Raw genomic sequence first — 224,793 nt, forward strand, 5'->3', positions numbered from 1 at the left:
AGAAAAAAAAAAAAAGGAAGAAGGGAGGGGGGAAAAAAGAAAGACGCGTCTTCCCCCCCCCCCCCCCCCCCCCCCCCCCGCCGCCATGTCCGGCCCCGGGCCCGTGCCGCGCCACGAAGCCCGTCCGGCACCCCCGGCCGTCCGCCAGGCCGCTCAGCCCCCGCCCCGGCCCCGCCGGACCGGCCCGAGGACCAGGCGTACGGGCGGGTTCTGGACCCCGGCCCCGTCGCGGGCTCCCCGCCGGGGCCGACGGGCGGCACGTTCGGCGGAGTGGAGGCCGGCTGGGCCCCTGGGCGGGTGCCCGGGAGCGGGGTGGGCGGACCGGACGTGGAGCCGGACGCCGGGGTCGGCGCTGGTCGGCCCGGCTGTGGCTCCCCGGTCCCGGCCAGCCGAGACCGCGGGCCCGCCCGGCCCTGATGTGGCCCCGGGCCACCTGGCCCGCGGCCTCCCCGGGTCCGGGACCGGGTGGGGTCGCCCCTGGCCGCTGGGGCCCCGGGCTCCGCCCACCCGGGCCAGGCCGACGGCCGGGGGCGCACCGGACGGGGCGGGCCCCTGCCGGCCCCCCGGGGTGGTCAGGCCGAAGGGGTCAGGGTGGGGAGGGCCGGGCCCAGGTCGATGGCGGCGCAGCGCCAGCGGGTGTCGGCGCCGAGTTCGAGGCGGAACGCCAGGGCGCTGAGCCGGTCGCCGGAGGCGATCCGGGCGAACGCCTCGATCACCCCGTGCCGCGGCCGGTACTCCCCGCAGCGCTGTACGTAGGGGGCCGTCGCGCGGGTGTCCGCGGGGCGCAGCGGGGCCCGCGGGGCCAGCTCGACCAGCAGGTCGTAGGCGGCCGGGAGGGTGTGTCCCAGGAGGGTGTGGACGGGGCGCCGGCCGCTGAGGGTCAGCAGCAGCTGATTGGCGAACCAGTAGCGCGGCAGCCGTTCCCGCTCCCGGCGCTGTGCGGCGACGGCCGCGGTGCGGGACACCGGCGCCGTGGTGCGGGGGCGGCGGGTGTCCCGCCGCCCCGGCGGCCCGCTGCGCCCCGCCCCGCCGCCACCCCGCCGCCGTACGCTCTCCTCGCTGACTCCGGTCTCGCGCATCTGCCTCACCGCCGCCGTGCCGGGCCCGGTTGATACCGGGCAGTAGCTTCATCGTCGGGAGTCTTCTACCGACGCGTTTCCCCGCTCCGCAACGCGGTGCCCGGGCTTCCGCCGGGCCCCGGTGAATCACCTATCCGGGCGACGCCCCGCCCCGCACCGCGCGCTCCGCGGGCCCTCGGCGCCGCTCCCGTCCGGCCCGGACCCCCTGCCGCTACCCCCGAAGGGGGACGTCCGGGGCCCGGGCCCGCGGCCCCCTGTCCCGGAGGGGACTACGTATGCTGGCTGTGCCCGAACGGTCACTCATGAAAGCGGCTGCCATGCGCGTCTACGTCCCCCTGACCCTCTCCGGTCTCGCCGAGGCGTACAAGGCGGGCGAGCTGGGGCCGGGGCCGGTCACCGCCTATGCCGTCACGCCCGCCCTGCGCGAGTGGTACGTCTCCGACGACATCGAGGAGCTGGAGTACGCCGCCCTCAGCCGCGCCGCTCAGGCGTCGTTGCGCGCGCTCGCCGTCGACCGGCAGGTGCCCCGGCGGCGGGTCGTGGTGGCCGTGGACGTGCCCGACGGGCAGGCCGTCGCGGATCCGGACCGCGGGCTCGACCAGTCCTCGCTGGGCGAGGTGCGGCTCGCCGCCGCCGTACCGCTGTCCAAGGTCGCCGCGGTGCACATGGACGCCGATGACGCCCGCGCGGACGTCACCGCCGCCGCCGAGGCCCTCGGCGCCGCGGACCTCGGTGACGACGACGCCCAGTTCACCGTGGACGGGGCGGAGGACCACGAGCTGCTCTGGTACGCCCGGCAGGAAATCCCGCATCTCATCGGCTGACCCCGCCGGGTACGGTCGTGGGATGGGGAAGACGCACGTGACCCACATCGTGTGGGACTGGAACGGCACGCTGTTCCACGACATCGAGGCCGTGATCCTGGCGACGAACGCCTCGTTCCAGGAGGTCGGCCTGGAGCCGATCACCCTTGAGCGCTACCGCGACCTCTACTGCGTGCCCGTTCCCCGTTTCTACGAGCGACTGATGGGACGCCTGCCCACCGACGAGGAGTGGGAGGTCATGGACGAGGCGTTCCACCGGCACTACGGGGTGTTCGCGGAGACCGCGGGGCTCGCGCTCGGTGCCCGGGAGCTGCTCTCCGAATGGCAGGAGGCCGGTCTCACCCAGTCCCTGTGCTCCCTGGCGCCACATGACCACCTGATGCCCCTGGTGCGCACCCATGGCATCGAGCGTCACTTCGTCCGGGTCGACGGCCGTCTCGGGCAGAGCAACACCGGCAAGGCCGAGCAGATGGTGCGCCACCTCGCGGCGCTCCAGGGAGTGCCCCCGCAGCGCGTCGTGGTGATCGGGGACGCCCTGGACGACGCCCTGGCGGCCCGGCACGCGGGCGCTCGCGCGGTGCTCTACACCGGGGGCTCCCACAGCCGGACGAGCCTCCAGACGGCCGGGGTGCCGGTCGTGGACACGCTCGCCGAGGCCGTCCGGGAGGCCGAGCGCCTCGCCGACGAGTGATCAGCCGCGCGCGATCAAGCCGCGCGTGATCAGTCGCGCATCACCACCCGTGAGTCACCACCCGTGAGTCACCAGCCGGGAGTCACCAGCCCTGAGTCACCAGCCGTGTGCGGTCGTCCGCGCCTGACCAGCGGCCTGGGCGCGCCGACCGGCCGCAGGGGGCGCCCCGGGCACCGTGAGCGCCGGAGCGCGCCCCACAGAGCCCACAGACGGCCCTCCTGCCCCGCGCGCCCCCTCTGCCTCAGTGCGCCGTCAGCGCGCCCCCGGCGTGCCCCGGCACACCCCGGCTCCTCAGATGGCCGGTGACTTCGCCCGCAGCACCGACAGGAACTCCCGCATCCACGCCGGGTGGTCCGGCCAGGCCCGCGAGGAGACCAGCGTGCCGTCCACCACGACCTCCGTGTCCTGGAACTCCGCCCCCGCGGCCTGGATGTCCAGCTCCAGCGCCGGATACGCGGTGACCCGGCGTCCGCTGAGGCCGCCGACGGCCGCCGTCAGCAGCGGACCGTGGCAGATCTGGGCCACCGGCTTGTCCGCGTCGAAGAACGCCTTGCAGATCTTGCGCAGCTCGGCGTCGTTGCGCAGGTACTCCGGGGCCCGGCCGCCCGGGATCACCAGACCGAGGTAGTCACCCGCGTCAACCTCGGCGAAGGACAGATCGGCCGGAAGGCTGTAACCCGGCTTCTCGGTGTAGGTGTCGAAACCCTCCTCGAAGTCATGGACCACGAAGCGCAGCGTCTTGCGCGCGGGGGCGGCGATATGGACCTCGTACCCCTCCTCGCGCAGCCGCTGGTACGGATAGAGCACCTCCAGCGACTCGGCCGCGTCACCGGTCACCAGCAGGATCTTCGCGGCCATGCCGCCCACCTCCACGTTTGCAGGCATATCTCCGTGCACGTCACGGTGCCCGGGCGGGCCCCCTTTGCCAAGTGGGCACGCCAGGGGTCCGTGCGCCCCCTGCGTCGCTGTCCAATCCGTCAAACTTCCGGGGCCGGTTTTGTACACGAACGGCTCATGACGAGCCCCTGGGGAGGAGCGATAGCCTTACTGCGTGATCAGCGCGATAGTCCGCGAGGGCAATGGAGCCCTCGCCCCGAGCCCGGGGCGCCACCGGGTGTCGGCCGACGCTGACCCGTGCCGCGTGGGGTCTTGGTCACTTACGGCCGAGTACGCCCCGGGCATTCCGCGATCCGGCATACCGTCGTCTGAGACCGGATTCACCGCGTCGCGGCGTCACGCCACCGCCATCGATGTCACGCAAAGGCGCGCGACAGGAGCCAGAGGACATGCAGACCAAGCTGGACGAAGCCAAGGCCGAGCTGCTCACACGGGCCGCCCGGGTAGCTGAGAACAGCCCTGCCGGGGGGAAGACTCCGGTTCAGGGCCCGGGCCCGGAGATCCTGAGCGAATACCTCCAGCACTATTACCTGCACACGCCCCCCGAGGACCTCGCAGACCGGGACCCGGTCGACGTCTTCGGCGCGGCGCTCTCCCACTACCGGCTGGCGGAGTCGCGGCCGCAGGGTACGGCGAACGTCCGGGTGCACACCCCGACCGTCGAGGAGCACGGCTGGACGTGCAGCCACTCCGTCGTCGAGGTGGTCACCGACGACATGCCGTTCCTGGTCGACTCGGTCACCAACGAGCTCACCCGGCAGGGGCGCGGCATCCACGTCGTGATCCACCCGCAGGTGATCGTGCGCCGTGACATCACCGGCAAGCTGATCGAGCTGCTGGAGGTCTCCTTCGACCGCAAGCCCGGACGGGAGCTGCCGCACGACGCGGTGGTGGAGTCCTGGATCCACGTCGAGATCGACCGGGAGACCGACCGCGGCGATCTGAAGCAGATCACCTCCGATCTGCTGCGCGTCCTGTCCGACGTCCGCGAGGCGGTCGAGGACTGGGAGAAGATGCGCGAGTCCGCGCTCCGGCTCGCCGAGGGGCTCCCGGCGGAGCCCAAGGCCGACGAGGTCCGTGAACAGGAGATCGAGGAGGCCCGTGAGCTGCTGCGCTGGCTCGCTGACGACCACTTCACCTTCATCGGCTACCGCGAGTACGAGCTGACGCAGGCGCCCGCCGAGAGCGGTGGCGAGGAGGATGTGCTGAGCGCGGTGCCCGGCACCGGTCTCGGCATCCTGCGCTCCGACCCCACCCACAAGGACGGCGGCGACAGCGCCCACGCCGGGCCCGCCCCGGTCTCCCCGTCGTTCAACCGGCTGCCCGCCGACGCCCGGGCCAAGGCCCGTGAGCACAAGCTGCTGGTGCTGACCAAGGCCAACAGCCGCGCCACCGTGCACCGCCCGTCCTACCTGGACTACATCGGCGTGAAGAAGTTCGACGCCGCGGGCAATGTGATCGGCGAGCGCCGCTTCCTGGGCCTGTTCTCGTCCGCCGCGTACACCGAGTCGGTGCGCCGGGTCCCGGTGATCCGCCGCAAGGTCGACGAGGTGCTGGCGGGCGCGGGCTTCGCGCCCAACAGCCATGACGGCCGGGACCTGCTCCAGATCCTGGAGACCTACCCGCGCGACGAGCTGTTCCAGACCCCGGTCGATCAGCTCCGCTCCATCGTGACCAGCGTGCTCTACCTCCAGGAGCGCCGCCGGCTGCGGCTGTTCCTGCGCCAGGACGAGTACGGGCGCTACTACTCCGCGCTGGTCTACCTGCCGCGTGATCGTTTCACCACCGATGTCCGGCTGCGGCTGACCGACATCCTGCTGGAGGAGCTGACCGGCCGTCCGCCGGTCGACTTCACCGCGCTGCACACCGAATCGGTGCTCTCCCGGCTGCACTTCGTGGTCCGGGTGCAGCCCGGCAGCGAGCTGCCCAATCTCACCGACGCCGATGTGGAGCGGATCGAGAACCGGCTGATCGAGGCCGCCCGGTCCTGGGCCGACGGCTTCTCCGAGGCCCTGGTCTCCGAGGTCGGCGAGGAGCGCGCGGCCGAGCTGCTCCGCCGCTACCAGCACGCCTTCCCCGAGGGCTACAAGGCCGACCACTCCCCGCGCGGTGCGGTGGCCGACCTCCAGCACCTGGAGCGGCTGACCGCCGAGGGCAGTGCGCAGGACTTCGCGCTCAGCCTGTACGAGCCGGTGGGCGCCGCCCACGCCGAGCGCCGCTTCAAGATCTACAGCACCGGCGGCCAGGTCTCGCTGTCCGCGGTGCTGCCGGTGCTCAACACCCTCGGCGTCGAGGTGGTCGACGAGCGTCCGTACGAGCTGCGCTGCGCGGACAGGACCACCGCCTGGATCTACGACTTCGGGCTGCGCCTGCCCCAGCTGCGGGACAACGGCGATCTGGCCGACGACGCCCGTGAGCGCTTCCAGAACGCATTCGCCGCGGTGTGGACCGGCCAGGCCGAGAGCGACGACTTCAACCAGCTGGTGCTGGGCGCCGGTCTGGACTGGCGGCAGGCGATGGTGCTGCGCGCGTACGCCAAGTACCTGCGGCAGGCCGGATCCACCTTCAGCCAGTCGTACATGGAGGACACCCTCCGCAACAACGTCCACACCACCCGGCTGCTGGTGTCGCTGTTCGAGGCGCGGATGTCGCCCGAGCGGCAGCGGGCCGGGACCGAGCTGACCGACGCCCTGCTGGAGGAGCTGGACGCGGCGCTGGACCAGGTGGCCTCGCTCGACGAGGACCGCATCCTGCGCTCGTTCCTCACCCTCATCAAGGCCACTCTGCGCACCAACCACTTCCAGAAGAACGGACAGGGCAAGCCGCACGACTACCTGTCCATCAAGCTGGACCCGCAGGCGGTGCCGGATCTGCCCGCGCCGCGCCCGGCGTACGAGATCTGGGTCTACTCCCCGCGGGTGGAGGGTGTGCACCTGCGCTTCGGCAAGGTCGCCCGTGGTGGTCTGCGCTGGTCCGACCGGCGTGAGGACTTCCGCACCGAGATCCTGGGCCTGGTCAAGGCGCAGATGGTGAAGAACACGGTCATCGTGCCGGTGGGCGCCAAGGGCGGCTTCGTCGGCAAGCGGCTGCCGGACCCCTCGGTGGACCGGGACGCCTGGCTGGCCGAGGGCATCGAGTGCTACAAGACCTTCATCTCCGGTCTGCTGGACATCACCGACAACCTGGTCGCCGGTGAGGTCGAGCCCCCGAAGGACGTCGTCCGCCACGACGGGGAGGACACCTACCTGGTCGTCGCCGCCGACAAGGGCACCGCGACCTTCTCCGACATCGCCAACGAGGTGGCCCAGGCGTACGGCTTCTGGCTGGGTGACGCCTTCGCCTCCGGCGGTTCGGCCGGTTACGACCACAAGGGCATGGGCATCACCGCCCGCGGTGCCTGGGAGTCGGTCAAGCGCCACTTCCGGGAGCTGGGCCACGACACCCAGACCGAGGACTTCACGGTCGTCGGCGTCGGTGACATGTCCGGTGACGTGTTCGGCAACGGCATGCTGCTCAGCGAGCACATCCGGCTGATCGCCGCCTTCGACCACCGGCACATCTTCCTGGACCCGTCCCCGGACGCGGCCGCCTCCTACGCCGAGCGCCGCCGGCTGTTCGAGCTGTCGCGCTCCTCCTGGGAGGACTACGACGCCGAGCTGCTCTCCGCGGGCGGCGGGATCCACCCGCGGTCGGCGAAGGCCATCCCGATCACCCCGCAGGTGCGGGCCGCGCTGGGCATCGAGACACGGGTCGCCAAGATGACCCCGGCCGATCTGATGAAGGCCATCCTCAAGGCCCCGGTCGACCTGCTGTGGAACGGCGGTATCGGCACCTACGTCAAGGCGTCCACCGAGAGCAACGCCGAGGTGGGCGACAAGGGCAATGACGCGATCCGGGTGGACGGCCAGGACCTGCGGGTCAAGGTCGTCGGCGAGGGCGGCAACCTGGGCCTGACCCAGCTGGGCCGGATCGAGTTCGCCTCCAACGGCGGCAAGATCAACACCGACGCCATCGACAACAGCGCCGGTGTGGACACCTCCGACCACGAGGTGAACATCAAGATCCTGCTCAACGCCCTGGTCACCGAGGGCGATCTGACGGTCAAGCAGCGCAACAAGATCCTCGCCGAGATGACCGACGAGGTCGGCGCGCTGGTGCTGCGCAACAACTATGCGCAGAACGTGGCCCTGGCCAACTCGGTCGCCCAGGCCCCCAGCCTGCTCCACGCCCACCAGCGGCTGATGCGCCGGCTGACCCGCGAGGGCCGTCTGGACCGGGGGCTGGAGTTCCTGCCCACCGACCGCCAGATCCGTGAGCGGCTGTCCGCCGGACGCGGGATGACCCAGCCCGAACTGGCCGTCCTGCTGGCCTACATCAAGATCACGGTGGCCGAGGAGCTGATCGCCACCGGGCTCCCGGACGACCCGTACCTCCAGCGGCTGCTGCACGCCTACTTCCCGCAGGCGCTGCGGCGGCAGTTCCCCGAGCACATCGACGGCCATGCGCTGCGCCGGGAGATCATCACCACGGTGCTGGTCAATGACACGGTCAACACCGCCGGTTCCACCTTCCTGCACCGGATGCGGGAGGAGACCGGGGCCTCCACCGAAGAGGTGGTGCGCGCCCAGACCGCGGCCCGCGCCATCTTCGAACTCGGGGAGATCTGGGACGAGGTCGAGTCGCTGGACACGGTGGTCGCCGCCGATATCCAGACCCAGATGCGGCTGCACTCGCGGCGGCTGGTCGAGCGCGGCACCCGCTGGCTGCTCAACAACCGTCCGCAGCCGCTGGAGCTGGCCGAGACCATCGAGTTCTTCGCCGACCGGGTGGCCGAGGTCCGGGCTCAGCTGCCCAAGCTGCTGCGCGGCGCGGACATCGAGTGGCACCAGCGGATCCTGGACGAGCTGACCGCCGCCGGGGTCCCGGAGGACCTGGCCACCCGGGTGGCCGGATTCTCCTCCGCGTTCCCGACGCTGGACATCGTGGCCATCGCGGACCGCACCGGCAAGGAGCCGCTGGCGGTCGCCGAGGTCTACTACGACCTGGCCGACCGGCTGCGGATCAGCCAGCTGATGGACCGGATCATCGAACTGCCGCGCGCGGACCGGTGGCAGTCCATGGCCCGGGTCTCCATCCGTGAGGACCTGTACGCGGCCCAGGCCGCCCTGACCTCCGACGTTCTGTCGGTGGGCAACGGCGGCTCAACGCCCGAGCAGCGGTTCAAGGCGTGGGAGCAGAAGAACGCGGCGATCCTCCAGCGGGCGCGCACCACCCTCGATGAGATCCAGTCCTCGGAGACCTTCGACCTGGCCAATCTCTCGGTCGCGATGCGCACCATGCGCACGCTGCTGCGCACCCACATCTGACCGGTGATCCCCTGGTGATCCGCGGCGGCGCTGTCCTCAGCGCCGCCGCAGCCGGTTGCGCAGCGCGGCCACCAGCCGCACCGGGGCGACCCGCAGCTCCAGGGTCGTCTGGCCGTGGCCGGTGAGCGGTTTGGCGTAGTACGGGCGGCCCCGGCGCAGCCAGCGGGCGCCGGGCAGCCGCGGGGGCGGCGGCACCGGCGCGGCGCGCGGCGGGCCGTCATCGCGGGCCCCGCCGGGCCCGGTCATGGCCAGGGTGACCGTCCACCGGCCGCGGCTGAGGTCGCGCACCGACAGCCGGGCGGTGAACGCGCCCGCCGGGTGGCCCGCGGCGAACCGCACCGGATGGTCCAGAACCCGCCCGTCGGCGTGTTCGGCGCGCAGCCGCAGCCGCAGACCCCGGCCCCGGGCCGGGCTGCCGGGCGGCAGCAGCCGTCCGGCGACGACCAGCGTGCCCTTCTCGGACGGGTGCCACACGGCCTCGGTCACCTCGCAGGGCGCACCCCGGGGGGCCGGGCCGATGTCGAGCGAGAGATTGCCGTACGGGGTGGTGAAGTAGGGGCTGACCCGGGCGCGCAGTCCGCGTCCGGCGGCCACCACCCGGCGGGCGGTGTTGATGTCCAGCCCGTCGTCGTGGCGGCTGCCGAACCGCACGGTGCGGCTGATGCCCTGGGCGCGGACGTCGAGGTAGAGGTCCCACACGCCGGGGCGCAGCGGTGCGCCGCCGTCACCGGTGGCGATGTCGACGTCGGCCGTGAACCGGCCGTCCTCGCCCGGGAGGACCGCGGTGCGCAGTTCGTCGGTTGCCTCACGGCGGCGCAGCACCAGTTCGGTCCGGTCCTCGGGGCCGGGGGCCAGTCCCTGGATGGACGCGGTGCCGCGCACCCGCAGGGTGCTGCGGCCGTGCCAGCCCGCCCCGGCCAGGTGGTGGCTGACCGGCAGCCGGTCGGTGACGTCGAAGCAGGCGTCGGGAACGTCGGCCGCGGGGTCGCGGAAGGCGGGGTGCAGCCAGTAGACACGGCCCTTGTCGACGAGGTGGCCGCGGTCGGCGTCGCGCTTCGCGTCGCGGACGACGGCCATCAGGTCCTCGAAGCGGTCGGCGCGCAGCAGGTGGACCATCAGCCGCTCGGGGGCGGTGAGGGTGCGGAACAGCGCGTCGGAGCAGTGGTCCAGGGCCCAGCGGCGCAGTTCGGGGAAGAAGCGGGTCCGGGCCTCGATGGGGTCCTCGCGCGGCAGGGCGCGCAGCGCGCCGCACAGCTCCCACTGGATGTGGCGGCGCATGACGGTGTCGCGGCGCGGGCCGGGGCGGGTGTAGCGGGCGGCGGTCTCGAACAGCGCGCGCATGGCGTCGATGCGGTCGGTGAGACCGGCGGCGGTGCGGGTGAGGTTCTGGCCGTTCTCGCGGTAGTCGATGTAGTAGCAGTCGTAGTCGGCGACCACGGAGATGCCCGAGGCGTTGAGGTAGGCGGCGGCGGTGAAGGGTTTGTCCTCGCCGTTGCGGCACAGCGGGAAGCGGAGCTGGTGGCGTTCGATCAGGGAGCGGCGGAACAGCTTCCAGGGGCCCAGGGTGGAGTAGGCGTGGGAGCTGTAGACGTCGGTGCGCAGCTGGTTGTGGCGGAAGACGGCGCGCGGCACACCGCGTCCGCTGGCGGAGACCATCTTGCCGAGCACCACGTCGGTGCCGTTCTGGTCGGCCATGGCGACCATGCGGCGCAGCGCGTCCGGGCCGAGGCGGTCGTCGGCGTCGAGGAAGAAGACGAAGTCGCCGCGGGCGAGGTCGAGTCCGGTGTTGCGGGGGCCGCCCGCGCCGCCGCTGTTGGGCTGGTGCACCACGCGCAGCGCGGGGCACTCGGCGGCGAGCCGGTCCAGTTCCGCGGCGGTGCCGTCGGTGGAGCCGTCGTCGACCGCGATGATCTCGATACGGCCGATCCCGAGGGTCTGGTTCCGCGCGGAGTCGATGGCGCGGGTGAGCTCGGGCATGGCGTTGTAGGCGGGGATGATCACGCTCACGCGGGGCGGGCCGGTGCGGGGTGTGCGCGGCATACGGGCTCCGGGGGTGCGATGGGGGCTCAGGCGGCGTCGCCGGTGGCCGCGGGTGGGGGGTCCTGGCGGCGTACGTCGATGACATGGCCGGTGAGGGGGGACAGCAGGACGTCGATCGAGGTGCGGGCGACGGCCTCGGAGGAGAGCAGCGACTCGGCGGGTTCGTCGCCGAAGGCCCGGCGCCGCATGGGGGTGCGGGTGCGCTCGGGGTTGACGCAGTTGACGCGGATGCGGTCGGCGGCCCATTCGTCGGCCAGCGCCTGCGTCAGGTTGACGGTGGCCGCCTTGGCGGAGGAGTAGAGGCTGTAGCGGGCGCGGCCGCGGGTGTAGCTGCTGGAGGTGTAGAGCAGCAGCTGCCCCTGGGTCTCGGCGAGGTAGGGGTAGGCGCAGCGGGCGATGTGCACCGGGGCCAGATAGTTGACCAGGGTGGACAGTTCGATGGTGCGGGCGTCGGCGTGGGCGAGTTCGCCGACCCGCAGGATCCCGGCGGTGTTGACGACGTAGTCCACGCGCCCGGCGGTGGTGTGGGCGTGCCGCAGGGCCTCCTCGACCTCGGCGGCCACCTCCACATGGGTGCCGCTGCCGGAGCGGCTGAACGGGAAGACGGTGGCGCCGTAACCGCGGGCGAGGGCGGCCACATCGGCGCCGATGCCGTAGCTGGCGCCGAAGACGACCAGCACCTTGCCGGTGAGCAGCCGCCGGTAGGACGCCTCGTCGGGCTGGGCGGGGGCGGTCTGGGAGGCGAGCTGGAAGAGCTTGTCGGCGATGAAGATGTCGACGGGCTCGGTCACCTTCATGTTGTGCTCGTCGCCGGTGACCACGTGGATGGGGACGTCGGGCAGATAGCGCAGGACGACCGAGCAGTCGTCGGTGGCGTGGAACAGCGGGTCCTCGGCGGCCAGCCGGTAGGCGCGCCGCAGCACCGAGAGACGGAAGCCCTGCGGGGTCTGGCCGCGGCGCAGCCGGGAGCGGTCGGGGACGTCGGTGATGAACTCGCCGTCGTCGCCGTGGGTGCGGGTGACCACGATGGTGTCGGCGGAGGGGATGGCCACGTCCACCGCGTCGTAGCGGGTGAGGGCCTGGACGCAGTCGTCGATGATGCGGGTGGACAGCAGGGGGCGTACGGCGTCGTGGAACAGGACGCCGGGATCCTCGCCGTCGGCCAGCCGGGCGTCGAGCGCGGCGATGGCCGCGCGGGTGGTCTCGTTGCGGGTGGCGCCGCCCGGGAGCACCGCGCGGACCTTGGTGAACCGGGCCTCGGCGACGATCTTCTCCACGTCGGACACGAAGTCCGGGGTCATCATCACCAGGACGTCGTCGACGGCCGTGGCGTCCTCGAAGATCTGGAGCGTGTGCTCGATGATCGGTCTTCCGGCGATCTTCAGCAGTTGTTTGGGCAGGGTGAGACCGACCCGCTGGCCGGTGCCGCCCGCGAGGACGACGGCGGTGGTGCGCGCTCTGCGCGGTCTGCCCATGGTCGCTCCTGACTCCTGGGGGATCCCGGGGGATTCCTGGTGGGGTGTCGGCTGCTCCGGTGGGTGAGGGTGCGACGGCTGCCCGGGGGGCCGGGTTCCGTCGCGGGCTCAGGGTGGGGGACGGGGGATGAGGGACGGGTGTGGGGCCGGCCGCTAGCGGGTGACGGACCAGCGTCCGGTGCCGGGCAGCCGGGCCAGCCGCAGGCCCAGCCGTCCGGACCGGTCGCCGCGCTCCAGGTGCAGGGCGCAGGGGCCGTCCAGCTCGTGCTCGGGGACGCGGAAGGTCAGCGCGGGGAGCCCGGGGCCGTCGGGCGGGGCGATCCCGCCGTCCAGCCACAGCGGATCGGCGCCGTCCCGCTCCAGCCGCACGGTGACCGGTACGCGGGTGTCCAGTGGGGCGATGGTCAGCGGGACGGTGACGGCCAGGTCGTCGCCCTCGGGGGTGACGGTGATCCGCGAGACGTCCCGCACCGCGCGGCCCAGCGGATCGAGCGAACCGTCCACCGACAGGCTCAGATTGCCGTGGTCCTTGGTCCAGTAGGGGTTGGCGAAGGAGGGGGCGCCGCCGGTGAAGGCGGGCATCCGCTCCTGGTCCACCCCGCCGGCGCGCAGCGCGCCCAGCCGCCGGGCGGTGGTCCAGCCGCAGCAGTCCAGCCGGACGTAGGCGTCCCAGACGCCGCTGAGCGGCCGGCCCGGGTCCGCGGTGGCCGGGTCGATGGTGAACTCGGCGTCGAAGCAGACCCCGTAGAGCTGTTCACCGGAGGGCGCGGAGTCCGCCGCCCCGCGCTCCCCGGTGCCGCGCCGCAGCAGCCGCGCCAGGAGTGAGGGCCGGGGCCGGTCCTCGTCCGCGGCGGGGAAGTCGGCGGCCCGCTGGGTGGTGGGCAGCAGCAACTCGGTGGCCTCGTCGCGGTGTTTCAGCTGGCCGGTGACGGTGGCCCGGCGCATCTCGGCGGTGAAGTCGGCGGCCTCGGCGACCCCGGGGAGTCCGGCGATCGACGGCGGGAGCTGCCAGCGGTAGCGGTCGCCCGCCCGGGAGAAGAGCACCGGGGTGGTGCGGCCGCGGGGGCCGGTGTGCACCAGCCGGGTGCTGATCCGGACGACGAGGCTGCCGCCGCGCCACTGGAGCCCCTCCAGCCGGGGTTCATGGGTGGTGCCCGCCTCCAGGGCCGCGTAGGTCTCCAGCGGACCGCGCTCACCGTGGCGGACCAGGGCGGAGACCACCCGCTGTTTGGCGGGGAGCTTGGCGTCCACCTCGGGCGGGACGCAGTCGGTGACGAGCGAGCGCACGGCCGTGAACAGCTCCTCGCGGTAACCGGACGGCTGGGAGAGGTACTTCCTGCCCTGCACCTGGGCCAGCACCTTGCCCGCGTACCAGTGGGAGATCAGCTTGTCGCGCAGCGGACCGGGTTCGACGTGGTCGCGCACCATCCGGATGATCTTCCGGACGCTGCCGAGGTACTCCTCGGGTTCGATCCGGCCGAAGCTGATGTGGTGGCCGTCCTCCCGCCGCATCCAGTGGTAGCAGGTGTAGTCGTGGACGGTGGCGACCTTCTCCGCCAGGAGGTAGGCGCGCAGCATGAACAGGTGGTCCTCCAGCCGCACCCGGCCCTCGGGGAACCGGATGCCGTGCGCGGTGAGGAAGTCCCGCCGGAACAGCTTGTGCACGGTCATGCTGGACAGCAGCACGGTGTCCCGGCGCAGGTTCCCCGCCGCCATCGGCTTGGTGTAGAGCACCCGGGCGACGGTGCGGCCGTGTCCGGCGGTCCGCCCGCAGACGATGTCGGCGCCGGTCTCCCCGGCCCGTGCGTACAGCCGCTCCAGGGCCTCGGGGGCCAGCCGGTCGTCGTCGTCCACGAAGTGGAGGTACGCGCCCCGGGCGGTGTCCATGCCGATGTTGCGGGGGCGGCCGGGCCAGCCGGAGTTCTCGGTGCGCAGCAGGTGGAAGTTCTCCTCGGCCGCGATCTCGGAGGCGATCAGGTCGGGGGTGTCGTCGGTGGAGCCGTCGTCCACCCAGATGACCTCGAAGTCCCGGCGGGGGAGGGTCTGTTCACGGAAGGAGGTCAACCCGTCCATGACCGTCTTGCCCGTGTTGTGCACCGGGACGATCACGCTGACCTTGATGCTCATCGAGTTCTCCCTCGCGGATGGTCTGGAGTTCCCGCAGCCGGATGACCTCCTCGCCCCGTGCGGCGGCACGCGCCACCGCCTCGCCGAAGCGCTGGACGGAGGGCGGGGAGGCGGGGCCGAGCAGGAATTCCCTCAACTCGTGGCGGGCGGTGCGCAGCTCGTCCAGGCCGGGGTCGAAGAGCAGCCGCAGCAGGTGGTCCGTACCGGAGCCGTCCGGGCCGAGCAGATACGCGGCGCGGGCCGCGGTGAACTGCCGCCGGAACTCCGTCCCGCCGAGCCGCGCGGTGTCGGTGAGGGCGTACGGCTTGAGGCTGGCGATGAAGTCGGACACCACGCTGGAGATGTCACCGATCAGCAGGTCGGCCTGGTCGAAGCACTGGTAGAGGGTGGGCGCGGGACCCTCGGCCACCTGGTGGAGCCAGGGCGGCGCGGCGTCCCGGTGGGCGCGGTACCACCGCGCCCGCAGCTCCTCTGCCTCCGCCAGGGCGGCCGGATCGGGTTCGGCGCTGTCGCGGGTGAGCATCGCCTCGTCGGCGTCGGCCCGGTGCAGCCGGGCCTCCAGGGCGGCGATCCGGCGGGTCAGCTCGGCCAGTTCACGGGCGGCCTCCGCACGTGCGGCGGTGATGTCCTCCGGCTCCCGGGCCAGCGGTCCGGTGGCGCGCCGTTCGTTGGCTGCGCCGATCAGGGCGACGACGCGTTCGTGGGCGGCACGGGCCTCGGGGGAACGGCTGCCGGTGAACGGATGCGGTTTGTAGATGACGCGGACCGGCCGTTCGCTCTCCAGCAGTTGGCGTACCAGGTGTTCACCGGCCGCGATGAGCGAGGTGTTCCCCGGTTCGTCGGTCCAGCCTTCCCAGGTGGGCGCGTACAGCACGGTGGGGACGGGCGCGGGCGCGCGGTCGCCGTCGGCCACCCGGACGCCGTCCAGCTGGGGGCGGCCGACCTCGGTGATATCGGCGTCCCGGACCCCGACGGCGGCCTCGGCGTAGCGCCGCCGCCCCGCCTCGCCCGCCACCCACACCTGGTCGTAGACCTTGCTGTAGGGGTTGACGCTGGCGATCTTGTCGCTGTCGCCGTGGCCGAGGAAGACGTGCTGCATGGTGGGAACGCGCAGCAGGTGGATGTTCTTGCCGACGTTGGCCGGGTAGAGCGCGACCCGCACGCTGCTGAGGTCCAGGTTCATCAGGTGCACCGCGCTGGGGACGCAGAGCACCGGCAGCGGGGTCGGCGCCAGTTCCTGCACCAGATGCCGTTCGCGCAGCAGGACCAGGGACGGGGCGGGCAGTGCGGCCAGGGGCTCCAGCCACATGTTGACCTGGTACGCGGAGTCCGGGGAGCCGGAGAAGTACAGGACCGTCTCCGGCCGGTGGCGGATCAGCCAGGCGTCGACCTCGGCGAGCACCTGCGCGGCGCCGGGCATCCGGACGGCCCGGACGAGGTACGGGACGAGCGCGAGCACCGTCACCAGACAGCCGCCGGCGGCCAGGGCCAGCCCGGCCACCACCCAGCGGGCGTCATCGGTGACCAGGGAGACCGTCAGTCCCGCCAGGGTGACCAGCTCGTAGGTGAGCATCCGCTGGCCGGGCCATTCGGTGAGCCGCCGGGGCGGCCGGTCGCCGATGCCCAGCCGGCGCAGGTCGATCCCGCGGGTGACGACCGCGAGTCTGCGGCGGCGGCGGATGAGGGTGCGCATGGCGGCGTGCAGGGCCTGCCCGGCCACCAGGCACAGCACCAGTGTCATGGCCGTGGCCAGCCCGACCGGACCGGTCAGATGCAGTCGGCCGAGCAGCAGGAGCAGCAGCACACAGCGCAGTTCGAAGCGGAGGGTCTCTCCGATGTGCAGCCGCCCCAGACGGGTCATCAGCCCGGGTTCGGTGCGGTGCAGCAGCAGGTCGCAGCCGCAGCCCAGCAACCCGGCCGCGGCAAAGGGCCCTCCGGCGCCGGTGACGGCGGCCACCGCCATCGTCACCAGACACCCGGCCAGCGTGGCGAAGGCCACGAGGCCGCGGGGACTCTCGATACCGAGGCGGTTCATGACGCGGGCCCTTCACGGCGGATTAATCGTACTGGTTGGAAACTGTAGGTGAAGGTACCTGTTCGCGCCTTTTATCATAGTTCGGCGGAGCGCTGTGCGGGCAGCGCGGAGCGGGCCCCAGGGGCCCGCTCCCGCCCCCGGCGTCACCCGGACGGCTCAACGCCGCCACGGCCGGGCGGAGGTGGGCCGACGGGGTGCACCGGTCATCGTGCGCCGGTCACCAGCCGGTCACCGGAGGGCCGGTCACCGGAGAGAGGCCATCGGAGGGTCGGTCACCGGGTGGAGGTCGGCACCTCCCCGCCGCGGCGGCGGCCCGGCACCGTGAACCCGGACCGGCCCGGCACCGCACCCGGGCCCAGCGCCCGCCGGGCGACGGCCGCCGCGCCCGCCAGCAGCGCGGAGCGCGGGGCGCGGGGGCGGTAGGGAGCGTTCCAGCCGTAGGGGAACGACGCCTTGTCCGGGGTGAGCAGATTGGTGGTCTCGTCACAGGCCAGGATCGCGATCAGCCACTGCCGCACCGCCCGGTGGAAGTCCGGCGCCAAGGGGCGCGGGGCCAGCAGCCAGTCACGGCACTGGGCGCTCACCGCGGGCCGGTAGGTCGTCTCGTCGTGGCGGTGCCAGGGGGCGTCCGGGGTGATCGGGTACAGCCCGTAGTCCATGGCGGTCAGCGGCGCCAGCGCCGTGCGCAGCGCGTCGTGGTCGGCGCTCGGCAGCAACTCGCAGACGATCCACGGCCGGTGGCGGCGGACCGTGGACAGCGACCCCTCCAGCACCGCCGCCTCGAAGGTCTCCACATCGACCTTGATCAGGTGCGGGCTGAGCCCGCGCTCCTCGGTGAACGCGTCGACCGTGGTGACCGGCACCGACACCGAGGCGCTGTGCTTGCGGTGTGCCGGGTTGAGCGAGTTGGACGACTCCGACTTCTGCGAGAAGTACAGCTCGGCGGTGCCCGGCTCCCGGGAGAGCGCGGTCTGCTGCACCTCGAACCCCAGCCGGTTGCACTCCCGGATCCGCCGGCACAGCGCCGCGGTCTGGGGGGTCGGCTCGAAGGCGACGGTCCGCGGCCCGTCCTTTCCGTAGACCGCGCTGATCAGGGCCGAGTACAGCCCGATATGGGCGCCGATGTCGTACACCGCGCCGCCCGGGGGCGTCCGCTGGGCCAGCGCCAGCAAGGTGGCCTGGGTGGTGGGCTCGTAGCCCGCCAGACCGGCGCGCCGCAACTGGCGCTGCACCGCGGTCTGTTTACGGCTGAGCACATTGAGCGCCCGGGGGTAGGGGCCGCTGGTCCGGAGGACCTGAGGATTCAGCGGGAGAGTGATGGCGAGGGGCATGACCGGCGGGTCTCCTGTCGGGACGGGGCCCGCTCCAGCGGGCTGGGGACGGGGAAGTAGGCGTCGAGGAAGGGGCCGAGGACGGCCAGCTGGTCCGCGAGGTCGTGCTCGGAGGAGACCGTGTCGTTCAGGCAGAACGCCTGGCAGTGGCGTGACCGCAGCAGTCTGGCCAGCCGGGAGCGGATGGCGGGCTGGGCGAGGTCGAAGTAGTCGTAGCGCAGTGAGGAGGGCACCGCCCGGCCGGTCAGGAACGCGTAGTAGTGGTGGAGCGAGGACGGTACGGAGACGTCCGAGGGCGAACGGACCCGGTTGGCCATGGTGGTCCGGACCTCCTCGGGGAACTCCCGCTCGATCTCGGTGAGCACACTGCGCCGCACGGCGTGCGGGGTGTGCTTCATCTTCTGGGTGACGGTCGCGCCGAACCGGCTCTCCAGCAGCGCCCGGTTGTTCTTCCCCGCCGCCGACACCGGGACGTCGTCGGCGTCCAGCGGCGCCAGCGGGATCAGCGCCCGGGAGGGGAAGAACTTGGACACCCCGTTGGCCAGGAAGAAGTCCTGCGGGGTGACCGGGGAGCCGAGGAAGACGTCGTCGTTGAAGTAGAGGAAGTGCTCGGCCAGCCCGTCGATGTGGTGCAGCCGGGTCTCGATGGCGTGGGAGTTGAAGGTCGGCAGCGCGTCCGGGTCGTCGAAGATGTCCTGGTGGTCCACGACGGTGAGGCCCGGGTGGGAGAGCGCGAGCCAGTCCGGGACCTGGCGGTCCGTCACGATGTAGATATGGCGCACCCAGGGGGCGTAGAGGTAGAGCGAGCGCAGTGAGTAGCGCAGCTCGTCGCGGTTGGCGTAGCGGGCGGTGTTGGCGGACTGCGCGTGGTAGCCCTCGCCCGCCGCGGCGGCACGGCGCCGCTGCCACAGCGGATCCGCGCCGTCGACCCAGGTGTAGACGACGTCGACGGGGAAGCGCACTTCGTCCGGCAGCCGGGTCAGGAACTCCGGCCGGGTGCGCACCAGCGGGCCCGGCCGCCAGCCGTCGGCCGGGGCGAGCCGGGTGAACAGATGGCCGGGCGCCCGTACCGGTGCGCCGGCCAGGGGCACCGACGCGGTGGTGCGGTTGAACCGCGGCGCGAGCAGCTGCGGTGCGCCGTCCTGTCCGGACGGCTCCCAGAACTCGATGTCGCAGCCGTGCGCGGGGCCCAGCACCAGCCGCTCACCGGCTCGTCCGCCATCGGCGTGGTAGCGGGTGAACCGGATGACGGGGGCGTCCTTCAGTCGTCGCCAGGCGGCGGCGGAGGCGCCCAGCCGCGGCGGGGTGGCCGGGTGCCGGGGGCGCGCGGGCCGGGAGACGTACCCCGCCTCGCGGGCACAGAGCGCGGCGAGCGCCGCGACCACCCGGTCCCGCTGGTCGGCCCGTACGCCCACCGCCGAGGCCAGGTTGGAGTGGCAGCGGACGACGAAGTGGTCCAGCTCGGCGCGGTCCAGGGCTTCGCACACCAGCCGCAGGTTCTCGGCGCGGGCGGACAGCGGGGTGGGCGCGGGCGCCACGGTCGCCACCCGGGTGCCCCGCCGGTCGGCGATCACGATCCGTTCGGGGGCGCCCAACAGACCGGCGCGCAGCAGCCGTCGGCGCGCCCGCCGCAGCCGCAGCGCGCCGGAGACCGCCGACGCGCCGCCGAGACCCCGCATGGCCGCGCGGCGCAGCCCGGCGCCGGTCACGGCGACGACCGCGCGGCGGACCGGCATGGGGACCGCGCGCCGGTAGCCGCGCACCAGCGGCGGCGGTTCGGCGAGCCAGGGGCGGGGACGGGCGGGCGGTGCGGTGAGGGGCATCGTGCGTCCTGGGTCGGGTCCTGGGTCGGGCGGCCGGGGGCGGGTCTCTAGTGGGGGCGGCTCCGGTGGCGCGGCGCGGCGGCCGCGGCGGACGCTCCCGCCGGGGAGGCGTCGGCCGGGGTCAGACCGGTGACCACCGCGTCGCCGCGGCGGGCGGCCGGCGCGGGGCGCCGCTCGGCCAGCGGCACCACGGGCGGCAGGAGTTCGGCGCGCTGGCCCAGGAAGACCCGGCGCACCACGCGTTCGGCCGCCCGGCCGTCGTCGTACGGGCAGAACCGGGCCCGGAAGGCGGCGCGCAGCGCGGTGGCCCGCGTGCCGTACCAGGCGTCCGTGGCGAACAGGGCGATCAGCTCGCTCTCGGTGCGGGAGACCGGGCCGGGCGGATGGGCGGTGATGTCGAAGTAGGTGCCGCGGGTGGCGCGGTAGGCGTCCCAGTCGTCGGCGTGGATGACGATCGGGCGGTCGAGGTTGGCGTAGTCGAACATGATCGACGAGTAGTCGGTGATCAGCGCGTCGGCGGCCAGGCACAGTTCCTCGACGCTGGTGTGCGCCGAGACGTCGATGACCCGGCCGGTGCCGCGCGGCCGGGGCCCGTGCCCGTAGAAGTAGTGCGGCCGGACCAGGAAGGTGAAGCCGGGACCCAGCGTCCGGGCCACCCGCTCCAGGTCCAGCCGGGGTACGAAGCCGCGCTGGTAGTCGCGGTGGGTGGGCGCGTACAGCACGGCGGTGCTGTCCGCCGGGATGCCCAGCCGCTCCCGCAGCCGGGCCACGTCCCCGGCGCCGGCCCGCTGGAAGACGTCATTGCGCGGGGAGCCGTAGGCGAGCGTGGTGTAGCCGGAAGGGTAGACCCGCTCCCAGGTCAGGGTGGTGTGGCGGTTGGCGGAGAGGCTGTAGTCCCAGCGGTCCACCCGCTGAAGCAGCTCGCCGAAGTCCATCCCGCGCGCGGCGGCCGGACGGTCCAGCAGATCCAGCCCCATGTGCTTGAGAGGGGTGCCGTGGTGGGTCTGGAGGTGCACCTGACCGGGCCGCTTCCGCATCCGGGGCGTGAAGTTGACGTTGTTGACCAGGAAGCGGGCGCGGGCCAGCGCCGTCCAGTACGCGGCTGAGCCGGGCTGGATCCGGCGCACCCCGGGCGGCAGGGTGTGCGCGTACTCGGCGGTGGTGATCCAGGCGGTGCGCACCCCCGGTGCCAGTTCGCGCACCGTGGTCTCGATCGCCGCCGGGTTGCAGGCGTAGCCCCGGTGCCAGTACGCGGCGAACACCGCGAGCCCGGGGTCGACGGGGCGGCACAGCTGGACGCGGTAGTGCAGCCACAGCGCGGCGGTGCGCAGCCGCGTGTACACCACCGGGGCCAGGGTCATCGCGCCCCGTCGCACCCGGTCGGCACCGCGCAGGAACTGGAACACCCGCCGTGCGCCCAGCCGCAGCAGCAGACAGCGCCACCAGGCGCGGCCGGGCGGGGTGGTGGCGTCGGCGGGCCGGTAGCGGCGGTGGTGGGCGCCCGCCCGCCGGAAGAACTCGGCGCGGGCCCCGGCCGGGAGCCGCCCCGGCGCGGTGAAGACCGCCGCGAAGTGGTCCACCATCCGCTGGAACAGCGCCGGGCGCCAGTGGGCCAGCTCCGGCCGTCCGTCCAGGAACCGGAACACCCGCTCGTACTGGTCGAACACATCCAGGTGGCGGCGGCTGGTGGTGCGCAGGATCCCGCCCCGCCGCCGCTGCCGGTAGCGCACGCACACCCGGTCCAGCACCGCGACGGACTCCGCGGACAGCAGGACGGGGAAGGTCCAGGGGGTGTCCTCGTAGAAGCCGGCGGGGAAGGCGAACCCCTCGGCGCGGATGAAGTCCCGGCGGTACGCCTTGTTCCACGCCACCATCAGCAGCCCCAGCAGTTCGGGCCGCTGGTCCAGGGTGAACACCTCCGGCCCGCTCTGGCGCAGCAGCTCGGCCCGGACGTTCCGGGTGGCCCGGCCGGTCCAGTCCACCCGTGTGTAGTCGTAGACCAGCACCTGCGGGTCGCCGGTGCGCTCCAGCCGGTCGGCGACGGCGCGCAGGGCGCCGGGGGCCAGGGTGTCATCGCCGTCGAGGAAGACCAGGTAGTCGCCGGTGGCCCGGCGGATCCCGGCGTTACGGGCCCGGCCGAGCCCGGTGTTCTCCCCGAGGTGCACCGGACGGACCCGGGGATCGCGCGCCGCGGCCTCGTCGATGATGGCGCCGCACGCGTCGGGGGAGTGGTCGTCGACGGCGATCAGCTCGAGGTCCGCGAAATCCTGGTCCAGCACGGAGCGCAGACAGTCGTGGAGATATGCCTGCACCTCGTATGCGGGCACGATGACGCTGAACCGGGGCACGGGGCATCCCATCGGTCGACGCGGTGCGAACGGTTTCTCACACCATCATCTGAACGTCGGCCCAGGGGCCGGGCAGCGTGGCGGAGGAGCGCCCAAAGTGACCCCGTTCGGCCCAATGCCTTCGCACTGGTGGATCCAGGACGCGGGGACCGGCCGCGGATGCGGCGTACGGGTATCCCCGGCCTATCGCAGGGAGTGCTGCCAGCGCAGTGCCGGGTTGTCGCCGATCCCGTACGTGTGGGCCGTGGCGGTGATGTGGAGGCGTACGGCGGTGATGTCGGGGCTTCCCGCGTCGCGCCATGCCGTGAGCGACCGCTCGATGTCGTCCCACAGAGCGACGGGGCCGCCCTGCCGGACGGTCCAGTCCTCGCCGTCGGAGGTGAATGCGGCGAAGGACTCGCGTTCCGGATCGAATACGAAGAGGAGCTGGGCGCCGTCGCTCGTCGCGGCGCGGACGAATTGTGCGCCCGGGGCGGCGAGCTGGGCGAGGAAGGCGGGCATCCACTCCTCCAGGAGGAGGGGCGGCACCTTCGTCCGCCGCTCACTGTCGGCATAGGCGGTGCGCGCGGACAGGTCACCCGACACGGGCACCGTGGCCTGGGACCGTGCCTGCATGAACGAACTGCGGCCGATGATGCGGCCCTCGGCGGTGCCGTCCTCGCCGACGGTGACCTTCGCGAGGCCGGTGCCGTAGGACCAGGTACCGCCGACGGTGGCCAGGACGATCCCGCCGGGCCTGGTCTGCCTGATCCAGGCGTAGGGGATGCGGCGGACGGCACAGGTCGCGATCACCCGGTCGTAGGGAGCGCGGCGCGGGTGTCCGAGCAGCCCGTCGCCGGCCACGGTCCAGGTCGAGAACCCGGCTGATTCCAGAGCGGCGTCCGCACGGGCCGCCACCTGCGGGTCCACCTCGACGGTCGTGACGTTGTCCTCGCCGAGGCGGTGGCACATCAGCGCGGAGGAGTAGCCGGTGCCCGTGCCGATCTCCAGTACGCGGTGTCCGTCCTCCGCGTCCAGGTGCTCGATCATGTCGACGACGGTGACCGGCGTGGTCGACGACGAGGTGGGCGAGCCCACCACGGGGTCACTGGCCCGGTCGGCGGTCAGATGTCCGTCGATCTGGGTGGTCAGGGACTGGTCGCTGTACGCGATCCGCGCCCAGTCCACCGGGTCGGCCCCTGCCGCGGTGACCGGTTGCCACCGACCGCCGTCCACGGGCAGGAAGACGCCGGGGCGCAGGAACAGCTCACGCGGTACGGCCTCCACCGCGGCTCGCCACTGGGGCGTCCTGAGCACGCCGGCCTTCTCCAGCCCGTCGGCGAGGGCACGCCGCTCGGGCGCGGTGTCGGTCATCGGGTCTCTCCTCGTGTCAGCAGGTCGGCGAATGCGGCGGACATTTCCAGTCCGGTGTTCTCCTCCAGCCACCCCCATTGGCCGTTCGGATTCAGCTCCAGCCACCAGTAGTCACCCGCCCGGTCGATGGCGAGGTCGAAGCTGCCGGACACCAGCCCGTAGTGGTCCAGGTAGGCGAGAAGTGCTGTGTCCAGGCGGTCGGGCAGGTCTACCACGGTGTAGGAGAGGGCCGAGTAGTCCTTGCGCCAGTCCAGGAGTCCGGAGTCGATCCTCACGGCGAACACCTGTCGGCCGATTACCAGGACCCGCACGTCGGCGACCTTGTCCACGCGAGCCTGGAACAGGTGCGGTGTCACCCGCACACCGTCGTCGATCTCGGCAGCCGTGACCGGCTCCGCCCACCCGGTCAGCGGAACGCCGTCTCGCTCGTACGGGGTCCAGCGCAGGGTCTTGTAGATCACCTGACCGTGGGCGGTGATGAACTCGCGGGCCTCCCCGGGGTCGTTCGTCACGAGCGTGGGCGGCACGGTGAGACCGAGCCGCTGGGCGACGGCGAGTTGCGTGGGCTTGTAGTCGGCGGCGGTGTTGCGGAGGGGGTGGTTGACCCACAGCAGACCGTCGAGGGCGTAGAGGGTACCGCCGAGCCCGTAGCGGACCTGCGCGGCCGCGAACCGCGCGTCGTCGGCGATCACCGTGAAGTCCGTGGTGAGGCGGGTCCGGACGTGGATCACACCGGAGGTCGGAGCTCCGGCGTCGGCGCGCGTGGGCGCGTTAGACTGCGGGTCAGCCATCGGGAAGTCGTCTCTTCCTGATCGGTCAGGCCCTCGATCGGGATTGCCGTCCCGGCCGGGGGCCGTTGTCTGTTTGCGGTTGTTGCGGTGAACGTAACGACCGATGTGCGCCGCCCGCAAGCCGGTCACTCGTACGAGTGACCGGTAGGGAGGGTGGGTGGGCGGGTAGTTCTTTATCCCGGTTCTCTGGGGGAGTTCGTGGCCCGCCGGGCCCCAGTAGGCGGGGGTCCGGCGGGGCGGGAAGACCGATGGCGACCGGTTCCCGGCCGACTCAGAGACGGTTGTCGGTCTTCAAGTCGCTGACGAAGGCAGCCCAGGACTCTTCCGGGAAGACCAGCACCGGGCCGTGGGGGTTCTTGCTGTCACGGACGGGGATGATCCTGCCCATGCCGCCCACCTCGACGCAGTCGCCGCCCGCCTGATTGCTGTAACTACTCTTGCGCCACACGGCGGTGTCCAGGTCCAGGCCCGCCGCCTCGACGCAGTTGCCACCCGCCTGATTGCTGTAACTGCTCTTGCGCCAAGCGGCGCCGTTCAGATCTGGATGGGACACTCGCTCCACGGTGGTTGCCCTCCATCACGGATCGGATCATGTCGAGCGACATGAGCGGGGGCAGAGAGACCGCCCGAAGCCGATCGTAGGTCACCGCATAACGCTTCACATCCGTCGGTTCCTCGACGAGTTGACCGAAGTCGGCACCCTCCTTGTAGGCGACTTCGTTGCCATCCGGCAGTGTCAGCAAAGTGAGGGACCCGCCCATCGCCTCATGCCCGCCCTGGTCGAACGGCAGCACCTGCACGGTGATACCAGGTTCGGCGGCTGCCTCCAGCAAACGGCCCCATTGGGCCCGCATCACGGTGCGGCCATCGATCGGGCGCCGTAACACCGCCTCGTCCAGGACCACCCATAACTCTGGCCGGTCCGGTGAGCGCAGCCGCTCCTGTCGTCCGAGGCGGGCGGCGACGCGCTCCTCCAACTGCTGCTCGCCGCTGAGCTCGGGATCGAGGCTGAGCACGGCTCGCGCGTAGTCCTCGGTCTGTAAAAGACCGGGGACCACCTGCGCGGCGTATTCACGAACGGAAGCCGCCCGCTCCGCGTGCGCCATGAACGCCCGTGACCAGTCCGGGAACGCCTCCCGGTAGACGTACGGCCACATATCGATGAGCAGGCTGTCCGCCCCCAGGACGGTGTCGAGCGCCTGCGCCAGCTCGAACGTGGGCTTCGCCCCTGACGCCCGCTCGATCTGGGTGATCCGGGTGCTGACCACATGCGTCCGTTCGCCCAGCTCGGCCTGGGTCAGCCCGGCGGCCGTGCGGAGTCTGCGGACCCGCGAACCGAAAAGTGCTGCCATCGAGGAGCGAGGATCAACTTCTCTGGCCAAAACATCACTTCCGTTCCTTACGGCCTGAAAGGTAAGGCGTCGTGGCCTTTCGAGCGTAGACCCGCGACCCGATGCTTGTGCACGGAACGTCACGACCCGCCCACGCTGCGAGTCGTACAGGCAATCGATCGGACGGAAATGGACAACACCGTGCTGAAGCCGACCACCGCGCCGGGCTCCGAGCCGGAGCCCGAACTGCGGGAACTCACCCAGCGGTTCCCCGCCACGCCGCGCGGAGCCCGCGTCGCCCGGCGATGTGCCGTGCGGCGTCTGGAGGAGTGGGGTCATCCGCCCGCGTCGGACACGTCCTGCACGGTGGCCCTGCTGGTGGCGGAGCTGGCCTCCAACGCCGTACGCCATGGCCGCTTACCCGGACGGGATTTCCGGCTCCGCCTCGTCCGCGAAACCTCGGCCGCGCGGACGATCCGTATCGAGGTCTCGGACTCCCGCGAGGATCGCCTCCCGGGCATTCCGCCGACGTTGACGCCCGATGACGAGTCGGGCCGTGGGCTGCTCCTGGTGGACGCGCTGGCCACCCGCTGGGGCACGACTCCTCGCAGCCCGGTCGGCAAGATGGTGTGGGCGGAGTGCGCGGTGATGTGAGCCGGGAGTGGTGCGGCCCGGCGCCCTCCCATGAGGGGCGCCGGGCCAAGGAGGGAGCCAGAGGGGGGCTATTTCACCGCGCCCGCCATCACACCCGCCACGAACTGCCGCTGGAAGGCGAAGAAGACCGCCAGCGGGATCACCATCGAGACGAAGGCGCCGGGGCCGAGGATGTCGATGTTGTTGCCGAACTGGCGGACCTGCTGCTGGAGGGCCACCGTGATCGGTGGGTTGCCGCTGTCGGCGAAGATCAGGGCCACCAGCATGTCGTTCCAGACCCACAGGAACTGGAAGATGCCGAGCGAGGCGATGGCCGGGGCGCCCAGGGGCATTACGACCCGCAGGAACAGCCGCAGCTCCCCGGCGCCGTCCAGCCGCGCCGCCTCCAGCAGCTCACGGGGGATCTCCGCGAAGAAGTTGCGCAGCAGGAAGATGGCGAACGGCAGACCGAAGGCGGTGTGGAAGAGCACCACGCCCGTCGTGGTCTGGAAGAGGCCGACCTCGCCGAAGAGCTTGGCCACCGGGATCAGGGCGACCTGCACCGGGACCACCAGCAGACCGACCACCAGCAGGAACCACCAGTCGCGGCCGGGGAAGTCCATCCAGGCGAAGGCGTAGCCGGCCAGTGCCCCGATCATCACCACCAGCAGGGTGGCCGGAACGGTGATCGCCAGGGTGGTCCACAGCGAGTCGGTGATCTGCTGGTTGCTCAGCAGCTCGTCGTAGCCGCTGAAGGTGAGCTGTCCGGGGTCGGAGAAGACCTTCCACCATCCGGAGAGGTCCACGTCCGCCGGGTCGCGGAGGGAGGACAGCAGCAGCCCCGCGGTGGGCATCAGCCAGAACAGGCCGATCAGCACCAGGGCGACCCGGGTCACCCCGCCACCAGCACCCGCCGCGATCCGCGCCACGAGGGACCGCTTCGTACGTACGACCGTGTCCGCGCTGGTCATCGGCGGCTCTCCCTTCGGATGCGGCGGATGTTGAAGAACATGACGGGGAGCACCAGGAGCAGCAGGAGCACCGCGATGGCACTGCCGAGGCCCTGGTTGACATCCGTTCCGAAGGACGACTGGAACAGCTGGAGCGCCAGTACGTTGGCGTCGTCCTGCGAGGGACCGGGGGCGATGATGTAGACCAGGTCGAAGATCTTCATCACGTTGATCATCAGCGTCACGACCACGACCGACAGCACCGGTGCCAGCAGCGGCACGGTGATCCGCCGGAACACCTGCCATTCGCTGGCGCCGTCCATCCGCGCGGCCTCCATCAGCTCACGTGGCACCCCGGCGAGCCCCGCCGCGATCAGCACCATCGCGAAGCCCGCCCAGATCCAGACGTAGGAGCCGATGATGGCGGGGGTGACGAAGGACGGGCCCAGCCAGTCCACCCCGTTGTACGGCTCGGAGAAGTTCCACGCGGGAAGCCGCAGTCGGGCCCCCTCGGCCGCGGCCGGGAGCCGGTACGTCCCGTCGGCCGCCGTGGTCGTCTCCGCGACCACCTTGCCGTCCTTGACCGCCTCGATCTTCAGGTCGGCCATGGCCTTCTCGCCCTTGTCGATGACGCCCCGCTCACCGAGGCCGCCACGGGTGAAGTCGAACCAGACGGTGCCGGTGACCTTCCCCGCCTCGGGCTCGGCGCGCGCGGCCGTCCGCGCTCCGCTGATGTCGTCCCGCTTCGCGGCCACCAGCGGGATCGACGCCGGGGAACCCGCCTTCGCGGTGGTCTCGGTGGTGTACGCCCCGCCCGGGGACGCGGTCAGTCCGGCGTCCGGACGCGGATGGGCGCCGGGGAAGGGCGGCGACTCGGTGAACGAGTCGTGCACGCTCACCCACATGGCGTTGGCCACGCCCTTGTCCGGGTCCTGTTCGTAGACCAGCCGGAAGATGATGCCCGCCGCCAGCATCGAGATCGCCATCGGCATGAAGACGATCAGCTTGAAGGCGGTCGCCCAGCGGATCCGCTCGGTGAGCACGGCGAAGATCAGGCCGAGGGCGGTGGAGACGGTGGGGGCCAGGATCAGCCAGATGATGTTGTTCTTGATCGCCGTCTTGGTGGCGTCGTCGGAGAACATCTCCTGGTAGTTGTCCAGTCCGACGAATCCGTCGCCGCTCGCGTCGAAGAAGCTGCGGTGGACGGAGTAGCCGATCGGATAGACGACGAGCGCGCCCAGCAGGGCCAGCGCGGGCAGCAGGAACACCGCGGCCAGCCACGGCCGGGTGCCCAGGACGCCCTTCTTCCTTTTCCGGTCGGGTGCTTCAGCCGGTGGTACGGACGGTGCCCGGCCAGGCGTGGCCGCGCCGTCCGGTGTCGCGGTCGACATGATGGGGATCTCCCGGTCGGGTCGTCAGTTCTGGTACGCCTTGGCCGCGTCGGCCTCCAGCCGGCGCTGGATGCCTTTGACGTTCCTCGGGTTCTTGAGGAAGTCCTGGAGCGCCTTCCACTCGCCCTGGGCCGGTTTGCCGCCGAAGGAGGCCGGTGCCTGGTCGGACATGTCGAACCGGAAGTCATTCCCCGCCGCGATCAGCGCCTTGGCGATACCGCGCAGCGGCGCGTTGGGGTAGGCGCGGAGGTCGAGGGACTTGTTCGCCGAGATGAAACCGCCCGAACGGGCCCAGATATGTGCCGCGTCGGGCGAGGCGAGGAAGGTCAGCAGCGCCTGCGCCGCCCTGCTCCGCTTCAGCGCCACGGCCGCGTCGCCACCGGTGACCACCGGGGGTTTGTCGCCCACCGCCGGGAACGGGAACACCTTGGCGTCCTCGCCGAGCTCGGCGCCCGCGTCGGCCACGTTCGCCGCGACGAAGTCGCCCTCGAAGACCATGCCCGCCTCCGGCTCCGCGGCGTCGGCGAAGGTCTTGGAGACCGAGTCCGGGAACGCGGTGTGCAGCGCGCCGTCCCTGCCGCCCGCCAGCAGCCCCCTGGTGCCCCACAGCTCGGCCAGGGTGGTCAGCGCCTCGGTGACGGACGGATCGGTCCACTTGATCTTGTGCTGTGCGAGCTGGTCGTACTTCTGCGGACCCGCCTGGGAGAGGTAGACGTTCTCGAACCAGTCGGTGAGCGTCCAGCCGTCCTGGCCGCCGACGGAGATCGCGTCGGTGCCGGAGTCGGAGACCAGCTGGGCCTGGGCGAGGAAGTCCTTCCAGGTCTTCGGCTCCTTCGCGCCCGCGTAGTCGAAGGCGGAGGTGTTGTACCAGACCAGGGACTTGTTGCTGGCCTTGAAGTACACCCCGTACTGGGTGCCCTTCCAGGCCCCCAGATCGCGCCAGCCCTTCGCGAAGTTCTTCCTCAGCTGCGCGGTGGTGGCGGCGTCGACCGGTTTGGCCCAGCCCTTCTGGGCGAACTCGCGGACCACTCCGACCTGCCCCACCATCGCCACATCGGGCGGCGCGCCACCGGCGATCTTCGAGCCGACGAACGCCGACATGTCGTCGCCGCTGGGCACGAAGGAGACCTCGGCGCCGGTGCGCCTCTCGAACTCCTCCAGGACCTTGGTGAAGTTCTCCTGCTCGGTCCCCGTCCAGACCGCGGTCACCTGGAGCTTCTGACCCTTGAGGCTGGGCAGCTTCACGGTGACCGGCGGCGGACTGCCCGACGCGTCCTCGTCGTCACCGCCGCAGCCCGCGGCGGTGAGCGTCAGCGCTCCCACCGTCAGCAGGGCCAGCGCGGCCCGGGTGGAACGCCTCTTACGAAGCGAATCGCGCATCCCCGTGTTCCCTCCGATGGCCGACCGCCCCCGCGCGGCCGTGTCCCGTGCGTCAGTCGTACGCCCCGTGACCGAACGTCGCAATACCGCATTCGGGGCCAATTCGCCGATCGTGACCTGGACGTGATGAACAGTCAGGAGGGGATGGGACAGGCGGGTCAGAAGGGAGGGTGGGAAGACCGACCGGGAAGCCGGGCAGGCCGGCCGGTCAGATCAGCGCGGGCGCGGTGGAGGCGTCCGCCGACTGCGCGGCCCGCTGGAGCGCGCTGGCCAGCAGCGCCAGGTCCGTCGGCCCGTTGCCGAGTTCGCGCAGCGGGCGGCGGGCCGGCGGATCGCCCATCCGCTCCCATTCGAGCGGCACCACGGTGGGCCGCTGGGTCGCGGTCCGCGGTATCCGCCCGGTCACCCGCCCCGCCTGGAACGGGATCACCGCGCCGTCCCCGGGACCGTCTCCGGGGCCGGGGCCGAACAGCCGCCCCCGGCCGGGGGTCTGCTCCTCCGACGAGGACGACGAGGACGACGAGGACGGCGGGGGCGACGGGGTGGCGGGGGCTCCGGGGCCGGGCCGGGTCTCCAGGGTGACCCGGAGCCCGGCCCGCCCGACGGCCGCGGTCTCCGCCGTACGCTCCGGGCGTCCGGAGGCCGCGACCAGATGCACGCCGAGCCGCGCCCCGTCCCGCGCCACGGCCTCCAGCGCCCGCACCACCGATCCGGCGGCCGGACGTCCGGGGCTGCCGAGGGCGGGGGCGACGAGTGCGTCGTAGTCGTCCACGAGGACGACGAGCCGGGGCAGCGAGCGCGGTACGCGCGGCTGCCGGGGTGGGTCGGGCTGCGTACGCAGGTTGAGCGTGTGCGGGGTGTCGACGGACGGCGGATCGACATCCCCGGCCACCCGCGGCGCCACCACCCGCGCCCCCTGCTCGGCACCGGCGCCGCCACGGCTCGCGCCGCCGAGGGTGGACCGGGCGGAGGGGTGGTCGGTGGCTGGACCGCCGCCGCGGGGAAGGCCGGTGGCGGGCCCGCCGGGGCGCGCACGGTCAGGACTGCCGGTGGTGCTGCCCGTGGTGGGACGGCCGCCGGGGCTACGTCCACCGGGCTCCGCACCCGCCGGGGTCCTGCCCGTGGTGTGCGCGCCGGGGGCGGGCCTGCCGGGTTCTCCACCGGCGGGTGTCCTGCCGGCGGCGGAGCCGCCGGGGGACGGGCTGCCACCGCGTGAGCGGTCCGGGGCGCCGGTGGGCCGGCCCCCGGGGGTTCGTCCGCGGAGCTCCGCACCACCGGGGGTGGGCCGCCCGGTGCCGGGGGCGTCTGGTTCTCCACCGCCGGGGCGTGGGCGGTCCGGGGTGCCGGTGGTGGGGCCGGTCGTCCTGCTGCTGTCCGTCGCGGGTCGGCCCGGCAAGGGGCTGCCCGTGGCCTGCGCGCCGATGGCCGGGGTGCCCGTGGGCGGTCCGCCCGGCTCCGTGGGGGTCCCGCCGTCCCCAGCGGCGGTGGGGTGGTCGGTGTGCCAGGCGGTGAAGTCCTGGGGGCCCAGCAGCTCCGCGCGGCGCTTGAGCTCCGAGCTGAGCGCCTGCGCGAACTCCCGCATCCGCACCGGGTCGGAGGCCGCCAGGTACGTCGAGACGTGCGGCAGGTCCGTGCACACCCGCAGCCCCTCGGCGCCGCCCGCCGCGCCCCCGCCGGATCCGGCCCCGGCGCCCGCGCCGTCGACCAGGACCAGCTCCAGCCGGTCCGGCCGCTCGGCCGCCGCGAGCGAGGCGGCCAGCGACCGCAGCAGCTCCGTCTTCCCGGTGCCCGCCGCGCCGTCGACCGCCATATGCGGCCCGTCCGCCGCCAGATCGACGGCCAGCGGACCGCGCGGCCCGGCGCCGAGCACGGCCTGTGCCCGGCCGCCCGCCGGGACCTCGTCGGCCGCCGCGGCCCAACGCGCCAGCAGCGACGCGGGGGTGGCGCGGGCCAGCCCCAGTTCGTCCAGCAGCCGTGCCGTGTCCGGCAGCGGGGTGGTCGGCAGACGGCCCGGACCGTCCGTACCCCCCTGTGCGGAAGCCGACGGGCGCAACGGCGCGAGTGCCCGCGCGAACCGCTCGACCCACGCCCCCGATACGGCGTCCACCGTCACGGTCGTCGTGGCCCCGGCCGATTCGAGGGGGTGGTGGAGGTCATCGCGGTGCACGATCTGCAACCCCGTGGCGACGTCCCCGCTCAGCAGCGCGGCCACCGAACAGGCCGCGAAGACCGGGGACTCCGAGCGCGCGGCCTCATAGCTCCGCGACAGCGGTGACGCGGGCGAGGCGGCAGGGGCCTCGGCCAGACACACCACGTGGATTCCGGCGGCCGGGCCACCGGCGGCCAGTTCCACGAGCGTCTCGCGCAGCGAGGCCGGGCCGGGGTCGCCGTCCACGAGCACCACCGTGTACGGCCCGGTGTGGCGGGCCGCGGCGGCGGCCACGGCGGCCGGGGGCGCACCGGCCCACGACGGGCCGAGCGGTCCGTCATCGAGCCGCCGCGCCAACTCGGCGGCGCGCGCCGCCGCCTGTTCGGCGTCGTAGGCGAGCAGCAGCCGGCAGTCCTGCCCGCGCAGCGGGCGCACCTGTGGCAGCCAGCCCAGCCAGGACCATTCCGCGAGCCGTTCGTCGACGGTGCGCGCGCGGTCCGTACTGATCAGCACGATCTCCAGCGCGGAGGGCGAGTGCAGTGCGGAGAGCTGTGCCACCACCGAGCGGGCCAGCCCGGCCAGCCGGGCGCGCGGCCCCGCCAGGCCCAGCGAACCGGTCTGCCGCAGCGAGACGGTGACGGGGGCCGCGGGCAACAGCCCGCCGTCGGCCGCCTGCCGGTCGGCCGAGCCGAGCCGTACGGAGAGCGCGTCCGGGTGGTCCGGGCCGCGCTCCCACAGCCGGGGGCCGGGGCCGAGCGCGGTCATCAGCACGGCGGCGGGATCCGGCCACCGCTGTTGCAGCCCCGCCGCCTCGGCCGCCGCCCGCTCCGCCGCGTCGCGCGCGCCGCCGTCGTCACGACCCGCGGTCCGCTCGCCCTTCCCGGCGGCGAACTGCCGCACCCAGGCCCCTATTCCGCGCCGCCGGGGCTGCGCCCCGGGAACGTCGAAGGCGTACGGACGCGGATGGGCGTGCGTACCGTCCATCCGCCCGCCGGCCGGCCGGGAGCGGCCGGGTTCGCCCGCGCCCCGTCGGCCGGGCTCCCTGCCCGAGCCGCCGTACGCCATGGGATCGCCGTACGGCGCGCCGTCATCCGGGGAACGGCTTTCGGCGCCCGGGCCGCTGGGCCGACCGGAGTCCCACCGCCCGTCCGCACCCGGCCCGCCCGTGCCGCTGCTCGCCGTGGGTCCGCTGTGCCGGTCGTCAGCCCGCCGGCCGCGCTCCCTGCCCGAGCCGCCGTGCGCCGTTGGGTCGTCAGCCCGCCGGCCCGGTGGCCGACCGTGAGCCCCGCCCGTGGGGTCGTAGGGCGCGCCGTCGCCCGGGGTACGGCCATCGGCTCCGGGGCCGTTGGGGTCGCCCGGTCCGCTGCGCCGGTCGTCGGCCCGTCGGCCGTAGGGGGCGCCGTGGTCCCGCTGCGCCTCCCCGCCCGCGCCGGTCCCGAAGCCGCCGCCGCCCGTCGCCCGGGGGCCGTCGGAGCCCGCGCGGGTGGCTGGCGACGGGCTCTCCGTCTCGCCGTGGTCCCAGGCGCCTCCCGGGCGCGCGTGGTCTTCGTCACGTTGGGCGGGGACATCCGCCCCGCGGTGGCTGTGGCGGACGTCACGCGCCCCGCCGTACGCGCCCTGGTCACCGTCCGTCACCGGGACCCTGCCCGCACCGGGATGGTGCCCCGGAGGCGTCCAGGTGCCCTCGGCGGAGTGGGTGGCCCCGCCGGACGGGGCGCCGGTCCAGGGGCCTTCCGCACGGCCGGCCGCGGCGGTGCCCGGGCGGGGCGTGACCCGCAGATGGCCCTCGCCGTCCGGGTGGGCGGGGAGGCGGGGCGGGGCCGCGGGGGCCGTCCCGGGGGTCCGCAGCCGCAACGTGGACTCGCCGATCCGCAGCAGCGCCCCCGGCGTCAGCGGGACCGGATGGGGGCCGACGGAGGCGCCGTCGGCCGCCGTGCCGTTGGTCGAGCCCAGGTCGGCCACGGTCACCCGGCCGTCCTCGGCGACCGTCACGGCGCAGTGCAGCCGGGAGACGTCGGGGTCGTCGAGGGGCACGTCCGCGTCCGCGGAGCGGCCCACGCGGACCTGGCCGCCGTGCAGCAGGTGGACCCCGCCCGCGTCCGGTCCGGCGACCACGTCCAGATGGACGGCGGCCTCGGCGACGGCCGCCTCCGGCAGCCCGGGGAGTCCCGCGTACGCCGGGGAGCGCTCGGGGTCCGCTGGGGCGTGCAGGGACAGCACCGCGCCGTCCACGAGCGGCGGCTCGCCGAGCGCGCAGCGCTGCGGGTCCAGCCGCTCGGTCCCCGCGTACAGCACGACCGCCCCGCCGCCCGTGCCACCACCGCCACCGCCGCTGCCCGCGCCCGCGTCGCTCCCGGCCGCGGCCACCGCGGTGGCCAGCCCGCTCGCCACCGAGGCGAGGGCCGTGCCGACGGGGGCGGTCACGAGCACGTCCACGGCGCACACCGGCGCGTGCGCGGCGGCTGAATGGCCGGAACGGCCCGGGTGGGCGCTGCGCGGCCCGAGGACGGTCAGCCGAATCTGCATCGCCGTCAACGGTCCCTTCTGTCCGGGGGGCCGGGCAGGGGTGCCGATCCCCACCACCGCCCCCAGGCGCTTCGGCACGTACAGGTCCGTACGGGGTCGTACGGGTCACGGAGCGTGAGTCCCCAGCCGCTCGGCGCTTCCGTGCTGCCTGCATCCTCGCACCTGCCACTGACACTTCGCCCGTCACCCGGCATGACGTGATCTTGATTGGTCGGCGGCTCGGCCGAAAGTGGTTGATTGCGACCGGATCGGCGGTGGTTGCGACGGGCCGCGCGCCCGGAACGTGCCCGGAACGCGCCCGCTCCTGGCCGTGCCGGGGCCGTGTCATGGCCACGCGCGGCAACCAACGGTCCGGATCGAGCGTCTTCCCCCCGAGTCCCGCGTGGCGGGATACGACGCCCGTCCACTCGTGTGGTGATCAGTACGGGCGCCCGCGCGTCCCCATTACAGTGGGGCGGACGGGTACGACCCAGCAGTACAAGCGGTGCGACAGACCGTGCCGTGGACGACGCAAGCGATGAAGACCACGATCAGGGAGCGCATGACGTGCGGCCGGTAGGCAGCAAGTACCTGCTCGAGGAGCCGCTCGGACGCGGAGCCACGGGCACCGTCTGGCGAGCCCGCCAGCGGGAGACGGCGGGGGCCGAGGCCGCCGTGGCCGGGCAGCCCGGCGAGACCGTCGCGATCAAGGTCCTCAAGGAGGAGCTCGCGAACGACGCGGAGATCGTGATGCGCTTCCTCCGTGAGCGCTCGGTGCTGCTCCGCCTCACCCACCCCAATATCGTCCGCACCCGCGACCTGGTGGTGGAGGGCGATCTGCTCGCCCTGGTCATGGACCTGATCGACGGTCCGGACCTTCACAACTACCTGCGCCGCAACGGCCCGTTCACCCCCGTCGCCGCGGCTCTCCTCACCGCCCAGATCGCCGACGCGCTCGCCGCCAGCCACGCCGACGGGGTGGTCCACCGCGATCTCAAGCCCGCCAACGTGCTGCTCGCGGGCACCGGTGAGGGCCAGGAGATGCACCCGATGCTGACCGACTTCGGCATCGCGCGGCTGGCGGACTCGCCCGGTCTGACCCGCACCCAGGAGTTCGTCGGCACCCCGGCCTATGTGGCGCCGGAGTCCGCCGAGGGCCGCCCGCAGACCTCCGCGGTCGACATCTACGGTGCGGGCATCCTGCTGTACGAGCTGGTGACCGGCCGTCCGCCGTTCGCGGGCAACACGGCCCTGGAGGTGCTGCACCGCCACCTGAGCGAGGAGCCGCGCCGCCCCACCACCGTCCCCGAGCCGCTGTGGACGGTCATCGAGCGCTGTCTGCGCAAGAACCCCGACCAGCGCCCCAGCGCCGAGAACCTGGCCCGCGCCCTGCGCGTGGTCGCCTCCGGCATCGGGGTGCACGCCTCGGCCGCGCAGGCGGAGGCGGCGCTCGGCGTCGCCGCGCTGCTCGCGCCGGACCCGGCGCCCGCGCCGGTGCCGGACACCGCGCCCACCGGTTCGGCCGACCCCACCCAGGTGCTGCCGACCAACGCGCCCTCCTACGACCCGGCCGCGGCCACCAACGTGCTGCCCACCACCGGACCGGACGCCGACCCCACCCAGGTGATGTCGCCCACCGGCTCCGGTCCGGGAGGCCCCGGCGGGGACGCCGATCCGACCCGCGCGATGCCGCCCGTGCCGCCCGGCGCGCCGGGCGACGATCCGCACCCCTGGCAGAACCAGCTCCGCGCGGCCCGTGACCGCAATGAGCAGACGCAGGTCCAGTACCTCGACCCGAGCGAGGACCCGCTGCGCCGCCGCCCCCAGCGGCGTCCGGCGCCCCAGCAGCCGCCGCAGGCGTATCAGCAGCCGCAGCAGCAGCCCCAGCAGCCGCCGCGGCGTCAGCAGCGCCGCCAGCAGCCGCCGCCGTACCAGCAGCCGCAGCAGCCGCAGAACTACGCTCCGGCGCCGCACCACCCGCAGCAGCCGCAGCCCCAGCGCTACGCCCCGCCGCAGCAGCCCCAGCCCGAACCGCGTCAGCCCCGGCAGCGCGGGTCCAGCCCCAACCGGATGAAGATCCCGGGCCTGGGATGCCTCAAGGGCTGTCTGTTCGTGATCGTGGTCCTGGTGGTGGGCTCCTGGCTGGTCTGGGAGCTGACCCCGCTCAAGGACTGGGTCGCCGAGGGCAAGAGCTACTGGGACGCCCTCAGCAGCTGGGCCTCCGAGGTCAAGAAGTGGATCTCCGATCTGGGCGGACCGAGCTGACGCTCCGCCGCGCGCCACGCGCGGCCCGATGACGAACCGGCGGCGGGCCGGCCCGGAGAACGGGTCGGCCCGCCGTCCGTTCCCCGGCGGACGGCCCGTCGCCCGTCCCCCGTTCCCCTCCCGCGCCCCCTGACTTCCCTCCGGCTTCGGTGATTTGTCGACATCTGAAGGGTGTTTTCCGCCGCAGAAGTGACAGTTGGCGTGGTCTGGCGCACCCAACGCGCCAGTAGCCGCGTAGCTTTGTCGCCAACGTGCCCCCCTGTCGGAGGATTCGGAGCAGTCTTGTCACGGAAGATCGGCAGCCGGTACACCGCGCACCAGGTCCTGGGACGCGGTAGCGCCGGCACGGTGTGGCTGGGCGAGGGGCCCGAGGGCCCCGTCGCCATCAAGCTCCTGCGCGAGGACCTCTCCTCCGACCAGGAGCTGGTCGGCCGTTTCGTACAGGAGCGCACCGCGCTGCTCGGCCTCGACCACCCCCGGGTGGTCGGTGTGCGCGACCTGGTGGTCGACGGCAACGACCTGGCGCTCGTCATGGACCTGGTCCGCGGTACGGATCTGCGGACCCGGCTCGACCGCGAGCGGCGGCTCGCCCCGGAGGCGGCGGTCGCCATCGCCGCGGACGTGGCGGACGCGCTGGCCGCGGCGCACGCGGCCGGTGTGGTCCACCGCGACGTCAAACCGGAGAACGTGCTGCTGGACATGCAGGGCCCGCTGGGGCCCGGCGGCGCGCACCCCGCCCTGCTCACCGACTTCGGTATCGCGCGCCTCGTCGACGCCCCCAGCCGGATCCGCGAGCGGCAGCCGCGCGGCCAGCAGCAGGGCCAGGGCCGCTCGCCGAACCCGCGCAGTGTCATCGGCACCCCGGACTATCTGGCCCCGGAGATCATCGAGGGGCTGCCGCCGCGCGCCAGTGTCGATGTGTACGCCCTGGCCACCGTGCTCTACGAGCTGCTGGCCGGGTTCACCCCGTTCGGCGGCGGCCACCCCGGCGCGATCCTGCGCCGCCATGTGACCGAGACCGTGGCGCCGCTGCCCGGGATCCCCGACGAGCTGTGGCAGCTGCTGCTCCAGTGCCTGGCCAAGGCGCCCGCCTCCCGGCTGCGCGCCTCCGAGCTGGCGGCGCGGCTGCGCGAGCTGCTGCCGAGTCTGGCCGGATATCCGCCGCTGGACATCGACGAGCCCGATGAGCAGGAGGACGAGGGCGAGGGCGGCTACGAGGAGCCGGCCCCCCGCGGCCCGGCCGCCGGGCAGCAGCAGCGGCGGCGCGGCGCGGTGCCGCTGGTCCCCGGCGCCGTACCGGACTCCAGCCGGGACACCCACACCAGCATGCGGGTGCCCAGCGCCGATGAGCTCGCGGGCGGCGCCCACGGCACCGCGCGCGCCCCCCGGGTGCACGGCCAGCGCCGGGCGGGTTCGGCCCGCAACCGGCCCTCGGAGGCGGTCCGCCGCCGCCGGGTGAAGGCCGCGGTGGTCTCGGTGGCCGCGCTGATCGCCATCGCGGTCGGCGGATGGCTGGCCACCGGCGGCGATGACGGCGGGGATCCGCCCAAGGGAGGGGAGCACTCCAGCTCCCAGGACGCCGGGAGTCCGTGACCGGGGCCGGTCAGTCTCCGGCAGCGGTTACGCTGGTGCCGTGGCAGTCGTCGATGTATCCGAAGAGCTGAAGTCCCTCTCCTCGACCATGGGGTCGATCGAGGCCGTCCTGGACCTCGACAAGATGAGGGCCGACATCGCCGTGCTCGAGGAGCAGGCGGCGGCCCCGTCCCTGTGGGACGACCCGGAGAACGCGCAGAAGATCACCAGCAAGCTCTCCTATCTCCAGGGGCACCTCCGCCGGACCGAGGAGCTGCGCGGTCGTATCGACGACCTCGAGGTGCTCTTCGAGCTCGCCGCGGACGAGGGCGACGATGACGCCCGCGCCGAGGCCGAGACCGAGCTCGAGTCCGTGCGCAAGGCGGTCGACGAGATGGAGGTGCGCACCCTCCTGTCCGGCGAGTACGACGCCCGCGAGGCCGTCGTCAACATCCGCGCCGAGGCGGGCGGTGTGGACGCCGCCGACTTCGCCGAGCAGCTCCAGCGGATGTATCTGCGCTGGGCCGAGCGCCACGGCTACAAGACCGAGATCTACGAGACCTCGTACGCGGAGGAGGCCGGTATCAAGTCGACCACCTTCGCCGTCCAGACCCCGTACGCCTACGGCACCCTCTCGGTCGAGCAGGGCACCCACCGGCTGGTGCGGATCTCGCCCTTCGACAACCAGGGGCGCCGCCAGACGTCGTTCGCCGGTGTCGAGGTGCTGCCGGTGGTCGAGCAGACCGACCACATCGAAATCGACGAGTCCGAGCTGCGGGTCGATGTGTACCGCTCCTCCGGCCCCGGCGGCCAGGGCGTCAACACCACCGACTCCGCGGTGCGGTTGACCCACATCCCCACCGGAATCGTGGTCTCCTGTCAGAACGAGCGCTCGCAGATCCAGAACAAGGCCACCGCGATGAACGTCCTCCAGGCGAAGCTGCTCGAGCGGCGCCGTCAGGAGGAGCAGGCCAAGATGGACGCGCTCAAGGGCGACGGCGGCAACTCCTGGGGCAACCAGATGCGTTCCTACGTCCTGCACCCGTACCAGATGGTCAAGGACCTGCGCACCGAGTTCGAGGTCGGCAACCCGCAGGCGGTGCTCGACGGTGAGCTGGACGGATTTCTCGAAGCGGGGATCCGCTGGCGGAAGCAGCAGGAGAAGTAACTCGACCGTGCGGATCCCCTGCGAGAGAAACATCGAACGCAGCCTCGAAGCCGGGATCCGCTGGCGCAAGCAGCAGGAGAAGTAGTACCGCTCGATCCCCAAGTGGCCGCGTCCGCGCCCTCTTTGGTCACAGTCCTGTACCCATGCATCACTCAAGGAAATGCATAGCGGACATCTCGGATGGAAATGACCTTGACGGTGATTTCAGATCACGGAAAGCTGACGCGCGGCATGCGTATGTCTGGGGCGCGTGTGAACGGGGACCAGCGGACCGCCGGTTAGGGCGGTGACCGCGGAACATGACACCCCGACGACCGTGGCCCCGCGCATAGCTGCTCCATTGACGAGTACAGCTACTGGGGGTAGCAGGCAGATGACGAAGAAGACGCGGCTGCGGATCGCGCGCATAGCCGCCGGCGCGGTGATCGCCGCCGGTGCGTCGCTCACCGCCGCCGGCGCCGCATCGGCCGTGGGTGTGGATGTCGGCATCGGTGGTGTCGGAGCCTCGGTCAGCGCCGATGAGCAGGGTGTGGACATCGGTGCGAGTGTGGGCGCTCCCGCGCCCGACCCGACCGATGAGCCCACGGACGACCCGACCGTGATCCCGACGGACCCGCCGACCGATGAGCCGACGGACCCGCCGACCGACCCGCCCACGGACGACCCGACGGTCCCGCCGACCGGCGAGCCGACGGACCCGCCCACCGATGAGCCGACCGACCCGCCCACGGACGAGCCGACCGACCCGCCGACCGGCGAGCCGACGGACCCGCCCACCGATGAGCCCACCGACCCGCCGTCGACGGACGACCCGACCGACGAGCCGACCAAGCCCGCCCCGGGCGGTGGCGGCGGCGACAACGGCGACGACTCCACCTGCACCGTGGACCTCGACAGCACCGACTGCGACGACAACACGGACACCGACAACGTCGGCTCCAAGCCGGTCGAGCAGGGCAAGGCCAAGGAGCAGCTGGCCGAGACCGGTGCCGGTGAGACCACGTTCCTGCTGGTCGGCGCCGCGACGATGATCGCGGGCGGAATCGGCTTCCGCTTCGTTCCGCGTCTGGTCAACCGCAACAACGTGGCCTGATCACCGAACGTAGTCACGATGGCCTGATCGTTCACAGGCCGTGAGCATGACGAGGGGCCCGGAGCGCTGCAGAGCTCCGGGCCCCTCGGTATGTCGGGGTGTGTGGTCGGCTACCGGGCGTCACGCTCCGGCGGCGGCCACCTCATGGGCGAGCAGGGCCACCGCGATCAGCCCCACCAGCAGCGCTATCAGGGCGGCCGGCGTCATACCGGCGAACAGCCCGTCCTGCTGCTGAAGGCGCTCCCTGCTGGCCCGGCAGACCGGGCAGCGGCCCTCGCTGACCGGGCTCGCGCAGTTGGCGCAGACGAGCCTGTCGTACGTCATGCGCTTTCTCCTCCCGCGCGGCGGTGCCGCAGTAGACACGGGCCCAACGCTCACGGAAATGGGTTGGTTCCCCTTCCACTGTGCCAGCTTCCGCCCGGTTCGGCGCGCCCCGCACGATTCCGTGCCGTATCCGTACCGGTTCCGTGGCCGCGCCGAATGGCCCAGCGGTCAGTTTGTCAACCGTTTGCCCCCAATAGTGCCGTGAATAAACGCACCAAGGTGGATCGGCGCTGCGAGCTCGCACACGGTTCGCGTATGGTCACGCTCACCGACGGGAGCCGCTCAGGCGGCTGCCCGTACCGCTACCCAGGTCGACCGTGGTGCTTCAGTGATCCGATTCGACAACGTATCCAAGACCTACCCCAGGCAGACCCGCCCTGCACTCCGGGACGTCTCGCTCGAGATCGAGAAGGGCGAGTTCGTCTTCCTGGTGGGTTCCTCGGGGTCGGGAAAGTCCACCTTCCTGCGACTCCTCCTACGGGAGGAGCGGGCCAGCCATGGCGCGGTCCATGTGCTGGGCAAGGATCTCGCGCGGCTGTCCAACTGGAAGGTGCCGCATATGCGCCGCCAGCTGGGGACGGTCTTCCAGGACTTCCGGCTGCTCCCCAACAAGACGGTCGGCGAGAACGTGGCGTTCGCGCTCGAGGTGATCGGCAAGCCGCGGACCGCGATCCGCAAGACCGTGCCCGAGGTGCTCGACCTGGTGGGGCTGGGGGGCAAGGACGACCGGATGCCCGGTGAGCTCTCCGGCGGTGAGCAGCAGCGGGTGGCCATCGCGCGCGCGTTCGTCAACCGTCCGATGCTGCTGATCGCCGACGAGCCGACCGGCAACCTGGACCCGCAGACCTCAGTCGGGATCATGAAGCTGCTGGACCGGATCAACCGGACCGGTACCACCGTCGTCATGGCCACGCACGACCAGCAGATCGTGGACCAGATGCGCAAGCGCGTGATCGAACTTGAGAAGGGCCGTCTCGTCCGCGACCAGTCCCGCGGCGTCTACGGCTACCAGCACTGAAAGGACGCCATGCGCGCCCAGTTCGTCCTGTCGGAGATCGGCGTCGGTCTCCGCCGCAATCTCACGATGACCTTCGCGGTGATCGTCTCCGTCGCCCTCTCGCTCGCCCTGTTCGGCGGGTCCCTGCTCATGCGCGAGCAGGTGAGCACGATGAAGGGCTACTGGTACGACAAGGTCAACGTCTCGATCTTCCTCTGCAACAAGAACGACAAGGAGACCTCGGCCAACTGTGCCAAGGGGGCCGTCACCGAGGCCCAGAAGCAGGACATCAAGTCCGAGCTCAAGCAGATGAACATCGTGGAGTCGGTGCACTTCGAGACGAGTGAGGAGGCGTACAAGCACTACAAGGAGCAGTTCGGGGACTCGCCGCTCGCCGACTCGCTGACCCCGGATCAGATGCAGGAGTCCTTCCGGATCAAGCTGAAGGACCCCGAGCGCTATGACGTCATCTCCACCGCCTTCGCCGCCCGTCCAGGGGTGCAGGAGGTGCAGGACCAGAAGAAGCTGGTCGACGACCTCTTCAACCTGCTCAACGGTATGAACTTCGCGGCACTCGCGGTGATGACGCTGATGCTGGTGGTCGCGCTGATGCTGATCGTCAACACGGTCCGGGTCTCGGCGTTCAGCCGCCGCCGGGAGACCGGGATCATGCGGCTGGTCGGCGCGTCCAGTTTCTACATCCAGATGCCGTTCATCATGGAGGCCGCCATCGCGGGGCTGCTGGGCGCGGGCTTCGCCTGCGTACTGCTGGTCAGCGGGCAGTACTTCCTGGTCAACAACTGGCTGGTGGACAAGATCGACGTGATCAACTTCATCGGCTGGGACGCGGTGCTCGCCAAGTTGCCGCTGGTACTGGCGATCGGGCTGCTGATGCCCGCCCTCGCGGCCTTCTTCGCGCTCCGCAAGTACCTCAAGGTGTGACATTCGCCCCGGGCGCCGTACCGGACAACCCGCCGTACGGCGCCCGTTGGTGCCCTACACTCACCGGCATGTCGGGCCCGTGTTTGTTCGTCCAACCCCGCCGCATTCGCCGTGGGGCCGCCCTGACATTGGTCTTCGTGAGCGTGCTGGCCACCGGCGCGGCCGCCGGTTCCTGGGACGCCGAGGCGGAGAACGGGCGTCACCCCGGAGCGGACCGGATACCGGCGCACGCGGTCCTGGGCTCCGTGGAGAGCGAACAGGTGAAGGCGGCCGCGGCCGCCGCCCAGCAGGACGGCAAGTCCGGCTCCGAGGCCGCCCGTGAGGTCGTCAGCCGCAGCGGGGACCGCTGGGGCGCCGTCTACAGCGCCCGGGAGTACGAGGGGTTCCGCCGCAAACTCGACGGTGTCTACGTGGGCACCGGGATCTCCGCCCGCCAGGGCCGCGAGGGCCGGATCGAGGTGGACCGGGTGCAGCCCGGCAGTCCCGCCCGCGAGGCCGGGATCCGCTCCGGTGACCGGCTGCTGACCGTCGACGGGGTACGTGTCACCGGGCGTCCCGTCACCGATGTCGTCACCCGGCTGCGCGGCCGCGCCGAGCGCGCCGCGGGCAGTCCGGTGACCCTCGGACTGCGCCGGGACGGGCACAGCTGGCGGCAGACCCTGCACCGGGCCCGGCTGGCCACCGAACCGGTGACCGTGGACCGCCTCGGCGGTCCGGACGCCGGGGCGGTACGGATCAAGGTCGACTCCTTCACCCGGGGCTCGGGCGAGCGGGTCCGCCGCGCCGTACACCGCGTCCCGGACGGTGAGGGGATCCTGCTCGACCTCCGCGGCAACTCCGGCGGGCTGGTCACCGAGGCCGTGACCACCGCCTCCTCCTTCCTCGACGGCGGCCTGGTCGCCACCTACGACGTCCGCGGCGCCCAGCGCGTCCTGGAGGCCGAGCCGGGCGGGGACACCCGCAGCCCGCTGGTGGTCCTGGTCGACGGCGGCACCATGAGCGCCGCCGAGCTGCTCACCGGCGCCCTCCAGGACCGTGGCCGCGCCGTGGTCGTCGGCTCCCGGACCTTCGGCAAGGGTTCGGTGCAGATGCCCAGCGAGCTGCCGGACGGCTCGGTCGCCGAGCTCACCGTCGGCCACTACCGCACTCCCGCCGGCCGCAGTGTGGACGGCGAGGGCATCTCCCCCGATCTGTCGGTCACGGGCGACAGCGGACCCGGCGCCGAAGCCCGCGCCCGCACGGTATTGAGTGGCCTCGGGGGCGGGTCCTAGTGCGAGAATGTCCTCGCTATGGCTAAAGAGACGGGTCGCAAGCTGATCGCGCAGAACAAGAAGGCGCGGCACGACTACCACATCCTGGACACGTACGAGTGCGGTCTGGTGCTCACCGGTACCGAGGTGAAGTCGCTCCGCCAGGGCCGGGCCTCGCTCGCGGACGGCTTCGCGCAGCTCGACGGCGGCGAGGCGTGGCTGCACAACGTGCACATCCCCGAGTACTCCCAGGGGACCTGGACCAATCACTCCGCGCGGCGCAGGCGGAAGCTGCTGCTGCACCGGGCGGAGATCGACAAGCTGCTCGGCAAGACCCAGGAGACCGGGCATACGCTCGTTCCGCTGGCGCTGTACTTCAAGGACGGCCGGGCGAAGGTCGAGATCGCCCTCGCCAAGGGCAAGAAGGAGTACGACAAGCGGCAGACCCTGCGCGAGAAGCAGGACCGCCGTGAGACCGACCGGGCGATCTCGGCCGCCCGACGCCGCCAGCGCGGCTGACCGGGGCGCCGTGCGCCGGGCGTGCACCCGGCGGGCGGGAATGATGTGGCCCCGTCGCGCGTTGTTCACCTATGATGGCGCTGTGCCCCTCCGAGGGCGCGGCACCACCTTTGAAAACACCACATGGGGATGATCGGTTTCGACAGCGGCTGTCGAAGCAGGGGAAGCGAGCCGAGGAAGCGGCAATGATCTCGTAAACCATATGTCGCAACCAATAATCGCCAACACCAAGCGCGATTCCTTCGCCCTCGCTGCCTAAGTAGCGACTTGCGAAGTGTCAGCCCGGGGATGTTCCCGACCCGGATCCTGGCATCGACTAGGGAACTAAACCACTAGACCCGGTCACGGGGTGTAGTGGGAAATCAAACAGTGACTGAGCCCGTCGGAGACTTGTCCGCGTGATCTCCGGGGCCGAGAAAATCACAGCGGACTGCGCTCGGAGAAGCCCTGTTTCTGCACCGGTGGACGCGGGTTCGATTCCCGCCATCTCCACGAAGACGAAGGCCCTGCCGGAAGGCAGGGCCTTCGTCGTTTCCGGACGGCCTCAGCGCCGTGCCAGTGCCCGCTCCCCGGCGCTCGGCGCGGCCAGGGCCAGACGGCGGTGGGTGCGCCGGAGCGCCAGCCGGGCCATGACCGGGTGGAAGCGTCTGACGACCCCGAAGTAGAGGCGTCCGCGCGCGTTGTGCGTGCGGACGACCGTGCTGAGCGTGATGTGCCCGGGCTCGACGAGGACGGACGCCCGGAAGTCCAGGTGCCCGGCGTCCTCGCCCAGCAGCACTTCGCCGTCGGCGCGCCCCCGGACGGGGAAGGACGCGCCGCGCAGCACGTCCCGCCACGCTTCCGGGTCCCGGGGCATCCCGGGGTGGAGTTCCATGCGCCAGGCGTCGGAGAAGTCGGTCCGCTCGAAGGCGGTGCGGGCCAGCCGGGCGGCGTCCGGCACCGGTGCGGCGACCGGCTTGTCCCACAGCACCCGGTGCAGCAGCCGGACCCATGGCGACCAGAGGAGCGGGGCCCGGTGCGTTCCGGCCGCGACCCGCTCGATGTTGTCGAAGAGCTCCTCGACCACCGTGTCATGGGCCCAGCGGACGGCCAGGGTCCACACCAGCCACTGTGTACCGCGCTGCCGTTCCTCCAGTACGTGGCGGACCCGGCAGCGGCCGGGCGCCAGCGGCTCCACGGTCAGTTCGTGGAAGCCGTGCTCCCCGGGGGTGAAGTCGAACCGGACCCGGCGGCCCGGCTCGTAGGCGGTGACCCGGTAGCGGACGAAACCGTGGCCGCCCTCGGCGCCGACGCCCAGCGGACGGTCGAAGCGCATCGGCGGCCAGGCCGGGCTCGGCCAGAGCGGGTCATGGGCGGAGGAGAGCCGGTCGAGCAGGGCTCCGACCGCCTCGGCGGGGGCTTCGATGGTGCGTTCGTGGATGTTGCGGACCGTACGCATGCGTACCGTGCACCTCCATACGCTGCCGTATGTTTTACCGTACGGTACCGTATGGTCATGGTGCAGCGGCGAGTGCGGGCCCCCCAAGGCGACGGCGCGAAGCGGCGGTTGAGCGCGCGGGACTGGGCGGACGCGGCACTCACCGCCATCGGCGAGGGCGGGCTCGCGGCCGTGGCCGTCGAACCGCTCGCCGCCCGGCTGGGCGCCACCAAGGGCAGTTTCTACTGGCACTTCCCCCACCGGGACGCGCTGATCGAGGCCGCGCTCGCCCGCTGGGAGGAGATCTCCACCGAGGCGATCATCGCCGAGCTGGAGGGCGAACCGGATCCCGAGCGGCGGCTGCGCACGCTCTTCGCGGAGGCGACCGCGTCCGCCGCCGACGACCCGCTGGAGGTCTCCCTGCTGGCCACCGCGCACCATCCGCAGGTGGCCGCGGCGCTGGGGCGGGTGAGCGACCGCCGGATCGGCTATCTGGCGCGGCTCTTCACCGAGCTGGGCTTCCCTCCGCAGGACGCGCGCCGCCGGGGGCTGCTGGCGTACACCAGCTACCTCGGCCACACCCAGCTGGTCCACGCGGTGCCCCGGTCCCTGCCCGCCGACGCCGAGCGGACCCGCTACTTGGAGTCGGTCATCGCCGCGCTGCTGCGCCGGGACTGACGCGCCGTACCGTGCGCGCCCTGTCGCCGCGGTCCGCGGTGCGGGATGCTCCGGTGCCATGAGGAGACCTGAGAGTCGCGTGAACCGCCGTACGCGCGCCCGGACCTGGCCCGTGGTCCCCCTTGTCATCGGGCTGGCCTGCACGCTCAGCTGGAGCTCCCCGGCCGGTGCGGACACCCCCCGCCCCGGACTCGGCGGGGCCATCGACACCATCCTCGACGACCCCTCCCTGAAGGGCGGCGCCGCGGGGGTGGTGGTCGCCGACGCCGGGAGCGGCGCCGTGCTCTACCGGCACCGGCCCGACGACCGGCTGATGCCCGCCTCCAACACCAAACTGCTCACCTCCGCCGCCGCGATGGGGGTGCTCGGCCCCGACCACCGCTTCCGCACCGACGTCCTGACCGACGGCACCCGCCACGGCCGTACCCTCCGCGGCGATCTGTATCTGCGCGGCACCGGTGATCCGACGCTGCTCGCCGCCGACTACGAGCGGCTGGCCGAGGCGGTCGCCGACGCCGGGATCCGCCGGGTGACCGGGCAGCTGGTCGCCGATGACACCCGGTTCGACGACCAGCGGGTCGGCCGCTCATGGGCCGCCGATGACGAGTCGTCGTACTACGCGGCCCAGATCTCCGCGCTGAGCGTGGCCCCGGACACCGACTACGACGCGGGCAGCGTCATCGTCGAGACCACCCCGGGCGCCCGGCCCGGCGCCCGCCCGACGGCCGCGGTCACCCCCAGGACCCCGTACGCGCGCGTGGTGAACCGCGCCACCACCGGTGCCGCGGGCAGCGGCAGCACCCTCACCGTCGAGCGCGGCCACGGCTCCAACACCCTCACGCTCAGCGGCAGCGTTCCCGCCGGGGCGGCGGCCGCCAAGGAATGGGTCAGCGTCTGGGAGCCCACCGGCCACGCCGCCGCCGTCTTCGCCGACGCGCTGGCACGGCACGGGGTGCGCGTCGCCGGTGACACCCGGCTCGGCCGGGCCACCCCGGACGGTGCCCGGCCGCTGGCCGCGCACCGCTCCATGCCGCTCAAGCGGCTGCTGGTCCCCTTCATGAAGTTGTCCAACAACATCCACGCCGAAGTGCTCACCAAGGCCATCGGCTACGAGACGGCGGGGCGCGGCACCTGGGCCGCCGGACTGGCCGGTGTCTCCGACTGGCTGAAGAAGCAGGGCGTGGACGTCGGCACGCTGCGCCAGGTCGACGGCTCGGGGCTGTCCCGGATGGACAACGTGACGGCCGGGCACTTCACCGAACTGCTGCTCTCGGTGCGGCGACAGCCCTGGTACGCCGACTGGTACGCGGCCCTGCCGGTCGCCTGCGACCCCGACCGCCTCATCGGCGGCACCCTGCGCACCCGGATGTGCGGCACCCCCGCCGCGGGCAACGCCCGCGGCAAGACCGGCTCCCTGACCGGCGCCTCCGCGCTCTCCGGGTACGTCACCGACGCGGACGGCAGGGAACTGGTCTACAGCGTGGTGCTCAACAACTTCCTCGTGCCGTCGGTGAAGCGGCTGGAGGACGCGATCGTGGTCACCCTGGCGAAGTCCGGTGCGGACGGCACGGAGGCGGTCCGCCCCCGCCCGGCGCCCCGTTCGGCCCGGTCCGCGGCCCTGGAATGCGCCTGGACCAAACCACACACCTGCTAGGCGCCAGGCGGGATTCCTCAGCGGAGCGCGAACGTGGTGACGCGGACGCCCTTGCCGAGGATCAGGTGGACGTCGCGGCGGCCCGCCGCGGCGGTCAGGGCGGTGGTCACCGTGCGGTAGGCGTAGCGCGAACCCGTGCTCGGGACACGGGCCGTGGCGGCGAGCGGGCCGGTGGGGGAGTCCAGGCGGACCTGGACCGTGGCGGCGCCCGCCGTCTCCTTCGCCGCCCGCACGGTGAACCGCGACGCGCCCCGGCCGAGGTCCGCGTCGCGGAAGACCAGACGCCCGCCGTCCGGACCCGCGGCGACCGCGTCCCCGCGCACCTTGGAGGCGTCGGCCAGGCGGGTGCCCGCGTAGTCGTCGAAGTCCGCCGCCCGCGTACGGCGGGACAGATCGCGGGGCGGGATCGTCTCACCGCGCACCCGCCACTCCGTACGGGTGCGGATGTCGCCCGAGGAGGCGCCCACCCTCAGGTCGTAGCTGCCGCTCTCCACCACCCAGCGGCGCCGGGTGACATCCCAGTGCGCGAGGTCGGCGGTGCGCAGCGGCAGCCGGACCGTCTTCGTCCGGCCGGGCTCCAGCGTCACCCGGCGGAACGCCCGGAGCCGCTGCCGCGGCTGCTTGTCGCGGGAGGTCCGCTGGTGGGTGTAGAGCTGGACGACCTCGTCGCCCGTCCGGGACCCGGTGTTGGTCACCGGGACCTCGACCCCGCCCGGGACCCGCCGCGCCTGGCCGTAGCGGAAGCTGGTGTACGACAGCCCGTGGCCGAAGGGATAGAGCGGACGGCCGCGGAAGTACTGGTAGGTGCGGTCGGAGCGGATGATGTCGTAGTCGAGGATGCTCGGCAGGTCCCGCTGCGAGCGGTACCAGGTCTGGGTGAGCCGCCCGGCCGGGTTCACCCGGCCGAAGAGGACGTCGGCGAGGGCGTGACCGGTCTCCTGACCCGCGTGGGTGGTCCACAGCAGCGCCGGGGCGTGCTCCTGCTCCCAGTTGAGGGTGGTGGGGTAGCTGTTCTCGACCACCACGACCGTGCGCGGGTTGGCCCGTTTGACCGCCCTGACCATCTCCTCCTGCTGCCGGGCGAGACCCATGTCGGTGCGGTCGTGGTCCTCCTTGCCGTTGATCAGCGGCATCGAGCCGACCACGACGACGGCGGCGTCCGCGCCGCGGGCGGCCTCGGCGGCCTCCCGCGCCCCGTCCTTCCGGACCTCCCGGGTGTAGTGGGTGGCGTCCTCGCGGGTGGTGAGGGCGAGCGTGCCGTCCTCGCGCGCCGCCAGGTACTCCTTGTCGCCGAACCAGCTCTCCTGGGTGTCGTAGCCCGCGTAGCGCAGCAGGTACGTGCCGTCGGGCTGCCGTTCCAGCCGGAACTGCTGCTGGACGAACCAGCCGTTGGGCTCGGTCTGGTCGTTGACGAAGGTGCCGTCCTCGTGGAGCCCGACGTAACGGCCGTTGGCGGCGGCCCGCAGGGCCACCACCCCGCCGCCCCAGTCGTAGACGTCGAACTCCCCGGCCGGCCCGGCCGGGCCGGAGCTCTCCTTGAGCGGGGCCCCGGCGGCACCGCCGCCCGCGGTGACGTAGGCGCCGGTCTCCGCGTTCCGCAGGGCGACGCGGTCCACGCCCTCGCGGCTGGTGACGGTGCCGGAGCCGGCGGCCTCCAGCCGTGCGGCGATGCCCTTCCGCGGGGTGACCCGGTAGGGCGGGGTGCCGGAGTACCAGTCGGTGTAGAGGGTGTCGGAGAGCGGGCCGACCACCGCGACCCGGCGGGTGTGCGCCGGATCCAGCGGAAGGGTCCGGTTCCGGTTCTTCAGCAGCACCATCGCCTCGGCCGCGGTCTCACGCGCCAGCGCCCGGTGGGCGGGGCTGTTGATGACCGACGGGCCGATGTCCCCGTAGGGGCCGCCGCCCGGGTCGAACTCGCCCAGCCGGACGCGGAGGGAGAGGGTGTGCCGGACGGCCCGGTCCACGTCCGCGACGCCGATCAGTCCCCGGTCCAGCGCGGTGCGCAGGGCGGCGCGGGTGGGGCCGGGGTCGGTGTTGTCGTTGGTGAAGCTGTCGATGCCCGCCGTGAGGGCGGCGGCGTCCGCCTCGGCCGGGGTGGGGTAGTAGTTCTGCACCCCCGGCAGCAGATTGCCCGGCGCCTGGGCGTCGGTGACGTGGAACAGATCGCGCCGGGTCCAGCGGCGCACGGTGTCGTTCAGATCCGGGTCGACCGTGTTGGGACGGCCGTTGACCAGGTTGTACGCCGACATCACCCCGGTCGCGGCATCGGCGGCGACCGCGGGCCGGAACGCGCCCTCGTCGTACTCGTGCAGCACGCGGGGGCGGAGGTCGGAGGAGGTGGTGGTGCGGTTCACCTCGTTGTTGTTGGCGAGGTAGTGCTTCAGCGTGGGGGCGGTCTTGAGGTGGTCGGGGTCGTCGCCCTCCAGCCCCTTGCCGTACGCGGTGGAGAGGGCGCCGGTCAGGAACGGGTCCTCGGAGTAGCCCTCCTCGTTGCGGCCCCAGCGGGGGTCGCGCAGCAGATTGACCACCGGGGCCCAGACGTTGAGCCCCCAGCCGGCCGGCCGCTGCCGCTGGAAGCCGCGGGTCTCGTCGCCCACGGCCGAACCGACCCGCCGCATCAGCGAGGGGTCCCAGGCCGAGGCGAGCCCGATCGCCTGCGGGAAGACGGTGGCCTCGCCGAGCCAGGCCACTCCGTGCAGGGCCTCGGTGCCGGTCTTGAACGGCCGGATGCCGAGCCGGGGGATGGCGGGCTGGTACTGGTGGAGCAGCGAGATCTTCTCGTCGAGCGTGAGCCGGTGCAGCAGATCGTCCACCCGTGTCCGCAGCGGCAGCCGCGGATCGCGGAACGGATAGCCGCTCTGTGCCCCGGCCGGGGCCGGGCTCGCCGGTGGTAAGCCGGTCAACAGGGCGACGGCCAGGGCTGATGCGGCGAAGGCGCGGAGGGCCGCGCGACGGCGCTGGGGCCGGGCGGCGGAGCCTGTCACGAACACGTACGTCCCCTCGGATAGCGGCGGTTCGACGTCCGGGCGCGAAACCGCACCGTAGCGCCGCCGTATACCCACCCGCGCCCCCACACCCGCATGTTGCCCCCATCGGCCCAGCGGTCGCCTCCCCGGCCGGGGATCGGGGAGGGGAGGCCCCCGCGGCCGCCCGGCCGGTACGGCCCCGCGACGGCTGCCGGGCCGCGGAGCCCGGACCGGTTGGGCATGGCGGGTGTGGGTGGGCTGCGCACCCGTCCGTCGCCATCGTCCCGTCGGGCGGGTGTGGCGCGGTGGCCGTGGGCCCCGCACTCCGTCTGTCCGGCATCGTCCCGTCGGCTCGCCCCCGTCGGGCGGGTGCGCGCGGTGCGGGCCGCATACGCCCGACGGGCCGTTGGCCCAGCGGCCTTCCGCTGACCGGTGCGGCCGTCGCGGTCTCGCATCGCCGCGCGCGGACGGTACGTCAGGCCCTCGGCGGTCTCCCCGTCCTGCCGTACGAAGGGCTCGGGGCCAGGCCGGGTGCGGAGGGGGTGCCGCGGGCCCCGGACCCGTCCGTCGGGCATCGGCCACCCCGCCGGGTCGCCCCGGCCGGGGCGTAGGGCACCCGGCCCGGTCAGGGGCGGGGGGTTGGGCGGCGGTGGCCTGCCAGGGCCGTGGTCAGGGCGAGGGCCGCGGCCGTTGCCGGGGTGGTGTACACGGAAGCGGAGCCCAGGTGGTCCGCCGTCCAGCCGCCCACCGCCGCGCCCGCCGAGATGCCGATGAGCAGAGCGGTGTAGACCGTGGTCATCCCCTCGTTGAGACGGGCGGGCGGGACCAGCCGGTGGACCAGGGACATCCCGGTGATCATCGTGGGCGCGGTCGCCATGCCGGCCAGGAAGAGCAGCGGGGCCAGGGCCGCCAGGCTGTCCGCCGCCAGCAGCGGGAGGACGGCCACGGCCATGGCGGCCACCCCCGTCACGAACCGGGTGGACAGCGCGCCCCGCAGCGGGAGCGCCCCGAAGACCAGCCCGGCGGCGCAGGAACCGGCCGCCTGGAGGGCGAGGACCGCGCCGCTCGCCCCGGCGCCGCCGAAGGACCGTACGGTGGCGACCGTCGCGACCTCCATGGAGCCGAACACCGCGCCCGTCGCCAGGAAGGTGCCCAGCAGGGCCCGCATCCCCGGGGTGCGCGTCAGCGGGACGGCGCGCTCCCCGGCGGCGGGGCGCGGGTGCGGCGGCGGTTCGGTGCGGCGCCGGGCGGCGAACAGCAGGGTGCCGGTCACCAGCAGCGCCGCCGCCGTGATCAGGCCGGCCTCCGGGAAGAGCGCCGTGCACAGCACCATGGCCAGCGCGGGGCCCGCCATGAAGCACACCTCGTCCACGACCTGCTCGAAGGAGGCGGCCGTGTGCCGGGCGGCCGCGTCGTCGGGGTGGAGCGCCGCCCAGCGGGCGCGGGTCATCGCACCGAGGCTGGGGACGCCCGAGGAGCCCGCCGCGCAGAGGAACAGCGCCCAGGCCGGGGCGCCGTGGTGGACGCACAGCACCATCGCGGCGGCGCCCAGCGCGAACACCACCACCGAGGGCACCGCGATCCGCGCCTGTCCGTACCGGTCCACCAGCCGTCCGAGCAGCGGGCCGGTCACCGCGGTGACCGCGACCCCGGTCGCCGAGACGGCGCCCGCCAGGGCGTAGGAGTCCCGCGCCATGGCGACCATCAGCACGTTGGCGACCCCGAGCATCGCCCCCGCCAGCCGTCCGGTGAACGCCGCGAGGGTGAACGCCAGCGCGCCCGGGGTGGCGAGCAGCCGCCCGTACGGGGCCAGGAACGCCGGAAGCCGACGCGGGCGACGGCGGCGGGCCCGGCCGCGGGCGGGCGGCGGAACACGGCGGACGACGGGCCGGGAGGCAAGGAAGAGGATCACCCCTCTACGGTCCTGGCCGTGCCCGTTTCCCGTCCAACACCTGATCGGGCCCCATTGACGCATCTGGGTTGTCAATATGGAGGGGTGAACCGGGACATCGAACCGCGGCTGCTGCGGGCCTTCGCCGCCGTCGCCGACGAACTGCACTTCACCCGTGCCGCCGCCCGCCTCTACGTCGCGCAGCAGGCGCTCAGCCGTGACATCCGCAGGCTGGAACGGGAGCTGGGCGCCGAGCTGTTCGTCCGCACCACCCGTCAGGTCGCCCTGACCGCCGAGGGCGAGCGGCTGCTGCCGTACGCGCGGCGGGTGCTCGCGGCGCAGGACGAGCTGGCCGCGGCCGCGGGCGGCGGGAGCGACCGTCCGCTGCTGGTGGACGTGGGCGCGCCGGTGAGCACCGGCAGCCGGGTGCTTGACGAGGCGCGGCGGCGGCTCGCCGCCGACACCGAGCTGGTGGCCCGCTACCACAGCGGCCTCACCGGCGCCGCCGCCGAACTGCTCGCCGGGCGCCTGGACGTCTCCTTCGGCCGCGCCCGCGGTCTGGACCCGGCGGTGCTGGCCGGTCTCGAACACCGCCCGGTGCGCTACGAGCGGATCGCGGTCGTCCTGCGCGAGGACCACCCGCTCGCCCACCGGGAGCGGATCCCGCTGGCCGCCCTCGCGGGCGAGACCCTCTACGCCGCCGCGGGCAACGCCGCCACCGCCGAGTGGACCGATCTGGCCGGGCAGTTGTTCGCCGGGCGCGGGATCGCGGTGGCCGAACCGTTCCCGGAGATCGGGGGCGAGGCGGAGTTCATCCGGATGGTGACCAAACGGCGCTGGTCGGTGCTGGCGAGCGAGGAGTTCGTCCAGGTGCCCGGTACGGTGCTGCGCCCGCTGATCGACCCGGTGCCGCTCTCCCCGGTCTCCGTCGTCTGGCGCAGGGGCCTGCGTCACCCCGGGCTGACCGCGCTGCTCGCCGCCGCGCACGACCTCGGCGCCCGTCACCGCTGGCTGGACCGCCCCCGCAACGCCTGGCTCCCGCGCCCGGAGGACATGCACTGACGACCCCGGCGCGCATCCGGTCCGCCCCGGCCCTCACCGCCCCGCGTCCGCCCGGGTGAGAGCAAGGTTTCGCCGGTGTCACCTGCCGCCACAGGCCGGTAACGCGCCCTCCCTAGCGTCGGTGGCGACACCGAGCACCGTGGAGGCGACGCGATGACTGCCCCGACCACCACCACCACCGCACGCAAGGGGGGCCGCTGGATCGAGCGGTGGGACCCGGAGGACGAGACGTTCTGGCGGGAGACCGGCCGCCGGACCGCCACCCGCAACCTGGTCTTCTCCATCCTGTCCGAGCACATCGGCTTCTCGCTGTGGAGCCTGTGGTCGGTGATGGTCCTGTTCATGGGGCCCGAGTACGGCGTGGACCCGGCCGGGAAGTTCTTCCTGGTCGCGATGCCGACCCTGGTCGGCGGGGTGCTGCGGGTGCCGTACACCTTCGCGGTGGCCCGCTTCGGCGGCCGCAACTGGACGGTGATCAGCGCCGCGCTGCTGCTGATCCCGGCCGTCGCCGCCGCCGTGGTGATGGAACCGGGCACCTCGTACACCACGTTCCTGGTGGTGGCGGCGCTCACCGGGGTGGGCGGCGGTAACTTCGCCTCCTCGATGACCAACATCAACTCCTTCTACCCGCTGCGGGAGAAGGGCTGGGCGCTCGGTCTGAACGCCGGGGGCGGCAACATCGGCGTCCCGGTGATCCAGCTCGTCGCACTGCTGGTCATCGGGACGGCCGGGGCCGCCCATCCGCGGATCGTGCTCGCCGTCTACCTCCCGCTCGTCGTGGTGGCGGCGGTGCTCGCGGCGCTGTTCATGGACAACCTGGCGCCGGTGCGCAACGACACCGGCGCGGCGCGGGAGGCGGCCCGCGATCCGCACACCTGGATCATGGCGCTGCTCTACGTCGGCACCTTCGGTTCCTTCATCGGCTACAGCTTCGCCTTCGGTCTGGTGCTCCAGAACCAGTTCGACCGCACCCCGCTCCAGGCCGCCTCGCTCACCTTCATCGGCCCGCTGCTGGGCTCGCTCATCCGCCCGGTCGGTGGGCGGCTCGCCGACACCTACGGCGGGGCGCGCATCACCCTGGTGAACTTCGCCGCCATGGCCGCCGCGGCCCTCGTGGTCGTCCACGCCTCCGCCCAGCGCTCCCTGGGGATCTTCCTCACCGGGTTCATCGCCCTGTTCGTCCTCAGCGGCCTGGGCAACGGCTCCACCTACAAGATGATCCCCGGGATCTTCCAGGCCAAGGCCGTCGCCCGCGGTCTGGCGGGGGAGGAGGCCGCGGCGTACGGGCGGCGGCTGTCCGGTGCGGCGATGGGGCTGATCGGGGCGGTCGGCGCGCTCGGCGGGCTGGGGATCAACCTCGCCTTCCGGGAGGCGTTCCTGACCGCCCACTCCGGCACCCCCGCCTTCGTCTCCTTCCTCGCCTTCTACGCCCTGTGCTCCGCGGTCACCTGGGCCGTCTACCTGCGCGGCGGCCGCGCGGCGGCGCCGTCCGACGAGGCCGCGACACGGGCGCCGGGGGCCTCCGGGGCGCAGGAGCGGCAGACTCCGCCGCAACCCGCCTACGCGGACGTCTGAGCCGGTGCGGCGCGGCTCACGGGGGTCGCGCCGCACGGCACGCGGCGTACGGCCGGGGGGAAGCCACCGGCCGTACGCCGCGTTACACCTGGGTAACCTCCGCGAACCGCGGTCGTCACGGGGCGGCGGCAGGATGCGGAGTCCGGAGGGGCCCATACGACAGTGAACCGGGACGAGAGCCATGCACCGAGACCAGAACACCGTGGGCCCGCTGGCCGGGTTCACCATCGGTGTCACCGCCGCCCGCCGGGCCGATGAGCTCGGCGCCCTGCTGCGGCGGCGCGGCGCCGAGGTGATGCACGCGCCCGCGCTGCGCATCGTGCCGCTCGCCGATGACTCCGAGCTGCTCACCGCCACCAAGCGGTTGCTCGACCACGCCCCCGACGTGGTCGTCGCCACCACCGCCATCGGCTTCCGCGGCTGGGTCGAGGCCGCCGACGGCTGGGGTCTGGGCGAGGCGCTGCTGGACCGGTTGCGCGGCGTCCGGCTGCTGGCCCGCGGCCCCAAGGTGCGCGGCGCCATCCGTGCCGCCGGGCTCACCGAGGAGTGGTCACCGGCCTCCGAGTCGATGGCCGAGGTGCTGGACCGGCTGCTGGAGGAGGGGGTCGACGGCCACCGGGTCGCCGTCCAGCTGCACGGTGAACCGCTGCCCGGTTTCGTGGAGTCGCTGCGCGCGGGCGGCGCGGAGGTGGTCGGGGTGCCGGTCTACCGCTGGATGCCGCCGGAGGACATCGCACCGGTGGACCGGCTGCTGGACGCCACCGTCGCCCGCGCCCTGGACGCGGTCACGTTCACCAGCGCCCCCGCCGCCGCGAGCCTGCTGGACCGGGCCGAACAGCGGGGTTTGCAGAGCGAGTTGCTCGAAGCGCTGCGCCATGACGTACTGCCCGCGTGCGTCGGTCCGGTGACCGCCCTGCCGCTGGAGGCCCACGACGTGCCGACCAGCCAGCCCGAACGGTTCCGGCTCGGCCCGCTCGTCCAGCTGCTGTCCCAGGAACTCCCGGGCCGGGTGAGGCCGTTGCCGGTGGCCGGACGGCGGCTGGAGATCCGCGGCCACGCCGCGGTCGTGGACGGTGAACTGCGTGCCGTACCGCCCGCGGGGATGGCCCTGCTGCGCGCCCTGGCCCGCCGCCCGGGGTGGGTGGTCGCGCGCGCCGAACTGCTGCGCGCGCTGCCGGGGGCGGGGCGCGACGAGCACGCCGTGGAGACGGCGATGGCCCGGCTGCGGACCGCGCTGGGCGCCCCGAAGCTGATCCAGACCGTGGTCAAACGCGGCTACCGGCTGGCGCTGGACCCGGCGGCGGACACCAAGTACGGCGATGCCGCGGCGGATTAGTCCAGGCCGGGGGCACCTCCCAGCGGTAGCTGGGGGAGAACCGAGCCCTCAAAAGACATGACGCAGGCCCCGGATGGGGGGACCGGGGCCTGCGGGGCGGAGATGGGGAGGGAGCCCTTCCTGGTGACCGGCACCCGCCCGGTGCCGGCTTCTCGGTCTCCAGTACGTGCCGAATACCCGGAAGCGTTCAGTCCGGAATTGGGGTGAACGTCACAGGAATCACGGTGAACGCCGTGCCATTCCCGCCCGTACCCCCCTCGACCCGGCGGCTTGCGTACGCAAAGATGCCCTCGTGACCGAGAGGACGACACCGGACGACGCGCTGATGCGCGCGCTCTACGCGGATCACGCGGGCCCGCTTCTCGCGTTCGTCCTGCGCTTGGTGGCGGGCGACCGCCACCGCGCGGAGGACGTGGTCCAGGAGACGCTGCTGCGGGCCTGGCGCAATGCGGACCAACTCCAGCGCGCGGGAGGGTCGGTGCGCCCCTGGCTGGTGACCGTGGCCCGCCGCATCGTCATCGACGGCCACCGCCAACGCCGCGCGCGCCCCCATGAGGTGGACGCCTCGCCCCTCGAGGTCATGCCCGCCGCGGACGACATCGACCGCGCCCTGCGCCAGATGACCCTCTCCGACGCCCTCGCCGATCTCACCGATGCGCACAGACAGGCGCTCGTCGAGACATACTTCAAGGGACGGACGGTGAGTGAGGCGGCCGAGGTGTTGCGCGTACCGCCGGGGACGGTGCGTTCCCGGGTCTTCTACGCGCTGCGCTCCCTGAAGCTCTCGCTCGAGGAAAGGGGGGTGACGGCATGATGCCGGCAGCGGACGACCAGCAGCACACCGCCGTCGGCGCCTACGCGCTCGGCGTGCTCGACCCCGCCGACGCGGCACGCTTCGAGGAGCACCTCATCGGCTGCGACCGGTGCGCCGCCGAACTCGACGAGCTGATGGGCATCCCACCGCTGCTGGCCGAGTTCGCCACCGCCCCGGACGGCCGGCCGATCCCGGATCCCGCCGGGCTCACCAGCGGCCCCGGCCCGGAGCTGCTCGACCGGCTGCTGGCCGACGTCACCGCCGGCCGCAAGGCGTCCGGCAGACGGCGGCTCTACCTCGTCGCCGCGGCCGCCGCCCTCATCGTCGGCGGCCCGCTCGCGGGTGCGGCCCTCACCTCCTCCTCCGGCGACGACGGCACGAAGCCGGTGGCCAGTGCGGCCAAGCAGGTCTACGAGGAGGGCCGGCGGAAGTTCACCGCGGTCGACCCCGTCACCAAGGTGGACGCCTCCGTCTCCCTCGAACAGAAGGGCTGGGGCACCGCCGTCGCCCTGAAGCTGGGCAATGTGAAGGGCCCGCGCTCCTGCGACCTGGTCGCCGTCGGCAAGGACGGCCACGAGGAGACGGTGACCACCTGGGCCGTGCCCACCTCGGGCTACGGCGTCAAGGACGGCGACGGCTCGCGCTGGAGCAAGGAGCCGCTGTACGCCCAGGGCGGCGCGGCGATGAACCAGGAGGACATCGCCCGGTTCGAGATCCGCACCCTGGACGGCGAACGGCTGGCCAAGGTCGAGCTCTGAGGGCGCCCGGGGCGCCCTCCCCGGTCACCGCCGCGATCGGCGGTGACCGGTCCGACCTGCGGGCCCGACCCGCACGGGAGACGCCCGAGCCGGTGCAAAAGGGGTGTACGGTTGACGGCTGCCCTAGGGAGACAGAAGGGGGCTTGGGTGGCCGCGCAGAACGCCACGCATGACAGCCGCACGGCTTCGCCGCCGGGCGGCGGGGACGGGATCCGGGACCGCGAGATCCGGACCGAGCAGGCACATCTGGACCGGGTGTACCGGCGCCTCGAGGAGAAGATCCACGAGGCGGAGTTCCTCATGGACGACGCCGCCAAGCGCGGCCAGGTCGGCACGCCCGGCGCGCTCGCCGAGCGGGACGCCCAGGTGTTCCGCGCCGGGGTCCACCTCAACCGGCTGAACAGCGAGTTCGAGGACTTCCTCTTCGGCCGGATCGACCTGCTCCTCGGCAAGGACGGCGAACGCGGTCCGGACGGGGCCTACACCTCGGTGGAGCCCGCCGACGACGCCATCCGCGCCGGGGAGGACGGCGACCGCGCGGAGATCGCCGAAACCCTGCACATCGGCCGGATAGGGGTGCTGGACGCCGACTACGCCCCGCTGGTGATCGACTGGCGGGCACCCGCGGCCGCGCCGTTCTACCGCTCCACCCCGGTCGCCCCCGGCCGGGTGGTCCGCCGCCGGGTCATCCGCAGCAAGGGCCGCCGGGTGCTCGGGGTCGAGGACGACCTGCTGCGCCCGGAGCTGACCGCGACCCTCGACGGCGGCGCGCTGCCGGTGGTCGGCGACGGGGCGCTGATGGCCGCGCTGGGCCAGGCCCGCGGCCACACGATGCGGGACATCGTCGCCTCCATCCAGGCCGAACAGGATCTGGTGATCCGGGCCCCCGCCGCCTCCGTCACCGAGGTCGAGGGCGGGCCCGGCACCGGCAAGACCGCCGTCGCCCTGCACCGCGCCGCCTACCTGCTCTACCAGGACCGGCGCCGGTACGCGGGCGGCATCCTGGTGGTCAGCCCCACCCCGCTGCTGGTCGCCTACACCGAGGGCGTGCTGCCCTCGCTGGGCGAGGAGGGCCAGGTCGCCATCCGCGCGGTCGGCTCCCTGGTGGACGGCGCCGAGGCCACCACCTACGACGATCCGGCCGTGGCCCGGATCAAGGGATCCTCACGGATGCAGAAGGTGCTGCGCAGGGCCGCCCGCGGCGCCCTGGAGATGCCCCGCGGGGGCAGACCCGGTGCGGGCCGCGGGGAGAGACCCGGCCGCCCGCCCGAGCGGCTGCGGGTGGTCGCCTTCGGCGCCCGCGTGGAGCTGGAGGCCGACGAGCTGCGCCGGATCCGCCAGCACGCGCTGGGCGGCACCGCCCCGGTCAACCTGCTGCGCCCCCGTGCCCGCCGGCTGCTGCTGGACGCGCTGTGGACGCGCTCCGGCGCCCAGCGGCGCTACACCGACCCCGAGCTGGCCGCCGAGGCCCGGGAGGGGTTCGACGAGGACATCTCCACCGAGGACGTCTTCCTGGACTTCCTGGACGCCTGGTGGCCCGAGCTGACCCCGCGCTCGGTGCTCGCCGCGATGGCCGACGAGAAGCGGCTCGGACGCTGGTCCCGCCGGGTGCTCAACCCGCGCGAGACCCGGCTGGTGGCCCGTTCCCTCACCCGCCTGGGCGAGGACGGCCAGGGTCCGCTGTCCGTCCACGACGTGGCGCTGCTGGACGAGCTCCAGACCGTGCTGGGCGCCCCCGCCCGGCCCGCCGCGCCCCGGGAGGCCGATCCGCTGGACCACCTCACCGGACTGGACGAGCTGACCACCCACGCCGACCGGACCGCGCAGCGCCGCGGCCGCGCCGACCGGCTGGAGCGCGAACGGACCGACTACGCCCACGTCATCGTGGACGAGGCACAGGATCTGACGCCCATGCAGTGGCGGATGGTGGGCCGGCGCGGCCGGCACGCCACCTGGACGGTGGTCGGCGACCCCGCGCAGAGCTCCTGGTCCGATCCGGAGGAGGCGGGGGCCGCACGTGACGAGGCGCTGGGCACCCGGCCGCGCCGCCGTTTCACCCTGACCGTCAACTACCGCAATCCGGCGGAGATCGCGGACCTGGCGGCCCGGGTCCTGGCGCTCGCCATGCCCGGTACCCCGTCGCCCGAGGCGGTCCGCTCCACCGGTGTCGAACCGCGGTTCGCGGCGGGGGAGAACGGCGGCCTGGGCGCGGCGGCGCGCGCGGAGGCGGTCCGGCTGCTGGAGGAGGTGGACGGCACCGTCGGCGTGGTCGTGGCGATGAACCGGCGTGAGCAGGCGCGCGGATGGCTGGAGGGCCTCGGCGACCGGGTGGTGGCACTGGGCAGTCTGGAGGCCAAGGGGCTCGAGTACGACGCGACGGTGGTGGTCTCCCCGGCGGAGATCGCCGATGAGTCCCCGGCGGGTCTGCGGGTGCTCTACGTGGCGCTGACCCGGGCCACCCAGCGGCTGACGGTGGTGTCGGGGGAGCGGGACGAGCCGGATCCGCAGGGCGTCCCGGACCTGCTGCGGGACTGACGCGGCCGATGTCTCCGGGCGCCGCCCGGAGGGTGATGACAGCCCCGGAAATCAACCCCCGAGGAGGGAATCGCTTCCGGGGATGGTTTGTTAGCCTTGCTGTGGCACCGGCTCGATCCAAGCCCCCGGGCCCAACCTTCGTCGCTTCGAGCGACCACTTGCCGCGAGGCGAGCATGGCGGGTCGGTGCCACCCTACGCATCGGAAGAGGTCCGTGTCCTAGCCCAGGACGCGGACCTCTTCGGCCTGCGGGCCCTTGCGGCCCTGGACGATCTGGAACTCCACCCGCTGGTCGTCGGCGAGGCTGCGGTAACCGCTGCCGTCGATCGAGCTGTAGTGGACGAAGACGTCCGGCCCGCCGCCCTCCTGGGCGATGAATCCGTAGCCCTTCTCGGCGTTGAACCACTTGACCGTGCCCTGAGCCATGCCTGCGCTCCTCGCTGTCCTTCGACGCTGTGCGCGGCAGAGCCTAGGACGGCGCGGTCGGCGTACGGTCCGCCTCGCGGGGGGTTCGCGCGAAGGAGTGGGGCTTTCCACTCCGCTGACCCCACTCTCGTATGTCAGAACAATATGTCCGAAAGTCGGGCCGGGTTACCTGGTACCGGAAGGTAGGTGTAACCATCTGAGGATGCGGCCGCTTCCCCGTGGCCGTACACCTGAAACAAGGGAAAGCAGAGGAAGACGGCCATGGCAACGGCGCCCAGCGTCTCGTACTCGATGACGGTCCGGCTGGAGGTGCCCGCGAGCGGTACCGCGGTCAGCCAGCTGACCACGGCCGTGGAGTCCTCCGGTGGCTCCGTCACCGGCCTCGACGTGACCGCCTCCGGTCACGAGAAGCTCCGGATCGACGTCACCATCGCCGCGACCTCGACCGCCCACGCGGACGAGATCGTCGAGGAGCTGCGGGGCATCGACGGGGTCACCCTCGGCAAGGTCTCGGACCGTACGTTCCTGATGCACCTCGGCGGCAAGATCGAGATGTCGTCGAAACACCCGATCCGCAACCGTGACGACCTCTCCATGGTCTACACGCCCGGTGTCGCCCGGGTCTGCCAGGCCATCGCGGACAACCCCGAGGACGCCCGGCGGCTGACCATCAAGCGCAACAGCGTCGCGGTGGTCACCGACGGCTCCGCGGTGCTGGGCCTGGGCAACATCGGCCCCAAGGCGGCGCTTCCGGTCATGGAGGGCAAGGCGGCCCTGTTCAAGCGGTTCGCGGGCATCGACGCCTGGCCGATCTGCCTGGACACCCAGAACACCGACGAGATCGTCGCGATCGTGAAGGCCATCGCCCCGGGCTTCGCCGGGATCAACCTGGAGGACATCTCCGCGCCCCGCTGCTTCGAGATCGAGGCCCGGCTGCGCGAGGCGCTGGACATCCCGGTCTTCCACGACGACCAGCACGGCACCGCCATCGTGGTGCTCGCGGCGCTGACCAACGCGCTGCGGGTGGTCGACAAGAAGATCGGCGACGTGCGGGTGGTGATGTCCGGCGCGGGCGCCGCGGGCACCGCGATCCTGCGGCTGCTGATCGCCGCGGGCGTCAAGCACGCGGTCGTCGCGGACATCCACGGTGTGGTGCACGCCGGGCGCCAGGACCTGGTCTCCGCCGACCCGGAGTCCCCGCTGCGCTGGATCGCCGACAACACCAACCCCGAGGGCGTCACCGGCACCCTGCGCGAGGCGGTGCGGGAGGCCGATGTCTTCATCGGGGTCTCCGCCCCGAACGTGCTGGGCGCCGAGGACGTGGCCGCCATGGCCGATGACGCGATCGTGTTCGCGCTGGCCAACCCCGACCCCGAGGTGGACCCGGCGATCGCCCGCCAGACCGCCGCCGTGGTCGCCACCGGCCGCTCGGACTTCCCCAACCAGATCAACAACGTACTGGTCTTCCCGGGTGTCTTCCGCGGGCTCCTGGACGCGCAGTCCCGTACGGTGAACACGGAAATGATGCTGGCGGCGGCCCGCGCGCTGGCGGATGTGGTCCACGACGAAGAGCTCAACGCGAACTACATCATCCCCAGCGTCTTCAACGACAAGGTGGCGGGCGCGGTCGCCGGAGCCGTGCGCGACGCGGCCAAGGCTGTGACCGGTACCACGGCGGTCTAGGCCGGGCACGGCGCGTCGCGTGCTGTGGGGTCCAGGGCGCACCCATAGGGTGGCGGGCAGAAAAACGACCGCCCTGGCGCTTTTCGTGTGACTCTCCGGGGTTCCGGATTGGCGTTCCCGCCACAGGTGGGGGCAGGATGCGTTCCGGGCGCGAGGGTCTGAACAGCAGACCCGGGTCCGGGGACTGTCCGAGGGCCCTGGCAGCATCGGCTTCGATCTCACGCCTCATTGGCAAGATGAACACGGGAGTACAACATGAACCGCAGTGAGCTGGTGGCCGCTCTGTCCGAGCGCGCCGAGGTGACCCGCAAGGACGCCGACGCCGTTCTGGCCGCCCTCGCAGAGGTGACCGGCGAGATTGTCGCCAAGGGCGACGAGAAGGTCACCATCCCCGGCTTCCTGACCTTCGAGCGCACCCACCGTGCCGCTCGCACCGCGCGCAACCCGCAGACCGGTGAGCCGATCGAGATCCCGGCCGGCTACAGCGTGAAGGTGTCCGCGGGCTCCAAGCTCAAGGAAGCCGCCAAGGGCAAGTAAGCGTCCGTACGAAGGGGCGGCCACCCGTTGGGGTTGGCCGCCCCTTCGCCGTGTTCCGGGGCCGCTGAGCCGCCTTCTGGCGCCGTTCTCGCCCCGTTCACGCCGAGCGCCGGGCCGCGGGAGCGGCCCGGCGCCGGCTCAGGGGTCGGTCACGGGCGGATATGCCCGGAATGGTGCAGCCGGGTCAGACCGCGTCGCTGCCGCCCGGCAGCTCGACCTTGGCGCCCAGCTCCATCAGCTTCGCCATGAAGTTCTCGTAGCCGCGGTTGATCAGGTCGATGCCGTGCACCCGCGAGGTGCCCTGCGCGGCCAGCGCCGCGATCAGGTAGGAGAAGCCGCCGCGCAGGTCGGGGATGACCAGATCGGAGCCCTGGAGCCTGGTGGGGCCGGAGACGACCGCCGAATGGAGGAAGTTGCGCTGGCCGAAGCGGCAGGCGGAGCCGCCCAGGCACTCCCGGTAGAGCTGGATGTGCGCGCCCATCTGGTTCAGCGCCGAGGTGAATCCCAGCCGGGACTCGTAGACCGTCTCGTGCACGATGGACAGGCCGGACGCCTGCGTCAGGGCGACCACCAGCGGCTGCTGCCAGTCGGTCTGGAAGCCGGGGTGGACATCGGTCTCCAGCGCGATGGCGTTGAGCTTGCCGCCGGGGTGCCAGAACCGTATGCCCTCGTCGCCGATGTCGAACGCGCCGCCGACCTTCCGGAAGGTGTTGAGGAAGGTCATCATCTCGCGCTGGCGGGCGCCGCGGACGAAGATGCTGCCCTCGGTCGCCAGCGCCGCGCTCGCCCAGGAAGCGGCCTCCAGGCGGTCCGGCAGGGCGCGGTGGTTGTAGCCGCCCAGTTTGTCGACACCGGTGATCCGGATGGTCCGGTCGGTGTCCATGGAGATGATGGCGCCCATCTTCTGCAGGACGCAGATGAGGTCCTCGATCTCCGGCTCGACGGCGGCGTTGGAGAGTTCCGTCACACCCTCCGCGAGCACCGCGGTCAGCAGCACCTGCTCGGTGGAGCCCACCGAGGGGTACGGCAGCCGGATCTTCGTGCCGCGCAGCCGGTGCGGGGCCTCCAGGTACTGGCCGTCCGCGCGCTTCTCGATGGTCGCGCCGAACTGGCGGAGCACGTCGAAGTGGAAGTCGATCGGACGGCCGCCGATGTCGCAGCCGCCGAGGCCGGGGATGAAGGCGTGGCCGAGGCGGTGCAGCAGCGGACCGCAGAAGAGGATCGGGATCCGCGACGAACCGGCGTGCGCGTCGATGTCGGCGACGTTGGCGCTCTCCACATGCGTGGGGTCGAGCACCAGTTCACCGGCCTCCTCGCCGGGGCGCACGGTGACCCCGTGCAGCTGGAGCAGGCCGCGGACCACCCGGACATCACGGATGTCGGGGACGTTGCGCAGCCGGCTCGGCGCACTGCCGAGGAGAGCGGCGACCATGGCCTTCGGCACGAGGTTCTTCGCGCCGCGGACACGGATCTCGCCCTCGAGCGGCGTACCGCCATGGACGAGCAGGACATCGTTCTCGCGGGTCATCTGGTCTCGCGTTCCTGTGACGGGCAAGGGGCCAAAAGGTAAGAGTAATGGCCGCCGAGACCCCCTCCGTAAGCCTCCTGCACCGGTCGTGACGTCATGAATCGGACGGAACACGTTCCGTTTCCGCCGGGGAGCCGACAGTCACGTGCGCCGCTCCTGCTGTCGTACGCCCCGACCTGCCCTCATACGGGAGTCGGATTCCACTCCCCGTCCGGGGCGGATGTGCGGGATCATGTGGCCATGACGGAGGTGTCCTCGCTCACAGGACGGCTGCTTGTCGCGACACCCGCGCTGGCCGACCCGAACTTCGACCGCGCGGTGGTGCTGCTCCTCGACCACGACGAGGAGGGCTCCCTCGGTGTGGTGCTGAACCGTCCCACCCCGGTGGGGGTCGGCGACATCCTGGAGTCCTGGGCCTCGCTGGCCGGGGAGCCCGGGGTGGTCTTCCAGGGCGGTCCGGTGTCGCTGGACTCCGCGCTGGGCGTGGCCGTGGTGCCGGGCGAGAGCGGCCGGGAGTCGGCGCGCAGCGAGGACGGACCACTCGGGTGGCGCAGAGTGCACGGGGCGATCGGACTGGTCGACCTGGAGGCGCCGCCGGAGCTGCTGGCGGCCGCCGTGGGCAGTCTGCGGATCTTCGCGGGGTACGCGGGCTGGGGGCCGGGCCAGCTGGAGGACGAGCTGTCCGACGGCGCCTGGTACGTGGTGGAGTCCGAGCCCGGGGACGTCTCCTCACCGGCTCCGGAGCGGCTGTGGCGGGCGGTGCTGCGGCGCCAGCGTAGCGAGCTGGCGATGGTCGCCACCTATCCGGACGACCCCTCGCTGAACTAGTCCGGTGAACTGGGCGGGCCCGGGGCGGTCCTGGGCCGGTCACCGGCCGGAACGTGGCCGGTCGCACATCCGCCGCACCGTGCGGGCATGAGTACCCTAGGGCTGTATGAGCACTCTTGAGCCCGAGCGCGGGGCAGGCACGGGGACCCTCGTTGAGCCGACACCACAGGTGTCGCACGGTGACGGCGACCACGAGCGCTATGCCCACTATGTACAGAAAGACAAGATCATGGAGAGCGCGCTCTCCGGATCTCCGGTGGTCGCACTCTGCGGCAAGGTCTGGGTCCCGGGACGGGACCCGAAGAAGTACCCGGTGTGCCCGATGTGCAAGGAGATCTTCGAGGGCATGGGCTCCGGCGGAGACGACAAGGGCAAGGACGGCGGCAAGGGCGGCGGCAAGAAGTAGCCCCCCGGCGCCCTGAGCGGCGCCCCGCCCCCGCTTCACGGCCCCGCGCGCGGCACGTCCGGCCCGCGTCCCCACCCCGGGGACGCGGGCCGGACGTGCCGCGTTCCGTTTGGTGTTCCCCCTGGCGTTCCGCTTCGTCTTCCGCGCGGTGGTCCGGGGCGCCGCCCGCACCGGCCGGTGACGGTTGACGCGTTCCCGGCACCGCGGCCGTGCCCGCCCACTAGTGTCGCTCCCATGAGCGGGCGTGCGGAGAGCGGATCGGCGTCGCGTGCGGTCTGTCTGGTGTTCGGGGCGCGAGAACTCGATGAGTCCGGCGAGCCCGACACGGAAGCCGCGGGCACCTACTGCCAGTTCGAGAAGGACTGGGACGCCCAGCTGGCGCGCTGTGCGCGGCTGGTGGAGGAGCGCGGCTACGCGTCCGCGGGCAGTTGTGTGGTCTCGGCGTCGCAGCCGGCCCTGCCGCGCCTCCTGGACTGGGCGGACGACCCGGGGTGCGAGATCGTCCTCGTCGCGAGCGCCCGCGTCCTGGCGCGGATCGAGAGCTCCTGGCCGGACTGGAGCGAGGTGACGGACCGTCTGAAGCGGTCGGGCGCACGGGTGGAGGCGGTTCCGTACCCCGAACCGACCTACCCCGGCGAAGAGTTGCCGAAGCGGTAACGGCAAACTTCCTGTGTCACGGAGTGGTTGAGACCTCTTGTCGCGGGCACCCAACGTTCCTTAGCCTCACGCATGTTGTGCTGAGCGAAATGCGCGTTGCGTTATGTGCAACGCCCTGCTGCTAAGGGTGTCCATGAAGCTGTCCAAGCCCCCCATGCTCTCCCGACGTGTCACCGCTCCCGCGGCGGCGCTGGTCCTCGCGGGGCTGACCGCCACCGCCTGTGCGCCCTCCACGTCCGACAACAGTTCCAAGAACGACGAGAAGACCGGCACCATGCGGGTCTGGCTCTTCCGTGAGGTCAACAACAAGCCGAAGGAAGACGTGGTCGATGCCGCCATCGCCGACTTCAAAAAGGAACATGACGACGTAAAGGTCGATGTCAGCTACATTCCCGTCAACACCCGGGCGCAGAAGATCAAGGCGGCCTTCAACGACCCCAAGAGCGCTCCCGACCTGATCGAGTACGGCAACACGGACACCGCCGGGTATGTGAAGGACGGCGGACTGCTCGACATCAGCAAGGAGTTCGGGGCCTGGGACGAGGCCATGAACACCGACCCGACCACGGAGTACTCGGTCACCATCGGCGGCAAGGTGTACGGTGCGCCGCTCTTCGTCGGGGTGCGGGCGCTCTATTACCGCAAGGACGTCTTCAAGGACCTCGGCCTCAAGCCGCCGGCCACCCAGGACGAGTTGATTTCAACCGCCAAGAAGATCCACTCCAAGCGTCCGAATATGTACGGTCTCGCGGTGGGTGGCGCCTCCACCTATGCCGCGATGCCGTTTATCTGGGCCAACGGCGGCGATATCGCGACGGAAAAGGGCAAGTTCGGCTCCAACGAGTACGACGCGGCCATCGACAGCACGGACGCCAAAAAGGGCATCAAGGCGTACAGCTCGCTCTTCGGGGACGACAACTGCCCGGCCGCCAAGTGCGCCCAGTGGGGTGGCAACGACACCGTCCAGGCGTTCGCCTCGGGCAAGGCGGCCATGGCGATCGCCGGTGACTTCAACCACCAGGCCATCGAGGCGGGCAAGGCCAAGGGCAAGTACGCGGTCGTCCCGCTGCCGGGTGTGAAGAAGGGCCAGGTGGCCCCCGCGTTCGCAGGTGGGAACAATCTGGGCATCCTGAAGAGCACCAGTCACCGCACCCTCTCGGTCGAGCTGCTGAAGGTCCTCGCGGGCAAGAAGACCCAGACGAAGCTGTTCGGCGCGATGGGCTTCCTGCCCACGTTCACCGATGTCCGGGGTGCCGTCGCGCAGCAGGACCCGTTCGTCAAGCCGTTCGTCAAGACCCTCTCGGACAGCGCCAAGTTCGTCCCGGCCCATCCCGGATGGGCCGCGATCGACGCCCAGCTGGTGCTGCCCACCATGTTCCAGCAGGTCGTCAGCGGCCGGAAGAGCGTCGATGACGCCGCCTCCGACGCGGCGAAGAAAATGGACGAGGCATTCGCACAGTGAGTCCCGGCACCACCACCAAGCACGGCAGGCCGCGCGCGGCCGCGCCCGCCCACCGGCGCGGGCCGGGCGGGGGAGGGACCTCGGGAGCCAGGCGGCGGAGGGCCTGGACTCCCTGGTTCTACCTCGCCCCGGCCCTCGTCGTCCTGGCCGGGCTGCTCGTCTACCCGATCTACCAGCTCGGGCTGATCTCCTTCCTGGAGTACACCCAGGCCCAGGTGAGCGGTGGCGAGCCCACCACCTTCCAGGGCTTCGCCAACTACTCCCAGCTCTTCGGCGACAGCCAGTTCTGGGAGGTCACCACCGCCACCCTGGTCTTCGCCGCCGTGTGCGTGGTCTCCACCCTCGCGGTGGGCTGCGCGCTGGCGGTGCTGCTGACCCGGGTGCGCGCCCTGCCGCGGCTGGCGCTGATGCTGGCCGCGCTGGGCGCCTGGGCCACCCCGGGCATCACCGGCTCCACCGTCTGGGTCTTCCTCTTCGACCCCGACTACGGACCGGTGAACAAGGCCCTGGTGTGGCTCGGCCTCTCCGGGTTCGAGGACTACTCCTGGACCTACGACCGCTACAGCGCCTTCGCGCTGGTGCTGTGCGAAGTGGTCTGGTGCTCGTTCCCGTTCGTCATGGTCACCGTCTACGCGGGCATCAGGGCCATCCCGGAGGAGGTGCTGGAGGCCGCCTCCCTCGACGGCGCCTCCCACTGGCGGACCTGGCGCTCGGTCATGGCGCCCATGCTCCGGCCGATCCTGATCGTCGTCACCATCCAGTCGATCATCTGGGACTTCAAGATCTTCACCCAGATCTATGTGATGACCGACGGCGGCGGGATCGCCGGGCAGAACCTCACGCTCAACGTGTACGCGTACCAGAAGGCGTTCGCGTCCTCGCAGTACAGCCTGGGCTCGGCGATCGGCGTGGTGATGCTGCTGATCCTGCTGGTGGTCACCCTGGTCTATCTGCGGCTGCTGCGACGTCAGGGAGAAGAACTGTGAGCCGTTCCCGCGCCCGGCTGCGGGTGCGCCGCCCCTGGCGGCTGCTGGCCGAGGCCACCGCGCTGCTGGTGGCCGCCGTGGTCGCCTTCCCTCTCTACTGGATGGTGCTCTCCGCCTTCAAACCCGAGGGCGAGATCCAGTCCACCCACCCCCGCCCCTGGACCACCTCGCCCTCGCTGGACTCCTTCCGGCGCGTCTTCCAGCAGGAGGACTTCGGGCGCTACTTCCTCAACAGCCTCTTCGTGGCCGTCGTGGTGGTGGTCGCCTCCGCGCTGATCGCCTTCCTCGCCGCGACCGCGGTCACCCGGTTCCGCTTCCGGTTCCGCACCACTCTGCTGATCATGTTCCTGGTCGCCCAGATGGTGCCGATCGAGGCCCTGACCATCCCCATGTTCTTCCTGATGCGGGACCTGGGGGAGTCGGTGCCGGGCATCGGGCTCAACACCCTGGGCTCGCTGATCGTGCCGCATATCGCCTTCTCGCTGCCGTTCGCCGTCTGGATGCTGCGCGGCTTCGTCAAGGCGGTGCCCGAATCACTGGAGGAGGCGGCCCACCTCGACGGCGCCAGCCGGTCCCGCTTCCTGTGGCAGATCCTCTTCCCCCTGGTCTTCCCCGGACTGGTCGCGACGAGCGTCTTCTCCTTCATCTCCGCCTGGAACGACTTCCTCTTCGCCAAGTCGTTCATCATCAGCGCGACCGAGAACTCCACGCTCCCGATGGCGCTGCTGGTCTTCTTCAAGGACGAGGGCAACGACTGGGGAGGGATCATGGCCGGGTCCACCGTCATGACCATCCCCGTGCTGGTCTTCTTCGTACTCGTACAGCGCCGACTGGTCTCCGGGCTGGGCGGCGCCGTGAAGGACTAAGGACACACATCCATGCCCGGACCCGCCGGTCCCCACCCCGCCCCGACCCCCGCCCACGGTCTGATCCCGGCCCCGCGGACCAGCTGGGCCACCCGGCCCGGCGGCGGGGAGGGGTACGTACTCGACGAGCACACCCGGATCGAGGCCCGTCCCGGCACCGAGCGGGTGGCCCGCTGGCTGCGCGCCACCGTCGGCGCGGCCACCGGCCTCCCGCTGGCGCCGCACCACGCCGCGGCGGGCGACGGCGGGCACGTCGTCCTGCGCCTGGACCCCGGACTGGAGCGGCGGCTCGGCGCCGAGGGCCACCGCGTCGTGGTGGACGGCCGGGGAGCCGTCATCGAGGGCGGCAGCGAGACCGGTGTCTTCTGGGGCGCCCAGACCTTCCGTCAGCTCCTGGGCCCGGAGGTCTTCCGCCGGGCACCCGTCGACCCCGCCCGGCGCCAGTGGCGGCTGCCCGCCCTCGGCGTCGAGGACGCGCCCCGCTTCCGCTGGCGCGGTCTGATGCTGGACGTGGCACGGCACTTCCTGCCCAAGGACGGGGTCTTCGCCTATATCGACCTGCTCGCCGCGCACAAGCTCAACGTGCTGCACCTGCACCTCACCGACGACCAGGGCTGGCGGCTGGAGATCCGCCGCTATCCGAAGCTCACCGAGGTCGGCGGCTGGCGGCCGCGCACCAAACTGGGCCACCGCGCCTCCCCGCTGTGGGATCCGCGCCCGCACGGCGGTCACTACACCCAGGACGACATCCGCGAGATCGTGGCCTACGCCGCCGAGCGGCACATCACCGTGGTCCCCGAGATCGACATCCCCGGGCACTCGGGCGCCGCCATCGCCGCCTATCCGGAGCTGGGCAACGCCGACGTCGTCGACACCTCCTCGCTCGGTGTGCTCACCACCTGGCGCACCAATCCGAACGTACTCTCCCCCACCGACCACACGCTCCGGTTCTACGAGAACGTGCTGGAGGAGGTGCTCGAACTGTTTCCCGGTACCTTCGTGCACCTCGGCGGCGACGAATGCCCCAAGGACCAGTGGAAGGCGTCCCCGGCCGCCCAGGCGCGCATCCGCGACCTCGGCCTGGCGGACGAGGACGAGCTCCAGAGCTGGTTCATCCGGCACTTCGGGCTCTGGCTCCGGGAGCGCGGCCGCCGGCTGATCGGCTGGGACGAGATCCTGGAGGGCGGCACCGCGCGCGGCGGCGGACTCGCGCCCGGCGCCGCGGTGGCCTCCTGGCGCGGCTACGCGGGCGGTATCGCCGCGGCCCGCGCCGGTCACGACGTGGTCATGTGCCCCGAACAACAGGTCTACTTCGACCACCGGCAGGCGGCGGGCGACGACGAGCCGGCGCCCATCGGCTACGTCCGCACCCTGGAGGACGTCTACCGCTTCGAGCCGGTTCCCCCGCAGCTCGGCGAGGACGAGACGGACCGGGTGCTGGGCGCCCAGGCCAACGTCTGGACCGAGGTGATGGAGGACCGCCGCCGCGTCGACTACCAGACCTTTCCCCGCCTCGCCGCCTTCGCCGAGGTCGTCTGGTCCGCCCTCCCGCCGCCGTCCGAGCGGGACTTCGCGGAGTTCACCGGACGCATGACGGAACACTACGCGCGGCTGGACGCGCTGGGCGTGAGCTACCGGCCGCCCACCGGCCCCCACCCCTGGCAGCGGCGCCCCGGCATCCTCGGACGTCCGCTCGACGGAGCGCCCCCGATCGTGTGAGCCGTCCGCAAGCGGCGCACTCCGGCGCCCCGCCCCTGCCACCGTGGACCCCGCACACGCCCAAGTCGTACAAGGGTCCCTGAAACGTGGCAATCCACACCGGTCGGAGACGTCGCCATAAACCCGTACCATCCCCCAGGTCAGGGACGGATCCACGGATCACGGACCCTCGTGACGGCGGACTCCGAAGATGTGCCAGAGTTGCCACGTCCGGGCTGTCAGCACGTACCGTACGGCGCAACAGCCGGGACACCGGGGAAGGGGCAGCTGGGTTGACCACGCACGCACCGCAGGCGGCGCACACGGTGACGTTGCCGGGCTCGCTCGATGAGGCCGTGGCGGCACTGACCGCCATGCCTGCCGCCGTGCCCGTCGCGGGCGGCACCGATCTGATGGCCGCGGTCAACTCCGGCCTGCTGCGGCCCGCCGGACTGGTCGGCCTCGGCCGGATCAGCGAGATCCGCGGCTGGCGCTATCTGGACGGACACGCCCTGCTCGGCGCCGGACTCACCCACGCCCGGATGGGCCGCCCCGACTTCGCCGCGCTGATCCCGGCGCTGGCCGCGGCCGCCCGGGCCGCCGGACCACCGCAGATCCGCAACGCGGGCACCCTCGGCGGCAACATCGTCAGCGCCGCCCCCACCGGCGACGCGCTGCCGGTGCTGGCCGCCCTGGAGGCCACCGTCATCATCGCCGGGCCCGAGGGCTCCCGCCGCGAGATCCCGGTGAGCCATCTGCTGGCCGGGGTCGAGATGCTGCACCCCGGTGAACTCGTCGGCTTCGTCCGGGTTCCGCTGCTGCACGCCCCGCAGATCTTCCTCAAGGCCACCGGCCGCACCGGCCCCGGGCGGGCCACCGCCTCGGTCGCCGTCGTACTCGACCCCGCCCGGCGCGGGGTGCGCTGCGCGGTCGGGGCGGTCGCGCCGATGCCGCTGCGCCCGCTGGAGGCCGAGCGCTGGGTCGCCTCGCTGATCGACTGGGACGGTGCGCGCGGCCCTCTGGACCCGCAGGTCACCACGGCCTTCGGCGAGTACGTCGCCGCCGCGTGCATCCCCGACCCGGCACCGGCGGAGGAAGGTGGAGAGCCGGTCACCCTGCCACCCGCCGCACTGCACCTGAGGCGTACGGTGGCAGCCCTGGCCCGCCGAGCACTGGGGAGGGCACTCGCGTGAGTGACGAACAGCAGCCGCACCGGCCGGAACCGGGGAGCGGCTGGCAGCCGATGCCGCACGGCTCCGACTGGGACGCCGACTCGACGGCGTTCGTGCAGCTGCCGCCCGACTACGCCTTCCCGGACCCGGCCGACCCCTCCGCCGGCTGGGACCCGCTCGCCGCGCCCGGCACGGGCTACACCCCGCCGCCGCTGCCCGGCGGCCACGGCGGACACGACGGCCACGACGCGCCCTCGCAGGGCGGCCAGTGGCAGCCCGCGCCCGGCCACGGCCCCGGCGGCCACGACCCGGGCGCCACCGGGCAGTGGACGATGCCCGCCGACGTCCGTGCCGACACCGACGGCTCCGGCTACTACGGCGGCCACCCCGCCCCGTACGGCACCCACCACGCGAACCAGTGGCCCGCGCCCGCCGAGGACCCGCAGACCCCGCAGACCGGTCACTGGCCGGTGCAGGGCGCGGAGCCGGTGGACGACTGGCCGGTGCCCGCCTCCTCCGACGACGGCACCGGTGCGCCGGTGCACACCAGCCAGTGGACGATCCCGGTCGCGGGCGACGAGGTGGACGAGACCGGTGAGTACCGGGTCGACGACCACCCCGGCCCGGCCGCCCCGCCGTACGGCGGCGCCCCGGGCGGTCCCCGCGATCAGCAGACCACCGCCGAGTGGCGGATGCCGTTCGCGGACGCCGGGCCCGGACCGCGGCCGGACCACCAGCCCGGTCAGCAGGGCCGGACCGGTCAGTGGCCGGGCCCGGGCGCCACCGGGAACGGCGAGCACACGGACGCGTCCGGCGAGTACGCGGCCGAGGGCCGTGCCGCGCAGCGCCCGGCCCCCGCCCGCCGTCCGCTGCGGATGCCCGGCACCGGGGACCGCGTGGCGGACGACACCGCGGCTGGCCCGGCCGCCGAGCGGACCTGGCACGGCTCCGCCGGGGACTCCGGCGAGTACCCCGCCGGGGACTCCGGCGAGTTCCCGACCGGGGGCGCCCACACCGGTCTGCGCACCCCGCCCCACGGCAGCCCCGTTCCCGACGCACCGGTCGACGACTGGCCCGTGCCCGGTGACTCCGGCGCGTACCCGGCGGCCCCCGAGCACGGCGGCCGCAGCACCCCGCCGCACGGCAGCCCGGCCCCCGGCCTTCCGCAGCAGCGCGGCCGGCAGGGCGAGTTCACCGGGGAGACGCACGCCGGGGACAGCCACGGCCGGGACGCCCTCGGCCACGCCCCGCACCCGGCCCCCGAGGACGTGACCGAGGCGCCCGCCGGTGACACCGCGGACACCACCGCCCCGCAGCCCGGGACCGAGGCCGACGGCGCCGGGGACCGGGAACGGAGCGCGGCCGGGGACGAGTTCACCGAGTCCGGGGAAGCGCCCGGGACGGCCGCGTCCGACGAGGACCCGGACGGCACCCCGGAGGACGCCCCCGAGGCCGCTGACGCCCCCGCCGAGCCCCTTCCGGCCGATGCCCCGTCCGACCCGGAGTCCGGTGACCCGGAGCGGGACGCCCCGGCGGCGGACGCCGAGCCGGACCCGCTCCACAGCGAGCACCCGCAGGCGTCGTACGTCCTCCACGTCAACGGCGCGGACCGCCCGGTGACCGACTCCTGGATCGGTGAGTCCCTGCTCTACGTGCTGCGCGAGCGGCTCGGCCTCGCCGGGGCCAAGGACGGCTGCTCCCAGGGCGAGTGCGGGGCCTGCTCGGTCCAGGTGGACGGCCGGCTGGTCGCGTCCTGCCTGGTGCCCGCCGCCACCGCCGCGGGCTCCGAGGTCCGCACCGTCGAGGGGCTGTCCGTGGACGGCCGGCCCTCCGACGTCCAGCGTGCCCTGGCCGAATGCGGCGCCGTGCAGTGCGGGTTCTGCGTACCCGGTCTCGCGATGACCGTGCACGACCTGCTGGAGGGCAACCACGCCCCCACCGACCAGGAGACCCGCCAGGCCATCTGCGGCAACCTCTGCCGCTGCTCCGGCTACCGCCCGGTCGTCGACGCGGTGCGCGAGGTCGTCGCCGCCCGCGAGGCGGCCGACGAGGCCGCGGCCGAGGACGCCGAGGACGGGGCCGCCGCCCAGGACGGGGCCCGCATTCCGCACCAGTCCGGCCCGCACGGGACCGGCGGCGACGGCAGCGCGAACGGAACCGGCAGCGGCAGCGGAAGGGCATCATGACCGGAATCGCGGACGGCGCCGGAGCCGTCACCGCCACCCCCGCCGCCGGTACCCCCGTCCAGCCCCCGCCGCCCTCCATGGGCCTGGGGATCTCGCTGCCCGCGCACGACGCGGTGGCCAAGACCTCGGGCACCTTCCCGTACGCGGCCGACCTGTGGGCCGAGGGGCTGCTGTGGGCCGCCGTGCTGCGCTCACCGCATCCGCACGCCCGCATCGTCTCCATCGACACCGCCCAGGCCGCCCGGATGCCCGGTGTCCACGCGGTGGTCACCCACACCGACGTGCCCGGCGACGCCGCCCACGGCCGCCGGATCGCCGACCGCCCGGTCTTCGCCAAGGACGTCGTCCGCCACCACGGCGAGCCGATCGCCGCCGTCGCCGCCGACCACCCCGACACCGCCCGACTCGCCGCGGCCGCCATCGCCGTCGAGTACGAGGTGCTGGACCCGGTCACCGACCCCGAGCAGGCGTTCGCCGCCGAGCCGCTGCACCCCGACGGCAATCTGGTCCGCCACATCCCGCTGAGCTTCGGCGACCCCGACGTCGTCGGCGAGGTGATCGTCGAGGGTCTGTACCGGATCGGCCGCCAGGACCCGGCCCCCATCGGCGCCGAGGCGGGCCTCGCGGTACCGCGCCCCGACGGCGGTGTGGAGATCTACACCGCCTCCACCGATCCGCACGCCGACCGCGACCTCGCCGCCGCCTGCTTCGGTCTGGAGCCCGAGCGCGTCAAGGTCGTCGTCACCGGGGTGCCCGGCGCGATGGGTGAGCGCGAGGACCCCGGGATGCAGCTGCCGCTCGGGCTGCTCGCGCTGCGCACCGGCCACCCCGTCAAACTCGCCGCCACCCGCGAGGAGTCCTTCCTCGGCCACCCCCACCGCCACCCCACCCTGCTGCGCTACCGCCACCACGCGGACGCCGAGGGCAGGCTGGTGAAGATCGAGGCCCAGATCCTGCTGGACGCGGGCGCCTACGCGGACTCCTCCGCCGATTCGCTCGCCGCCGCCGTCTCTTTCGCCTGCGGCCCCTACGTCGTTCCGCACGCCTTCATCGAGGGCTGGGCGGTGCGCACCAACAACCCGCCCTCCGGCCATGTCCGCGGCGAGGGCGCCATGCAGGTGTGCGCCGCGTACGAGGGCCAGATGGACAAGCTGGCCGCCAAGCTGGGCATCGACCCCGCCGAGCTCCGGCTGCGCAACGCCATGACCACCGGCGATCTGCTGCCGACCGGACAGACCGTCACCTGTCCGGCTCCGGTCGCCGAACTGCTGGAGGCCGTGCGGGAGGCCCCGCTGCCGCCGCTCCCCAAGGACGACCCCGAGGAGGAGTGGCTGCTGCCCGGCGGTGCCGAGGGCGCGGGCGACCCGTCCGCCGTGCGCCGCGGCGTCGGTTACGCGCTGGGCATGGTCCATATGCTCGGCGCCGAGGGCACCGACGAGGTCTCCACCGCCACCGTCAAGGTCACCGGTCCCGTCGCCACCGTCATCTGCGCCGCCGTCGAGACCGGCCAGGGCTTCACCACCCTGGCCCGTCAGATCGTGCAGGACGTCCTCGGTATCGAGGAGGTCCACGTGGCCCCCGTCGACACCGACCAGCCCCCCGCCGGGCCCGCCTCGCGCGGCCGTCACACCTGGGTCTCGGGCGGTGCCGTCGAGCGCGCCGCCAAGATGGTCCGCACCCAGCTCCTCCAGCCGCTGGCCCATAAGTTCGGTATGTCCACCGAACTGCTGACCATCGCCGACGGCAAGATCACCTCCTATGACGGGGTGCTCAGCACCACCGTCGAGGAGGCCCTGGAGGGCAAGGAGCTCTGGGCCACCGCCCAGTGCCGCCCCCACCCCACCGAACCCCTGGACGAAACGGGCCAGGGCGACGCCTTCGTCGGCCTCGCCTACTGCGCGGTGCGCTGCGTCGTCGACGTGGACATCGAGATCGGCGCCGTCCGCGTCGTCGACATGACCATCGCCCAGGACGTCGGCCGGGTGCTCAACCCCCGCCAGCTCCGCGCCCGGATCGAGTCCGGTGTCACCTTCGGCATCGGCACGGCCCTCACCGAGAACCTCCGCACCTCCCGGGGTGTGGTCCGGCACCCGGACCTCACCGGCTACGCCCTGCCGACCGCCCTGGACGTCCCGGAGATCCGGATCGTCAAACTGGTCGAGGAACGCGATGTGGTGGCCCCCTTCGGGGCCAAGGCCGCCAGTGCGGTCCCCATCGTCACCTCCCCGGCCGCCGTCGCCGCCGCCGTCCGCGCCGCCACCGGCCGCCCGGTCAACCGGCTGCCGATCCGGCCGCAGTCCGCGGTGGTCAACCACGGCTGACGGCCGTCCCGCAGAACGGAGAAGGGGCCGTACCCGGACGGGTACGGCCCCTTCGTTCCGCGGGTGCGCGTGGTGTCAGGCGCGCACGTTCTCACCGGGCGAGCACAGGGTGCCCGAGGAGTTGGTCATGCACAGGTTGATGTAGAGCTTCTTGCCCTCGGCGATGTCCTTGGTCCGCTGGACGCGGTCGCCGGACCCACTGGTGCTGATCTTGATGCCGACGGACGCCTCACCGCGCGCGCCGAGGCCGTCGGCCATGAAGTCGGAGACGTACAGGGTGTCGCCCTTGGGGTACATGGTGCCGCCCGGGTCGGCCTGCCAGTGGGCCTCGGCGACGACGTTCCCATGGCGGTCCTTGGCCCAGATGGTGCCGTCGCCGCCCGCGTCGGCGCGGGACCCGAAGGAGACGTTGGGAAGCGCCGCCGCCGAGGCGACCGGCATGTGGTTGTCGGGGGCGACCGGCATGTGGTTGTCGGCGAGGGCGGGCGAGGTGAACAGGGCCGTGAGGACGGCCGCGGCGCCCGCCGCGGCAGCGGTGCGCGCGAGGATGGATGCCATGGTGGGATTCCCCCGTTTCAGTCGTGAAATGTACGTATCCACCGTGCCGTTCCGCCGCCGGGGCGTCGTTAGCGCAGAGCCCACAGCCGACTTGGCAATGCGTTCACACACGGGGCGTTGATGAGGTTTGTGCGAGATAGGTAACAGAGGGATCCCAACCCGCCGAGTTTCCGTCCTCCTGGGTGCGAGAGCGGCACAGGAGACATGGGGAGCGAAGCGGACATGGGACGGCACCGGATCATGGGGACGAACGGCCGGACGCTGGTGGCGGCCGTGGGTGTGGCGGGGGCGACCGCCCTCGCCGCCGTGTGGACGGCCCAGGCCGGTTCCGTGGAGTCGGTGCCGAGCGCGGCCCCGAAGCCGCGTCCGATCGTGGGCCAGACCTCGAAGCCGGATCCGAAACTGCCCGACCCCCTGGTCAACATGGACATCGCGCACGCCTCCGAGAAGGGCGCCAAGGGCGTCAACATCACCATCGACGACGGTCCCGACCCGAACTGGACCCCGCAGGTCCTGGAGGTGCTCAAGGCCAACAAGGCCAAGGCCACCTTCTGCATGGTGGGCCCGCAGGCACAGGCCCACCCGGACCTGGTGAAGGCGGTCGTCGCGGGCGGGCACCGGCTGTGCGACCACTCCCTGTCGCACGACACCTCGATGGACAAGAAGTCCCGCGCCTACCAGTCCAAGGAGGTCCTCGACGCCCGGCGGATGATCGTCAAGGCGTCCGGGGGCGTCAAGCCGCTCTACTACCGCGCCCCGGGCGGTGCGTTCACCCCGTACAGCCGTCAGATCGCCGCAGCCCAGGGCATGCGGCCGCTGGGCTGGAACGTGGACTCCAAGGACTTCGAGAAGCCGGGCGCCGACGCCATGGTCAACACCGTCAAGAACGAGATCCACAACGGCCCGACCGTGCTCTTCCACGACGCGGGCGGCGACCGCGGCCAGACCGTCGAGGCGCTGCGCCAGATCCTCCCGTGGCTCAAGGAGCAGGGCTACACCTTCGGCTTCCCCGTCCGCTGACGCGGACGCCCCGGCGTCACCAGTAGTCCGGGGTGGGGACCGCCCGGCCGAAATCGCCCGCGCGCAGCGCGCCGGTGGGGATCGACCAGTGCATCCAGCCGCCGTCGCCGCCGATCAGCCACTCGGCGTACGGCCCCAGCTGGAGCAGGTGGTGATAGTCCTCGGGGTCCTCGCCGGACGGCATCAGCGGTGCGGAGCCGGTCGGGAACTCCGGCCGCCCGAAGGCGATGTCCTCGGAGTCCAGTGCGCCCGGCCGCTCCTTCCATCCCGGGAGCCGGTCGCGGACGAAGACGTCCGGCATGGCCCTGGCCGTGTCGTCGGCATCGGGCCCCAGGTCGAGCTTGTCCCACGCCGGGTCCCAGACATCGGGGAAGGCGAACCCGGGGGTGACCGCCCACTCGACCGTGCCGAAGACGGTCGACCGCGCGGGTGCCTCGGCGGCGACGGCGTACGCGGAACGGGCCGCGACCACCCTGCTCAGCCGGGGGTCGGTGGGGCCGTACCGGGAGAACGGCTCCCAGGCCCCGGGGTCGTGCCGCTCGGACTCCACGTCCAGATAGAAGAAGTTGAGCAGGCCCGTCCCCGCCGGGAGCACACCGTCGAGCCAGGGTGCCAGGGCGTCGGTGTCGAGGACGGCGAACAGGCTCAGCGGAACGCCTTCGCACATCGGCCAGGGCGTGCCCGGTTCGAGCATCGCCCGCCCGCCGAACCGGCTGTGGCCGGTTTCCCCGGGAGCGGCCTCGGTGAGCGCGAAACCAGGCCGGGCGAGGTCGACGAAGCGGCCGGCGAGCTCCGGGCCGAGCCCCCGGGCGCAGAAGTCGCGCAGGGCGGCGAGGGTGGTCTTCGGGTCCGTGGCGGCGTCCATGACGGCATTCCAGCATCCGCCGCCGACAACCCGGGCCCGGGGTCACCCCGGTTGTCGGAGCCACGCGCTACGTTGCCGACATGGCTGAATACGTACTCGTGGCAGGGACCTGGCTCGGCGCGTGGGCCTGGGACGACGTGGTGGCCGAGCTGCGCGCCGCCGGGCACGGCGCGCATCCGCTCACGCTGTCCGGACTGGCCGACAAGCAGGGCGTACCGGCCGGACAGGAGACGCATGTCCGGGACATCGTCGACGAGATCGAGCGCCGTGACCTGCGGGATGTCATCCTCGTCGGCCACAGCTACGCCGGGATCCCGGTCGGCCAGGCCGCCGAGCGGATCGGGGGCCGGCTGGCCCGGATGGTCTTCGTCGACGCCAACGTCCCCGTGGACGGCGAGTCGTTCGTCATGAGCTGGCCGGACGGGCGGTCGACCGTCGAGGCGTCCTGCGCCGCCCACGACGGCTTCTGGGCCCCGCCCGGCGCCGGTGACTTCGCCGGGCAGGGCCTCACCGACGAGCAGATCACCCGTATCGTCACCGGCTCCACCCCGCACCCCGGCGCGAGCCTCACCGAGCCCGCCGCCCTCGCCCGTTCCCTCGGCGGCCTCCCGGCGACGTACGTCAAATGCCTCCTGGACGGCCCCGAGCCGGGCCCCGACGCGGCCCGGCTGCTGGCGAGCGACCGCTGGGCGCTGGTCGAGATGGACACCGGCCACTGGCCGATGTTCTCCCAGCCCCGTGAGCTGGCCCGGGTCCTCCTCGACACGGCGGCCTGAGAGGGTGACGCCATGGCGATGTTCGTCCACCTGACCTCCGCGGCCAACGCGCCGCGCGTCCGGCGCTCCGGGGTCCGCGCGTCCGCGCACGGCCAGGGCGGTGCGCGCGGGGTGTACTGCTTCCCGGTGCTGCCGTCGTACACCCTCACCCACCAGTGGCTGCGCGAGCTGGGCCGGTCCGGCAGCAGGGGCGGGCTGGTCGCCGTCCACGTCCGGCTGGACGACGCCCAGCCGGTCCTGGTCGGCCACTACCGCGACCGGGCGCGCGACGCCCAGGAGACCGTCCCGGCGGCCGAGGCGGTCCGGCGGATCGCCGCGCTGGACGACTCGCGCGGCTGGGAGGTGTTCGTCCCCCGGGCGATCCGCTCGCGCGAGATACACCGCGTCCGCAGCGCGCCCCAGGTCGTCGGCTGGCGCTACCGCCCCGACGCCCACGGCGTCCGCCCCTGCACCTGCAACGGCTGCCGGGTGCGCGGCGAGTACGGATCGCGGCGGCTGCGCGAACGGCTGCCGCACCCGCTGGACGGCCCGCCGCCGCCGACCAGGGTGCTGCTCGCCCGCATCACCGAGGCGGGCGACCCCGGAGACCCCTCGGTGCTGCGGGAGATCCTGCACTGGTTCTCCGGGCGCCGGCGCGGCCCGCTCGGCCAACTGGCGCCTCTCGCCGCCCATCCCGACCCCACGGTGCGGGAGGAGCTGGTCTGGACGGTCGGCCGCTGGACCACCCCCGGCGTCACCGCCCTGCTGGACGGCCTCGCCGACGATCCGCACCCGGACGTCCGCGAGGCGGTGGCGGAGGTCAGTGAGCCGTGGTGATCACCGGCTCCCCGGGGTCAGCTCGGCCCACACCGTCTTGCCGACCAGCCCCGGGGTGATGCCCCAGCGGTCGGCCAGCTCCTCGACGAGCAACAGCCCGTGACCACCTTCGCCCGGCCCCTCCTCCTCCGGCCTCCGGCGCACGGCGGGCAGCCGGTCCGTACAGGCGTCCCGCACTTCGATGCGGAGGGTGTCCCCGGTGACCTTGAGCGTCAGCCGGATGTTCCGCCCCGGAACGCGGCCGTGGAGGGCCGCGTTGGCGGTCAGCTCGGCGATGATCAGCGCCGCGTTCTCCACCGGCAGACCCCAGGTGACAAGCCGTTCGGAGGCCATTAACCGACCGAGCCGGGCGCCTTTGCGGGTGGCGGAGAGCAGCACGGTGAAGTGCGAAACGGAGGTGTCGGTTCGAGTGATTTGTTGGCTCACGTCACTCAGAGTGGCCGTCTGTGCCTAGGCTGAAAAGTAGCCACGGGAATACGGGCGGTGACTGTCCGCCCGTCGCCCGGCCATGTCCGGATGACGTTGGGAGTGGGCCGGTATGGAGGACGAAGAGAGTGCGGCCGTACTGCGGGCCGTCGGTCGTCAGATCAAGCTGTGGCGGGAGGCGGCCGGGCTGAAACAGGCCGAACTGGGGGCCGCGATCGGTTACGGAGAGGAACAGGTCTCGGCCGTCGAACGGGCCCGGCGGATCCCCAGCCCGGGGTTCCTGGACAAGGCGGACGAGGTCCTGGGGGCGAGCGGCAAGATCTCGGCGATGAAGAAGGATGTCGCGGAGGCGCGGTACCCGAAGAAGGTTCGGGATCTGGCGAAGTTGGAAGATGAGGCCGTTGAGTTGGGTGGGTACGGCAACCACAACATGCACGGCTTGCTACAGACAGAGGAGTACGCCCGTGCGCTGTACGAGATGCGACGACCGTCTTTCACGGAAGACGAGATTGAGCGCTACGTAGGCGCACGACTGGCCAGGCAGGAGATCTTTGAGCGTCGACCCCGGGTCATGTTGGCGTTTGTCCAAGAGGAGGTGACGTTGCGTCGCCCGCTTGGGGGCAAGATGGTGTTGCAGCGGCAGCTGGAACGCCTTTTGGAACTCGGCCAGTTGCGGCACGTCGAGATCCAGGTGATGCCGACCATCCGTGAGGATCACGCTGGCATGGGCGGCGAGTTGGGCGTGCTGAAGCTCAACGACGGTGCGACGGTGGGCTACTCCGAAGCTCCGCTCACCAGTCGCGTGATCTCCAATCCCAAGGAGGTCCAGATCCTTGAAATGCGGTATGGGATCATCCGGGCGCAGGCCCTCACACCGCGTGAGTCTCTGGCCTTCATCGAGAAACTGCGGGGAGAGACATGACCCTCAAGCCCGACGAGTGGATCAAGAGCAGCTACAGCGCCAGCAACAGCAACGACTGCGTCGAGGTCGCGTGGATCAAGAGCAGCTACAGCAGCAACGAAGGCCCCGACTGTGTCGAGGTCGCCGCCGACCCCTGCGGCAGCATCCAGATCCGCGATTCCAAGGTGCCCGACGGGCCCCGGCTGGCCGTCACCCCGGCCGCGTGGACCGCCTTCCTCGGCTACGCCTCGCGGCGATAGGCGCCGGGGGAGACGCCCTCCCAGCGGGTGAACGCGCGGACGAACGAGGCCGCGCCGCTCATGCCGGCCTCATGGGCGATGCGTTCCAGCGTCCATGAGGTCGTGCTGAGCAGTTCCCGCGTCCGTTCGTGCCGCACGGCGTCCAGCAGCTCTCGCCACGACGTGTTCTCGTCGCTCAGCGCGCGGCGTAACGTCCGTTCGCTGATCTGCAGGAGGGCCGCGATGTCCTGGGCGCGGATGCCGCGCAGGTCGGACGTCTGGAGTATCGCCCTGGCCCGGTTGGCCACCGATTCCTGGCGCCGGAGCTGCGCCAGCAACGCGTCCGCGTGGCGGCGGTGCAGGGCGGTGAGCGCGGGGTCCGTCGGGTTCCACTGCCGGTGGGCGTCCGCCGTCGGAACGACGATCTCGTAGCGGGGACGCTCGAAGAGCACCGGACAGCCGAAGACCTCGGCGTAGTGGGCGGGGTCCCCGCCGCAGGGGTGGGCGAAGGAGACGGAGCCGGGTGACCATCCCGGACCGGTCACCCAGCGCGCGGCGGTGATGATCCCGGCGAGCCCCGCTTCCACCTGCTGGGGCTCGACCGGTGCGGGCGGCACCTCGTACAGCAGCCGGGTGTACTGCCGCTCGCTGGCGAGGCTGAACCTCCCCGCCTCGTTGACCAGTGACTGGTACCGGATGCCGACCTCCGCCGCCTCGGCGAGGGTCGCGCAGTTCATGACGAGGTGGCCGACCACATGAAGGGCGCTGGGACGGCGCCGGATGCCGAAGTCGACCCCGGCGTGGGGATTTCCCGTGTCCTCCAGGATGGCGAGCCACAGTTCACGAACGGACGTGCACGCGATGCGCTCCTCGGACAGCGGCTGGGGCAGGGACTCCGCGGAGGCGGGAAATTCATCGGCCACCGCCTGAGCGTAACTGGCCGCGACAGACGGTTTCATGGGGTCGGACATCCGGCGCAGTCAACAGTTTGTCAGCCATGGGGTCAACCTGGGGGAAAGCCCTAGTGGCCGAGGTGGGGCAGCACGTTCCCGGCCGCGATTCCGACCAGCGTTCCGACCGCGCAGGAGAGGGTGTACACCAGATACGCGACGGAACGGCCGCCGGGTGAAGAGGGCGGTGGCGGACTCGTTCCGTAGCCCGCATTCTTGAGATGGAGGTACGCGGCCCCCGGCCACCAGCCCAGCAGTGCGGGCGGAAGGCTTTGGTACGCATACCGGTCCGGCTCTTCCAGGCGGTCGAGGCCGGCGGTGGAGACGAACGTGTCGCGTGCGCTTCTGTAGGCGTCCATGAGCGCGCTCCGGGGAATTCCGGTCACCTGGGAGGCGAGTTCCGCACTGTCCGATTCGATCAATCCATGCCACAGTAAACGCTGTTCGACGGCGGGCAGAGCGATGAAGGCGCGGTTGAGATCGATGCCTTCCGGGAGTTCCCAGAGGGCGCCCTGGGCGACCCAGGTCCGGAATCCGGGAGAGGCCACTGCGGGATTGCGTGAAGCCACTTTGACCGCCGCGTGGCGGACCCGGTCGAGCAGATGGAGCCGGACACAGCCCATATAGCGGTCGCGGAAGACGGATTCGACCGTGTGGATGGCGCCCAGCAGGTCGGCGAACGCCTGCTGCGCCAGCGCGCGGGCGGATGCGTCGTCCTGGACGCAGCAGCGCGCGTAGCAGAGCACCGCCGGGTAGTGGCGGCTCGCCAGCAGGTCGAACAGCCGTATCTCGCCGGAGCGGATCCTCGGGAACGTGGCCGCGTCGCTGGGGTTCGAGCGCGACGCGGGCTCGTGGGGGCGATCACCCATGGGTGGAGTCGTCGCCGGAGCAGTTCGCGTGCTCGAGCATGTCCGTCCGCTGCTGGCCGCTGAGGAGGTCATGGGTGTAGCCCGCCCCCATGCCGACCACCAGGCCCGCCGCGGCGAGGCCCAGACACGCCTTGCGGTCCACGGTGCGCGGGGCGCCCAGCCGTCTGTCGGTCCCCGGAAGGGACTGCGCGGCGTGCGGTGCCGGGGAGGGCGGCACCAGGGTCGCGCTCATGACCATGGCGATATCGGCCCAGGGAGTCCGGCCCACCGTTTTCTGCCGGAAGTACTGCCGCCCCGGCCACCAGCCGAGGACGGCCAGCGGCAGTTGCCGGGCGACGGTGGCGTCGAACCCCGCGATGCGGTGGAGGGTCCGGGTGCACCGGTCGCAGCCGGAATGATGGGCGTCGGTCAGTCCGTCCCCGCGCCCCTGGAACAGCCGGGACATCTCCTCCATGCACACGCTGTTTCCCAGGGTGGCGATGAGGAGTTCGGCATAGCGGTCGCGCAATCGACTGCGGGCCAGTAGGGAAGCGCCGGGAAGGAGATTCCGGTCCACCCCCGAAATGGCGGACACCAGCGGGGTTTTCTCGTCCTCCGCCGTCGTGTGCCACAGCAGCGTCTGATCTGTGGCGGACAATTGGTGGAAGGACTGCGATAATTGGGCCGCGTTCTCCGCGGGCCATGGGCAGCCGTCCGCCACCCAGCCCGCGAACGGTATCCGCCGTCCGGCCCGTCTGTGGCCGCAGCGCCGGGCAGCCTCATGACGGATGCGATGCAGGAGAAAGGCGCGAACGGATTCGGGGCGGAGGGTGTCGCGCGGTGCGGACAGCAGTGCCCGGAGCTGGGTGAACACCTGCTTCACAAGGGCCCGGCTGCGATTGCGGTCACCACCGGTGCAGCATGCCGCATAGGCGAAGGCCGCCCGGCAGTGCCGGAGGTAGAGCTTGCGGAAGCGAGTGGCTTCCGCTGTGTGTGTGGACCACAGCAGCGCTTGGTCGCTGTCGAAGCCGGGCAAGGCCACCGATTGGTACACGCTCATATGGACTTCTGTGCTCCCTCGGCCGGTGCTCGTCCTCTGCGAGGAAACTAGAAAAATCCTTCACCGATGTCATTGACGCAACCGGCCACATCGTTGACCCAACCGGTCTGCCGGGGAAGCGATGACCTTTCGGAAAGACCGATGCCCCGGCAGCCGGAAAGCGGCTGCCGGGGCATCGGCGGGTGTGTGGAGCGGAAGGGCTCCCGGGGTCGGGCCGGGGTCAGGCCGGAGCGGGTCCCAGCAGCGCGGGCTCGCGCTCGCCCTCGCGGGCCGCGAACGGGCACTGCCAGTCCGCGGGCTTCGGGCGGCCGGAGTAGCGGCGGGCCTCGGAGAGCTGCTCGTACTCGAGCAGGTTGGGGTTTATGTCGCCCTGGAGCTGGATGTCCTGCTTGCGGATCTTCTCCGCGAGCCGGTCCCACATGTTGGCGCCCTTGATGCGGTCGAACTGCTCATGGGAGTTGAAGGCCAGCATCGGGAAGGGAGGACGGCGGCCCCAGCGGCGGTGGGTCTCATGGAGACCGATGACGAAGAAGGGATGACCGGCAACGCTGTAGGCGAACTCCTGGGCCTGCGGATCGGAGGAATAGCCCTCTGCCCAGTGATAGGACCGGGCGTCCTGTTCGTGCAGCGCCTGGAGGTGTTCCCACAGCAGCTCCTCGAACCGCAGCTCGGACACCCCGCGCGGTTGCTCGAACGTCGCGATGAAACTCGTGAACGACCGGGCGCTCCAGTCAGCCCCGCCCACGAAGTCCGCGAGATCGAGTGCCATCAGCCGGGCCGAATCCTCGGATCCCATCAGGTCGTAGTGACGATGGGTGATACCACCCTTGCGCCAGGCGGAGCGTCCCGCCAGGCAGGCGAACCGGTCACCCAGGATGAACCGCTCCACCTCGTCACGTGCGTCCAGTGTCATGGCCAGCCTTCCTTCCAACTACGTGCCTCCTCGCTGGGAGCTCATCTCCTTCTCACATCCGAAGGCGCCCACCCTGATCACCTGCGTACGAGTGCGGGGGAACGGAGAGGGTCGCCTCGCTGATTGTGACCGCCGACGGCCCGTAGACGAAATCCGTTTGCGGCCCCGATGCCTTTGTGGCGGTGTGAGATGCGTCGGCGACGGAAGAGCAGGTTCCGCCTATACTGCGCCGCCCTCCGGCAGGGACTAGTGGTTCTTGCTCTATCGGCACGATCTTGAGCTGCCTAGGGTCGCCGGATGCACGGGGTATGGCTGTTCGGTCACAGGCGGGGAGTCCCGCGCGCGGCAGCCGGGTGGTGGCTGCCCCGGGGACGCTTCCGACTGGGTGTGACCGTCCTGTCACAGACCAGGGGCGGCGAGGACGTCGGTCTGGTGACGCTGCGGCCCGGGGAGACCGGGGCCGCGGCGGCCCGGGGGGAGACCCTCGGGCATCTGTACCGGACGCACCGGCTGTCCCTGGTGCGGCTGGCGGTGCTGCTCGTGGGCGATCAGGCGACGGCCGAGGACGTGGTGCAGGACGTGTTCACGGCGGTGTGCCGCCGATGGCGGGTGCTGGACGACGGCAGGAGCGCCCTGCCGTATCTGCGGCGGGCCGTGGTCAACCGGGCCCGGTCGGTGCTGCGGCGCCGCCCGGTGGCCAACGCGTTCCGGCCGGACCCGCAGCGGCACGCGGACTGCGCGGAGGACACCGTGCTGCTGGCGGCCGAACACCGTGAGGTGCTGGCGGCGCTGCGCGGACTGGCTCCCCGGCAGCGTGAGGTCCTGGTGCTGCGGTACTGGGCGGGGCTGTCGGAAGCCGAGATGGCCGAGGCGATGGACATCTCCAGGGGAGCCGTGAAGTCGATGGCCCACCGGTCCCTGGCCGCGCTGCGCAAGCGGATGGAGTCATGACCGGCGTGGAGCCTGGGGAGGGTCCGGTGGAACGGCAGACATCCGGGACGACCGGGACCGGGGACCTGGAGGAGCTGCTGCGGGCCGCCATGGTGGCGCGGACCGCGCGGGTCACCGGAGGGTCGCTGCGGCCGGAAGGGCTCCGGCCCGCGCGGGCCCGTACGGGCCGGAGGTGGCGGCCGCGGCCCCTGCTGCTCGCCGGGGGAGCGGTGGCCGCCGCGTTACTCCTGTTCGTCATGGCGGTCGTCGTTCCGCACTGGTGGGGCGATGAGGAGCGGCACCGGCAGGTGGCGCCCGCCGCCCGCCGGATCGCTCTGCACGGGGTGAGTTTCGAGGTGCCCCGGGGCTGGACGGTCTGGCAGCCCGACCGGGGCGTCCAGGCGTGTGTCCAGCCGCCCGGTGTCCCGCACGACATGGACCACTGTCAGTCCAGGGGTATCCAGATCGCCACGCGGACCGGGGACCAGAGCGAGGCCGTGGACCAGGACGACGGCTGGCAGGCGCAGCCGTTCTGCTGGACCGGGAGCGGGAAGCCGGCCCCGTTCGACGCGATCCGGACCAGCCGTCTGAAGGACCGGTCCACCCTGAAGGTCTCCGGCCTGCGGGCCCATTACCGGGCGTGGCGTGTGACGTGCGCCAGTGGCCAGGTCTTCACGGCCCGGCTGTGGTGGATCCCCCGCCATGAGCTGAGCATCCGTGCCTACCGGCTCGGCCAGCGGGACGTGGGCCGGGCCGAGCGGCTGGTCTCCTCGCTCATCGTGCGCTGAGGGTCGTGCGCCGAGCGTTGCGCACGGGCTCGGGAGCGGGCTCGGGGACGGCCCCGGGAGCGGGCCGGAAATTCTTCTGCGGACCCAGGCAACCTTCACGCGCCCCGCGCGTGTATCTGGCAGGTCGCCTCAGCGGCCCGGACCGGCCTATCCGCCGAGTCCCGATCGTCGAACGCAAGGCCGGGCCCGTGCCCGGCCGCCATCATGAACGAGGTTCCCCCCCATGACTTCCCGTTCCCGAAGCTGGATCGCCGCCGCACTGCTGACCGGGGTGCTGACCACCCTGTCCGCCTGCAGCGGCGACGACTCCTCCGGCAAGGACTCCTCCGCGAAGGGTTCCTCGTCCGAGGGCGCGTCCGGCAAGGAATCCGGCTCCGATTCCGGCCAGGACGGCTCCGGCCAGGACTCCCAGGTGGCTCCCGGGGAGAAGGACCCCGCCGGTGGCGGTGGCTCCGCCTGTCGCAGCCTGACGGCGACAGCCGAGGTGAAGGCGGCGGTGAAGGCCGCGTACTCGCGCTCGTTCCCCCAGTTCCAGCACGTCAAGCCCACCCCTGGCAGCTTCTACTACGGCCAGTGCGGCGGCACGCGCTACGCGGGCACCACGTTCTCGCTGACGGCGGGCCACTCGGAGAAGGAGGCGGTCGGCATGCAGGACGAGGGGGCGACCATGAAGTACTTCAGCTCCACCGGCGGCAACTGGTCCTACCTCGCGTCCGGCGCGCTGGAGCTGGCCGAGGGCTGCAAGGCCGTCAAGCAGATCCCGGCCGAGATGGCGCGGGTGTGGGGCGACTGCCGGGCCGGGTGAGGACACGGCCGTGGCCCGTCCCCCCCGGGGCCATGGCCGGTGCAGAGGCCCCGGCGGCGATCATGCCGTCAGGGCCCTTCGGCGATGACCGCCGCGGTCCGCGGTGCGGCGGCTACCGCGCCACCAGCTGGACGATCGCCACGGTGCCCACCGTGACGATGAGCGCGCGCAGGACCCTGGGACTGAACCGGCGGCCCACCGCGGCCCCTATCTGACCGCCCAGGGCGGAGCCGACCGCGATCAGGGCGACGGCCGTCCAGTCGAAGTGGGCGGCGAAGAGGAAGAAGACCGCGGCGACCGAGTTGACCACGGCCACGTAGACGTTCTTGGCCGCGTTGAGGCGCTGCAGGGGTTCGTCGAGCAGCATTCCCATCAGGGACATGTAGATGATCCCCTGGGCCGCCGCGAAGTAGCCGCCGTAGACGCTGGCCAGCGTCAGGCCGATGAAGAGCAGCGGTCCGCCGTCCTGGTGGACCGGGCCGCCCGCTCTCTCACGGCGTTCGCGTACCGCCCGGCTGATCCTCGGCTGGAGGATCACGAGCACCAGCGCCAGGCCCACCAGCACCGGCACGATCGTCTCGAAGGCCGTACTGGGCAGCGCCAGCAGCAGCGTGGCCCCGGCGAGACCGCCGATGACGGCGGCCGAACAGAGCTTCAGGATGCGGCGGCGCTGGCCGGTGAGCTCCTTGCGGTAGCCGATCGCGCCGCTGATGGAGCCGGGGACCAGCCCCAGCCCGTTGGAGACGGTGGCGGTGACGGGCGGCAGACCGGTGGCGAGCAGGACGGGGAAGGTGATCAGTGTCCCGGAGCCGACGACGGTGTTGATGGCCCCCGCGCCGGTGCCCGCCGCGAAGACGGCGGCCATCTCCCACGGAGTCACGCCGACTCTTTCATGGTGCAACTGGTACCCATGGGCGACGACGGTAGATCACGATCGGTCCGCTGACCAGCGGCGGCTGGACCGGTAGGGATGGCTGGCGATCTACTCTGCGTCATGGGTACACGACAGCACGCGGTGACGCCGCGCGAAGACTTCCCCCGTCTCTGCTCCGCGGCACAGGTGGCCGCCCTCGTCGACTCGCTCAGCGACCGGGCCGAGTTCCCGTACGAGCTGACCTACCTCGGCGACGGGAGCGAGATGTGGCGGGAGGGCGAGGAATCGTCCGACCCCGACGCCGCGCCGAGGCTGGGCGAGCTCGACACGATCATCACGCGTCATGCCGGGCAACTCCTCACCCTCGCCCCGGCGTCATCGGCGGTGGAGATCGTCGATCTCGGGCCGGGAACGACGCGTCCCATCCGCGGTCTGATCCGCCACCTGCTGGACGCCGACCGCCTGGCCGGTTATCGCGCCATGGACATCAGCGCCGAGATCCTCGAACTGGCCAGGCGGAACCTGCGGGCCGACTTCCCCGGTCACGCCGAGGGCTTCGAGCTGGGCCAGGGCGACTTCACCGGACCCGATCTCGCCCGGGTCCTCAGCGCCGGGCGGATATCCGGCCACGGTGGCGCCGATCCGGTCCGCTTCGTCGTGCTGGCCGGTGCGACGGTGTACAACTTCGCCGACCCGGCGCGGTTCCTGCGCCATGTACGGAGCGCCATGGGCGACCGGGACGTGCTGCTGCTGACCCTGCGCATCGACACCGGTGTCGACCGGCCCCCGTTCATGGACGAGGTCAGCGTGGGCGGCCCGTACAAGCCGCAGCAACTGGCGGGACTGGATCTGATCGGTGTGGACCGCTCCTGGTACGTCACCGAAACCGGGTTCGACCGCGAGCGCAGCGAAGTGTTCGTCCGGGCACGGTTCCTGGAGCCGGTCGCCGTGACCTTCGATGTCGGACCGGACCGGAGGACGGTGTCGTTCGAGCCGGGCGACACCGTGCTGGTCTGGCGCTACCTCTACCACGACAGCGCGGCGGTGGCCGATCAGCTGACACGCTGCGGGCTTCGGGTGCGCCTGTTCGAGCACGGCCAGGACAAGCAGATCGTCCTCGTGGCCGCGGAGCCGGAACGGTGAGCGCCGTGGCCCGCCCCTGCAACAACTGGACAAGATCTTATGGCGTGGGCAGGATCCGGCTAGATTTCTTCGAAATGGCGTTCTACGGCGAGGGGTTGAATGATGAATCTGAAGTTTCCCACCGCGGCCGAACTCCGTGAGGAGCACGACCTCGGCACGCTCAAGCCGGTGAGCCGGGACACCTGCTGGTCCGTCCAGCTCAAGGACGACGACGGCCTTGAGCCCGCCGACGTGCAGGTCGTCTGACGGTCCTGGGACCGGCTGGATCTCGTCGAAAAGTCTTTCCGCAGCGAAGGGTTGGAAGATGAATCTGAAGTTTCCCACCGCGGCCGAACTCCGTGAGGAGCAGGACCTCCGCACGCTCAAGCCGGTGAGCCGGGACACCGGCTGGAACGTTCACCTGAAGGACGACGACGGCCTTGAGCCCGCCGACGTCCAGGGCGTCTGACGGTCCAGGAGTGAGCTCCACGGCCCCCGTCGGCCACGCCGAACGCGGCGTGGCCGACACCGTACCGGGAGAGGGCGGAGTGCTCGCGCACACCGTCCTCTCGCCGGACGACACCCGCAAAGCCCGTGTGTCCGGTACCCACCGCGTGCTGGCCCCCGCCGAAACGCTGCGCCGGATCGAGCCACTGCTGCCGGTCGTCGGCATCACCCGGCTCGCCGATGTCACCTGGCTCGACGAGATCGGCATACCGGTCCACCAGGCCATCCGCCCCGGCTCCCGGACGATATCGGTCAGCCAGGGCAAGGGGCTCACCCACGAGCTCGCCAGGATCTCCGCCGCCATGGAATCGATCGAGTCCTGGCACGCCGAGCGCCTGGATCCCGGCGAAGTGACCGCGACCGTCGCCGACATGGAGCGGATCTGCGGCTATCGCGTCCGGGATCTGCCCCTGGAGCCCCGCCACCATCTCTGGCCCGGCGTGGAGCTCGAATGGACGGCGGCACGCCGCCTGGACGACGGCGCTGACACCTTCCTGCCAACCGAGCTGCTGCGCCTGGACGGCCGGGTGCGCGACACCTGGATGCCGCCCCTGTTCGTCCAGAACAGCAATGGGCTGGCCGCTGGGAACACCGTCGCCGAAGCGGCACTCCACGGCCTCTACGAGGTCATCGAACGCGACTGTCTGACCCGCGCCGGGACAGGCACCTCACCGGCCCTGGACCTGACCACCGTGGACGGCCCGGCCCGGGAACCGCTGGAGCTCATGGAGGCGGCCGCGGTCGAGGTCCGGGTCGAGGTGCTTCCCTCGCCCACCGGGGTCGCCTGCTTCCTGGCCACCATCTGGAGCGAGGAGTTCCCGGTGCTCTTCGCCGGTGCCGGGGCCCATCTCGACCGTGACGTCGCCCTGTGCCGCGCCCTGACCGAAGCCGCGCAGTCGCGCGCCACCCAGATCGCCGGGTCCCGGGACGACCTCACCACGGGCGCCTACCGGCGCGCCGCCGCCGAGTGGTCCGGACCTTCCACACCTCCTCCGGAGGCCGGTGGGGTCACCTACGACGACATCGCCTCCGTCCGTAACGCATCCCTCGCGGACGACCTGCGCACCACCGTCGCGAGCGTCCTCTCCGTGACCGGACGGGCCCCGCTGGTCGCGGACCACACCCGGCCGGAGTTGGGCATCCCCGTCGTACGGGTGGTCTGCCCCGGGCTCGGCCACGAGACGGCGTTCACCTCATGAACCGGTACCTCCTGATCGGCCCCAGCCTGCCGGACGCCGCCGACCTGCCCGCCGCCGACGGCATCACCGTCCTGCCGCCGGCGGCCGCGGGGGACCTGCTGGAACTCGCCCCCGGGCGCGGAGACGTCGTCGGCATCGCCGACGGCTACTTCCGCCAGACCCGGGCCGTCCGGCACAAGGAGATCCTCACGCTGCTCCAACGTGGTGTGACGGTCCTCGGAGCCGCCAGCATGGGCGCCCTGCGCGCGGCCGAACTCGACACCTTCGGCATGCGCGGAGTGGGCCGCGTCTACCGCGACTACCGTGACGGCCGGCTGACGGCCGACGACGAGGTGGCCATGGTGCACGGCCCGGCGGACGAGGGCTACCGGCCCCTCTCCGAAGCGCTCGTCAACATCCGGGCGACCCTGCGCCTGGGCGTGCGGGAGGGGATTCTCGACGCCCCCACCGCCGACCGCCTCATCGCCGCCCTGGCACGGCGGCCGTACCGTCTGCGCTCCTACCCGGCGCTCCTCCGGCTCGCCCGCGAGACCGGGACACCGCCCGCTCGGGTCGAGGCGCTCCGGCATCTGTGCACCACCCGGGCCGTCGACCTCAAACGTGACGACGCGCTGCGACTGGTCCACGCACTGCGCACGGCCGACGGGAGCCACGCGGAGGAGCCCACGGGCCATTCGCCCGCCCCGGACGTCGCACCCACGCTCTATGTGCACCGCTGGCAGTTGCTGGCCCGGTCCGTCGCGACCGGGGACGGCGAGGCCGCCGAGATGAGCGTGTTGCGGATGTGCCAGCTCTTCGCCCGCGACTACCCGGACTTCTACCGGGACCTGGTCCTCGGCCACCTGGTCCGGGAGTGCGCCGCCACCTGCCGGACCAGGCCCGCGGGAGCACTCCTCGACGGGGCGCTGGAGCACGCGCGGCATCGCCACGTCATCCCGGACCACCGGACGGGCGAGCCCGGGGACCTGGCCTTCCTCGATCTGTGGCTGACCCCGGCGGAGCGGGCCGCACATCCGCTGACGGACCAGCTCGGCCGCTTTCTCGTGCGGAGCTTCCAGCTCACGCCCGGAGCCCCCGCGGACCATCTGGCACTGGAAGCGCTGCGCCGGCGGCCGGTCTTCCCGGCGGCGGCGAAGCTGGTGACCGCGGCACGGTCGGTGAACGGCCACGCACAGCGGACCCAGCCCGCCTTCGACGTCCACACCCTGTCGGCGAGCCGTGTCTCGGCCCACCTCGGCGAACGGTGGGAAGTCGAGGACGGGGACCTGGAACTGCACGCCCGGGACCGGGGCATGGGCTCGCGGGACCTCCTGATCGCCGCGGCCCGGCCGTACCACCTGCTGTCCACGTACAACCCGGAGCTCATGGAGCTGTGGATCGGCCAGGCGGACGGGAGCCCGTGGTCCGGGAGCCCGTCCCGCGGGCTGTCGGAGGCCGTGGCGGGATTCGAACCCACGTAACTCGCTTTGCAGGTTTGTCCGGACTAGTCAGGGCTTGGTCCGGGAGCGTTCGCACCCGTTCAGTTCCGTACGGATGTTGCGCCCACAGAGGTAGGCTGAACGGCTCCGGACGGCCGCGTACGTTGATGTACGAGACGGAAACTGAGACGGGACGGGCCGAACAAATAGCGGCTCCAGCAGGACCGGCGCTCTATGACGCCGGTCCTGCTCAGCGCACGCCCCTTTGGGGGCACTCGCTAACGGGCGTTCGCCTTGCCGCCGAAGAGACCCCCGCCCTGAGTCAGAATCCGCTGCTCCACGTTCACGAGTCCAAGCAGGGCTGCCGACAGCGCCTGAGGCGTGAGTAGCTCGCTGACGTCATCCTTGCCGATGGCGACGGACTCACCGGACTCCGTGCGCGCCACGAGTGTGCCGTTGAGGTTCTGAGCGTGCACGACGTGCGCGACGGCCTCCTCGCCGTACACGCGCTGGACCAGTCCATGCACTTGCGAGGAGTCAGGCTTGGGCCAAACCTCGTTCGCCCAGTAAGTGAACTCCTGTTGGAACACGGGATGATCGGAATTGAGGTACACCACTCCACGGTGCTCCAGGCCGTCGATCTCACGCGTTTCGTTCTGTACGTAACGCGCGAGGTACTTGGCCTCCTCTACGTCAAAGGAGTCCCAGACGAACGCCGGATAGCCACCGCGTGTAGCAGTGGTGGCGCCAGTCAGCGATCCGCCCCGTGCCGGCTGCAACACTTGCTGGGGGACCGAGGGGCCTCGACCTGCGACGCCACCTCCTCCCGAACGCCTCGAAGACGTGCCCTCGCGGCGCCCTGCGACGGCTGTTCCGGCCGGGACGCCGAGGATCCGCCCGGCGGCTGACGTGGTGAGACGCGAGGCCTTGAAACGAGCGTTCAGCCGGTCCAGGATGCGCGCAATGTTCTTGCCCATCGACGCGTCTGCACGTGCTGCACTCTGGCTGCGAATGTCGTCCAGAACCTTCTTGAGCGGTTCCGGGAAGTCCGCGAAGAATCGATCACCCCACGCATCCCACGGGAGTTCGCCGCCCCCTTTGGGGATGAGAATGTGCCTGGAAGCCTGGGTGAGCACACCCCACTGAGTCGGCCGACTGTCACTGAACACAGGCGGATGCAGGATCACCCATGTACGGCCCTTGATCTCGTCAGTGATACCGAACTGCCGATACCGGTGCTTGGTGTGGTCCGAGTGGTATGCCTCGCCCTGGTAGTCGACCACCACAACGGGTCGCTGGGCGATGTAGTCGTTGGTTCCCTTCACCGGAGCGTCAGGCTCGGGAACATAAAACCACTCGGCGACCGTCCCGTGGTCGTCGACCTGGACCGAGCCTGTCAGGTGCGTCTCGGGAATGTAGTGCCGTAGGCCATAAACACGCCTGGGGCGCCACACCATCGACGTCCCATCAGGCAGCTCGACCGTCTTGTCCTTGGTCTCCCGACGCCCCGTCTCACCCTTGCGATAGAGATCGATGACCGTTGTCTCCAGCGGCTTGCCCTGCCGCTCCGGAACCTCGATGACGCGACCGTTGAGGTAGCGCACGAGTCCGTCCACGGACTCGTGCCGAGCAGAGTCAGGGTCCCCCTCCCAGGTGTCGCTCTCCGCGGAAGCGCCCAGGAGCACCATGATCGTCCCGGTCTTCATCCAGTCGGGACGGATCTCTCCCCAGTGACAGCCGTGCGCCTCGTCCGCGTACGGGAGCATGACGTCGTCGCGGCCGAGATACATCCCGTCCTCATCATGGACGTCCCATTCCTTGAACGTGTAGCTGTCGCCCTCGCGGTGGATCCAGACCATGGCGCCATCGGGCGTCTGCTCGGTGTAGCTGATGACGACGACACCGTAGGGATTCCAGGGAAGGACCGAAGACTTAAATCCCTGACCGAAGTTGCCATCGACGCCGATCGGCTTACCACCCCCGCCGAAGGAAGACAGGAAGACCAGAAGGTCATCGGGGATCATTCCCGATCCGTTATCCATGATAGTGCGTCGAAGAACACCCTTATTGCGTGCAGCTTGTTCCTCAATCCCGAAATGGATGACTGAGGCGCCGCTCTCCTCAGAGTTGCGCCACGCCTCTCGCGCCCACTGGTAAGGGCCACCAGCTTCGTACGCCTGACGAATGAGGTTCTTTACTGCGTGGACCGGGACCTGGACTCGTCGAGCCATATTTGGTTTTCTCCTTGGGCTTCCTAGAGCAAGTGCCCTAGAAACTGCGCAAGAGCGAGCGCCCTTGCGGGGGCCACCATACTCCCTCGACGCGGCACAGCACTTGAAGATTCCTCTGTTCTAATGAGCACTCAACTGCACGTGACTCGGAGGCTCTTGCACCGTTGAGACTCCGCGCCGCCCCTGACCTGCACAGGAGTATCGGGTCCACCTCGCGACGCGCCCTGCGTCGGAGGTGTGTGCTGACTCCAACGCGGACCGTGTCCGGCTGGCAGTGCGGGCACGACTGCAGGCGCAGTGCATCGAGGGCTCGCGAAACGTGCGCTGGGCGGCTCGGACACAGGTGTCACGTCCACCAGGGGAAGAACCAGACGCCCACCAGGCCCCGCAACAATCTCCATGAGACAGGACTAAATCATTAGAGGCGACATGAAGGTACTGGCTTCCTATCTTATGACGTCAGTACCCGCCCTCAGCGCCTCTTCGGTGAGCGTCCGGCAAGCTTGTCCCCTCCTGTCAGGCTGTGGGTACTGGGCAGAGCATGATCCGACCGCGATCACCACCGTTCATTCGTGTACGGATGCTGTGCCCGCCAGACATGCGACTCTTAAGGTTCTACACGGGTGAGCAGAGAGGGAGAACGAGTGTCGCAGCAGGCCAGTCCTCGGGGGACCTTCCTGAAGATCGCCGATGCAGTGAAGGCGCGAGTCGAGGCGGACCCAGCCATGACGGAGCTTCCGTCTGCGGCTGAACTCATGAGCGAGTACAAGATCTCGCGTGGAGTCGCCCTCCGTGCCTTTACGGTTCTCCACAGGGATGGCGTCGCCGAACCGGTGCCGGGCGGGCGTTGGCGTGTCGTACGGGCAGGTGAGCGGACTGGCCGCCGCCCGTTGGAAGAGCGCATCGCGCACGTGATCGTGGAGGAAGGTTTGACGGTCGGGGCAGCGTTCCCCAGTGCGTCTGCTCTGGCCGAACGGTTCGGAGTCTCACGCCCCACCGTGACCAAGGCTCTCGACAAGTTGGAAGCCGCGGGCGTGCTGGCAAGTGGAGGGCAGGGCAGGGTGCGGACAGTCCGCGCCCTGCCGATTCGAGAGGAGCGTTCGTAGGTTGTCGGAGCTGACGGAGTGGGCCTACCCCTTGGCTGAGTCCCTGCTTGCGGAGCCGCTACCGCGCCGCTGGAAGCACTCGCTGGGGGTCGCCGAACGGGCGCGTACCATCGCGCCCATCCTCGGGCGGGATGCGGAGCTACTGGAAGCCGCTGCTGTCCTGCACGACATCGGCTATGCGCCGGACCTTGCCAAGACCGGCTTCCACCCGCTCGATGGCGCCCGCTACCTCCGCGACATCGCCCACGCTGACGAACGCGTCGTGAACCTTGTTGCTCACCATTCCTGTGCATGGATGGAGGCCGAAGCGCGGGGCCTACATGAGGAGTTGCAGGGTGAGTTCCCGCGCGAAACCGCGCAGCTGAATGACGCGCTCTGCTACTGCGACATGAACACGACGCCGGACGGCGAACCGACGAACCCTGTGGACCGGGTCAACGAGATTGCCGGCCGCTATGGGCCGGACAGTCTGATCGGCCAGTTCATCCGTCGCGCCGAGCCGGAGATCTGCGCGAGTGCGGCACGTGTGCTTGAGCGGGTCACTGCCGCCAAGCGTCAGCCGATGTAGGGGGTCGTCCGCGTCCGGTCCATGGCGTGCTGGATGCGGAGCTGCATCGTGGGGTGCACATCCAGCTTCGACAGGTCCGCTGGGTCAACCCAGCGGACCTGGGTCGTTTCGTTGCTCGTACGAGTCTCGCCGCCGATCGGCCGAGCGCGGAAGCAGATGCTGAACTGCTGGCGGACCTCTCCGTCGTCGTACTGCATCACGTGCCCCGGGTCGGTGTAAATCCCGGACACGTCGAGGACTTCGGCCTTGATGCCGGTCTCTTCCCAGACTTCGCGCACCACGGTGTCGCTGATGGACTCGCCTGGGTCGTGCCCCCCACCTGGCAGTGCCCAGCGCCCGTTGTCTGACCGCTGGATCATGAGGACCTGCCCTATGTCGTTCTGGACGAACGCCACGACGGAGGGCACGACCGAGTTGGCTGGCGGAGCGTCCGGGTCGTGCAGGTAGTCAATGCGTCCCATCGTCAGGCTCCCGTGATGTCGCTGTCTGTGACCTGGCGAGCGCCTCCCCAGGTCTGTTCGATGCTATTCGCGTACATGTCGAACAGGCCGCCGCCTGGCATGCGCCGCAGGTGGAAGACGGGTGCCATGTATGCGCCGATGCCGTAGACGTGCGGGTTGACCAGCATTTCGTCATCGGATCGGTAGATGGAGTTGTAGAGCGTCGTGGCGTGCAGCCGGACGCTGACCTCCGGGTGACTCTTGAAGAGAGGCCGGTAGTTCACCAACGCATTCCGGATCTTGCCATCCATGACCCGGTGGCCTTCATCGATGCCGCGCTGCCGAACAGCTTCACAGCCTGGGTCCCCCAGCAGGATGCGCACCTGAGTCGTCCCCTCGACCTTCTGCTTCAGGAGGTCGTGGAATTGGGGGTTCTCCGACAGGAAGAGCCCTGAGTAGACGAGAACGTCAAGGTTCCTGTCGGCCCGCGCGTACATCTCGCGCCACAGACCCGGCGGCACCGTGTGACGGTGTGGATAGACGGCCACAATCTCCGCCTTTGTCAGGTCCGTTGCGCTCTCCAGCGTGCGGCCGTCATCCCACAGCGTAGTGACGTCGACCTTTAGCGCTGCGGCAGTCGCGTACTGGTGCCGCCGGTACGGCACCTTCCCTTGCGAGATCCAGCGTTCGACCGTCTTCGGGTTGACGCTGATCTCTTCAGCCAAGCTCTGCACGGTCATGCCGCGCGCCAACAGAGCTGACCTCAGGCGCTCGTTGGACATCTGCACCCCCCGGCGGGACATCTAGGACTTCATGACCGTAGCCAGATGTCCCTGAGGTTTCCAGGGAGGGGGTAACTAACTCCCCTGACCTGCGGCGATTCTGATTGTGCGCCAAGAAGTTCCCGGCGCGACACCAAGGGAGTCCGCCACCGTACTTGACGGGCCCCCATGCAGTACCTGTAAAACAGGTACTGCAGCGAAACGACGCCCGGAGAGTCCCCGGAAGGGACTCGAAGGAAGCGCCCGTTCCTTGAGAACTCAACAGAGTGCTTTGAACTTGGCGGGGCCTGGCCCCGTCCCCGCGACGGCCGGGTGATGACCGTCGACGGCCGTTTCCGGTGCCGGATTCCTGTTGGGGAGCCTGCCTGGTTCGCGGTCGTTCTGCTGGCGCCGAGCAGTGCGAATAGGGCGCCCCGACAGTTCGAGGGTCGGGGCCGGGTGGCCGTGGCGACGGCTCCCGGTGAACTCCTCGTACTCCTCTACCTCAGCCCCGGTATGCAGCCGAGAGGGCGCGGGATCAGATCCCGCCCGGGGCGCTTGGCCTGCCGTCTCTTGCGGTGTTGGCCCTCATTCCCGGTGCGGCGGCACTCCCGGACAAGGACAGCCCGCCGCGCCTGGTCTCCCATCCCGACGCAGTCAGGAGTCCTTCCATGACCGAGCGCACCATCCCCGTGAACGTCATCGGCCCGATCGCCCTGGACCTGGCGATGAACGCCGGCAGCATCCGCGTCGCCGTCGACCCCACGCTGAAGCAGGCGCAGGTGGTCTTGAAGACCGACGCCGCTTCGGGTCCGTCGGCTGACGCGATCCGCGACACCGCCGTCAGCCTCAACGGGCAGAACCTCCGCGTCCGAGTCCCGGACGTGGTCGGCGGTATGAGCGGCGGCACCACCATCCGCATGGGCGGCAGCACTATGACGTTCTCCGGCGGCAACGGCGTACAGATCGTGGGCGGCAACGTCCACATCACCGGCCCCCATGGCGGCGGCAAGGTCTTCATCAACGGCCGCGAGGTCACCGCCACTGGTCCGGCCGACGACGTGGTCACGCCGATCACCGCCGAAATCCACCTGCCCGCCGGGTCCGTGGCGCTGATCAGCACGCACACCGCCAACACCGCCGTCAGGGGCGCACTGGCGCGGCTGGAATACGACGGCACCTCTGGCAACCTGACCGCTGAGCGGGTCGGCGACCTGGAGGCGACGGTCACCAGCGGCAGCGTCATGGTCGGCAACGTGACCGGCCCGCTGGACGTCAACCTCACCTCCGGCAACCTCGACATTGGCGCCTACAGCGGCAGCAGCGCGAGGCTGAACCTCACTTCCGGCAACGTCCGGATGGCTGCGACGCCGCAGGCCACCGGCCGTCTCACGGTGGCCCCCACGTCTGGCTGCGCACGCATCACCGGCGCGGTTCACCTGAACGTCCGCCGCCGGGTGACCAGCGGCTCCGTCCAGGTCAGCTAGCACCCACTCCGCACCCTTCACCATCTGCCCCCGTTCGCGGGGCGGTCGCACTCCCGGACAAGGACAGCCGACCGCCCCGCGCCCTTCCCGACGCTTTTAGAACGAGGAGAGAACCATCATGCGCATGCGCACCTTCGTCGCTGGCCAGGAGGCCCACACCGATTCGGAGTTCGCGGAACTGGCGCTCGGTATCGACGTCGACCTGTTCCGTGGCCCGCTGGAGCCCGAGACGGCCGAGGAGCGGCGCGCCCGTGAGGACGCGGCCGGTGACATCCTCGCCGACCTGCGCGCGATGGGCGAGGCCGGTGACGAGATCGCCGGTTGGGACGCCCTATACGCCGACGCGCTGACCCGCACGGTGCCGTTCCTGCGCGCCGCCCGCACCTACCGGTCGGGGACGGGGGAAGCGGCATGACTGAGACGACCGCGCGGAAGCCGCTGAGCAAGGTTCAGGTCGGGGTGCTGACGGCTGCGTTCGTGCCGATGCTCGCCACGGGCGTTGTCGGCGGGATCGGGACTTACAGCAACATCGGGCACGCCTATGGCACGGGGACCGCGCTCGGTGCGCTCGGTGCCGGTGAGGGCGCCACGGCCGTTCTGGCGCTGGTGCTGTTGGGGCTGACCATGCTGGGGCAGTCCTCGCCGCGCGTGGTGCGGTTCGGTCTGTGGGCGCTGCCGGCCGCCGCCGCCGTTATGGGCGCCATGGCCGCGCCGGACCTGGGGCGGACCGTGATCTACGCGCTGACCCCGATGGGCATGTCGGTGTCGGCGGAAGGTATGGCGTTCCTCGCCCGCCGGATCGTCGTCCACACCGACGGTCGCGACGCGGAGAACGAGCGGCGCACCGCCGACATCGTCCAGGCCCTCGCCTACCACCGCGCCCGCGCCGCACACCACCCGAGCAATCGGATCAAGTGGTGGTCGGAGCGCAAGTCATGGCGCCTGGCCCGCAAGGTCGGGGTCGGCGATGCCGCACTCGGATCGAGGCTGCTGAATGTCCAGCGCGACCGGATCACCGCCGGTGCGGATGCCGCGCTCGGCTCGATGTTCGGCGGCACCGACCCCGCACCCGCACCGATCACAAATGCGGAGGAATCTACCGAGACCGAGAGGAATCGGTCTACGGCTGACCTGCCGGAATCGACCCCGGCGCCCGTCGCGCTGACGCGGCTGCCGGTGCCCGATCCGGTGCCGGTCGACTGCGGAAAGTCGACCCTCCCGCTCAAGCCCGTCCCGGCCATCGCACCGCCGGTCGAGTCGACCAAGTCCGATCTGGCGCCGGTCGAGTCGAGCAAGCGGCGGGCGGTGGCGGCCGACTCCCCCCGTTCCCGTCGGGCGACTGGTCGGGTTCCCGAGGCGGCACGGTCGCCCCGGCCGAAGCGGACGCGGGCCCAGTTGCTCGATGAGGCACGTACCGCGACGGCCGATTGGCCGGACAAGCACATCACCGCCGAGGGCATCCGTCGCGAGATCCGCACCTCGCCCGCGAACGCGCGGATGCTGCGGGACACCCTCCTTGCTGAGCGTGCCGAGCGCGACGCCGACCAGGTCGAGGGGACTGCGGCCTGATGTCGCCGGCCTTCGGCAAGTGCTACGACCCCACCGGCACCACCTGGGGCGTCCCCACGTACCCGTGGCGGCTGGCGCCGGACGGTCTTGCGACCCGCCGGCAGTTACGGGCCCGTGGCCTACGTCCCGGTGGTCAGCCGATAGCGGCCCAGGTGATGCGTCGCTCCCGCCGCCGGAAGTCCTGCGCCCTGGTGGCCTACCTGTACCGCCTGGACCTGGCCAAGCGGGTGCGCCCGATGACCCCGGGCAAGCGGGCCGCGCTGGACAAGGCGATGACCGCCCGCCGCACCTGCCCCCAGTGCCGCACGGACGCCGGTTACTGCATCCCCACCTCGCTCGGCGTATGCGTGACCTGCGCCTATCCCGAGGAACAGCGCGCTGCCTGAACCACCCGAACCCGGGTCCGGCCGCCCACCTTCCACAGCAAGCCGGCCGGACCCTTCGACTCCCGCGAAGGAGCAGATACATCGTGACGGAAACCACCGCGTTCCCGCCCCCGGACGAGCCCGAGGGCGCCGAGGAGCGGACGGCCGAAGTGCTGCCGTTCCCGCTCAAGAAGAAGACCGACCCGGCGACCGCGCCCGCTGAGGGCGAGGTCAAGCCGGGGGAGTGGGAAGCCGAACTTCCCGACACCGACGACCCCGAGGCCGGCGACGTGACCGAGGGCGCCCCGGTCGACCCGCCCCGCGAGGTCTACCCGCCCTCGGTGGCGGAGTGGATGGAGGCCAAGGACAAGGCCCGGATGCCGGTGCTGCCGGACTGGGTGAAGCTGCCCGACCAGCGCACGGCCGTCCGGAAGTGGGCGGTACGCCACTACTCCGCCGTGGTCGGCTACCACGCGGTGCGGCTGCCGCTCGTCTACACCCCCAAGGTCGTCGTCTACTCGCCGCGCGGTGCGTGGCGGTGGTCAGCCGCGATCGGGCGGTGGGTGTTCGACGCGGAAGGCAAGTCCCTGCGGCTCGCCGCCGTGGCGTCGGAGGACGCGGGCGAGTACCTGAAGCTGTCCCGGCAGCGCAATGACCGGGTCAGGCTGCGGGGCGTCGTCGCGACGATCGGTGCGTTCATCGGTCTCGCCGCCGCGCTGACCCTGTACGTCATGGCGCCGTCGTGGCTGCTCCTGCTGTCCGTCGCCGCTCTGACGACGACGCTGGGTGTGGTCGGGGCGCCGGCGGATCGGCCGCTCATCGACCTGGCCAAGGTGACCTTCCGCAAGCGGCGGCTGTCCTCGGACATCATCACCCGCGCCTTTGAGGCGGCACGGCTGACCATGAAAGACCAGGGCATCGCCTTCCCGCGGCCGATCGGCCGGGACGGTGACGGCTGGCGTGTGGTGGTCGACCTGCCGTACGGCAAGACGTTCGCGGACGCGGTCAACGCCCACGAACGTCTCGCGTCCGGCATCGACATCGCCCCCACTCAGCTCTTCCTGGACAAGGACGAGACGAGCGCGCGGCGGGTGTCGATGTGGATCGCCGACCGTGACCCGCTCGCCGTTCCCTCCGGCAAGTCGCCGTTGCTGGGAGCGACGCGGGTGGACTTCTGGAAGCCGTTCCCGTGGGGCGTGGACGAGCGGGGAAACCCGGTCATGGCCACCATGCTGTGGCTGTCGCTGCTGGTCGGCGCCGTGCCCCGGCAGGGCAAGACGTTCTCCGCGCGCACCATCGCCCTCGCTGCCGCGCTGGACCCGTACGTCAGGCTGTACGTGTTCGACGGGAAGGCGTCGCCGGACTGGCGCAAGTTCGTGCTGGTCGCGCACCGAATCGGGTTCGGCATCGTCCCGAAGAACGGGTTCGATCCGGTCGTTCACCTGCTGACCTCGTTGCGTGAGCTGAAGGCGGATGTCGAGGACCGGTACCACCGGCTCTCGGAACTGCCGCTGCACATCTGCCCCGAGGGCAAGCTCACCCCGGAGATCAGCAGGGACAAGAAGCTGAACATGCCCCTGACGCTGTTCGTGGTGGACGAGGTGCAGGAGTACTTGCAGCACCCCGAGCACGGCAAGGAGATCCTGTCTCTGCTGGTCTACCTCGCCCGCGTCGCCCCGGCGGTCGGTGTCTCGGTGATGACCTCGACGCAGAAGCCGGACGACAAGGCGTGCCCCTCGGAGCTGCGTGACCAGCATCAGGCTCGGTTCGCGCTGCGGGTGGGCGCCTACCAGGTCTCGGACACCATCCTTGGTGCCGGGTCCTACAGCGAGGGTCTGGACGCGTCCAAGCTGCTGAAGTCCCACAAGGGCGTTGGCCTGCTCAAAGGCATGTCGGACGACTCCGGCATCGTCCGGACGTACCTCGCCGACGGCCGCGACGCTGAGCGCATCCTGACCCGCGCCGCCGCGCTGCGTGAGGCCGAGGGCACGCTGTCCGGTGATGCGGCTGGCGAGGCTCCGGCCCCGGAGGCGTCGGCCACGATCCTGGACGATGTGGCGGCCGTGCTCGGCAAGGGTGAGGCCAAGGTGTGGTCTGAGACCATCGTGGATCGCCTCGCCGACCTGCGCCCCGAGGTCTACGGCGCATGGGCGGAGTTGGAGCCCAAGCCCAAGGCCGAAGCGCTCTCCAACGCGCTCAAGCCGTTCGGTATCGGCACGGTTCAGATCAGCCGCCGCGTCGATGGCGAACAGCTCAACAAGCGCGGCATCAAGCGCGACGACATCGCCACGGCGATTACGGAGCGCAACAAGAAGAGGGACGCCGGATAGGTCTCACGGACTGCTACCGGTAGCGGCAGGGGTCGCTACCGGTAGCAACCCTGCTAGCGACCCAAACCGCCCCTGATCAGGTCGCTAGCTTCTAGCGGCCCACCTGCGGAAACCCATCAAACCCGCCCTGAGAGGCCCCTGATGAGCCTTGCCGTCCTCGCTACCGCCTTCCTGCTCACCATCACGCTCGGTTACAGCGTCAAGTGCTGGCTCAGCCCGTTCGGGGACTGTCGCAAGTGCGCCGGCATGGGCCACGGCTTCAAGACCGACCGCAAGGGACGACTCAAGCGCGGCAAGGACTGCCGCCGCTGCCAGGCAACCGGCAAGCGCATACGCGTCGGCCGCTGGATCTACAACCGCGCCGCGCGCACCTACCGCGCCGGCACCCGCTGACCACCCCGGGAGGGCCCGTGGTCATCACCATCCCGCTCGTCCTGCTGCTCGCCGTCGTCCTCGCGCTGCTGCTGCGCTTCCGGGCGCTGGGCGCCGGCGCGGCCGTCGCCGCCGCGCTCTTCGGCTTCTACCTCGCCGGCACCGGCGCCAGCGACAACGTCAACCAGCTCGTGACCGCCATCACCGGCGCCCTCGCCGGCATTGGCCGCTAGAAGGGAGACCAGGACATGACCGGACCCACCGAGTACCACCCGCCGGCGGCCGTGGAAGTCCACCACCCCGCCCCGATACCGCCCGCGCACACGGCGCCGATCGTGCCCGTGCAGCCGGGCAGCGTTCCGGCCGTGACGAGCGTCGTCCTCCCGGACGGCCGGGTCATCACCGGCTACGCCATCGAGCCGGCCAAGCCGGAACCGGTCGCGGCCAAGCCGGTCATCTCCCGCGCGGCGGTGAACATCGCGCTCGGCGGCATCGGGTTCGCCGCCATCTGCGGCGGGCTTGTGCTGCTGACCACGTTCATCGCCGCGCTCGCCGCGCTCATCCATCAACTCATCATCCTCGCCGCCGTCATCTTCGGCGGCTGGATCGCGGTGCAGGTTCTCGGCGCCGGCCGTGGCCGGAGCGGCGGAACGACGGTCAACATCCGCAAGGCCGTCATCAAGCGCAACCGCTTCTACGGCTGAGAAGGGATCTCCGTGCTGCGACTCCGTATCCAGCGCACCGCGCTGCCCCGCAACGCGCTGGTCCTGGCCGATACCCCCGACCCCGACTGCCGCAACTGCGAAGGCGTAGGCGGCATCCCTCACGACTACGGCGACTACGAGACCGGCGAGTACGCGGGCACCGACTGGGAGCCCTGCGAGTGCTGGAGCCAGTGGCGCATGCTCCTGCTCCCGCTGCCGCGTCTGCCCCGGTGGCTGCACCGGCGAAGCAGTGGCAGCGACCCGTGGGGCCCCGGCGGCTACAGCAACGAACCGCCCTTCTAGCTACGCCCGAGGGCGGCGGCACTCCCGGACAAGGACAGCCCGCCGCCCTCGGTCTCCGTATCCCGACGAAGCAGAACAGGAGACCCACAGCATGGCCCAACCCATCACGATCCCGCGAGTCGACTCCCGGCCGCGTCTACTGGATCTGTTCTCGTGCGCCGGCGGTGCCGCCATGGGGTACGCCCTGGCCGGGTTCGCCGTGGACGGCTGTGACATCGCCCACCGGCCGAACTACCCCTTCCCCTGGCACCAGGGTGACGCCCTCGCCTACCTCGCCGCCCTGATCGAATCCGGAGAGATCAAGCGGTACGCGTTCGTTCACGCGTCCCCGCCGTGCCAGCACGGATGCGCGCTGACCGTGGGCACCAACGCTTCTCAGGGGTGGGGTCGTGCCCATGTTGACCTGGTGGCGTCCACCCGCGAACTCTTGGACCGCACCGGGCTGCCGTACGTGATCGAGCAGCCCAACGGGCGCGCGAAGATCCGCAAAGACCTCACGCTGTGCGGCGAGATGTTCGGTCTCGGGGTCATCCGTCACCGCAACTTCGAGTTGGGCGGATGGATCGCCGAGCGGCCGGCGCACGTCCCCCACCGGGGCCGGGTGCGCGGGTGGCGGCACGGTGAGTACTTCGACGGCCCTTACGTCGCCGCCTACGGCAACGGCGGCGGCAAGCCGAGCATCCCCGAACTTCAGCAAGCCATGGGCATCACGTGGACCGACGTCCGCGAGGAACTGACGGAGGCCATCCCGCCCTCCTACGCCGAGTGGATCGGCCGCGCCTACCTCGCCGCCACCACGACGATGGGGGTGGCGGCATGACCGCGACGTCCAGGCACCTGCGCACCGCCCTCGCTCTGGCGGCGGCCGGTGTTCCGGTGCTGCCCCTACGGCAAGGCAAGACCCCGTTCGGCAACTGCCGCACCTGCAAGGACAGCGGCTGTGGAGACCGGCCGAACATGAAGGCCGCGGGTCCCTGCCGGTGCCCGGCCCCTTGCCATGGGTGGGCAGCAGCGACCGCCGACCCGCACGCGCTCACCTCGCCGATGTGGGCCCCGGCATGGCGTCAGGCCGTGGCCGTCGCCTACCACCCCGGTGGGGCCGGGCTGACCGTGGTGGACCTGGACAACGCGGCGGCCGTCGAGTGGGCGCGTGAGGCCCTGCCGGCCACGCGGACCGTGCTGACGACACGTGGTGAGCACTGGATCTACCGGGGCGCCATGCGGTCGTCCAACGCGGTCCGGCCCGGTGTCGACATCAAGTCGTCCATGTCCTACGCCCGATGGCTCGGCCCCGGCACCGGCACCATGACCACCCTGCCGGACGTCGTCCGCGCGCTGGCCGAGAAGGAACTTGCCACGGTACGGCCCGCGCCGCACAGCGTGAGTGTGCCCGTGCGGGTCGGGGGCGGGGAGTGCCGACACCGCACGCCTGCCTACCTGGACCGTGGGATCGCCATGGCAGAGCAGCGCATCACTGAAGCCTCCAGCGCGGTCCACGCCACCGTCTACGGGACGTTCCTCGCCGTGCTGTCCGCTCATGGCCGGTGCGGCTGCCTCACCGGCGCCCACATGCAGCGGCTGTTCGCCGCCGCGCAGGCCAAGGGCGAAACCGTGCGGCACTGCGCCGATGCGTGGGCCAATGCCCGAACTCGGTTGGGACTGTGACCATGACCGACGACGACAAGACCCCGGCCCGCGACGTCATCGCCGACTACGCGCAAGCGCACTTCCGGTACTTCCGCACCGCCGACGGCATGGTGTACGCGCAGAAGAACGGCCACCCCGTGGCCCGCCCGATCCGCTCCCAGGGCACCTCGGGCAGCCACCGCCAGGAACTCATGGTCGGCCTCTTCCGCGATGGGCACGGCGTGTTCAACGGCACCGCCCTGAAGGAAGCACTGGACCTGATCGAAGCCCTGGCGCTAAGTCAGGACGTGCAACCGGTCCAGATCCGCGTTGCCCCGGGGGTCGATAGTGCAACGTGGCTCGACCTCGGCCGCGACGACGGGCAGTCCGTCCGCATCCACCCGACCGGGTGGGACATCGTCACCCCTGACCCGAGGGAAGTGTGCTGGCGGCGCACCCAGCTCACCGGCGAACTGCCCCTGCCCGCCAAGGACACCGACGGCAAGGGCATCGACCTCCTGCTGAGGCTGTGCAACTTCGCCAACGCAGAGACCGAGTGCCTGGCCGTGGCCTGGCTGATCGGCTGTCTGGGGCCCTCCATGCCCGTTCCCGCGCCCTTCCTCACCGGTCCCCAGGGTGCGGGGAAGTCCACCGGCGGGCGGATGCTGGTGCGGATCATTGAGGGGATGAGCGGTGACCTGCGCCGGGCGCCGAAGGATGAGGAGAACCTGATCGCGGCCGTGGCCGCCGGCTGGGTCACCGCGCTGGACAACCTCTCGCACCTGGCACCGGACCTGTCCGACCTGATGTGCTGCATCGTCACCGGGGCCGAGACCATCAAACGCGCCCTCTACACCGATGGCGACGTTGTCCGCGCACGCTACCGGCGGCCCCTGCTGCTGACCGGCATCGACGTCGGAGTCATCCGTCCCGACCTGGCCGAACGTCTCCTGCCGCTCCGTTTGGAGCGGCCCCGCACCCGGCGTACGGAGGCGGAGCTGTGGGCGGAGTTCGAAGAGGTCCTGCCCGTGATTCTCGGCTCTCTGCTCGATCTCACCGTCCAGGTCCGCGCGGCTGAGGTGGACATCCCCACCGACCTGCGCATGGCGGACTTCGCCCACCTGTGCGCACAGCTCGATGCCGCCACGGGGCTTGGGGCACTGGCCGCTTACCGGACCAGCCTGGATGACCTCAATGACGACGTCATCGAAGGTGACCTGCTCGCGCAGACCGTCCTCAAGCACGCCTCCAGCCTCGCGGCGGGCGTTGAGGCACGGATGACGTCCTCCGAGTGGCTGCACTGCCTCACGGGCCTCTACAGCGGCGAGGACTGCCGCCCGTTGCCTAAGGGGTGGCCGACCACCGGCAAGGTCCTCTCAGACCGCCTCAAGCGTCTCCAGCCCACCCTGGCGGCCCGGGGCGTCGTCGTCGACTGGGGCCGCACCAAAGAGGGCCGTTACATCGAGATGACCCGACGCCCCACTTCGCCACCACAGCAGCAAGAACCGATGCTCTGACCGGTCGGACAAGCAAGAAGAGCACCAGGCGCCGCAGCGGGGTGCTCTTCTTGCTGTTCGGCGGCTTGCCGCCCCCGGTGGTCGCGCCGCGAAGCGGCTCCTTCTTCACGCCTTAAGGCCAGCACGACAACAGACACCCGCCCTCTCTTTTTCCTAAGAGGGGAGACGCTGCGTCACCTGCGTCACCACGGGGTGCGAAACGGCCCGTGAACTGCCACTACAGCGGTGACGCAGGGCGGCCGTGGCTGCGTCATCCCGCGTCACCCGCGTCACCCGGTGACGGAAGCCTGCGTCACCCGATGACGCACCCCGAAACCTCTGCGTCACCCAAAACCCCAGGTCAGAGACCTGAATGACGCAGATGACGCGGTGACGCAGAAATCCGCACCTCGGACAGACGCGGACCCCCACCCGCGAACACAGTCAGAGCTGGAGCGACCGTGGACGAACACGACACCCTCACGACCCCCGCCGACGACGATCCCACCCTTGTTCTCCTCACCGTCGAAGAGGCAGCCCGCCGACTCCGCATCGGCCGGACCACCTGCTTCGCGCTCATCCGCACCGGAGAGCTGGAGTCCATCGACATCGGCCGACTCCGCCGCGTCCCCGCCGACGCTCCGGCCGCGTACCTCGCCCGCCGGCGCGCGGCCCAACGCGTCGCTTGACGACGCCCGGGGCGGCGGCACTCCCGGACAGGACAGCCCGCCGCCCCGGTCTCCATCCCGACACCATGAACAGGAGTCTGCCTGTGGCAGAGAAAGAGAAGCGCACTCGACAGCCGAACGGCCGCAGCTCGATCTACTTCGGCAAAGACGGCAAGTGGCACGGCCGGGTCACCGTCGGCGTTCGTGACGACGGCAAGCCGGACCGGCGTCATGTCGAGCGGAAGACCCGTGCGGAGGTCACCGAAGCCGTGCGGGAGCTGGAGAGGCAGCGCGATGCCAAGACCGTGCGCAAGCCGGGCAAGCCTTGGACGGTCAAGGCGTGGCTGACGCACTGGATTGAGAACGTCGCGCCCCTCACGGCCAACGACAACACGATGGTGGGGTACGGCGTCTCTGTGCGGAAGCACCTCATCCCCGGCCTGGGCGCCCATCGCCTCGACAGGCTTAAGCCGGAGCACATCGAAGCGTTCTACGTGAAGATGCAGGCCAACGGCAGCAAACCCGCGACGGCCCACCACGCGCACCGCACGCTTCGCGCTGCCCTCAACGAGGCGGTACGGCGCGGCCATCTCGGGAAGAATCCGGTCTTGCTGGCCAAGGCTCCGAAGGTGGACGAGTACGAGGTTGAGCCCTACACCGTGGCTGAGGTGCAGCGTCTGCTGAAGGCCGCCGCCCGGCACCGTAACTCTGCACGCTGGGCTGTAGCCCTCGCCCTCGGTCTACGGCAGGGGGAAGTGCTGGGCCTGAAATGGGAGGACGTAGACCTTGACGGTGGGTTCCTGATGGTCCGCCGCAGTCGCCACCGCCCGCAGTACGCGCACGGGTGCGCGGAACCCTGCGGGCGCAAGGCCGGGTACTGCCCGCAGAAGCGACGCAGCAACCCGGAGACGTCCACCACCAAGTCACGTGCCGGCCGCCGTGCGGTCGGCCTCCCGGAACAGCTCGTTGACCTGCTGCGCGCCCACCGCAAGGCGCAGGATGCGGAACGGGAGGCGGCCGGGAAGCGCTGGCAGGAAGGGGGGTGGGTGTTCCCTGACGAGTACGGCCGCATCTCTTCCCATCGGAAGGACTGGGCCGAGTGGAAGGCGCTTCTGGCAGAGGCGAGCGTTCGTGACGGGCGTCTGCACGACGCACGCCACACGGCCGCCACGGTCCTGCTGATCCTCGGTGTTCCCGAGCGGGCCGTTATGGGCCTCATGGGGTGGTCGACCACCGCTATGGCCGCCCGGTATCAGCACATGGTGGACGCCGTGCGGGCGGACGTTGCGAGGCAGGTAGACGGTCTGATCTGGAAGACCGAGACGGACCGGCCGGACGACGACGGTGCTGCTGGCGCACTCGTACCGGCCCAGTGACCCTGAGGGGGCAGGGCTCCACCCTGCCCCCTCAGGCGTGCGTCACTACCTGGCAGCCGTCGATCAGTCGTGCCAGCACGCTGAACGTGGCTAGCTGCTCCAAGGCTTCCTGTTGCGCCAAGTCACCCGTCTCGTGAGCGGCAGGGTTCCGGAGCGCAAAGTACGCCCCCTGACCGAGTTGGAGGGCGCCACGCTGCCGTGTCTGAACTCCGGGATCTGTTTGGTCGCCTGGTATCCGGAGCCGAGGCTTTCCCGTCTCCGGCGCCTTGTCGCTGAAGGCTTCCTGGATGAGCTTGGCGTCCGACAAGTCGCGTCGGCCAAGCTTGTTCTGAAGGTGGGCGTTGATCGACGTGGCGGCGGCGTGGACAGCAGCTCGATAGTGCGCGGACTCCCAAAAGGTACGTGCTGCATCCCACACCCACGGGTGGAGCCGATCGGCGGGAAGAGACGGAGAATCTGGCGCCAGGCGCGTCTTCCACTCGTCCATGTCGGTCAGGATGCCTATGCCGCGCCTGACCTCGTCAACGTTTGTAGTTAGATCCTCCCAATCGCTCTGCCCAAGTACCTCGACGTCCGGCATGTCGGGGTTCAGGCGGCGCAAGATCCTCACGACGGTGGGCTCAGCTTCAAACAGGTTCTTCCGCTCTTCCGCCGTATCGCCGTTGGTGTACTTGACATTCCAGTACTGGGTCACTAGGTGGTCGAAGAATTCGAGTTGCTCATGCATCCAGTCGCGATCCACATGTGGAGGGTAGAGGGCACTGCGTCCGGAGAGGTGAAAATTCTGGCTCGGCCGGGCCAACTGAGACGAGAAGTGAGACGGACGACCGAAAGGGCGGCACCCCCGGAGGGGTGCCGCCCTTTCGTTTTTCCTGGTCAATGACCTAGAGGCCGTGGCGGGATTCGAACCCACGTAACTCGCTTTGCAGGCGAGCCCCTGAACCACTCGGGCACACGGCCGGTGTGTCGTGCTGTGCTTCGACGATAGGACGGGGTCCGGCGGGGTATCAACGCGTCGGCCGGGGCTGCCATACGACTGACACGCCCCGTTCACAGTGGGCCCGGGACCGGCCCCGCCGGTGGTTCACGGACGGCCGGGGCGGCCCGCGAGGAAGTCCTCGACCAGCGGGCGGAAGAGGTCCGGCTCGTCCACCCACGGGTAGTGGCCCACTCCGTGCAGCGGCTGGGCCCGGCCGTCGGGGAAGGACTCCGCGACCAGCTCCCCGGCGCGTACGCCGGTCACCGCGTCCCGGTCGCCGGTCACCGTCAGCACGGGGCAGGGGACTTCGCGCAGCCGGGCCAGCACCGCGCGGCGCCCCGCCTCGTCGACGCCCTGCCAGAAACCCGCGCGCGGCACCGGGCCGAGCTGTTCGCCCTCGGCCGCGGCGTGCGCCCGCTGGGGTTCGTCCCAGCGGCCGTACGCCATCGGGGCGGCCTGCAGCAGCAGCCTGCGCACCTCGGTGAAGTCGGAGGTGTCGGGCAGCAGCTGCACCGCGGCATACGCCTCCTGCCACCACGGCTCGTCCGCGCGCGATTCGAAGATCTCCCGGGCGTCCTCGGGCAGTTCGCCCTGGAGCCGGGCGCCCGGACAGACGAGGACGAGATGGGTGAGGTGCTCGGGGTGTGCCGCCGCGTACGCCTGGGCCGTGGCCGCCGCCGCGTCGTGCGCCAGCAGCGGGAAGCGGTTCAGCCCCAGGTGGCGGCGGAGCGCCTCCAGGTCCTCGGCCAGCCCGGGGAAGGAGTAGCCGCTGGGGTCGGTGGCCGGAGGGGAGTCCCCGGTGCCGCGGCTGTCGGGGATGATCAGCGTGTGCTGCGCGTCGAGCCCGCCGAGGTCGCCCAGGTAGGCGGCGTCCCGCCCGGGCCCGCCGGCCAGGCAGATCAGCGGTGGCCGCGCGGAGCCGTCCCGGGCTTCCAGGACGCGGTAGGCGAGCTCGGTGTTGTCGTACGACGTGTAGTGCGGCATAGAGGTCAGCTTGCCCGAAGAGCCCCGGCTCAGCCCGAAGACACCGGGGCGTGTGACAGCGGTCATCGCCTCGGGGGAGTCCGTCAGGGTTTGCGCGCGACCCCGCCGTAGGCGGCGATGTCGCGCACCCCGGCCAGCTCGGGATCGGGGCGGCGCCAGTGCGTGATCTTCCCGAAACCCGGCTGGAGCAGCTCGAGCCCGTCGAAGACGGTGCGCAGCTGGTCCTGTGCGCGCGGGATGTAGGGCACACCGCCGGACTTGCTGTACTCCTCGCACATCCGCACGTAGTACGGGCTGTCGGTGGTGCCGTCCCAGTGGACCAGATGACTGCCCGGGGGCACCGCGGCCAGCACCGTCCTCACGATGCGCAGCAGGTCGTCGTGGGTCCTGGCGTGTCCGAGCACGCCCATGAACATCACGCCGACCGGCCGGGTGAGGTCGAGGATGCCGCTGACCTGCTCGAGGATGCGCTCGGGGTCGTTGAAGTCGGCCTCCACGTAGGTGGTGACACCCTCGTCGGTCACGCTGGTCAGCAGGGCCCGTGCGTGGGTCAGCACCAGGGGGTCGTTGTCGACGTAGACGACGTGGGCGTCGGGGGCGATGTCCTGGGCCACCTCGTGGGTGTTCCGCATGGTGGGCAGGCCCGTGCCGATGTCGAGGAACTGCCGGATGCCGACCTCGCCGGCCAGATGCTCGACGGCGCGGATCAGGAACTTGCGGCTCTCGGTCGCCATCTCTCCGATGTCGGGGTCGATCTCCAGGGAGGCGTCGCCGACCTGACGATCGATCTCGTAGTTGTCCTTGCCGCCCATCCAGTAGTTCCAGATCCGCGCGGAATGCGGGATGTCGGTGCGGATCTCGTCGGCCACGGGGAGGGTCCTCCAGCGTCGTCGGTCACGGACGCGCACCATCCAACTACTGTGCGCGCACGGCCCGCAACCGCCGGGCGGACTCCGTTCACGGAGTGCTGAGAACCGGGCCGGGCTGCCAGGTGTGATCCATGACTCAAAAGCGATGGTGGGGGTGATCTTCTCCCGACCCAATATGTGCTTATGTTTTCCGCCTATGATGCGAGGGTGTTCGATTCCCGGCACATCAAGACGTTCCACGAGGTGGTCAGCGCCGGTTCCTACTCGGCGGCCGCCCGTGCCCTCGGCTATACCCAGCCGGCCATCACCCAGCAGATGAAGGCGCTCGAACGTGCCGTCGGCAGCCCGCTGTTCATCCGGGTCGGCCGCGGGATGCGGCTCACCGAGGCCGGGGAGACCCTGGCCCGGCACGCGGACACCATCCTGTCCAGCATCTCCGCCGCCCAGCAGCAGATGAACGCCATCACCCGGCTGCGCTCGGGCCGGGTGCGGGTGTGCGCCTTCCCCAGTGCCAACGCCACCCTCATCCCCGAGGCCATGTCCCGGCTCGCCGCCAGTCATCCGGGGGTGCGGGTGGAGCTGCTGGAGGGCGAGCCGCCGGAGTCGCTGGAGCGGGTGGTGCGCGGCGAGTGCGACATCACGCTCGCCTTCACCTACCCCGGGCTGCACGAGGAGGTCCCCGCCGACCTGGTGGCGATCCCGCTGATGGAGGACCAGCTCACGGTGCTGCTGCCGGCCGGCCATGCGCTGGCCCGGCGGCGCGCGGTCAAGCTGGCCGAGCTCAGCGAGGAGCGCTGGATCGCCGGATGTCTGCGCTGTCGCGCCAACTTCCTGCACGAATGCGCCGAGCAGGGCTTCGCCCCCGATATCGCCTTCACCACCGATGACAACCTGGTGGTGCAGAGCATGGTCGCGGCGGGGCTGGGGGTCGCGATGATGCCGGGTCTGGTGCTGTCGTTCCTGTGCCACCAGAAGGTGACCGGCCGCGCCCTGGACCCCGCCTCGCGGCGCCAGGTCTCGGCGTACGTGCTGCGGGAGCATCTGGAGATCCCGGCGACGGCGCGGGTGCTGGAGGAGCTGAAGACGGTGGCGGGGAACCGGGTCGGCTGCTGACCGCCGCCTGATTCTCGCCCGGCTCCCGCTCGACCCGCGCTCGATCCCCGCTCGATTCCGGCGGTGCTCCGGAGGGGTCATCCATAAGCAGAATTTAGAGGACGCCAAGAAATCGTCGTTGGACGTGATGGAGTGCGCGGCCGCACGCTGCCGTTATGACCACCACGCCGACCGAACCCACCGTCTCCCGCGTCACGGCGCGCCTCGGCGCGTTCGTCGACGGCGTACGCGAGGCCGTCGGACGCGGCCTGCCGCCGGACGTCACCGCCTACCTCGTCGGTGAGCGGCTCGCGCCCTTCCTCGGCGCGGACGACCTGCTCACCCCCGAACAGCGCGAGGGTCACGCCGACCGCTACCGCCAGCACGTCCTGCACGCCGAACCGGACGGCAGCTTCTCGATCGTCGCCCTGGTCTGGCTGCCCGGCCAGCGCACCTCGATCCATGACCATGTGTCCTGGTGCGTGACCGGTGTCCACGAGGGCGAGGAGCACGAGCGCCGCTACCGGCTGGTGCCGGACGGGCTGAGCTCGCGGCTGGTCGCCGAGAAGGACGTCGTCAATCCGCAGGGTTCGGTCTGCGGGTTCGCGCCGCCAGGAGATATCCACAGGGTGTGGAACGCCTGCGGGAGCAAGGCGATCTCGATCCACGTCTACGGCGCGGACATCGCCCGGCTGGGCAGCAGCGTACGGCGGGTGTACGAACTGCCGACGGAGGACGAGCTGTGAGCGCCCGCCGCTCCACCCGTCCGGCCCGTGGCGCGGTGACGGCGTGGCGCTGACCGGGGCGCGGGCCGCCGGGCGGCTGACCGCTGTACCTCCCGCGGCGCGCGCCGGAGCCGCCGTACCGGGCCGTGGGCTGCCCGCCCCGACGAAGGGGCTCGCCCTGGCGGCGGCCGGGGTCGCGGTCGCCTGGTGCGTCCACCGGCTGGTACCGGCCGTCCCCCTGCTCACCGCGGCCGTGGTGCTCGGCATCACGGCCGCCCATCTGCCGGGGGTGCGCGGGCTGGTGCGCGGCGCCTGCCGCCCGGGGCTCTCGCTCGCGGGGAAGCGGCTGATGCGGCTGGGCATCGTGCTGCTGGGGCTCGGACTCGGACTCGGCGATGTGCTGGGCCTGGGCTGGGCCACGGTGGCCATGGTGTTCGGCGTGGTCGCGGCCACCTTCTTCGGCACCTGGTGGCTTGGGCGCCGGATGGGGCTGCGCGGTGACCAGCCGCTGCTGATCGCCACCGGCTACTCGATCTGCGGCGCGTCCGCGATCGGCGCGGTCAGCGAGGTCTCGGAGAGCGACGAGCGGGACGTGGCCACCTCGGTGGCGCTGGTGACGCTGTGCGGCACCCTCGCCATCGCCGTACTGCCGCTGCTCCAGGGCCCGTTGGGGCTGAGCGACGCGGAGTTCGGCCGGTGGGCGGGTGCGAGTGTGCATGACGTCGGCCAGGTGGTGGCGACCGCGCAGACCGCCGGAGGCGCCGCGCTGAATGACGCGGTGCTCGTCAAGCTGGTGCGAGTGGCGCTGCTCGCACCGCTGGTCGCGGCACTGGCGCTGTCCGTACGGGCACGCCGGAACGCGACCAGGGCGGCCGTGCGGACCGACACGGCCGCGGGGGGCGATGAAGCCGGGGACGCGGGGGGTGCGGAGCGGACGGGGACGCGGCGGCCGCCGCTGGTTCCGCTCTTCGTCCTCGGCTTCCTGGCCATGGCGGCCGTACGCAGCACCGGGGTGCTGCCCGCGGTCGCGCTCGACACCGCCGGTGACGTACGCGAACTGCTCCTGGCCGCGGCCCTCTTCGGTCTCGGCAGCGCGGTCCATCTGCCCTCGCTGTCCCGCACCGGGGCGCGGGTGGCGGCGCTGGGGCTGTGCGCGTGGGTGGTCATCGCGGGGGTGTCGTACGCGGGCGTCCTGCTGACGGCCTGACCGTACGCGCCCCCGGGGCGGCCCGGCGGTGACAATCCCCGGTGAGCGGCGCGCAGTCCGGCGGGCGCGGTGTGAGCCTGGTCCCACCCGGGGGTGGTCTCGTGGCGTACCCCCGAAGCGTGAACGGCGGCACAGGTAGGCTGACGCGGTTCCCGAACGACGCCGCCGAGCCAGCCCGACGGAGACCGTGAGTACTACCGCCGCCAGCACCAGTCACCACCTCTCGCCCGCCTTCCCGGGCCGGGCGCCCTGGGGTACCGCGAGCAAGCTGCGGGCCTGGCAGCAGGGCGCCATGGACAAGTACATCCAGGAGCAGCCGAGGGACTTCCTCGCGGTCGCGACGCCCGGCGCCGGCAAGACGACCTTCGCGCTGACCCTCGCGTCCTGGCTGCTGCACCACCACGTGGTGCAGCAGGTGACGGTCGTCGCGCCCACCGAGCACCTGAAGAAGCAGTGGGCGGAGGCCGGGGCGCGGGTGGGGATCAAGCTGGACCCGGAGTACAGCGCGGGCCCGCTCGGCAAGGAGTACCACGGGGTCGCGGTGACCTACGCGGGCGTCGGCGTCCGGCCGATGCTGCACCGCAACCGCGTCGAACAGCGCAAGACACTGGTGATCCTGGACGAGATCCACCACGCCGGTGACTCCCGCTCCTGGGGCGAGGCGTGCCAGGAGGCGTTCGAGCCCGCGACCCGGCGGCTGGCGCTCACCGGTACGCCGTTCCGGTCGGACACCAACCCCATCCCCTTCGTCACCTACGAAGAGGGCAACGACGGCATCCGCCGCTCCTCCGCCGACTACACCTACGGCTATGGCAACGCGCTCGGCGACGGGGTCGTGCGGCCGGTCATCTTCCTCTCCTACAGCGGCAACATGCGCTGGCGCACCAAGGCGGGCGACGAGATCGCGGCCCGGCTGGGCGAGCCGATGACCAAGGACGCGGTCTCCCAGGCGTGGCGCACCGCGCTGGATCCGCGCGGCGACTGGATGCCGAACGTGCTGCGCGCCGCCGACCAGCGGCTGACCGAGGTCCGCAAGGCCATCCCGGACGCGGGCGCGCTGGTGATCGCCGCCGACCAGGAGTCGGCCCGCGCCTACGCCAAGCTGATCCGTGAGATCACCGGCAGCAAGGCCACGCTGGTGCTGTCCGACGAGGCCGCGGCCTCGCAGCGGATCGAGGACTTCAGCCACTCCGAGGACCGCTGGATGGTCGCGGTCCGCATGGTGTCGGAGGGGGTGGACGTACCCCGGCTGGCGGTCGGGGTGTACGCCACCACCATCTCCACCCCGCTCTTCTTCGCCCAGGCCGTCGGCCGTTTCGTACGGTCGCGGCGGCGCGGTGAGACCGCGTCGGTCTTCCTCCCCACCATCCCGATGCTGCTCGGCTTCGCCAACGAGATGGAGGTCGAGCGCGACCACGTCCTGGACAAGCCGAAGAAGGACGGCGAGGAGGAGAACCCGTACGCGGAGGAGGAGAAGCTCCTCGAGGAGGCCGAGAAGCAGCAGGACGAGGACACCGGCGAACAGGACCAGCTGCCCTTCGAGGCGCTGGAGTCGGACGCGGTCTTCGACCGGGTGCTCTACGACGGCGCCGAGTTCGGGATGCAGGCACACCCCGGCAGCGAGGAGGAGCAGGACTACCTCGGCATCCCCGGGCTGCTCGAACCCGACCAGGTGCAGATGCTGCTCCAGCGGCGGCAGGCCAAGCAGATCGCGCACAGCCGCAAGCGGCCGGACGCGGAGGCCGATCTGCTGGAGATGCCGGCCGAGCGGCGTCCGGTGGTGACCCACAAGGAGCTGCTGGAGCTGCGCAAGGAGCTGAACACCCTGGTGGGCGCCTATGTCCACCAGAGCGGCAAACCGCATGGAGTGATCCACACCGAACTGCGCCGGGTGTGCGGCGGGCCGCCGAGCGCGGAGGCCACGGCCGGGCAGATCCGCGAGCGGATCAAGAAGGTCCGGGAGTGGGCCACGCGGATGCGCTGACCGGCGTGCGGGACGCGCTGCGCGGCGCGCGGGGCGCTCCCGGTGGTGGATGAGGTGGTGCGGCGCACGGTCGCACTACCCCTCACACCCTTCACAACCTCTTTTATGGACCGTCGCCAACTCGCCACTCAATATCCGGGCATATGGCGCTAAACACCTCAATTCACAGCCCGAGAGGGCGATGGCGGCGGAAACCTGTGCTCGGATTCTGGACGGGCTCTTCCGCTCAGCGGACCGGCTCGCTAGCGTTCGGGCACGCACACGCCCCGTGGCAGCGCCGCCGCGGAGCGCAGCCGGATGCGTAACTGCGTAACCAGCCACCGCGACCGGCGGCCTCTGCGCGCGCCGTCGTCGGGACCGGCGGTGCACCTCCGCGAAGAGCCGCCCACCCATCACCGAGGAGGGGGCGTCGTGACCGCGGAGACCTCCCAGACGCTCGACCGGGGACTGCGCGTCCTCAAACTGCTCGCCGACACCGACCACGGGCTGACCGTCACCGAGCTGTCCACCAAGCTCGGCGTCAACCGCACCGTCGTCTACCGACTCCTGGCCACCCTTGAGCAGCACTCCCTGGTCCGCCGCGACATCGGTGGCCGGGCACGCGTCGGGCTGGGGGTGCTCCAGCTCGGCCGCCAGGTGCACCCGCTGGTCCGCGAGGCGGCACTGCCCGCGCTGCGCTCCCTCGCCGAGGACATCGGCGCCACCGCCCACCTCACCCTGGTCGACGGCACCGAGGCCCTCGCGGTCGCGGTCGTCGAGCCGACCTGGACCGACTACCACGTGGCCTACCGGGCCGGGTTCCGCCACCCGCTGGACCGGGGTGCCGCGGGCCGGGCGATCCTGTCCGCCCGCGCGGCCCTCGCCGACGACCCGGGGTACGCGCTCACCCACGGCGAGCTGGAGGCGGGCGCGAGCGGCGCCGCCGCCCCGCTGGTGGGGGTGACCGGGATAGAGGGCAGCGTGGGCGTGGTGATGCTCTGCGACGCCGTACCGGAACGGGTCGGCCCGAGGGTGGTGGACGCCGCCCGGGAGGTGGCCGAGGCCCTGAGGTGACGGGCGCCGGGGCCCTGAAGACGACGGGCGGGGAGAAGATCGTCCCGCGCGTCAACTAGATTCACCCCATGCCTGCCGTCTCCCCCCGCGCCCGCACCCTCCTGATCTGCTCGGCGATCGTGATCGCCCTGCTGGCGGTCGCCGCGTTCGCCCCGCTGCCGTTCACCGTCGCCCAGCCGGGCACCACGGTGAACGTCCTGGGCTCGGACCGCGGCAAGCAGGTGATCACCATTTCGGGGACCGACACCCGCAGGACCAGTGGACAGCTGCGGATGACCACGATCCAGGCGACCGGGCCGGACGCCACCGTGCGGCTGAAGGACGTGGTCGGCGGCTGGCTGGACACCGACCGCGCGGTGATGCCGCGCGACTCGGTCTACGTGGGCGGCACCACCGAGGAGATCGAGCGGCACAACGCCGAGGAGATGGAGAAGTCGCAGTCCACCGCCACCAGCGCCGCGCTCGGCTATCTCCACCGGTCGGCGAAGGACGTCAAGGTCACCCTGCGGCTGGCCGATGTGGGCGGGCCGAGCGCCGGACTGCTGTTCTCGCTCGGCATCGTCAACAAACTGGACGGCGACGGCCGCGGCGGCGACCTCACCGGGGGGCGGACGATCGCGGGCACCGGCACGATCGACGCCAAGGGCAAGGTCGGCGCGGTGGGCGGCGTCCCGCTGAAGACACAGGCCGCCAAGCGGGACGGCGCGACCGTCTTCCTGGTGCCCGAGGCCGAGTGCTCGGACGCCGAGGCCGAACTTCCGAAGGGGCTCCGGCTGATCCCCGTCACCACCCTCAAGGGCGCGGTGTCGGCTCTCCAGGCCCTGCGCTCGGGAGGGGCGGTCCCGCACTGCTGAGCCCGACCGCGGCGGGGCCCGGGGCGTGGCTCCCGGCCACGGGTTCACGGTCCAGACCGCACCACACCGGGAAGGTCAGCGGGCTCAGCGTCACCAGGAAGTACACCCCGCCGGTCACCAGGAACGCGGTCGTCAGCCCGGCACCGTCCACCAGGTAGCCGGCCGCGAGCCCGCCCAGCGGGATCGCCACCCACACCCCCGCGGTGATCGCCCCCATCACCCGGCTGCGCAGCTCGTCCGGTACGGCCTCGTAGGTCACCGTGGTCAGGATCGGATTGAGCATGCCCGCCGCGATCCCGCTGATCACCATCGTCACGGCGAGCGGCTGGAGGCCGGGGACGAACCCGGCGACCAGGAACCGCGGCAGCCCGCAGAGCAGGAAGCAGACACCGAAGACGGTGCGGCGGGAGAAGCGGTCGCCCAGCGCCCCGTAGAGCAGCGCGCCCGTCAGCGCACCCCCGCCGAACAGCGCGGACACCAGCCCGAGATCGACCGAACCGTCGAGGTCGCGTTCGGCGTGCACGGGCAGCAGCACCGAGGAGTAGCCCTGGTCGAGGCCGTTGGTGGCCATCACCATCAGCACGATGGCCAGCAGCAGCCGGTGGCGCAGCAAGAAGGCGTAGCCCTCGCGGAGTTCGGCCCGGTACGCGCGGAGCGAGACCGGGGCGGCCGCGCGCCGCGGGGCGGCGGCGGGCAGTCCGCGCAGCCCCGCCGCGATCAGCAGCGCGGAGACCCCGAACGTCGCGGCGTCCAGGAGCAGGACGGAGGCCGGGCCGAGGAAGGCGATGAGCACGCCCCCGAGGGCCGTGCCCACCATCCGGGCGCCGCGCGAGGCACCGTCGTAGAAGCTGGCCGCGCGGCTGAGGGTGGTGCCCGCCCGTTCGGCCAGGGCCGGCACCAGCACCTCGCGGGCCGTCTCACCCGGTGCGTGGAGCAGTCCGGCCACCGCCATCAGCGCGCACAGCTGCCAGAACCGCAGCACCCCGGCGAAGTGGAGCAGCGGGATCGCGGCGACGGCCACCGCGCACAGCGCGTCGGAGGCGATCGAGACCCGCCGCCGCCCCAGCCGGTCGATGACCGGTCCGCCGATGACGGCGGAGACGATCACCGGAAGGGTGGCGCAGAAGGCGACGAGCCCGGCCCTGGCGGCGCTGCCCGTGGTCTGGAGCACGAACCACGGGACCCCGATCAGGGTGAGTGAATTCCCCGCGATGGAAACGGTGTTGGCGGCGAGGACGAGTGCGAGTGGCCGCCGGTCGGGTCTGTCGTCCCCTGTTCCTTTGTTGCCGTTCATGGTCCCCCCTGTGCGTCCCGGTCAGTAGTCGAGCCGTGCCGTCAGTGCCGTCCGTGCCGTTCCCGGGCCGCGCGGTGTCGCCATCCGCAGCCCGACCTCCACCAGCGTCCAGCCCACCCGGGTGCGCAGCGGCTGGGCGTCGGGGCGGCGCGCGGGAGCTTCCCGGGCCTCGTGCTCGAGTCTTTCGGCGCGGATGCGGTGCAGCCGCAGATGGATGTCATCGCCGTACATGGTGTTGTCCCCCCTGGGATCAGCCGCTCAGTCGTCGTCGCGCGGGAAGGTGTGCAGATGGATCCGGACCCTGGCCGAGTTCTCGGTGTCCTTCGCCACCTCCCTCTCGCGGTAGCTCTCGATCACTTCGTGCAGCTTGTTACGCATTTCATCGGCCAGTTCGGGCGTCAGCCGGAAGGCGAAGTCGCTCATGTCCGCGGCTTCCCGCCACTGGGCGGACCAGGTGTCGATGCTGCCGATCCAGGTCGACAGCTCCTGGCCGTGAACGGTGGCCCACTCGTGCAGCAAGGTGTTGATCGCTCCGCGCACGGCGGGGTCGGGGTGGGTGTGGAAGTCGTTGCCCACGCGGGTGCCCCGCTGCGCCGACTTCCACCACCGCTCACGGCCCTTGCCGCGCTCGGGGTCGTCCGTGACGAAGCCGTGTGCGGCGAGCTGCCGCAGGTGGTAGCTGGTGGCACCGCTGGACTCGCCCAATCGCTCGGCCAGTTGGGACGCGGTCGCCGGTCCGTACTCGCGCAGCGCACCGAGCAGACGCATCCGCAGCGGGTGGGCGAGCCCGCGCAGGGAGCGCGGGTCGAGCTCCCGCACCTCGTCGTCGGGCAACGGCTTCTCGTTCTGTGCCATGTCCGGAAGCGTAAGCATGCAAAGACTCCGTTGCAAGCATTTCTTTGCAACGGAATCTTTGGATCCGCGGACCGCCCTCCGCTCAGTCCCGCGCCGCCTGCTGCACCAGCGGGATGATCCGCAGCGGTACCGGGTTCTCCATCACGATCGCCGTCGAGGCCCGGACGATCCCCTCGAACCCCACGACCAGGTCGATCACCCGTTGGAGGTCGGCGTTGGAGCGGGCGACCAGACGGCACAGCATGTCGCCGTGGCCGGTGGTGGTGTGCAGCTCCAGCACCTCCGGGACACCCGCGAGATGCGTCCGTACGCTCGCCCCCTGGCCCTGCTTGATCTCCAGCGTGGCGAACGCGGTCACCGGATAGCCCAGTGCCGCCGGATCCACCTCCGGGCCGAAGCCGCGGATCACCCCCTGGGCGCGCAGCCGGTCCAGCCGCGCCTGCGCCGTACCGCGTGCCACGCCGAGGCGGCGGGACGCCTCCAGCACGCCGATCCGCGGTTCGTGCGCGAGCAGCTCGATCAGTCCGGCGTCGAGCCCGTCGATTCCCATGGACACCTCCCGGCACAGGGTGACCACCCCTGTGATGGTGGTCACTGTGTGCAGAATGCCGCGCAGGAGCCGCGTATGGCTATACAGAGTGCACAGCAATTACGCGAACTGTTGCGCACCCTGAGTCCCGGGGAGACGCTTCCGATATGACTGAGATCCTGAACCCCACCCCGTCCACCGCGCGGCAGGCCGACCCCTTCCCGGTGAAGGGGATGGACGCGGTGGTCTTCGCGGTCGGCAATGCCAAGCAGGCGGCCCACTACTACGCCACCGCCTTCGGCATGAAGCTGGTGGCCTACTCCGGACCGGAGAACGGCAGCCGGGAGACCGCCTCCTACGTCCTCGTCTCGGGCAGCGCCCGCTTCGTGTTCACCTCCGTCATCAAGCCCAGCACCGAGTGGGGCCGCTTCCTCGCCGGGCACGTCGCCGAGCACGGTGACGGGGTCATCGACCTGGCCGTCGAGGTGCCGGACGTACGCGCCGCGTACGCCTACGCCGTGGAGCACGGGGCCACCGGCATCGAGGAGCCGCACGACATCAAGGACGAGCACGGCACGGTGGTGCTCGCCGCCATCCGCACCTACGGCGACACCCGCCACACGCTCGTCGAGCGCACCGGTTACGACGGCCCCTACCTGCCGGGGTTCGTGGCCGCCGACCCCATCGTGGCACCGCCGGAGAAGCGCACCTTCCAGGCCATCGACCACTGCGTGGGCAACGTCGAACTCGGCAGGATGAACGAGTGGGTCGCCTTCTACAACCAGGTCATGGGCTTCACCAACATGAAGGAGTTCGTGGGCGACGACATCGCGACCGAGTACTCGGCGCTGATGTCGAAGGTCGTCGCCGACGGCACCAAGAAGGTGAAGTTCCCGATCAACGAGCCCGCGATCGCGAAGAAGAAGTCGCAGATCGACGAGTACCTGGAGTTCTACGGCGGCCCGGGCGTGCAGCACATCGCGCTCGCCACCAACGACATCGTCTCGACGGTCCGGACGATGCGGGCCGCCGGCGTCCAGTTCCTCGACGTCCCGGACTCGTACTACGACACCCTCGGCGAGTGGGTCGGTGACACCCGGGTGCCGATCGACCGGCTGCGCGAGCTGAAGATCCTCGCCGACCGCGACGAGGACGGCTATCTGCTCCAGATCTTCACCAAGCCGGTCCAGGACCGGCCGACCGTCTTCTTCGAGATGATCGAGCGCCATGGCTCGATGGGCTTCGGAAAGGGCAACTTCAAGGCCCTGTTCGAGGCGATCGAGCGCGAGCAGGAGAAGCGCGGCAACCTCTGATCCACCCCCACCGACGGCCCCGGGCGACCCCCCACCGCCCGGGGCCGTCGGTATGCCCGGAGCGGATGCCGGGCGGCCGCGCACCCGCCTGTGCGGGTCCCGCGAGAAAAATCTGAACCACGGGTGGGAGGGGCATCCACGGCGTCTACACTCTCGGCGATCTGATCACTCCAACATGGCGTGGTCACATGGGAGTTGTGGAGTTCGCATGCCCGAGGACACATCCGACACGGGGCGGTTGACCAGGCGCAGGTTCGCCCTCGCGGGCGGCGCCGCGGCCGCCGGGGCGTTCGCCGCCTTCGCGGCCCGTACCGAGGCGTCGGCGGCGGTCGAAGGGGACCGGTTCGACCTGACCGTGCCCTCCACCCAGCTGCTGCGCGAGAAGACCCCGCACAACAGCACGGTGCTCCAGTCCTTCGCGTTCGACGACACCAACAAGCACCTGTACGTCATCCAGCTGATGGAGGGCGGGATCCGGCTGGACGGTGAGCCGGGCCCCGTCTCCGGCGCCGACCGGGCCGCGCGCGGCGACCTGTGCCTCACCAGGATGTCGCTCACCGGCACCGAACTGGGCTTCATGTACCTCAAGGGGTTCGGGCACGGTGTGGCCATCGGCTGTGAGCCGGCGGGAACCACCGCCCAGCTGTGGGCCGAGTCCGACGCCGACCCCGACTCCGGCTACGGGCGCGCCATCAGCCGCTTCCGGTTCGCCGCCGGAACGGTGCTGTCCAGCGGTTCGTCCTCGCTGGTCAAGCATCGGCCGGTACCCGGTTCGACCGCCAACCAGCCCGCCGTCGACATGCTCAACAGGCGGCTGCTGATGCGCTACCGGCTGGGCGGCGTGCCCCGCTACCGGCTGATGGAGCTGGCCGACGTCACGGCCGGGCGGTACTCCGCGGTGCACGACATACCCCAGACCGGGGTGGCGGCGGACGAGACCTTCCAGGGCTTCGCGGTGCTCGGCGACTACGTCTACCAGCTGACCGGCACCGCCTACACCGGCGAGGACGGCACCAATCCGCCCTCCGGCCACGGCAACACCCATGTCTCCTGCCTCGATCTGCGCAGCGGCGAACTGGTCCAGCGGGCCCGCACCGAGGCCGCGTACTCGCTCGACTACCGCGAGCCGGAGGGGATGGCGATCCAGCTGACCGGTCCCCGGCGGCTGTGCATGGGCTTCGCCTCGGGCACCGGGGGCGACCGCAAGGTGAGCGTCTACTACAAGTCCCAGTAGCCCGGCCGCACGGCCCGGTCCGGCGCGCGGCGGTGCGATCTTCCCCGGCGGGCGGCCGGGTGCGACGCTGGACACATGACCGACCTCATCGAGCTGCTGCGGGAGGGCCTCCCCGAGGAGGCGGTGCTGACCGACCCCGATGTCACCGGGGCGTACGCACACGACATGGCGAGCTTCTGCGAGGCGGGAGCGCCCGCCGCGGTCGTCCTCCCCCGCACCGTCGAGCAGGTGCAGCACGTCTGCCGCACCGCGACCGCCCTGCGCGTCCCCGTCGTCCCGCAGGGTGCGCGCACCGGACTGTCCGGCGCGGCCAACGCCTCCGACGGCTGCATCGTGCTGTCCCTGGTCAAGATGGACCGCATCCTGGAGATCGACCCGGTGGACCGGATCGCGGTCGTGGAACCGGGCGTGGTGAACGCGGCGCTGTCCCGCGCGGTGATGGAGCGGGGGCTGTACTACCCGCCGGACCCGTCCAGCTGGGAGCAGTGCACCATCGGCGGCAACATCGGCACCGCGTCCGGCGGGCTGTGCTGCGTGAAGTACGGGGTCACCGCCGAATACGTCCTCGGTCTCGACGTGGTGCTGGCGGACGGGCGGCTGCTGAGCACCGGCCGCCGCACCGCCAAGGGCGTCGCGGGCTATGACCTCACCCGGCTGTTCGTCGGCTCCGAGGGCAGCCTCGGCATCGTCGTGCGGGCGGTGCTCGCGCTCAAGCCCAGCCCGCCCCAACAGCTCGTACTGGCCGCCGAGTTCCCCTCCACCGCCACCGCGTGCGACGCCGTCTGCCGGATCATGGAGCGCGGGCACACCCCGTCGCTGCTGGAGCTGATGGACCGCACCAGCGTCCGCGCGGTCAACGCGATGGGCGCCATGGGACTGCCGGAGACCACCGAGGCGCTGCTGATGGCCGCGTTCGACACCCCCGACCCGGCCGCCGACCTCGCCGCCGTCGGGGAGCTGTGCGCGGCGGCGGGCGCCACCGAAGTGGTCCCCGCCGAGGACGCCGCCGAATCGGAACTGCTGCTCCGGGCCCGCCGGATGACCCTGACCGCCCTGGAGGCGGTCAGGGGCGTCACCATGATCGACGACGTCTGCGTACCGCGCTCCCGGCTGGCCGAGATGATCGACGGGACCGCCGCCATCGCCGAGAAGTACCGGCTGACCATCGGAGTGGTCGCGCACGCCGGGGACGGCAACACCCACCCCACCGTCTGTTTCGACGCCACCGACCCGGATGAGTCCCGGCGGGCCCGGGAGTCGTTCGACGAGATCATGGCCCTCGGCCTGGCACTGGGCGGCACCATCACCGGCGAGCACGGGGTCGGTGTGCTCAAACGGGAGTGGCTGGCCCGTGAACTCGGCCCGGTGGGCGTGGAGTTGCAGCGCGGCATCAAGGGCGTCTTCGACCCGCTGGGCCTGCTGAACCCGGGCAAGCTCTTCTGATCACCGGTCGCGGGCCGGGGTCGACGCGCTGCCGGACCCCGACGGGGTGGGCGTGGCCGTGCCCGACGGCGTGGGTTTGGGCCCGGGGCGGCCGGTCGACGAGGGCTTGGGCGGCCGGGGGGTGTGGCTGGGCCGCCGGGTCGTGGGTTCCCCGGACGGTGTGCGGGTGGCCGACGGTGACGCGCTGGTCTCCTCGGGCTCCGGTTCGCCGGTGCTCGGGGACGGCCGGGGCGCGGGCGTCGTGGGCGGGGGAGCGGTGAACGTGGGCCGCGACTGTCGGCTGGCCCGGTCCGGAGCGCGCGACGCGGGCGACGCCGCGTTGCCGGGGGTGGTCTCCGGCGGATCGGCCTCCGGCTTGCGGGGCGTTCCACCGTCCCGCTCCGACACCGTGTGCGACGGGCCCTGGGAACGCTGCGTCAGCAGCAGCGAACCGGCGGCCAGCCCGCCGACCACCGCGAGCGCCGCCACCGCGACCGCCCTGCGCCGCCGCTTGCTCCCGCCGGAGGCGCCGCGCCGCCGTGCGTGGGCGGGCTCGGTGAGCGTCAGGGCGCCGGGGCCGAGCTGCGCGGTGAGCGGGGCGACGGTCTCCGACGCGGGCGCGCCCCCTCTGCGGCCGGGCCCGAAGACCTCTTCGGCGATGGCCTGCGAGCTCAGCGCCTTGGGATCGGCCGGTCCGGCCAGCGGGTCGTACGCCCCGCATTCCGGACAGGTCACGGCCGCGTTGAGAGTCCTGCGGCACGACGCGCAGTAGTCCATCTGTTGCCCTTCCGTTCGTCGGCGCGTTCCGCGCCGCCCCTGCTGGGGCGATCGGCCCGGGTGCGGCTCGGGTTCCGCGCCGGATGGTGCGGTCCGCCGTCCGGAGCGATGTCACGTCACGGTAACGGCCGACCGAAACGAGGTACGCCGGACCACCCTCAGGTGTTCAACCCCAGCCCCGCTCGACCCCCCACCGTGGCCCGACTCACACCGGCCCGTGAGGGTGGGTCAACACGGCGGGGCGGGTCGGGGGGTGGTGCCGCGGGGACGGTGCGCGGCGATGCCGGGCCGTCCCTACTGGCGCGTACGGCTCGCACGGGAGGGTGGCGCGAACGCGTGACGGGCACATGACGCCGTCACGTCTGATAGACCTTGAACCGCGCGCTCCGTGTTGCACTGCGGCTCTTCTACGGCAGACTGCTGAGGCCCCCCACCCGCGAGGCACCGCTCAGGCGCAGCGCAGGAAACACGGCAGAAGCAGATATGGGATATCGGAGATCATGAGCGCCTCTACCTCAGGGTCCACGGACGGCAGCTCCATTCCTGGCTTTTATCCGGATCCGTCCATCCCCGGCTACATCCGTTACTGGAACGGCGCGGCCTGGGTGCCGGGCACCAGCAGGCCCGCGCCGGCCGAGGGCGAGTCCCTGCCCGCGCCGCCGCCCGGGGTGACCCACACTCAGGTGCTCCCACCGGTGGGGGACGAGACCGGTCCGATGTTCCTGGACGAGGACCCTCCGCCAGGACCGGCGCAGGGGACCGGCGGGGCACTGCCGGAGGTACGCCCGCGCGGTGAGATGGACGTCCGGGACACCGGTACGGGTGGCGCGGGGACCGGACCGGTGCCGCCCGGCGGGACGACGCCCCCGGCGGACTGGGACGATCCGCGGCGGCTGCACGGCTCCCGGCCGGCACCCGCCACCGCCTGGCAGGCCGACACCGCGCGGCAGGCCGGGTTCGGCGGTGAACAGGACCGGCGGATCTCCTGGGGCGCGGAACACGACGGTCCCGGCGGTGCCCCGGCCGGACCACTGCCCGGGGTGCCCGATCCGCGCCGTGCGGCGGAGGACCCGGCGAGCGGCGGCGACCAGCGGGGCGGCGGCCCGGACAACTCCACGCTGACCATGCGCGGGGACGGCACCCAGCCACCGAAGGACCGTTCCACCCATGTACTGCCGTCGGTGCGGCGGAACCCGGAACTGCCCCCGGCGGACGGTGGGGAGAACACCCCGGCCGCGGGCCAGGGCCAGGGCCAGGGCCAGGGGCGGGACCGGGGGACGATGGCGTTCGGCCCGGTCGGCAGTGGCGGAGCGGGCCAGGGCGCCGGTACGGCCGGTCCCGCCGGTGCCGCGCCCCCGGCCCAGCCTCCGCAGCAACAGCGTCCCCAGCCGCAGCCGCAGCAGGCCCAGCCGCAACCGCAGCAGGCCCAGCCGCAACCGCAGCACCCGCAGCCTCACGGCGGCGTGCCCCCGCAGAGCGGCGCCCCGGGTGCACCGGCCTGGCAGCAGCAGGTGCACCAACTCGCGCAGCAGGGCGCGCAACAGGGCGCCGCGCAAGGCGCCCCGCAGGGCGGTCCCGAGGGCGTCATCCCGTGGAAGCCGCCTGTCGACAACCCCTTCCTCCAGGCCGCGCAGACCCAGGGACGGCCCGCCGCGCTCGGCCGCCGGCTGCTCGCCCGGCTGATCGACACCGTCGTCCTGCTCGGCATCGTCGGCGCCGCCGCGCTGCCCCTGTGGAGCAGGGCGAGCGACCACATCGACGAGAAGGTCGAGACGGCGAAGCAGACCGGTGAGACCGTCACGGTCTATCTCCTGGACGGCACCACCGGGGCCTACCTCGGCGCCGTGGCCGGGCTGCTGCTGGTCCTCGGCATCCTGCTGGAGGCGCTGCCCAGCGCCGTCTGGGGCCGCACCCTGGGCAAGAAGCTGACCGGGGTACGGGTCCTGGACATCGAGGGGCACGACAAGCCGTCGTTCGGGGTCGCGCTGCGCCGCTGGCTCGTCTACTCGGTGCTGGGACTGCTGGTCATCGGGGTGCTGAACGTGCTCTGGTGCCTGTTCGACCGCCCGTGGCGGCAGTGCTGGCACGACAAGGCGGCGGGCACCTTCGTGGCGGCGTCCGGCTGAGGCGGATGGACCATCCGGGTCGCCCGAACGGGGTGTGCCGGATGCGGTGACCCCGGCTCCGGGTTCGACTCGGGCCATGAGCACCGACCAGCCGCCCCCCGGGGCCGATGAGCCCCGGGACCGGGGCAGCGATCCGTTCGCCAAGCATCCGCCGACCGAGGGCACCGGCGGTACCGGGGGTACCAACGGCACCCCGTACGGCGAACACCGTGACGAGGGCGATCCGCTCGCGGGAATGCCCCCGCTGGCCCATCTGGGCCGCCGTCTGATCGCCCGGATCATCGACGCGCTGCTCATCGGTATCCCGGTGGGGCTGATCATGGCTGCGATCCTGGGCGGATACGACCCGGTGGACGGCAGCGCCCGTTCGTCCAGCGTCACCGTGGTGTACGCGTTGGTGTACTTCGTCTACGAAGGATTGATGCTCACCCGCTACGGCCAGACAGTGGGGAAGAAGGCGATGAAGATCCGGGTGGCGATGCTGGAGAACGGCCAGCCACCGGTCGGTCAGCCCGGCTGGGTGCGGGCCGGGGTCTACGCCCTCCCCGAGATCGTGCCCTGTTGCGGGTTCATCTTCTGGCTGATCAACGTCTTGTGGTGCACCTGGGACCGGCCGTATCGACAGTGTCTGCACGACAAGGCGGCCAAGACCGTGGTGGTGTCCGCCGCGCCCTGACGCCGGATCCGCGCGAAGCCGCCGCCGACCCTGAGCTACCGGGCGGCCAGGGGCTGCTGATGTAATCGGGGCATGAACCCCGAGCCGCTGTCGCCACCGCAGACGCCCCAGCTCCCCGGGATGCCCCCGCTGGCGACGCCCGGTCAGCGCTTCGCCGCGCGGCTCATCGACACCCTCGTCCTCGGAGTCGTCTGGGCCGTCGCCCTGGCGGCGACCGGTGCGCTGCAGTACTCGATGGACCACCCGGGCGAACAGGACATGGCCAGGGTGATCCTGGCGCTGGTGCTCACCATGGCGGTCTATTTCGGCTACGAGGGCACGATGCTGTCCCGCACGGGCCAGACGCTCGGCAAGAAGCTGCTGCGGATCCGGGTCGCGATGCTCGCCGACGGGGACGTCCCGGCGCGCCGGGGCTGGGTGCGGGCCGCGGTGTACGCCCTGCCGGGGATGCTGGTGCCGGTGCTGGTCGGCACGGTGTTCTGGCTGGTCAACTCGGTATCGCTGTGCTGGGACAAGCCGTACCGGCGGGCGCTGCACGACAAGGCGGCGCGGACCGTGGTGGTGACGGCGTGAACCGAGCGGTCTCAGCCGTGGAACGAGTGCTCGCCGACGCCCGCCGTACCGGCTGAGGCGCGCGCCGCGGTACCCGCGCGCGGCCGGTGCGTACGGACCGCACGGGAGTTCCGGGGCGCGTGGGGCGCACGGGCCGCGCGGGCGAACGGGCCGGTGACGGCCACCAGGAGCCCGAGCAGCAGACCGGCCATCGCGATGAGCCCCACCCACAGCGCTGACCTGGCCTGGGACACCAGCAGCAGGGCGAAGGTCGAGACGATGACGGTGGCCGAACCGTAGGCGAGCTGTGCAGGAGTCGGACGCGGCATGGCGAGATCCGTCCTCAAGGCATCGGTATGCGGGGGGTTATGCGTCTGGCAGGAGTCAGGCTGATGTGCACCGCCGAAATGACTCTACGGTGCTGGATGCCCGACGGGGAACGCCGGTAAGCGTGACCTCACCCACGGTGCCGTTGCATGAGGGGCGCACGGAATCATCACGCCGTCCAACTGGCGAGATGGGCGCGCCCGTTGATGTCCGGTGACCGGTATCCGGCGGACCGGTTAACGTACTTGTCCTACCAATCCAAGTCAAGGTCTGTCTTTTCTCCTGCCACTCCGGTCAAATGTCCGCACCGGCGTAAAGGGGAGGAATCAACAAGTGAAGAGTCAACGGAGGGCGGCCAGATCGGCTGCCATAGCCACGGTGGTGACCGCGCTCGGTGCTGCGGCCCTGTCCACCGGCATGGCACAGGCGGACACCCCGTCTACGCGAGTTGAGCGTCAGGACCCGGCGCCCGCGAAGACGGATGTGAAACACGATCTGGCCGGCCCCTACAGCAAGACGCAGGAAGCGCAGCGCGAGGAGGCCCTGCGTCAGGTCATCTCCGGGGACGCGAAGGCCGCCAAGCGCGGCGGTTCGCAGGTGGTGAAGCTCGGCAAGGGGAAGTACGTCGAGCTGGCCCGGGAGAAGACCGACAAGATCTTCACCATCCTGGTCGAGTTCGGCGACAAGGTCGACAACACCACGATGGTCGACCCGGACGGCGACGGTCCGAAGCCCCCGGTCAAGAAGTACGGCGGCGACCCGGGCCCGGCGCACAACACCATCGCCGAGCCGGACCGCAAGGACGACAACAGCACGGACTGGAAGAAGGACTTCAACCGCAAGCACTTCCAGGACATGTACTTCTCCAAGGACAAGAAGAAGGAGTCCCTGAAGAAGTACTACGAGCGGCAGTCCTCCGGCCGGTACTCGGTCGACGGTGAGGTCTCCGACTGGGTCAAGGTCGACTGGAACGAGGCCCGTTACGGGTCCAACTACTGCGGTCAGACCAACTGCTCCAACGCCTGGGACCTGATCCGCGACGGGGTCAACCAGTGGGCCAAGGACCAGAAGGCGGCCGGCCGTACCGACGCGCAGATCAAGGCCGATCTGTCGAAGTACGACCAGTGGGACCGCTACGACCACGACAACGACGGCAACTTCAACGAGCCCGACGGCTACATCGATCACTTCCAGATCGTGCACGCCGGTGAGGACGAGTCCGCGGGCGGCGGTGCCCAGGGCGAGAGCGCGATCTGGGCCCACCGCTGGTACGCCTACGGCACCGACGCCGGCCGCACCGGCCCGGCCGAGAACAAGGCCGGCGGCGCCCAGATCGGTGACTCCGGCATCTGGGTCGGCGACTACACCATGCAGCCGGAGAACGGCGGCCTCGGTGTCTTCGCCCACGAGTACGGCCATGACCTCGGTCTGCCGGACGAGTACGACACCAGCGGCAAGGGTGAGTCGTCGGTGGCCTTCTGGTCGCTGATGTCCTCCGGTTCCTGGCTGGGCACCGGCAAGGACTCCATCGGTGACCTGCCCGGTGACATGAACGCCTGGGACAAGCTCCAGCTGGGCTGGCTGAACCACGCGAAGGCCAAGGCCGGGAAGAAGTCGACCCACACCCTGGGTGTCGCGGAGTACAACACCAAGGACAAGCAGGCGCTGGTCGTCGAGCTGCCCGCCAAGCCCGTCACCACCGAGGTGGTCAAGCCCGCCGAGGGCGCCAAGCAGTGGTGGAGCGGGATGGGTGACGACCTGAAGAACACCCTCACCCGCTCGGTGGACCTCACCGGCAAGTCCAAGGCCACCCTGGATCTCCAGGGCTGGTGGGACATCGAGGAGAACTACGACTACCTCTACGCCGAGGTCTCCACGGACGGTGGCGCCAACTGGACGCCGGTGGACGGCACCGCGGACGGCAAGGCCATCCCGCGGGACGCCGGTGACAAGCCGGCCCTGACCGGCACCTCCGGCGCGTACAAGAAGCTCTCCTTCCCGCTGGACGCCTACGCGGGCAAGAAGATCGACCTGCGCTTCCGCTACCAGACCGACGGCGGGGTGGCGCAGAAGGGCTTCGCCGCCGACTCCCTCACGCTGACCGCGGACGGCTCCCCGGTCTTCTCGGACAACGCCGAGGGTGACGACAACGGCTGGACCACCAAGGGCTTCTCGCGCATCGGCGGCTCCTTCACGAAGGACTACCCGCAGTACTACCTCGCGGAGAACCGCCAGTACGTGTCGTACGACAAGACCCTCAAGACCGGTCCGTACAACTTCGGCTGGACCTCCACCCGTCCCAACTGGGTCGAGCACTTCCCCTACCAGAACGGTCTGCTGATCTGGAAGTGGGACACCTCGCAGCCGGACAACAATGTGAGCGCCCACCCGGGCAGCGGTCTGATCCTGCCGGTCGACGCGCACCCGACCGCCGAGAAGTGGGCGGACGGCTCGCTCATGCGGAACCGGTTCCAGGCGTATGACTCGCCCTTCAGCCGCTTCGCCAGCGACGGCTACACCGTCCACAAGGACGGCAAGGCCGCGAAGGTGAAGAGCAAGGCGGGCATTCCGGTCTTCGATGACGGTAAGAACACGTACTGGGACAGCAGCAACCCCACCGGTGGTGTGAAGATTGCTGACACCGACACCCGGATCAAGATCCTCAAGGAGCGCAAGGACGGCTCCAAGATGACCGTACGCGTCGGACCGTCAGCTTCATAGTTCAACAAAACTTCGTTTTCGCAGGTCAGAGCGGTAGCGGCCGTCGCCCCCTAGCGGGCGGCGGCCGTACGCGTTTAGATGCCCCTACGACCTTCTTATTGACACGACGTCTCACGGGGGACATGAACCGCATGGCCGATGGAGGATTCACCAAGCTGCCCGGCGGCAGTGTGGTGGTCGCGATCACACTGCCGCGCCCGCTGGGCGAGGGCGGCGTCCGCGTCCTGGTCCACGCCGCCAACCGACAGCGCGCCCTGACCAGGCTGCGCAATCTCGGGCTCCGCGCCGTCTATCTGCGCGGCAACGCGGCACCGCCGACACCGGATGAGGTGACGGCGGTCCTGCACCATCCGGACGGGCTGGTCTGGCGCACCGCGCCGGACGGCGGCGGGGAGCTCTGGCACCCCATCGCCGCCCTGCTCAGGCCCCCGGTCGCGCAGAGGTCCTAGAGCCCGTCCCGCGGGACCGGCGAGGGCCCCCGGCCGCTTCGGCGGCCGGGGGCCCTCGTGGCTGTCCCCGTGCGTCAGACGACCGGGGCGCCGGTCAGCTCCACCCCCGCGGCCCGCATCTCGTCCACGGCCCGCCGGGTCGTCTTCTCGGCGACCCCGGCGGTCAGGTCCAGCAGGACATGGGTGCGGAATCCCTCACGCCGGGCATCCAGCGCGGTGGCCCGCACACAGTGGTCGGTGGCGATGCCGACCACGTCCACCTCGGTCACCCCGCGGTCGCGCAGCCAGTGCGCCAGCAGGGTGCCGTGCTCGTCCTTGCCCTCGAAGCCGCTGTACGCGGCGGTGTACTCACCCTTGTCGAAGACCGCTGCGATGGCCCCGGAGAGGACCGCGGGCGCGAAGTTCGGATGGAAGCCGATGCCCTCGGTGCCCGCGACGCAGTGCGGCGGCCAGCTGTCCACGTAGTCCGGGTTGGCGGAGAAGTGGTCACCGGGGTCGATGTGGTGATCACGGGTGGCGACCACATGGCGGTAACCGGCTGTGGCCGCCCCGACCAGATCGGTGACGGCGGCGGCGACATCGGCCCCGCCCTTCACCGCGAGGCTGCCTCCCTCGCAGAAGTCGTTCTGGATGTCGACGACAATCAGTGCCCGGTGCATGACACATGCCTTCCGACGGAGGACGGACAGGACCGGGAAGCGCCTCGGCCCGAAGCGGGTGATGTGGTACTGGCTGTCACCGAGGGTAGACACTCGGCGCCGGATACGGCAGTGGGCATGAGCCTTGTCGCCCCCTTCAATTCCGCGGGTATTCGGTGGGGAGCACCGGCTCGCCCCGGGAGAGCTGGGTCGCCGACAGCGGCAGCCCCGCCCGCGCCACCCTATGCCGGTCCCGTGCCGCGTCCAGCGGCTCGCGCCCGACGATCTCGCCGCCGCGCACCAGCTCCACCAGCAGCTCCTGTCCGGCCAGCTCCGGCGGGAGCGCGCCGCCGCCGACCACCTCGGCCTCGGCGACCCCGTCCGCGTCCAGCCGCCGCGCCGCCCATTTGCGGCCGCCCAGCGAACTCTTCGCGCCCATGGACTTCTTGGCCACCGGCAGCAGCGGCGCCCCGGGGCCGTCCGAACCGGCCCGCGCGACCAGCTTGTAGACCATCGAGCAGGTGGGGTGGCCGCTGCCGGTGACCAGCTGGGTGCCGACCCCGTACGCGTCGACCGGCGCCGCGGCCAGCGAGGCGATGGCGTACTCGTCGAGGTCGCTGGTGACCACGATCTTCGTGCCCTTGGCGCCCAGGTCGTCCAGCTGCTGGCGCACCCGGTGGGCGAGCAGCAGCAGATCGCCGGAGTCGATGCGCACCGCGCCCAGCTCCGTCCCCGCGACCTCCACCGCGCAGCGCACCGCCTCGGCCACGTCGAAGGTGTCCACCAGCAGGGTGGTGGCGCTGCCGAGCGAATCGACCTGGGCGGTGAAGGCGTCGCGCTCGGTGTCGTGCAGCAGGGTGAAGGCATGCGCGCTGGTGCCCACGGTGGGGATGTTGTAGCGGAAGCCGGCCGCGAGATCGGAGGTGCTGGCGAAGCCGCCGACGTACGCGGCGCGCGCGGCGGCCACGGCGGCCAGCTCATGGGTGCGCCGCGCGCCCATCTCGATCAGCGGGCGGTCGCCCGCGGCCACCGACATCCGGGACGCGGCGGCGGCCACCGCGGAGTCGTGGTTGAGAATGGAGAGGATGACGGTCTCCAGCAGGACCGCCTCGGCGAAACTGCCCTCCACCCGCATCACCGGGGAACCGGGGAAGTAGACCTCGCCCTCGGGGTAGCCCCAGATGTCGCCGGTGAAGCGGTAGTCGGCGAGCCAGGCGAGCGTCGGTTCGTCCACGATCCGGTGGTGCGCGAGGAAGTCGAGCACCGCGGTGTCGAAGCGGAAGTTCTCGACGGCGTCCAGCACGCGGCCGGTTCCCCCGACGACTCCGTAGCGACGGCCTTCCGGCAGCCGGCGGGTGAAGACCTCGAAGACCGAGCGGCGGTCGGCGGTGCCGGACCGCAGCGCGGCCTGGAGCATGGTGAGTTCATACCGGTCGGTGAAGAGTGCGGTCGACGGCACGTCCACCGGCAGTCCCAAGTCCGCAGTGTCCATGGTACCGATGCTACCCCATTTCTCGTCAGAGTGACGAGATCTGGGTGCCGGTGTGCGGGACGGCCCGTACGGGGTGGCAGCATTGGGGGTGTGAGCGTCCCCGTGGAGATCGAGCGTCCAGAATCCAGTGAAGCGCCGTCGATGGTGCCGGAGCCCGACGTTCCCTGGGTGACGGTGGTGCACAACGACCCCGTCAACCTCATGAGCTATGTGACATACGTCTTTCAGAGCTACTTCGGCTACTCCAAGGACAAGGCGCACCGACTGATGCTGGACGTCCACCACAAGGGCCGCGCGATCGTTTCCAGCGGCAGCCGCGAGGAGATGGAACGCGACGTGCAGGCGATGCACGGCTACGGCCTGTGGGCGACCCTTCAGCAGGAGCGCTGATGTCGGGACGATTCGAACCGCTGCCCGGCGGCGGTGCCGCGCTCGCCCTGGACGAGGTCGAGATCTCCATCCTGCGCAGTCTGGCGATGCAGCTCGCCGAGCTGATCGGCCCCGGCGACCAGCCGGAGGGGCCGTCCGACCCGCTGGACGCGCTGTTCGCCGAGGGGCCGAGCAAACCGCCCGCCGACCCGGCGCTGGCCCGGCTGTTCCCGGACGCCTATATGGCGCCCGACGCGGAGCTGGGCGCCGACGAGGAGAAGGAGGCGCGGGCCGCCTCCGCCGAGTTCCGCCGCTTCACCGAGAACGACCTGCGGGCGCGCAAGCGCGATGACGCCCTGGCGATGGTGCGGGATCTGGACGCGCTGTCCTCGGCCGGGCTCAGCCGGGACCCGGCCGTCCTGGAGCTGGAGCCGCAGAAGGCCCGGCAGTGGCTCGGCGCCCTCAACGACCTGCGGCTGGCCATCGGCACCCGGCTCGAGGTGACGGATGACGAGGACGGCGGCGAACTGCTGGGGCTGCCGGACTCGGATCCCCGCAAACCGATGGTGATGGCGTATTTCTGGCTCGGCGGTCTCCAGGAGACCCTCGTGGAGACACTCATGTCGTAGTTACGGAGTGTTCGTTTAGAGGATGCTCAAGTCCGGATAACGATCGCGTCACCTCGGTGGCTCATTTTGTTCCTCCGGTTCACATTATGTCCGCTTCTTCCTGTGGTCTGCCCCACAAACGCCTGAGTGGATCAGTGCTGCCGGCGTGGTAAATCTTCACGATCGCCAGCCGCCACAGAAGGAAAGGCGCAGCAATATGACCTCAGTGGCTCCTGAAGAGGGCTATGAGCGCGGCCTCGGCAGCCGCCAGGTCCAGATGATCGCCATTGGCGGTGCCATCGGTGTCGGCCTGTTCATGGGCGCCGGTGCGAACATCGCCAAGGCGGGACCCAGCATCATCCTGATGTACGCCCTCGCCGGCGTGATCATCTTCTTCATCATGCGAGCGCTCGGCGAGCTGCTCCTCTATCGGCCGGTCTCGGGTTCCTTCGCGGAGTACGCCCGTGAGTTCCTCGGCCCGTTCTTCGGTTATGTCACCGGATGGACGTACTGGTTGATGTGGGTGGTGACCGGCATGGCCGAGCTCACCGCCGCGGCCATCTACGTCCACTTCTGGTTCCCCTCGATCCCGCAGTGGGTCAGCGCCCTGGTCTTCCTGGTGGTGCTCTTCGGGGTCAACCTGATCTCGGTCAAGATCTTCGGTGAGGTCGAGTTCTGGTTCTCGATGATCAAGGTCACCGCGATCATCGGCATGATCGTCATCGGCCTCGGTGTGCTCACCCTGGGCTTCTCCGACGCCGGTGACACCGCCGCCGCCTCGAACCTCTGGTCCCACCACGGCGTCTTCCCGAACGGCATCGGCGACAGCCTGATGACCCTCCAGGGCGTCATGTTCGCCTACCTGGCCGTCGAGCTCGTCGGCGTCACCGCCGGTGAGTCCGAGGACCCGGAGAAGACCCTGCCCAAGGCGATCAACACGCTGCCGTGGCGCATCCTGATCTTCTACGTCGGTGCGCTGGTGGTCCTGCTGGCGGTCGTGAAGTGGACCGAGTTCTCCGCGGGTGAGAGCCCCTTCGTGCACGCCTTCTCGAAGATCGGCATCCCCTTCGCGGCGGGCATCGTCAACTTCGTCGTCCTCACCGCGGCCCTGTCCTCCTGTAACTCCGGTATGTACTCCACCGGCCGGATGCTGCGTGACCTCGCCTCCAACAGCGAGGCCCCCGGGGCCTTCGGCAAGCTCAACTCCCGCAAGACCCCGGCCGTGGGCATCACCGTCTCCGTCGCCCTGATGGGCATCGGCGTGGTCCTCAACTACGTCGTCCCGGAGAAGGCGTTCACCTACGTCACCTCGGTCGCCACCGCCGCCGGTATCTGGGCGTGGATGATGATCCTCGTCAGCCACATCAAGTACCGCCGCGCGGTCACCCAGGGCCGTCTCCCGGCCTCGTCCTTCCCGGCCCCGGGCGGTTCCGCCTTCAGCTGGGTGGCGCTGATCTTCCTGATCATGGTGACCGGCATGATCGCGTACGACAAGGACGCCCGCGTCTCGCTGTACGTCGGTGCCGGCTGGGCGGTCTGCCTGGTGATCGGCTGGATGGTGCTCAAGCGCCTCGGCCGTGTCTCCGCCCTTCCCCGGGTCGAGCAGGGCGCCGAGGGCGAGAAGGAGTTCGCCCGCAAGTAAGCACACGGCGGTGCCCCTCCCGGGCACCGGCCGCGAAACGGGCCCCGGACCGCCGTCCGGGGCCCGTTCTCGTGTCCTGCGGTCCGCTTTCCTATTCTGTGGCCATGCTGACCATCACCCAGGCCCTCCGTGACCAGATCGTCGCGCACGCCCGCGCCGACCACCCCGACGAGGCGTGCGGCGTGATCGCGGGCCCGGCCGGGAGCGGCCGCCCCGAGCGGTTCATCCCCATGCTGAACGCGGCCCGCTCGCCCACCTTCTACGAGTTCGACTCCGGCGATCTGCTCAAGCTCTACCGCGAGATGGACGACCGGGACGAGGAGCCCGTCGTCATCTACCACTCGCACACCGCCACCGAGGCGTACCCCTCGCGCACCGACATCTCCTACGCCAATGAGCCCGGCGCCCACTACGTGCTGGTCTCCACCGCCGACGCGGACGGCGCGGGCGAGTTCCAGTTCCGTTCCTTCCGGATCGTGGACGGTGAGGTCACCGAGGAGCAGGTGGAGATCGTCGAGGCGTACTGAGCCCGGACCCGCGGCCCAACGATCCCGGATGCCGATACCTACCCGTCCGTATCCCGGGACGCCCTTCCTGGGGTCCGAGCGGGAATCGATACGATGAGTCCATGGTTTTCGATGATGTGAGCGACAAGACGCCGGGCATGCTGCTCGTGGCGCGGCTCCACGTCGACCTGTGCAGGCTCGCCAGCGCGATCTGTCCGCACCGCGCCGTGGCCGCCTGACCCCGCGGCACCCGTACAGCCAGCCCTGCCCGGCGCCGTCGTGCGCACCCCTCACGCCCGCCCGGAGCCCCTCCGGGACCCGCCTTCCACCCAGCCCTCCGACAGGAGCCCCTGACATGGCCATCGAGGTCCGCATCCCGACCATCCTCCGCACCTACACCGACGGCCAGAAGGCGGTCGAGGGCAGCGGGACCACGCTCGCCGAGCTCTTCGCCGACCTCGAGTCCCGGCACGGCGGCATCCAGGAGCGCCTGGTCGACGGCGGCGAGCTGCGCCGCTTCGTCAACGTCTACCTGAACGACGAGGATGTCCGGTTCCTGGACGGCATCTCCACCAAGCTCTCGGACGGCGACAGCGTGACGATCCTCCCGGCGGTCGCCGGTGGGATGCGCTGATGCGGTACGACAGTCCCCTCGCCGCGGTCGGCAACACGCCGCTCGTCCGCCTGCCGCGGCTCTCGCCCTCCTCCGACGTGCGGATCTGGGCGAAGCTGGAGGACCGCAACCCGACCGGCTCGATCAAGGACCGCCCCGCGCTCCACATGATCGAACAGGCCGAGAAGGACGGCCGGTTGACCCCGGGCTGCACCATCCTGGAGCCCACCTCCGGCAACACCGGTATCTCGCTCGCCATGGCGGCCAAGCTCAAGGGCTACCGCATCGTGTGCGTGATGCCGGAGAACACCAGTGAGGAGCGGCGCCAGCTGCTCGCCATGTGGGGCGCGGAGATCATCTCCTCGCCCGCCGCGGGAGGCTCCAACACGGCCGTCCGGGTGGCCAAGGAGCTCTCAGCCGAGCACCCCGACTGGGTGATGCTCTACCAGTACGGGAACCCGGACAACGCGGGCGCCCACTACGCCACCACGGGTCCGGAGATCCTGGCCGACCTGCCCTCGATCACCCACTTCGTGGCCGGACTCGGCACCACCGGCACCCTGATGGGCGTCGGCCGCTTCCTGCGCGAGAACAAGCCGGACATCCAGATCGTGGCCGCCGAGCCGCGCTACGACGACGTCGTCTACGGCCTGCGCAACCTGGACGAGGGGTTCGTCCCCGAGCTGTACGACGAGTCCGTCCTCACCACCCGCTTCTCCGTGGGCTCCGAGGACGCGGTCTCCCGCACCCGTGAACTCCTCGCCGAGGAGGGCATCTTCGCGGGCGTGTCCACCGGCGCCGCGCTGCACGCCGCCCTCGGGGTGGCCCGCAAGGCGGCGCGGGCGGGCGAGAGCGCCGACGTGGTCTTCGTGGTCGCCGACGGCGGCTGGAAGTACCTGTCCACCGGCGTCTACACGGCGGCCACCACCGAGGAGGCGATCGAGACGCTGCACGGTCAGCTCTGGGCGTAGCGGACCGCGGGAGGGCCGCGCGCGGGCCCTGGCGGACCGCGGAGGGGCCGCGGGGGCGGCGGAAGCCGGGTCCCTTCGGCTCCGTCCTGGTGATTCCGCCCACAACGCGGGCCCATGGAGGAGCTACCTGGGCTTTAGCGCCTTACGCTCGTGGGCACCGCATGACCCCCCGCACCCGCCCATGGCCCTCGGCATGGGGACCCCTCAAGGAGGTTCCTGCTCCATGAAGCTCACCGTCGTCGGATGCTCAGGGTCGTTCCCGTCCGCGGAATCGGCCTGTTCGAGCTACCTCGTAGAGGCCGACGGCTTCCGGCTGCTCCTCGACATGGGCAATGGCGCCCTCGGCGAGTTGCAGCGCCACTGCGGTCTCTACGACCTCGACGCCGTGCTCCTCTCCCATCTGCACCCCGATCACTGCATCGACATGTGCGGATACTTCGTGGCGCGCTACTACCGCCACGACGGCGGACGCGCCGAGGCGATCCCCGTGTACGGACCGGAGGACACCGAGCGGCGGCTGGTGCAGGCGTATGACGACGTGCCCGACGAGAAGGCGATGCGGGAGGTCTTCGACTTCCGCACCCTGGCGCCGGGCAGCTTCGAGGTCGGCCCGTTCACGGTGCGCACCGAACGGGTCTGCCACCCGGTGGAGGCGTTCGGCTTCCGGATCGAGCACGGCGGGCGCACGCTGGTCTACTCGGGCGACACCGGTCCCTGTGAGGCCCTGGTGGAGCTGGCCCGGGACGCGGACCTCTTCCTGTGCGAGGCGGCCTTCACACACGGCAAGGAGGACATCCCGGGGCTGCACCTCAACGGGCGCCAGGCGGGCGAGCACGCCCGGCGCGCGGAGGCGGCCTCGCTGGTGCTGACCCATATCCCGCCGTGGACGGATCCGCAGATCAACCAGCGGGACGCACAGGCGGTCTTCGGGGGCCCGGTGGAGCTGGCGAAGGCGGGCGCGGTCTACGAGGTCTAGCCGGTTCCGAGACCGGTCGGCTCCGAGGTCCATTCGGCGCCGTTGTGGCGCCGAATGGTAAAAACAGACATCTCAGTCTGAAGCTGGCATCTCTGATCCATTCGTATCGCCTTCCGTCATGAGCCGCTTCCGAGCCGGAACCGCACCACGCAGGGCCGCCCTGGTGTCGTGCGGGGCTCTGCTGATCGGGGGCTGTGCCGCAGCCCCGGCCTTCACGGCCCTCTCCGGCCCCGCGTCTCCGCCCGCGGTGACGGCGGACACCGCCTCCGGCCCCACCTCGCCGGCGCTCAAGCCGATCGACCCGGTCCGGTTCCGGACCGCCGTGGAGCGTGCGGCCAAGAAGCTGATGGTGCCCGGCGCGGTGGTCCAACTCCGCACCCCCCAGGGGAACTTCCGGGCGGCCGTCGGCACGGCCGAGCGGGGCGCGGCGGAACCGCCCACCACACGTGACCACTTCCGGATCGCCTCCAACACCAAGACCATGACCGCGGCGCTGATCGGCCTCCTCGCCCAGGACGGCAGGCTCCGGCTGAGCGATCCGGTGTCCGACTACGTCCCCGGGGTGCCGGGCGGCGAACGCATCACCCTCGAACAGCTGCTGATGATGCGCAGCGGCCTCTACAACTACACCGACGCACCCGAACTCGCGGCGTCCCTGGACGCCGACCCCGGCAGGGCGAGGACGCCGCGGGCCATGCTGGACATCGCGTTCCGCCACCCGCCGGAGTTCGCGCCCGGTACGTCCTACGCGTACAGCAACACCAACTACGTACTGCTGGGGCTCGTCGCCGAGAAGGCGGGCGGGCGCCCGCTGGCCCGGCAGTTCCAGGACCGGCTGTTCACCCCGCTCGGTCTGACCGGGACCTCGCTGCCGGGTATCGAGGACCGGTCCCTCCCCGCCCCCTCCGCACACGGCTACATGTACGGCGGTACGGCCTACGCGCTGGTCGACCGGCCCTATCCGGCCGACGTACGGGCGGCGGCGAGGTCCGGGAAGCTCCGCCCGGTGGACTACACCCACCAGAACCCCTCCTACGCCACCGCCGCCGGAGGCGTCATCTCCACCGCGGACGACCTGTCCACCTGGATCCGGGCGCTGGTGACGGGGAAGGTGCTCGGCCACGCGCTCCAGCGGCAGTGGCTCCACAGCCCGCGGGCCGAGGACCCGGGCGCGCGCGACGGACAGGAGTACGGGTACGGCATCGCCCACCAGCGCTTCGGCCCCGACGCCGCGATGTACTACCACGGCGGCGAACTCCCCGGGTACAACTCCTTCATCGGCTATGACCCGGACAACCGGGTCACCCTCGTGATCTGGACGAGTCTGACCGTGTCGCCCGGTGGCCGGGCCACCGCCACCGCCCTGCTGCCGACCGTCCTCAACCAGGTCTACGCCGGGCTCTCCCTGCCCACGGGCGGTGGGTAGCGGCCCCGGTGGGGCCGCGGACACGACTCGCCCCGCACCGGGACGGTTCCCGGGGCGGGGCGAGGGGAGTTCGCGGGGTGCCTGGTGGGGCGTCAGCCCTTCTTGCCGCTCTCGGCGGTCGCCGCGGCGTCGTCCACCGTGTCGTCCGGTTCCCGGCCCGGGGTCGGGAGGTTGAACTTCGTGATCACGAAGCGGAACACCACGTAGTAGAGGACGGCGAAGGCCAGTCCGATCGGGATGATCATCCAGGCCTTCTCGCTGTGCGACCACCCCAGCAGGTAGTCGAAGAGGCCGCCGGAGAAGGTGAAGCCGCTGCGGATGCCCAGCGCCCAGGTCAGTGCCATGGAGACACCGGTCAGCACCGCGTGGATGCCGTAGAGCACCGGCGCGATGAACATGAACGAGAACTCGATCGGCTCGGTGACACCGGTCACGAAGGCGGTCAGCGAGACCGAGAGCATCATGCCCATCACGGCCTTGCGGCGCTCGGGGCGGGCGCAGTGGGCGATGGCCAGACCGGCGGCGGGCAGGGCGAACATCATGATCGGGAAGAAGCCGGTCATGAACATTCCGGCCGACGGGTCGTCATGGAAGTAGCGCGCGCTGTCGCCGTGCCAGGTGTGGCCCGCCGAGGTGAAGTCACCGAACTGGAACCAGGCGTAGGTGTTCAGCAGCATGTGCATGCCGACGGGTATCAGCAGCCGGTTGACCACACCGAAGATCCCGGAACCCGCGGCGCCGTTGTCCGAGAGCCACTCGGAGAAGTTGTTGAGGCCATCTCCGATCGGCGACCAGAGGTAGCCGAAGGCCACACCGTAGAGCAGCCCCGCGAAGGACATCAGGATGGGGATGAAGCGGCGGCCGCTGAAGAAGCCCAGCCAGTCCGGGAGCCGGGTGCGGTGGTACTTCTCCCACAGCACCGCGGCGGTGATGCCGACCACGATGCCGCCGAGCACGCCCGGATCCTCCGGCTTGCCGGTGACGTCGCTGACGAAGCCGGTCAGCACGTTCTTGTAGACGAGGAAGCCGACGAGGGCGGCCAGGGCGGTGGTGCCGTCCGACTTCTTCGCGAAGCCGATGGCCACGCCGAGGCAGAAGAGCAGGGCCAGGTTCTCGAAGAGCGCGCCGCCCGCGTGGGCGAAGATCTCCGCCAGCTTGTTCCAGCCGAGGCCGTCCTTGCCGAACACATCGTCCTGGCCGAGACGGCTCAGGATGCCCGCGGCGGGCAGTGCGGCGACGGGCAGCTGGAGGCTGCGGCCGATCTTCTGCATACCCTTGATCAGACCGGCACCCCGCTTCTGGGCGGGCGCAGCCGAGGCGGTGGCCGTACTCATCGGATTCCTCCTGGTGAGGCGGGCTCTCGGTAAAGGGGGCGGCCCGCAGTATGGTCTACACCACAAGTGGTGTAGACCTGTTGTAGCACGTGAGGATCCGATAAAGGAATCCATTGTTCCCTGTGGTCTGAACCACCGATGTCCAGGGGGTCAGGGTGCCATCCCCGGCATCAACCCGCATAATGGTGTAGACCACTTGGGAGGGCGACCATCATGGCCCTGCGAAGGTGGGCCGGCGTGGTTAACGTGGATGAACCGCTCGCCGGTATCCCGGAATCCCGAAGGGCCGAGACAACAGGAGTGGACATGGCCAGCAAGGCTGAGAAGATCGTCGCGGGGCTCGGCGGACTCGACAACATCATCGAGGTCGAGGGCTGCATCACGCGCCTGCGCACCGAGGTCAAGGACCCCTCCCTCGTCGACGAGGCCGTCCTGAAGGCCGCGGGCGCACACGGCGTGGTGAAGATGGGCACCGCGATCCAGGTCGTCATCGGCACCGACGCCGACCCCGTCGCCGCCGATATCGAGGACATGATGTGACCACCCCGTGAGTCACGGCTCCGTCCTGTGAGGGCCCCGTTCCGACCGGACCGGGGCCCTTCGCGTTCCCGATAGGCTCATCCCATGTCTCGTATCGACGGCCGCACCCCCGATCAGCTCCGTCCCGTCACCATCGAACGCGGATGGAGCAAGCACGCCGAGGGCTCCGTCCTCGTCTCCTTCGGCGACACCCGAGTGCTGTGCACCGCGAGCGTCACCGAAGGCGTGCCGCGCTGGCGCAAGGGCAGCGGCGAGGGCTGGGTCACCGCCGAGTACGCGATGCTGCCGCGCGCCACCAACACCCGCGGCGACCGCGAATCGGTCCGCGGCAAGATCGGCGGCCGCACCCATGAGATCTCCCGCCTCATCGGCCGCTCGCTGCGCGCCGTGATCGACTACAAGGCGCTCGGCGAGAACACCGTCGTGCTGGACTGCGATGTCCTCCAGGCCGACGGCGGTACCCGCACCGCCGCCATCACCGGCGCCTATGTGGCCCTCGCCGACGCCGTCGAGTGGGCCCGCGGCAAGAAGCTGATCAAGGCGTCCCGGCAGCCGCTCACCGGCACCGTCGCCGCGGTGAGCGTCGGCATCATCGACGGCGTTCCCATGCTGGACCTCTGCTACGAGGAGGACGTCCGCGCCGAGACCGACATGAACGTCGTCTGCACCGGTGACGGCCGCTTCGTCGAGGTGCAGGGCACCGCCGAGGGTGAGCCGTTCGCCCGTGAGGAGCTCAACGCCCTGCTCGACCTCGCCGTCGCGGGCTGCGGCTCGCTGGCCGGGATGCAGCGCGCGGCGCTCTCCGACGAGGGCTGAGCCCCCGCGGGGGCGGGACTAGGGAAACGCGGGAGATTGAGTAATCGACCGGGCAACTCCCACCCAGCCCCCCGGCGTGTAGTCAGGTAGCACACAGACCGATCCACGGTCCCGGGGTCCGCGCCCATGCGCCCCGGGACCGCTTCACGGGAGGAACCGTTCCATGGCCGCGCGCCGTCCCCATCGCCGTACCACCACCCTCGCTCTCGCCGCCGTCGCCCTCACCGTCCCCCTGGCCGTGGGGTGCAGCGCCGTGGAGAAGGCCTTCGACTGCGCACAGCTCGCGGTCGACATATCCCACGACGTCGACAAGCTCCAGAAGGCCGTGAGCGGTGTGGCGGCCGACCCCACCGAGGCCAACCAGGCGGTCGACAGCCTCGACAAGGACATCGACAAGCTGGACGACCGCACCGACAACGAGGACGTCAAGAAGGCCGTCAACAACCTCCAGACGGCCGTGCACAACGTCAAGAAGTCGCTCGACAAGGGCAACACCCCCGACCTGACCGCGGTGAACGAAGCCGCGAGCGAGCTGACCAAGGAATGCAGCCCCTGATCGCCCCTCGATAATCGAGAGCTATGGAACGCTCTGAGGGACAACCCCCGCACCCCCGCCGTCTGATCCTGGCCACCCGCAACGCCTACAAGATCACCGAACTCCGTTCGATCCTCGGTGAATCCGGGCTCGATGTGGAACTCGTGGGCGCCGACTCCTATCCGGAGGTCCCGGATGTCAAGGAGACCGGCGTGACCTTCGCGGAGAACGCCCTCCTCAAGGCGCACGCCCTGGCCCAGGCCACCGGACACCCCGCCATCGCCGATGACTCCGGCCTGTGCGTGGACGTCCTCGGCGGCGCCCCGGGGATCTTCTCGGCCCGCTGGTCCGGCCGCCACGGTGACGACCGCGCCAACCTGGAGCTCCTGCTCGCCCAGGTGGCCGACGTCCCGGACGAGCACCGCGGCGCGCACTTCGCGTGCGCCGCCGCCCTCGCCCTCCCCGACGGCACCGAACGCGTCGTCACCGGCCGCCTCAGCGGAACGCTCCGTCACGAGCCCACCGGCGGCGGCGGTTTCGGCTACGACCCGATCCTCCAGCCCCACGGCGAAACCCGCACCTGCGCCGAGCTGACCCCCGAGGAGAAGAACACCATCAGCCACCGCGGCAAGGCCTTCCGCGCCATCACCCCGGTGGTCCGCGAACTGCTGGGCTGACCCCGCCCGCCGGAACGCCACAGGCCCGGCCCGCGATGAGCGGGCCGGGCCTGTGCTGTCCGTTCGTGCGGCCGGTGGGACTCGAACCCACACGGGATTTCTCCCACGGCGACCTAAACGCCGCGCGGCTGCCAATTACGCCACGGCCGCATTCGCAGGTCATGCTACCGGGCTGGCAGCGGTGAGAGCATCCGTGCGTCTGTCCCCGCTGCGGCGCCGGCTTCACGCTCCTGGGCCTTTCTTCGGTTCCGGCACCAGGTGTCTGTGATCGCGTGACAGTTCGGGCACAGGTACCGCAGGTTTCCGGGGCGGTTGTCGAGCCAATCGCCATTGACATGATCGATCTGCAGTGTCATCGCCCCCCTGCCAATCCCCCTGGTTACTGCAGTGGGCGCACATGTACGGGCGCCCGATGTCATCGAGAGCGGCGCGTAGCCGTGAGTGGTTGATCCGAGGAGAACCCTGCGGGAGAACCCGGAGCACCTCTTTGGCCGTGGGCCTACGCGACGGTGACTGGCGTCGTTGACCGGGAGATTGAGAGCGCGCATGACATCTGCGTAGCTCGTGCTGGCCGCGACGGCCGTTCGCAGTGACGCTTCGGGGATGGTCACGCGGGCGTGCGAGAAATGTGATGTGTCCACCGAACGGTTCCGCAGCATGCGGCCGAGTGCGGCTCGGGTCCTGCCGTCGTCGGGCACTCCCAGGAGGTGTGCCACGGACCGGATGCTCGTCCCCGCTGCGGCGGCCTCCACCAGCTGGTGCCGGGTGAAGGGAAGGTCGACCCGGGCCCGGTTGAGGCCGGGGATGTGGCTGACATCGATATCGGCCGCGGCGATACGTCGTCGGATATGGGACAGAGTCCCTTGCGCGGGGGGTGCGCCGAGCTTGTCGACAACCTCGCGCAGCGTGGTCGACGTCGCCACAGCCTCGGCGATGGCGGCGTTGGAGTACCTGCTCCAAGGGCTTCGCTGCTTGAAGTGACTGATGTCGATGTCGTACGACGCTACGAGCCGCTGCAGTGATCGCCGCCTCCCACCACTGACCTTGCCTTCCAGCGTGCGCATGAGGTCAGCCCACGTCGACGAAAGGGCGACGGCTTCCGTCAGTGACTCGACCGAATACCTGTCGGACATTGGCTCCCCCTCCGTGCGGCCATCTGTCGCACCATCGCACTGATGAACGAGTAGTGCGCCGGGAGGTCACGCGCGGCACGGCAAAGGCCCCTCACCACGGGGTGCGGGGCCTTCCCGGGAAGGGGGGTCAGAGCCCCAGGTCCTTGATGATCTTGGCTACGTGGCCGGTGGCCCTGACGTTGTAGAGGGCGCGTTCGACCTTGCCGTGCTCGTCGACGATCACGGTGGAGCGGATGACGCCGGTGACGACCTTGCCGTAGAGCTTCTTCTCGCCGTAGGCGCCGTAGGACTCGAGGGTCTGCTTGGAGGGGTCGCCGAGCAGGGTGACCTTGAGGTTCTCCTTCTCGCGGAACTTCGCCAGCTTCTCCGGGGAGTCGGGGGAGATGCCGATGACGTCGTAGCCGTGGCCGGAGAGGAAGGCGAGGTTGTCGGTGAAGTCGCACGCCTGCTTGGTGCAGCCGGGGGTGAGGGCGGCCGGGTAGAAGTAGACGATGACCTTGCGGCCGGCGTGGTCGGCGAGCGAGACCTCCTTGCCGTCCGCGTCGGGGAGGGTGAAGGCGGGGGCGGTGTCGCCGGGCTGAAGACGCTCGCTCATGGTTCGGGTGCTCCTCGTGGCATCGGGTACATACCGACATTAGCCAGCTTTGTGACCGGGGGTGCCATGGGGCGGTGCCGGGGGCGAGCTGACAGACTGTCCATCACGGAATCATCGAGACTGACGGAGGCAGCGCGGTGTCGGATGCCAGGACCCCTGCGCAGATCGAGGCGGACATCGTCCGCAGGCGGCAGGAGCTCGCCGTGACGCTCGACGAGATCGGGGTGCGGCTGCACCCGAAGACGATCGTCGGGGACGCGAAGGCGAAGGCGGCCTCGGCTGTGGACCGGACCGCCGGGCGGGCGTACGTCTCGGCGAACCGCATGGTCACGAATGTGCGCGGCCAGCTGGTCGGCGAGGACGGTGCGCCCCGGATGGAGCGGATCGTGCCGGTCGCGCTGGTCGTGGTGGGGCTGGTCGGGCTGCTGACCATGTCCTCGCGGCGCCGCCGGGGCTGATCCGCCCCGGTTCCGGTGCGGACCGGGCCCGCCCTGGGGCTTCGGCGTGCCCCGCGGCCAGGTACGGTCATGTCGTGAGTACGAACACGTCCCATGACAAGCTGCCCATCCGGATGCTGCACGACCGCGTGCTGGTCCGTACCGACATCCCGGAGGGCGAGCGCCGGTCCACCGGCGGCATCGTCATCCCCGCGACCGCGGCGGTCGGCAAGCGGCTGGCCTGGGCCGGGGTGGTCGCGGTCGGGCAGAGCGTACGGACCGTGGAGCCGGGCGACCGGGTGCTCTACGACCCGGAGGACCGGGCCGAGGTCGAGGTCCGCGGGGTCGCCTACGTGCTGATGCGGGAGCGCGATCTGCACGCGGTGGCCGCCGAGCGGCTGGAGGGCGCGGAGGACTCCACGGGGCTGTATCTGTAGCGGACGAAAAGCGGTCCGCGGACGCGGGGGGGGGGGGGGGGGGGGGGGGGGAGGAACCCCCCCCCCCCCCCCCCCTCACCGTTCTTCCTGCCCCCTTACGCGTACGCCCCCCCCCCCCCCCCCCCCCCCCCCCCCCCCCCCCCCCCCCCCCCCCCCTCTCCCTCCCCCCCCCCCCCCCCCCCCCCCGCCCCCCCTGGTGCGACGGGGGATCCGGAGGGGCTCAGGACCACTGGTAGGTGGTGAGGTGGCCGAACGCCACCACGTTCGCGGTGTAGTCCTTGACGTTGTGGTCGTAGGCGCCACCACAGGTGATCAGGCGCAGCTGGGCGTTGGGGGTGTCCCCGTAGACCTTCTTGTCCGGGAAGGCGTTCTTCTTGAACGTCTTGATCTTGTCCACGGAGAAGGTGGCGACGATGCCGTCGGCCCGGGTGATGTTCACCTTGGCGCCCACCTTGAGGGAGCTGAGCGTGTAGAAGACGGCCGGACCGATCTTGGTGTCCACGTGTCCCGCCACGATGGAGTTGCCGCGCTCCCCGGGGGAGGGGCCGTCCTTGTACCAGCCGACCAGGTTGTTGTCGGTGTCGGGCGGGGGGATCAGGGTGCCGTTGGCGTCCAGCGACAGCTCGGTGAACGGCGCGCTCACCCCGATCGACGGGATGTCCAGATGGGTCGCGGGGGAGCGGGGGAGCGCGGGGCCGGGACGGGACTGCGGGGCGGTCGTCGTCCCCCCGGCGGAGTCCCGCCGTGGCAGCCGCGGTGGCGCCGTGTCCGGAAGCGTCTCGGGCCGGCTCGCCGTGGCGGCGGTCGTGGGTGTGGCCGACGGAGTGTTCTGGGAGGCCGCGTCGACGGAGTTGTAGATCAGGAAGACACCGATGAGGGCCGAGGCCGCGGCCCACCGGAGCACGCGGGTGTTGCCGTCGGCGCCGCCCTGCTTGCCCTGCTTGCTCATGGAGGTGTGTGCCTTTCTCGCAGCCCCCGTAGCGCTGCCGTGGCACCACCGCAGGGCGGAGGTGCCACGGCAGCACGGAATACGGAAGAGTCAGGCTCAGATAGCGGTGCCCGCCGGCTTGCGGCGACGCAGGGCGTAGGCGCCGGCGCCGAGGCCACCGAGGAGCAGAACGGAGCCCGCGGCCATGCCGCCGCCCGTGGAGGCCATACCGCCACCGCCGGTGTGGACGCCGCCCTTCGGCTTCTCGTGCTTCCAGTCGCCGCCCTGCCAGTCGTGCTTCTTGCCGGACCAGCCGCCCTCGTCCTTGCCCTCCTTCTCGGACCAGCCGCCCTCGTCCTTGCCTTCCTTGCCGGACCAGCCGCCCTCGTCCTTGCCCTCCTCCTTGCCCTCCTCCTCGTGGTGCTTACGGTCCTTCCAGGAGTCGCCTCCCCGGCCGCCTTCGTCCTCGGAGGACTCCTGGCTGCTCGAGTACCCACCGTGGCCCGGGTCCGAGACGTCGGCGGCGAACGCGGCGGCGGGGGCGCCCAGGGTCAGGGTGGCGGCAATCGCCGCCCCGGTGAAGAGTGCGCGAGTAGATCGCATGAGTCATTCCTTCCGGCGCCTGCACGATGACTGACTATTTGCCAGACAAAGGGATCGCGTAGGCGTCTTATCCACCGTCAGCGAAGAGGGGCCCCGCTGCCACCTGACGCGGCCTACAATCTGGTCGGCGTTAGACCCTCCGAGTGGAGATAAGCGCAATGATCACTCTTTCGCCGCGCGAATGGACTGATGCTGCGTCACCTTCTCGGCCGACATCATTCCGATAAGCCCAGTGGTGTGGGTGGCTAATGGAAATCCGGGTGCGCGAGCGTGCGCCGCAGAAAGCCGAGGGCGGTCCGCACCCCCTCGCCGGTGACCCGGAACTCACCCAGGGCCCGGTCCATGGGTGTCCACCCGCACGAAAGGGCCGCAGGGCGGTGTGAATTCCGTGAGGAGCCCGGGGCCGGAATGAATTCCCGTTCCGCCTCCTGTCGGAGGGAGAGCGGCTGCCCGGCGGCGATGAGGATCTGTTCCCGGAGGATATCGATACCGGTGTCCATCTCGGTCACCGGATGTTCCACCTGGAGGCGGCAGTTGATTTCCATCAGATGGAACTCATGGCCGGGCGAGAGCACGAACTCGAAGGTGCCCGCGCCGACATGGCCCACCGCTGCCGCGCACACCGCGCGCGCGTGCGCGCGAGTCTCGTTGAAGGCCCGTACCAGGCCGTCGGGTTGGCGCACCAGCGCCATCCCCCGGCCACCGCCGCCCGCCACCGCCTTGGGGATCAGCGGACAGCCGATCCGCTCGGCGACCTCCCGGACCTCCGCCGGGGTCGCCACCGCACCGGTGCTCCCCGGCAGCCCGGCCTGCTGCATCACCGCGGCCGGGGGACCGATGAAGGTGATGCCGCTGACCTCGCAGACCTCCGCGAAGTCCGGTTCCTCGGAGAGGAGTCCGTACCCCGGGTGAATGGCCCGGGCGCCGGTGCGCATGCCCGGTTCACGGCAGGCGCGCACCACCGGGATCGCGATCTCGTCGCGGTTGGCGACGAGGACGGTGGAGAACACCGTCCTCACCCCGGTCCGGGGCCGGACAGCGGCTCCACCGCGAGCAGCCGCCGCCCACCGGCTGCCCCGGAGTGACGAGGTCGCCCACAGCGACGAACGGCGGGACGCCGGGCTCGGCCATGATCGCGTCGCTGAGCGTGGCGGACGACGCCGCCACACCCCCGTACGCCGGGTCGGTCACCAGCGAGACGGTGAGCACACCCGCCGCGTCGAGCGCGGCCGGCGCCTGCGCGGTCCAGGAAGCGGAAGTCCATCGCCACCACCACCGGCCGGTTCCCGATCCGGCCCCGGACACGGACCACCGCCTCCTCCGGGCCGGAGGCCGTCCGCACCGCTTCCAGTGGTTCCGCGGTGCCCGGATCCAGCAACTGGTCCCGCCGCTGCCGCGCGGTGAGGGGGCCGTGCCGGCCGCGGTCCGGGCAGACATGCGCGCACCGGGTGAACCGCTTGCCGTGGGCGAGCCCGGCACAGCCCGCGCAGCGCACCCGGTCGGCGACCACGTGACGCTCCCTTCAGCTCGCGGACGGGCGGCTCCGGTCCCGTTCCCAGCGGTAGAACTCGCGGGCCATCGCGTCCTTCGGCTCCCGCCAGGTCGCGGGGTCGTACGCCTGGACGTACGCGGCGAGCCGGTCGCTGATGTCGCGGAACTCCGGATGGCCGGCCAGCCGCGCGACCTCGGGTCCCGGCGGCCGGTCGGCCTCTATCAGGTGCAGATACACATCGCCGAACTGGAACAGGCTGCGGCCGCTGACGCCGATCAGCTCCGGCAGTTCACCGCGGTCGGACTCCTCGAAGACCGAGGCTATGTCCGGAGCCGCGTCCTCCTTCATCCTGGCGACGATCAGGGATCGGTACATGGCTCACGCACCCACCCGCGCGCGGGCGCGCTGCTCGATCTTGTCCCGGATCAGCTCCATCTGGATCTTGGAGTTGCGGTTGATGTGCTCCGTCATCCCGGCGTCGTCCACCGGGGCGTCGGGCTTCATCTCGAAGTCCTGGGTCCAGCGCATCCGGGTGCCCTCGGGCTCCTCGTCGTACTCCCAGCGGATGTTCATGAAGGCGAAGGGGCCCGTCTCGACCCGGCGCGCCCAGACGGTCCGCACATCGCGGGCCGTCTCCCGCTCGGAGACCCAGCTCCAGATCTTGCCGTTCTCATCGGGGTGCATGGTCAGCCGGAAGGTGGTGGTGTCACCGCTGCGCTGGAGCACCTCCACCGAGGCGTACTCGCTGAACAGCTGCGGCCAGTTCTCCAGGTCGTTGGTCATCTCCCAGACCAGGTCCAGGGGAGCCGCGATCACGATCTCGTTGTCGGTGTGGGCGGCCATCTCATGCTCCCGTGGTGAGTGAGGTGTTGATGACGTCGAGGAAGTCGCCGGGGGTCTTGGAGGACTCGGCGCCCGGTTCGATCGGGGTGCCGTAGCGGTTCTCCAGCTCGCCGACGATGGCGAGCAGCCCGAGCGAGTCCAGTCCGAACTCCTCGAAGGTGGCGTCCGGACGGGTTTCGAGCGCTTGGGGATCGACGGTGAGCCCGGCGCAGCTCTTCATGAGCGTCGCCAGTTCTCCGTAGGACAGTTGAGTGGGCATCAGATATCTCCTTCCGGGCCGCGGAGCACGAGCGCCGCGTTGCAGCCCATGAGCCCCCGGCTCAGCACCAGCGCCGTCCGCGCTTCCGCGGAACGGGAGGTACCGGTGACGAGGTCGAGGTCATGGCATACGTCGGTGACGTACGGGGTCGGCGGGACCACACGGTGCTCCATGGCGAGCACCGCGGCCGCCACGTCCAGGGCCGGAGCCGCGCAGTACGCCCGGCCGAAGCCGGTCTTGGGGGCGGTCACCGGGACCCGCCGGCCGTGGGTGCCCAGCGCGTCGGCGAGCGCGAGCGCCTCGGCGCGGTCCGCCGCCGGGGTGCCGAGGGCGTCCGCGAACACCACGTCGATCTCCTCAGGCGCGCAGCCCGCGTCCGCCAGGGCGACCCGGATGGCCTGGGCGAGCCCTTCCCGGGAGCGCTCCCACTGGGACGGTCCGGTGAACGTCGCGGCATGGCCCAGGATCCGGCCGCGGACCCGTGCGCCGCGGCGCAGCGCCGCGCCCTCCTCCTCGACCACCAGCATCGCGCCGCCCTCCCCGGGGGCGAACCCGCGGGCGTCCTCGGTGAACGGCAGATAGGCACGGCCCGGTTCACGGGCCAGGCTCATCTCCTCGTAGCCGAGCTGGCAGACGATCGAGTAGGGGGCGAGCGGCGCCTCGGCGGCGCCCACCACCATGGCGTCCGCGCCGCGCCGGATGGACCGGCAGGCGTGCGCGATCGCGTCCAGACCGCCCGCCTCGTCGTTGGCCACCACCCCGCACGGCCCCTTGAAGCCGCCCCGGATGGAGATCTGGCCGGTGCTGGCCGCGTAGAACCAGGCGATCGACTGGTACGGGCCCACATACCGCGGGCCCTTGCCCCACAGCTGCTGGAGCTCGCGCTGGCCGAACTCACCGCCGCCCGACCCCGCCGCCGTCACCACGCCCACCGCGAAGGGCGACATCTCCGTGGCCGGCAGCAGGGCGTCCTCCACCGCCAGATCGGCCGCCGCCATCGCGAAGTGGGTGAAGCGGTCGGTCTGGACGAGATAGCGCTCCTCGATCACCGCGCCCGGGTCGAAACCGTGGACCTGGCCCGCGACCCGCAGCGGGAAGTGTTCGCAGCCCTCCCGGGAGAGCTCGTCCAGGAAGGTCATGCCGTCCCGTACGGCCTTCCAGTAGGCGTCGGTGCCCACACCGTTCGGCGCCACGATGCCGAGGCCGGTGATGACCGCGCCACGGCCGTGTCCGGTCATCCGTTCCCTCATGACGCACCCCTGTGGCTGAGGACCACGGCCGACTGGAAGCCGCCGAACCCGCTGCCCACCGAGAGCACATGGCGCAGCGGCAGCGAACGGGCGGTCCGCGGTACGTAGTCGAGGTCGCACTCCGGGTCCGGCTTGTCGTAGTTCGCGGTCGGCGGCACCACCCCGTGGGCCAGGGCCAGGGTGCAGGCCACCACCTCGATGGCCCCGATGGCGCCGAGGGAGTGTCCGACCATGGACTTGATCGAGCTCATCGGGGTGCGGTACGCGTGCTCGCCCAGCGAGCGCTTGACCGCGGCGGTCTCGTGGCGGTCGTTCTGCTGGGTGCCGGAGCCGTGTGCGTTGACGTAGTCGATCTCGGAACTGTCGATACGCGCGTGTCCCAGCGCGTGGTCGATGGCCTCGGACATCTCCAGGCCCTCCCGTGTCAGACCGGTCATGTGATAGGCGTTGCCGTAGGTGGCGAACCCCTTTATCTCGCAGTAGATCCGGGCCCCCCGGGCGCGTGCGTGCTCCACCTCCTCCAGGACCAGGACGGCGGCGCCCTCGCCCAGGACGAAGCCGTCGCGGCGGGCGTCGAACGGCCGCGAGGCGTGCTCCGGGTCCTCGTTGTTGGCCGAGGTGGCCTTGATGGCGTCGAAGCAGGCCACGGTGATCGGGGAGATCGGCGAGTCCGCCGCGCCCGCGATGCACACATCGGCCCGGTTCTCCTCGATCGCCTGGAAGCCGTAGCCGATGGCGTCGAGACCCGAGGTGCAGCCCGTGGAGACGGTCTGCACCGGGCCCTGGGCGCCGATGAGTTCCGCGACGCCGGAGGCCAGCGCACTGGGGGCGAACGCCCGGTGCAGATGCGGCCCGGCCCGGCGGTGGTCCACGTCCCAGTGCTCGCCCCCGCTGCTGACCTTGACGTAGTCGTGTTCCAGCCGGGTGGTGCCGCCGACCGCGGTGCCCAGCGACACCGCCGTGCGCCAGCTCTCCGGCTGCGGGGACAGCCCCGCGTCCCGGGTGGCCTCCATCGACGCCGCGAGCGCGAACTGTACGTACCGGTCGGAGCGTTCGATCTGCTCCGGGGACAGCCCGGCCGCCACCGGATCGAAGTCGCACTCCGCGGCGATCCGCGACCGGAACCCCGCCGCGTCGAAGAGCGTGATCCCGCGCGTCGCCGTACGCCCGGCGGTGAGCATGTCCCAGAAGGCCGGGACGCCCACGCCCCCCGGTGCGACCACGCCGAGCCCGGTGACCGCCACCCGTCGCGTCACGACGAGGCCTCTGCCGGTTCGGTGGCCTCCGTGTCCACGTGGCCGAGCTCGGGGCGCGGGGCCAGCGGGCCGAGGTGGAAGACCATCCGGGCCTCGGTGTGCCCCACGTTGCGGAAGCGGTGGCGCATGTCGCGGGGGATCAGCAGCCCCTGGTCGGGCCGGAGCGCATGGGTGGTCCCGTCCAGATCCACCTCCAGATCGCCGCACACGACGAACACGAACTCCTCGGAGTACGGGTGGTAGTGCTCACCGATGCGTTCACCGGGCTGCATGAGGGCCAGGCCCATGAAACCGCTCGTGGCGCCGACCGTGCTCGGGGTGAGCATGGCGCGCAGATCACCGCCGCGCCGACGGTTGTGCGCGACGTCGGCGAGGTCGACGATGCGGGGGGAGTGCGAGGTCATGATCGGTTGCCTTCCGGACGTGGGGACGTGGGGGGACGCGGGGGCGCCGGGGGCGTGCGGGACCTCAGTAGTCCGCCGCCCGGCGGTCGGTGACCGGATCCATTGCGCAGTCGGCCAGGAAACGCCGCAGCCCCTCCTCGTCCGACAGCTCCCGGCCCGGGCCGACCTCGACCAGCCGGCTGAGCATGGCGGCGGCGCGCTTGCCGCCGACACCGGCGAAGAGCGCGGGGTCCTGGTCCAGCCGGCCGACGACATCCACCAGGCGGACGACGGTGTCCACGTGGTGGTAGATCGTGCTGGTCAGCAGGGCCGGGCCGCCCTTCGCGCGGCCGCTGTCGCGTCCGGCCTTCCCCTCGCCGCCGATGGCCAGCTCGTCCTGGCGGGCCAGCAGCCTGGCGACCGCCATCCCGCTGCCCTCCTTGACCGGGTAGAGCAGGGCATGACGCCGGATGTCGGCGGAGGTGTGTCCGGTGCCCTTCACCGACAGGTGGTGCACGGCCGTCAGCGCCGCCCGCATGAAGAATTCCCGCGCCGACTCCGGGTCGTCCAGGTCGCGGGTCTCCTCCAGATACGGGTTGATGGCCTCCTCGACCGCGCGGATCTCCGGCTGCCGCGACACATGGCGCAGCGCCGCCATCAGGTCGCCCTGGACCTCGACGGCACGCACCACCCGATTGCCGCTCATGAACAGCGAGGTGCGGCACAGCCGGGTGGTGTCGTCCACCCGCGACTCGGGCGAGGCGTAGTTCGCCAGGATCGCCGCGACGTCCTTCTCGCTGCCGGGCTTGACGGTGAAGGTCAGGGCGTGCCGGATCACCCCGTCGCCGACCCGCGGAGCCGCCTGGAGCCGTCCCCGGCCCGTCGCCGCACCGCCCGTGCCGTGGTCGGTCTCGCGCAGGATGCCGAACCGCAGCGACCGGGTGTCCTTGACGCAGCCGTGCATCGGCTTGACCATCTCGCGGTGGGCCGCGCTGTCCACCCAGGCGAGGAACGGCGGGGCGCTCTCCCACTCACTGGTGATCAGCCACTTGGAGGGGTCCTCGATCGACTGGCACAGCTGGTCGCTCAGGTGGCCGGGAACGGAGGCCACCTGCTGGCACAGCTCGTCGTACGCGCGCAGGAAGCGCTCCTCGGCACCACTGCGCACATCCAGCAGCAGCACCACGCGCAGCCGGGAGTCGGTCAGCGCCGACTGCGTGGTCATGGACGGTGTCGTGGTGGTCTGTGGAGCCTTGGGCAGGGTGCTCATGTTCCACTCCTCCTTGGGGGCCTGCGACCCTCCTTGGATGCGCCGCCCGCAAGGACGATCGTGGAGCGCTGCCACGTAGGGCGCGAGATTTGTGAGCCATCTGAGGGAAGGCCAGGTCAGCCCGCGTGGCGCGGCCACCGCCCGCCCCACCGGCCCCCGGCGCGCCGCCCGCGGGGCGCTGCCCGGATCCCAACGGCGTTACGGGCCAGGGGAGATGGGGACGCGAACCCGCCGCCCCGCCCGCCCACGCCATCTCGCGGCCCCGCGTACCCCGAGACGGTCGCGGCCCGCCGCCGCCCCCGCGCACGGCGGGGCGCCGACGGCGTGGCACGGGTGGTCCCGTGCGCGTCGCAGGGGGCGGGCGCGGCGCCCGGGCGGTTCCAGCCGTGCCGGAGACTTCGGGGCGGCCGTACGGAGAACGTGCGTACCGCCGTGGCGGCAGTGCGGCGTGGCCGGGGCCGTTGCGCGGTGTGCGCGAGGCCCGGTCCGGGCCCGCGTCGCCGCGCCACCGCGCGGCGTGGCGTGGTGCGGGCGGCCGGCCCGCCGGTTCGTGCGTCGGCGAGGGTGCGCTGATGACGGCTGTCGGCACCCCCACCACGGCCGGGCCATCCGCGCTGTGCGCGGTGCCCGGGCCGGATCCAGCCGCGCCGGAGACTGCGGGGCGGCCGTTCGGAGAACCGTGTGTCCCCCCGTGGCGGCAGTGCGGCGCGTGGTGTCGCCCGCGTGGCGGCGCCGAGTACGACCGCGCGCCATCGCCGCGACCGGGCCCCACTGCGGTGTGCGCGAGGCCGCTCCGGGCGCGCGTCGTCACGCCGCGTGGCGCGGAGCGGTCAGCCCGCCGGTTCGTGTTCCGCGTGACGGCGGCTTCGGGCGCGGCGCCAGAGCGCGGGGGCGGCACTGACGACCACGGTCAGCAGGACCGCCGCCGCCACCCCCTCCCACGGCTTCTCGAACAGCGATCCGCCCAGGATGCCGATCAACTGGTACGTCGCGGCCCACGCCAGCGCCGCGGGCACGGCGCCCCGCGCGAACCTCCGCACCGGCATGCCCGCCAGCAGACACGCCAGCATCACCGGTATCCGCCCCGCCGGGATCAGCCGGGACAGCACCAGCACCGCCACCCCGTGCTGGTCCAGCCTCGTCTCCGCCTGGGCGAGCCGCTCCGGGGCCGCGTTGTCGTGGATCCGGGCCAGCCAGCGGGAACCGCCCCGCGACCGCACCCCGCGCCGCCCCAGCCAGTACAGACAGATGTCCCCGAGGAAGGCCGCGAGCGCCGCCACCAGGAAGACGAACAGCAGCGAGAACGGGGAGCTCTGGTGGACGGCCACCACCGCCGCCGAACTCACCACCGCCCCCGTCGGCACGACCGGCACCAGCGCCCCGAACACCACCAGCAGGAACAGCGAGGGATAGCCCACCGCCTGCTGGGTGGACTCCGGCGGCACGCTCCGTGCCAGCTCACCCATCTCGTCGAGCACCTGGTGGAACACCGCGGTCACCTGGCGGGCTCCAGCCGGACGCACTCGCCGTGCTCCAGCCGGTGCACCGCCGCACCGGGTGCCAGCCGTCCGGCGTGGCGTACGAAGTCGTCGCCCGGTGCGTGGAACTCATGCGGCCGGACCGCGTCCATGCCGATCGGCCAGTACGTGCCGTAGTGCACCGGGACCGCGCTGCGCGCCCCCAGCCGGGCGAGCGCCTGGGCCGCGCGGTGCGCGTCCAGATGGCCGTGGCCGAGATACGGGCCCCAGCCGCCCACCGGCAGCAGCGCCACGTCACACGGGCCCACCGCCTCGGCCATCCGGTCGAACAGCCCGGTGTCGCCCGCGAAGTACGTCGTGGCCTCACCGCGCAGCACATAGCCCAGCGCGGGCACCCGGCTGCGCCCGTACGGCAGCCGCCGTCCGTCGTGGGCGGCGGGCACCGCGCGGACGCGGACCGCGCCCACCGCGCACTCCTCGCCCGGCCGCAGCTCGGTCACCCGCAGCGCGCGCGCCGCGACCACCCGCCGCAGCCCCGGCACCGCCCGCCCGGCGCCGTGCGGGACCACCAGCCGGGTACCGGGCAGCAGCCGGGCGAGCGACCCGAGGTGCAGATGGTCGGCGTGCAGATGCGAGACCAGCGCCACGTCCGCGACCGCGGCGTCCGGCGGCGGCACGGGGCCCCGGCGGCGCCGCAGATGAGCCAGCCGCCGTACGAAGAGGGGGTCGGTGAGCACGCGGACGCCCGAATCCCGCACGGTCGCGGTGGCATGGCCCCACCAGGTGATCTCGACCGACACCCCGCCTCCCGTCGCCGCTGGACGCCCTCCGATCCTCTCACCCCTCCGGGCGGCCGTGGTCAGCGCAGGACCAGCACCAGTTCGTCGATCTCCGTACCGCGCGCGGAGGCGTACCCCCGCTCCTCCCCGGAGACGGTGAACCCGCACTTCTCCAGCACCCGCAGCGACCCCGCGTTGTCCTTGGCCGCCCGCGCGTACAGCGGCCGGTCCGGGACCAGCTCCAGGAACGCGGCCAGCGCCCGCGTGGCCACGCCCCGGCCCCAGTGCTCCCGCCCGATCCAGTAGCCGACCGACGGATCGCCGAACTGCTCGAAGCCCATGACGTTCCCGGCGACCCGCCCGCCGTACAGCACCGTCCGCTTGAGCACGGCGTCGTCCTGGAGGATCCGCTCCCACCGGGCGTCGAACGCCTCCCGGTCACCCGGGTCCTCGGCGGTGAACGCCGCCATCCGGGTCGCCTCGGGATCCCGGTGGTAGTCGAAGAAGACGGGCAGGTCCTCGCGTGTCACCTCGCGCAGCCGCACCGCACCGGCACGCACCGTCGTTCCGGTCATGCCGCCCAGTGTGCACCGTACGGCGGTGGTCCGGGGCGGTAATCCCGTGGACCGCCGCCCCGCCCTGCGCCACCATGACCGCCGTGACCGTGACCCAGGAACTCCACCGCCGCGCCGTCGTCGCCGACGCCCACAACGATCTGCTGATAGCCGTGACCGCCCGGCCGCCCGCCGCTGGGCCGGCTTCTTCCGCGAGCGCTGGCTGCCCCAGCTGCGCGACGGCGGGGTGGACCTCCAGGTGCTGCCGGTCTTCATCGACGACCGGTTCCGCCCCGAAGGGGCGCTGCGCGAGACGCTGCGGATGATCGAGTGCGCCCACACCCTGGCCGAGGGCAACGCCGACGAGGTGGCGCTGTGCCTGGACGGCGACGACATCGACGCCGCGCTCGGCAGCGGCCGGATCGCCCTGGTGCTGGCCCTGGAGAGCGCGCCGGGACTGGACGCCAGCGTGGAGCTGATCCCGACGCTGCACCGGCTCGGGGTGCGGATCGCCTCCCTCGCCCACTGGGGCCGCACCGCCCTGGCCGACGGCAGTGGTGAGGACGCCACCGGCAGCAGGCTCACCGGGGCCGGGGTGGAGGCCCTGGCCGAGATGGAACGGCTGGGCATCCTCTTCGACGTCTCCCACCTCGGCGCCTCCGGGGTGGCCCACGTACTGGAGCTGGCCACCCGGCCGGTCATGGCCACCCACTCCTCCGCACGCGCGCTGCTGGACCACCACCGCAACCTCACCGACGCACAGCTGCGTGGGATCGCCGCGACCGGCGGCACGGTGTGCGTCAACGTCCTCGGCGAGTTCATCGCCGCCGACCAGGCCGACCGTACGGTGGACCGGGTGGCCGGGCACATCGCGTACATCGCCGATCTCATCGGCCTCGACCATGTGGGCCTCGGCCCGGACTTCATCCAGGAGGTCGCCGCCGACACCATGCCGCCGTGCTGCGAGGACCGCGACTACACCGAGATGCTGGTGCCCGGTCTGGAGGGGCCGCGCGGACTGCCGCTGCTCACCGGGGCGCTGGTGAGGCGGGGGTTCCCGGAGGCGGCGGTGGCCAAGGTGCTCGGCGGAAACGTCCTGGAGCTGTTCCGCAAGGAGCTGGGCCGCCCCGCCTGACATGGCCCGCGCCCACCGGGGCAGATGGCTGGCAGCGCGGGCCTTCCTGTTCGGCCGGCGCTGCGCACGGCACGGACGGGGGCACACGGCTCATGGCAGACATCGACAGCACGCACACGCACCGGGAGGGCGGCCGGGACCGGGCCGGAAGGTGGGCGGCGCTGCGCCGGACCCCCGTCACGGCCTGGAACGAGGACCTCACCGACTGGGCGGCGGCTCTGACCTACTACGCGGTGCTGGCCCTCTTCCCGGTGATGCTGATGATGCTCTCGGTGCTGGGGCTGTCGATGCCCACCTCCACCCCCGACGTCATCGACCGCCTCACCCAGGCCGCCCCGCCCGAATCCCGTGACCTGCTGCGCACCGCGCTGCGCGAGACCGCGCACCAGCCGTCCGCCGCCTGGCTGCTGGTGGTCCTCGGCGGCCTCGGCGGGCTGTGGTCCGGCTCCAGCTATCTGGCCGTCTTCCGGCGCGCCCTGCACGCGATGCACCGGGAGAGCGCCCACCGCCCGGTCTGGCGCACCGCTCCCCGCATCCTCCTCACCGCCGTGGCCGTCATCGTCCTGCTGCTGGTCAGCACCGCCACCCTGATGCTCACCGGCGGTCTGGCCCGCCGGCTGGGCGAGGTGTGGGGTCTGGGCGCCGCGCCCCTGACCGCCTGGGCGGCCCTGCGCTGGCCGGTGCTGGTGGCCATGGCCATCACCTTGATCCTGGTCCTCTACCGCTCCGGCCCGGCCCGCTCCCGCCCCGTCCGCCGGATGGCCCCCGGCGGCGCGCTCGCCGTCGTCCTGCTGCTGGCCGTCTCCCTGGGCTTCAGCGCCTACGCCTCCCACGTCCCCACGTACCACCGGCTCTACGGGCCGCTGGCGGGCATGGTGGTGTTCCTGATGTGGCTGTGGCTGTCCAATCTGGCCCTGCTGCTCGGAGCCCAGTTCAACGCCGAGCTCATCAGGAATCCGGAGCCGGACACATGTCCCGCCGATCGTCGGGAAGAAGCCGAGGAAGCCACCCGGTGGCTCCCCCGCACCTCGGGGGAACCCGCCTCCGCATCGCACCCGGAGGCGGACGGAACCGGAGTTGGGAGGTAGGAACCGATGTCGGCTGCGCATGAGCTGACCGAAGCCGTCACCACCGTCAGTGCTGATCTGACGACCGGCCCCGACGCCGCTGTCCGCGCCCGGCGCGTGGCCCGCGGCTTCCTCGGAAAAGCGGCCCTGAGCGGGGCCTCCGAGATGTGTGACGCCGTGGAGCTGGTGGTCTCCGAGCTGGTGACCAACGTCGTCCGCCACACGGACGATCCCGTGTGCCGTGTGGAACTCACCGATACCGGCGGCGGCCTGGAGGTCGCCGTCACCGACAGCGACCCACGCCCCCCACGGTGGCGTTCCCCCGACCTCTCCGGCGGCGGCGGCTTCGGCTGGCCCCTGGTCCACCGGCTGGCCTCCTCGGTCCGCGTCTCCACCCACCCAACCGGCAAGACGGTCCACGCCCTGATGACCCCGGACCTGATGCCGGCCTAGGCACCGCGGTTTCACCGAGGTGGTGCATGAGCCGGGACGGGTGCCACCTGTTCCACCGCCGGTGTTCAGCCGCCCGGGCGGGCGTCCACGAAGAGGCTCTGCATGCACCGGCCGATCGGCCCCGTCGCGTCGTGGAGGGTGGCTTCGGCGATGCCCAGGCCGTCGGGGGCGATGGTGGTCGCCGCGTCGAGGCAGACCCATTCGCCCGTCGGGTGGCGGTGGAGATGGACCGTCAGGTCGGGGTTGATGAAGATGTGGGACCCGAAGTCCAGGACGTTGCTGACGCCGTTGACGGAGTCGGCGGCGGTGAGGACGCGGTCGAGGGGGGTGATCTTCTCGCCCGCGACCAGCGGCACCCGCATCCGCATCCAGCAGGTCGCCGGGCCCTGGCTGAGGTAGGAGCCCGCGGTGAAGCGGAACTCCATGGCCGTGTGGTAGCCGGTGTCCCAGGGGACCGGGAGGAAGGGTTCGGCGTGGGCGGTCTCCGGGCCCGCGACGGTGGCGGGCGGGGACACCTCCGGGGCCACCCCCGGGGCGGTGCGGATGCGCACCGCGCGGGCGCGCATCACCGCGTCGCCGCCGTCCGGGGTGAGGGACGCCTCGACCAGTTCCAGGCTGCGGCCCTCCTTGAGGACACGGGTGGTCACGGTCAGCGGGAGCAGCGGGACGGGGCGCAGGATCTCGAAGGTGATGCGGCTGAGCCGCATGTCCTCGCGGGAGCCGGGGCGGAGTTGGACCGCGCGCCCCAGCAGGGCGGCCGGCGGGCCCGCGTGCTGGCTGTCGGGGTTCCAGGGGCCCCGGGTGAAGGGCGTGGGGGTGAAGCGTTCCTCGGCGACCTGTTCGAAGAACGCCTCGGTGTCGCTGTCCGGCATGGCCACGTCTCGGCTCCTGTCTCGCCCGGGGACCACCACGTTACCGACCGGTAGTTTGGCTGTCACCCCTTCCCACCCCACACCGCACGGCCCGGGACGCGGAGGCGCCCCGGGCCGTGGGTGTTCACGGAGGTCAGGGAGGTCAGGCCCCCTGGACCCGGTACGGCTCCAGGGACATCCAGCCGTTGCCCCGGGCGCCGTCACGGCGGCCCGTGGCGTCCTTGGCCAGGGTGTACCAGGACTCGACGTAGTCCGGGTCGTCCGTCCACCACTCGTCCGGGATGGCGTCCAGGACCGCGTTCACCAGCGGGATGTAGGCGCCCTGGTCGGTGACGGTGAGCAGCACTCCGGCGATGGCCTTGGCGAGGTCCCGGTAGTTGGTGCTGCCGTCCTCCTCCATCATCACCGCGTCGGCGAGGTCGTACTTGTAGTTGGACCAGTTCACCAGGATCTGGTTCGGGTGGTAGACCGTGCCGTCCTCGTCCAGGTACGGCATGTCCACCGGGTCCACCCGGACCTTGCCGTCCTGGCCGAAGCCGGTCACCAGCGTGTAGATCTCGGCGTCGCCCTTGACCCAGGGCTCCTCGTCCTCCGAGAGCTCCACATCGGTGATCCGGGTGGAGTCGAAGCCCCCGTCCGCCGCCGAGCCGCCCGCGCGGGCGGTCGAGAGGCCACGGGCCGCGAACTCCTCGCGCAGGACGCGCATTCCGGCCGCCATCGCCTTGGACTCGTCGATGTCCAGGACGTAGACGGGACGATCGGGCGCGGTACGGGCGTCCAGGGTGTGCGCCACGCCCTTGCTGTCGTACGCGGTCACCTTCCCGGTCCGGTCGTCGTTCGAGGCCACGGCGATCAGCGGGGCCTGTCCGGCCTTGAGATCCGCGCGCATGGAGTCGTCGCCCAGCCGCAGCCGCAGCAGGGACCCGGTGTCGGCACCGAGGCCCTTGGCGGCGGCGATCTGCCGGTCGGCGTCGGCCAGCGCGGAGGTCAGCCGCTTGCCCGTCGGCGCCACGGTCGCGCCGGCGGCCTTCCGCAGATCCACCTCGTCCGAGCCCAGCACCGCCTTGCGCAGGTGGGTGCGCCAGGTGGCGTCGTCGAGCGAGGCGGCGAGCGCGCGGGCCGTACGGTCCTCGATCCGGCCCACCGCCGAGGTGGCCGCGGTGCCGGAGGAGGACGGCTGGTTCGGTGCCGCCACCGCCGCGGGCGCGACGGTGGCACAGGTGGCGACCAGTGCCGCGCCTGCCAGCACGGTGCGCCGGATGCGCCGGTTTCGTGGATGCTGTCTACCGCTCACGGCATGCTCCTGTGGGGGAGTTGGGGGGTGAGAATGCGGGGTAGATCTACGCGAGTCACTACTCGCTGGTAGAGAATGCAGCGCATGTCGTCGCCCGCACAAGGCTCGAACCCCCAACTCCCCCCAGCACGAGGGAAAACCCTCAACCGCGCAGCGGCCCCTCGCACGTGAAGGGCGAGGTTCCGGCCGTACCGTCGGACCAGACCTCCACCGTGCCGAAGGAGCAGTTCATATCGGCGAAGTTGTTCCCGCCGTTCCGGCTGCGCTCCAGGATGAAGTAGTCCACCGTCTCGGACATCTCCCGGAACACCCGGTCGGGATCGCGTGAGTCGGTCAGCCGCGCGGTGATCCGGCCGGTGCACACGAAGCGCGGCCGCCCGGCCCACCCCTTGGAGCCCGTACCCCGCCTCTTCTCGCAGCGCGGGGTGTTCTGGGTGGCGGAGGTGAAGGCGTCGCGCACCTCCATGGCGGTGGCGAAGCGCAGCGAACCGATGGGCTGGTAGCGGGTGTTGGGGACGAACAGATCGTCGACCTCGGCGATCTGCTCGTCGAGGAAGGTGTCGTACGCCCGCTGGAGCCCGGTGTCCGCGCCCATGCGGTCGCGCCACGCGTCGAAGCCCTGGGGGTCGTCGGCGCGCAGCCGGCCGTACATCTCGCGCAGCAGCGCGGGGCGCTCCCGCCACAGGAACTCGAAGAAGGTGCCCGCGTAGTTGTAGAAGCGGAACCCGTCCCCGTCGTAGGTGGCGTGCAGCAGCCGGGCGACGGTCATCCGGGGGCCGCCGTTCGCGGTGTCCGCGATGATGCCGCGCACCAGCGACTTGCGGACGAGGATCCCGTCGTCCCGGGTGGCGCCGTCGAAGAACTCGGCGGTGCCCTCGTCCATGGCGGTGGTGCGGTCGCCGGTGTACCAGGGGCCCTCGCCGAAATAACCGGGTACGGCGAAGCGGCCGTTGAGGTAGTGGGTGTACTCGTGCCGGAACAGCTCCTCGAGCGAGAGGGAGGAGTCCTGCGGGACCCGGCGCTGATAGGTGTAGAAGGTGGCGCCGCGCTCGATGTACATACCGCCGTTGTCGGTGCTCAGTCCGGTGAGGATGGGCTGGTAGGTCTCGTAGTCCGCGCGGGAGGCGTACAGCACGGTGGTGAGGGTGGTGTTGGTGTCGCCCGATAGCGGTTCCTCGGTGCCCAGCACCCGGTGGAACTGCGTCTTGACCTGCTTGCTCGCGTAGTAGAGCTGGTCGACGGTGGCGTCGTCCAGTGCGGTGCGCACGGTGATGCCGCCGTTGTCGTAGACGTAGGTGCGCGGGAAGAGCCGTCGTTCGATGTCGGCCTTGCACACCTGGTACGGGGCACACGCCTCATAGAAGTTGAGCCAGCCGACGATCTTCGCCCAGGGCTGGCTGCCGTCGCCGAAGTTCCGCTTCGCGGTGTCCAGCAGCGGGCCGAGGTCCGCCACCACCGCCGGCTTCAGGGCGTCGACCTGGCCGAAGCGGCCGTACTCGCCGAGCGCGTCCCGCACCACCCAGGCGTTCTCGCCGCCCTTGAGGTGGACGTACCCGGCGAACGCCTTGAACGCGCCGCGGTATCCCGCGTCGGCGGTGACCGCCTGGTGGAAGGCGGTGTCCTTGTTGCCCGGGTAGACGCCGAGGTAGTTGACCGACAGCGCGGCCAGCGCGGCGCCGCCCCAGGAGCGGTCGCCGGAGGTGGCGGGGTGGTCCCGGTCCATGGTGGCCAGGACCTTGGGTATGAGCCGGAGCTGGTGCTGCCGCAGCCCCGGCGCGCTGCCCGCGTACAGCGCCTCGCGCAGGGAGTCGGCGTTGGTGCGGGTGACGTCGAAGGTGCGGGCGGCGGTGGCGAACGCGTCGATACCGCGCCGCATGGCGTCCACGGTCGCCGGGTCGGTGAGGTCGATCTCGTCGTGCGAGAAGTCGTGGTACGCGGCGGCGTGGAGATAGGTGAACATCTCATACAGATGGCTGCCGTTGGTGCCGTCGTGGGACGGTGCGAGCGAGGCGATCCGCCGGGAGACGGCCTGGACGTGGGCGGGGGAGAAGACCCGGGCCAGCCGGGTGTCCCAGGTCCAGATGAGGCCGCGCAGACAGTCGTCGGCGGTCACCGCCGGATCGGCGAGGAAGTCGGCCCAGCGCTCCGGGTCCAGTCCGGAGACCGCGTCCAGGGTGCAGGGCACGGCGCCGTCCAGGGCGCGGACCGTGGAGTGGCGGCCGGCCTTCCCGGTGGCCTTGTCGCCGGGAATACGGGCGCGGGTGGCGCGTCCGGGACCGTCGGTCGTCCGGGGTGCCCGGCCCAGCCGCTCGACCCGGGAGCCGTGGTCGGTGGCGCGGTCGGTGGTGGCACGGGGGTCGGGCGCGGCGGCGGGCCGCGCGGCGGAGGCGGGGGAGGAGTGGGGAGCCGCCGAGGCCGGCGAGCCCGGCGCGAGGGGCAGGGTCAGTGCGGCGGCGGTGGCCGCGGCGAGCAGGGTCGCCCGCGGGGAAGGTCTGTGGATCACCTGGTCTCCCGATGAGTTGGGGGGTGGAAGCAGGTGGTTCTGCCGTGTGACCTATAACATAGTAATGTGAAATAGCACTGACAAGGTGTCAGGAACGAGTTGGCCGACCCTGGTCTCCGGGCGGCGCGGGGCCTTCCGCGCGCCCTCCCACGTTTCCCGTCATGCCCCGTTCCCCGCTATGTTGAGCGGGGGGATGGGACGAGAAGGAGCACACCGGTGCCATCTGGGCAGCAGGCACGCGCACAGGCGTCCGCGATCACACCGGGAGGGCGCGCCCCCGAGGCCCCCGGCGGCGGGGAGCAGCCTCCCGCGGCCCAAGTGCGCGCCCTGTTCGGAGGCCAGCGGCTGTCCCCCGCGCAGCGGCGCATCGTGCAGTACATCACCGACCACCTCACCGAGGCCGCCTTCCTGTCGATCACGGACCTCGCCGACCGGGTGGGCGTCAGCCAGCCGTCGGTGACCCGCTTCGCCACCTCCCTCGGCTTCAGCGGCTATCCCGCGCTGCGCGAGGCGTTGCAGCCCATCGCGCTGAGCGCGGTCGCCGCCTCACCGCGCACCCGGGAGGAGAACCGCCGCAACGAGCTCCAGACGGCGGTGGACAACGAGATCGCCAACCTGGAGAACCTGCGCCGGGTGTTCGTGGACACCGACCGGGTGCTGGAGATCGGCCGTGAGCTGGCCCGCTCGGTGCCGCTGACCATCCTGGGGCTGCGGATCTCCGTCTCGCTCGCCGAGTACTTCGCCTACGCGGCCCGGCGGATCCACCCCGATGTGCGGCTGGTGTCCCGTGGCGGCAGCGTGGCCTACGACGCGCTGCTCCAGTCCCGGGAGGCGGGCGGCACCTGGGTGCTGGCGTTCGCGATGCCCCGGCACGCCAAGGAGACGCTGGCCGCGCTGCGGGCGGCGCACCGCTCGGGGCTGCGGGTGGCGCTGATCACCGACCTGACCTACGGGCCGCTCGTGGACGAGGCCGATGTGGCGCTCACCGCGGGCACCGGATCACGTCTCGTCTTCGACTCCTACGCGGCGCCCATGATGCTCTCCGCGGGCATCCTCCAGGCCATGGCGGACGCCGAGCCCGAGCGCACCCAGTTCCGCCTGGAGAAGTACGAACAGGCCGCGGAACAGCACGAGTTCTTCCTCGATCAGTGAGTGGCCGCTGAGCCGCCGCGGTCCCGCCACCTCCGGGCCGCACCCCCGCAGCCACCCCATTCGTCCGGCTTCCGGAGACGGGCGTCCGTATAAGCTCACATGCATGAAACTTTTCATGCCCTTGATTACTTCGCAGTAAATATATTTACTGCACATGGCACCCGGGCCCCGAAGGGGCTGAGCCGGAACCAGCGCTCGCTGCCGCGAGCCCCGGGAGTCATGTGGGCGAACACCCAAGGGACGGCAGCCTCCTCGTCGGCCCCCACCGTGTTCCGTTCGGGTAGTCCGCTCCCCTCGGGCACCCCCGGCGGCCCCGGGCCAACCCCTGGGCCCAGGGCCGCCGGATATCCACTGATCCCCGGCGATCAGGACCCTCAGCTCGAAGGCGACGACGATGTCCCAGACATACTCCCCGATCAGCGCGGACTGGCCCTGCCAGGTCACCCCTCCGGGTACCCCCGACTGGGAGCGCACGGCGGCCCGGTGGCTCCGGGATCTCCTTCCCGCACGGTACGCGGGGTATTCCACCCTCACCCGGCACCCCCTCCTGCTGGCCCGGCACGCCCGGCTCCAGCTCCAGAACGAGATCCGCGCGGTGCGCGTCGCCCTCCAGACCTGCCGTACGGAACTGCCCTCCCTCGGGTTCACCGAGACGATGATCGAGTCCACCATCAAGCTGTACGCCACCGAGCTGGCCCAGCTGAACCGGCTCGCCCAGGGCGTGCGGCTGATCACCGACGCGCTGGTGAAGGAGAGCCGCCGGGCCCCGGTCACCGTCCGCCGCCGCGCCCCGGTCGCCGTCCGCCGCTGACCGCCGGAGCCCCCGGGGGGCCACCCGCTCAGGGCACCGGCGTCATCGTCGCGTCCACCGGCACACCGCCGTTCGAGAGCAGTTGCTCGCACCAGATGGTCTTGCCCTCGCGCGCGTGCCGGGTGCCCCATCGCTGGGTGAGCTGGGCGACCAGCAGCAGTCCGCGGCCGCCCTCGTCGGAGAGTCGGGCGCGGCGCATATGCGGGGCCGTGTTGCTGGCGTCGGACACCTCGCAGATGAGGGTCCGGTCCCGGATCAGCCGCAGCTGGATCGGCCCGTCGGCGTGCCGGATGGCATTGGTGACCAGCTCGCTCACCACGAGTTCGGTGACGAAGGACGCGTCCTCCAGGCTCCAGGCGGCGAGCTGGCGCGCCGCCCAGGAGCGGGCGGTGGAGACGGTCGCCGGATCGGCCGGGAGGTCCCGTACGGCGAACTGGTCCCGGTTCAGCGCCCGGGTCCGGGCGATCAGCAGCGCGGCGTCATCGGCCGGGTGGTCCGGGAGCAGATCGTTCAGCACCCGGTCGCACAGGCTGTCCAGGGACCGCGACGGTTCGGCCAGAACGTGGCACAACTGGTCCAGCGCGGTATCGAGTTCCCGCTCCCGGAACCCCAGCAGCCCGTCGGTGTAGAGGGCGAGCAGGCTGTTCTCCGGCAGCCGCACCTCGACGGACTCGAAGGGCAGACCGCCCAGCCCCAGCGGTGGCCCCGCGGGCAGATCGAGCAGCCGGGCCCGTCCGTCCGGGGTGACGGTGGCCGGGGGCGGATGTCCGGCGCGGGCGAGCGAACAGGTCCGCGAGATCGGGTCGTAGACCGCGTAGGTGCAGGTGGCCCCCAGAACGGCCGGGTCCATGGGGGAGCCGCCCCCCTCGCCCTCGGCGGCGAGCCGGAGCACCACGTCGTCGAGGTGGGTGAGCAGCTCGTCCGGGGGCAGGTCGACATCGGCCAGGGTGCGCACCGCCGTCCGCAGCCGGCCCATCGTGGCGGCGGCGCTGATGCCGTGGCCGACCACATCGCCGACGACCAGGGCGACCCTGGCCCCGGACAGCGGGATCACATCGAACCAGTCGCCCGCCAGTCCGGTCTTGCCCCCGGCCGGGAGGTAGCGGGACGCGGTCTCGACCGCCGCCTGGACGGGGAGTCCCTGCGGCAGCAGGCTCTGCTGGAGGCTGAGCGCGGCGGTGCGTTCGCGGTCGAAGCGGCGGGCGTTGTCCAGACAGAGGGCGGCACGGGCCACCAGCTCCTCGGCGAGCAGCCGGTCGTCGTCGGTGAACGGGTGAGCGGACCGCCGGTAGAACATCGTGATGCCGAGCGTCGTCCCGCGCGCCCGGATCGGCACTCCCATGATCGACTGGAACTCGAAGGTCCGGAACTTCGCCGCCCGCGCCGGATCCTGGGCCAGCCAGACCTTGATGTCGTGGTCGCTGACGCGGTGGATGGCCGACCGGCCGGTGGCCATACAGCGCACGGCCGGGGAGTACGGCGGATAGAAGTCCACCTCGCCCGGCTGGCACACCGCCTCCGGGGTGCCCTCCAGCACCGACTGGTTGGCCGCCCGGCGCAACGCCACCACCCCGGTGAACGGGCCGGGTTCATCCCCGCTGAGCAGGGTGTCCAGCAGATCGACGGTGACCCAGTCGGCGAGCCGGGGGATGGCCGAGTCGGCCAGCTCCTGCGCGGTGCGCATCACGTCCAGGGTGCTGCCGATCCGGGTGCCCGCCTCCTTCAGCAGCGTCAGCCGCTCCCGCGACTGGTACTGCTGGGTGACATCCGAGACGGTCGTGCACAGCCCGAGGGTGTGCCCGTGGTGATCGCGCAGCGCGGAGGCGGAGGCGATGAAGACGGCGTCGCGCTCGGGCTCCGCGGGGACCCGGCCGTGCATCTCCCCGCTGAAGGCGGACTCACCGGTCTCGATCACCCGGCGCAGCCGCCGCTCCCAGACCGCGGCGTCCGGTCCGGAGAGGATCTCCGGCAGCCGCTTGCCGCGCCGCTCGGCCTCCGTCACCCCGGTCAGGCGGGTCATCGCCTCGTTCTGCCAGCGGCAGCGCAGATCGGTGTCATAGATGGTCACCGCGACGGGGGAGCGGGTGAACAGCCAGTGCACCACGGCCCGCTCGATCTCCTGCGGCAGCACCTGCTGTCCGGCCGACGGTGCCGCCGTGGCCACCAGGATCCACTGGGCCCGTGCGTCCCCCTCCACACAGCGGTGGGCGGTGCCGCGCAGGATGAGGGGGCGGCCGTCCGGGCCCCGCGCGGTGAGTTCGCCCAGCCAGTCGTCGCCCTCGGCGCGCGCGGTCCAGAACGGCTCCCCGACCCCGGGGGTCAGGAAGTCGTCGGCGGGGCGGCCCACGGCCTCCCCGGCGGTGCGGCCGAGCAGCCGTTCCGCGCCCGCGCTCCAGCCCGCGACGACACCCAGCTCGTCCACCATGATCACGACGGTCCGCGGGCCCCCGGAGCCCCGCGGCCGGTTCAGCGGCAGGGCGTCGTCGGCGTTCATCGGGCCCCCATCCGTTCAGGGGATCGTCCTGTGCGCGTCCCGGAGCCCGTGCGCCCTGGAGCCTCGCGACCGCGCCGAGCGGCCCCGCCGAAGTCCGGTGCGGTTCGGTCGCGCCCCGAAGAGGCGCGGGGCGGTGACGACCGCGCCGCGCGGCACTCCTGCGGAGCGCTTACGTACCGAGCATGCGCCTCCCGTCGCGCGGGTTCAAATGAGCCGTGACCCGGCCGCGGCCCCGGGCGGCGGTGGCTGAGATGCCCTGTTCATCCCTTCTGTGCCATGCTCGTGGTATGAGCGCTTTCCCTTCGAAGGGGGCGCGGCTCTGAAGGCCCCCACGCCAGCCATGACCGGTGACCGCGTGGAGGCGGATGAGGAGCTCGGGTACGCCCACGAGACGACCGGCGGCCCGCGCACGGAGGCGGTGCAGGCGGCTGTGACCGGGCATGTCCTGACGTTCACGGGGACCGCGTTGGTCGCCGTGTACGCGTTCGACGCGGACGGCGGCGAGCTGAGGCTGGCCGAGACCGTCCGCAGTCCCGGCGGCCCCTACGCCCTCCCCGCGAGCTATCCCCTCACCGGGCGCTCACCCGTCGCCGACGCCTTCCGCTCCGGTCGCCCGCTGTGGCTGGGCCCCCGTGAACTCGCCGAGTACGGTCCCGCCGGGCCCGGCCCGGGGACCCCCGCCGGCCTCTCGCTGGGAGCCCTGCCCCTGGGCGGCGACGCCAAGGGGCTGGGCTGTCTGGTCGTGGTGGACGAGGCCCCCGACGGGATCGACGCCGACCGCCGCGCCTTCCTGGAGCTCTACTCCCACCACGTCGCCGCGGGCCTGGAGGCGTCCGCGCTGTCGGCCGCCGGACGGCCGGACCCGCGGTCCCTCGCGGGTTCCACCCTGGACCGGCTCCAGGTGGGCGCGTTCGTCCTGGAGCTGAGCACCGGGCGGATGACCGCCGACACCCAGATGCTCCAGCTCTTCGGCATCCCCGCCGACGACTTCGACGGATGGGTGGAGACCCTGCTCGCCAGCGCCGTCCCGGACGATGTACCCGCCCTGATGTCCATCGTGGAGCCCGGTCGGCTGACACCTGGCACCTCACAGCTGGCGTTCCGCATCCGCCGCCCCAACGGTGAGCTGCGCTGGCTGGAGCTGCGCTGCCGGGCCAAGGCCGGGCCGGACGGCACCCCCGAGCGGATGCTGGGCGTCGTCGCGGAGGCGTCGTACCTGCGGCCCACCGCCGACGAGGTCGCCATGGTGCAGCGGCTCTCCGCCGCCCTGGCCGGGGCCACCACCATCCGCGACGTCGGCCAGGTCGTGGTCAGCGCGCTGCGCGATCCGCTGCGGGCCCGCAGGGTCGCGGTCGCCGAGCTCCAGGCCGATCAGCTCGTGGTCAGCATCCTCGCCCCGGCAGAGGCCACCGCCTGGCCCGAGGTGTGGCGCAGCCAGTGGCGCTCGGAGTTCCCCGACGCGCCGATCCACGCCCTGCCCACGCTGGCCGAGACGATGCGTGAGGGCCACGTCAGCCTGTGGCCCCCCGGTGCCGGTCTCGAACCCGGCCTCTCGGGCATCGGACCCGGCGGCCTCGCCGTCCTGCCGCTCCCCGCGAACGGCCGGATCGTCGGCGTCTGCCTGATCGGCTGGGAGGAGCCGCATGAGTTCGGCCCCGAGGAGCGCTCCCTGCTCACCGCCACCGCGGGTCTGGTCGGACAGGCCCTGGTGCGCGCCCATGCGCTGGACGCCGAACATGAGCTGGCCACGATGCTCCAGCGCAGTCTGCTGCCCCGCAAACTGCCTGTGCTGCCCGGCGGTGTGGCCGTCACCCGCTATCTGCCCGCCACCATGGGCCTGGAGGTGGGCGGCGACTGGTACGACGTCATTCCGCTGACCGACGGCCATGTGGCGCTCGTCATCGGGGACGTCCAGGGCCACTCCGCCGCCGCGGCCACGATCATGGGTCAGATGCGCACGGCCATCCGCGCCTACGCCGTCGAGGGCCATCCGCCCGACGTGGTCGTCAGCCACGCCAACCGGCTGCTCGTCGACATGGAGACCGACCTCTTCGCCACCTGTGCCTATGTCGACCTGGACATGGAGGAGGGCGAGGCGTGGCTGGTCCGCGCCGGACACCTCCAGCCGCTGCTGCGCCGCCCCGACGGCGTCACCGAGGAACTCACCATCGAGGGCGGGCCCCCGCTCGGCGTGGTCGCCGACGCCGACTACCCGATGACCGCGCTCGGCCTGTCCGCCGGCACCCTGCTGGTCCTGCTCACCGACGGCCTGGTGGAATCCGCCCAGCTCGACCTGGACGACGGCGTCCGGCAGGTGTGCGAACGGCTGGCCCGCGCCGACCCCTCCGACCCCGGCCGGGTCGCCGATGAACTGCTCGGCAGCGCCGCCCGCCGCCATGACGACGTGGCGCTGCTGCTGCTGCGCTACGACGGGATGCGGGTCCGCCCCACCCGCGTCCGCTGGACGATCTGGCGGCTGCCCGACGCGGTGATGCACGCCCGCCGCTTCGCCGCCCGCACCCTGCGCACCTGGGGAATGACCGACGAACTGGACGTGGCCCTGCTGGTCACCTCCGAACTGGTCACCAACGCCATGGTGCACACCTCGGGTGAGGTGCACCTGAACCTCACGCTCACCGCGGACCGGCTGCGGATCGCGGTCAGCGACCGCTCGCCCCGGACCCCCATCAAACCGACCAGCGTGGACTGGGAGGCCACCGGCGGACGCGGACTCCTGCTCGTCGAGGCGGTCTCCCATGCCTGGGGCTCGGTGCCGCTCAGCGGGGGCAAGCAGGTCTGGAGCGACATCACGCTGTCCACCCCGCGCGAGGACGGCACGGCCGGGACCGGGGGGCCGGGCTCATGACCGCCGCCCCGGCCCGGCACCGTGTGCGCGCCGCCATCGCCGTCACGGCCGGACTCGCCCTGGCCGTCACCCTCGCCGCCTGCGGCAAGGCGGCCCAGGTGGACCAGTCCGGCGGCTCGGCCCACCGTGGGAACCTGCGCATCGGACTGCTGCTCCCCGACAACGAGATCGCCCGCTTCGACCGCTTCGACAAGCCCCTGATCAAGAAGCGGATCAAGGAGCTGTGCCCGCGGTGCACGGTGGACTACGCCAGCGCCCAGCACGACGCCGCCACCCAGCAGCACCAGGTCGACTCCATGATCGCCAACGGGGTCGAGGTGCTGATCCTCGACGCGGTCGACGGCCGGGCCATCCGCTCCTCGGTCATCAAGGCACGCCAGGCCAACATCCCGGTCGTCGCCTACGACCGGCTCGCCGAGGGGCCCATCTCCGGCTATGTCTCCTTCAACGGCGCCGAGGTGGGCCGCCTCCAGGGGCAGGCGCTGCTGAAGGCCCTGGCACCGCACCGGCCCGGCCACCGGGACCAGATCGTCATGATGAACGGCTCCTCGACCGACCCCAACTCGGACTGGTTCAAACGCGGCTCCCTGGAGGTCCTCCGCGGCCGGGTCACCATCGGCAAGTCCTACGAGACCATCGGCTGGCGGCCGGAGAACGCCAACCTCAACATGTCCGGCGCCATCGCGGCCCTCGGCGCGGAGAACATCCAGGGCGTGCTGTCGGCCAACGACGGCCTCGCCTCCGGCGTCATCGCCGCCCTCAAGGCCGCCAAGATCCACCCACTGCCCCCGGTCACCGGCCAGGACGCCGAACTCGGCGCCGTCCAGCGCATCGTCGCGCGCGAACAGCTGATGACCGTCTACAAACCGTTCAAGCCCGAGGCCGACGCCGCCGCCGAGATGGCCGTCGCGCTCGGCCGCGGCAAATCGCTCGCCGGGATCGCCAAGGAGCGGGTCAACAGCGGCTCCAGCCAGTCCATCCCGGCCGTCCTGCTGCATCCCATCGCGCTCGACGTCCACAACCTCAAGATCCTCATCCGCGACGGGATGTACACCACCGACCAGATCTGCACGGAGAAGTACGCGGCCGCCTGCCGCAAGGCCGGACTCATCACCTGAAGTCCGGGTCCATCGCCCGGCGGTCCGAACGCCCCTGGTGGCGAAGGGAGGAGCAGATGATCTACACCTCGGCCCCGCCCCTGCTGGCGCTGCGCGGCGTCTTCAAACGGTTCGGCGCGGTCCAGGCGCTCGCCGACGTCGACCTGGAGGTCCGCGCGGGCCAGGTCATCGCCCTCGTCGGCGACAACGGCGCCGGGAAGTCCACCCTGATCAAGGTGATCGCCGGGGTGGACCCGGCCGACGAGGGCGTCGTGGAATGGGACGGCCACGCCGTGCAGATCCACCGGCCCCACGACGCCCAGCACCTCGGTATCGCCACCGTCTACCAGGACCTCGCGCTCTGCGACAACCTCGACGTGGTCGGCAACCTCTTCCTCGGCCGCGAGATCCGGCGCTTCGGTGTGCTCAACGAGGTGGAGATGGAGCGCCGCACCCTGGAACTGCTGAACACCCTCTCCATCAGCATCCCCGGCGTACGGCGGCCGGTCGCCTCGCTCTCCGGCGGCCAGCGCCAGACCGTCGCCATCTCCCGCTCGATGCTCGGCGAACCGAGGCTGGTCCTCCTCGACGAGCCCACCGCGGCCCTGGGCATCGAGCAGACCGCCCAGGTCCTCGACCTCGTCGAGCGGCTGCGCGACCGCGGCCTCGGCGTCCTGCTGATCAGCCACAACCTGGGCGACGTCAAGGCCGTCGCGGACTGGGTGGCAGTCCTGCGCCTCGGGCGCAACAACGGGTTCTTCGACGTGACCACCACCTCCCAGGAGCAGATCGTCTCGTCCATCACGGGTGCCTCCGACAACGCCGTGACACGCCGTACGGCGCGGGAAGGGGAGTTGTGAACAGAACTCGGACCACCGCGGGGGATTCCGGCGCGTCCCGCAAGGGCGGGCCCGCGGACCCGGACCGGCGCACCCGCGCCGCCACCACGGAGGACACCACGCCGGTGCGGCGCGCGGTCGCCCTGTTCAAACGCCGCTACCACCGGGGCGAACTCGGTTCCGTCCCCGTCGTGCTCGGACTCTTCCTCATCTGGGCCATCTTCCAGGCGGTGAACCCGCACTTCCTCTCCCCGCGCAACCTCTCCAACCTCAGCGTGGACATCGTCGGCACCGGGATGATCGCGGTGGGTGTCATCTTCGTCCTGCTGGTCGGCGAGATCGATCTGTCGGTGGCCTCGGTCAGCGGTCTGGCCTCCGCCACCTTCGCCGTGCTCAGCGTCAACCAGGGCATGCCGGAACTGCCCGCGGTCATCCTCGCCGTGCTCTGCGGGACCGCGGTCGGCGCGGTGCAGGGATTCTTCTTCGCCAAAGTCGGGGTGCACGCCTTCGTGGTCACCCTCGCCGGACTGCTGGGCTGGTACGGCCTGATGCTCTACATCATGGGCACCTACGGCACGATCAACATCGACGACCGGGGCCTGGTCGCCAAGCTGACCAACTTCTACTTCAACGACGTCGCCGCCGCGTACGGTCTGGCCGCCCTCGGCGCGGTCGGCTACTTCCTCGCCTCCTGGCTGGACACCCGGCGGCGCCGCCGCGCCGGAGTGCCGTTCCGCTCGCTGAGCGAGACCGGGCTGCGCACCGGGGTCCTCGTCGTCGTCGGCTTCGTCGCCGCCGCTCTGCTCAACCAGTTCCAGGGGCTGCCGCTGGCTCTGCTGATCTTCCTCATCGTCCTGGTCGGCCTCGACTACGTACTGCGCCGCACCGCCTACGGACGCATGATCTTCGCCCTCGGCGGCGGTGTCGAAGCGGCTCGCCGCGCCGGTCTCAACGTCACAATGGTGCGCATCTCCGCCTTCATGATGTCCGGCACCATGGCCGCCATCGGCGGTCTCTTCCTGGCCTCGCGCATCAGCTCCGTGAGCCAGACCTCGGTCTCCAACAACCTCCTCATGAACGCCATCGCCGCCGCCGTCATCGGCGGCACCAGCCTCTTCGGCGGCCGCGGCAGCACCTGGTCCGCCCTGCTCGGTGTCCTGGTCATCCAGTCCATCGCCTCCGGCGTCGCCCTCATGGGCATCCAGGCCGCCGTCCAATTCATGATCACCGGCGGTGTGCTGCTGATCGCCGTTGTCATCGACTCGCTGTCGAGGAAGGCGCAGAAGGCCCACGGGCGGGTGTAGGTCTTGTCCGGTCCCGCCCCATCTTGACCGGGAGTTGAGCCCCCGCTGCTAGCGTCGTCACCCCCGAGGCGGGTTGCCGCAACACCGCGTGGACAGCGACGACCGAGGAGGCGACGACATGCACAACGCCGAGATCATCACCGCTGTGGACGGGGGGCACGGCGGAGACGCCGGGAGCGGCGGGGACGGACATCCCGGCCAGCCCTGGACGCCCCCGCAGAAGCCGCCGTCCCCTGACGGCGACACCCCGCCCGGCGACGGGACGCATCGCAAGTGAGTCTCGACTTCGCCCGGATGGAGCGCCCCAGCCGCAAGGAGCTGGGGCGTGTTCTCGTCGATACGGGCGTGCTCACTCCGGACTGGGCTCCGACCTTCGCGGCCGTGGACCGGGCCGCCTTCCTTCCGGACCTGATGTGGCCGTTCGACATGGACACGGGCACGAGCGTTGCCGTCGACCGGGCGGATGACCCGGACGCGTGGTACGCGGCGGTGGACAGCAACGTCCCCATCGTGACGCAGTGGGATGACGGCGAGCACTCGGGCACCGAGCCGGGAAGAGTGTCCACCAGTTCCTCATCCATGCCCTCCGTCGTGTACGCGCTCCTTCAGACGACAGCGGTGGACGAGGGCATGAACGTGCTCGACGTCGGCACCGGCACCGGCGAGACGGCCGGAGCCCTGACCCACCGGCTCGGCCGCGTGAACGTGACCACGGTCGAGGTGGACCCTGCCGTGTCGCTCCGGGCCCGTGAACGGCTCCGCACGGCCGGGCTGTGCCCCGAAGTGGTCGTGGGCGACGGGGCCGAGGGGCACGTGTCCTCGGCGCCCTACGATCGCGTCCTGGCCACCGTCGCGGTCCGGGAGATCCCGGGGCATGGATCGAGCAGACCCGGCGGGGCGGCCTGATCGTCGCTCCATGGGGCACGCACTACAGCAACGCGGATGCCGTCGCCCGGCTCGTCGTCGGCACGGGGGAGGCGTCCGGGCGCTTCACCCGGCCCGTGGAGTTCATGAAGCTACGTGCTCAGCGGCTGGCGCTGCCAGGGCATGGTGAGTACATCCCGGCGGAGGGTATGGCGGAGGCCCACACGTCCGCCACGGAGATCACGGAAGCGGAGTTCGTCACCGGGAGGTACACCGCCCTCCCCTTCGCGCTGGGGCTCCGCGTACGGGACTGTGTCCAGGCCGTGGCCGACAAGCGCGGAGGGGCCCGCCCGGTGTGGTTCTACGGGCTCGGCGACCGCTCATGGGCGTGCGTGATGTTCCGCGACGGGGAGGCCGAGGCCCGAGTCTGGCAGTCAGGGCCCCGCCGGTTGTGGGACGAGGTGGCGGCGGCCTACCGGTGGTGGGTCGGCCATGAGAGGCCGGAGCACACCCGCTTCGGCCTGACCGTCACCGCCGGTGGGCAACGGGCCTGGCTGGACGATCCGGCCCACTCCTGGGCCGTCTGAGGGGTGACCCTGTGGCGCCCCCAGGTGGGGCGCCCGGGATCAGCGGGTGGCGTAGTCCAGGAAGGCGGACCAGGCGGTGGCGCTTATGCAGAGGTTGGGGCCGTCGGGGTTCTTGGAGTCCCGGACGTGGACGGCGGCGGGGGTGGCGGTTGCCATCTCGACGCAATCGCCGCCCGTGTTGTCGCTGTGGCTGGACTTGTGCCAGTTGCCAGCGACCTCGATGCACTCTCCGCCGGTGGAGTCGCTGTAGCTCGACTTGCGCCAGTCGCAGGCGACTTCGATGCACTCGCCGCCGCCGGAGTCGCTGTAGCTGCTTTTGAACCACACCAAGTGGTCGCTCATGTCTCACCCATCAGCTGTTCGACGAAACTAACGGAGTCTTCCGGCCCGAGGGCCTGCGTGCGGATCATCGCATAGCGGCGAGCCAGTGCGCCCACCTTGTCCGGCTTCGAAATCAGCATGCTCTCGCCGTGGCTCTCCGTGTAGACCAATGAGGTCTCGTCCGGTGTCTCTACCACCGTGAACGGGCCACGTAGTCCGGCGTGTTCCGCCCTGCTTCCGGGCATGACTTGGATGCTCACACCGGGCCGAGTGGCGCACTCGATGAGGTGAGCGTACTGCTCGCGCATAACCTCGGGGCCGCCGATCTTCCGGCGCAGAGCCGCCTCTTCCAGTACCACGTGTACGAGCGCCCTGGGTTTGCGATTGAAGATCGCCTTCCGGTCCACTCGGCCTTGTGCGAGCTGTTCCAGTTCTTCGTCCTCGAACGGTGGATAGTTGCACACAAGAAGTGCACGGACGTAGCGCTCGGTTTGTAGTAGCCCGTGGATGACCTGCGTGCAGTAGGACGACAAACTCACCGCTTCCTGCTCCAGCTGAACAAAGCCCTGGAAGTACACCGGGTAGCGCTCAAGCCTCAGGTACCTGATGGCCGACCTCAGTAACCCGCCCGCGTCCAGTGCCTTCTCGGCCGCGTCGATGAACTCGTCCGTCGGCGGCTTCGCGCACGTCTCCACCGCACTCACCGCCGACCCCGTGTAGCTCATCAACGCGCCCAGCTCGTCCTGCGTCAGGCCCGCCCGTTCGCGCAGAAGCCGCAGCACAGCGGCAAAGTACTGCACGGTCGGCGGAGCGGAGTCCTTCTTCTTCGACTGTGACATCTCGGACCACCCCTCAACGTGGCTCAACACCAATCAACGTGCGTTCGACCGCAGTTGCCGGTCGCCGCTGTCGACGCTCTGTCACTGGTGAAGCTAGTCGCCTGCACCGACAGTGGGTCCATGAACGCGGAAAGTCACAACGTCAACCCGCTCCTTGGCTGGAACCAGAGGTTTACTCCCGTCCCCCCATCTGTCCACCACGTGCGGCACGCGGCCGGTACCGCTCTTCTCGCGTGGGGTGTTGACGCAGGTCAGGTGGCTACCGTGCAGCTCGTTCTCTCCGAGCTGGCGACCAACGCGGTACGGCATGGCCGTGTACCAGGGCGGTACTTCGAAGTGTGTATCGCATATGACGCAGAAAAATTGGTCGGGCTTGAGGTGTCCGATCCGCGTGACGGCTTCCCCGTGATCACGGCTGCCGAGCCCGACGACGAATCCGGGCGCGGGCTCGCGATCGTGGACGCGTGCGCCGAGGCATGGGGTGTCAGGGAGCGCCTCGTCGGCAAGACCGTGTGGGCGCGGCTACGTCTATAGAGGGGGCGGAGTGGCGTCCGCCCTCAGGGGCGGATCACTGGTGTCATAGGGTCGCCCTCATGCCCGAACAGATGTCCACGCACCAGCGGTCCGCGCTCAGCCAGTTGGCGCCGGGAGAGCAACTCCTCACTTTCGGCGTCGTGGTGCCGGCCAAGAGTGCCCAGGGCGTGAAGATGAATTACCACGGGCACGGAAAGCTCGGTGGGAAGCTCGGCGACCACCTGGTGCAGTCCGTCGGCGCCGAGTCCGCCGGTGCCGGCAGCATCGCGTCGGGGATGCCGCAGACATCGGGCGGGCTGCTGCTGCGCGTCACCGACCAGCGCGTCGGGCTCGTACGCCCCCTGGACGGTACCCCCGTCTGGGAAACACCCCGCTCCTGGGCCGCCCGCGTGGAACGCCGCCCCCGTCTCCAGTTGATGGCCCGCTTCCGCCTGCACTACGCGGACGGCTCCTGGCTCGCGTTCCTGACGATGCGGCGGCGGACGATCGAGACGTTCAAGGACCTCATAGGTGGCTAGTGCCGCATCAGAAAACGTTCGCCCTGTTGCGGCTCGGGGGATGAGGACACCCCAGGCACGCGCCTGCTCGAGAATCCTCCGGTCAGCGGGCTGTTCTTCCGCCTAAGGTGTCGATCATGTTCAAGTCAGGGGTGGGATTCCTCGCGTTGTTCGGGCTCGGCTGGTGGCTGCTGGCAACGAGCGCATTCGACGGCTTGGCGCGGCTGGTCGAGGTCGTGGTCGGCTGTGCCGTCACGGTGGGGCTGATGCTCGCCGCGCGCCGTTATCTCCCTTCGTCGGCAGGGGGTCCGTTCCCCGCCGACCGACGTCGGCGGTTCAATCAGATCAATGGCCTCCAATGGCTGCTGATCGTCACCATCGCCGTGGTGTGCGCTCGGGCCGGGAGGCCGGTGCTCATCCCCCGCTGGTCGCGGTTGTCGTTGGGCTCCACTTCCTTCCCCTCGCGGCGGTGTTCGAGCAGCCCCGGCTGCGAGTGCCGGCGGTCCTGTTGATCGTGGCCGGAGCGTCGGGCATGGCTGTGTGGCTTACGAACGGCCCGGAAATGACCGTTCGCCTTGTGGTGGGCCTCATCTCCGCGCTCTGCCTGTGGGGCATGGCGATCTGGACGGTCACGGGGGCGGCGTCCGCCACTCGGCAAGAGTGAGGGAGTGAGGGTGCTGGCGGTCCGTGTTGGTCGCCTTGCCGAGACGGCACGGCGAGTACGCGTCCGTGAGATCGATGATGACGAGGGTCGAAAGCTGCTGCGGATTATCCGCAGGGGTACCGGGTCGGTGGTGACATGGCGGCGGGCCCAGATGATCCTGCTGTCCGCGCAAGGGATGCCGGTGGCGAAAATCTCCGAGGTGTCGTTCACCAGCGCGGACCGGGTCCGGGATGTGATCCACAACTTCGACGCCGACGGCTTCGAGTCGCTGCATCCGAAGGACAAGGGCGTCCGTCCGAAGACGTTCACGCTGCCCGAGCGGCGCGAGATCAAGAAGATCGCGAAGTCGAAGCCGACCGAGCACAACCTGCCGTTCTCGACCTGGAGCCTGACCAAGCTGGCGGACTTCCTGGTAACCGAGGGGGTGGTCGACGACATCAGCCACGAGGGCCTGCGCTTCCCACTCCGCAAGGAAGGTGTCTCTTTTCAACGCCTGAAGACCTGGAAGAGCTCCCGCGATCCGGACTACGCGGCCAAGAAGGCCCGGGTCGAGCACCTCTACGCGATCGCCGACGGGGAGGTCATACCCGAGGCGGGCGAACCCGAAGTCATCTTCTGCATGGACGAGTTCGGCCCGCTCAACCTGATGCCCCATCCCGGCCGGCAATGGGCCGAGCGCGGCGGGAAACACAAGGACCCCGATCGCGAACCCCGCCGTCGGCGGCGGGCGACCTACAACCGATACGACGGAGTACGGCATCTGTTCGCCACCCTGGACCTGACCAGGGACAAGCTCTACGGCCACATCAAGCCGATCAAGAGGCGCACCCAGTTCCTGGAGCTCTGCCGGTACCTGCGCAGTCTCTCTCCGCCCCGGGTCCGCATCGCGATCGTCTGTGACAACTTCTCCCCACACCTGACCACCAAGAAGTGCCAGCGGGTGGGCATCTGGGCCACGGCGAACAACGTCGAGATCGCCTACACCCCGACCAACAGCTCCTGGCTCAACCGGATCGAGGCCCCGTTCACCGCCCTGCGCTACTTCACCCTCGACGGCACCGACCATGCCGACCACAAGGAACAGGGCAGCATGATCCGCCGCTACATCATCTGGCGAAACCGCCATGCCGACGACCGGCGCCTACGCGCCGTGGTCGACAGGGCGAACGTTGCCTGACGCGGCACTAGAACGGTCGGTGGAGAGCGTTCGGTCGGTGAGGACCCCCGCTGGCGTGCGGCCATCGCGCGGTCCTCGGGCTACCCCCCCAGGGAACCCGATGACCACGCGGTGGCCTGTCCCGGCCGGGAGTGTCGCGAGACCGCGAGACAGGGCCGGGAGTGATGAGGGCGACCGGGGTAACCGATCGCCCGTGGATCAGCGGTCAGCCGCGGCGAGCTCCTCGCTCACGGCTTCCAGGCCCTGGGCCCACTGCTGATCGACCTCCTGGGCCTCCGCCGCGCTGGACTTCGCGTTCTTGCGCGAGGCCGGCGCGGAGCCACCGGGCATCAGGTCCGAGCACTGGCCCGTGCGGTTGTCCGGCAGACCGAGGCCTGTTCTGCTTCCCCAGGGCCGACAGCACCGACTTGATGAACTCGTTGGTGTTGACCCGGTCGGTCGTCCTTGCCCGTGACGTAGAGCGTGTCGGACTGGCCGGCGGGGTCGCTCGACGCGTCGGGGGAGGCAGAGGCGATGGTCAGACCGGACGCGGCGAGTCCGATGCCCGGAGCGGTGGTGAGCGCCAGCTTGGTGATCTTCGTATGCGGGGGGGGGGCTCCTCGTTGCCGCACAGTGCGGGGGAAAGGGAGTGGGGGAATGCTCGTGCCCTCTCGTCACGCCTGTGCGTAGTTCGGTGAGTTGTTGTCTGGTGAGACCCGGGAGGGGGGCCGGAGATCCCGTGGCTTTTCCTACGCTTTACCTTTTGCCGGAAGGTGTGACGCCGCCGGGGTCGTGTTTCCCTCGCCGCCAACTGGCCGGTAACTTTGGCCGGGTTGGTTCAGCGGCATCGTCAGAGATACCAGAAATGGGGCCGATCGTGGCGACGTTCGAAGGACTCGGCGAGACCGAGGCTCGTGACTTCACCTCTCGGTGGCTCCCGGCGTGGACGGGGAACGATCCCGAGGGCCTTGCCGCGTTCTACGCGGAGGACGCCGTGTACAGCGATCCCGCCGTTCCCGGCGGGGTGCGGGGGCGCGAGGAGATCGTGGCCTACTTCCGGCGCCTGCTCGGCCGCTACCCCGACTGGGTGTGGACGAACACGGACGTCAGGCCCCTGCGCGACGGGTTCCTCAACTACTGGCACGCGGTCGTCCCGACGAGGAACGGTGTCGTCGAGTGCGACGGAGTCTGCACGGTCTCCCTGCGGGACGGGCTGATCACCCGGAACGAGGTCTTCTTCGACCGCTCCCCGCTGCTCGCCGCCCTGACGGCCTGATCCCTCGCGGGGCACGGGCCGGCACGGGCAACTTCCCCGCGGTGCGCGAAAATTGCCTCGAAACCCGGAGCCGGTTCCTGAGAGGCTCATGCGTGACCTGTGCCCGCAGCGAAAGGAACCGCCCGTGCCCCGCGCCGTCACGCTGATCCGTTCCGCGTCCCTCTCCGATGTCGCCGAGTACGCCTACGCGGCCACGGCCCCGGCCGACTCGCGGCTGATCTTCCTGGCCGGCTCCTGCCCCCTCGACGAGGACGGTTCCACGGTGGCGGTCGGGGACGTCGCGGGGCAGGCGGCCAAGGCCGTGGAGAACCTGCGGACGGCGCTGGCCGACGCCGGTGCGTCACTGGAGGACCTCATCAGCACCCGCGTCCTGGTCGCCACCACCCGCCAGGAGGATCTGGTGGCGGCCTGGGAGGTCTACCGGGACGCCCTCGGCGACCACGATGTGCCGAGCACCCTGATGGGTGTCACGGTGCTCGGCTACAACGACCAGTTGGTGGAGATCGAGGCCGTGGCCGCGGTGATGGATTCCTGAGCCGTGGAGGTGACGTTACGGGCGGAGGCGACCTCGTCGGCCGCGGCGCTCCTGCTGCGCCCCTGGAGCGAAGACGATGTGCAACCACTGGTCGAGGCCTATCGGGACCCGGTGTTGCGCCATTGGACGAGACTGCACGTTCTGACCGTCGAGGAGGCCGTCGAGCGTCTGGAGCTCCGGCGGCGTGGCTGGGCGACCGGGGAACTGCTGAGTTTCGCGGTGTACGAGGAGACTTCCAGCGCGGGCGAACGGCGGTTCGCCGGTGATGTGGTGGTGAAGCGCGCCGACCCGAGCGGCGAGTCCGCGGAGGTCGGCTACTGGACGGCGGCGCAGGCCCGTGGCCGGGGGGTGGCCCCTCGCGCCGTCGAGGCTGTCACGGGCTGGGCCTTCACCACGTTCGCGTCCGAAGGTCTTGAACGTCTCGAACTGCTCCACCAAGTGGACAACGCCGCCTCCTGCCGGGTCGCGGAGAAGGCGGGCTACCGGTTCCACGGGGTGATTCCCGCCCGGCCGCCCTACCCCCGGGACGGCCATGTGCACATCCGCCGGGCCGGTGCCCCGGGCCCTGCCGTGGTGCGATGAACGACATCTCGCTGAATGATCGACGATCCGGCCCGGCGGTGCTTCGCTGTGTGCCGCTGCGACGACGGTGCCGTGATCGGATCGACCAGTCTGTACGACACGTTCCCAGCCTGCCCTGACCAGCCTCGGCCTCGTCTACAAGGGCACCCTGCGCAGCCATATGCGCCGCCAGGACGGCACCCGCCGCGACGCGCTCCTCAGTTGGACCCACGACGAAGCAGTGGCCCACGACGGGCTCCGCGCTGGGATGTTTCCCGCGCGAGGTGCTCGACCCCCGCTGCAACACCGAACCGGGTCAGTGGGCGCGGGTGCGTCTCCAGCGCCGACGAGCCCGTCCGTGCCATCGGCCGGGGCGGGGTGCCGCCCCGGCCTGAGGTCCGTCGGGTCAGTCGCCGATCTGTGGCAGGAGGGAGATCATCTTGCTGCCGTTCCGGGCGACCAGCGCATCCTCGTAGCGCAGGAGTTGGGGCACGTCCCTGACACCTGGGCCCGGCTTGCCGGTATCGACGTGATCGTGCCAGACCTGCTTGCCCGTGCGCAGGTCGAGGCCGGACAGATCACCGGTCGGGCTGAAGAAGTACACGACGCCCTGCTTCGCCGACACCACGGGAGACGCGATGCCCGTCATCATGTCCTTGTCGGGCATCCTGACGCCCACCGGACGGGTCCACAGGGTCTTTCCGGTGGTCAGGGAGTAGGCCGAGGCCTTGCCCTGCCGGGATACGGAGATCAGACGATCACCGATGATCTCCGAGGTCGCCGGCGGGTTCTTCTCGGTCCGATAGGAGTGTGAGGTCTGCTTTCCGGAGCTGCTGATGATGGTCAGCCGTATGTCCTTGCCGGGCCCGTCCTTCGCCTCGGCCAGGACCATCCGGTCCCCCGAGGTTCCGATGAGCTGCTGCCTGCCGGGGGTGGTCATGATCTTCTCGGCGCTTCCGGTGGCGGGATCGAGACGGAAGACGTCGGTGTCGTGCGGCTCCTCGGTGTCCCGCGTACACAGGAGATAGGGCACACCGCTCAGCACCGCCCGTTGACACACGATGCCCTTGTCCCAGGTGTGGCGCCACTTCTCCTTACCGGTCCGCGGATCGAGCGCCGACAGCGCGCGCGTGGACGGGGTGTTCGCCAGCACCGCGCCGTCGATGAGCATGGCGGCCTGGTCGGTGCGGTCGTCCTGCGGCATCTCCCTCGTCCACAGCACATCGCCGGTGTCGGCGTCCACCGCCATCAGATCGGTACCGCCCCGGTAGTCCCCGTTGGGCTCATTCGCCGCGGTGTGATTGCGGTAGGCATACATCACGCCATCGCGCACCGCGAACGGGTGGTCGTTCCCGTCGCCTTCGCGATTGACCTTGACCGTCCACAGCCGCTTGCCGGAGTTGGCGTCGAACTTCGCGGCGTCGTAGGCGGACCCGGCGCAGTACAGCGCGGAACCGGCCGCCAGACAGCCCCGTTCGCCGGCACCCGGGACGCTGCTGTGCCACGGCTGCCAGCCCGCCGGCGACGCCGCGGGCCGCACCGGCCGGTCCTGTTCGGCCGCACCGCCGACGAGGCCGGACACCGCTCCCACAGTGATCGCGGCAACGGCCGCCGCCGCCCCCGCGGCCTGTGAGAAACGACGTCGGCCGCGCCGCCGGACCACCTTCTCGACCAGGTCACCGGGTGCCCGCACCCCGTCCAGGGCGACCGCGTGCAGCGTCTCCCGGACCTTCTCCTCCACCTGCTCCGTCGTCATCCCTGGATCCCCTTCGGTGTATAGCTGAGTGACCGCAGCTGTTCCGCGCGCTGTTCGGGCCCGAGCTCCGGTACGAGCGCCCGGAGCTTGGCGAGCGACCGGTGCGCGGTACTGCGCACCGTGCCGACCGGACACCCCAGCAGCGCCGCGACCTCGCCCTCCGGCAGGTCCTCGAAGTAGCGCAGTACGACCACGGCCCGCTGCCGCTGCGTCAGATGACGGAGTGCCGCCCACAGCGCGACGCGCAGCTCGGGGTCCGACCCGGCGTCGTCGTCCGTGCCGGTCTCGGGCAGTACGGGCACCGTCGTCTCGGCGCGGTGCCTGCGCAGCCGCCAGCGGCTGACCTGCTGGCGGTACATGATCTGGCGGATATACGCCTCGGGCTGCTCGATACGCGCCCAGCGTCCGTAGACCTTCATCAGCGCGATCTGCAGCAGATCCTCCGCCGCGTGCCGGTCCCCGCCGGTGAGCAGCACCGCGAGCTTCAGCAGCGCGGTGGAGCGCATCGCTACGAACTCCCGGAACTCGTCGTGACTCGAGTCCTTCATCGACCCTCCTGTTCTCTGCAACCATCACGACGCGATGAGCCGCCCCCAGCTATCCATCAGGGGGCAAGGACGCTACTCATGTGTGTGTTCGGCCAGGTGTGGGAGCCCCCTCGTTGAGCAACCGGGCCGTGGCGGGCGTACTGGGAGGAGGCACCGTCGCCCCTTACCGCTGGGGCGGCCCGGCACGACCCGTCCCGAACCGGAGGTATCCCACCCGTGGCCATCACCAAGGCGCCCCCGCCCCAGGGGGAACGGCGCGAGGCCGACGGGGCGCGGCGGCGGCAGTCGGCTTCCTCGCTCGTACTGACCATGCTGCTGCTCCTGGTGGTCGTGGCGCAGGGGCCGATCCGGCGGGCGCTGGCCGCGCCCGCGATGGAGAGCTGGATGACCGTGTTCGTCGCGGTCGTGGTCCAGGCGCTGCCGTTCCTGGTGCTGGGGGTGTTGCTGTCGGCGGCGATCGCGGTGTTCGTCCCCGCGTCGTTCTTCGCCCGCGCGCTGCCGAAGCGGCCCGTGCTGGCGGTGCCCGCCGCGGGGGTGGCCGGGGCGGTGCTGCCCGGGTGTGAATGCGCCTCGGTGCCGGTGGCGGGGGCGTTGGTGCGGCGTGGTGTCACCCCGGCCGCGGCGCTGGCGTTCCTGCTGTCCGCACCGGCGATCAACCCGATCGTGCTGACCGCCACCGCTGTGGCGTTCCCCCGGGAACCCCGTATGGTGCTCGCTCGGTTCGTGGCGAGCCTGGTGGTGGCCTGTGTGATGGGTTGGTTGTGGCACCGGCTGGGGCGGACCGACTGGCTGCGGCCACCGGCGCGCCCCTCGGCCGAGGGGCGCGGCAAGGGCGCCGCGTTCTGGGCCTCGGTCCGCCATGACGTGATGCACGCCGGGGGATTCCTCGTCGTCGGCGCCATGGTCGCGGCCACGCTCAAGGCCGTGGTCCCGGCCGACTGGCTGCGCGCGGCGGCCGACGACCCCGTGGTGTCGGTACTGGTGCTGGCGGTCCTCGCGGTGCTGTTGTCGATCTGCTCGGAGGCCGACGCGTTCGTGGCCGCTTCCCTGTCGCAGTTCTCGCTCACCGCCCGGCTGGCCTTCCTGGTCGTGGGGCCGATGATCGACCTGAAGCTGTTCGCCATGCAGACCGCCACGTTCGGGCGGGGGTTCGCGCTGCGGTTCGCGCCCGCCACCTTCGCGCTGGCCATCGTGGTGGCCGCGCTGACCGGGGCGGTACTGCTGTGAACCGACAGGCACAGGCGGCCGTGCTGTTCCTCACCGGTGTCGCGCTGCTGCGCGCCGGTTTCACCGATCTGTATCTGCGCTATGTGAAGGCCGGGCTGCGGCCGTTGCTGCTCGCGGCCGGGGTGGTGCTGATCGCCACCGCCGTCGCCACCGTCTGGTACGAACTGCGGCGGCCACGGGTGCCGGCGGACGCGTCCCCGGAGCCACCGGACACCGGGAAGGCCGAGGGGGCTGCCGTGGCCCAGGGCACCGAGCGCGGCCGCGATACCGGCACGGCGCGCGACGACGGCGCCACCGGCGGGGGCGGGCCACCGCACTCCCACGCCCACCGTGAACCCCGTGTCTCCTGGCTGCTCGTCCTCCCCCTCGCCGCGCTCATCCTCGTCGCCCCGCCCGCCCTCGGCTCGTACACCGCGATGCGCAGCGGTACCGCCCTGCAGCCCTCCTGGGGCTACCCCGACCTGCCCTCCCGCGACCCCGTCCGGCTCGGTGTCGCCGACTACGGCGGGCGCGCCGCCTATGACCACGGGCGGTCCCTCGGCCACCGGCGGATCACCATGACCGGCTTCATCGCCCTCGACCACGGCGGCAGGCCGTACCTCGTCCGCATGGTCCTCAGCTGCTGCGCCGCCGACGCCCAGCCCGTCAAGATCGGGCTCACCGGGCGGATCCCGCCCGTGCTCCAGCCCGACTCCTGGGTCGAGGTCACCGGCGGCTACACCGCGCGGCGGGCCGAGGACCCGGTCAACGGCGGTGTCATCCCGTATCTGGAGGTGGACCGGATGCGTCCGGTCCCGACCCCGCGTGATCCGTACGAGAGCTGGGGCGGCTGAGCGAGGGGCGAGCCGCGTCACTGCCTTCCGCGCCGCATCCGCGCCGCCCGCGCGCGATCAGCGCTTCCCGCGCCGTTTTCCGCCCTGTGCGACGCTGGAAGCCGGTCCGCGTGAGCGGTGCGCGGCCGGTAGACGAAGTGAGGCTTTCGGCGTGCACAAGCCCCGATGGAAGACCGCGGGGGGAGCCCTGCTGCGGGTGACGGCGGTGTGGGCGGTGTCCACGCTGACGATGCTCGCGCTGGCCGGGATCCTGCCGGACTTCCGTCTCAAGTCCAGCGACGGCGACAGCGCCACCCGGATCGCCATCACGGCCGCGAGCGGGGCCGGGGCGTTCGGTGTGCTCAGCGCGCTGGTGTGGCCGCTGCTGGTACGGGCGTTGCTGCTGATGCCCGCGCTGGTGCTGGGGCTGCTGGTGTTCGTCCTGAACGGCTCCATGCTGCTGCTCGCGCTGAGCCTGCTCCCCGACGGCCGCGGCGCCGTGGAACCGGAGACCGCGGTCGTGGTGGCGGCCGTGATGTCGGCCGCGTCCTCGGCCACCAGCACCTTCCTGACGGTGCGGGACGACGGCGCGTACCGGCGGCGGCTGGCGCGGCTCGCGGACCGCAGACGGCGGCGGCTCGGCGAGGACGGCGGCCGGGCGGCGCCACCGGGCACGATCTTCCTCCAGCTCGACGGGGTGGGTCACGCGGTGCTGCGGGAGGCCCTGCGCGAACGGGACGGCAGACCGCCGCTGATGCCCACGCTCGCCCGGTGGACGGGCGCCGGCCACCGGGTGATGCCCTGGCGCACCGACTGGTCCAGCCAGACCGGCGCCAGCCAGCTCGGCATCCTGCACGGGTCCAACGAGGACGTGCCCGCCTTCCGCTGGTACGAGAAGGAGACCCGGGAGGTGATGGTGAGCAACCGGCCGACCAGCGCGGCCGAGTTGCAGCGCAGAGCGGCGGCCAGGGCGGGACACGAGGGGCTGCTGACGGTCGACGGCGCCAGCCGGGGGAACCTGTTCACCGGGGGCGCCGACCAGCTCGCGCTGGTGCTGTCGGTGGCGGCCCGGCGCGGTAGGCACAACCGCTCCCGCTCCGGCTACTTCGCGTACTTCTCCGACCCCGCCAACGCGACCCGCACCGCCGTGTCCTTCCTCGCCGAGGTCGTCCGGGAGCTCTGCCAGTCCACCCGGGCCACGGTGCGCCGCGAGCGGCCCCGGGTGAAGCGCGGCGGGGCCTACCCCTTCATCCGGGCGTTCGCCACGGTCGTGGAGCGGGATGTGGTGGTCGCGGCGGTGATCGGGGACATCCTCTCCGGGCGCACCGCCGTCTACGCCGACCTGGTGGCCTACGACGAGGTGGCGCACCACTCCGGGCCGCGCAGCCGGGACGCCCGGCAGGTGCTGGCCCGGCTCGACCGGTCCATCGCGCTGATCGCCAAGGTCGCCGAACGGGCGCCGCGCGCCTACCGGATCGTGCTGCTGTCGGACCACGGGCAGAGCCCCGGCGCCACCTTCGCGGGGGCGTACGGGCTCACCCTGGAGGATCTGGTGCGGGCCGGATGCGGGTTGCCGGTGTCCCGGCGGGCCGGGCGTACGGAGAGCGGTGCGGAGGCGCGCGGTGCGGAGGCGCGCGAGGCGGCGCGGGCGGCGCTGCGGCGGCCGGAGCGGGACGGGGACGGGCGGGGGACGTCCGGCGACAGGGCGTCCGACCCGGTCGTGCTCGCCTCCGGCAACCTGGGGCTGGTGTCCTTCCCCGACGAGCCCGGCCGGATGACCCGTGAGCGGATCGACGCCCGCCACCCGGCGCTGCTGCGGACCCTCGCCGACCACCCCGGGGTGGGGTTCGTACTGGTGACGTCCGAGGAGCACGGTGCGGTGGTGCTGGGGCGCGGAGGCGCGGAACACCACCTGGACACCGGGCGGACCGTCGGGACCAGCCCGCTCACGGCGTTCGGACCGGGTGCGGTGGCGGCCGTACGGCGCACCGCGCACTTCTCCAACACCCCCGACATCATGGTCAACTCCGCCTACGACCCGGAGACCGGCGCGGTGCACGCCTTCGAGGGCCAGATCGGCTCGCACGGCGGACTCGGCGGGGAACAGGGCCACCCCTTTCTGCTGTGGCCCGCGGAGCTGAGTCCTCCGGTGGGGCAGGGGGAGGAACTGGTGGGGGCCGAGCGGGTGCATGGGGTGCTGCGGCGCTGGCTGGCGGAGGCGAACGGTCCGCAGGTCCCGGAGCCCGCGCGGATCTCCGGGGCGCCGGCCGGGGCGTCGGCTGACGCGCGGGATGAGGTGCCGAACCCGGTGCCGGACGCGGTGTCGGATGCGGCGTCGGAGAAATCGCGGTTGAACGGAGCGACCGCCGCACCATTTCCCGTGGTCAGCCGGGTTGTACCGAATAAAGCCCGGTGATTTGGGCGCGCCGCAGGTCGTCCGTGACGATGTGCGCATGCCCGACCAGCACCACCCGCGCCGCTTCGGCCTGCCCACGGCGACCGCTCTCGTCATGGGGAACATCATCGGCGGCGGCATCTTTCTGCTGCCCGCCTCCGTCGCCCCGTTCGGCACCCTCAGCCTGCTCGCCTTCGTCGTCCTGACCGTCGGCGCCATCGCGCTCGCGCTGGTCTTCGGGCGGCTGACCGAACGCGATCCGCGCACCGGCGGCCCGTATGTGCACGCCCGCGCGGCCTTCGGCGACTTCGCGGGGTTCCTGTCCGCCTGGTCGTACTGGACGATGACCTGGGTCAGCAACGCCGCGCTCGCGGTGGCGGCGGTCGGCTATGTGCACGTCCTGATGCCGGGCCACGACAGCGAGGGCGTCAACCTCGCGGTGGCGCTTCTTGCGCTGTGGCTCCCGGCACTGGCCAACCTGGCGGGAACCCGCTGGGTGGGCGCGGTGCAGATCGTGTCCACGGTGCTCAAGTTCGTCCCGCTGTTCTTCGTCGCCGTCGTCGGGCTCTTCTTCTTCGACCCGGGAAACCTCGGCGCGTTCAACGAGACCGGCAGCGGCGCCCTCGGCGGGCTGTCCGCGGCCGCCGCGATCCTGCTCTACAGCTATGTGGGCGTGGAGTCGGCGTCGATGAGCGCGGGCGAGGTCAGCGACCCGGAGCGCAACGTCGGGCGGGCGAGCGTGCTCGGCACGATCGGTGCGGCCGTGGTCTATCTGCTCGGCACGGTGTCGGTGTTCGGCACCGTCGACCACGACGACCTGGTGAACTCCACCGCCCCGTTCTCCGACGCGGTGAACGCCATGTTCGGCGGAGCGTGGGGCGGCACGCTGATCGCGGCGGCTGCGGTCGTCTCGATCGTCGGCGCGCTCAACGGCTGGATCCTGATGAGCGCGCAGGCCCCCTACGCGGCGGCCCGGGACGGGCTGTTCCCGGCGGCGTTCGGCGTCAGGCGGCGCGGGGTGCCGACCTTCGGCGTGTTCGTGGGCGTGGTGCTGGCCTCCCTGCTGATCGTGGTCAACTACACCTCCGGCTCCGGCGGGCTCTTCGAGATCCTCGTCCTGATCACCACCTTCTCGGCCACCGTGCCGTATCTGCTGGCGGCCGGTGCCCAGTTGTACTTCCTGCTGTCGGGACGGCGCGACCAGGTGCGGAAGGGACGCTTCGGCTGGGATGTGACCCTGGCGCTCACGGGCTTCGGCTTCTCCTTCTGGCTGGTCGCGGGCGCCGGGTACGCGGCGGTGTACCAGGGCGTGCTGTTCCTGTTCGCGGGTGTCCTGGTCTACGTCTGGATGGCCGCGCGCCGCCGGCGCGAGGCGGACGCGGCGCCGGAACCGCACCGGGCCCCCGGCACGTCCTCCGAGCCCACCCCGACCCCGGCCGACTCCCTCACCTGACCCGCCGGCCCGCCGCCCCGGAGCCGCGCTGGTCACGTCCGCCGTGGCGGTGTCGCGACCGGGCCGGCCCCGGGCGGACGCCGATGCCGCTCGCCCCCGGCGGATGCCCGTTCCCCCGCCCCCGGCCGGTGCGACCTGGGCGGGGCCTGTGTCGTGTGGGAGCCGACCGGGCCGGTCCGGGGCGGTTGGCTCCGGGTGGGCGCCCGTGCTCCTCGCCCCGGGTCGATGTCCGTTCCCTCGTCACCGGCCGCCGCCGGTGCGCCCTGGGCGGGACCGGTCGGTCCGGGGGCGGTTGGCTCCGGGTGGATGCCCGCGCTCTCGGCCTGGGCTCGGTGGCCGGGTCGGCCGCTGGTGGGGTCCCGTGGGCGCGCCCGGTGTCGCGTGGGTCGCCCGGGCCGGTCCGGGCGCGGCCGGCTTCCGGCGGACGCCCGTGCTCCGCGCCCCCGGTGGACGCCCGCGCCTCGGCCCCCGGGGCCGCCGGTGTACTGCGGTACCCGGCTCGCCGGCCCGCACCTCGGCCCGCCGGCCTGAGGCCGGGCACCGCGGCGGGAACGGGTGTAAGCAGGATGTATGCGCGTTCGCCTCGACTACACCCATCCTGACGGGGCACGACGCCGTACGCCGCCCGTGCTGTATGCGATTCCGCTGGGCATTCTGCTCACGATCACCCTGATCCATATCGACGCCCCGGCCAATGTCCACCTCGGCCCCTTTCTGATCGCCGCACCGGCGATCACCGCGTCGTTCGCGAGCGCGCGCGGGACCGCCGTGATCGGGGCCCTCGCGGTGATTTCGCTGATCGTCATCGGGATCCTGCACGGCGGGCTGACCACCGCCAACCACCAGGCGCAGCTCGCCGCGCTCATCATCATCTCGGCGCTGGTGACCAGCTTCCGGTATGCCACCGACCGCCACCGGCGGCGTCTGCGGCAGGTGAGATCGGTGGCCGTGGCCGCCCAGGAGGTGTTGCTGCGGCCGATCCCCGACCGGGTCGGACCGTTGCGGATTGCTTCCGTCTATATCTCGGCTGAGGAAGAGGCCCAGATCGGGGGCGATCTGTATGCCGCCGTACGGGTCGAGGACGCGACCCGGCTGATCATCGGGGATGTGCGCGGCAAGGGGCTGCCCGCCGTGGGGGACGCCGCCGTGCTGATCGGGGCGTTCCAGGGTTCCGCGTACCGCCAGCTGCCGTTGCCCGCCCTGGGCACCCACCTCGGCCGTGCCGTGCGCTGGAACTGGCAGCACGCGCCGGGGCGCGGCGAGTACGCCCTGGAGTCGTTCGTGACCGCCGTGGTGCTGGACGTCCACGACGACCGGCACGTCATCGACATGATCAACTGTGGCCATCCGCCACCCCTGCTGCTGCACCGCGGCGAGCTGTGGCCGGTGGGCGGTGCCGATCCGGCGCCGCCGCTGGGGGTGGGCGAGCCGTCGGACGGCGATTTCAAGGTCGAGACGCTCACCTTCGAGGACAACGACTTCCTGGTGCTGTACACCGACGGTGTCATCGAGGCCCGGAACGCCGAGGGCACGTTCTATCCGCTGGCCGAGCGGCTGGCGTCCCGGAACTGGGGGAGCCCGGAGGAACTGGTCCGCGCCCTCCATGACGATCTGCTGCGGTACGCCGGGGGCAAGGTGAACGACGACGCGGCCGTGGTCGCCATCGCCCGCTGCCCCGCGGCCTCCGCCTGAGAGCGGCACCCGCCCGCGCTCAGGCCCGCCCCGCCCCACCGGGTCCGCGGCGGGACCAGCGGCCCGCGATCACGGCGCACACCATCAGCTGGAGCTGGTGGAAGAGCATCAGCGGCAGGATCACCGGCCCCGCCGCCTCCCCGAAGAGCACCGCGGCCATCGGCAGCCCGGTGGCCAGGCTTTTGTTGGAGCCGCAGAAGACGATGGCCACGCGGTCCTCCCGGCCGAAGCCCAGCCGCCGGGCGGTGAACGAGGTCAGGGTGAGCGCGACCGCCAGCACCAGCGCGGCCAGCCCCAGCAGGGACAGCAGCCGCACCGGGGTGATCTGGTGCCAGACGCCCTCGGCCATACCCCGGCTGAACGCCGTGTAGACGACCAGCAGGATGGAGCCCCGGTCCAGCAGCGCCAGCGCCTTGGTGTGGCGGATGACGAAGGGGGCGGTCCAGCGGCGCAGTGCCTGCCCGGCGAGGAACGGCAGCAGCAGCTGGGTGCCGATGGCCAGCAGTCCGTCGGCGGAGAAGCGGACCTCCGAGCCGATCAGCCAGGCCGCGAGCAGCGGGGTGAGCACCATCCCGGCCAGGCTGGAGTACGTTCCGGCGCAGATGGCCGCCGGGACGTTGCCGTGTGCGGTGGCGGTGAGCGCCACCGAGGACTGCACGGTCGAGGGGACCACACAGAGGAAGAGCAGCCCGGTGTGGAGCGGATCGCTGAGCAGGAACGGGGCGAGAGCGCCCAGGGCCAGCCCCAGCAGCGGGAAGAGCGCGAACGTGCTCGCGCCCACCACCAGATGGAGCCGCCACTGCCGCAGTCCCGTCCGGGCCTCGCGGGTGGACAGCCGTGTGCCGTAGAGGAAGAACAGCAGCCCGATGGCGAGGTCCGCGCCGTGGCCGACGGTGGTGGCCGCACCGCCGGTCGCGGGCAGCAGCGCCGCCAGCGCGACCGTCGCCAGGAGGGCGGCGACATAGGGGTCGACCGCCCTCCCGGCGCGGCGCGGCCAGGACTCCGCCCGGTGTCCCGTCCGGGACATCAGCCAGGACCTGGCCGCCACCTCACTCGCCTCCCTCGTGGTCGCTGCCCGCCGTACCCAGACTGGCGAGCAGGGTGTCGAGGGTGCGGTCGACCTCCAGCCAGGAGTCCGCACCACAGTTGTCGATCACGATGAGACCGGTGTGCGGGCCGTTGCACCGCGACTCGTCATCGGCCCGTGCGGCGGTGGCGCCGCCCAGTACGGCCGAGGCGGCCGTGACCACGGCGGACACCACCGGAGCGGCCCGCCTCATACCGATGCCGGGCGCCGGTCGTGGCCGTGGTGGCGGCTGAGGTTGCGCTCCAGCAGCTCGGTGGCGCCCCTGACCCCGACCGCCCCGGTCTCCTGGGTGTCCGGCAACCGCCCGTCGGCCATCTTCAGGTCGATCAGCGCGCCGTCGATCGCGCCATGGGCGGCGAACAGACACGGGGTGCTGTAGATGGCCACATCGACGTCGAGGCCGGAGAGTTCGGAGAGCGACAGCCGCGGTGACCTGCCCCCCGCGATCTGGTTGAAGAGCAGCGGCTTGTCCCCGATGACCTTGCGGATCCGCCGGATCCACTCCACGCTGCGCACCCCGTCCACCAGGACGACGTCCGCGTCCGTCTCCGCGAGGGCGGCGGCCCGCCGCAGGATCTCGGACTCCTCGGTGGCATCGGTCCGCGCCACCACGACCAGATCCCGTCTGCTGCTCAGCACCAGGTCCAGTTTGGCGAGGTATTCCTCGAGCGGCAGGATCAGCTTGCCGTCCGCGTGACCGCACCGGCGCGGACGCTTCTGGTCCTCCAGAATGACACCGGAGGCCCCGGTCCGCTCCAGCCGCTGCACCACATGACAGGCGACTTCGGGGTCCACATAGCCGTCGTCGATGTCGACCAGCAGATGGTGCGCGGGGAAGGCCAGCCGCAGCCGTTCCACAAAGGCCAGCATGTCCGGCCAGGCGATGAAACCGATGTCCGGCAGCCCGTAATGGGACGCGGCGAACCCGAATCCCGAGACGAAGAATCCGTTGTAGTGCCGGGCCGCGATGGAGGCCGAGTACATGTCGTAGATACCGATGAGGGGCGTGGTGCGAGGCGATCCGATCGCTTCTCGCAGCTCTTTGCCGTAGCACATGGCCCAGAAGATGCCGGGGGTCCCTTGCAGGGCGGTCGAACGTCCCTTGAAGAGGTGGTCGGGCCGTTGCGGACAGCTGAGCGGCGGCCCCGGAAACCGTCTCCGCATGCCGGGTCCGAGGTGGGGTAAGCGCAACAGGTCTGTCCAGTGGAAAGAGTTGCCTGTGCCGGTCCCGACCGATTCCGAAGCGCCCGCCCCGGCGGTCGCCGCCCCCGTCCGCCACCCCCGGTTGCTGCGGGCCGTCGCGCGCCGCAAGAACCCGCCGCTGCGGCGCAGCGATATCACGGTCACGGAGGAGAGAGCGGTCCGGAAAGCCGTGAAGGCGGCGGCTCTCGGAAACGCCATGGAATGGTTCGACTTCGGGATCTATAGTTATCTCGCGGTGACCATCGGCAAGGTCTTCTTTCCGTCCGGAAATGACACGGCACAAGTCCTCTCATCACTCGCCACGTTTGCCGTCGCGTTTCTCGTACGGCCCCTCGGCGGGCTGTACTTCGGACCGCTCGGTGATCGCATCGGGCGTAAGAAGGTCCTGTCCCTCACCATGATCATGATGGCGTCCAGCACCCTCGCCATCGGGCTGATCCCCGGATATGCCACTATCGGCTTCTGGGCCCCCGCGCTGCTCATCCTCTTCCGGATGCTCCAGGGGTTCTCCACGGGTGGTGAATACGGCGGGGCCTCCACCTTCATCGCCGAGTACTCGCCTGACAAACGCCGTGGATTCTTCGGGAGTTTCCTGGAATTCGGCACCCTGATCGGTTACACCGCCGCCGCCGGGATGGTCACCATCCTCACCGTGGCGCTCTCCGACGCCTCCATGGAGTCCTGGGGCTGGCGCATTCCGTTCCTGGCCGCCGCGCCCGTCGGACTGATCGGCCTGTATCTGCGGCTGAAGCTGGACGAGACGCCCGCCTTCCGGAAGCTGGAGGAAGAGGGCGCCACCGCGGCCGAGGAGCGGCAGACCCCGCCGTTCTGGCAGGTGTTCCGCAGCCAGTGGCCGGTGATGGTGCTGTGCATCGCGCTGGTGGCCGCGTACAACATCACCGACTACATGCTGCTGTCCTACATGCCGACCTATCTCTCCGACACCCTCGGCTACAGCGCCACCAGCGCCCTGGTGTCCATCATCGTGGTGATGCTGGTGCTGATGGCGGCCATCACCTTCGTCGGCCGCCTCTCGGACCGCATCGGCCGCAAACCGCTGCTGATGGCCGGTTCGGTCGGCTTCCTCGTCCTCGCCGTGCCCAGCTTCCTGCTCATCAAGCAGGGCAGCCCCGCCGCGGTGTTCACCGGGCTGCTCCTGCTGGGGCTGTGTCTGCTGCCGTACGTCAGCGTGATGTCGGCGTCGCTGCCCGCGCTGTTCCCCACCGATGTGCGCTACGGCTCGCTGTCCATCGCGTTCAACATCTCCGTCTCGCTGTTCGGCGGCACCACCCCGCTGGTGATCGAGGGCCTGGTCAGCGGTACCGGCGACGATCTGATGCCCGCGTACTACACGATGGCCGCGGCCGTGGTCGGCATCATCGCCACCGCCGCGATGAAGGAGACCGCGCGCCTGCCGCTGGAGGGGTCCCCGCCCGCGGTGGCCACCAAGGAGGAGGCCATCGAGCTGGTGGCGGCACAGCGCTCCTGACCCGCGCCATGACCTCGGAGGTCATCGACCCGCCCGGCGGAGCTGCCGCAGAGTGGGGGCAACGGATCCCGGGCCGGCGCACTCCGGCCCGGTATCCGCCCCCGACCCGCCGTACTTCCGCCGAGGAGAGTGTCCGCCATGACCTTCGACTACGACGCCATCGTCGCCCGCTACTTCGAGGCGTGGAACGCCACCGACGCCGACACCCTCGCCAAGGCCGTGGCCGCCGCCCTGACCGAGGACGGCACGTACACCGACCCGCTGACCGAGGTCCGCGGCCACGGAGAGCTCGCCGCCGTCATCGCCGGGGTCCACGAGCAGTTCCCCGGCTTCGAGTTCCGCCACACCGGCACCGTCGACGGCCACCACGACACGGCCCGGTTCACCTGGGAGCTGGTCTCCACCGCCGACGGCTCCGCGCCGGTCGCCGGGTTCGATGTGATCACCCTGGCCGAGGACGGCCGGATCCGCTCCGTCCTCGGCTTCCTGGACCGCGTCCCTACCGCGTGACCAGCTCGCCCAGGGCGGCGGCGGTCTCCCGGTCGGCCGGCAGGAACGTCTCGATGGCCAGCTCGGAGACGGTCACGTCCATGGGCGTGTTGAAGGTGGCGATGGTGGAGATGAAGGAGAGCACCCGGCCGCCGTGCTCGATCACCATCGGGAGGGCGAACGGCGCGTGGCCGCGCGCCGCGGCGCTCTCCCGGCCACCGCTGTCCGGCACCGGATAGGCCGCCACCTCCTCGTAGACCGCCCGCAGCGCGGGGGAGCGCATCATCCACAGCTGGCGGTCCATCTGGTCCAGCAGATGACCGCGCCACTCGCGGAAGTTGCGGATGCGGGGGGCCAGACCCTCCGGGTGGAGGGTGATGCGCATCGCGTTGAGCGGGGGCGTCAGCAGGTGTTCCGCGACGCCGTCCAGCAGCATGGCGATCCCGCGGTTGGCCGCCTGCACCTCGTAGACGCCGTTCACCACCAGCGCGGGATAGGGCTCATAGCCCGTCAGCAGCCGCTTCATCCCCTCGCGCAGGGTCTCCATCGACGGGTCGTCGACCGCCCGCTCGGGAAACTGCGGGGCGTACCCCGCGGCGAGCAGCAGCGCGTTGCGCTCGCGCACCGGCACCTCGAGGTGGTCGGCGAGCCGCAGCACCATCTCCTGGCTCGGCCGGGACCGGCCGGTCTCGATGAAGCTGATGTGGCGCGAGGAGGAGTCGGCGCGCAGCGCGAGCTCCAGCTGGCTGATCCGCCGACGGTTCCGCCACCCGCGCAGCAGCTCGCCCACCCCGGCCGACGTCGCAGTTGTCATGGGAGGAAGGTAACCGAACCCGGCGGGCGGACGTGGCAGGGTGGGGAGCGCTGATCCGCCGCCCAGGACGAAGGGATGTGCCATGGCAGTCGAACCGCTCGGCCGGCAGGAGGTCCAGGACCGCCTCGAACGCCTCCCCGGCTGGTCCTGGGCGGAGGACCGGCTCATCCGCCACTACGCCTTCGGCGGCCATCCGCAGGCCGCGGCGCTGGTCGCGGAGATCGCCCGGATCCAGGACGAGCTGAACCACCACTCCGAGCTGACGCTCGGTTACAACACGGTCGGCGTCACGGTGAACACCCACAGCGTGGGCGGCAAGGTGACCGAGCTGGACTTCGGCCTCGCCCGGCGGATCGAGGACGCGGCCGCCGCACACGGGGCGCGCACCGGGTGAGCTGACCAATCCGCCGCCCGGCCGGCCCCGAATACCTCGTGGAAGGTACACCGGTGGCCGGCCCGGCGGACGTGAGCCGCCCGGCGGCCCTGCTTGCAGGAGGCAGACCGATGAGCGACGTGGCCGCCGCCCTCGCCCCCCGCGCCGAACGGCTGCTCGGCGCCCCGCTCCCGGTGCGGCTGTGCGCCTGGGACGGCAGCGAGGCGGGACCGCCCGGTGCGCCGCGGGTACGGCTGCGCTCCCGGCGGGCGGTGCGCCGGCTGATGTGGCGGCCCACCGGACCGGGCCTGGCCGAGGCGTACATCAGCGGTGACCTCGACGTCGAGGGCGACCTCACCGAGGGGCTGCGCGCCCTGTGGCACGCGGTGCGCGGACGCGCCGCGTCCCCGTCCGGCGGCCCGGTCCTGGCCACCCGGGCCGGAGCCGCCGCCACCGCCGTACGGCTCGGCGCCCTCGTCGGCCGCCCGCCCGCCCGTGACGACACCACGCGCCCGGACGTCACCGCCGAGTTCCACCAGCGGCTGCTGGACCCGTCCATGGCGCTGTCCTGCGCCTACTGGACCCGTCAGGACCCCGCGTACCGGCTCGCCGACGCCCAGCGCGACAAGCTGGACGTCATCTGCCGCAAGCTGAACCTGGTGCCCGGCGCCCGGCTGTTGGACATCGGCTGCGGCTGGGGAGCGCTGGCCCTGCACGCCGCCGACCGCTACGGCGCGCAGGTCACCGCCGTCACCACGGTCCCGGAGGAACGTGACCTGCTGGCCGGGCGGGTGCGCGAACGCGGTCTGCGCCACCGGGTCGACGTCGAACTGGGCGACCACCGCGCGCTGCGGGGCGGCCAGTACGAGGCCGTCGCGTGTGTGGAGGCGGGTGAGTACATGGGCGATGAGCACTACCCGGAGCTCTTCCGCACCCTGCACCGGATGCTCCGCCCCGGCGGCCGGGCCCTGGTCCAGCAGCTCTCCCGGCCGTCCCCGGCGGCCGACCCCGGACCACCGCTCACCGGGCACCTCGCCCTGCGGCCGCGGCCGCGCCCGCTCGGCGAGACCATCGGCCTGCTGGAGACCTCCGGACTCGAGGTGCGCGCCTCGGAGTCGCTGCGCGAACACTACGTCCGTACGGTCACCGCCTGGCGCGCCACACTGGAGGCGGACTGGGAGGGCTTCCGCCGTCTGGCGGGCGAACCGGCCGCCCGCGCCTGGCGGTTGCGGCTCGCCGGTGCGGCCCTCGCCCTGGAGGAGGGACGGATGGGCGTCGACCAGATCCTCGCCGTCCGCCCCACCGACCGGGGCGCCAGCTGTATGCCGGTCACCCCGGAGACGTGGTACCCGGCGGGCGCGGCCGCCTGACCGGCGAGGCGCGCGAGTGCCGCCGCGTCATGCTCCGACGGGCACCACACCCGGCCAACGTTCCGTGCCGGGGCGTCAGTCGCGGTTCCTGGCCCGTTTGAAGCGGGCCAGGCCCGCGTCCAGGTCGACGATGGGGTCCGGGTAGTCCAGCCGGGCGCGTTCGTCCTCCGGCAGGCGCCAGGGGGTGTGGACGCGCGGGCTCTTGACGCCCGCCAGTTCCGGCACCCAGCGGCGCACATACGCGCCGTCCGGGTCGAACCGCTTGGCCTGGGCGAGCGGGTTCAGAACGCGGTGGGGGCGGGTGTCGGTACCGGTGCCCGCCACCCACTGCCAGTTGAGCTGGTTGTTGGCCATATCGCCGTCCACCAGCAGATCCAGGAAATGCTGAGCCCCGATCCGCCAGTCGGTGTACAGCGTCTTGGTGAGGAAGCTGGCCACCAGCAGCCGTGCCCGGTTGTGCATCCAGCCCTCGTGGCGCAGCTGCCGCATCCCGGCGTCCACCAGCGGATAGCCGGTGCGCCCCGCCTTCCACGCGGCGATCTCCGCGTCATCGGCGCGCCACCGGTCCTGACGGGTGCGGTAGTCGGTGTGCGCGGCGTCCGGGCGGGCGGCGAGCACCTGGTGGTGGAAGTCCCGCCAGGCGAGCTGGCGGACGAACGCCTCGGCGCCCTCGCCGCCCGACTCCTCCGCCCGGCGCACCAGTTCCACCGGGGACAGACAGCCGAAGTGCAGGTACGGCGAGAGCCGCGAGGTGGCGTCGCCGGGCAGGTCGTCGTGGTCGTCGGCGTACCCGCCGAGCCCCGACCGCCGCCACGCGGTGAACCGGCGCCGCCCGGCCGTCTCCCCGCCCCGGGGCAGTCCGGGCGAGGTGCCGCCCGGGGCGAGCGCGGTCACCGCGGACAGCGGTTCGGAGCGCAGGCCCGACAGCTCCGGCAGCGGTACGCGGCGCGGGGCGGCCAGCACCGGGCGGGGCTCGATCCGTTGCCAGGCGCGGAAGTACGGGGTGAACACGGCGAAGTGGTCCTTGCCCGCCGGGACCACCTCGCCCGGCTCCACCGCCGTCACCACCGCGCCGTGCACCCGCAGCTCCCGCCCGTCCGCGGTCAGCGCCTCCCGCAGCCGGGCCTCGCGCCGCCCCGCGTAGCCGCTCACCCCGCCCGCGATGTGGACCTCGGCTGCGTCCACCCGGTCCGCCACCTGGCGGATCTCCGCCACCGGGTCACCCTTACGGAGGATCAGCGCACCGCCGCGCTCCCGCAGCCCCGCGTCCAGATCCGCCAGGGCGTCCGCGAGGAACGCCATCCGGTTGGGCACCGCGAACCCCGTGCGGACCAGTCCGGGGTCCAGGACGAACAGTGGAACGACCTGGTCAGCGGCTCGGACGGCGGCATGGAGCACGGGGTTGTCGCGCAGCCGCAGATCGGAGGTGAAGACGGCGATCGAAGAAGTCACCCTGTTCGTTTACACCGGCTCAGCCCGAGGGGAACGTCATCAGCGCGATCGGGTCGGTCGTCGGTGCCTTCGAACCGCCGGCCGGCTCCACCGTGAGGCCCATGGCCGAGGACGTCCCGACCGGCCCTCGGAGCAGCGCCGCCGAACCCCCGCCGGAGGTGTGCAGCAGCCCCGCCGAGCGCATCGTGCCCCCGTCGCTGAACCACAGCTGGTAGACCCGGCCCGAGGGCGCTTCGGGCAGACCGGAGGAGAGGAACACCGCGCGGTCCAGTCCGCGGGAGACCACGACCGCGCCCGTCGCGCCGTCCTTGAGCTTGCCGGTGCGGGTCCGGGCGTCCGGTGCGGCCAGCACCCTGGCCAGCTCGTCCACCTCGGCGACCCGCCGCTCGGCGCGGTCCGCCGTGTTCCGTGCGTCGGACGCCTGCCGGTACTGCCACACCGCGGCCCCGCCGAGCGCCGCCGCCCCGGCCAGACAGGCGGCCAGGGCGAAGCCCAGGGCCCTGCGCCCACCGCGCCGCCGGGGCCGGCCCGTGCCGCGGGACTCGCGGCCGCGGCCCTCCTGGATCCGGCGGTCGTCCCGGCCGTCGTGGGACGCCACCCGCGGCGGCTCCTGGCGGACCGTGGTGATCCGCCGCATCACCTCGTCCTTCATCAGCGGCGACGGGGCCAGCGAGGTGGCCACCGCCAGCCGCCCCGCGGTCTCCCGCAGCTCCCGCACCTCCAGCGCGCACGCCTCGCACAGCGCGAGGTGGCGCTCGAACTCCTCCAGCTCCCTGCCGGACAGCGCGTGCACCGCGTAGGCCCCGGTCAAGGTGTGCAGATCCGCTCTGGTCATGCCCCGACCCCCATGCAGTCCCGGAGCCGGATGAGCCCGTCCCGGAGTCTGGTCTTCACGGTCCCCAGCGGCAGCGACAGCAGCTCCGCCACTTCGCGGTAGGTACGGCCCCGGTAGTACGCGAGCGTCACCGACTGCCGTTGCAGTTCGGTCAGCGTCCGCATGCAGCGGCGCACCTGCTCGCGCTCCAGTCTGGCCTCCACCTGTTCGGTCACCTCGTCGAACGCGGGGGTGCGGGCCAGCAGCGCGGCGCGCGCCTCACGGTCGGAGGCGGCCTGTGCGGAGCGCACCCGGTCCACCGCGCGCCGGTGGGCCAGCGTCATGATCCACCCCATCGCGCTGCCGCGGCCCGGTTCGAACCGCGCCGCCGACCGCCACACCTCGACCAGCACCTCCTGGGTGACCTCCTCGGCCTGGGCCGGATCGCGCAGCAGACTGCGCGTCAGCCCGAGGACGGGCCCGCAGACCGCGTCGTACAGGGCCGCGAACGCGTTCTGGTCACCCCGGGCCACCATGTGGAGCAACTCCTCCAGGGCCGGGCCGCGGGCGGCCGGTCCGCCGATGTACACGGGTTCTCTCACAGGCCGTCCTTCCGGGATCAACGATGCGGCGTACACGCAGGTGTCGTACCTCATTCGTCACCCGGACGGGCCCGGATTGGTGAAGCTGTTCCGAAGATGCGCGGACGGGGGCGCCGAGCGGGGAAGTTGCCGGTCCGGCAAGATACGTTGGCGGTCCGCGGCGGCCCGGTGGAGGCTCGGCCCATGACCGGACACCAGGGCGCGGACGCCCACACCCAGGGACACCACGGCCATGACGAACGCCACGGCCACCACGGACACGACCACACCGACCTCGACTGGAACGTCCTCGGCCCGCTGCTGGAGCAGGGCGCCGAGCTGAGCGCGCCCGTGCACCACGGGGCCGCGCGGTGGCTGGCGGAGCGGACCGGCGGGGAGGTGCGCCGGATCCTGGACGTCGGCAGCGGCCCCGGGGTGGTCACCTGTCTGCTCGCCCAGGTCTTCCCGCGGGCCGAGGTGGTCGCGGTGGACGGCGCCGACGAGCTGCTGGAGCGGACCCGGGACCGGGCCGCGCGGCTCGGCCTGGCCGACCGTGTCCGCACCCGCCGCGCCGAACTGCCCGGTGACCTGGGGGCGCTGGACGAGGCGGATCTCATCTGGTCCAGCAAGACCGTGCACCATCTGGGCGACCAGCGGGCCGCGGTCCGTGCGCTCGCCGCCCGTCTGCGCCCCGGAGGCGTGCTGGCCCTGGCCGAGGGCGGACTGCCGCTGCGCTGTCTGCCGCGTGACGCCGGGCTCGGACGGCCCGGGCTGATGTCCCGGCTCGAGGTCGTCAACACGGAGATGTTCGCCGAGATGCGGGCCGCGCTGCCGGACACCGTGGAGACGGTCGAGGACTGGTCCGCGATGCTGGCCGGGGCCGGGCTGGACGGGGCCGCCAGCCGTACCTTCCTGCTCGATCTGCCCGCCCCGCTGGACACCCCGGCCCGCCAGTGGCTCCGCGCCGAACTGGGCCACCGGCGCGAGGCCGCCGCCGACCGGCTGGCCGACGGCGACCTCCTGGCGCTGGACCGGCTGCTCGACCCCGACGACCCCGCCGGGATCATGCGGCGGCCGGACGCCTTCGTGCTGAGCGCCCAGACCGTCCACAGCGCGCTGCGGACGGGATGAGCCGGGGTCAGCCGGTGGTGAGGGTGAGGTTGTAGGCCGAGAGGATCGGGTTCAGCGGCTGGTAGTAGGTCGTACCGCCCCGGGTGCAGTTGCCGGAGCCGCCGGAGAGGACGCCCTGTCCCTCGCTGCCGGAGATGTACGGGCCGCCGGAGTCACCCGGCTCGGCACACACATTGGTGCGGGAGACACCCCGGACGGTGCCCTCGGCGTACTGCACGCTGGTGTTGTGCTGGAGGATCGTCCCGCAGTGCCAGCCGGTGGTCGAGCCGGAGCGGCAGACGGACGAGCCCACCGGCGCCTGCTGGGAGCCGCCGACCACCACGTTGGCGTTGTCCGCGCCGACCACCCACGGCTGCGGGGTCCAGTTGTCGTTGGTCTCCACCCAGGCGTAGTCGTTGCCCGGGAAGGTGGACCCCTGGAAGGAACCCTGGGCGACGCGGTTGTACCCGGCGGTGGAGTCCCCGGGGTCGCCGCAGTGCCCGGCGGTGACGAAGCCGTTGCGGTCGCCCTGGCTCACCGAGAAGCCGATCGAGCAGCGCGCGGAGCTGTTGATGTAGTACGCCTCGCCGCCGCGCAGGTCGTACAGGGGGCGGGGGCGCTCGGGCGACTGCACGATCCGGACCACATCGCGGTCGGCACCGCTGGCGGCGACGAAGTCGGTCGCCCCGGCGGTGTTGGCCGCCTGGACCACCACGCTGTTGCTCTTGACGTCCACGTACCAGGCGGAGGCGGCGTCCACGGCCGGGGCGCGCGACGCCGCGGTCCGGTCCAGGGCGTCCTTCGCGGCGGCGAGTTCCTTCAGGCTGTGGTCGACGACCGCGGCGTTGGCGCCGCTGGCGGTGATGGTGCCGCGCTGGCCCCGGTCGGTGGTGGCGACCGTCAGCTCGGCCGTGTTGCCGCTCACCCAGGCGCCGCCGTACGAGCCGCCGAGGGTCCTGCGCAGTCCGGGTTCGGCGGCACCGGCCCGGTACTCGTTGTTGATACGGGTCTTCGCCTCATCGGCCGTCAGACCGAGGTCACGCTGCATGGCGGCGAGCATTCCGGGAGGGATCTCCCGTTGCGGGCCATGGGTGGGATCTCCGGGGTCGGCGACCGCGGGTATACCGGTGCTCAGAAAGAGGGCGGCTATGGCGACGGTGCAACCGGCGGCCAGTTCAAGGCCGTGACGGCGTCTGCGGGGCATGGGCTGTCTCCTCAGGCTCAAAAAACAGTCACGCTGTGTGCCTTACTGAGCGCCAAGCGTAATTGTGGGTGCCGAGGACCGCTCGGCGGACGCCGGAGCCCTTCCGGAGAGGCCGGGCACGGCCGGGGTACGACAGCGCCCCGCCGCGTCATACGCGGCGGGGCGGTTGAGCCGGTCGGCCCTTCGTGGTCGGCTGTCGGGCCGGTGCCGGGCTCAGGTCACATTGAACGTGTCGGGGTCGGGACCGAGGCGGTTGCCCGAGTTCATCGCCTCCAGGGTGGCCAGGTCCTCCGTGTCCAGGGCGAAGTCGAACACATCGATGTTCTCCGCGATCCGCGACGGGGTCACGGACTTGGGGATCACCACATTGCCGAGGGTGAGGTGCCAGCGCAGCACCACCTGGGCCGGGGTCTTCCCGTGCTTGGCCCCGATGGCCGCCAGCTTCGGGTCCTCCAGCAGCCCCTTGCCCTGGCCGAGCGGGGACCACGCCTCGGTGGCGATGTCATGGCGGGCGTTGAACGCGCGCAGCTCCGACTGCTGGAGCTGCGGGTGCAGCTCCACCTGGTCGATCACCGGGGCGACCGAACCCTCGGAGAGCAGCCGCTGGAGATGGGCGGGGTGGAAGTTGGACACCCCGATGGCCTTGGCCCGGCCGTCGGCGTAGATCTTCTCGAGCGCCTTCCAGGTCTCCACGAACCTGTCCGCCTCGGGCACCGGCCAGTGGATCAGGTACAGATCCACGTGGTCCAGGCCCAGCTTGGTCAGCGAGGTGTCGAAGGCGCGCAGGGCGGCGTCATGGCCCTGGTCGGAGTTCCAGAGCTTGGTGGTGACGAACAGCTCGTCGCGTGCGATGCCGGACGCGGCGAGCGCCTTCCCCGTGCCCTCCTCGTTGCCGTAGATGGCGGCCGTGTCGATGCTGCGGTATCCGGCCTCCAGCGCGTGCCGCACCGCGACCTGCGCCTCGTCGTCCGGTACCTGCCAGACACCGAATCCGAGCTGCGGCATCCGGACGCCGTTGTTGAGGGTGATGAAGGGGATCTCGCTCACGAGCAGTCGATCCTTACGTCGGATACGGATACGTCGTACACCGGAGTCAACGATCACCGCCGGTCGCGCATTCCCGGGACCGCGCCTCCCGGCGGACGCTGCCCGGAAGGGCAACCCCGTTCACCGGGGTGCCATGAGCGGCAGCGGCTCCGCGATCTCCTCCCGGAAGCGGTGCAGGGTGTGGCCGTCGCGCACGGTGGCGCCCACCGCGACCGCCGCCCGGGTCACCGCCCCGCGCGGTGCCCGGACCACCATGGCCAGCCGGTAGGTGCCGCCGATCCGCGCCGCCTGGGTGTGCCGGATCTCCCAGCCCGGATCGGAGCGCAGCTCCCGCCGTGCCTCCAGACAGATCCGCGCCCCCGGGTCGGCCCGGCCGGCGTCGAGGAACCCCAGCCGCGGCCCGAGGTGCGCGGCGGGGGAGAGGGCGGTGTCCGCCGTCTCCCCGGTGCGCTGCCGCGGGGTCATGGACCAGGCCACCGGCTGGAACGCGGTCGCGCCGTCGCGCACCGGCTCGGCCGACAGCGTCAGATCGAGGTTGATGGTGTGCAACTCGGGCTCGGGCGCGTCCCGGGCGCAGGTCACCGCGCAGTGCAGCAGATGGAAGTCGGCGCTGTGCGCCTCGGCGGCGAGAAAGGCGGACAGGTCCGGATCCCCGCCGACGAGCTCCTCGGTCACGGGTACGGACACCGGTCCGCCCAGGACGATCCGCCCGGTCAGGGCGGGGACGGCGGGCCGGGGTGTCTCCTCGGACAGCAGGGACAGGGTGCGTTCGGGAAGGTCGGGGAGAATGACGTCGATCATTGCGTGCCCCCTCAAGCGGCTCGGTTCGGACAAGCGGCTCAGGTGTGCTCGGTGGTGCTCGGTGCCGTGCTGCGGCTCGGTGGTGCTCAGAAGTGGTTCATCGGTCGTGCGTCACTGGTACAGCGCCTCGACTTCGACGGAGTACGCCTGCTCGATCGCCTTCCGCTTCAGTTTCAGCGAGGGCGTCAGCAGACCATGCTCCTCCGAGAACTGCGCGGCAAGTATCCGGAACGTACGAATTGACTCCGCCTGGGAGACGGTGGTGTTCGCCGCGACCACCGCCCGCCGGATCTCGGTCTCCAGATCCGGGTCCCGGACCAGCTCGCTGGGCGGCAGATCCGGTTTGCCGCGCATCGCCAGCCAGTGCGATACGGCCTCCGGATCCAGGGTGACCAGCGCCGCGATATACGGCCGGTCATTGCCGACGACGATGGCCTGGGCCACCAGCGGATGCGCCCGCACCCGCTCCTCCAGCCCCACCGGCGACACCGTCTTGCCGCCGGAGGTCACCAGGATCTCCTTCTTCCGCCCGGTGATGGTGAGGTAGCCGTCGGCGTCCAGGGTGCCCAGGTCGCCGGTGGAGAGCCAGCCGTCGCGCAGCACCTGGTCGGTGGTCTTGGGGTCGTTGTGGTAGCCGGAGAAGATCTGTCCGCCGCGCAGCCAGACCTCCCCGTCGTCGGCGATGTGCACCGAGGTGCCCGGGATCGGCACCCCGACCGTGCCGTAGCGGGTGCGCTCGGGCGGATTGGCGGTGGCGGCGGCGGTGGACTCGGTGAGGCCGTAGCCCTCGTAGACGGTGACGCCCGCCCCCGCGAAGAACAGCCCGAGCCGCCGCTCCATCGCCGAGCCGCCGGACATGGCGTGCCGGATCCGGCCGCCCATCGCCCCGCGCACCTTGCTGTAGACGACCTTGTCGAAGAACTGGTGCTGCATCCGCAGCGAGGCGCCCGGCCCCGGACCGGTGCCGAACGCCTTGGCCTCCTGCGCCTCCGCGTACCGCACCGCCACGTCCACGGCCTTGTCGAACGGCCCGGACCTGCCCTCGGCCTCGGCCTTGCGCCGCGCCGCGGCGAACACCTTCTCGAAGATGTACGGCACGGCGAGGATGAAGGTCGGCTGGAAGGTCTGGAGGTCGGGCAGGAGCGCGGTGGCCGACAGATTGGGCTGGTGGCCGAGTTTCACCCGGCCGCGGATGGCGGCGACCTCGACCATCCGGCCGAACACATGTGCCAGCGGCAGGAAGAGCAGGGTGGCCGCCTCGTCGCCCGGCTTGGAGTGGAACGCCGTCTCGAACCGCTCGACGATGTTGTCGCACTCGGCCATCAGATTGCCGTGCGTGATCACACAGCCCTTGGGGCGTCCGGTGGTGCCCGAGGTGTAGATGATGGTCGCGGGCTGGTCCGGGGTCATGGCCCGGCGGTGCCGCTCCACCATCTCGTCCTCGACCGTCTCCCCGGCCGCGAGCAGTTCCTCCAGCGCTCCGGCGTCCAGCTGCCACAGCCGGGCCAGCTGGGGCAGCCGTCCGACCACCGAGCCGATGGTCATGGCGTGGTCCTCGTGCTCGACCACACAGGCGGTGACCCCGGAGTCGTACAGCATCCAGAAGACCTGTTCGGCGGAGGACGTGGGGTAGAGCGGGACGCTCTGGGCCCCCAGGGTCCACAGCGCGAAGTCGAACAGCGTCCACTCGTAGCGGGTGCGCGACATGATCGCGACACGGTCGCCGAACCGGACCCCGTGGGCCAGCAGTCCCTTCGCGAGCGCCATCACCTCGTCGCGGAACTCGGCCGAGGTCACGTCCTGCCAGCGGCCGTCCGCCGTCTTCCGGGCGAGCGCCACCCGGTGCGGATCGGTGTCCGCATGGTCGAAGACGGCATCCGCCAGTCCTCCAACCTGGGGCGTCGTCGCCAACGGGGGGACGGTGAACTCGCGCAATCCCTGCTCCTTGAGGCCGCTCCGCACAGCGCCGCGACGCTACCGGATCCGGCAGCCGATGCGGGAGAGGCCCTTTGTGCCCGGAACGCGCGGAATGCGTGGCGGCCGATGAGGTGAAAGGCTGTCAACCGGGGCCCACGAGGGCGGGATTGCTCAGAGTCGCGTCCTATGCACCGCATGTGTGGCTCATATGTAACGGATTTCTGCACGGAATCTCTCCGATGGTGGCACAGGGCCCGCCCGAATCACCTCACCCGGGCGCCCGGCCAACGCCCGCACAGCGGCGTCACACGGCCGATTTCCGTACAGCGGTGCGAAATCCGTGGCTCCGGACGCGGCCGGTCACCGCGGGGCGGATGCGGCCGACGGGCCCATGGAGATCAAGCCAGGTGTGATCACCGTCACATCCCTGAAGGGGTGTCCTCTCCGCCCGGTTTGCGGGCGATCAGGACCGCCTGCGGAGTGGACTCCCAGCGCTCCGGCCCCCGCACCGTCCGCGCGTGCACGGGCAGCCCGGCCGCGTCCAGCAGCTCGGCGATCCGGTCCGGCTGCCAGCGCCGGAAGGTCAGGTCCACCGGGTGGCCGAACGCCTCCGTGAAACACCGCGGCTCATCGCCCACCTGGAACGCGACCAGCAGCCGGCCGCCCGGCACCAGCACCCGGTGGAACTCCGCGAACACCTCCGGCAGCCGCTCCGCCGGGACGTGGATGGTCGAGTACCAGGCCACCACCGCGCCGAGGGAACCGTCCGGCTGGTCCAGGGCCAGCATCGACCCCTCCTCGAAGCGCAGCCCCGGATGCTCGCGGCGGGCCAGCGCGAGCATTCCCGGCGACAGGTCGATCCCGAAGACGGACAGCCCCAGACCGTGCAGATACGCCGTGACCTCGCCCGGTCCGCAGCCGACGTCGGCCACCGGCCCGCCCCCGGCCTCCCGCACGGTCTCCGCGAACGCGCCGAGCACCGCACGCTCCAGCGGCATCCGCGCCAGCTCGTCGCGGAAGCGCTCCGCGTAGTCGACGGCCATGGCGTCGTAGGAGGTACGGGTGGCCCGGAGGAAGTCGGCTTCGGTCATGGCCGGCACCCTACCGATCACCCCGGGACCGGATCCGAGCCCGGGACGTCAGTCCGTGGCGGGAAACGAATGGTGCTCATGCGCCACCATCCAGCGCCCCTGCTCCTTGCGCAGTCCGAGGGTCAGCCGGAGCCGGTTGCCGGGCTCGGCGCGCAGTTCCTCGGGTGTACCGCAGCGCAGCAGCGCGTGGGCGAAGGCGACCCCGGCCCCGGCGGTCACCTCCAGGGAGACGATCTCGAATCGCGCGCCCTGCCGCTGCCAGGTGAAGAAGGGCGGCCAGACGGCACGGTAGGCGTCGATGCCCCGGACACCGTCGCTGGGCGGCGGTACGTCGAACATCACGATGTCCTCGGCGTGGTCGGCGAGCACACCTTCCATATCGCCCTCGTGCACCGCCCGTGCCCAGCGCTCGACCAGCGCCCGGATCCGGATCTCGTCGGTGGTGTCGCCGGAGCCGTGGTCCATGGTCGGGTGGTGTCCTCTCAGCGGGTGGCGGACCGTACGCGGTCCAGGGGCAGCCGGACCAGGGCGCCGGAGCCATGGCCGTCCAGGGGGGCGTTGTACTCCCGGATCCGGCGGAGTTCGGTGTCGCTCAGCGACCGGCCGTAGAGCCGGAACTCATCGAGGTCGCCCGTCATCCGGGACCGGCCGTCCACGGTCTGGCCGAGGTGGAGGGCGAAGGGGGAGGTGCGGCTGACGGTGCCGGGGACGTCGGCCACGGTCGCCGCCGCGCCACCGTCCACCGTCAGGGAGAGCCGCCCACCGGAGCGGATCAGGGCGAGGTGGTGCCACTGCCCGTCGTTGTACGCCGCTCCCGTGCTCACCGAGGCGCTGGTGAACCCGGCGAAGCCGTTGACCGTGGTGATCAGCGCCCGGATCCGGTTGCTCGCCGGTTCGCCGCGCAGCCAGACCTGGGGCTGCCTGGTGCCGATCCCGCCCATCCAGAGGAAGGGGTGCTGCCCGGAGGCGGCCGAGTAGCGGACCCACAGGCTCACGGTGAAGTCGCGGGTGCCCAGCGGAGTTGCGTTCCGGTACGGCAGCCGTACCGCGTCGTCGGTGCCGTCGAAGGACAGTGCGCGGCCGTGCCGCCCTTCGGTCGTGGCCGCGCCGCCGAGCACCGTCGCGGGACGGGCGCCGGGGGCGCGGTCCTCGGTGGTGGGGGCGGGGGCGCGGCGCGGGCCGAGCCAGTCCCCGGTGAACCGGGCGAAGCGGATCTCGTCACGGGCGTCGACCGCGCCGCCCTCGTAGAGCAGTCCGACGGTGTCGTACGAGATCGCGGTCATGTCCGAGTAGCCGGACCAGTCGGTGGTGACCACCGCGCCGTTCTCGACCCCGTCCCAGCTGCGGCCCTCGTCCCAGGAGGACCGGATCATCAGGGTGCGGCGCCGGTCGGGGTCGGCCGGGGCGGAGAGCAGCAGTCTGCCGGGGCCGCCGCGGCCGGTGCCCAGCGGCAGGACCGAGCCCTGCACTTGCGGGACGGGCAGATCGGGGAGGGCCCGGAAGGGCGCGGTGAAGCTCTCGCCGCCGTCCCGGCTGAGGGCGAAGTCCCGGTGGCCGAGGTCGGTGCCGTCCTGTTCGCGCCCGCTGACGAGGACCGAACCGTCCCCGCGTTCCACGAGCGTCATCTCCGACGGCTTCTGCCGGAAGGTGCCGTCCGCCGCGATGGGGAAGGTGTCCACCGCGCCGATCTTCCAGTGTCCGCCGCCGTCGTCGCTGTAGGCGAGCGCGGCGTGGTTGTGGGTGACCCGGGTGCCGTCGTGGCTCTCGGCGTTCACGGTGAAGAGCAGACGGCCCTTGTGGCGGCCGTGCCGGAGCTGGATGCCGTGCACCGGACCGGTGGCGTACCAGGAGTTCCAGGAGGGCGGCAGCAGTGAGGGGCCGAGGTCCTCCGGGGCCGACCAGGTGGCGCCGTCGTCATCGCTGTACTGGAGGTGCGGGGTGCGGTCACAGGGCACGTCGCAGCTCTGCGCGTCGTCCCGGCCGGTGTTGGAGGTGCTGGCGAGGAGGACGCGTCCGGTGCGTGTGTCCACCACGGGCGCCGGGTTGCCGTGGGTGTCCCCGCCGCCCTCGTTGATCACCTGGAGCGGCCCCCAGCTGCGGCCGCCGTCGGTGGAGCGCTTCAGCACCAGGTCGATGTCCCCGGCGTCACCGCAGTTGTCCACCCGGCCCTCGGCGAACGCCAGCAGGGTGCCGTTCGCGGACCGTACGACCGCGGGGATCCGGAAGCACGAGTACCCCGGCTCGTCGGCCGCCTTGAACAGCACCTGCTGTTCGAATCCCGAACGGGTACGGGCCGCCGACGCGTCCGCGTCCGCGGCCCGAACCGGAAGCGGGGTGAGGGCCGGCGCCGCGGCGGTGAGCAGGACCGCCGCGATCCGTCGCCAGGGTCTGGTGCGGGGGCGGGGGCGGAGGTGGGAACGGTGAACCGGCGCCATGGTCACGACCTGCCCTTCGGTCCTTCGGTCAGGACATCAAGACATCCCACGTCTCAGGGGTGACTGCGGCAGAAGTTTCCCGTCTCCGGCCCGCCGCCACAAGGACCCTGCGTCAGATCATCGTGAAACGGGACGAGTTGGGGCCGTTCGGGGGACGGGGTGGTTGCCCGGCGCGGCCGAACCGGACCTGGCCTCAGGCCCCGTCGACCGCGCTGCGCAGGGCGATGCGCTCCTCGCCCGCGTAGACGTTCATCGAGCTGCCGCGCAGAAAGCCGACCAGGGTCAGTCCGGTCTCCACGGCCAGGTCCACGGCCAGCGACGACGGCGCCGAGACCGCGGCCAGCACCGGGATCCCCGCCATGACGGCCTTCTGCGCCAGCTCGAAGGAGGCCCGGCCGGAGACCAGCAGCACGGCACCGGACAGCGGCAGCAGCCCCTGCTGGAGCGCCCGGCCGACCAGCTTGTCCACGGCGTTGTGGCGGCCCACGTCCTCGCGTACGTCCAGCAGTTCGCCGTCCGGGGTGAACAGCGCCGCCGCGTGCAGTCCGCCGGTCCGGTCGAAGACGCGCTGCGCGGCGCGCAGCCGGTCGGGGAGGGCGGAAAGCGTCTCCGGCTCGATCCGCACCGCCGCGGAGCCCGCGCCGTCGGTGCCGGTGCCGTCCGCGAGCGGCCAGCGGGCGGTGGTCCGGACGGCGTCCAGACTGGCCTTGCCGCACAGTCCGCAGGACGACGTCGTGTAGACGTTCCGCTCCAGCGTGATGTCCGGGACGGCGACACCGGGGGCCAGCTTCACATCCACCACGTTGTACGTGTTCGAGCCGTCCTCGGCCGCGCCCGCGCAGTAGACGATGTTCGCCAGCTCGTCCCGGCGCGCGAGTACCCCCTCGCTCACCAGGAACCCGGCGGCGAGGGCGAAGTCGTCACCCGGGGTCCGCATGGTGATGGCGAGCGGCTTGCCGTTCAGCCGGATCTCCATCGGCTCCTCGGCCACGAGGGTGTCCGGCCGCGCGCTGACCGCGCCGTCCCGGACGCGGATGACCCGGCGCCGCTCGGTGACCCGTCCCATGTCGATCAGTCCCGCTTCCGTGAGCGAATGGCGTACCGTCCCATTCTCCAGCACCGGGTGATCGGCGACGCCGTGGCCACGGGCGGGGCGAGGGGCGGGGGCTCACGCCCCGGGGGTCACCGGACCCGTCATCCGGTCCACGGCCTGCTTGGCCTCCAGCAGATCCGCGCCGGTGATCTTGCGATAGGTCTTGATCGCCTCGATCGTCCTGCCCTCCCGCGCCAGCCGCTCCACCTCCTCGATGCCGGGCGTGACCACGGTGATGCCGAGGTGTTCGATGACCAGATCCAGTTTCTGTTCCATTCGCTGAACCCGGCGTTCTACCCGTCGCATCCTGCTCTCGACTGCCGGGTAGAGCAGGGCGATCAGCACCAGCGTGCAGTAAGCGGCTATCTCCATGGCGGGTGAGCGTAGCGGTGCGGCGATCACGGGCGAGCGGCTCGCCTTGTCCTGAGCTTGTTCCGGATACCGTCCGCCCATGGGCGGCCACCAAGCGTTGCGGCTCGGTCTCCCGGACCGGCGTCTCCCCAGGTCGGTGCCGCCGTGGGCGGTGCGGATACGCAGGTGAAACGCACTCCAAAACCTTGGTATCGTTGTCCATGTCGCCGCGGGGGACCGCGGTGCAGACACCTTGTCCGGGTGGCGGAATGGCAGACGCGCTAGCTTGAGGTGCTAGTGCCCTTTATCGGGCGTGGGGGTTCAAGTCCCCCCTCGGACACCATCAAGAAACCCCAGGTCACCTGGGGTTTTCTGCGTTTCTGGGCGGCCGGTCGGCGGGACAGGTCAGCTCGGGCCGTGAACGGTTCGGGGAACACGTCACCGCGGCCAGGGACAGATATGAGGGACGCTCCAGGTAGAAGCCGTACGACACATCGGCGCCCGATCCCAGTTCACCGGCAGCGGCGTCCACCAGCCGGGCCAGGCGTGTGATGTCGCGGTCCCGTGCCGAGGCGAACCGCGGGGCGTACTCGGCCAGCCGCTCACCGAGCCAGGCCGCCGCTTCCTTCGCTTCGTCCCATGTGCCGCGCACCAGCGCGTGGGGCTTGATCAGCCAGTACGCCGTCTCCAGTGGTGGCAGATCTGCCGTGGGGAACTCGGCGGTCACCTCCCGGTGGCGCTGGATCAGTTCCGGCTTGCTTCCGGCCGGGGGCGACTCGGGGTGCGGGGGCCGCCGCAGGGCTTCCTTGTCGAAGCGGTCCTTCGGGCCGGTCCAGAGATAGCCGTGATGGTGCACGGTGGTTCCCGTTTCGCGAGGTGCCGACCGGGCGCGCGGCCCGGCCGGCGAGGGAGGGGGAGGTCAGACGCTGAGGCCGAAGCGCGCCGGGTCGATTCCGGCCGCGTCCAGTTCCTCCGTGGTGAACCGCAGCGGCTGCGCGTCCGGCCGCTTGCTGTCACCGAGGGCCCAGGCGGTCTCGCCGATCCGGGCCAGGGTCACGCAGCCCTCGGTACAGGGGCCGCCGCATGCCTTCACGAAGGAGGCCCCGTTGATGTCGAGCGCGTACAGATCGGTTCCGTTCTGCATTCTTGCTCCCTCTGCTCAACTCATCGCGGCCACGGCTGACCGCCGCCGCCCCTGTCGGGCGGGATGGAGCAACCGTAGGAAACGGCGCATTCGGGCAGCTACGTTCTTGCACGAGCTTGCACGCCAATTAGTCGAGGGCTGATATCGCTTCCGATATGAGGGCCCGAGCAGAGGTCCCGTAGACAGCGATCCTGGACAGCTCCGAGAAGGCTTTGGCGTAGGTGCTGACCTCGCTCGGCGCCGTGATGTTCACGGCTGCCGTGAGCAGTTCGACGCTCGCCTGCCGATCGTCGAACAGGTAGAAGGCTTCCAAGGGCCATGCGCGGCGCGGAGCCGTGAAGGGAATCACTCCGAGACTCACATTCGGCAGGGCCATGACGGCCAGGAGGTATCCCAGCTGGCCGGCCATCGTCGCATCGTCACCGATGCGGTAACGGAGGACCGTCTCTTCCACGAGCAAGGCGAACCGATGGTCGCCCTCGTGGAGAACGTGTGAGCGCTCGATCCGGGAGGCCGCTGCCGGGCCTGAGTCGTCGGGGGTCTCCTGGAATGCGGCGATGGTGGAGAGAAGCGCTGTGGCGTACGCCTCGGTCTGAAGCATCCCGGGGACCACGTTCGAGCAGTACACGCGGAAGGTGCGCGTTCGCTCGTACAGGGGCACGACTTCCTCTTGAGCCCGGCGCATACCGTGCCGGTGGAGCTTCTGCCACTGCACGTACATCTGATCGGCTTGCCGGTTCGCCGCGATGAGATCCTCTGTGTGGTCCTCGGCTCCACAGGCCCTGCACCAGGCGCGGATGTCGGCGTCGGAGGCGGGCGTCTTGGCCCGCTCGATGCGCGACGACTTGGCCGGACTCCAATCGCAACGAAGAGCCAGCTCATGTCCAGTCAGCTCCGCTTCTCGGCGGAGGGTCCCGAGACGAATGGCGATCGCTTCACGGGCGGCCTGGGCGCTGGATGAGGGGGAAGCAGACATGAGTTGGCTCTTCGCGGGCTTTCAGGTCAGACCGAGTACTTCTCGTGCGGAACGCCGCGCTCCCAGACCGCCTCGAAGGCTGACGAGGCCAGTCCGGCCACCGCAGGTTCGGATCGGACCTCCCAGTCCTGATCGGACCAGCTCCCGTCGCCGGTGAAGTGATTGAAGAGCGCGATCTTTCCATCGAACACCCAGCAGTCGTTCCCCGGTAGGGCGATGTCCGATGCCTGGCGTCGGGGAAGCCATCGGACCTGTTCTCCGGCAAGGATGTTGACCCCGGTACCAGCGTGTTCGTACCGGATGTAGTCGGTGACCGGCTCGGACACCACGCGCGCGCGACGGACGGCGACTCCCCGGGACACGGTCCTGCGGATCAGATCGACCCAGGGTGCCCAGTAGGCAGAGGTCGGGTCCACGTCACGGCGGCCGGTGCGCTTCCAGTTCTCGAAATCATCGGCCTCGTCGCCCACTCCGTAAGCATCACGCATCTCCAGATGCACCGCCGAGTGTCGGGCAGCCGCCAGCAGTTCCTTAAACCCCGGTTCCTTCTGCGACATCGCACGCCCTCCTCAGCATCGGCACCATGCGGAACGGAATCCGAATCACTGCTTCATGGGGTGGAATGCCGGGCGCATGGCCGGGAACCTCGAACGCGGCGCACTTGGCTTCCAACCTCTCGTCTGCCTTCCAGCCTTGCAGAACAAGCTCCCCCTTCTCCCCGTCCACCCAGAGGGTGGGGGAGCCCTGCTGCCCTGTGTCGGGATCAATCCCGATGAACCGTAATGCCATGAGCACCTCCGGTGTCGGATGGCTTACGCCAACTTGCACGAGCTTCGTTGTGGCGGTGTCTGAGCGTCAAGCCCTGGTAGCCGGAAGTAACGGCGTCGCGGGCGATTCTCAGCCACGCCGTTGGTCTGCCTCCGAGTTCTTCCCCCGACCGCCCAGCTCCGCCCACACGGTCTTGCCCACGGATGCGTGGGGCTGCGTACCCCAGCGGTCGGCGAGTGCGGCGATCAGGTGCAGGCCGCGACCCGTCTCGCTGTCGGGGTCCGGGAGCGGGCCCAGGGCGGGGGTCTTCTCGCCGAGGGTGTCCGCGACCTCGATGCGCAGGATTCCCGTCGTCTCGTCATGGGTGAGGGTGAGCCGGAAGTCGCGGCCCTGGACGCGGCCGTGCAGGGCCGCGTTCGCGGCGAGTTCGGCGACGACCGCCTCCGCGTGTTCGACGACCCCCGGCGGCACCGGCCAGGTGCGCAGCTGCTCCACGGCGAACAGACGGGCGAGCCGTGCCCCGCGCCGGGTGGAGGACAACCGCTGGGTGAAAGCTCTTGGGGTGGTGGGGAGTTGGGGTGTGCTCACGTTCATGGGGCCACGGTGGCGGCTGCGCCGTGCGCTTCACCAGCGGCGCGCTGCGTACGCTGCGTCAGCGTACATGCGCGTTCGGTGGACGGTACGCCCGTCCTGGCACCAGGCTGGGGGCTCAGTCGAGTGCGGGGGCCTCGTCGTGACGCTTGCTGGAGGTGGCCGTGTATGACGACTGACAACGCCCTTGGGGCGACGGGCGAGGGTGACTGGGAGCGGGAGCCCGATCCCTCCGACAGTCTGCGGACCTTCGGGGCCGTCGTCCAGGCCCTGCGCGAGCACGCGGGCCTGAGTCGGGCGGAGTTCGGGGAGCTGGTCCGGTTCTCCAAACACACCGTTGCCTCGGTGGAGCTGGGGCGCCGGATGCCGGACGAGTCGTTCGTGGAGAGGGCGGAGGAGGCGTTGGGGAACACGGGCGCGCTGCGGAAGGCGGCCCGGTATCTCTCGCGTGGGGAGCCGGGGATCGCGGTGTGGTTCCGGCAATGGGCCCGGCTGGAGCGGGTAGCGGTGAGCCTGTGCACGTACGAGTGCAGGCTGGTGCCGGGGTTGTTGCAGGCGGAAGGGTACGTACGCGCACTCTGTGAAGACGAGATCCCTCCGTTGATCGATCAGGAATTGGAAGACCTGGTCACCGCTCGCATGGAACGACAGCGGTTGTTGTGCGATCGGCCCGACGCCACCTTTGACTTCATCATCGAGGAAGCGGTCCTCATGCGGCGACTCGGCGGGGTCGAGGTCACCTGCGATCTCCTCGACCACATCCTGGAGCTCAGTTCCCTGCGGAACGTCACGCTCCAGATCATGCCTGCGAACTGTGAACAGCATGCCTGTCTTGCCGGGCCGGTTCGGCTGCTGGAAACCTCTGAAGGGCGGCGGTTCGCCTACTGCGAAGGTCAGCAGAGTGGACGGCTGATCTCCGACCAGAAGGAGGTCGGCACGATCCAAATGCGCTATGCGAGACTGCGCTCACAGGCCCTCTCTCCCAAGGACTCGGTGGGTCTGCTGGAGCGGATTCGAGGAGTGCTATGAGCAGGTCCGAACTCGATTGGTTCAAGTCCAGCTACAGCAGTGCGCAGGGCGACGACTGTGTGGAGGTCGCCGTCACCGAACAGGCCGTTCATGTGCGTGATTCCAAGGATGTGAGTCGTCCGGCCGTGGCGGTCGGCCGCGAGGGCTGGGGCCGGTTCGTGCGTTACGTGGCGGGGGGCTGCGCGTAGGAACGGTGGTGCGTCCGGACGAAGGCCGTCCATGGGCCCCACTGCGAAGGGGCCTGGTGGGTCTACTGGAGCTACTGCGAGGAGCGCTATGAGCAGGACCGATCTCGCCTGGTTCAAGTCCAGCTACAGCGGTACCCAGGGCGACAGCTGTGTAGAGGTAGCCGTCACCGAACAGGCCGTTCACGTGCGTGATTCCAAGGATGTGAGTCGTCCGGCCGTGGCGGTCGGCCGTGAGGGCTGGGGCCGGTTCGTGCGTTACGTGGCGGGGGACCGCGCGTAGGAACGGAGGTGCGTCCGGGCGGGGACCGTGTCCCCCCCCCCACACCCCCAGGTTCAGAACAAGAAGGTCCCCCAAACGAGATACTTCCGTCCCCACGGCGATAGTATGACAAATTCTCTCAAG

211 protein-coding genes, 3 tRNA genes, 1 other RNA gene and 2 pseudogenes are annotated in these 224,793 nt (G+C 71.4%); 123 read left to right on the forward strand and 94 right to left on the reverse strand.

Annotated features, from left to right (window positions below):
* Positions 1-572 precede the first annotated feature (572 nt).
* Positions 573-1,079, reverse strand: a complete 507-nt coding sequence (locus AC07FT_RS17955) for an Rv3235 family protein (RefSeq protein WP_479177032.1) — start codon at positions 1,077-1,079, stop codon at positions 573-575.
* Between the two features lie 317 nt (positions 1,080-1,396).
* Between AC07FT_RS17955 and AC07FT_RS17960 the strand changes: the two genes are divergently transcribed.
* A complete protein-coding gene (locus tag AC07FT_RS17960) occupies positions 1,397-1,903 on the forward strand; it encodes a DUF6912 family protein (protein ID WP_471206813.1) in 507 nt (168 codons plus the stop codon).
* A 22-nt stretch (positions 1,904-1,925) separates the two neighbouring features.
* Positions 1,926-2,594 carry an HAD family hydrolase gene (locus AC07FT_RS17965; RefSeq protein ID WP_479177033.1) on the forward strand — a complete coding sequence of 223 codons (669 nt, stop codon included), beginning with the start codon at positions 1,926-1,928 and terminating at the stop codon, positions 2,592-2,594.
* A gap of 291 nt (positions 2,595-2,885) precedes the next feature.
* Here AC07FT_RS17965 and AC07FT_RS17970 read toward each other — a convergent pair whose 3' ends face one another.
* Positions 2,886-3,452, reverse strand: coding sequence for a DJ-1/PfpI family protein (locus AC07FT_RS17970; protein WP_432014338.1), 567 nt, complete (start codon positions 3,450-3,452; stop codon positions 2,886-2,888).
* Positions 3,453-3,880: 428 nt separating this feature from the next.
* Between AC07FT_RS17970 and AC07FT_RS17975 the strand changes: the two genes are divergently transcribed.
* Positions 3,881-8,857 (forward strand): NAD-glutamate dehydrogenase, encoded by a 4,977-nt coding sequence (locus AC07FT_RS17975; protein ID WP_479177034.1) that lies wholly within the window; start codon positions 3,881-3,883, stop codon positions 8,855-8,857.
* A 36-nt stretch (positions 8,858-8,893) separates the two neighbouring features.
* Here the strand turns inward: AC07FT_RS17975 and AC07FT_RS17980 are convergent, their stop codons facing one another.
* The 11 genes from AC07FT_RS17980 to AC07FT_RS18030 all read right to left on the reverse strand — a co-directional run bounded on the left by AC07FT_RS17980 (position 8,894) and on the right by AC07FT_RS18030 (position 25,532).
* Positions 8,894-10,897: a glycosyltransferase family 2 protein gene (locus AC07FT_RS17980; RefSeq protein ID WP_479177035.1), complete on the reverse strand. Its 2,004-nt coding sequence runs from the start codon at positions 10,895-10,897 to the stop codon at positions 8,894-8,896.
* Positions 10,898-10,923: 26 nt separating this feature from the next.
* Complete coding sequence (locus AC07FT_RS17985; RefSeq protein ID WP_479177036.1) at positions 10,924-12,372, reverse strand: D-ribitol-5-phosphate cytidylyltransferase; 1,449 nt, start codon at positions 12,370-12,372, stop codon at positions 10,924-10,926.
* Positions 12,373-12,525: 153 nt separating this feature from the next.
* On the reverse strand, positions 12,526-14,499 hold the full coding sequence (locus AC07FT_RS17990; protein ID WP_479177037.1) for a glycosyltransferase family 2 protein: 1,974 nt from the start codon (positions 14,497-14,499) through the stop codon (positions 12,526-12,528).
* A complete protein-coding gene (locus tag AC07FT_RS17995) occupies positions 14,420-16,534 on the reverse strand; it encodes a hypothetical protein (protein WP_479177038.1) in 2,115 nt (704 codons plus the stop codon). The genes AC07FT_RS17990 and AC07FT_RS17995 overlap by 80 nt, the downstream gene beginning before the upstream one ends.
* A 272-nt stretch (positions 16,535-16,806) precedes the next feature.
* The gene (locus tag AC07FT_RS18000; protein WP_479177039.1) at positions 16,807-17,865 is read right to left on the reverse strand and encodes an FkbM family methyltransferase; all 1,059 of its coding nucleotides are present in this window, start codon (positions 17,863-17,865) and stop codon (positions 16,807-16,809) included.
* Positions 17,838-19,688, reverse strand: coding sequence for a stealth family protein (locus AC07FT_RS18005; protein ID WP_479177040.1), 1,851 nt, complete (start codon positions 19,686-19,688; stop codon positions 17,838-17,840). Before AC07FT_RS18005 ends, AC07FT_RS18000 begins: the two co-directional genes overlap by 28 nt.
* A gap of 47 nt (positions 19,689-19,735) precedes the next feature.
* Positions 19,736-22,036 carry a bifunctional glycosyltransferase/CDP-glycerol:glycerophosphate glycerophosphotransferase gene (locus tag AC07FT_RS18010; protein WP_479177041.1) on the reverse strand — a complete coding sequence of 767 codons (2,301 nt, stop codon included), beginning with the start codon at positions 22,034-22,036 and terminating at the stop codon, positions 19,736-19,738.
* A 183-nt stretch (positions 22,037-22,219) separates the two neighbouring features.
* Positions 22,220-23,389: an ATP-grasp peptide maturase system methyltransferase gene (tgmC, locus tag AC07FT_RS18015; RefSeq protein WP_479177042.1), complete on the reverse strand. Its 1,170-nt coding sequence runs from the start codon at positions 23,387-23,389 to the stop codon at positions 22,220-22,222.
* Entirely contained in the window at positions 23,386-24,180 is a 795-nt protein-coding gene (locus AC07FT_RS18020; protein WP_479177043.1) for an MvdC/MvdD family ATP grasp protein, read from the reverse strand. Before AC07FT_RS18020 ends, tgmC begins: the two co-directional genes overlap by 4 nt.
* A gap of 271 nt (positions 24,181-24,451) precedes the next feature.
* Entirely contained in the window at positions 24,452-24,718 is a 267-nt protein-coding gene (locus AC07FT_RS18025) for a DUF397 domain-containing protein (RefSeq protein ID WP_479177201.1), read from the reverse strand.
* A complete protein-coding gene (locus tag AC07FT_RS18030; protein WP_479177044.1) occupies positions 24,612-25,532 on the reverse strand; it encodes a helix-turn-helix domain-containing protein in 921 nt (306 codons plus the stop codon). The genes AC07FT_RS18025 and AC07FT_RS18030 overlap by 107 nt, the downstream gene beginning before the upstream one ends.
* 168 nt (positions 25,533-25,700) lie before the next feature.
* Here AC07FT_RS18030 and AC07FT_RS18035 point away from each other — a divergent pair, with 168 nt between their 5' ends.
* A complete protein-coding gene (locus AC07FT_RS18035) occupies positions 25,701-26,165 on the forward strand; it encodes an ATP-binding protein (RefSeq protein ID WP_479177045.1) in 465 nt (154 codons plus the stop codon).
* Positions 26,166-26,233: 68 nt separating this feature from the next.
* Here AC07FT_RS18035 and AC07FT_RS18040 read toward each other — a convergent pair whose 3' ends face one another.
* The 4 genes from AC07FT_RS18040 to AC07FT_RS18055 form a co-directional block, all read right to left on the reverse strand.
* Positions 26,234-27,115, reverse strand: a complete 882-nt coding sequence (locus AC07FT_RS18040) for a carbohydrate ABC transporter permease (RefSeq protein WP_479177046.1) — start codon at positions 27,113-27,115, stop codon at positions 26,234-26,236.
* On the reverse strand, positions 27,112-28,485 hold the full coding sequence (locus tag AC07FT_RS18045; RefSeq protein ID WP_479177047.1) for a carbohydrate ABC transporter permease: 1,374 nt from the start codon (positions 28,483-28,485) through the stop codon (positions 27,112-27,114). The genes AC07FT_RS18040 and AC07FT_RS18045 overlap by 4 nt, the downstream gene beginning before the upstream one ends.
* A 24-nt stretch (positions 28,486-28,509) precedes the next feature.
* The gene (locus AC07FT_RS18050) at positions 28,510-29,865 is read right to left on the reverse strand and encodes an ABC transporter substrate-binding protein (protein WP_479177048.1); all 1,356 of its coding nucleotides are present in this window, start codon (positions 29,863-29,865) and stop codon (positions 28,510-28,512) included.
* A gap of 208 nt (positions 29,866-30,073) precedes the next feature.
* Positions 30,074-34,540 (reverse strand): FHA domain-containing protein, encoded by a 4,467-nt coding sequence (locus AC07FT_RS18055; RefSeq protein WP_479177049.1) that lies wholly within the window; start codon positions 34,538-34,540, stop codon positions 30,074-30,076.
* Positions 34,541-35,086: 546 nt separating this feature from the next.
* Here AC07FT_RS18055 and AC07FT_RS18060 point away from each other — a divergent pair.
* The 4 genes from AC07FT_RS18060 to AC07FT_RS18075 all read left to right on the forward strand — a co-directional run bounded on the left by AC07FT_RS18060 (position 35,087) and on the right by AC07FT_RS18075 (position 40,617).
* Positions 35,087-36,784: a serine/threonine-protein kinase gene (locus AC07FT_RS18060; RefSeq protein ID WP_471203210.1), complete on the forward strand. Its 1,698-nt coding sequence runs from the start codon at positions 35,087-35,089 to the stop codon at positions 36,782-36,784.
* 282 nt (positions 36,785-37,066) lie between these two features.
* Positions 37,067-38,377, forward strand: a complete 1,311-nt coding sequence (locus tag AC07FT_RS18065; protein ID WP_479177050.1) for a serine/threonine-protein kinase — start codon at positions 37,067-37,069, stop codon at positions 38,375-38,377.
* A gap of 40 nt (positions 38,378-38,417) precedes the next feature.
* A complete protein-coding gene (gene prfB, locus AC07FT_RS18070; protein WP_471203206.1) occupies positions 38,418-39,524 on the forward strand; it encodes a peptide chain release factor 2 in 1,107 nt (368 codons plus the stop codon).
* Between the two features lie 373 nt (positions 39,525-39,897).
* Entirely contained in the window at positions 39,898-40,617 is a 720-nt protein-coding gene (locus AC07FT_RS18075) for a hypothetical protein (protein WP_479177051.1), read from the forward strand.
* A 120-nt stretch (positions 40,618-40,737) separates the two neighbouring features.
* On the opposite strand, the gene AC07FT_RS18080 is transcribed toward AC07FT_RS18075, so the two are convergent.
* Positions 40,738-40,941, reverse strand: coding sequence for a hypothetical protein (locus AC07FT_RS18080; RefSeq protein ID WP_479177052.1), 204 nt, complete (start codon positions 40,939-40,941; stop codon positions 40,738-40,740).
* Positions 40,942-41,269: 328 nt separating this feature from the next.
* Between AC07FT_RS18080 and ftsE the strand changes: the two genes are divergently transcribed.
* From ftsE to ssrA, 5 genes are all read left to right on the forward strand, one after another.
* A complete protein-coding gene (gene ftsE / locus AC07FT_RS18085; protein WP_471203202.1) occupies positions 41,270-41,959 on the forward strand; it encodes a cell division ATP-binding protein FtsE in 690 nt (229 codons plus the stop codon).
* Between the two features lie 9 nt (positions 41,960-41,968).
* On the forward strand, positions 41,969-42,880 hold the full coding sequence (gene ftsX / locus AC07FT_RS18090; protein WP_471203200.1) for a permease-like cell division protein FtsX: 912 nt from the start codon (positions 41,969-41,971) through the stop codon (positions 42,878-42,880).
* Between the two features lie 68 nt (positions 42,881-42,948).
* Complete coding sequence (locus tag AC07FT_RS18095; RefSeq protein ID WP_479177053.1) at positions 42,949-44,151, forward strand: S41 family peptidase; 1,203 nt, start codon at positions 42,949-42,951, stop codon at positions 44,149-44,151.
* Positions 44,152-44,169: 18 nt separating this feature from the next.
* The gene (gene smpB, locus AC07FT_RS18100) at positions 44,170-44,649 is read left to right on the forward strand and encodes an SsrA-binding protein SmpB (RefSeq protein WP_479177054.1); all 480 of its coding nucleotides are present in this window, start codon (positions 44,170-44,172) and stop codon (positions 44,647-44,649) included.
* 125 nt (positions 44,650-44,774) lie between these two features.
* Positions 44,775-45,144: a transfer-messenger RNA gene (gene ssrA, locus AC07FT_RS18105) on the forward strand.
* 49 nt (positions 45,145-45,193) lie between these two features.
* Here ssrA and AC07FT_RS18110 read toward each other — a convergent pair.
* Positions 45,194-46,087, reverse strand: coding sequence for a DUF2867 domain-containing protein (locus AC07FT_RS18110; protein WP_479177055.1), 894 nt, complete (start codon positions 46,085-46,087; stop codon positions 45,194-45,196).
* Between the two features lie 51 nt (positions 46,088-46,138).
* On the opposite strand from AC07FT_RS18110, the gene AC07FT_RS18115 reads away from it, so the two are divergent.
* Both AC07FT_RS18115 and dacB read left to right on the forward strand, forming a co-directional pair.
* Positions 46,139-46,744, forward strand: coding sequence for a TetR/AcrR family transcriptional regulator (locus AC07FT_RS18115; protein ID WP_479177056.1), 606 nt, complete (start codon positions 46,139-46,141; stop codon positions 46,742-46,744).
* A gap of 58 nt (positions 46,745-46,802) precedes the next feature.
* Positions 46,803-48,398, forward strand: coding sequence for a D-alanyl-D-alanine carboxypeptidase/D-alanyl-D-alanine endopeptidase (gene dacB / locus AC07FT_RS18120; RefSeq protein WP_479177057.1), 1,596 nt, complete (start codon positions 46,803-46,805; stop codon positions 48,396-48,398).
* A 17-nt stretch (positions 48,399-48,415) separates the two neighbouring features.
* Here the strand turns inward: dacB and AC07FT_RS18125 are convergent, their stop codons facing one another.
* A complete protein-coding gene (locus AC07FT_RS18125; RefSeq protein ID WP_479177202.1) occupies positions 48,416-51,316 on the reverse strand; it encodes a glycoside hydrolase family 3 C-terminal domain-containing protein in 2,901 nt (966 codons plus the stop codon).
* A 673-nt stretch (positions 51,317-51,989) separates the two neighbouring features.
* A complete protein-coding gene (locus AC07FT_RS18130; RefSeq protein WP_479177058.1) occupies positions 51,990-53,276 on the reverse strand; it encodes an MFS transporter in 1,287 nt (428 codons plus the stop codon).
* An 84-nt stretch (positions 53,277-53,360) separates the two neighbouring features.
* Between AC07FT_RS18130 and AC07FT_RS18135 the strand changes: the two genes are divergently transcribed.
* The 6 genes from AC07FT_RS18135 to AC07FT_RS18160 all read left to right on the forward strand — a co-directional run bounded on the left by AC07FT_RS18135 (position 53,361) and on the right by AC07FT_RS18160 (position 61,335).
* Positions 53,361-54,317 (forward strand): LysR family transcriptional regulator, encoded by a 957-nt coding sequence (locus AC07FT_RS18135; protein ID WP_479177059.1) that lies wholly within the window; start codon positions 53,361-53,363, stop codon positions 54,315-54,317.
* Positions 54,318-54,470: 153 nt separating this feature from the next.
* The gene (locus tag AC07FT_RS18140) at positions 54,471-55,892 is read left to right on the forward strand and encodes a nitrate/nitrite transporter (RefSeq protein WP_479177060.1); all 1,422 of its coding nucleotides are present in this window, start codon (positions 54,471-54,473) and stop codon (positions 55,890-55,892) included.
* A gap of 181 nt (positions 55,893-56,073) precedes the next feature.
* Positions 56,074-57,228, forward strand: a complete 1,155-nt coding sequence (locus AC07FT_RS18145; protein ID WP_479177061.1) for a uroporphyrinogen-III synthase — start codon at positions 56,074-56,076, stop codon at positions 57,226-57,228.
* A 292-nt stretch (positions 57,229-57,520) separates the two neighbouring features.
* Positions 57,521-58,042 (forward strand): sigma-70 family RNA polymerase sigma factor, encoded by a 522-nt coding sequence (locus tag AC07FT_RS18150; protein WP_308358591.1) that lies wholly within the window; start codon positions 57,521-57,523, stop codon positions 58,040-58,042.
* Positions 58,039-58,800, forward strand: coding sequence for an anti-sigma factor family protein (locus tag AC07FT_RS18155; RefSeq protein ID WP_479177062.1), 762 nt, complete (start codon positions 58,039-58,041; stop codon positions 58,798-58,800). Before AC07FT_RS18150 ends, AC07FT_RS18155 begins: the two co-directional genes overlap by 4 nt.
* A 147-nt stretch (positions 58,801-58,947) precedes the next feature.
* Complete coding sequence (locus AC07FT_RS18160) at positions 58,948-61,335, forward strand: HelD family protein (protein WP_479177063.1); 2,388 nt, start codon at positions 58,948-58,950, stop codon at positions 61,333-61,335.
* Positions 61,336-61,553: 218 nt separating this feature from the next.
* Here the strand turns inward: AC07FT_RS18160 and AC07FT_RS18165 are convergent, their stop codons facing one another.
* Positions 61,554-61,760: a cold-shock protein gene (locus tag AC07FT_RS18165; RefSeq protein WP_362444227.1), complete on the reverse strand. Its 207-nt coding sequence runs from the start codon at positions 61,758-61,760 to the stop codon at positions 61,554-61,556.
* A 261-nt stretch (positions 61,761-62,021) separates the two neighbouring features.
* On the opposite strand from AC07FT_RS18165, the gene AC07FT_RS18170 reads away from it, so the two are divergent.
* Positions 62,022-63,443, forward strand: a complete 1,422-nt coding sequence (locus tag AC07FT_RS18170; RefSeq protein ID WP_479177064.1) for an NAD-dependent malic enzyme — start codon at positions 62,022-62,024, stop codon at positions 63,441-63,443.
* Positions 63,444-63,698: 255 nt separating this feature from the next.
* Positions 63,699-63,980 (forward strand): HU family DNA-binding protein, encoded by a 282-nt coding sequence (locus tag AC07FT_RS18175; RefSeq protein ID WP_014179130.1) that lies wholly within the window; start codon positions 63,699-63,701, stop codon positions 63,978-63,980.
* Positions 63,981-64,164: 184 nt separating this feature from the next.
* Here AC07FT_RS18175 and murA read toward each other — a convergent pair whose 3' ends face one another.
* Positions 64,165-65,508 (reverse strand): UDP-N-acetylglucosamine 1-carboxyvinyltransferase, encoded by a 1,344-nt coding sequence (murA, locus tag AC07FT_RS18180; RefSeq protein ID WP_479177065.1) that lies wholly within the window; start codon positions 65,506-65,508, stop codon positions 64,165-64,167.
* Between the two features lie 240 nt (positions 65,509-65,748).
* Here murA and AC07FT_RS18185 point away from each other — a divergent pair, with 240 nt between their 5' ends.
* The 10 genes from AC07FT_RS18185 (at position 65,749) to AC07FT_RS18230 (ending at position 78,090) form a co-directional block, all read left to right on the forward strand.
* Positions 65,749-66,336 carry a YqgE/AlgH family protein gene (locus AC07FT_RS18185; protein WP_431775764.1) on the forward strand — a complete coding sequence of 196 codons (588 nt, stop codon included), beginning with the start codon at positions 65,749-65,751 and terminating at the stop codon, positions 66,334-66,336.
* Between the two features lie 106 nt (positions 66,337-66,442).
* Positions 66,443-66,742 carry a DUF3039 domain-containing protein gene (locus AC07FT_RS18190; RefSeq protein ID WP_254748266.1) on the forward strand — a complete coding sequence of 100 codons (300 nt, stop codon included), beginning with the start codon at positions 66,443-66,445 and terminating at the stop codon, positions 66,740-66,742.
* A gap of 234 nt (positions 66,743-66,976) precedes the next feature.
* On the forward strand, positions 66,977-67,399 hold the full coding sequence (locus tag AC07FT_RS18195) for a recombinase family protein (protein WP_479177066.1): 423 nt from the start codon (positions 66,977-66,979) through the stop codon (positions 67,397-67,399).
* Positions 67,400-67,532: 133 nt separating this feature from the next.
* Positions 67,533-68,861, forward strand: a complete 1,329-nt coding sequence (locus AC07FT_RS18200) for an extracellular solute-binding protein (protein ID WP_479177067.1) — start codon at positions 67,533-67,535, stop codon at positions 68,859-68,861.
* Positions 68,858-69,847, forward strand: a complete 990-nt coding sequence (locus AC07FT_RS18205) for a carbohydrate ABC transporter permease (RefSeq protein WP_479177068.1) — start codon at positions 68,858-68,860, stop codon at positions 69,845-69,847. Before AC07FT_RS18200 ends, AC07FT_RS18205 begins: the two co-directional genes overlap by 4 nt.
* Positions 69,844-70,713: a carbohydrate ABC transporter permease gene (locus tag AC07FT_RS18210; RefSeq protein WP_479177069.1), complete on the forward strand. Its 870-nt coding sequence runs from the start codon at positions 69,844-69,846 to the stop codon at positions 70,711-70,713. Before AC07FT_RS18205 ends, AC07FT_RS18210 begins: the two co-directional genes overlap by 4 nt.
* Positions 70,714-70,725: 12 nt before the next feature.
* Positions 70,726-72,432: a beta-N-acetylhexosaminidase gene (locus AC07FT_RS18215; protein WP_479177070.1), complete on the forward strand. Its 1,707-nt coding sequence runs from the start codon at positions 70,726-70,728 to the stop codon at positions 72,430-72,432.
* Between the two features lie 272 nt (positions 72,433-72,704).
* Positions 72,705-73,604, forward strand: coding sequence for an FAD binding domain-containing protein (locus AC07FT_RS18220; RefSeq protein WP_479177071.1), 900 nt, complete (start codon positions 72,705-72,707; stop codon positions 73,602-73,604).
* Positions 73,601-75,769 carry a (2Fe-2S)-binding protein gene (locus AC07FT_RS18225; protein ID WP_479177072.1) on the forward strand — a complete coding sequence of 723 codons (2,169 nt, stop codon included), beginning with the start codon at positions 73,601-73,603 and terminating at the stop codon, positions 75,767-75,769. The genes AC07FT_RS18220 and AC07FT_RS18225 overlap by 4 nt, the downstream gene beginning before the upstream one ends.
* Positions 75,766-78,090 (forward strand): xanthine dehydrogenase family protein molybdopterin-binding subunit, encoded by a 2,325-nt coding sequence (locus tag AC07FT_RS18230; protein ID WP_479177073.1) that lies wholly within the window; start codon positions 75,766-75,768, stop codon positions 78,088-78,090. The genes AC07FT_RS18225 and AC07FT_RS18230 overlap by 4 nt, the downstream gene beginning before the upstream one ends.
* 75 nt (positions 78,091-78,165) lie before the next feature.
* Here the strand turns inward: AC07FT_RS18230 and AC07FT_RS18235 are convergent, their stop codons facing one another.
* Positions 78,166-78,648: a hypothetical protein gene (locus AC07FT_RS18235; RefSeq protein ID WP_479177074.1), complete on the reverse strand. Its 483-nt coding sequence runs from the start codon at positions 78,646-78,648 to the stop codon at positions 78,166-78,168.
* Positions 78,649-78,870: 222 nt separating this feature from the next.
* Between AC07FT_RS18235 and AC07FT_RS18240 the strand changes: the two genes are divergently transcribed.
* The gene (locus AC07FT_RS18240) at positions 78,871-79,668 is read left to right on the forward strand and encodes a polysaccharide deacetylase family protein (protein ID WP_479177203.1); all 798 of its coding nucleotides are present in this window, start codon (positions 78,871-78,873) and stop codon (positions 79,666-79,668) included.
* 16 nt (positions 79,669-79,684) lie between these two features.
* On the opposite strand, the gene AC07FT_RS18245 is transcribed toward AC07FT_RS18240, so the two are convergent.
* Positions 79,685-80,533, reverse strand: a complete 849-nt coding sequence (locus AC07FT_RS18245; protein ID WP_479177075.1) for a DUF1963 domain-containing protein — start codon at positions 80,531-80,533, stop codon at positions 79,685-79,687.
* A gap of 80 nt (positions 80,534-80,613) precedes the next feature.
* On the opposite strand from AC07FT_RS18245, the gene AC07FT_RS18250 reads away from it, so the two are divergent.
* Together AC07FT_RS18250 and AC07FT_RS18255 are read left to right on the forward strand one after the other, a co-directional pair.
* Entirely contained in the window at positions 80,614-81,309 is a 696-nt protein-coding gene (locus AC07FT_RS18250; protein WP_479177076.1) for an alpha/beta fold hydrolase, read from the forward strand.
* A 12-nt stretch (positions 81,310-81,321) separates the two neighbouring features.
* On the forward strand, positions 81,322-82,125 hold the full coding sequence (locus AC07FT_RS18255) for a HEAT repeat domain-containing protein (RefSeq protein ID WP_479177077.1): 804 nt from the start codon (positions 81,322-81,324) through the stop codon (positions 82,123-82,125).
* On the opposite strand, the gene AC07FT_RS18260 is transcribed toward AC07FT_RS18255, so the two are convergent.
* Positions 82,126-82,551 (reverse strand): ATP-binding protein, encoded by a 426-nt coding sequence (locus AC07FT_RS18260; RefSeq protein WP_479177078.1) that lies wholly within the window; start codon positions 82,549-82,551, stop codon positions 82,126-82,128.
* A gap of 112 nt (positions 82,552-82,663) precedes the next feature.
* Here AC07FT_RS18260 and AC07FT_RS18265 point away from each other — a divergent pair, with 112 nt between their 5' ends.
* Both AC07FT_RS18265 and AC07FT_RS18270 read left to right on the forward strand, forming a co-directional pair.
* Complete coding sequence (locus AC07FT_RS18265; protein WP_479177079.1) at positions 82,664-83,473, forward strand: helix-turn-helix domain-containing protein; 810 nt, start codon at positions 82,664-82,666, stop codon at positions 83,471-83,473.
* The gene (locus tag AC07FT_RS18270; RefSeq protein ID WP_479177080.1) at positions 83,470-83,712 is read left to right on the forward strand and encodes a DUF397 domain-containing protein; all 243 of its coding nucleotides are present in this window, start codon (positions 83,470-83,472) and stop codon (positions 83,710-83,712) included. Before AC07FT_RS18265 ends, AC07FT_RS18270 begins: the two co-directional genes overlap by 4 nt.
* Here AC07FT_RS18270 and AC07FT_RS18275 read toward each other — a convergent pair.
* The 4 genes from AC07FT_RS18275 to gntA all read right to left on the reverse strand — a co-directional run bounded on the left by AC07FT_RS18275 (position 83,694) and on the right by gntA (position 87,462).
* Positions 83,694-84,614, reverse strand: coding sequence for an AraC family transcriptional regulator (locus AC07FT_RS18275; protein ID WP_471203140.1), 921 nt, complete (start codon positions 84,612-84,614; stop codon positions 83,694-83,696). The two genes, AC07FT_RS18270 and AC07FT_RS18275, sit on opposite strands and share 19 nt — an antisense overlap.
* 98 nt (positions 84,615-84,712) lie before the next feature.
* On the reverse strand, positions 84,713-85,510 hold the full coding sequence (locus tag AC07FT_RS18280; protein ID WP_479177081.1) for an RNA polymerase sigma factor: 798 nt from the start codon (positions 85,508-85,510) through the stop codon (positions 84,713-84,715).
* Positions 85,503-86,549: a hypothetical protein gene (locus AC07FT_RS18285; protein ID WP_479177082.1), complete on the reverse strand. Its 1,047-nt coding sequence runs from the start codon at positions 86,547-86,549 to the stop codon at positions 85,503-85,505. The genes AC07FT_RS18280 and AC07FT_RS18285 overlap by 8 nt, the downstream gene beginning before the upstream one ends.
* A gap of 220 nt (positions 86,550-86,769) precedes the next feature.
* On the reverse strand, positions 86,770-87,462 hold the full coding sequence (gene gntA, locus AC07FT_RS18290; RefSeq protein ID WP_471203134.1) for a guanitoxin biosynthesis heme-dependent pre-guanitoxin N-hydroxylase GntA: 693 nt from the start codon (positions 87,460-87,462) through the stop codon (positions 86,770-86,772).
* Between the two features lie 387 nt (positions 87,463-87,849).
* Between gntA and AC07FT_RS18295 the strand changes: the two genes are divergently transcribed.
* The 3 genes from AC07FT_RS18295 to AC07FT_RS18305 all read left to right on the forward strand — a co-directional run bounded on the left by AC07FT_RS18295 (position 87,850) and on the right by AC07FT_RS18305 (position 89,985).
* Positions 87,850-88,413 carry an RNA polymerase sigma factor gene (locus tag AC07FT_RS18295; protein ID WP_479177083.1) on the forward strand — a complete coding sequence of 188 codons (564 nt, stop codon included), beginning with the start codon at positions 87,850-87,852 and terminating at the stop codon, positions 88,411-88,413.
* Positions 88,414-88,439: 26 nt separating this feature from the next.
* The gene (locus AC07FT_RS18300; RefSeq protein ID WP_479177084.1) at positions 88,440-89,180 is read left to right on the forward strand and encodes a hypothetical protein; all 741 of its coding nucleotides are present in this window, start codon (positions 88,440-88,442) and stop codon (positions 89,178-89,180) included.
* Between the two features lie 223 nt (positions 89,181-89,403).
* Complete coding sequence (locus tag AC07FT_RS18305) at positions 89,404-89,985, forward strand: hypothetical protein (protein ID WP_479177085.1); 582 nt, start codon at positions 89,404-89,406, stop codon at positions 89,983-89,985.
* A 112-nt stretch (positions 89,986-90,097) separates the two neighbouring features.
* On the opposite strand, the gene AC07FT_RS18310 is transcribed toward AC07FT_RS18305, so the two are convergent.
* Complete coding sequence (locus tag AC07FT_RS18310; RefSeq protein ID WP_479177086.1) at positions 90,098-90,865, reverse strand: sulfite exporter TauE/SafE family protein; 768 nt, start codon at positions 90,863-90,865, stop codon at positions 90,098-90,100.
* Positions 90,866-90,979: 114 nt separating this feature from the next.
* On the opposite strand from AC07FT_RS18310, the gene AC07FT_RS18315 reads away from it, so the two are divergent.
* The 5 genes from AC07FT_RS18315 (at position 90,980) to AC07FT_RS18335 (ending at position 95,147) form a co-directional block, all read left to right on the forward strand.
* Positions 90,980-92,002 carry an L-histidine N(alpha)-methyltransferase gene (locus AC07FT_RS18315; protein ID WP_479177087.1) on the forward strand — a complete coding sequence of 341 codons (1,023 nt, stop codon included), beginning with the start codon at positions 90,980-90,982 and terminating at the stop codon, positions 92,000-92,002.
* A 102-nt stretch (positions 92,003-92,104) separates the two neighbouring features.
* Complete coding sequence (locus AC07FT_RS18320) at positions 92,105-92,248, forward strand: hypothetical protein (RefSeq protein ID WP_479177088.1); 144 nt, start codon at positions 92,105-92,107, stop codon at positions 92,246-92,248.
* A 58-nt stretch (positions 92,249-92,306) separates the two neighbouring features.
* Positions 92,307-92,450, forward strand: coding sequence for a hypothetical protein (locus tag AC07FT_RS18325; protein ID WP_479177089.1), 144 nt, complete (start codon positions 92,307-92,309; stop codon positions 92,448-92,450).
* A 10-nt stretch (positions 92,451-92,460) separates the two neighbouring features.
* Positions 92,461-93,687, forward strand: coding sequence for a YcaO-like family protein (locus AC07FT_RS18330; RefSeq protein WP_479177090.1), 1,227 nt, complete (start codon positions 92,461-92,463; stop codon positions 93,685-93,687).
* Positions 93,684-95,147: a TfuA-like protein gene (locus AC07FT_RS18335; RefSeq protein ID WP_479177091.1), complete on the forward strand. Its 1,464-nt coding sequence runs from the start codon at positions 93,684-93,686 to the stop codon at positions 95,145-95,147. The genes AC07FT_RS18330 and AC07FT_RS18335 overlap by 4 nt, the downstream gene beginning before the upstream one ends.
* Positions 95,148-95,383: 236 nt before the next feature.
* Here the strand turns inward: AC07FT_RS18335 and AC07FT_RS18340 are convergent, their stop codons facing one another.
* Positions 95,384-97,129 (reverse strand): hypothetical protein, encoded by a 1,746-nt coding sequence (locus AC07FT_RS18340; protein ID WP_479177092.1) that lies wholly within the window; start codon positions 97,127-97,129, stop codon positions 95,384-95,386.
* 851 nt (positions 97,130-97,980) lie between these two features.
* Between AC07FT_RS18340 and AC07FT_RS18345 the strand changes: the two genes are divergently transcribed.
* Both AC07FT_RS18345 and AC07FT_RS18350 read left to right on the forward strand, forming a co-directional pair.
* Positions 97,981-98,442 carry a GntR family transcriptional regulator gene (locus tag AC07FT_RS18345; protein WP_479177093.1) on the forward strand — a complete coding sequence of 154 codons (462 nt, stop codon included), beginning with the start codon at positions 97,981-97,983 and terminating at the stop codon, positions 98,440-98,442.
* Position 98,443: 1 nt separating this feature from the next.
* Entirely contained in the window at positions 98,444-99,010 is a 567-nt protein-coding gene (locus tag AC07FT_RS18350; RefSeq protein WP_479177094.1) for an HD domain-containing protein, read from the forward strand.
* On the opposite strand, the gene AC07FT_RS18355 is transcribed toward AC07FT_RS18350, so the two are convergent.
* On the reverse strand, positions 98,998-99,471 hold the full coding sequence (locus AC07FT_RS18355) for an NUDIX domain-containing protein (RefSeq protein WP_479177095.1): 474 nt from the start codon (positions 99,469-99,471) through the stop codon (positions 98,998-99,000). The two genes, AC07FT_RS18350 and AC07FT_RS18355, sit on opposite strands and share 13 nt — an antisense overlap.
* 2 nt (positions 99,472-99,473) lie before the next feature.
* Entirely contained in the window at positions 99,474-100,232 is a 759-nt protein-coding gene (locus AC07FT_RS18360; protein WP_479177096.1) for a helix-turn-helix domain-containing protein, read from the reverse strand.
* Between the two features lie 650 nt (positions 100,233-100,882).
* Between AC07FT_RS18360 and AC07FT_RS18365 the strand changes: the two genes are divergently transcribed.
* The 14 genes from AC07FT_RS18365 (at position 100,883) to AC07FT_RS18430 (ending at position 112,507) form a co-directional block, all read left to right on the forward strand.
* Positions 100,883-101,698 carry a DUF4097 family beta strand repeat-containing protein gene (locus AC07FT_RS18365; RefSeq protein WP_479177097.1) on the forward strand — a complete coding sequence of 272 codons (816 nt, stop codon included), beginning with the start codon at positions 100,883-100,885 and terminating at the stop codon, positions 101,696-101,698.
* Positions 101,699-101,822: 124 nt separating this feature from the next.
* A complete protein-coding gene (locus tag AC07FT_RS18370; RefSeq protein WP_479177204.1) occupies positions 101,823-102,113 on the forward strand; it encodes a hypothetical protein in 291 nt (96 codons plus the stop codon).
* Positions 102,110-103,267, forward strand: a complete 1,158-nt coding sequence (locus AC07FT_RS18375) for a conjugal transfer protein (RefSeq protein ID WP_479177098.1) — start codon at positions 102,110-102,112, stop codon at positions 103,265-103,267. Before AC07FT_RS18370 ends, AC07FT_RS18375 begins: the two co-directional genes overlap by 4 nt.
* Entirely contained in the window at positions 103,267-103,653 is a 387-nt protein-coding gene (locus AC07FT_RS18380) for an RRQRL motif-containing zinc-binding protein (protein ID WP_479177099.1), read from the forward strand. The genes AC07FT_RS18375 and AC07FT_RS18380 overlap by 1 nt, the downstream gene beginning before the upstream one ends.
* A gap of 83 nt (positions 103,654-103,736) precedes the next feature.
* The gene (locus tag AC07FT_RS18385; RefSeq protein ID WP_479177100.1) at positions 103,737-105,962 is read left to right on the forward strand and encodes a cell division protein FtsK; all 2,226 of its coding nucleotides are present in this window, start codon (positions 103,737-103,739) and stop codon (positions 105,960-105,962) included.
* Positions 105,963-106,103: 141 nt separating this feature from the next.
* A complete protein-coding gene (locus AC07FT_RS18390) occupies positions 106,104-106,355 on the forward strand; it encodes a hypothetical protein (protein ID WP_383162981.1) in 252 nt (83 codons plus the stop codon).
* A 17-nt stretch (positions 106,356-106,372) separates the two neighbouring features.
* Positions 106,373-106,567, forward strand: a complete 195-nt coding sequence (locus AC07FT_RS18395) for a hypothetical protein (protein ID WP_383162980.1) — start codon at positions 106,373-106,375, stop codon at positions 106,565-106,567.
* Positions 106,568-106,582: 15 nt separating this feature from the next.
* Positions 106,583-107,038 (forward strand): hypothetical protein, encoded by a 456-nt coding sequence (locus tag AC07FT_RS18400; protein WP_479177101.1) that lies wholly within the window; start codon positions 106,583-106,585, stop codon positions 107,036-107,038.
* 12 nt (positions 107,039-107,050) lie between these two features.
* Entirely contained in the window at positions 107,051-107,341 is a 291-nt protein-coding gene (locus AC07FT_RS18405) for a hypothetical protein (protein ID WP_479177102.1), read from the forward strand.
* 91 nt (positions 107,342-107,432) lie between these two features.
* The gene (locus tag AC07FT_RS18410) at positions 107,433-108,161 is read left to right on the forward strand and encodes a DNA methylase (protein ID WP_479177103.1); all 729 of its coding nucleotides are present in this window, start codon (positions 107,433-107,435) and stop codon (positions 108,159-108,161) included.
* Complete coding sequence (locus AC07FT_RS18415) at positions 108,158-109,006, forward strand: bifunctional DNA primase/polymerase (protein ID WP_479177104.1); 849 nt, start codon at positions 108,158-108,160, stop codon at positions 109,004-109,006. Before AC07FT_RS18410 ends, AC07FT_RS18415 begins: the two co-directional genes overlap by 4 nt.
* Positions 109,007-109,008: 2 nt before the next feature.
* Positions 109,009-110,484, forward strand: coding sequence for an ATP-binding protein (locus AC07FT_RS18420; protein WP_479177105.1), 1,476 nt, complete (start codon positions 109,009-109,011; stop codon positions 110,482-110,484).
* Positions 110,485-110,924: 440 nt separating this feature from the next.
* A complete protein-coding gene (locus tag AC07FT_RS18425; protein ID WP_479177106.1) occupies positions 110,925-111,152 on the forward strand; it encodes a helix-turn-helix domain-containing protein in 228 nt (75 codons plus the stop codon).
* An 83-nt stretch (positions 111,153-111,235) separates the two neighbouring features.
* Positions 111,236-112,507, forward strand: coding sequence for a tyrosine-type recombinase/integrase (locus AC07FT_RS18430; protein WP_479177107.1), 1,272 nt, complete (start codon positions 111,236-111,238; stop codon positions 112,505-112,507).
* Positions 112,508-112,538: 31 nt separating this feature from the next.
* On the opposite strand, the gene AC07FT_RS18435 is transcribed toward AC07FT_RS18430, so the two are convergent.
* From AC07FT_RS18435 to AC07FT_RS18450, 4 genes are all read right to left on the reverse strand, one after another.
* Complete coding sequence (locus AC07FT_RS18435) at positions 112,539-113,249, reverse strand: TIGR02391 family protein (protein ID WP_479177108.1); 711 nt, start codon at positions 113,247-113,249, stop codon at positions 112,539-112,541.
* 146 nt (positions 113,250-113,395) lie between these two features.
* Positions 113,396-113,467: transfer RNA gene (locus AC07FT_RS18440), tRNA-Cys, on the reverse strand.
* Between the two features lie 124 nt (positions 113,468-113,591).
* Positions 113,592-114,470, reverse strand: a complete 879-nt coding sequence (locus tag AC07FT_RS18445) for an alpha/beta fold hydrolase (protein WP_479177205.1) — start codon at positions 114,468-114,470, stop codon at positions 113,592-113,594.
* Positions 114,471-114,553: 83 nt separating this feature from the next.
* The gene (locus tag AC07FT_RS18450) at positions 114,554-115,381 is read right to left on the reverse strand and encodes an SAM-dependent methyltransferase (protein WP_479177109.1); all 828 of its coding nucleotides are present in this window, start codon (positions 115,379-115,381) and stop codon (positions 114,554-114,556) included.
* Positions 115,382-115,546: 165 nt separating this feature from the next.
* Between AC07FT_RS18450 and AC07FT_RS18455 the strand changes: the two genes are divergently transcribed.
* The 6 genes from AC07FT_RS18455 to AC07FT_RS18480 all read left to right on the forward strand — a co-directional run bounded on the left by AC07FT_RS18455 (position 115,547) and on the right by AC07FT_RS18480 (position 122,254).
* The gene (locus AC07FT_RS18455) at positions 115,547-116,452 is read left to right on the forward strand and encodes a LysR family transcriptional regulator (protein ID WP_479177110.1); all 906 of its coding nucleotides are present in this window, start codon (positions 115,547-115,549) and stop codon (positions 116,450-116,452) included.
* A 155-nt stretch (positions 116,453-116,607) separates the two neighbouring features.
* Positions 116,608-117,177 carry a cysteine dioxygenase family protein gene (locus AC07FT_RS18460; RefSeq protein WP_479177111.1) on the forward strand — a complete coding sequence of 190 codons (570 nt, stop codon included), beginning with the start codon at positions 116,608-116,610 and terminating at the stop codon, positions 117,175-117,177.
* Positions 117,178-117,220: 43 nt separating this feature from the next.
* Entirely contained in the window at positions 117,221-118,363 is a 1,143-nt protein-coding gene (locus AC07FT_RS18465) for a YeiH family protein (RefSeq protein WP_479177112.1), read from the forward strand.
* 187 nt (positions 118,364-118,550) lie between these two features.
* Entirely contained in the window at positions 118,551-120,347 is a 1,797-nt protein-coding gene (locus AC07FT_RS18470; RefSeq protein WP_479177113.1) for a DEAD/DEAH box helicase, read from the forward strand.
* 411 nt (positions 120,348-120,758) lie between these two features.
* Positions 120,759-121,400: an IclR family transcriptional regulator gene (locus AC07FT_RS18475; protein WP_471203107.1), complete on the forward strand. Its 642-nt coding sequence runs from the start codon at positions 120,759-120,761 to the stop codon at positions 121,398-121,400.
* Positions 121,401-121,468: 68 nt separating this feature from the next.
* A complete protein-coding gene (locus AC07FT_RS18480; RefSeq protein ID WP_479177114.1) occupies positions 121,469-122,254 on the forward strand; it encodes a S16 family serine protease in 786 nt (261 codons plus the stop codon).
* Here the strand turns inward: AC07FT_RS18480 and AC07FT_RS18485 are convergent.
* The 4 genes from AC07FT_RS18485 to AC07FT_RS18500 form a co-directional block, all read right to left on the reverse strand.
* Positions 122,193-123,548, reverse strand: a complete 1,356-nt coding sequence (locus AC07FT_RS18485; protein WP_479177115.1) for an MFS transporter — start codon at positions 123,546-123,548, stop codon at positions 122,193-122,195. The genes AC07FT_RS18480 and AC07FT_RS18485 overlap by 62 nt on opposite strands.
* A 21-nt stretch (positions 123,549-123,569) precedes the next feature.
* Positions 123,570-123,779 carry a hypothetical protein gene (locus AC07FT_RS18490; RefSeq protein ID WP_479177116.1) on the reverse strand — a complete coding sequence of 70 codons (210 nt, stop codon included), beginning with the start codon at positions 123,777-123,779 and terminating at the stop codon, positions 123,570-123,572.
* A gap of 27 nt (positions 123,780-123,806) precedes the next feature.
* Entirely contained in the window at positions 123,807-124,403 is a 597-nt protein-coding gene (locus AC07FT_RS18495) for an ArsR/SmtB family transcription factor (RefSeq protein WP_479177117.1), read from the reverse strand.
* Between the two features lie 82 nt (positions 124,404-124,485).
* Positions 124,486-124,953, reverse strand: coding sequence for an Lrp/AsnC family transcriptional regulator (locus AC07FT_RS18500; protein WP_471203238.1), 468 nt, complete (start codon positions 124,951-124,953; stop codon positions 124,486-124,488).
* Positions 124,954-125,099: 146 nt separating this feature from the next.
* Here AC07FT_RS18500 and hppD point away from each other — a divergent pair, with 146 nt between their 5' ends.
* From hppD to AC07FT_RS18515, 3 genes are all read left to right on the forward strand, one after another.
* Positions 125,100-126,245, forward strand: a complete 1,146-nt coding sequence (gene hppD / locus AC07FT_RS18505; protein WP_479177118.1) for a 4-hydroxyphenylpyruvate dioxygenase — start codon at positions 125,100-125,102, stop codon at positions 126,243-126,245.
* 208 nt (positions 126,246-126,453) lie between these two features.
* Positions 126,454-127,479 (forward strand): phage baseplate protein, encoded by a 1,026-nt coding sequence (locus AC07FT_RS18510; protein ID WP_479177119.1) that lies wholly within the window; start codon positions 126,454-126,456, stop codon positions 127,477-127,479.
* A 75-nt stretch (positions 127,480-127,554) separates the two neighbouring features.
* Positions 127,555-128,922: an FAD-binding oxidoreductase gene (locus AC07FT_RS18515; RefSeq protein WP_479177120.1), complete on the forward strand. Its 1,368-nt coding sequence runs from the start codon at positions 127,555-127,557 to the stop codon at positions 128,920-128,922.
* On the opposite strand, the gene AC07FT_RS18520 is transcribed toward AC07FT_RS18515, so the two are convergent.
* Positions 128,923-129,636, reverse strand: coding sequence for a hypothetical protein (locus tag AC07FT_RS18520; RefSeq protein ID WP_479177121.1), 714 nt, complete (start codon positions 129,634-129,636; stop codon positions 128,923-128,925).
* A 542-nt stretch (positions 129,637-130,178) separates the two neighbouring features.
* Between AC07FT_RS18520 and AC07FT_RS18525 the strand changes: the two genes are divergently transcribed.
* The 3 genes from AC07FT_RS18525 to AC07FT_RS18535 all read left to right on the forward strand — a co-directional run bounded on the left by AC07FT_RS18525 (position 130,179) and on the right by AC07FT_RS18535 (position 133,053).
* Positions 130,179-131,804 (forward strand): RDD family protein, encoded by a 1,626-nt coding sequence (locus AC07FT_RS18525; RefSeq protein WP_479177122.1) that lies wholly within the window; start codon positions 130,179-130,181, stop codon positions 131,802-131,804.
* A 76-nt stretch (positions 131,805-131,880) separates the two neighbouring features.
* Positions 131,881-132,480, forward strand: a complete 600-nt coding sequence (locus tag AC07FT_RS18530; RefSeq protein WP_479177123.1) for an RDD family protein — start codon at positions 131,881-131,883, stop codon at positions 132,478-132,480.
* Positions 132,481-132,552: 72 nt separating this feature from the next.
* Positions 132,553-133,053 carry an RDD family protein gene (locus tag AC07FT_RS18535; RefSeq protein WP_479177124.1) on the forward strand — a complete coding sequence of 167 codons (501 nt, stop codon included), beginning with the start codon at positions 132,553-132,555 and terminating at the stop codon, positions 133,051-133,053.
* Between the two features lie 11 nt (positions 133,054-133,064).
* On the opposite strand, the gene AC07FT_RS18540 is transcribed toward AC07FT_RS18535, so the two are convergent.
* Positions 133,065-133,361 (reverse strand): hypothetical protein, encoded by a 297-nt coding sequence (locus AC07FT_RS18540; protein WP_479177125.1) that lies wholly within the window; start codon positions 133,359-133,361, stop codon positions 133,065-133,067.
* A 331-nt stretch (positions 133,362-133,692) separates the two neighbouring features.
* Between AC07FT_RS18540 and AC07FT_RS18545 the strand changes: the two genes are divergently transcribed.
* Together AC07FT_RS18545 and AC07FT_RS18550 are read left to right on the forward strand one after the other, a co-directional pair.
* Positions 133,693-136,080 (forward strand): immune inhibitor A domain-containing protein, encoded by a 2,388-nt coding sequence (locus AC07FT_RS18545; RefSeq protein WP_479177126.1) that lies wholly within the window; start codon positions 133,693-133,695, stop codon positions 136,078-136,080.
* Positions 136,081-136,211: 131 nt separating this feature from the next.
* Complete coding sequence (locus tag AC07FT_RS18550) at positions 136,212-136,529, forward strand: hypothetical protein (RefSeq protein ID WP_479177127.1); 318 nt, start codon at positions 136,212-136,214, stop codon at positions 136,527-136,529.
* Positions 136,530-136,603: 74 nt separating this feature from the next.
* Here AC07FT_RS18550 and AC07FT_RS18555 read toward each other — a convergent pair whose 3' ends face one another.
* Together AC07FT_RS18555 and AC07FT_RS18560 are read right to left on the reverse strand one after the other, a co-directional pair.
* Positions 136,604-137,188 carry an isochorismatase family protein gene (locus AC07FT_RS18555; protein WP_479177128.1) on the reverse strand — a complete coding sequence of 195 codons (585 nt, stop codon included), beginning with the start codon at positions 137,186-137,188 and terminating at the stop codon, positions 136,604-136,606.
* Positions 137,189-137,324: 136 nt separating this feature from the next.
* Positions 137,325-138,659, reverse strand: coding sequence for a nicotinate phosphoribosyltransferase (locus AC07FT_RS18560; RefSeq protein ID WP_471203076.1), 1,335 nt, complete (start codon positions 138,657-138,659; stop codon positions 137,325-137,327).
* An 81-nt stretch (positions 138,660-138,740) separates the two neighbouring features.
* Here AC07FT_RS18560 and clpS point away from each other — a divergent pair, with 81 nt between their 5' ends.
* The 9 genes from clpS to AC07FT_RS18605 all read left to right on the forward strand — a co-directional run bounded on the left by clpS (position 138,741) and on the right by AC07FT_RS18605 (position 145,770).
* A complete protein-coding gene (gene clpS, locus AC07FT_RS18565) occupies positions 138,741-139,049 on the forward strand; it encodes an ATP-dependent Clp protease adapter ClpS (RefSeq protein WP_254751341.1) in 309 nt (102 codons plus the stop codon).
* Positions 139,049-139,657, forward strand: coding sequence for a DUF2017 domain-containing protein (locus tag AC07FT_RS18570; RefSeq protein ID WP_479177129.1), 609 nt, complete (start codon positions 139,049-139,051; stop codon positions 139,655-139,657). Before clpS ends, AC07FT_RS18570 begins: the two co-directional genes overlap by 1 nt.
* Before the next feature lie 196 nt (positions 139,658-139,853).
* Positions 139,854-141,278 carry an amino acid permease gene (locus AC07FT_RS18575; RefSeq protein ID WP_471203072.1) on the forward strand — a complete coding sequence of 475 codons (1,425 nt, stop codon included), beginning with the start codon at positions 139,854-139,856 and terminating at the stop codon, positions 141,276-141,278.
* A 104-nt stretch (positions 141,279-141,382) separates the two neighbouring features.
* Complete coding sequence (locus tag AC07FT_RS18580; protein ID WP_479177130.1) at positions 141,383-141,805, forward strand: M67 family metallopeptidase; 423 nt, start codon at positions 141,383-141,385, stop codon at positions 141,803-141,805.
* A gap of 101 nt (positions 141,806-141,906) precedes the next feature.
* Positions 141,907-142,023: a putative leader peptide gene (locus tag AC07FT_RS18585; RefSeq protein ID WP_362444060.1), complete on the forward strand. Its 117-nt coding sequence runs from the start codon at positions 141,907-141,909 to the stop codon at positions 142,021-142,023.
* A 116-nt stretch (positions 142,024-142,139) separates the two neighbouring features.
* A complete protein-coding gene (locus AC07FT_RS18590; protein ID WP_254751309.1) occupies positions 142,140-142,418 on the forward strand; it encodes a MoaD/ThiS family protein in 279 nt (92 codons plus the stop codon).
* Positions 142,418-143,368 carry a PLP-dependent cysteine synthase family protein gene (locus tag AC07FT_RS18595; protein ID WP_479177131.1) on the forward strand — a complete coding sequence of 317 codons (951 nt, stop codon included), beginning with the start codon at positions 142,418-142,420 and terminating at the stop codon, positions 143,366-143,368. Before AC07FT_RS18590 ends, AC07FT_RS18595 begins: the two co-directional genes overlap by 1 nt.
* 223 nt (positions 143,369-143,591) lie before the next feature.
* Positions 143,592-144,344: an MBL fold metallo-hydrolase gene (locus AC07FT_RS18600; RefSeq protein WP_432014756.1), complete on the forward strand. Its 753-nt coding sequence runs from the start codon at positions 143,592-143,594 to the stop codon at positions 144,342-144,344.
* Positions 144,345-144,462: 118 nt separating this feature from the next.
* Positions 144,463-145,770 (forward strand): serine hydrolase domain-containing protein, encoded by a 1,308-nt coding sequence (locus AC07FT_RS18605; protein ID WP_479177132.1) that lies wholly within the window; start codon positions 144,463-144,465, stop codon positions 145,768-145,770.
* A 92-nt stretch (positions 145,771-145,862) separates the two neighbouring features.
* Here AC07FT_RS18605 and AC07FT_RS18610 read toward each other — a convergent pair whose 3' ends face one another.
* On the reverse strand, positions 145,863-147,104 hold the full coding sequence (locus tag AC07FT_RS18610) for a PTS transporter subunit EIIC (RefSeq protein ID WP_479177133.1): 1,242 nt from the start codon (positions 147,102-147,104) through the stop codon (positions 145,863-145,865).
* A 213-nt stretch (positions 147,105-147,317) separates the two neighbouring features.
* Here AC07FT_RS18610 and AC07FT_RS18615 point away from each other — a divergent pair, with 213 nt between their 5' ends.
* The 4 genes from AC07FT_RS18615 to rdgB all read left to right on the forward strand — a co-directional run bounded on the left by AC07FT_RS18615 (position 147,318) and on the right by rdgB (position 149,672).
* Positions 147,318-147,644, forward strand: a complete 327-nt coding sequence (locus tag AC07FT_RS18615) for a PTS sugar transporter subunit IIB (protein WP_302889026.1) — start codon at positions 147,318-147,320, stop codon at positions 147,642-147,644.
* Positions 147,645-147,728: 84 nt separating this feature from the next.
* A complete protein-coding gene (gene rph / locus AC07FT_RS18620) occupies positions 147,729-148,460 on the forward strand; it encodes a ribonuclease PH (RefSeq protein ID WP_479177134.1) in 732 nt (243 codons plus the stop codon).
* Between the two features lie 163 nt (positions 148,461-148,623).
* Entirely contained in the window at positions 148,624-149,016 is a 393-nt protein-coding gene (locus tag AC07FT_RS18625) for a hypothetical protein (protein WP_479177135.1), read from the forward strand.
* Positions 149,017-149,039: 23 nt separating this feature from the next.
* Entirely contained in the window at positions 149,040-149,672 is a 633-nt protein-coding gene (rdgB, locus tag AC07FT_RS18630) for an RdgB/HAM1 family non-canonical purine NTP pyrophosphatase (protein ID WP_479177136.1), read from the forward strand.
* 66 nt (positions 149,673-149,738) lie between these two features.
* On the opposite strand, the gene AC07FT_RS18635 is transcribed toward rdgB, so the two are convergent.
* The 3 genes from AC07FT_RS18635 to bcp all read right to left on the reverse strand — a co-directional run bounded on the left by AC07FT_RS18635 (position 149,739) and on the right by bcp (position 151,400).
* Positions 149,739-149,822 (reverse strand) — tRNA-Leu (locus tag AC07FT_RS18635).
* 14 nt (positions 149,823-149,836) lie between these two features.
* Positions 149,837-150,805 carry an HNH endonuclease gene (locus AC07FT_RS18640; RefSeq protein WP_479177137.1) on the reverse strand — a complete coding sequence of 323 codons (969 nt, stop codon included), beginning with the start codon at positions 150,803-150,805 and terminating at the stop codon, positions 149,837-149,839.
* A gap of 127 nt (positions 150,806-150,932) precedes the next feature.
* Complete coding sequence (gene bcp, locus AC07FT_RS18645) at positions 150,933-151,400, reverse strand: thioredoxin-dependent thiol peroxidase (RefSeq protein WP_471203056.1); 468 nt, start codon at positions 151,398-151,400, stop codon at positions 150,933-150,935.
* A gap of 137 nt (positions 151,401-151,537) precedes the next feature.
* On the opposite strand from bcp, the gene AC07FT_RS18650 reads away from it, so the two are divergent.
* Positions 151,538-151,858 carry a DUF3618 domain-containing protein gene (locus AC07FT_RS18650; RefSeq protein WP_254751286.1) on the forward strand — a complete coding sequence of 107 codons (321 nt, stop codon included), beginning with the start codon at positions 151,538-151,540 and terminating at the stop codon, positions 151,856-151,858.
* 113 nt (positions 151,859-151,971) lie between these two features.
* A complete protein-coding gene (locus tag AC07FT_RS18655) occupies positions 151,972-152,274 on the forward strand; it encodes a GroES family chaperonin (RefSeq protein ID WP_254751336.1) in 303 nt (100 codons plus the stop codon).
* A gap of 220 nt (positions 152,275-152,494) precedes the next feature.
* Here the strand turns inward: AC07FT_RS18655 and AC07FT_RS18660 are convergent, their stop codons facing one another.
* The 13 genes from AC07FT_RS18660 to AC07FT_RS18720 form a co-directional block, all read right to left on the reverse strand.
* Positions 152,495-153,223 carry a class F sortase gene (locus AC07FT_RS18660; protein ID WP_479177138.1) on the reverse strand — a complete coding sequence of 243 codons (729 nt, stop codon included), beginning with the start codon at positions 153,221-153,223 and terminating at the stop codon, positions 152,495-152,497.
* Positions 153,224-153,319: 96 nt separating this feature from the next.
* Positions 153,320-153,805, reverse strand: a complete 486-nt coding sequence (locus tag AC07FT_RS18665) for a hypothetical protein (protein WP_479177139.1) — start codon at positions 153,803-153,805, stop codon at positions 153,320-153,322.
* 245 nt (positions 153,806-154,050) lie between these two features.
* Entirely contained in the window at positions 154,051-154,815 is a 765-nt protein-coding gene (locus AC07FT_RS18670) for an ATP-binding protein (RefSeq protein WP_479177140.1), read from the reverse strand.
* Between the two features lie 512 nt (positions 154,816-155,327).
* The gene (locus AC07FT_RS18675; protein WP_254737630.1) at positions 155,328-155,672 is read right to left on the reverse strand and encodes a TcmI family type II polyketide cyclase; all 345 of its coding nucleotides are present in this window, start codon (positions 155,670-155,672) and stop codon (positions 155,328-155,330) included.
* Between the two features lie 3 nt (positions 155,673-155,675).
* Positions 155,676-156,140 (reverse strand): SRPBCC family protein, encoded by a 465-nt coding sequence (locus AC07FT_RS18680; protein WP_201879714.1) that lies wholly within the window; start codon positions 156,138-156,140, stop codon positions 155,676-155,678.
* 1 nt (position 156,141) lies between these two features.
* Positions 156,142-156,399: an acyl carrier protein gene (locus tag AC07FT_RS18685; RefSeq protein WP_479177141.1), complete on the reverse strand. Its 258-nt coding sequence runs from the start codon at positions 156,397-156,399 to the stop codon at positions 156,142-156,144.
* Positions 156,399-157,649 (reverse strand): beta-ketoacyl synthase N-terminal-like domain-containing protein, encoded by a 1,251-nt coding sequence (locus AC07FT_RS18690; protein WP_479177142.1) that lies wholly within the window; start codon positions 157,647-157,649, stop codon positions 156,399-156,401. The genes AC07FT_RS18685 and AC07FT_RS18690 overlap by 1 nt, the downstream gene beginning before the upstream one ends.
* Positions 157,646-158,905, reverse strand: a complete 1,260-nt coding sequence (locus AC07FT_RS18695) for a beta-ketoacyl-[acyl-carrier-protein] synthase family protein (protein WP_479177143.1) — start codon at positions 158,903-158,905, stop codon at positions 157,646-157,648. The genes AC07FT_RS18690 and AC07FT_RS18695 overlap by 4 nt, the downstream gene beginning before the upstream one ends.
* Positions 158,902-159,309, reverse strand: coding sequence for a cupin domain-containing protein (locus tag AC07FT_RS18700; protein ID WP_479177144.1), 408 nt, complete (start codon positions 159,307-159,309; stop codon positions 158,902-158,904). The genes AC07FT_RS18695 and AC07FT_RS18700 overlap by 4 nt, the downstream gene beginning before the upstream one ends.
* 64 nt (positions 159,310-159,373) lie before the next feature.
* On the reverse strand, positions 159,374-160,558 hold the full coding sequence (locus AC07FT_RS18705) for a SchA/CurD-like domain-containing protein (RefSeq protein WP_479177145.1): 1,185 nt from the start codon (positions 160,556-160,558) through the stop codon (positions 159,374-159,376).
* An 830-nt stretch (positions 160,559-161,388) separates the two neighbouring features.
* Positions 161,389-162,024 carry a DedA family protein gene (locus AC07FT_RS18710; RefSeq protein ID WP_479177206.1) on the reverse strand — a complete coding sequence of 212 codons (636 nt, stop codon included), beginning with the start codon at positions 162,022-162,024 and terminating at the stop codon, positions 161,389-161,391.
* 29 nt (positions 162,025-162,053) lie between these two features.
* Complete coding sequence (locus AC07FT_RS18715; RefSeq protein WP_471193433.1) at positions 162,054-162,836, reverse strand: MBL fold metallo-hydrolase; 783 nt, start codon at positions 162,834-162,836, stop codon at positions 162,054-162,056.
* A 59-nt stretch (positions 162,837-162,895) separates the two neighbouring features.
* Positions 162,896-163,390, reverse strand: a complete 495-nt coding sequence (locus tag AC07FT_RS18720) for a GNAT family N-acetyltransferase (protein ID WP_471193435.1) — start codon at positions 163,388-163,390, stop codon at positions 162,896-162,898.
* A 74-nt stretch (positions 163,391-163,464) separates the two neighbouring features.
* Here AC07FT_RS18720 and AC07FT_RS18725 point away from each other — a divergent pair.
* The 3 genes and pseudogenes from AC07FT_RS18725 to AC07FT_RS18735 all read left to right on the forward strand — a co-directional run bounded on the left by AC07FT_RS18725 (position 163,465) and on the right by AC07FT_RS18735 (position 166,024).
* Positions 163,465-164,504, forward strand: a pseudogene (locus tag AC07FT_RS18725) (dipeptidase).
* A gap of 92 nt (positions 164,505-164,596) precedes the next feature.
* The gene (locus tag AC07FT_RS18730; RefSeq protein WP_479177146.1) at positions 164,597-165,592 is read left to right on the forward strand and encodes a YihY/virulence factor BrkB family protein; all 996 of its coding nucleotides are present in this window, start codon (positions 164,597-164,599) and stop codon (positions 165,590-165,592) included.
* A 6-nt stretch (positions 165,593-165,598) separates the two neighbouring features.
* Positions 165,599-166,024 (forward strand): ATP-binding protein, encoded by a 426-nt coding sequence (locus tag AC07FT_RS18735; RefSeq protein ID WP_479177147.1) that lies wholly within the window; start codon positions 165,599-165,601, stop codon positions 166,022-166,024.
* A gap of 65 nt (positions 166,025-166,089) precedes the next feature.
* On the opposite strand, the gene AC07FT_RS18740 is transcribed toward AC07FT_RS18735, so the two are convergent.
* From AC07FT_RS18740 to AC07FT_RS18750, 3 genes are all read right to left on the reverse strand, one after another.
* Positions 166,090-166,896, reverse strand: coding sequence for a thioesterase family protein (locus tag AC07FT_RS18740; protein ID WP_479177207.1), 807 nt, complete (start codon positions 166,894-166,896; stop codon positions 166,090-166,092).
* 142 nt (positions 166,897-167,038) lie between these two features.
* Complete coding sequence (locus tag AC07FT_RS18745; RefSeq protein ID WP_479177148.1) at positions 167,039-168,190, reverse strand: DUF3103 family protein; 1,152 nt, start codon at positions 168,188-168,190, stop codon at positions 167,039-167,041.
* A 142-nt stretch (positions 168,191-168,332) separates the two neighbouring features.
* On the reverse strand, positions 168,333-170,693 hold the full coding sequence (locus AC07FT_RS18750; RefSeq protein WP_479177149.1) for a collagenase: 2,361 nt from the start codon (positions 170,691-170,693) through the stop codon (positions 168,333-168,335).
* Between the two features lie 216 nt (positions 170,694-170,909).
* Here AC07FT_RS18750 and AC07FT_RS18755 point away from each other — a divergent pair, with 216 nt between their 5' ends.
* The gene (locus AC07FT_RS18755; protein ID WP_471193443.1) at positions 170,910-171,845 is read left to right on the forward strand and encodes a MurR/RpiR family transcriptional regulator; all 936 of its coding nucleotides are present in this window, start codon (positions 170,910-170,912) and stop codon (positions 171,843-171,845) included.
* Between the two features lie 394 nt (positions 171,846-172,239).
* Positions 172,240-172,656 (forward strand): hypothetical protein, encoded by a 417-nt coding sequence (locus AC07FT_RS18760; protein WP_479177150.1) that lies wholly within the window; start codon positions 172,240-172,242, stop codon positions 172,654-172,656.
* A gap of 28 nt (positions 172,657-172,684) precedes the next feature.
* On the opposite strand, the gene AC07FT_RS18765 is transcribed toward AC07FT_RS18760, so the two are convergent.
* The gene (locus AC07FT_RS18765) at positions 172,685-175,150 is read right to left on the reverse strand and encodes a SpoIIE family protein phosphatase (protein ID WP_479177151.1); all 2,466 of its coding nucleotides are present in this window, start codon (positions 175,148-175,150) and stop codon (positions 172,685-172,687) included.
* 430 nt (positions 175,151-175,580) lie between these two features.
* On the opposite strand from AC07FT_RS18765, the gene AC07FT_RS18770 reads away from it, so the two are divergent.
* From AC07FT_RS18770 to AC07FT_RS18795, 6 genes and pseudogenes are all read left to right on the forward strand, one after another.
* Entirely contained in the window at positions 175,581-178,016 is a 2,436-nt protein-coding gene (locus tag AC07FT_RS18770; protein ID WP_479177208.1) for a SpoIIE family protein phosphatase, read from the forward strand.
* Positions 178,013-179,134 carry a substrate-binding domain-containing protein gene (locus AC07FT_RS18775; protein ID WP_479177152.1) on the forward strand — a complete coding sequence of 374 codons (1,122 nt, stop codon included), beginning with the start codon at positions 178,013-178,015 and terminating at the stop codon, positions 179,132-179,134. Before AC07FT_RS18770 ends, AC07FT_RS18775 begins: the two co-directional genes overlap by 4 nt.
* Before the next feature lie 56 nt (positions 179,135-179,190).
* Positions 179,191-179,973 carry an ATP-binding cassette domain-containing protein gene (locus AC07FT_RS18780; RefSeq protein ID WP_479177153.1) on the forward strand — a complete coding sequence of 261 codons (783 nt, stop codon included), beginning with the start codon at positions 179,191-179,193 and terminating at the stop codon, positions 179,971-179,973.
* Positions 179,970-181,256: a sugar ABC transporter permease gene (locus AC07FT_RS18785; RefSeq protein WP_479177154.1), complete on the forward strand. Its 1,287-nt coding sequence runs from the start codon at positions 179,970-179,972 to the stop codon at positions 181,254-181,256. The genes AC07FT_RS18780 and AC07FT_RS18785 overlap by 4 nt, the downstream gene beginning before the upstream one ends.
* Positions 181,257-181,374: 118 nt before the next feature.
* On the forward strand, positions 181,375-181,533 hold the full coding sequence (locus tag AC07FT_RS18790) for a hypothetical protein (protein ID WP_479177155.1): 159 nt from the start codon (positions 181,375-181,377) through the stop codon (positions 181,531-181,533).
* 17 nt (positions 181,534-181,550) lie between these two features.
* Positions 181,551-182,707: pseudogene (locus tag AC07FT_RS18795) on the forward strand (methyltransferase domain-containing protein).
* A 39-nt stretch (positions 182,708-182,746) separates the two neighbouring features.
* Here AC07FT_RS18795 and AC07FT_RS18800 read toward each other — a convergent pair.
* Positions 182,747-183,049, reverse strand: coding sequence for a DUF397 domain-containing protein (locus tag AC07FT_RS18800; RefSeq protein WP_479177156.1), 303 nt, complete (start codon positions 183,047-183,049; stop codon positions 182,747-182,749).
* Positions 183,046-183,867: a helix-turn-helix domain-containing protein gene (locus tag AC07FT_RS18805; protein WP_479177157.1), complete on the reverse strand. Its 822-nt coding sequence runs from the start codon at positions 183,865-183,867 to the stop codon at positions 183,046-183,048. Before AC07FT_RS18805 ends, AC07FT_RS18800 begins: the two co-directional genes overlap by 4 nt.
* A gap of 120 nt (positions 183,868-183,987) precedes the next feature.
* Here AC07FT_RS18805 and AC07FT_RS18810 point away from each other — a divergent pair, with 120 nt between their 5' ends.
* The 4 genes from AC07FT_RS18810 (at position 183,988) to AC07FT_RS18825 (ending at position 186,739) form a co-directional block, all read left to right on the forward strand.
* A complete protein-coding gene (locus AC07FT_RS18810) occupies positions 183,988-184,401 on the forward strand; it encodes an ATP-binding protein (protein WP_479177158.1) in 414 nt (137 codons plus the stop codon).
* Positions 184,402-184,460: 59 nt separating this feature from the next.
* Complete coding sequence (locus AC07FT_RS18815; RefSeq protein ID WP_479177159.1) at positions 184,461-184,919, forward strand: hypothetical protein; 459 nt, start codon at positions 184,461-184,463, stop codon at positions 184,917-184,919.
* 116 nt (positions 184,920-185,035) lie between these two features.
* Complete coding sequence (locus AC07FT_RS18820; RefSeq protein ID WP_479177160.1) at positions 185,036-185,410, forward strand: hypothetical protein; 375 nt, start codon at positions 185,036-185,038, stop codon at positions 185,408-185,410.
* A 165-nt stretch (positions 185,411-185,575) separates the two neighbouring features.
* Positions 185,576-186,739: an IS630 family transposase gene (locus AC07FT_RS18825; RefSeq protein WP_479177209.1), complete on the forward strand. Its 1,164-nt coding sequence runs from the start codon at positions 185,576-185,578 to the stop codon at positions 186,737-186,739.
* Positions 186,740-186,937: 198 nt separating this feature from the next.
* On the opposite strand, the gene AC07FT_RS18830 is transcribed toward AC07FT_RS18825, so the two are convergent.
* Entirely contained in the window at positions 186,938-187,396 is a 459-nt protein-coding gene (locus tag AC07FT_RS18830; RefSeq protein WP_479177161.1) for a snapalysin family zinc-dependent metalloprotease, read from the reverse strand.
* Positions 187,397-187,595: 199 nt separating this feature from the next.
* Between AC07FT_RS18830 and AC07FT_RS18835 the strand changes: the two genes are divergently transcribed.
* The 3 genes from AC07FT_RS18835 to AC07FT_RS18845 all read left to right on the forward strand — a co-directional run bounded on the left by AC07FT_RS18835 (position 187,596) and on the right by AC07FT_RS18845 (position 189,111).
* Positions 187,596-187,994: a nuclear transport factor 2 family protein gene (locus AC07FT_RS18835; protein ID WP_479177162.1), complete on the forward strand. Its 399-nt coding sequence runs from the start codon at positions 187,596-187,598 to the stop codon at positions 187,992-187,994.
* Positions 187,995-188,118: 124 nt separating this feature from the next.
* Entirely contained in the window at positions 188,119-188,529 is a 411-nt protein-coding gene (locus tag AC07FT_RS18840) for a RidA family protein (RefSeq protein WP_479177163.1), read from the forward strand.
* Positions 188,530-188,532: 3 nt separating this feature from the next.
* Positions 188,533-189,111 (forward strand): GNAT family N-acetyltransferase, encoded by a 579-nt coding sequence (locus AC07FT_RS18845; protein WP_479177164.1) that lies wholly within the window; start codon positions 188,533-188,535, stop codon positions 189,109-189,111.
* A gap of 385 nt (positions 189,112-189,496) precedes the next feature.
* Here the strand turns inward: AC07FT_RS18845 and AC07FT_RS18850 are convergent, their stop codons facing one another.
* Positions 189,497-190,846: an outer membrane protein assembly factor BamB family protein gene (locus AC07FT_RS18850; protein ID WP_479177166.1), complete on the reverse strand. Its 1,350-nt coding sequence runs from the start codon at positions 190,844-190,846 to the stop codon at positions 189,497-189,499.
* Positions 190,843-191,394, reverse strand: coding sequence for a SigE family RNA polymerase sigma factor (locus AC07FT_RS18855; protein ID WP_479177167.1), 552 nt, complete (start codon positions 191,392-191,394; stop codon positions 190,843-190,845). The genes AC07FT_RS18850 and AC07FT_RS18855 overlap by 4 nt, the downstream gene beginning before the upstream one ends.
* A gap of 216 nt (positions 191,395-191,610) precedes the next feature.
* On the opposite strand from AC07FT_RS18855, the gene AC07FT_RS18860 reads away from it, so the two are divergent.
* The 5 genes from AC07FT_RS18860 to AC07FT_RS18880 all read left to right on the forward strand — a co-directional run bounded on the left by AC07FT_RS18860 (position 191,611) and on the right by AC07FT_RS18880 (position 198,973).
* On the forward strand, positions 191,611-192,621 hold the full coding sequence (locus AC07FT_RS18860) for a permease (RefSeq protein ID WP_479177168.1): 1,011 nt from the start codon (positions 191,611-191,613) through the stop codon (positions 192,619-192,621).
* Positions 192,618-193,454, forward strand: a complete 837-nt coding sequence (locus AC07FT_RS18865; RefSeq protein ID WP_479177169.1) for a TIGR03943 family putative permease subunit — start codon at positions 192,618-192,620, stop codon at positions 193,452-193,454. The genes AC07FT_RS18860 and AC07FT_RS18865 overlap by 4 nt, the downstream gene beginning before the upstream one ends.
* Positions 193,455-193,605: 151 nt before the next feature.
* Positions 193,606-195,849 carry a phage holin family protein gene (locus AC07FT_RS18870; protein ID WP_479177170.1) on the forward strand — a complete coding sequence of 748 codons (2,244 nt, stop codon included), beginning with the start codon at positions 193,606-193,608 and terminating at the stop codon, positions 195,847-195,849.
* Positions 195,850-195,886: 37 nt separating this feature from the next.
* Complete coding sequence (locus AC07FT_RS18875) at positions 195,887-197,281, forward strand: amino acid permease (RefSeq protein WP_479177172.1); 1,395 nt, start codon at positions 195,887-195,889, stop codon at positions 197,279-197,281.
* Positions 197,282-197,851: 570 nt separating this feature from the next.
* A complete protein-coding gene (locus AC07FT_RS18880; protein ID WP_479177173.1) occupies positions 197,852-198,973 on the forward strand; it encodes a PP2C family protein-serine/threonine phosphatase in 1,122 nt (373 codons plus the stop codon).
* Positions 198,974-198,992: 19 nt separating this feature from the next.
* On the opposite strand, the gene AC07FT_RS18885 is transcribed toward AC07FT_RS18880, so the two are convergent.
* The 3 genes from AC07FT_RS18885 to AC07FT_RS18895 are packed head-to-tail and all read right to left on the reverse strand — an operon-like array spanning position 198,993 to position 201,116.
* Positions 198,993-200,000 carry a bile acid:sodium symporter family protein gene (locus AC07FT_RS18885; protein WP_479177210.1) on the reverse strand — a complete coding sequence of 336 codons (1,008 nt, stop codon included), beginning with the start codon at positions 199,998-200,000 and terminating at the stop codon, positions 198,993-198,995.
* Positions 200,001-200,022: 22 nt separating this feature from the next.
* On the reverse strand, positions 200,023-200,232 hold the full coding sequence (locus tag AC07FT_RS18890; RefSeq protein WP_479177174.1) for a hypothetical protein: 210 nt from the start codon (positions 200,230-200,232) through the stop codon (positions 200,023-200,025).
* A gap of 17 nt (positions 200,233-200,249) precedes the next feature.
* Positions 200,250-201,116 carry an isocitrate lyase/PEP mutase family protein gene (locus AC07FT_RS18895; protein WP_479177175.1) on the reverse strand — a complete coding sequence of 289 codons (867 nt, stop codon included), beginning with the start codon at positions 201,114-201,116 and terminating at the stop codon, positions 200,250-200,252.
* 163 nt (positions 201,117-201,279) lie between these two features.
* On the opposite strand from AC07FT_RS18895, the gene proP reads away from it, so the two are divergent.
* Positions 201,280-202,752 carry a glycine betaine/L-proline transporter ProP gene (gene proP, locus AC07FT_RS18900; RefSeq protein WP_471193481.1) on the forward strand — a complete coding sequence of 491 codons (1,473 nt, stop codon included), beginning with the start codon at positions 201,280-201,282 and terminating at the stop codon, positions 202,750-202,752.
* Positions 202,753-202,890: 138 nt separating this feature from the next.
* Positions 202,891-203,262, forward strand: a complete 372-nt coding sequence (locus AC07FT_RS18905) for a nuclear transport factor 2 family protein (protein ID WP_479177176.1) — start codon at positions 202,891-202,893, stop codon at positions 203,260-203,262.
* On the opposite strand, the gene AC07FT_RS18910 is transcribed toward AC07FT_RS18905, so the two are convergent.
* On the reverse strand, positions 203,252-204,055 hold the full coding sequence (locus AC07FT_RS18910; protein ID WP_479177178.1) for a helix-turn-helix domain-containing protein: 804 nt from the start codon (positions 204,053-204,055) through the stop codon (positions 203,252-203,254). The genes AC07FT_RS18905 and AC07FT_RS18910 overlap by 11 nt on opposite strands.
* A gap of 82 nt (positions 204,056-204,137) precedes the next feature.
* On the opposite strand from AC07FT_RS18910, the gene AC07FT_RS18915 reads away from it, so the two are divergent.
* Positions 204,138-204,449, forward strand: a complete 312-nt coding sequence (locus AC07FT_RS18915) for a 4a-hydroxytetrahydrobiopterin dehydratase (RefSeq protein WP_471193486.1) — start codon at positions 204,138-204,140, stop codon at positions 204,447-204,449.
* Between the two features lie 110 nt (positions 204,450-204,559).
* A complete protein-coding gene (locus AC07FT_RS18920; protein ID WP_479177180.1) occupies positions 204,560-205,798 on the forward strand; it encodes an SAM-dependent methyltransferase in 1,239 nt (412 codons plus the stop codon).
* Positions 205,799-205,873: 75 nt separating this feature from the next.
* On the opposite strand, the gene AC07FT_RS18925 is transcribed toward AC07FT_RS18920, so the two are convergent.
* Genes AC07FT_RS18925 through AC07FT_RS18935 form a run of 3 tightly spaced genes read right to left on the reverse strand, consistent with a single transcriptional unit; the run spans position 205,874 to position 208,666 of the window.
* Positions 205,874-207,250 carry a cryptochrome/photolyase family protein gene (locus AC07FT_RS18925; protein WP_479177182.1) on the reverse strand — a complete coding sequence of 459 codons (1,377 nt, stop codon included), beginning with the start codon at positions 207,248-207,250 and terminating at the stop codon, positions 205,874-205,876.
* Positions 207,251-207,269: 19 nt separating this feature from the next.
* Positions 207,270-208,085 (reverse strand): anti-sigma factor, encoded by an 816-nt coding sequence (locus tag AC07FT_RS18930; protein WP_479177183.1) that lies wholly within the window; start codon positions 208,083-208,085, stop codon positions 207,270-207,272.
* Positions 208,082-208,666 carry a sigma-70 family RNA polymerase sigma factor gene (locus tag AC07FT_RS18935; RefSeq protein WP_254737719.1) on the reverse strand — a complete coding sequence of 195 codons (585 nt, stop codon included), beginning with the start codon at positions 208,664-208,666 and terminating at the stop codon, positions 208,082-208,084. The genes AC07FT_RS18930 and AC07FT_RS18935 overlap by 4 nt, the downstream gene beginning before the upstream one ends.
* Positions 208,667-208,849: 183 nt before the next feature.
* On the opposite strand from AC07FT_RS18935, the gene AC07FT_RS18940 reads away from it, so the two are divergent.
* A complete protein-coding gene (locus AC07FT_RS18940) occupies positions 208,850-209,776 on the forward strand; it encodes a class I SAM-dependent methyltransferase (protein ID WP_479177184.1) in 927 nt (308 codons plus the stop codon).
* A gap of 7 nt (positions 209,777-209,783) precedes the next feature.
* Here the strand turns inward: AC07FT_RS18940 and AC07FT_RS18945 are convergent, their stop codons facing one another.
* From AC07FT_RS18945 to AC07FT_RS18985, 9 genes are all read right to left on the reverse strand, one after another.
* Entirely contained in the window at positions 209,784-210,959 is a 1,176-nt protein-coding gene (locus AC07FT_RS18945) for a S1 family peptidase (protein ID WP_479177185.1), read from the reverse strand.
* 213 nt (positions 210,960-211,172) lie between these two features.
* Positions 211,173-212,006, reverse strand: a complete 834-nt coding sequence (locus AC07FT_RS18950; protein WP_479177186.1) for an aldo/keto reductase — start codon at positions 212,004-212,006, stop codon at positions 211,173-211,175.
* A gap of 120 nt (positions 212,007-212,126) precedes the next feature.
* On the reverse strand, positions 212,127-212,807 hold the full coding sequence (locus AC07FT_RS18955; RefSeq protein ID WP_479177187.1) for a hypothetical protein: 681 nt from the start codon (positions 212,805-212,807) through the stop codon (positions 212,127-212,129).
* Positions 212,808-212,918: 111 nt separating this feature from the next.
* Positions 212,919-214,742 carry an AMP-dependent synthetase/ligase gene (locus AC07FT_RS18960; RefSeq protein WP_479177188.1) on the reverse strand — a complete coding sequence of 608 codons (1,824 nt, stop codon included), beginning with the start codon at positions 214,740-214,742 and terminating at the stop codon, positions 212,919-212,921.
* A gap of 401 nt (positions 214,743-215,143) precedes the next feature.
* The gene (locus tag AC07FT_RS18965) at positions 215,144-215,815 is read right to left on the reverse strand and encodes a class I SAM-dependent DNA methyltransferase (protein WP_479177189.1); all 672 of its coding nucleotides are present in this window, start codon (positions 215,813-215,815) and stop codon (positions 215,144-215,146) included.
* A gap of 48 nt (positions 215,816-215,863) precedes the next feature.
* Positions 215,864-216,280: a nuclear transport factor 2 family protein gene (locus AC07FT_RS18970; RefSeq protein ID WP_479177190.1), complete on the reverse strand. Its 417-nt coding sequence runs from the start codon at positions 216,278-216,280 to the stop codon at positions 215,864-215,866.
* A 17-nt stretch (positions 216,281-216,297) separates the two neighbouring features.
* Entirely contained in the window at positions 216,298-218,250 is a 1,953-nt protein-coding gene (locus tag AC07FT_RS18975) for an exo-alpha-sialidase (protein ID WP_479177191.1), read from the reverse strand.
* A 193-nt stretch (positions 218,251-218,443) separates the two neighbouring features.
* On the reverse strand, positions 218,444-219,316 hold the full coding sequence (gene fdhD, locus AC07FT_RS18980; protein WP_479177212.1) for a formate dehydrogenase accessory sulfurtransferase FdhD: 873 nt from the start codon (positions 219,314-219,316) through the stop codon (positions 218,444-218,446).
* Between the two features lie 102 nt (positions 219,317-219,418).
* Positions 219,419-219,715, reverse strand: a complete 297-nt coding sequence (locus AC07FT_RS18985; RefSeq protein ID WP_479177192.1) for a hypothetical protein — start codon at positions 219,713-219,715, stop codon at positions 219,419-219,421.
* Between the two features lie 234 nt (positions 219,716-219,949).
* Here AC07FT_RS18985 and AC07FT_RS18990 point away from each other — a divergent pair.
* Positions 219,950-220,037: transfer RNA gene (locus AC07FT_RS18990), tRNA-Leu, on the forward strand.
* A gap of 15 nt (positions 220,038-220,052) precedes the next feature.
* Here the strand turns inward: AC07FT_RS18990 and AC07FT_RS18995 are convergent.
* From AC07FT_RS18995 to AC07FT_RS19020, 6 genes are all read right to left on the reverse strand, one after another.
* Complete coding sequence (locus AC07FT_RS18995) at positions 220,053-220,550, reverse strand: hypothetical protein (RefSeq protein WP_479177193.1); 498 nt, start codon at positions 220,548-220,550, stop codon at positions 220,053-220,055.
* 63 nt (positions 220,551-220,613) lie between these two features.
* Positions 220,614-220,838, reverse strand: a complete 225-nt coding sequence (locus AC07FT_RS19000; protein ID WP_479177194.1) for a DUF397 domain-containing protein — start codon at positions 220,836-220,838, stop codon at positions 220,614-220,616.
* A 127-nt stretch (positions 220,839-220,965) separates the two neighbouring features.
* Positions 220,966-221,814: a helix-turn-helix domain-containing protein gene (locus tag AC07FT_RS19005; RefSeq protein ID WP_479177195.1), complete on the reverse strand. Its 849-nt coding sequence runs from the start codon at positions 221,812-221,814 to the stop codon at positions 220,966-220,968.
* Positions 221,815-221,840: 26 nt separating this feature from the next.
* Positions 221,841-222,371, reverse strand: coding sequence for a DUF6879 family protein (locus AC07FT_RS19010; RefSeq protein WP_471193518.1), 531 nt, complete (start codon positions 222,369-222,371; stop codon positions 221,841-221,843).
* On the reverse strand, positions 222,346-222,603 hold the full coding sequence (locus AC07FT_RS19015) for a hypothetical protein (protein ID WP_471193520.1): 258 nt from the start codon (positions 222,601-222,603) through the stop codon (positions 222,346-222,348). The genes AC07FT_RS19010 and AC07FT_RS19015 overlap by 26 nt, the downstream gene beginning before the upstream one ends.
* Positions 222,604-222,711: 108 nt before the next feature.
* The gene (locus tag AC07FT_RS19020) at positions 222,712-223,176 is read right to left on the reverse strand and encodes an ATP-binding protein (protein WP_479177196.1); all 465 of its coding nucleotides are present in this window, start codon (positions 223,174-223,176) and stop codon (positions 222,712-222,714) included.
* 165 nt (positions 223,177-223,341) lie between these two features.
* On the opposite strand from AC07FT_RS19020, the gene AC07FT_RS19025 reads away from it, so the two are divergent.
* The 3 genes from AC07FT_RS19025 to AC07FT_RS19035 all read left to right on the forward strand — a co-directional run bounded on the left by AC07FT_RS19025 (position 223,342) and on the right by AC07FT_RS19035 (position 224,670).
* A complete protein-coding gene (locus AC07FT_RS19025) occupies positions 223,342-224,202 on the forward strand; it encodes a helix-turn-helix domain-containing protein (protein WP_479177197.1) in 861 nt (286 codons plus the stop codon).
* Positions 224,199-224,390: a DUF397 domain-containing protein gene (locus tag AC07FT_RS19030; RefSeq protein WP_479177198.1), complete on the forward strand. Its 192-nt coding sequence runs from the start codon at positions 224,199-224,201 to the stop codon at positions 224,388-224,390. The genes AC07FT_RS19025 and AC07FT_RS19030 overlap by 4 nt, the downstream gene beginning before the upstream one ends.
* Before the next feature lie 88 nt (positions 224,391-224,478).
* Entirely contained in the window at positions 224,479-224,670 is a 192-nt protein-coding gene (locus AC07FT_RS19035) for a DUF397 domain-containing protein (RefSeq protein ID WP_479177199.1), read from the forward strand.
* Positions 224,671-224,793: the final 123 nt, after the last annotated feature.

The organism is Streptomyces sp. NPDC045899, from assembly GCF_056431485.1.

Coding starts and splice junctions, on each gene's coding strand:
- AC07FT_RS17955 (WP_479177032.1), bottom strand. CDS start 1,079: ATGCGCGAGACCGGAGTCAGCGAGGAGAGCGTACGGCGGCGGGGTGGC.
- AC07FT_RS17960 (WP_471206813.1), top strand. CDS start 1,397: ATGCGCGTCTACGTCCCCCTGACCCTCTCCGGTCTCGCCGAGGCGTAC.
- AC07FT_RS17965 (WP_479177033.1), top strand. CDS start 1,926: ATGGGGAAGACGCACGTGACCCACATCGTGTGGGACTGGAACGGCACG.
- AC07FT_RS17970 (WP_432014338.1), bottom strand. CDS start 3,452: ATGGCCGCGAAGATCCTGCTGGTGACCGGTGACGCGGCCGAGTCGCTG.
- AC07FT_RS17975 (WP_479177034.1), top strand. CDS start 3,881: ATGCAGACCAAGCTGGACGAAGCCAAGGCCGAGCTGCTCACACGGGCC.
- AC07FT_RS17980 (WP_479177035.1), bottom strand. CDS start 10,897: ATGCCGCGCACACCCCGCACCGGCCCGCCCCGCGTGAGCGTGATCATC.
- AC07FT_RS17985 (WP_479177036.1), bottom strand. CDS start 12,372: ATGGGCAGACCGCGCAGAGCGCGCACCACCGCCGTCGTCCTCGCGGGC.
- AC07FT_RS17990 (WP_479177037.1), bottom strand. CDS start 14,499: ATGAGCATCAAGGTCAGCGTGATCGTCCCGGTGCACAACACGGGCAAG.
- AC07FT_RS17995 (WP_479177038.1), bottom strand. CDS start 16,534: ATGAACCGCCTCGGTATCGAGAGTCCCCGCGGCCTCGTGGCCTTCGCC.
- AC07FT_RS18000 (WP_479177039.1), bottom strand. CDS start 17,865: ATGCCCCTCGCCATCACTCTCCCGCTGAATCCTCAGGTCCTCCGGACC.
- AC07FT_RS18005 (WP_479177040.1), bottom strand. CDS start 19,688: ATGCCCCTCACCGCACCGCCCGCCCGTCCCCGCCCCTGGCTCGCCGAA.
- tgmC (WP_479177042.1), bottom strand. CDS start 23,389: ATGACCGACACCGCGCCCGAGCGGCGTGCCCTCGCCGACGGGCTGGAG.
- AC07FT_RS18020 (WP_479177043.1), bottom strand. CDS start 24,180: ATGGCTGACCCGCAGTCTAACGCGCCCACGCGCGCCGACGCCGGAGCT.
- AC07FT_RS18030 (WP_479177044.1), bottom strand. CDS start 25,532: ATGGCAGCACTTTTCGGTTCGCGGGTCCGCAGACTCCGCACGGCCGCC.
- AC07FT_RS18035 (WP_479177045.1), top strand. CDS start 25,701: ATGGACAACACCGTGCTGAAGCCGACCACCGCGCCGGGCTCCGAGCCG.
- AC07FT_RS18040 (WP_479177046.1), bottom strand. CDS start 27,115: ATGACCAGCGCGGACACGGTCGTACGTACGAAGCGGTCCCTCGTGGCG.
- AC07FT_RS18045 (WP_479177047.1), bottom strand. CDS start 28,485: ATGTCGACCGCGACACCGGACGGCGCGGCCACGCCTGGCCGGGCACCG.
- AC07FT_RS18050 (WP_479177048.1), bottom strand. CDS start 29,865: ATGCGCGATTCGCTTCGTAAGAGGCGTTCCACCCGGGCCGCGCTGGCC.
- AC07FT_RS18055 (WP_479177049.1), bottom strand. CDS start 34,540: ATGCAGATTCGGCTGACCGTCCTCGGGCCGCGCAGCGCCCACCCGGGC.
- AC07FT_RS18075 (WP_479177051.1), top strand. CDS start 39,898: ATGACGAAGAAGACGCGGCTGCGGATCGCGCGCATAGCCGCCGGCGCG.
- AC07FT_RS18080 (WP_479177052.1), bottom strand. CDS start 40,941: ATGACGTACGACAGGCTCGTCTGCGCCAACTGCGCGAGCCCGGTCAGC.
- ftsX (WP_471203200.1), top strand. CDS start 41,969: ATGCGCGCCCAGTTCGTCCTGTCGGAGATCGGCGTCGGTCTCCGCCGC.
- AC07FT_RS18095 (WP_479177053.1), top strand. CDS start 42,949: ATGTCGGGCCCGTGTTTGTTCGTCCAACCCCGCCGCATTCGCCGTGGG.
- smpB (WP_479177054.1), top strand. CDS start 44,170: ATGGCTAAAGAGACGGGTCGCAAGCTGATCGCGCAGAACAAGAAGGCG.
- AC07FT_RS18110 (WP_479177055.1), bottom strand. CDS start 46,087: ATGCGTACGGTCCGCAACATCCACGAACGCACCATCGAAGCCCCCGCC.
- AC07FT_RS18115 (WP_479177056.1), top strand. CDS start 46,139: ATGGTCATGGTGCAGCGGCGAGTGCGGGCCCCCCAAGGCGACGGCGCG.
- dacB (WP_479177057.1), top strand. CDS start 46,803: ATGAGGAGACCTGAGAGTCGCGTGAACCGCCGTACGCGCGCCCGGACC.
- AC07FT_RS18140 (WP_479177060.1), top strand. CDS start 54,471: ATGACTGCCCCGACCACCACCACCACCGCACGCAAGGGGGGCCGCTGG.
- AC07FT_RS18145 (WP_479177061.1), top strand. CDS start 56,074: ATGCACCGAGACCAGAACACCGTGGGCCCGCTGGCCGGGTTCACCATC.
- AC07FT_RS18155 (WP_479177062.1), top strand. CDS start 58,039: ATGATGCCGGCAGCGGACGACCAGCAGCACACCGCCGTCGGCGCCTAC.
- AC07FT_RS18165 (WP_362444227.1), bottom strand. CDS start 61,760: ATGGCTCAGGGCACGGTCAAGTGGTTCAACGCCGAGAAGGGCTACGGA.
- AC07FT_RS18170 (WP_479177064.1), top strand. CDS start 62,022: ATGGCAACGGCGCCCAGCGTCTCGTACTCGATGACGGTCCGGCTGGAG.
- AC07FT_RS18175 (WP_014179130.1), top strand. CDS start 63,699: ATGAACCGCAGTGAGCTGGTGGCCGCTCTGTCCGAGCGCGCCGAGGTG.
- murA (WP_479177065.1), bottom strand. CDS start 65,508: ATGACCCGCGAGAACGATGTCCTGCTCGTCCATGGCGGTACGCCGCTC.
- AC07FT_RS18185 (WP_431775764.1), top strand. CDS start 65,749: ATGACGGAGGTGTCCTCGCTCACAGGACGGCTGCTTGTCGCGACACCC.
- AC07FT_RS18190 (WP_254748266.1), top strand. CDS start 66,443: ATGAGCACTCTTGAGCCCGAGCGCGGGGCAGGCACGGGGACCCTCGTT.
- AC07FT_RS18195 (WP_479177066.1), top strand. CDS start 66,977: ATGAGCGGGCGTGCGGAGAGCGGATCGGCGTCGCGTGCGGTCTGTCTG.
- AC07FT_RS18200 (WP_479177067.1), top strand. CDS start 67,533: ATGAAGCTGTCCAAGCCCCCCATGCTCTCCCGACGTGTCACCGCTCCC.
- AC07FT_RS18215 (WP_479177070.1), top strand. CDS start 70,726: ATGCCCGGACCCGCCGGTCCCCACCCCGCCCCGACCCCCGCCCACGGT.
- AC07FT_RS18230 (WP_479177073.1), top strand. CDS start 75,766: ATGACCGGAATCGCGGACGGCGCCGGAGCCGTCACCGCCACCCCCGCC.
- AC07FT_RS18235 (WP_479177074.1), bottom strand. CDS start 78,648: ATGGCATCCATCCTCGCGCGCACCGCTGCCGCGGCGGGCGCCGCGGCC.
- AC07FT_RS18240 (WP_479177203.1), top strand. CDS start 78,871: ATGGGACGGCACCGGATCATGGGGACGAACGGCCGGACGCTGGTGGCG.
- AC07FT_RS18245 (WP_479177075.1), bottom strand. CDS start 80,533: ATGGACGCCGCCACGGACCCGAAGACCACCCTCGCCGCCCTGCGCGAC.
- AC07FT_RS18250 (WP_479177076.1), top strand. CDS start 80,614: ATGGCTGAATACGTACTCGTGGCAGGGACCTGGCTCGGCGCGTGGGCC.
- AC07FT_RS18255 (WP_479177077.1), top strand. CDS start 81,322: ATGGCGATGTTCGTCCACCTGACCTCCGCGGCCAACGCGCCGCGCGTC.
- AC07FT_RS18265 (WP_479177079.1), top strand. CDS start 82,664: ATGGAGGACGAAGAGAGTGCGGCCGTACTGCGGGCCGTCGGTCGTCAG.
- AC07FT_RS18270 (WP_479177080.1), top strand. CDS start 83,470: ATGACCCTCAAGCCCGACGAGTGGATCAAGAGCAGCTACAGCGCCAGC.
- AC07FT_RS18280 (WP_479177081.1), bottom strand. CDS start 85,510: ATGGGTGATCGCCCCCACGAGCCCGCGTCGCGCTCGAACCCCAGCGAC.
- AC07FT_RS18285 (WP_479177082.1), bottom strand. CDS start 86,549: ATGAGCGTGTACCAATCGGTGGCCTTGCCCGGCTTCGACAGCGACCAA.
- gntA (WP_471203134.1), bottom strand. CDS start 87,462: ATGACACTGGACGCACGTGACGAGGTGGAGCGGTTCATCCTGGGTGAC.
- AC07FT_RS18305 (WP_479177085.1), top strand. CDS start 89,404: ATGACTTCCCGTTCCCGAAGCTGGATCGCCGCCGCACTGCTGACCGGG.
- AC07FT_RS18315 (WP_479177087.1), top strand. CDS start 90,980: ATGGGTACACGACAGCACGCGGTGACGCCGCGCGAAGACTTCCCCCGT.
- AC07FT_RS18320 (WP_479177088.1), top strand. CDS start 92,105: ATGAATCTGAAGTTTCCCACCGCGGCCGAACTCCGTGAGGAGCACGAC.
- AC07FT_RS18325 (WP_479177089.1), top strand. CDS start 92,307: ATGAATCTGAAGTTTCCCACCGCGGCCGAACTCCGTGAGGAGCAGGAC.
- AC07FT_RS18335 (WP_479177091.1), top strand. CDS start 93,684: ATGAACCGGTACCTCCTGATCGGCCCCAGCCTGCCGGACGCCGCCGAC.
- AC07FT_RS18340 (WP_479177092.1), bottom strand. CDS start 97,129: ATGATCCCCGATGACCTTCTGGTCTTCCTGTCTTCCTTCGGCGGGGGT.
- AC07FT_RS18355 (WP_479177095.1), bottom strand. CDS start 99,471: ATGGGACGCATTGACTACCTGCACGACCCGGACGCTCCGCCAGCCAAC.
- AC07FT_RS18360 (WP_479177096.1), bottom strand. CDS start 100,232: ATGTCCAACGAGCGCCTGAGGTCAGCTCTGTTGGCGCGCGGCATGACC.
- AC07FT_RS18365 (WP_479177097.1), top strand. CDS start 100,883: ATGACCGAGCGCACCATCCCCGTGAACGTCATCGGCCCGATCGCCCTG.
- AC07FT_RS18370 (WP_479177204.1), top strand. CDS start 101,823: ATGCGCACCTTCGTCGCTGGCCAGGAGGCCCACACCGATTCGGAGTTC.
- AC07FT_RS18375 (WP_479177098.1), top strand. CDS start 102,110: ATGACTGAGACGACCGCGCGGAAGCCGCTGAGCAAGGTTCAGGTCGGG.
- AC07FT_RS18380 (WP_479177099.1), top strand. CDS start 103,267: ATGTCGCCGGCCTTCGGCAAGTGCTACGACCCCACCGGCACCACCTGG.
- AC07FT_RS18390 (WP_383162981.1), top strand. CDS start 106,104: ATGAGCCTTGCCGTCCTCGCTACCGCCTTCCTGCTCACCATCACGCTC.
- AC07FT_RS18400 (WP_479177101.1), top strand. CDS start 106,583: ATGACCGGACCCACCGAGTACCACCCGCCGGCGGCCGTGGAAGTCCAC.
- AC07FT_RS18410 (WP_479177103.1), top strand. CDS start 107,433: ATGGCCCAACCCATCACGATCCCGCGAGTCGACTCCCGGCCGCGTCTA.
- AC07FT_RS18415 (WP_479177104.1), top strand. CDS start 108,158: ATGACCGCGACGTCCAGGCACCTGCGCACCGCCCTCGCTCTGGCGGCG.
- AC07FT_RS18420 (WP_479177105.1), top strand. CDS start 109,009: ATGACCGACGACGACAAGACCCCGGCCCGCGACGTCATCGCCGACTAC.
- AC07FT_RS18445 (WP_479177205.1), bottom strand. CDS start 114,470: ATGCCGCACTACACGTCGTACGACAACACCGAGCTCGCCTACCGCGTC.
- AC07FT_RS18450 (WP_479177109.1), bottom strand. CDS start 115,381: ATGGTGCGCGTCCGTGACCGACGACGCTGGAGGACCCTCCCCGTGGCC.
- AC07FT_RS18460 (WP_479177111.1), top strand. CDS start 116,608: ATGACCACCACGCCGACCGAACCCACCGTCTCCCGCGTCACGGCGCGC.
- AC07FT_RS18480 (WP_479177114.1), top strand. CDS start 121,469: ATGCCTGCCGTCTCCCCCCGCGCCCGCACCCTCCTGATCTGCTCGGCG.
- AC07FT_RS18485 (WP_479177115.1), bottom strand. CDS start 123,548: ATGAACGGCAACAAAGGAACAGGGGACGACAGACCCGACCGGCGGCCA.
- AC07FT_RS18490 (WP_479177116.1), bottom strand. CDS start 123,779: ATGTACGGCGATGACATCCATCTGCGGCTGCACCGCATCCGCGCCGAA.
- AC07FT_RS18495 (WP_479177117.1), bottom strand. CDS start 124,403: ATGGCACAGAACGAGAAGCCGTTGCCCGACGACGAGGTGCGGGAGCTC.
- AC07FT_RS18500 (WP_471203238.1), bottom strand. CDS start 124,953: ATGGGAATCGACGGGCTCGACGCCGGACTGATCGAGCTGCTCGCGCAC.
- hppD (WP_479177118.1), top strand. CDS start 125,100: ATGACTGAGATCCTGAACCCCACCCCGTCCACCGCGCGGCAGGCCGAC.
- AC07FT_RS18510 (WP_479177119.1), top strand. CDS start 126,454: ATGCCCGAGGACACATCCGACACGGGGCGGTTGACCAGGCGCAGGTTC.
- AC07FT_RS18515 (WP_479177120.1), top strand. CDS start 127,555: ATGACCGACCTCATCGAGCTGCTGCGGGAGGGCCTCCCCGAGGAGGCG.
- AC07FT_RS18525 (WP_479177122.1), top strand. CDS start 130,179: ATGAGCGCCTCTACCTCAGGGTCCACGGACGGCAGCTCCATTCCTGGC.
- AC07FT_RS18530 (WP_479177123.1), top strand. CDS start 131,881: ATGAGCACCGACCAGCCGCCCCCCGGGGCCGATGAGCCCCGGGACCGG.
- AC07FT_RS18535 (WP_479177124.1), top strand. CDS start 132,553: ATGAACCCCGAGCCGCTGTCGCCACCGCAGACGCCCCAGCTCCCCGGG.
- AC07FT_RS18540 (WP_479177125.1), bottom strand. CDS start 133,361: ATGCCGCGTCCGACTCCTGCACAGCTCGCCTACGGTTCGGCCACCGTC.
- AC07FT_RS18550 (WP_479177127.1), top strand. CDS start 136,212: ATGGCCGATGGAGGATTCACCAAGCTGCCCGGCGGCAGTGTGGTGGTC.
- AC07FT_RS18555 (WP_479177128.1), bottom strand. CDS start 137,188: ATGCACCGGGCACTGATTGTCGTCGACATCCAGAACGACTTCTGCGAG.
- AC07FT_RS18560 (WP_471203076.1), bottom strand. CDS start 138,659: ATGGACACTGCGGACTTGGGACTGCCGGTGGACGTGCCGTCGACCGCA.
- AC07FT_RS18570 (WP_479177129.1), top strand. CDS start 139,049: ATGTCGGGACGATTCGAACCGCTGCCCGGCGGCGGTGCCGCGCTCGCC.
- AC07FT_RS18575 (WP_471203072.1), top strand. CDS start 139,854: ATGACCTCAGTGGCTCCTGAAGAGGGCTATGAGCGCGGCCTCGGCAGC.
- AC07FT_RS18580 (WP_479177130.1), top strand. CDS start 141,383: ATGCTGACCATCACCCAGGCCCTCCGTGACCAGATCGTCGCGCACGCC.
- AC07FT_RS18585 (WP_362444060.1), top strand. CDS start 141,907: ATGGTTTTCGATGATGTGAGCGACAAGACGCCGGGCATGCTGCTCGTG.
- AC07FT_RS18590 (WP_254751309.1), top strand. CDS start 142,140: ATGGCCATCGAGGTCCGCATCCCGACCATCCTCCGCACCTACACCGAC.
- AC07FT_RS18595 (WP_479177131.1), top strand. CDS start 142,418: ATGCGGTACGACAGTCCCCTCGCCGCGGTCGGCAACACGCCGCTCGTC.
- AC07FT_RS18600 (WP_432014756.1), top strand. CDS start 143,592: ATGAAGCTCACCGTCGTCGGATGCTCAGGGTCGTTCCCGTCCGCGGAA.
- AC07FT_RS18605 (WP_479177132.1), top strand. CDS start 144,463: ATGAGCCGCTTCCGAGCCGGAACCGCACCACGCAGGGCCGCCCTGGTG.
- AC07FT_RS18610 (WP_479177133.1), bottom strand. CDS start 147,104: ATGAGTACGGCCACCGCCTCGGCTGCGCCCGCCCAGAAGCGGGGTGCC.
- AC07FT_RS18615 (WP_302889026.1), top strand. CDS start 147,318: ATGGCCCTGCGAAGGTGGGCCGGCGTGGTTAACGTGGATGAACCGCTC.
- rph (WP_479177134.1), top strand. CDS start 147,729: ATGTCTCGTATCGACGGCCGCACCCCCGATCAGCTCCGTCCCGTCACC.
- AC07FT_RS18625 (WP_479177135.1), top strand. CDS start 148,624: ATGGCCGCGCGCCGTCCCCATCGCCGTACCACCACCCTCGCTCTCGCC.
- rdgB (WP_479177136.1), top strand. CDS start 149,040: ATGGAACGCTCTGAGGGACAACCCCCGCACCCCCGCCGTCTGATCCTG.
- AC07FT_RS18640 (WP_479177137.1), bottom strand. CDS start 150,805: ATGTCCGACAGGTATTCGGTCGAGTCACTGACGGAAGCCGTCGCCCTT.
- bcp (WP_471203056.1), bottom strand. CDS start 151,400: ATGAGCGAGCGTCTTCAGCCCGGCGACACCGCCCCCGCCTTCACCCTC.
- AC07FT_RS18655 (WP_254751336.1), top strand. CDS start 151,972: ATGCTGCACGACCGCGTGCTGGTCCGTACCGACATCCCGGAGGGCGAG.
- AC07FT_RS18660 (WP_479177138.1), bottom strand. CDS start 153,223: ATGAGCAAGCAGGGCAAGCAGGGCGGCGCCGACGGCAACACCCGCGTG.
- AC07FT_RS18665 (WP_479177139.1), bottom strand. CDS start 153,805: ATGCGATCTACTCGCGCACTCTTCACCGGGGCGGCGATTGCCGCCACC.
- AC07FT_RS18675 (WP_254737630.1), bottom strand. CDS start 155,672: ATGTACCGATCCCTGATCGTCGCCAGGATGAAGGAGGACGCGGCTCCG.
- AC07FT_RS18680 (WP_201879714.1), bottom strand. CDS start 156,140: ATGGCCGCCCACACCGACAACGAGATCGTGATCGCGGCTCCCCTGGAC.
- AC07FT_RS18685 (WP_479177141.1), bottom strand. CDS start 156,399: ATGCCCACTCAACTGTCCTACGGAGAACTGGCGACGCTCATGAAGAGC.
- AC07FT_RS18690 (WP_479177142.1), bottom strand. CDS start 157,649: ATGAGGGAACGGATGACCGGACACGGCCGTGGCGCGGTCATCACCGGC.
- AC07FT_RS18700 (WP_479177144.1), bottom strand. CDS start 159,309: ATGACCTCGCACTCCCCCCGCATCGTCGACCTCGCCGACGTCGCGCAC.
- AC07FT_RS18705 (WP_479177145.1), bottom strand. CDS start 160,558: ATGAGCACCCTGCCCAAGGCTCCACAGACCACCACGACACCGTCCATG.
- AC07FT_RS18710 (WP_479177206.1), bottom strand. CDS start 162,024: ATGGGTGAGCTGGCACGGAGCGTGCCGCCGGAGTCCACCCAGCAGGCG.
- AC07FT_RS18720 (WP_471193435.1), bottom strand. CDS start 163,390: ATGACCGGAACGACGGTGCGTGCCGGTGCGGTGCGGCTGCGCGAGGTG.
- AC07FT_RS18730 (WP_479177146.1), top strand. CDS start 164,597: ATGGCAGACATCGACAGCACGCACACGCACCGGGAGGGCGGCCGGGAC.
- AC07FT_RS18735 (WP_479177147.1), top strand. CDS start 165,599: ATGTCGGCTGCGCATGAGCTGACCGAAGCCGTCACCACCGTCAGTGCT.
- AC07FT_RS18740 (WP_479177207.1), bottom strand. CDS start 166,896: ATGCCGGACAGCGACACCGAGGCGTTCTTCGAACAGGTCGCCGAGGAA.
- AC07FT_RS18760 (WP_479177150.1), top strand. CDS start 172,240: ATGTCCCAGACATACTCCCCGATCAGCGCGGACTGGCCCTGCCAGGTC.
- AC07FT_RS18765 (WP_479177151.1), bottom strand. CDS start 175,150: ATGAACGCCGACGACGCCCTGCCGCTGAACCGGCCGCGGGGCTCCGGG.
- AC07FT_RS18775 (WP_479177152.1), top strand. CDS start 178,013: ATGACCGCCGCCCCGGCCCGGCACCGTGTGCGCGCCGCCATCGCCGTC.
- AC07FT_RS18780 (WP_479177153.1), top strand. CDS start 179,191: ATGATCTACACCTCGGCCCCGCCCCTGCTGGCGCTGCGCGGCGTCTTC.
- AC07FT_RS18790 (WP_479177155.1), top strand. CDS start 181,375: ATGCACAACGCCGAGATCATCACCGCTGTGGACGGGGGGCACGGCGGA.
- AC07FT_RS18800 (WP_479177156.1), bottom strand. CDS start 183,049: ATGAGCGACCACTTGGTGTGGTTCAAAAGCAGCTACAGCGACTCCGGC.
- AC07FT_RS18805 (WP_479177157.1), bottom strand. CDS start 183,867: ATGTCACAGTCGAAGAAGAAGGACTCCGCTCCGCCGACCGTGCAGTAC.
- AC07FT_RS18810 (WP_479177158.1), top strand. CDS start 183,988: ATGAACGCGGAAAGTCACAACGTCAACCCGCTCCTTGGCTGGAACCAG.
- AC07FT_RS18815 (WP_479177159.1), top strand. CDS start 184,461: ATGCCCGAACAGATGTCCACGCACCAGCGGTCCGCGCTCAGCCAGTTG.
- AC07FT_RS18820 (WP_479177160.1), top strand. CDS start 185,036: ATGTTCAAGTCAGGGGTGGGATTCCTCGCGTTGTTCGGGCTCGGCTGG.
- AC07FT_RS18850 (WP_479177166.1), bottom strand. CDS start 190,846: ATGACGACGGAGCAGGTGGAGGAGAAGGTCCGGGAGACGCTGCACGCG.
- AC07FT_RS18855 (WP_479177167.1), bottom strand. CDS start 191,394: ATGAAGGACTCGAGTCACGACGAGTTCCGGGAGTTCGTAGCGATGCGC.
- AC07FT_RS18875 (WP_479177172.1), top strand. CDS start 195,887: ATGCCCGACCAGCACCACCCGCGCCGCTTCGGCCTGCCCACGGCGACC.
- AC07FT_RS18880 (WP_479177173.1), top strand. CDS start 197,852: ATGCGCGTTCGCCTCGACTACACCCATCCTGACGGGGCACGACGCCGT.
- AC07FT_RS18885 (WP_479177210.1), bottom strand. CDS start 200,000: ATGTCCCGGACGGGACACCGGGCGGAGTCCTGGCCGCGCCGCGCCGGG.
- AC07FT_RS18895 (WP_479177175.1), bottom strand. CDS start 201,116: ATGTGCTACGGCAAAGAGCTGCGAGAAGCGATCGGATCGCCTCGCACC.
- AC07FT_RS18905 (WP_479177176.1), top strand. CDS start 202,891: ATGACCTTCGACTACGACGCCATCGTCGCCCGCTACTTCGAGGCGTGG.
- AC07FT_RS18910 (WP_479177178.1), bottom strand. CDS start 204,055: ATGACAACTGCGACGTCGGCCGGGGTGGGCGAGCTGCTGCGCGGGTGG.
- AC07FT_RS18915 (WP_471193486.1), top strand. CDS start 204,138: ATGGCAGTCGAACCGCTCGGCCGGCAGGAGGTCCAGGACCGCCTCGAA.
- AC07FT_RS18920 (WP_479177180.1), top strand. CDS start 204,560: ATGAGCGACGTGGCCGCCGCCCTCGCCCCCCGCGCCGAACGGCTGCTC.
- AC07FT_RS18930 (WP_479177183.1), bottom strand. CDS start 208,085: ATGACCAGAGCGGATCTGCACACCTTGACCGGGGCCTACGCGGTGCAC.
- AC07FT_RS18940 (WP_479177184.1), top strand. CDS start 208,850: ATGACCGGACACCAGGGCGCGGACGCCCACACCCAGGGACACCACGGC.
- AC07FT_RS18945 (WP_479177185.1), bottom strand. CDS start 210,959: ATGCCCCGCAGACGCCGTCACGGCCTTGAACTGGCCGCCGGTTGCACC.
- AC07FT_RS18955 (WP_479177187.1), bottom strand. CDS start 212,807: ATGATCGACGTCATTCTCCCCGACCTTCCCGAACGCACCCTGTCCCTG.
- AC07FT_RS18965 (WP_479177189.1), bottom strand. CDS start 215,815: ATGACCGAAGCCGACTTCCTCCGGGCCACCCGTACCTCCTACGACGCC.
- AC07FT_RS18970 (WP_479177190.1), bottom strand. CDS start 216,280: ATGGACCACGGCTCCGGCGACACCACCGACGAGATCCGGATCCGGGCG.
- AC07FT_RS18975 (WP_479177191.1), bottom strand. CDS start 218,250: ATGGCGCCGGTTCACCGTTCCCACCTCCGCCCCCGCCCCCGCACCAGA.
- fdhD (WP_479177212.1), bottom strand. CDS start 219,316: ATGGGACGGGTCACCGAGCGGCGCCGGGTCATCCGCGTCCGGGACGGC.
- AC07FT_RS18985 (WP_479177192.1), bottom strand. CDS start 219,715: ATGGAGATAGCCGCTTACTGCACGCTGGTGCTGATCGCCCTGCTCTAC.
- AC07FT_RS19000 (WP_479177194.1), bottom strand. CDS start 220,838: ATGCAGAACGGAACCGATCTGTACGCGCTCGACATCAACGGGGCCTCC.
- AC07FT_RS19005 (WP_479177195.1), bottom strand. CDS start 221,814: ATGTCTGCTTCCCCCTCATCCAGCGCCCAGGCCGCCCGTGAAGCGATC.
- AC07FT_RS19010 (WP_471193518.1), bottom strand. CDS start 222,371: ATGTCGCAGAAGGAACCGGGGTTTAAGGAACTGCTGGCGGCTGCCCGA.
- AC07FT_RS19015 (WP_471193520.1), bottom strand. CDS start 222,603: ATGGCATTACGGTTCATCGGGATTGATCCCGACACAGGGCAGCAGGGC.
- AC07FT_RS19020 (WP_479177196.1), bottom strand. CDS start 223,176: ATGAACGTGAGCACACCCCAACTCCCCACCACCCCAAGAGCTTTCACC.
- AC07FT_RS19025 (WP_479177197.1), top strand. CDS start 223,342: ATGACGACTGACAACGCCCTTGGGGCGACGGGCGAGGGTGACTGGGAG.
- AC07FT_RS19030 (WP_479177198.1), top strand. CDS start 224,199: ATGAGCAGGTCCGAACTCGATTGGTTCAAGTCCAGCTACAGCAGTGCG.
- AC07FT_RS19035 (WP_479177199.1), top strand. CDS start 224,479: ATGAGCAGGACCGATCTCGCCTGGTTCAAGTCCAGCTACAGCGGTACC.